General features: G+C 44.9%; 186 protein-coding genes, 1 tRNA gene and 1 riboswitch (1 of these 188 cut by a window edge). Of the genes, 42 read left to right on the top strand and 145 right to left on the bottom strand.

All coding sequences use genetic code 11. The annotated features are described in order from the left end of the window. Together BLQ13_RS13160 and fabD are read right to left on the bottom strand one after the other, a co-directional pair. On the bottom strand, positions 1–1,056 hold the beginning of the coding sequence (locus tag BLQ13_RS13160; RefSeq protein WP_090920342.1) for an AMP-binding protein. It extends 1,530 nt beyond the left edge of the window; only the first 1,056 of its 2,586 coding nucleotides appear in the window; its start codon is at positions 1,054–1,056; its stop codon lies beyond the left edge, outside the window. Continuing rightward, on the bottom strand, positions 1,049–2,257 hold the full coding sequence (fabD, locus tag BLQ13_RS13155) for an ACP S-malonyltransferase (RefSeq protein ID WP_090920339.1): 1,209 nt from the start codon (positions 2,255–2,257) through the stop codon (positions 1,049–1,051). The genes BLQ13_RS13160 and fabD overlap by 8 nt, the downstream gene beginning before the upstream one ends. A 247-nt stretch (positions 2,258–2,504) precedes the next feature. On the opposite strand from fabD, the gene BLQ13_RS13150 reads away from it, so the two are divergent. Together BLQ13_RS13150 and BLQ13_RS13145 are read left to right on the top strand one after the other, a co-directional pair. After that, positions 2,505–3,155, top strand: coding sequence for a TetR/AcrR family transcriptional regulator (locus BLQ13_RS13150; RefSeq protein WP_090920336.1), 651 nt, complete (start codon positions 2,505–2,507; stop codon positions 3,153–3,155). Beyond that, the gene (locus tag BLQ13_RS13145) at positions 3,155–4,420 is read left to right on the top strand and encodes an MFS transporter (RefSeq protein ID WP_090920333.1); all 1,266 of its coding nucleotides are present in this window, start codon (positions 3,155–3,157) and stop codon (positions 4,418–4,420) included. The genes BLQ13_RS13150 and BLQ13_RS13145 overlap by 1 nt, the downstream gene beginning before the upstream one ends. A gap of 113 nt (positions 4,421–4,533) precedes the next feature. Here BLQ13_RS13145 and BLQ13_RS13140 read toward each other — a convergent pair whose 3' ends face one another. The 5 genes from BLQ13_RS13140 to BLQ13_RS13120 form a co-directional block, all read right to left on the bottom strand. Next, entirely contained in the window at positions 4,534–5,658 is a 1,125-nt protein-coding gene (locus BLQ13_RS13140; protein WP_090920330.1) for a GerAB/ArcD/ProY family transporter, read from the bottom strand. 16 nt (positions 5,659–5,674) lie between these two features. Next, positions 5,675–6,853 (bottom strand): Ger(x)C family spore germination protein, encoded by a 1,179-nt coding sequence (locus BLQ13_RS13135; RefSeq protein WP_090920327.1) that lies wholly within the window; start codon positions 6,851–6,853, stop codon positions 5,675–5,677. Further along, positions 6,850–8,367 carry a spore germination protein gene (locus tag BLQ13_RS13130; protein WP_090920324.1) on the bottom strand — a complete coding sequence of 506 codons (1,518 nt, stop codon included), beginning with the start codon at positions 8,365–8,367 and terminating at the stop codon, positions 6,850–6,852. The genes BLQ13_RS13135 and BLQ13_RS13130 overlap by 4 nt, the downstream gene beginning before the upstream one ends. A 169-nt stretch (positions 8,368–8,536) precedes the next feature. Further along, positions 8,537–10,987, bottom strand: coding sequence for a flavocytochrome c (locus BLQ13_RS13125; RefSeq protein ID WP_090920321.1), 2,451 nt, complete (start codon positions 10,985–10,987; stop codon positions 8,537–8,539). Between the two features lie 13 nt (positions 10,988–11,000). Then, complete coding sequence (locus tag BLQ13_RS13120) at positions 11,001–11,615, bottom strand: NADPH-dependent FMN reductase (protein ID WP_090920319.1); 615 nt, start codon at positions 11,613–11,615, stop codon at positions 11,001–11,003. A gap of 181 nt (positions 11,616–11,796) precedes the next feature. On the opposite strand from BLQ13_RS13120, the gene BLQ13_RS13115 reads away from it, so the two are divergent. Then, on the top strand, positions 11,797–12,726 hold the full coding sequence (locus BLQ13_RS13115; RefSeq protein WP_090920316.1) for a LysR family transcriptional regulator: 930 nt from the start codon (positions 11,797–11,799) through the stop codon (positions 12,724–12,726). 12 nt (positions 12,727–12,738) lie between these two features. After that, entirely contained in the window at positions 12,739–13,677 is a 939-nt protein-coding gene (locus BLQ13_RS13110; RefSeq protein WP_090920313.1) for an FAD:protein FMN transferase, read from the top strand. 27 nt (positions 13,678–13,704) lie between these two features. Here BLQ13_RS13110 and BLQ13_RS13105 read toward each other — a convergent pair whose 3' ends face one another. Then, positions 13,705–14,373, bottom strand: coding sequence for a Type 1 glutamine amidotransferase-like domain-containing protein (locus BLQ13_RS13105; RefSeq protein ID WP_090920310.1), 669 nt, complete (start codon positions 14,371–14,373; stop codon positions 13,705–13,707). Between the two features lie 206 nt (positions 14,374–14,579). Here BLQ13_RS13105 and BLQ13_RS13100 point away from each other — a divergent pair, with 206 nt between their 5' ends. Further along, positions 14,580–15,110 (top strand): hypothetical protein, encoded by a 531-nt coding sequence (locus BLQ13_RS13100; RefSeq protein WP_090920307.1) that lies wholly within the window; start codon positions 14,580–14,582, stop codon positions 15,108–15,110. A 158-nt stretch (positions 15,111–15,268) separates the two neighbouring features. Here BLQ13_RS13100 and BLQ13_RS13095 read toward each other — a convergent pair whose 3' ends face one another. Beyond that, complete coding sequence (locus BLQ13_RS13095) at positions 15,269–23,596, bottom strand: immunoglobulin-like domain-containing protein (protein WP_090920304.1); 8,328 nt, start codon at positions 23,594–23,596, stop codon at positions 15,269–15,271. Between the two features lie 399 nt (positions 23,597–23,995). Here BLQ13_RS13095 and BLQ13_RS13090 point away from each other — a divergent pair, with 399 nt between their 5' ends. Next, positions 23,996–27,637, top strand: a complete 3,642-nt coding sequence (locus BLQ13_RS13090; RefSeq protein WP_090920301.1) for an S-layer homology domain-containing protein — start codon at positions 23,996–23,998, stop codon at positions 27,635–27,637. A 179-nt stretch (positions 27,638–27,816) separates the two neighbouring features. Here the strand turns inward: BLQ13_RS13090 and BLQ13_RS13085 are convergent, their stop codons facing one another. The 4 genes from BLQ13_RS13085 to BLQ13_RS13070 all read right to left on the bottom strand — a co-directional run bounded on the left by BLQ13_RS13085 (position 27,817) and on the right by BLQ13_RS13070 (position 35,698). Beyond that, entirely contained in the window at positions 27,817–28,443 is a 627-nt protein-coding gene (locus BLQ13_RS13085) for a type 1 glutamine amidotransferase family protein (protein ID WP_090920298.1), read from the bottom strand. 107 nt (positions 28,444–28,550) lie between these two features. Next, a complete protein-coding gene (locus BLQ13_RS13080; protein ID WP_090920295.1) occupies positions 28,551–29,513 on the bottom strand; it encodes a helix-turn-helix transcriptional regulator in 963 nt (320 codons plus the stop codon). Positions 29,514–29,715: 202 nt separating this feature from the next. After that, positions 29,716–34,431: an AVAST type 4 anti-phage nuclease Avs4 gene (gene avs4 / locus BLQ13_RS13075; protein ID WP_244159308.1), complete on the bottom strand. Its 4,716-nt coding sequence runs from the start codon at positions 34,429–34,431 to the stop codon at positions 29,716–29,718. 592 nt (positions 34,432–35,023) lie between these two features. Next, complete coding sequence (locus tag BLQ13_RS13070; protein ID WP_090920292.1) at positions 35,024–35,698, bottom strand: hypothetical protein; 675 nt, start codon at positions 35,696–35,698, stop codon at positions 35,024–35,026. Positions 35,699–36,498: 800 nt separating this feature from the next. Between BLQ13_RS13070 and BLQ13_RS29170 the strand changes: the two genes are divergently transcribed. Continuing rightward, positions 36,499–36,609 (top strand): putative holin-like toxin, encoded by a 111-nt coding sequence (locus BLQ13_RS29170; protein ID WP_353056715.1) that lies wholly within the window; start codon positions 36,499–36,501, stop codon positions 36,607–36,609. Positions 36,610–36,779: 170 nt separating this feature from the next. Continuing rightward, positions 36,780–36,938 (top strand): hypothetical protein, encoded by a 159-nt coding sequence (locus BLQ13_RS28530; protein WP_167375724.1) that lies wholly within the window; start codon positions 36,780–36,782, stop codon positions 36,936–36,938. Between the two features lie 1,163 nt (positions 36,939–38,101). Here BLQ13_RS28530 and BLQ13_RS13060 read toward each other — a convergent pair. Together BLQ13_RS13060 and nrdR are read right to left on the bottom strand one after the other, a co-directional pair. Continuing rightward, positions 38,102–38,174 (bottom strand) — tRNA-Ala (locus BLQ13_RS13060). Between the two features lie 204 nt (positions 38,175–38,378). After that, positions 38,379–38,846 (bottom strand): transcriptional regulator NrdR, encoded by a 468-nt coding sequence (gene nrdR / locus BLQ13_RS13055; protein WP_090920285.1) that lies wholly within the window; start codon positions 38,844–38,846, stop codon positions 38,379–38,381. A gap of 115 nt (positions 38,847–38,961) precedes the next feature. Between nrdR and BLQ13_RS13050 the strand changes: the two genes are divergently transcribed. Continuing rightward, the gene (locus tag BLQ13_RS13050; protein ID WP_017689472.1) at positions 38,962–39,183 is read left to right on the top strand and encodes an alpha/beta-type small acid-soluble spore protein; all 222 of its coding nucleotides are present in this window, start codon (positions 38,962–38,964) and stop codon (positions 39,181–39,183) included. A gap of 98 nt (positions 39,184–39,281) precedes the next feature. On the opposite strand, the gene BLQ13_RS13045 is transcribed toward BLQ13_RS13050, so the two are convergent. From BLQ13_RS13045 to BLQ13_RS12990, 12 genes are all read right to left on the bottom strand, one after another. Beyond that, complete coding sequence (locus BLQ13_RS13045) at positions 39,282–39,845, bottom strand: lytic transglycosylase domain-containing protein (protein WP_090920282.1); 564 nt, start codon at positions 39,843–39,845, stop codon at positions 39,282–39,284. Further along, the gene (gene coaE / locus BLQ13_RS13040; RefSeq protein WP_090920277.1) at positions 39,842–40,438 is read right to left on the bottom strand and encodes a dephospho-CoA kinase; all 597 of its coding nucleotides are present in this window, start codon (positions 40,436–40,438) and stop codon (positions 39,842–39,844) included. Before coaE ends, BLQ13_RS13045 begins: the two co-directional genes overlap by 4 nt. Positions 40,439–40,468: 30 nt before the next feature. Beyond that, positions 40,469–41,233 carry an MntP/YtaF family protein gene (locus tag BLQ13_RS13035; protein WP_208606787.1) on the bottom strand — a complete coding sequence of 255 codons (765 nt, stop codon included), beginning with the start codon at positions 41,231–41,233 and terminating at the stop codon, positions 40,469–40,471. Positions 41,234–41,382: 149 nt separating this feature from the next. Further along, positions 41,383–42,210, bottom strand: coding sequence for a DNA-formamidopyrimidine glycosylase (gene mutM / locus BLQ13_RS13030; RefSeq protein ID WP_090920271.1), 828 nt, complete (start codon positions 42,208–42,210; stop codon positions 41,383–41,385). A gap of 60 nt (positions 42,211–42,270) precedes the next feature. Beyond that, on the bottom strand, positions 42,271–44,925 hold the full coding sequence (polA, locus tag BLQ13_RS13025) for a DNA polymerase I (RefSeq protein ID WP_090920268.1): 2,655 nt from the start codon (positions 44,923–44,925) through the stop codon (positions 42,271–42,273). A gap of 248 nt (positions 44,926–45,173) precedes the next feature. Beyond that, positions 45,174–45,833 (bottom strand): phosphate signaling complex protein PhoU, encoded by a 660-nt coding sequence (phoU, locus tag BLQ13_RS13020; RefSeq protein ID WP_090920525.1) that lies wholly within the window; start codon positions 45,831–45,833, stop codon positions 45,174–45,176. A 63-nt stretch (positions 45,834–45,896) separates the two neighbouring features. Continuing rightward, positions 45,897–46,652, bottom strand: coding sequence for a phosphate ABC transporter ATP-binding protein PstB (pstB, locus tag BLQ13_RS13015; RefSeq protein WP_090920265.1), 756 nt, complete (start codon positions 46,650–46,652; stop codon positions 45,897–45,899). Positions 46,653–46,904: 252 nt separating this feature from the next. After that, the gene (locus tag BLQ13_RS13010; RefSeq protein WP_090920263.1) at positions 46,905–48,101 is read right to left on the bottom strand and encodes a methyl-accepting chemotaxis protein; all 1,197 of its coding nucleotides are present in this window, start codon (positions 48,099–48,101) and stop codon (positions 46,905–46,907) included. 150 nt (positions 48,102–48,251) lie between these two features. Then, entirely contained in the window at positions 48,252–48,980 is a 729-nt protein-coding gene (locus BLQ13_RS13005; protein ID WP_090920260.1) for a response regulator transcription factor, read from the bottom strand. Positions 48,981–49,121: 141 nt separating this feature from the next. Beyond that, on the bottom strand, positions 49,122–50,951 hold the full coding sequence (pnpS, locus tag BLQ13_RS13000) for a two-component system histidine kinase PnpS (RefSeq protein WP_090920257.1): 1,830 nt from the start codon (positions 50,949–50,951) through the stop codon (positions 49,122–49,124). 165 nt (positions 50,952–51,116) lie between these two features. After that, positions 51,117–51,461, bottom strand: coding sequence for a cupin domain-containing protein (locus BLQ13_RS12995; RefSeq protein WP_090920256.1), 345 nt, complete (start codon positions 51,459–51,461; stop codon positions 51,117–51,119). Between the two features lie 353 nt (positions 51,462–51,814). Further along, positions 51,815–52,687: an SDR family oxidoreductase gene (locus BLQ13_RS12990; protein WP_208606786.1), complete on the bottom strand. Its 873-nt coding sequence runs from the start codon at positions 52,685–52,687 to the stop codon at positions 51,815–51,817. 418 nt (positions 52,688–53,105) lie between these two features. Here BLQ13_RS12990 and BLQ13_RS12985 point away from each other — a divergent pair, with 418 nt between their 5' ends. Then, positions 53,106–54,665, top strand: a complete 1,560-nt coding sequence (locus BLQ13_RS12985; protein WP_090920250.1) for a histidine kinase N-terminal 7TM domain-containing diguanylate cyclase — start codon at positions 53,106–53,108, stop codon at positions 54,663–54,665. Between the two features lie 281 nt (positions 54,666–54,946). On the opposite strand, the gene BLQ13_RS12980 is transcribed toward BLQ13_RS12985, so the two are convergent. From BLQ13_RS12980 to citZ, 4 genes are all read right to left on the bottom strand, one after another. Next, the gene (locus tag BLQ13_RS12980; RefSeq protein WP_090920246.1) at positions 54,947–55,372 is read right to left on the bottom strand and encodes a hypothetical protein; all 426 of its coding nucleotides are present in this window, start codon (positions 55,370–55,372) and stop codon (positions 54,947–54,949) included. Between the two features lie 135 nt (positions 55,373–55,507). Beyond that, positions 55,508–56,449, bottom strand: coding sequence for a malate dehydrogenase (gene mdh / locus BLQ13_RS12975; protein WP_090920243.1), 942 nt, complete (start codon positions 56,447–56,449; stop codon positions 55,508–55,510). Between the two features lie 28 nt (positions 56,450–56,477). After that, complete coding sequence (gene icd, locus BLQ13_RS12970; protein WP_090920240.1) at positions 56,478–57,770, bottom strand: NADP-dependent isocitrate dehydrogenase; 1,293 nt, start codon at positions 57,768–57,770, stop codon at positions 56,478–56,480. A gap of 147 nt (positions 57,771–57,917) precedes the next feature. Beyond that, positions 57,918–59,030, bottom strand: a complete 1,113-nt coding sequence (citZ, locus tag BLQ13_RS12965) for a citrate synthase (RefSeq protein ID WP_090920237.1) — start codon at positions 59,028–59,030, stop codon at positions 57,918–57,920. Positions 59,031–59,525: 495 nt separating this feature from the next. Between citZ and ytvI the strand changes: the two genes are divergently transcribed. After that, positions 59,526–60,644: a sporulation integral membrane protein YtvI gene (gene ytvI / locus BLQ13_RS12960; protein WP_090920232.1), complete on the top strand. Its 1,119-nt coding sequence runs from the start codon at positions 59,526–59,528 to the stop codon at positions 60,642–60,644. Positions 60,645–60,766: 122 nt separating this feature from the next. On the opposite strand, the gene BLQ13_RS12955 is transcribed toward ytvI, so the two are convergent. The 8 genes from BLQ13_RS12955 to BLQ13_RS28840 all read right to left on the bottom strand — a co-directional run bounded on the left by BLQ13_RS12955 (position 60,767) and on the right by BLQ13_RS28840 (position 71,316). Then, a complete protein-coding gene (locus BLQ13_RS12955; RefSeq protein WP_090920522.1) occupies positions 60,767–61,171 on the bottom strand; it encodes an FxsA family protein in 405 nt (134 codons plus the stop codon). 1 nt (position 61,172) lies between these two features. Then, on the bottom strand, positions 61,173–61,679 hold the full coding sequence (locus BLQ13_RS12950; RefSeq protein ID WP_373323200.1) for an acyl-CoA thioesterase: 507 nt from the start codon (positions 61,677–61,679) through the stop codon (positions 61,173–61,175). Positions 61,680–61,811: 132 nt separating this feature from the next. After that, positions 61,812–63,239, bottom strand: coding sequence for a pyruvate kinase (gene pyk / locus BLQ13_RS12945; RefSeq protein WP_090920229.1), 1,428 nt, complete (start codon positions 63,237–63,239; stop codon positions 61,812–61,814). A 107-nt stretch (positions 63,240–63,346) separates the two neighbouring features. Continuing rightward, positions 63,347–64,450 (bottom strand): acetyl-CoA carboxylase carboxyltransferase subunit alpha, encoded by a 1,104-nt coding sequence (locus BLQ13_RS12940; RefSeq protein ID WP_090920226.1) that lies wholly within the window; start codon positions 64,448–64,450, stop codon positions 63,347–63,349. Then, positions 64,451–65,344: an acetyl-CoA carboxylase, carboxyltransferase subunit beta gene (gene accD, locus BLQ13_RS12935; protein ID WP_090920223.1), complete on the bottom strand. Its 894-nt coding sequence runs from the start codon at positions 65,342–65,344 to the stop codon at positions 64,451–64,453. Between the two features lie 339 nt (positions 65,345–65,683). After that, positions 65,684–65,872: a glutamate decarboxylase gene (locus BLQ13_RS12930; RefSeq protein ID WP_090920220.1), complete on the bottom strand. Its 189-nt coding sequence runs from the start codon at positions 65,870–65,872 to the stop codon at positions 65,684–65,686. A gap of 282 nt (positions 65,873–66,154) precedes the next feature. Further along, complete coding sequence (locus tag BLQ13_RS12925) at positions 66,155–66,646, bottom strand: phosphatidylglycerophosphatase A family protein (protein ID WP_090920516.1); 492 nt, start codon at positions 66,644–66,646, stop codon at positions 66,155–66,157. Positions 66,647–67,152: 506 nt separating this feature from the next. Further along, positions 67,153–71,316 (bottom strand): DNA polymerase III subunit alpha, encoded by a 4,164-nt coding sequence (locus tag BLQ13_RS28840; protein ID WP_244159307.1) that lies wholly within the window; start codon positions 71,314–71,316, stop codon positions 67,153–67,155. A gap of 291 nt (positions 71,317–71,607) precedes the next feature. Between BLQ13_RS28840 and BLQ13_RS12905 the strand changes: the two genes are divergently transcribed. From BLQ13_RS12905 to BLQ13_RS12895, 3 genes are all read left to right on the top strand, one after another. Continuing rightward, complete coding sequence (locus BLQ13_RS12905; protein WP_090920214.1) at positions 71,608–71,937, top strand: YtrH family sporulation protein; 330 nt, start codon at positions 71,608–71,610, stop codon at positions 71,935–71,937. Positions 71,938–71,957: 20 nt separating this feature from the next. Continuing rightward, positions 71,958–72,446 carry a sporulation membrane protein YtrI gene (locus BLQ13_RS12900; RefSeq protein ID WP_090920211.1) on the top strand — a complete coding sequence of 163 codons (489 nt, stop codon included), beginning with the start codon at positions 71,958–71,960 and terminating at the stop codon, positions 72,444–72,446. Positions 72,447–72,538: 92 nt separating this feature from the next. Continuing rightward, on the top strand, positions 72,539–72,859 hold the full coding sequence (locus BLQ13_RS12895; RefSeq protein ID WP_090920209.1) for a YtpI family protein: 321 nt from the start codon (positions 72,539–72,541) through the stop codon (positions 72,857–72,859). 287 nt (positions 72,860–73,146) lie between these two features. Here BLQ13_RS12895 and BLQ13_RS12890 read toward each other — a convergent pair whose 3' ends face one another. The 3 genes from BLQ13_RS12890 to BLQ13_RS12880 all read right to left on the bottom strand — a co-directional run bounded on the left by BLQ13_RS12890 (position 73,147) and on the right by BLQ13_RS12880 (position 75,640). After that, complete coding sequence (locus tag BLQ13_RS12890) at positions 73,147–74,481, bottom strand: DRTGG domain-containing protein (RefSeq protein WP_090920206.1); 1,335 nt, start codon at positions 74,479–74,481, stop codon at positions 73,147–73,149. Between the two features lie 209 nt (positions 74,482–74,690). Continuing rightward, complete coding sequence (locus BLQ13_RS12885) at positions 74,691–74,975, bottom strand: hypothetical protein (RefSeq protein ID WP_090920203.1); 285 nt, start codon at positions 74,973–74,975, stop codon at positions 74,691–74,693. A 317-nt stretch (positions 74,976–75,292) separates the two neighbouring features. Further along, positions 75,293–75,640 (bottom strand): YlbF/YmcA family competence regulator, encoded by a 348-nt coding sequence (locus BLQ13_RS12880; protein ID WP_090920200.1) that lies wholly within the window; start codon positions 75,638–75,640, stop codon positions 75,293–75,295. Positions 75,641–75,873: 233 nt separating this feature from the next. Between BLQ13_RS12880 and BLQ13_RS12875 the strand changes: the two genes are divergently transcribed. From BLQ13_RS12875 to BLQ13_RS12855, 5 genes are all read left to right on the top strand, one after another. Then, positions 75,874–77,241 carry a YheC/YheD family endospore coat-associated protein gene (locus BLQ13_RS12875; RefSeq protein ID WP_090920197.1) on the top strand — a complete coding sequence of 456 codons (1,368 nt, stop codon included), beginning with the start codon at positions 75,874–75,876 and terminating at the stop codon, positions 77,239–77,241. A 30-nt stretch (positions 77,242–77,271) separates the two neighbouring features. Continuing rightward, positions 77,272–78,462: a YheC/YheD family endospore coat-associated protein gene (locus BLQ13_RS12870; protein ID WP_090920194.1), complete on the top strand. Its 1,191-nt coding sequence runs from the start codon at positions 77,272–77,274 to the stop codon at positions 78,460–78,462. A gap of 61 nt (positions 78,463–78,523) precedes the next feature. Further along, positions 78,524–79,897, top strand: coding sequence for a YheC/YheD family endospore coat-associated protein (locus BLQ13_RS12865; protein WP_090920191.1), 1,374 nt, complete (start codon positions 78,524–78,526; stop codon positions 79,895–79,897). Further along, positions 79,897–81,003: a YheC/YheD family endospore coat-associated protein gene (locus tag BLQ13_RS12860; protein WP_090920188.1), complete on the top strand. Its 1,107-nt coding sequence runs from the start codon at positions 79,897–79,899 to the stop codon at positions 81,001–81,003. The genes BLQ13_RS12865 and BLQ13_RS12860 overlap by 1 nt, the downstream gene beginning before the upstream one ends. 37 nt (positions 81,004–81,040) lie before the next feature. Continuing rightward, positions 81,041–82,219, top strand: coding sequence for a YheC/YheD family endospore coat-associated protein (locus BLQ13_RS12855; protein WP_090920186.1), 1,179 nt, complete (start codon positions 81,041–81,043; stop codon positions 82,217–82,219). Positions 82,220–82,392: 173 nt separating this feature from the next. On the opposite strand, the gene BLQ13_RS12850 is transcribed toward BLQ13_RS12855, so the two are convergent. From BLQ13_RS12850 to BLQ13_RS12810, 9 genes are all read right to left on the bottom strand, one after another. After that, positions 82,393–84,303, bottom strand: coding sequence for an alginate lyase family protein (locus BLQ13_RS12850; protein ID WP_090920183.1), 1,911 nt, complete (start codon positions 84,301–84,303; stop codon positions 82,393–82,395). Continuing rightward, entirely contained in the window at positions 84,300–84,635 is a 336-nt protein-coding gene (locus BLQ13_RS12845) for a cupin domain-containing protein (protein ID WP_090920180.1), read from the bottom strand. Before BLQ13_RS12845 ends, BLQ13_RS12850 begins: the two co-directional genes overlap by 4 nt. Before the next feature lie 93 nt (positions 84,636–84,728). Further along, the gene (locus tag BLQ13_RS12840) at positions 84,729–86,129 is read right to left on the bottom strand and encodes an ABC transporter substrate-binding protein (RefSeq protein ID WP_090920177.1); all 1,401 of its coding nucleotides are present in this window, start codon (positions 86,127–86,129) and stop codon (positions 84,729–84,731) included. Positions 86,130–86,258: 129 nt separating this feature from the next. Then, positions 86,259–87,866 (bottom strand): response regulator, encoded by a 1,608-nt coding sequence (locus tag BLQ13_RS12835; RefSeq protein ID WP_090920174.1) that lies wholly within the window; start codon positions 87,864–87,866, stop codon positions 86,259–86,261. Positions 87,867–87,880: 14 nt separating this feature from the next. Continuing rightward, positions 87,881–89,626, bottom strand: a complete 1,746-nt coding sequence (locus BLQ13_RS12830) for a sensor histidine kinase (RefSeq protein WP_090920172.1) — start codon at positions 89,624–89,626, stop codon at positions 87,881–87,883. 116 nt (positions 89,627–89,742) lie between these two features. Then, the gene (locus tag BLQ13_RS12825; RefSeq protein ID WP_090920169.1) at positions 89,743–90,624 is read right to left on the bottom strand and encodes a carbohydrate ABC transporter permease; all 882 of its coding nucleotides are present in this window, start codon (positions 90,622–90,624) and stop codon (positions 89,743–89,745) included. Between the two features lie 22 nt (positions 90,625–90,646). Beyond that, a complete protein-coding gene (locus BLQ13_RS12820; RefSeq protein WP_090920165.1) occupies positions 90,647–91,537 on the bottom strand; it encodes a carbohydrate ABC transporter permease in 891 nt (296 codons plus the stop codon). Between the two features lie 285 nt (positions 91,538–91,822). Beyond that, entirely contained in the window at positions 91,823–92,509 is a 687-nt protein-coding gene (locus BLQ13_RS12815; RefSeq protein ID WP_090920162.1) for an HAD family hydrolase, read from the bottom strand. Positions 92,510–92,538: 29 nt separating this feature from the next. After that, complete coding sequence (locus tag BLQ13_RS12810) at positions 92,539–93,519, bottom strand: Gfo/Idh/MocA family protein (RefSeq protein WP_090920159.1); 981 nt, start codon at positions 93,517–93,519, stop codon at positions 92,539–92,541. A gap of 283 nt (positions 93,520–93,802) precedes the next feature. On the opposite strand from BLQ13_RS12810, the gene BLQ13_RS12805 reads away from it, so the two are divergent. From BLQ13_RS12805 to BLQ13_RS12790, 4 genes are all read left to right on the top strand, one after another. Beyond that, positions 93,803–95,440 carry a thiamine pyrophosphate-binding protein gene (locus BLQ13_RS12805; protein ID WP_090920156.1) on the top strand — a complete coding sequence of 546 codons (1,638 nt, stop codon included), beginning with the start codon at positions 93,803–93,805 and terminating at the stop codon, positions 95,438–95,440. 12 nt (positions 95,441–95,452) lie between these two features. Beyond that, a complete protein-coding gene (locus tag BLQ13_RS12800) occupies positions 95,453–95,821 on the top strand; it encodes a carboxymuconolactone decarboxylase family protein (protein WP_090920153.1) in 369 nt (122 codons plus the stop codon). A gap of 194 nt (positions 95,822–96,015) precedes the next feature. Next, positions 96,016–96,357: a hypothetical protein gene (locus BLQ13_RS12795; RefSeq protein ID WP_090920150.1), complete on the top strand. Its 342-nt coding sequence runs from the start codon at positions 96,016–96,018 to the stop codon at positions 96,355–96,357. A gap of 62 nt (positions 96,358–96,419) precedes the next feature. Beyond that, positions 96,420–97,412 carry a 3-oxoacyl-[acyl-carrier-protein] synthase III C-terminal domain-containing protein gene (locus BLQ13_RS12790; protein ID WP_090920148.1) on the top strand — a complete coding sequence of 331 codons (993 nt, stop codon included), beginning with the start codon at positions 96,420–96,422 and terminating at the stop codon, positions 97,410–97,412. A 252-nt stretch (positions 97,413–97,664) separates the two neighbouring features. Here the strand turns inward: BLQ13_RS12790 and BLQ13_RS12785 are convergent, their stop codons facing one another. The 7 genes from BLQ13_RS12785 to BLQ13_RS12755 form a co-directional block, all read right to left on the bottom strand. Continuing rightward, positions 97,665–98,234 (bottom strand): manganese catalase family protein, encoded by a 570-nt coding sequence (locus BLQ13_RS12785; RefSeq protein ID WP_090920145.1) that lies wholly within the window; start codon positions 98,232–98,234, stop codon positions 97,665–97,667. Between the two features lie 22 nt (positions 98,235–98,256). Next, complete coding sequence (locus BLQ13_RS12780; protein WP_090920142.1) at positions 98,257–98,532, bottom strand: spore coat protein CotJB; 276 nt, start codon at positions 98,530–98,532, stop codon at positions 98,257–98,259. Next, on the bottom strand, positions 98,504–98,794 hold the full coding sequence (locus tag BLQ13_RS12775; protein ID WP_090920510.1) for a spore coat associated protein CotJA: 291 nt from the start codon (positions 98,792–98,794) through the stop codon (positions 98,504–98,506). Before BLQ13_RS12775 ends, BLQ13_RS12780 begins: the two co-directional genes overlap by 29 nt. Before the next feature lie 279 nt (positions 98,795–99,073). Further along, complete coding sequence (locus BLQ13_RS12770; RefSeq protein WP_090920138.1) at positions 99,074–100,420, bottom strand: hemolysin family protein; 1,347 nt, start codon at positions 100,418–100,420, stop codon at positions 99,074–99,076. A gap of 46 nt (positions 100,421–100,466) precedes the next feature. Then, positions 100,467–101,603 (bottom strand): radical SAM/CxCxxxxC motif protein YfkAB, encoded by a 1,137-nt coding sequence (yfkAB, locus tag BLQ13_RS12765; RefSeq protein WP_090920135.1) that lies wholly within the window; start codon positions 101,601–101,603, stop codon positions 100,467–100,469. 224 nt (positions 101,604–101,827) lie between these two features. Continuing rightward, positions 101,828–102,949: an HD-GYP domain-containing protein gene (locus tag BLQ13_RS12760; RefSeq protein WP_090920132.1), complete on the bottom strand. Its 1,122-nt coding sequence runs from the start codon at positions 102,947–102,949 to the stop codon at positions 101,828–101,830. Positions 102,950–103,032: 83 nt separating this feature from the next. Next, positions 103,033–104,463 (bottom strand): bifunctional metallophosphatase/5'-nucleotidase, encoded by a 1,431-nt coding sequence (locus BLQ13_RS12755; RefSeq protein ID WP_090920127.1) that lies wholly within the window; start codon positions 104,461–104,463, stop codon positions 103,033–103,035. A 119-nt stretch (positions 104,464–104,582) separates the two neighbouring features. Between BLQ13_RS12755 and BLQ13_RS12750 the strand changes: the two genes are divergently transcribed. Together BLQ13_RS12750 and BLQ13_RS12745 are read left to right on the top strand one after the other, a co-directional pair. Then, entirely contained in the window at positions 104,583–105,332 is a 750-nt protein-coding gene (locus BLQ13_RS12750) for a molybdenum cofactor biosynthesis protein (RefSeq protein ID WP_090920123.1), read from the top strand. Between the two features lie 116 nt (positions 105,333–105,448). After that, complete coding sequence (locus tag BLQ13_RS12745; RefSeq protein ID WP_090920120.1) at positions 105,449–106,495, top strand: HD-GYP domain-containing protein; 1,047 nt, start codon at positions 105,449–105,451, stop codon at positions 106,493–106,495. Between the two features lie 83 nt (positions 106,496–106,578). Here BLQ13_RS12745 and BLQ13_RS28520 read toward each other — a convergent pair whose 3' ends face one another. From BLQ13_RS28520 to BLQ13_RS12705, 9 genes are all read right to left on the bottom strand, one after another. Then, positions 106,579–106,719: a hypothetical protein gene (locus BLQ13_RS28520; RefSeq protein ID WP_167375722.1), complete on the bottom strand. Its 141-nt coding sequence runs from the start codon at positions 106,717–106,719 to the stop codon at positions 106,579–106,581. A 182-nt stretch (positions 106,720–106,901) separates the two neighbouring features. Further along, the gene (locus BLQ13_RS29015) at positions 106,902–107,612 is read right to left on the bottom strand and encodes a M23 family metallopeptidase (protein ID WP_167375721.1); all 711 of its coding nucleotides are present in this window, start codon (positions 107,610–107,612) and stop codon (positions 106,902–106,904) included. Positions 107,613–107,769: 157 nt separating this feature from the next. Next, positions 107,770–109,167 (bottom strand): Fe-S cluster assembly protein SufB, encoded by a 1,398-nt coding sequence (gene sufB / locus BLQ13_RS12735; RefSeq protein WP_090920114.1) that lies wholly within the window; start codon positions 109,165–109,167, stop codon positions 107,770–107,772. A 20-nt stretch (positions 109,168–109,187) separates the two neighbouring features. Further along, positions 109,188–109,619, bottom strand: coding sequence for a Fe-S cluster assembly sulfur transfer protein SufU (gene sufU, locus BLQ13_RS12730; protein ID WP_090920111.1), 432 nt, complete (start codon positions 109,617–109,619; stop codon positions 109,188–109,190). Further along, positions 109,609–110,829 carry a cysteine desulfurase gene (locus BLQ13_RS12725; protein WP_090920108.1) on the bottom strand — a complete coding sequence of 407 codons (1,221 nt, stop codon included), beginning with the start codon at positions 110,827–110,829 and terminating at the stop codon, positions 109,609–109,611. Before BLQ13_RS12725 ends, sufU begins: the two co-directional genes overlap by 11 nt. Beyond that, complete coding sequence (gene sufD, locus BLQ13_RS12720; protein WP_090920106.1) at positions 110,826–112,130, bottom strand: Fe-S cluster assembly protein SufD; 1,305 nt, start codon at positions 112,128–112,130, stop codon at positions 110,826–110,828. Before sufD ends, BLQ13_RS12725 begins: the two co-directional genes overlap by 4 nt. Positions 112,131–112,154: 24 nt before the next feature. Then, complete coding sequence (gene sufC / locus BLQ13_RS12715; protein ID WP_090920103.1) at positions 112,155–112,937, bottom strand: Fe-S cluster assembly ATPase SufC; 783 nt, start codon at positions 112,935–112,937, stop codon at positions 112,155–112,157. 443 nt (positions 112,938–113,380) lie between these two features. Beyond that, positions 113,381–113,959, bottom strand: a complete 579-nt coding sequence (locus BLQ13_RS12710; protein ID WP_090920101.1) for a DUF1802 family protein — start codon at positions 113,957–113,959, stop codon at positions 113,381–113,383. Between the two features lie 153 nt (positions 113,960–114,112). Beyond that, positions 114,113–114,574, bottom strand: a complete 462-nt coding sequence (locus tag BLQ13_RS12705; RefSeq protein WP_090920097.1) for a Dps family protein — start codon at positions 114,572–114,574, stop codon at positions 114,113–114,115. Between the two features lie 297 nt (positions 114,575–114,871). On the opposite strand from BLQ13_RS12705, the gene mtnK reads away from it, so the two are divergent. Next, positions 114,872–116,089, top strand: a complete 1,218-nt coding sequence (gene mtnK, locus BLQ13_RS12700) for an S-methyl-5-thioribose kinase (RefSeq protein WP_090920094.1) — start codon at positions 114,872–114,874, stop codon at positions 116,087–116,089. 23 nt (positions 116,090–116,112) lie between these two features. Beyond that, positions 116,113–117,177 (top strand): S-methyl-5-thioribose-1-phosphate isomerase, encoded by a 1,065-nt coding sequence (gene mtnA / locus BLQ13_RS12695; RefSeq protein ID WP_090920091.1) that lies wholly within the window; start codon positions 116,113–116,115, stop codon positions 117,175–117,177. Positions 117,178–117,312: 135 nt separating this feature from the next. Here mtnA and BLQ13_RS12690 read toward each other — a convergent pair whose 3' ends face one another. From BLQ13_RS12690 to BLQ13_RS12580, 24 genes are all read right to left on the bottom strand, one after another. Continuing rightward, the gene (locus tag BLQ13_RS12690; protein ID WP_090920088.1) at positions 117,313–117,615 is read right to left on the bottom strand and encodes a YunC family protein; all 303 of its coding nucleotides are present in this window, start codon (positions 117,613–117,615) and stop codon (positions 117,313–117,315) included. A 221-nt stretch (positions 117,616–117,836) separates the two neighbouring features. Further along, entirely contained in the window at positions 117,837–119,633 is a 1,797-nt protein-coding gene (locus tag BLQ13_RS12685; RefSeq protein ID WP_167375720.1) for a CBM96 family carbohydrate-binding protein, read from the bottom strand. A 173-nt stretch (positions 119,634–119,806) separates the two neighbouring features. Next, on the bottom strand, positions 119,807–122,023 hold the full coding sequence (locus BLQ13_RS12680; RefSeq protein WP_090920082.1) for a LamG-like jellyroll fold domain-containing protein: 2,217 nt from the start codon (positions 122,021–122,023) through the stop codon (positions 119,807–119,809). 43 nt (positions 122,024–122,066) lie between these two features. Then, positions 122,067–123,305: an SPRY domain-containing protein gene (locus BLQ13_RS12675; RefSeq protein WP_090920079.1), complete on the bottom strand. Its 1,239-nt coding sequence runs from the start codon at positions 123,303–123,305 to the stop codon at positions 122,067–122,069. Positions 123,306–123,365: 60 nt separating this feature from the next. After that, positions 123,366–124,574, bottom strand: a complete 1,209-nt coding sequence (locus BLQ13_RS12670; RefSeq protein WP_090920076.1) for a hypothetical protein — start codon at positions 124,572–124,574, stop codon at positions 123,366–123,368. Positions 124,575–124,599: 25 nt separating this feature from the next. Continuing rightward, on the bottom strand, positions 124,600–126,741 hold the full coding sequence (locus tag BLQ13_RS12665; protein WP_139168890.1) for a hypothetical protein: 2,142 nt from the start codon (positions 126,739–126,741) through the stop codon (positions 124,600–124,602). Then, the gene (locus tag BLQ13_RS12660) at positions 126,741–127,427 is read right to left on the bottom strand and encodes a hypothetical protein (protein ID WP_090920070.1); all 687 of its coding nucleotides are present in this window, start codon (positions 127,425–127,427) and stop codon (positions 126,741–126,743) included. The genes BLQ13_RS12665 and BLQ13_RS12660 overlap by 1 nt, the downstream gene beginning before the upstream one ends. 4 nt (positions 127,428–127,431) lie before the next feature. Then, complete coding sequence (locus BLQ13_RS12655) at positions 127,432–128,004, bottom strand: hypothetical protein (protein ID WP_090920067.1); 573 nt, start codon at positions 128,002–128,004, stop codon at positions 127,432–127,434. A gap of 32 nt (positions 128,005–128,036) precedes the next feature. Beyond that, a complete protein-coding gene (locus BLQ13_RS12650) occupies positions 128,037–128,657 on the bottom strand; it encodes a hypothetical protein (protein WP_244159306.1) in 621 nt (206 codons plus the stop codon). A gap of 84 nt (positions 128,658–128,741) precedes the next feature. Then, the gene (locus BLQ13_RS12645) at positions 128,742–129,284 is read right to left on the bottom strand and encodes a hypothetical protein (protein ID WP_090920063.1); all 543 of its coding nucleotides are present in this window, start codon (positions 129,282–129,284) and stop codon (positions 128,742–128,744) included. 21 nt (positions 129,285–129,305) lie between these two features. Further along, positions 129,306–130,460: a hypothetical protein gene (locus BLQ13_RS12640; RefSeq protein ID WP_090920060.1), complete on the bottom strand. Its 1,155-nt coding sequence runs from the start codon at positions 130,458–130,460 to the stop codon at positions 129,306–129,308. A 24-nt stretch (positions 130,461–130,484) separates the two neighbouring features. Further along, on the bottom strand, positions 130,485–130,973 hold the full coding sequence (locus BLQ13_RS28290; RefSeq protein ID WP_139168889.1) for a PAAR domain-containing protein: 489 nt from the start codon (positions 130,971–130,973) through the stop codon (positions 130,485–130,487). 9 nt (positions 130,974–130,982) lie between these two features. After that, the gene (locus BLQ13_RS12635) at positions 130,983–131,624 is read right to left on the bottom strand and encodes a phage tail family protein (protein WP_090920057.1); all 642 of its coding nucleotides are present in this window, start codon (positions 131,622–131,624) and stop codon (positions 130,983–130,985) included. 10 nt (positions 131,625–131,634) lie between these two features. Continuing rightward, positions 131,635–132,270 carry a hypothetical protein gene (locus BLQ13_RS12630; RefSeq protein ID WP_090920054.1) on the bottom strand — a complete coding sequence of 212 codons (636 nt, stop codon included), beginning with the start codon at positions 132,268–132,270 and terminating at the stop codon, positions 131,635–131,637. 20 nt (positions 132,271–132,290) lie between these two features. Then, entirely contained in the window at positions 132,291–132,908 is a 618-nt protein-coding gene (locus tag BLQ13_RS12625) for a phage tail domain-containing protein (RefSeq protein ID WP_338060873.1), read from the bottom strand. 30 nt (positions 132,909–132,938) lie between these two features. Then, positions 132,939–136,391, bottom strand: coding sequence for a phage tail spike protein (locus BLQ13_RS12620; protein ID WP_167375719.1), 3,453 nt, complete (start codon positions 136,389–136,391; stop codon positions 132,939–132,941). 50 nt (positions 136,392–136,441) lie between these two features. Beyond that, positions 136,442–142,477 (bottom strand): phage tail tape measure protein, encoded by a 6,036-nt coding sequence (locus BLQ13_RS12615; RefSeq protein ID WP_090920048.1) that lies wholly within the window; start codon positions 142,475–142,477, stop codon positions 136,442–136,444. A 50-nt stretch (positions 142,478–142,527) separates the two neighbouring features. Then, complete coding sequence (locus BLQ13_RS12610) at positions 142,528–142,938, bottom strand: hypothetical protein (protein WP_090920046.1); 411 nt, start codon at positions 142,936–142,938, stop codon at positions 142,528–142,530. Positions 142,939–142,968: 30 nt separating this feature from the next. Beyond that, positions 142,969–143,493, bottom strand: coding sequence for a hypothetical protein (locus BLQ13_RS12605; RefSeq protein ID WP_139168888.1), 525 nt, complete (start codon positions 143,491–143,493; stop codon positions 142,969–142,971). A 215-nt stretch (positions 143,494–143,708) separates the two neighbouring features. Beyond that, positions 143,709–144,452 carry a hypothetical protein gene (locus BLQ13_RS12600; protein WP_090920040.1) on the bottom strand — a complete coding sequence of 248 codons (744 nt, stop codon included), beginning with the start codon at positions 144,450–144,452 and terminating at the stop codon, positions 143,709–143,711. Between the two features lie 55 nt (positions 144,453–144,507). Further along, complete coding sequence (locus BLQ13_RS12595) at positions 144,508–145,194, bottom strand: hypothetical protein (RefSeq protein WP_139168887.1); 687 nt, start codon at positions 145,192–145,194, stop codon at positions 144,508–144,510. 26 nt (positions 145,195–145,220) lie between these two features. Then, entirely contained in the window at positions 145,221–145,709 is a 489-nt protein-coding gene (locus BLQ13_RS12590) for a hypothetical protein (RefSeq protein ID WP_090920035.1), read from the bottom strand. 320 nt (positions 145,710–146,029) lie between these two features. Then, a complete protein-coding gene (locus BLQ13_RS12585) occupies positions 146,030–146,770 on the bottom strand; it encodes a hypothetical protein (RefSeq protein ID WP_090920032.1) in 741 nt (246 codons plus the stop codon). Continuing rightward, positions 146,767–149,496 (bottom strand): hypothetical protein, encoded by a 2,730-nt coding sequence (locus tag BLQ13_RS12580; protein WP_090920029.1) that lies wholly within the window; start codon positions 149,494–149,496, stop codon positions 146,767–146,769. Before BLQ13_RS12580 ends, BLQ13_RS12585 begins: the two co-directional genes overlap by 4 nt. 246 nt (positions 149,497–149,742) lie before the next feature. On the opposite strand from BLQ13_RS12580, the gene BLQ13_RS12575 reads away from it, so the two are divergent. Next, positions 149,743–150,342 carry a hypothetical protein gene (locus BLQ13_RS12575; protein ID WP_090920026.1) on the top strand — a complete coding sequence of 200 codons (600 nt, stop codon included), beginning with the start codon at positions 149,743–149,745 and terminating at the stop codon, positions 150,340–150,342. A gap of 100 nt (positions 150,343–150,442) precedes the next feature. Here BLQ13_RS12575 and BLQ13_RS12570 read toward each other — a convergent pair whose 3' ends face one another. After that, positions 150,443–150,829 (bottom strand): DUF423 domain-containing protein, encoded by a 387-nt coding sequence (locus BLQ13_RS12570; protein ID WP_090920023.1) that lies wholly within the window; start codon positions 150,827–150,829, stop codon positions 150,443–150,445. 184 nt (positions 150,830–151,013) lie between these two features. Between BLQ13_RS12570 and BLQ13_RS12565 the strand changes: the two genes are divergently transcribed. Next, a complete protein-coding gene (locus BLQ13_RS12565; protein ID WP_090920020.1) occupies positions 151,014–151,433 on the top strand; it encodes a hypothetical protein in 420 nt (139 codons plus the stop codon). Positions 151,434–151,544: 111 nt separating this feature from the next. Then, positions 151,545–152,393: a DegV family protein gene (locus BLQ13_RS12560; RefSeq protein WP_090920018.1), complete on the top strand. Its 849-nt coding sequence runs from the start codon at positions 151,545–151,547 to the stop codon at positions 152,391–152,393. A 160-nt stretch (positions 152,394–152,553) separates the two neighbouring features. Here the strand turns inward: BLQ13_RS12560 and pdaA are convergent, their stop codons facing one another. Together pdaA and BLQ13_RS12550 are read right to left on the bottom strand one after the other, a co-directional pair. Continuing rightward, a complete protein-coding gene (gene pdaA / locus BLQ13_RS12555; RefSeq protein WP_090920015.1) occupies positions 152,554–153,333 on the bottom strand; it encodes a delta-lactam-biosynthetic de-N-acetylase in 780 nt (259 codons plus the stop codon). A 99-nt stretch (positions 153,334–153,432) separates the two neighbouring features. Then, complete coding sequence (locus BLQ13_RS12550) at positions 153,433–153,840, bottom strand: hypothetical protein (RefSeq protein WP_090920012.1); 408 nt, start codon at positions 153,838–153,840, stop codon at positions 153,433–153,435. A 148-nt stretch (positions 153,841–153,988) separates the two neighbouring features. Here BLQ13_RS12550 and cysC point away from each other — a divergent pair, with 148 nt between their 5' ends. Next, entirely contained in the window at positions 153,989–154,627 is a 639-nt protein-coding gene (gene cysC / locus BLQ13_RS12545) for an adenylyl-sulfate kinase (RefSeq protein WP_090920009.1), read from the top strand. Positions 154,628–154,739: 112 nt separating this feature from the next. On the opposite strand, the gene BLQ13_RS12540 is transcribed toward cysC, so the two are convergent. The 9 genes from BLQ13_RS12540 to BLQ13_RS12505 all read right to left on the bottom strand — a co-directional run bounded on the left by BLQ13_RS12540 (position 154,740) and on the right by BLQ13_RS12505 (position 164,682). Continuing rightward, the gene (locus BLQ13_RS12540) at positions 154,740–156,560 is read right to left on the bottom strand and encodes an ABC transporter ATP-binding protein (RefSeq protein ID WP_090920005.1); all 1,821 of its coding nucleotides are present in this window, start codon (positions 156,558–156,560) and stop codon (positions 154,740–154,742) included. Further along, positions 156,557–157,753, bottom strand: a complete 1,197-nt coding sequence (locus BLQ13_RS12535) for a nucleotidyltransferase domain-containing protein (RefSeq protein ID WP_090920002.1) — start codon at positions 157,751–157,753, stop codon at positions 156,557–156,559. The genes BLQ13_RS12540 and BLQ13_RS12535 overlap by 4 nt, the downstream gene beginning before the upstream one ends. After that, positions 157,743–158,225 (bottom strand): lasso peptide biosynthesis B2 protein, encoded by a 483-nt coding sequence (locus BLQ13_RS12530; protein ID WP_090920000.1) that lies wholly within the window; start codon positions 158,223–158,225, stop codon positions 157,743–157,745. The genes BLQ13_RS12535 and BLQ13_RS12530 overlap by 11 nt, the downstream gene beginning before the upstream one ends. 4 nt (positions 158,226–158,229) lie before the next feature. Next, positions 158,230–158,529, bottom strand: coding sequence for a lasso peptide biosynthesis PqqD family chaperone (locus tag BLQ13_RS12525; protein WP_090919998.1), 300 nt, complete (start codon positions 158,527–158,529; stop codon positions 158,230–158,232). After that, on the bottom strand, positions 158,526–159,473 hold the full coding sequence (locus BLQ13_RS12520) for a phosphoenolpyruvate carboxykinase (ATP) (RefSeq protein ID WP_090919995.1): 948 nt from the start codon (positions 159,471–159,473) through the stop codon (positions 158,526–158,528). Before BLQ13_RS12520 ends, BLQ13_RS12525 begins: the two co-directional genes overlap by 4 nt. A 135-nt stretch (positions 159,474–159,608) precedes the next feature. Then, positions 159,609–159,746 (bottom strand): paeninodin family lasso peptide, encoded by a 138-nt coding sequence (locus BLQ13_RS28285; protein ID WP_123065008.1) that lies wholly within the window; start codon positions 159,744–159,746, stop codon positions 159,609–159,611. Between the two features lie 41 nt (positions 159,747–159,787). After that, positions 159,788–161,719 carry an asparagine synthase-related protein gene (locus BLQ13_RS12515; protein WP_090919992.1) on the bottom strand — a complete coding sequence of 644 codons (1,932 nt, stop codon included), beginning with the start codon at positions 161,717–161,719 and terminating at the stop codon, positions 159,788–159,790. Then, positions 161,716–162,984, bottom strand: a complete 1,269-nt coding sequence (locus tag BLQ13_RS12510) for a sulfotransferase family protein (RefSeq protein WP_090919989.1) — start codon at positions 162,982–162,984, stop codon at positions 161,716–161,718. Before BLQ13_RS12510 ends, BLQ13_RS12515 begins: the two co-directional genes overlap by 4 nt. Positions 162,985–163,341: 357 nt before the next feature. After that, a complete protein-coding gene (locus tag BLQ13_RS12505; RefSeq protein ID WP_244159304.1) occupies positions 163,342–164,682 on the bottom strand; it encodes an MFS transporter in 1,341 nt (446 codons plus the stop codon). Between the two features lie 257 nt (positions 164,683–164,939). On the opposite strand from BLQ13_RS12505, the gene yhbH reads away from it, so the two are divergent. Both yhbH and BLQ13_RS12495 read left to right on the top strand, forming a co-directional pair. Continuing rightward, complete coding sequence (gene yhbH / locus BLQ13_RS12500) at positions 164,940–166,106, top strand: sporulation protein YhbH (RefSeq protein WP_090919982.1); 1,167 nt, start codon at positions 164,940–164,942, stop codon at positions 166,104–166,106. Continuing rightward, on the top strand, positions 166,103–167,539 hold the full coding sequence (locus tag BLQ13_RS12495) for a SpoVR family protein (RefSeq protein WP_090919979.1): 1,437 nt from the start codon (positions 166,103–166,105) through the stop codon (positions 167,537–167,539). Before yhbH ends, BLQ13_RS12495 begins: the two co-directional genes overlap by 4 nt. Positions 167,540–167,626: 87 nt before the next feature. Here the strand turns inward: BLQ13_RS12495 and BLQ13_RS12490 are convergent, their stop codons facing one another. The 5 genes from BLQ13_RS12490 to BLQ13_RS12470 all read right to left on the bottom strand — a co-directional run bounded on the left by BLQ13_RS12490 (position 167,627) and on the right by BLQ13_RS12470 (position 178,345). Then, positions 167,627–170,113, bottom strand: coding sequence for a bifunctional diguanylate cyclase/phosphodiesterase (locus BLQ13_RS12490; protein WP_090919975.1), 2,487 nt, complete (start codon positions 170,111–170,113; stop codon positions 167,627–167,629). A 292-nt stretch (positions 170,114–170,405) separates the two neighbouring features. Continuing rightward, a complete protein-coding gene (locus tag BLQ13_RS12485) occupies positions 170,406–173,675 on the bottom strand; it encodes an endo-1,4-beta-xylanase (RefSeq protein WP_090919971.1) in 3,270 nt (1,089 codons plus the stop codon). A 367-nt stretch (positions 173,676–174,042) separates the two neighbouring features. Further along, positions 174,043–175,074 carry a LacI family DNA-binding transcriptional regulator gene (locus BLQ13_RS12480; protein ID WP_090919968.1) on the bottom strand — a complete coding sequence of 344 codons (1,032 nt, stop codon included), beginning with the start codon at positions 175,072–175,074 and terminating at the stop codon, positions 174,043–174,045. Between the two features lie 139 nt (positions 175,075–175,213). Then, on the bottom strand, positions 175,214–176,209 hold the full coding sequence (locus BLQ13_RS12475) for a globin-coupled sensor protein (RefSeq protein WP_090919964.1): 996 nt from the start codon (positions 176,207–176,209) through the stop codon (positions 175,214–175,216). 240 nt (positions 176,210–176,449) lie between these two features. After that, on the bottom strand, positions 176,450–178,345 hold the full coding sequence (locus BLQ13_RS12470; protein WP_090919961.1) for a PrkA family serine protein kinase: 1,896 nt from the start codon (positions 178,343–178,345) through the stop codon (positions 176,450–176,452). A 360-nt stretch (positions 178,346–178,705) separates the two neighbouring features. Between BLQ13_RS12470 and BLQ13_RS12465 the strand changes: the two genes are divergently transcribed. Further along, positions 178,706–179,581: a DUF2161 domain-containing phosphodiesterase gene (locus BLQ13_RS12465; protein ID WP_090919958.1), complete on the top strand. Its 876-nt coding sequence runs from the start codon at positions 178,706–178,708 to the stop codon at positions 179,579–179,581. A gap of 99 nt (positions 179,582–179,680) precedes the next feature. Here BLQ13_RS12465 and BLQ13_RS12460 read toward each other — a convergent pair whose 3' ends face one another. From BLQ13_RS12460 to BLQ13_RS12450, 3 genes are all read right to left on the bottom strand, one after another. Continuing rightward, on the bottom strand, positions 179,681–180,373 hold the full coding sequence (locus BLQ13_RS12460) for an FMN-dependent NADH-azoreductase (RefSeq protein ID WP_373323201.1): 693 nt from the start codon (positions 180,371–180,373) through the stop codon (positions 179,681–179,683). 123 nt (positions 180,374–180,496) lie between these two features. Next, a complete protein-coding gene (locus BLQ13_RS12455) occupies positions 180,497–181,720 on the bottom strand; it encodes an aminotransferase-like domain-containing protein (RefSeq protein ID WP_090919952.1) in 1,224 nt (407 codons plus the stop codon). 180 nt (positions 181,721–181,900) lie between these two features. Continuing rightward, positions 181,901–182,557 carry a response regulator transcription factor gene (locus BLQ13_RS12450; protein WP_090919949.1) on the bottom strand — a complete coding sequence of 219 codons (657 nt, stop codon included), beginning with the start codon at positions 182,555–182,557 and terminating at the stop codon, positions 181,901–181,903. A gap of 431 nt (positions 182,558–182,988) precedes the next feature. On the opposite strand from BLQ13_RS12450, the gene BLQ13_RS12445 reads away from it, so the two are divergent. Together BLQ13_RS12445 and BLQ13_RS12440 are read left to right on the top strand one after the other, a co-directional pair. Further along, a complete protein-coding gene (locus BLQ13_RS12445; RefSeq protein ID WP_090919946.1) occupies positions 182,989–183,399 on the top strand; it encodes a hypothetical protein in 411 nt (136 codons plus the stop codon). Next, positions 183,396–184,460, top strand: a complete 1,065-nt coding sequence (locus tag BLQ13_RS12440) for a phosphodiester glycosidase family protein (RefSeq protein ID WP_090919943.1) — start codon at positions 183,396–183,398, stop codon at positions 184,458–184,460. The genes BLQ13_RS12445 and BLQ13_RS12440 overlap by 4 nt, the downstream gene beginning before the upstream one ends. A 339-nt stretch (positions 184,461–184,799) precedes the next feature. On the opposite strand, the gene BLQ13_RS12435 is transcribed toward BLQ13_RS12440, so the two are convergent. From BLQ13_RS12435 to BLQ13_RS12410, 6 genes are all read right to left on the bottom strand, one after another. Beyond that, positions 184,800–185,822, bottom strand: coding sequence for a LacI family DNA-binding transcriptional regulator (locus BLQ13_RS12435; RefSeq protein ID WP_090919940.1), 1,023 nt, complete (start codon positions 185,820–185,822; stop codon positions 184,800–184,802). A 98-nt stretch (positions 185,823–185,920) separates the two neighbouring features. Then, entirely contained in the window at positions 185,921–188,086 is a 2,166-nt protein-coding gene (gene bglX / locus BLQ13_RS12430) for a beta-glucosidase BglX (protein ID WP_090919916.1), read from the bottom strand. 135 nt (positions 188,087–188,221) lie between these two features. Then, positions 188,222–189,826 (bottom strand): type 2 periplasmic-binding domain-containing protein, encoded by a 1,605-nt coding sequence (locus BLQ13_RS12425; protein WP_090919914.1) that lies wholly within the window; start codon positions 189,824–189,826, stop codon positions 188,222–188,224. A gap of 57 nt (positions 189,827–189,883) precedes the next feature. Beyond that, positions 189,884–190,783: a carbohydrate ABC transporter permease gene (locus BLQ13_RS12420; protein WP_090919912.1), complete on the bottom strand. Its 900-nt coding sequence runs from the start codon at positions 190,781–190,783 to the stop codon at positions 189,884–189,886. Between the two features lie 18 nt (positions 190,784–190,801). Further along, a complete protein-coding gene (locus BLQ13_RS12415; RefSeq protein WP_090919910.1) occupies positions 190,802–191,761 on the bottom strand; it encodes an ABC transporter permease in 960 nt (319 codons plus the stop codon). 11 nt (positions 191,762–191,772) lie between these two features. Then, entirely contained in the window at positions 191,773–192,537 is a 765-nt protein-coding gene (locus BLQ13_RS12410) for an alpha/beta hydrolase (RefSeq protein WP_090919908.1), read from the bottom strand. 482 nt (positions 192,538–193,019) lie between these two features. On the opposite strand from BLQ13_RS12410, the gene BLQ13_RS12405 reads away from it, so the two are divergent. Continuing rightward, positions 193,020–193,940 (top strand): serine hydrolase domain-containing protein, encoded by a 921-nt coding sequence (locus BLQ13_RS12405; RefSeq protein ID WP_090919905.1) that lies wholly within the window; start codon positions 193,020–193,022, stop codon positions 193,938–193,940. Positions 193,941–194,078: 138 nt separating this feature from the next. Here BLQ13_RS12405 and BLQ13_RS12400 read toward each other — a convergent pair whose 3' ends face one another. From BLQ13_RS12400 to BLQ13_RS12325, 16 genes are all read right to left on the bottom strand, one after another. Beyond that, entirely contained in the window at positions 194,079–194,324 is a 246-nt protein-coding gene (locus BLQ13_RS12400) for an AbrB/MazE/SpoVT family DNA-binding domain-containing protein (protein WP_090919903.1), read from the bottom strand. Between the two features lie 169 nt (positions 194,325–194,493). Further along, on the bottom strand, positions 194,494–194,958 hold the full coding sequence (trmL, locus tag BLQ13_RS12395) for a tRNA (uridine(34)/cytosine(34)/5-carboxymethylaminomethyluridine(34)-2'-O)-methyltransferase TrmL (protein WP_090919901.1): 465 nt from the start codon (positions 194,956–194,958) through the stop codon (positions 194,494–194,496). Between the two features lie 163 nt (positions 194,959–195,121). Further along, positions 195,122–196,231 carry a 3-phosphoserine/phosphohydroxythreonine transaminase gene (gene serC / locus BLQ13_RS12390; protein WP_208606785.1) on the bottom strand — a complete coding sequence of 370 codons (1,110 nt, stop codon included), beginning with the start codon at positions 196,229–196,231 and terminating at the stop codon, positions 195,122–195,124. Positions 196,232–196,446: 215 nt separating this feature from the next. Continuing rightward, on the bottom strand, positions 196,447–197,871 hold the full coding sequence (gene glnA, locus BLQ13_RS12385) for a type I glutamate--ammonia ligase (RefSeq protein WP_090919896.1): 1,425 nt from the start codon (positions 197,869–197,871) through the stop codon (positions 196,447–196,449). Positions 197,872–198,284: 413 nt separating this feature from the next. Continuing rightward, positions 198,285–199,349, bottom strand: coding sequence for a 3-deoxy-7-phosphoheptulonate synthase (gene aroF / locus BLQ13_RS12380; RefSeq protein ID WP_090919894.1), 1,065 nt, complete (start codon positions 199,347–199,349; stop codon positions 198,285–198,287). Between the two features lie 290 nt (positions 199,350–199,639). Beyond that, positions 199,640–200,593 carry a 4-hydroxy-3-methylbut-2-enyl diphosphate reductase gene (locus BLQ13_RS12375; RefSeq protein WP_090920500.1) on the bottom strand — a complete coding sequence of 318 codons (954 nt, stop codon included), beginning with the start codon at positions 200,591–200,593 and terminating at the stop codon, positions 199,640–199,642. A gap of 69 nt (positions 200,594–200,662) precedes the next feature. After that, positions 200,663–202,123, bottom strand: a complete 1,461-nt coding sequence (locus tag BLQ13_RS12370) for a sensor histidine kinase (protein ID WP_090919891.1) — start codon at positions 202,121–202,123, stop codon at positions 200,663–200,665. A gap of 1 nt (position 202,124) precedes the next feature. Further along, complete coding sequence (locus BLQ13_RS12365; RefSeq protein ID WP_090919888.1) at positions 202,125–202,814, bottom strand: response regulator transcription factor; 690 nt, start codon at positions 202,812–202,814, stop codon at positions 202,125–202,127. 181 nt (positions 202,815–202,995) lie between these two features. Then, a complete protein-coding gene (locus BLQ13_RS12360) occupies positions 202,996–204,642 on the bottom strand; it encodes a S1C family serine protease (protein ID WP_090919885.1) in 1,647 nt (548 codons plus the stop codon). Between the two features lie 149 nt (positions 204,643–204,791). Beyond that, positions 204,792–205,454: a response regulator gene (locus BLQ13_RS12355; protein ID WP_090919883.1), complete on the bottom strand. Its 663-nt coding sequence runs from the start codon at positions 205,452–205,454 to the stop codon at positions 204,792–204,794. After that, positions 205,451–206,488, bottom strand: coding sequence for a sensor histidine kinase (locus BLQ13_RS12350; RefSeq protein ID WP_090919880.1), 1,038 nt, complete (start codon positions 206,486–206,488; stop codon positions 205,451–205,453). The genes BLQ13_RS12355 and BLQ13_RS12350 overlap by 4 nt, the downstream gene beginning before the upstream one ends. A gap of 3 nt (positions 206,489–206,491) precedes the next feature. Further along, entirely contained in the window at positions 206,492–207,541 is a 1,050-nt protein-coding gene (gene liaF / locus BLQ13_RS12345) for a cell wall-active antibiotics response protein LiaF (protein ID WP_090919877.1), read from the bottom strand. Between the two features lie 259 nt (positions 207,542–207,800). Further along, positions 207,801–208,010 carry a hypothetical protein gene (locus BLQ13_RS12340; RefSeq protein ID WP_090919874.1) on the bottom strand — a complete coding sequence of 70 codons (210 nt, stop codon included), beginning with the start codon at positions 208,008–208,010 and terminating at the stop codon, positions 207,801–207,803. Between the two features lie 112 nt (positions 208,011–208,122). Next, entirely contained in the window at positions 208,123–208,635 is a 513-nt protein-coding gene (locus BLQ13_RS29165; RefSeq protein ID WP_373323211.1) for a 3D domain-containing protein, read from the bottom strand. Positions 208,636–209,090: 455 nt separating this feature from the next. Then, on the bottom strand, positions 209,091–211,028 hold the full coding sequence (gene thrS / locus BLQ13_RS12330) for a threonine--tRNA ligase (RefSeq protein WP_090919871.1): 1,938 nt from the start codon (positions 211,026–211,028) through the stop codon (positions 209,091–209,093). Positions 211,029–211,438: 410 nt separating this feature from the next. Beyond that, on the bottom strand, positions 211,439–212,383 hold the full coding sequence (locus BLQ13_RS12325; RefSeq protein ID WP_090919868.1) for a putative sporulation protein YtxC: 945 nt from the start codon (positions 212,381–212,383) through the stop codon (positions 211,439–211,441). Between the two features lie 232 nt (positions 212,384–212,615). Here BLQ13_RS12325 and BLQ13_RS12320 point away from each other — a divergent pair, with 232 nt between their 5' ends. The 4 genes from BLQ13_RS12320 to BLQ13_RS12305 all read left to right on the top strand — a co-directional run bounded on the left by BLQ13_RS12320 (position 212,616) and on the right by BLQ13_RS12305 (position 216,118). Further along, on the top strand, positions 212,616–213,017 hold the full coding sequence (locus tag BLQ13_RS12320; protein ID WP_139168886.1) for a hypothetical protein: 402 nt from the start codon (positions 212,616–212,618) through the stop codon (positions 213,015–213,017). A 336-nt stretch (positions 213,018–213,353) separates the two neighbouring features. Further along, entirely contained in the window at positions 213,354–213,848 is a 495-nt protein-coding gene (locus BLQ13_RS12315) for a cation:proton antiporter regulatory subunit (RefSeq protein WP_090919862.1), read from the top strand. Between the two features lie 4 nt (positions 213,849–213,852). Then, on the top strand, positions 213,853–215,091 hold the full coding sequence (locus BLQ13_RS12310; RefSeq protein WP_090919859.1) for a cation:proton antiporter: 1,239 nt from the start codon (positions 213,853–213,855) through the stop codon (positions 215,089–215,091). 121 nt (positions 215,092–215,212) lie between these two features. Next, positions 215,213–216,118, top strand: coding sequence for a YitT family protein (locus BLQ13_RS12305; RefSeq protein ID WP_167375718.1), 906 nt, complete (start codon positions 215,213–215,215; stop codon positions 216,116–216,118). Positions 216,119–216,240: 122 nt separating this feature from the next. On the opposite strand, the gene BLQ13_RS12300 is transcribed toward BLQ13_RS12305, so the two are convergent. The 6 genes from BLQ13_RS12300 to metA all read right to left on the bottom strand — a co-directional run bounded on the left by BLQ13_RS12300 (position 216,241) and on the right by metA (position 223,183). Continuing rightward, positions 216,241–217,254 (bottom strand): zinc-binding alcohol dehydrogenase family protein, encoded by a 1,014-nt coding sequence (locus BLQ13_RS12300; protein WP_090919854.1) that lies wholly within the window; start codon positions 217,252–217,254, stop codon positions 216,241–216,243. A gap of 38 nt (positions 217,255–217,292) precedes the next feature. Further along, the gene (locus BLQ13_RS12295) at positions 217,293–218,225 is read right to left on the bottom strand and encodes an aldo/keto reductase (RefSeq protein ID WP_090919851.1); all 933 of its coding nucleotides are present in this window, start codon (positions 218,223–218,225) and stop codon (positions 217,293–217,295) included. Between the two features lie 274 nt (positions 218,226–218,499). Next, entirely contained in the window at positions 218,500–219,636 is a 1,137-nt protein-coding gene (gene mqnC / locus BLQ13_RS12290; RefSeq protein ID WP_090919848.1) for a cyclic dehypoxanthinyl futalosine synthase, read from the bottom strand. Positions 219,637–219,878: 242 nt separating this feature from the next. Then, entirely contained in the window at positions 219,879–221,060 is a 1,182-nt protein-coding gene (locus BLQ13_RS12285; RefSeq protein WP_090919845.1) for a trans-sulfuration enzyme family protein, read from the bottom strand. After that, entirely contained in the window at positions 221,057–222,241 is a 1,185-nt protein-coding gene (locus BLQ13_RS12280; protein WP_090919842.1) for an aminotransferase class I/II-fold pyridoxal phosphate-dependent enzyme, read from the bottom strand. The genes BLQ13_RS12285 and BLQ13_RS12280 overlap by 4 nt, the downstream gene beginning before the upstream one ends. Before the next feature lie 24 nt (positions 222,242–222,265). Further along, the gene (gene metA / locus BLQ13_RS12275) at positions 222,266–223,183 is read right to left on the bottom strand and encodes a homoserine O-acetyltransferase MetA (RefSeq protein WP_090919840.1); all 918 of its coding nucleotides are present in this window, start codon (positions 223,181–223,183) and stop codon (positions 222,266–222,268) included. A 126-nt stretch (positions 223,184–223,309) separates the two neighbouring features. Further along, positions 223,310–223,434: riboswitch (SAM riboswitch) on the bottom strand. 458 nt (positions 223,435–223,892) lie between these two features. On the opposite strand from metA, the gene corA reads away from it, so the two are divergent. Then, on the top strand, positions 223,893–224,828 hold the full coding sequence (gene corA / locus BLQ13_RS12270; protein ID WP_090919837.1) for a magnesium/cobalt transporter CorA: 936 nt from the start codon (positions 223,893–223,895) through the stop codon (positions 224,826–224,828). 109 nt (positions 224,829–224,937) lie between these two features. Here the strand turns inward: corA and BLQ13_RS12265 are convergent, their stop codons facing one another. From BLQ13_RS12265 to BLQ13_RS12240, 6 genes are all read right to left on the bottom strand, one after another. Then, positions 224,938–225,939, bottom strand: coding sequence for an HRDC domain-containing protein (locus BLQ13_RS12265; protein WP_090919834.1), 1,002 nt, complete (start codon positions 225,937–225,939; stop codon positions 224,938–224,940). A gap of 188 nt (positions 225,940–226,127) precedes the next feature. After that, the gene (locus BLQ13_RS12260; RefSeq protein WP_090919831.1) at positions 226,128–227,006 is read right to left on the bottom strand and encodes an ROK family protein; all 879 of its coding nucleotides are present in this window, start codon (positions 227,004–227,006) and stop codon (positions 226,128–226,130) included. Between the two features lie 77 nt (positions 227,007–227,083). After that, positions 227,084–227,770, bottom strand: coding sequence for an MOSC domain-containing protein (locus BLQ13_RS12255; RefSeq protein WP_090919828.1), 687 nt, complete (start codon positions 227,768–227,770; stop codon positions 227,084–227,086). 27 nt (positions 227,771–227,797) lie between these two features. Then, entirely contained in the window at positions 227,798–228,904 is a 1,107-nt protein-coding gene (locus BLQ13_RS12250; RefSeq protein ID WP_338060875.1) for a phosphodiester glycosidase family protein, read from the bottom strand. A gap of 5 nt (positions 228,905–228,909) precedes the next feature. After that, entirely contained in the window at positions 228,910–229,803 is an 894-nt protein-coding gene (locus BLQ13_RS12245; RefSeq protein ID WP_090919822.1) for a 5'-3' exonuclease, read from the bottom strand. Between the two features lie 200 nt (positions 229,804–230,003). Continuing rightward, complete coding sequence (locus tag BLQ13_RS12240) at positions 230,004–230,369, bottom strand: arsenate reductase family protein (protein ID WP_090919819.1); 366 nt, start codon at positions 230,367–230,369, stop codon at positions 230,004–230,006. Positions 230,370–230,686: the final 317 nt, after the last annotated feature.

Here is a 230,686-nt window from a genome sequence, read left to right as displayed (position 1 = left end):
GTCCCCGACACTGAGAGTATCTCTACGGACATAATACGTTGTGAACGCTTCGTTCTGCTCCTGAATACATACCGCCACACAAGCTTCAGCCATGCCATATCCCATTTTCATCGATTTCCCGTCAAGTCCGAAAACGGCCATCTCATCTAAAAATTGTCGACATGCGTCCACATCGATAGGTTCTGCACCGTTCACGATCGCTTTAATTGGAGTTAAATTCCAATCAAAAGAGCGCTGGTTCGCAGCTTTGTGATACGCGTTTAAGAAATACTTGATTCCGAAATTAGGCGAAGCGAGCATTGTTGCCTTGAAGTGGCTGGCGGTTTGCAACCAGAGAACAGGCCGTCTTATAAAAAGCCATGTTGGCATCTGATACTGATTCAACCCGGCCACCAGCGGGAGCAAATGGAACATAATCATGCCGAGGTCGTGAGTCAGTGGCATCCAATTGAGAAAAGCATCTTCTGAGGTGGCTCCCAAACGTTCTTCCAGATCATAAATGTTCGCGAGAAGTTTGCGATGTGTCAGTTTCACACCTTTCGGTTCTCCCGTTGTACCCGAAGAAAACTGAATAAAGGCAACATCGTCAGGGTGGGCAGAAATAGGTTGCTCTTGATGTTCCAGGTTCTGGTTTATCAGATCCTGGATATTCAGTAGATCACAATTTCGATCTGGAATGCGGGACAGATGCTCACGAAGTTCTTCCACATGCCGCGATTCCGCTACAATAAAGGGACGGTTCAGAACACCGGTTACACGTAACGTTTTGGCCATCGATTCTTCATTTTTACTCACCGTCAATGGAACAGGGATGAACCCACCCAGCAGGCATGCCCAGAAAATAACGAGGAATTCACGGGTGTTATCCAACTGCAAAATCACTTCAGATCCTTCACTTACTCCGTTCTTCCTTAGAAGATGCAGGGCAGACATTGAGGACCGATAAAGCTCCGCAAAGCTGCAAAATTCGCTCTGGGATTCTCCTTCAATAAAGGTGATCCCTCGCTCTTCCAGAACAGTGTGATGATTCAGGGCCTCATTGAGTGTGCTAAACATGCCGAACCACTCCTTCTTCAGCTATATGACTGAGAATATCTCCCCGTTGTAAAGCAGGAGTCATCTTACAATCCAAAATGTGATGTAACGCTTCGAGTGCTTTAGCATTACCGCCTGCAACATCGCCTGCCCTAGCAAGCTGCTCCAGTTCCCGAAACGGCCCCGCGACCTCTTCCAGATAATCCGAAGTTTCCCCGTGAATATTGTAGTTTTTGGCGCAAAGTGCCGCCTTTAAATAACGGGCATAGGAGACTGCTCCCGTCCCCTTAGGCATCCTCTCCTTTATCAGCTTCTGCAGATTCTCCTTTGTGTCTATAGACTGGATCATACATGCATCAAGCTTCTCTCTTCGCAGCATATTACTTAACACGCTGCCTGGCCCAACCTCAATCAGGTTGTAAACCTGCCTCTCCATTAGGAATTGCACACATCCTTGCCAGCGGACTCTTTCTACCATTTGTTCCGACAGAAAAGAGGGGATGCAAGTCACAGAAGGATAAGGAAGTGCTGTAACATTGGAAAGCACGGAATAGCGCATGGAATGAAAAGGGATACGACCAAGTTCATCATATAATTGCATGGCCGTATTTTTCATGAATGGGCTGTGGAAGGCACCGCCCACTTGGAGCGATGTAACATGACCTCCTAAGTCAATAAAGCGTTCTTTTATCTTTGTAAGCGCATTCACTTGACCAGAAACGACAGTTTGGCGACTGGAATTCAGATTGGAAATGACCACCAAGCCTCGATATTCAGGCTCAAGGCATTCCTTCTCAATGACTTGAGGGGTAAGCCCATGGATAGCCATCATGGAGCCTGCTTTATTCTTCTGGGCATCTCGCATCAACATGCCTCTAAAACGGACAAGGCGAATGGCATCTGCAAAATGTAATGCTCCCGAAGCAGTAAGCGCCGTAATTTCTCCAAGACTGTGCCCTGCCAAATAGACTGGCTCACGTTCCATTCTCTCCATTAACACACGAAAGGCAGCGATGCCAACCGTCAAAATACACGGCTGTGCGTAATCGGTCCGGGTTAACTCTGCCAGACTCCCTTGAAAACAAAGGTTCGATACGCTGTATCCCAAGATCTCCGAGGCCTCTTCAAACGTTCTTTTGGCTACTATGGAACTGGAAAACAGCTCCTGTCCCATACCTATATATTGCGATCCCTGACCTGGAAACAGCAGTGCCGTGTGCATAACATCCCCCTCAGAACCAGATATTCGACAATATTCGATATTCAATTTACGTTGTTACATGATTTAATCGTCTAATCATAATTGAAATTTAAGGATTATAATACAATTTCTTTACATTTGAACACATTATATCAACACTGCCTTAAACAGATCAATTTATTTTTTTTACCCATTGCAAAATGAACTGCATGTCATTTATATTATAATAAATCGTGATTCATTTTTAAGAAAAGGAGGAATTGATCCAATGTCTCCAAAGTTATCCGACGATCAGAAGGAACTAAGGACTTTGCTAATTCTTGAAGCAGCGAAACGTGCATTTGAATACAAGGGTTATGGGGCAACAACGCTAAAAGATATTGTCGAAGAGGCCGGTATGAGCAGAGGCTGGATCTATCTATATTATCAAAGCAAAGAAGAAATCTTCGAGGCACTGCTTCATTGGCAAGATATGCGGTACAAAGAACACATCGAAACCTTGATTCACTCTTCGTCATCCATCTGGAAAATTATCCAGGATCTCTATACGCAGCAATTAGAGGATCTGCTTCGTTTCCCAAATGCCGGACTACAATCTGCTTTCTATGAATACTCTCTGATTGGCTCACGCGATGAAGAACGCCGGAACTTACTGATTGAGCGCTACAATTCGGGTGTTGCACAGTTCGCAACCTTAATTCGGATTGGCGTAGAGCGAGGAGAATTCTCGACTGACATGGACGTGACGGACATTTCCAGACTCGCTGCATCGTATCAGGAAGGAATCATGACACACTCCATCACGGTAGGTACCGAAAAGGCTAAAACAAGCATGCAGTTTGAGGCGTTGCTCGCGTATCTGAAAACACTGTTACACCCCGTAATGATTCACGAACCTGACCATTCGGAGGAAAACTAATGCAGGAACTTTTCCGTAATCCAACTTTCTTGAAACTCTTTCTGGCAACCTTCACTTCGCAGCTGGGAAATGTCGTTGGAAATATGGCGTTCGCTTATTATATGGTGGATCGTTTCAGTAACCAGCCGTCTTTGGCCAGTATGGCAGAGCTTATGTATTCCCTTCCAACCTTAGCCGTTTTCTGGATTGTTGGAGTCGTCGCAGACCGTTTTGATCGTAAACATATTGCTACATACAGTGACTGGATCAGAGCTTTGTTAACCTTGTTATTGCTACTTTTTGTTCACTATGACGTGTTGTTTATGTGCTTTCTGATTCTTTTTCTGCGTAGTTCCATTTCCAAGTTTTTCGGACCGGCCGAAATGGGACTTCTCCAAGGTAGCATCGGTCAAGATCAGTACGTTCACGCATCTGGACTTATTCAGATCATCTCAGGTGTATTTATGCTTTTTGGACTGAGTCTGGGAGCAACGGCATACCATTTCATTGGTATCGAGGGAGCTATTATCGTGGACTTGTGCAGCTTCCTGTTATCTGGTTTCCTTCTCGCCTGGGCCAAATTTCCCGAACAGGCACGCATGCCGAACGGAAAAAACCGTGTACGTGATCTGCGATTTTCTCTTGTCATCAAAGACTTCTGGCAGGGGCTTCAATATATTATACATAACCGGCTTCTGCTGATTTTAATTAGTGGATTCATGTTTTTTGGTATAGTTAACGGAGTTTTTTCCGTCCTTCCAATCTTTTCAATGAAGTACAAACTTAGCCCGGATCAGTATGTTGTCCATTCATCCCTTGTCACTGTCTTTATGGGGATTGGTTTCTTGATCGGCAGTATTTTGGGTCCCATTCTGATTCGGCGTTACACAAGAACACCCATTCTGATCACTTGTCTATTTTTAGCAAGCCTGTTCCTGGCAGGATTGGGCCTCGTACCTCGTGTGGAGCTTTATTTCGTTATTATTCTGCTGGCAGGGATCGCCATTGCTCCTATCAACATTGCACTTGGTAGCTGGCTTCCGGAACTTGTTCCGCCTCAGAATATGGGACGTGTGAATTCACTCATTGAGCCCGTTATGATGCTGGGCCATTCTCTGGCACTCGGAACGATCAGCTTGGCTTTCCCTGTGTGGATCAATGTGACATGGCTTCATCTGACACTCGCTATATGCACAGTCGCCGTTAGTTTCTTCTATTGGAGATCACTTCCGGGACTTGTTCGCAAAACCACGGCACCTGCAACTGCTGAACAGGCTACACCATAATCATATTTTCCAAACCAAATCCCCCTGCAATCCATCGGATACACTACAGCATCACGATGATTATTTCAGGGGGAACTCCATTTACTCTGCATTTTTCTTAACGTTTTTCGGGCTCAGCTTGTTGCCTCAGGTTGTTGCTTCCGAGAGTGCTTTTTCTTCCTTTTACGAATCATTGCCACAATCCACAACAACAGCGGAAGTAGAATAAAAACAACGGGCAGGTTAAATGGTACGGCTACAAGCTTCGGAAAAAGAATAGAGCTATCCACAAAGTTCCGTGGCAGCATAGATAGTATGATGGCAATTGGAGATGCGATAAAGATGAAGCTCCGCCAACGTTTAACCCCTAGCCACTGGGCAGTCCCGTAAGATGCTGCAAACAGATATAAAGACACCTTGATAAAAATCCCCATGATCCAGATCGCAACGACGATCGCATCGAGATTTTGCAGGAAACCAAAGGAAATAAAACGTACCAGATTAAGAAACGGATAGGTCTGTCTGGATGCCGTAGAATAACCAAAGATAGCAATACATTGCATCGCTGAAAGTAAAGTGAAGAGACCAGCTACAACAGAACCTAAAAGAGCACCCCTCACCCCTTTTCGTGGATCAGCTACAAAGGGGAGAATCATCATGAGCAATATATTATCGCCTAGGAATGAGGCTGTTGGCAATGCTCCCTTAAGCAACACGGAAAACGTATTGTCCATAATAATCGGTTGCAGGTTGTCAAGCTGGATTTGAGAAATATTGAGGAGCAGGGGCACCATAATACCCAGCAAGATGAGAGGGCCCAGTACCTCGCTGCATCTAGCCAAGACCTCGATACCCGCATACGTTACATAAGCCGCAACAATAAGCATGCCGATAATAGGGATGATGACTGGCGTCAATTGAAGGATCGTGCCAATCATAAAATCGCCGTACTGTCGCAAGATAATCCCTAGCACCGTAAACCAATATAATACATAGATCAAAATAATCACATGCCCTAGAAACTTGCCCATAATTTTAGGTGCATAGCTGATAAGAGACTCATTGGGATACATAATGCTTATACGTGTCAGCACATAGGCAAGTCCTACGGAAAACATACTGGAGAGTAATATGGAAATCCAGGCATCCTGCTTGGCAACAGCAATGGACGGATTAATCGTAAGCAGGATGGTCATACCAATTTGCATCGTGGAAATCAGCCAAAAAACCTGATTACCACTGATTTTTTCCTTGTACATGTAGCTCCTCCTCTCCCTATTGTTTCTGTTGGGTATTGAACATGCCTGGACGCAAAATATCCGCTTGTGCGTTTACTGTAATATTGATTTCCGGAAAAATAGCATCCCAATCCTTCTCGTGTTTTTTCCAAAGACGAGGATATTTACGGTGAAATGCACCAGCAAAATTAAAGATATCCGCTTTATATTTGGTTTTGGCTTCGTGCACCGCCAGGTGAATACGTTCTTCAATATTTTCTTCAAACTGTTTTTCAATATTCTCCAAGCTATCAATGCTCTGATCAATGTTAGTTTCCGTTGTGTTCTGAATTAACTGATTTTTGCAATCCACATCGATCCTGATAGACCATTCTCCATTTTTATACATGGGTATAATTTTGGATCGATTTCTCAACAGCTGCACCGACAAGGTCCCCTTCGAATGCTCTGGACGAATCGTAATAATCGCATTATTCATCTCATCTACGGCCCACAAAATGCCGCGAGTAATCCGGTTGTCAGCTACACCGACCAGTTTATCATTATGCAAAATGGCGGTTCCGTTAATGTAACCAATGCCTTTGGATGGGTCATCCTGACCCGGAGCTTGTAATATCTCGACCCAAGGGAGTAATGCCGCTCTACTCTCATCCTCCAGCATCTCCATTAAATGGGCCATCGACGAGTTGATGCTCGTTTTGTTGACGGCCATCTCACGTAAAACCTCAGAAGTATTTCGTTCCAGAATCGAATGTTTTTCTAATACTTCTTTGGCCTTTCCCTTGGTGACAAAAGTAAAAGCGCGCTCGCGCGGCTCGGAATCCCGCATGAGGAAGTCTAGATCATCCTTTAAGCCCTGTTCTACTTTTTCTGCACCAAATAAGTAGACTTCGGAATGCCCCCAGAAAATTTTACGCGAAAACTTCATCTGCAGTTGGGCTAAGGCATCTGCTATATTAACACCTTGAGCGGATTGTACAAACGTTGTGCCACTTCCACCCGTTGCTTCTCCCCCAGACTGACTGCTCTGTGTTGAACCTTGAGGGATAAAGATCTGAACACTGACTTCAATCGCGTTGTCATTTGCCTTATCAATAGCTACACCCGTTACAAGCGCGAGATCATTGATCTCTTTGCGATCCCAACATCCAGCCAGCAGCGGACACAATAACAAGACAGCCAACATTAGACAAATAGCACGTATCCACAGCTTCATGGCGTAGCTCCTTCATCCTCTTGATCCGGACGGTTATTGGAGGGTTGCCGAATTTTGTTTTTTCGTCCTGTCAAACTGGGTCTCTTGCGATTAGCCCATATTGGTGACACCATGAAGCTGTCGAGCATTTCACTCCACTTCATTGGCGCAAGGGGCTGCAGATAGGGAACACCGAGCGAACGTAAGGAACATAGATGAATAATAATGGCGATAACGCCAAGCATCAGACCGAGCAGACCAAACATTCCTGACAGAAACATGATCGGAAAACGTAACAGACGAATAGCGATACCCGCGCTGTATTGTGGCAGCAAAAAAGATGCGATACCGGTTATGGCAACCACCATAACCATTGGGGAAGAAACAAGACCAGCTGAGGTCGCTGCCTGTCCAATAACAAGCGCGCCGACGATACTGACAGCGGAACCCACCTGTTTGGGCAAACGTACGCCAGCTTCTCGCAGTGCTTCAAACGAAACCTCCATGAGCAACGCTTCAATCAACGCAGGAAAAGGAATCTCTTCCCGTGACTTCGCGATACTAAGCAACAATGAGGTGGGCACCATTTCCTGATGAAATGTCAAAATGGCTACGTAAAGAGAAGGCAGCACCAGCGAAATAATCAGGAACAAAAATCGCAGCCAGCGAATGAAACTGCTTATGATATAACGTTGGTAATAGTCTTCCGGTGATTGTAACATCGCAAAGAAAGTCGTCGGAGCAATGAGACAGAATGGTGTGCCATCCACCATAATGCCGATTTTTCCTTCAAGGAGAGAAGCGCTGACTACATCTGGTCGCTCTGTAACCTGAATCTGCGGGAACGGAGAATACGGGTGATCCTCGATCAATCCCTCGATATAACCACTTTCCAGCACACCGTCAATATCAATCCTCTTGATGCGGCTGTGAACCTCTTCAACTAATGCATGGTTAGCGATGCCGTCAATATGAGCAACAAGGACCGACGTTTTTGTATATCGCCCAACCTGAAACGGATCTAATTTTAGAGAAGGGTCTTTAATTTTGCGGCGTAGCATCGAAGTGTTTACACTAAGTGTTTCTGTAAAACCTTCCCTTGGACCGCGGATAATTGATTCTGCTGCTGGCTCCTCTATACCCCGTTGTTGCCAGCCAGCAACCCCGACGGCAATACCGAATGGCATTTGATCTACAAGCAATGCTACACAACCGTTTGCGATATGGTTTAACAGCTCCTCAAAGCTTGTCACGACGGTGAGCTGGCTTGTGCTAACTATGGAACATATGTATGCGAAATCAATACGTGTATTGTCTGCGCGCGCTTGCAGGAGCGGGGCCAATACATGCACATCAAGCAACGATTCATTGACCATGCCATCAATAAACAACATAAACGCTTCTCTGCTGCCCGCAAGCGGAAATGTTCTGGTTTTGATATCTGTGGAGTGGTTGTATATCGTTTGAACAATGTCCACATTCTCCGAAAGCTCGGTGCTGAAGGGCATCGTTCGGTAATCCAAAACGTCGGCCATCTGAACGCTCCTTAAATAGGAAAAATAGTTTATTCGTTCAATGTACAGCTAGTAGCAAAATTCAATGTAAGGATATATTTTCCCCAATCGGATTTTTTATTCTTTTAGCGTGCAAAAACAGCAAATAAACCACTTCAAAATGAAGTGGTTTACGGATGGATTTATACCTCTAGCGTTCTATTTTCACATTAGACACATGATTCATTTCTTCAACAGCCGTTTTACCCGCAATTCGTCCAAACGTAAAGATGTCTGTCAGGGCATTACCGCCCAAACGGTTACCTGCGTGAATACCCCCTGCCACTTCTCCAGCGGCATATAGATGAGCAATCGGCTGGCCGTTCTCATTCAATACACGGGTTTCCGTATCAATCTTGATGCCACCCATCGTATGGTGAACGGCAGGTTTTCTAGGCGTGGCGTAAAATGGTGCTTTCTCGACTTTTAAGCTAAACGTATCCTTATGGAATTCGGGATCAAACCCTGCATCCACATAGGAGTTATACTTATCTATCGTTGTTCTGAGAACCTGAGGGTCCATACCCACTTTCACTGCCAGTTCTTCAATCGTATCGGCTTTAAACAGAGTCCCCGCTTCAACTTGCCGATCTATCTTTTCCTGGCTGGTATTCGCTGCGGTTTTCTTAATCTCATCGTCAGCGATTAGATAAAATAAACTTCCCTGTTCGATGGCCGCTTTAGTCAAGACATCCCGTCCAGAAAATTCATTAACGAAACGCTCGCCTTTTTTGTTAACAATGACAAAGTTCTCAGGTGGTACTTGCAGTCCACTGAACAGTTCGCCAGTCTCTGGATCGGCTACAGGCATCATTTGTGTGAAACCCATGCCTGTTAATGCCGCGCCTGCACTCTTGCCAAGCGATATTCCATCCCCTGTCATCGCGTAGGAATTCGTCGTTTTGATATCATCATCGATGTGGCTCCAGTACGTGTTATATTCCTTGAGCATCTGTGTATTTGCACCAAAACCGCCGCTAGCAAGCACAACCGCTTTCGCATGCACCGTGATTTTCTGTCCGTTAACTCCAGTTGCAATAACACCTGCTATTTTTCCATCTTCGATGATGAGCTGTTTAACCGGAGTATCTGTAATAATTTGTCCGCCATTTTCTTCTACATATTGACTAAGTGAGATGATAAAGGCAGAGCCATAACTTTTGACAGGTTTATGACCACGTCGCCACAGGGCACCCACTGGAGCAAATACGATGCTCTTATCATATTCGACCCCGATATCTTCAAGCCATTGCACACTTTCCAGGGCACGGTCTGTAAGTACTTTAACCAAATCATACTGTCCATAGATCGTATTGCCATTCAAATCCGTTCGTTTGCCCCCAAAATACGTTTGCATTCTGTGAAGTAGCGGGGAATCGAATAAATAAGCCTTTTGTGTTCCGAACTTTTCCTGATATGCTGTAAACTCTTCTTTAAGAGCTTGGAAATCATCTATATATTCGGGATGAATTAAGCTCTCATCCGTACTTAATAAATTTTCAATGGTCTGTCTTTCACCTGGATTTTCGTTAAACTGTTGCTGCCATAGAGGATCAGCTGCATTAACAGGACCACCCGAACGGATCGTGTTGCCCCCTACGGCTGGATATTTCTCCAGAACAATCGCACTTGCACCGTGTTGTAGAGCTGTTGCAGCAGCACTTAAACCCGCACCGCCTCCCCCTACAACGACCACGTCACAAGTATATTCCTCATCATCTTTCATCTGGCTGCTGGCAGGTTTTGCACGTCTTTTCAGAATATCCGGATTCACGCCGGCAAGCTTAACTGCTTTGGCAACACCGTTGATGACCGCATTGCTCGTTTCAGAAGCACCGGAGAGCGCATCCACATTGAGTGTCTGTCCTTCAATAATTTTATTCGGAATTCTTACAAAAACAACATCGGCGATGCCCTCGGTTTCCCCCTTTGCATCAATATCGATACTCTCGATTCGGTTTGCACTAAAAGACACTTTCATCGGCAAATTCCCACTGTGACCGATGGCATTGACTTCATACACACCCGGTTTATAGGTGAACTCTTCTTCCTCGTTGAGCTGATTGGATATTTTCGCAAAACGGAGGAAGCGCAAGAAACAAATCTCCAGGAAATCAATCGTGCCTTCACTGTTCAGGTTGCCTGCTTCGTCAAACGCTTTATGTGCACTGCCCAGCAAAAATTCGTATCCTGGCATCACATTCGCTTCAACACCCGGTGCATCCAGAATTTGACGTAGATGCAACTGGGCACGAGATGAACCTTGCGTTCCCTGTGACGCACCAATGATCATAACGGGTTTGCCAGCCAGCGGATGGATTTCAAAGCTGAGCCATTCGAGCAGGCTTTTAAGGGATGAAGGGATAGAATGATTGTATTCTGGAGTTGCAATTATGACGCCATCACTTGCTATAATTTTCTCATTAAACGATTGTATAATGGCACTGTTCGTTTGGTTGTCGGATTGATTAAACATCGGCACATCTGTAATATCGAGAATTTCAATGGCTGCTCTGGACTCAAATTGTTTTTGCATGAACTGAAGCAGCTTGCGATTATACGATTTCTTTGCATTAGTGCCTACGATTGCTATGATTTTCATTGTAGTCAGCCTCCTACTCTTGCCAGGAAAATTTTTTCGTTTTTTGCTTCAACGTTCTTTTGGACAACAGTTCCGTCGTGATCTCCGCAAACAAAACAAACTCCCTGAAAATCTCTTCAAGCTCCGCTACTTTCTCTGCGCTGATCAGGCTGCCACTATGATCAAAAGCACTCTGCGATTTTCCCAAAAGAAACTCGCTGCTAGGCATTAATCTCGCGCCAAGCTCAGGTGAATCCAAAATCTGTCTCAGATGCGCCTGCGCTCTGGAAGAACCTAGTGAGCCGTGTGATGCACCTACGATCAGAACAGGTTTTTCCTTCAAGGTTTGAGTAGTATAACTGATCCATTCCAGCGCACTTTTGAGCACAGCAGGGATCGCGTGATCATACTCCGGAGTAGCAATAATGACGCCCTTTGCGTTAAAAATCTGCTCCAGTAAGTCCTGCACCTTTTCTGGAATGTCAACTTCAGCATCTTCTATTTCATCTTTTTCAATAAAAGCAGGTAGATCCTTAATTTCAAACAAGTCAATCTGAGCCTCATCTGCAAAATGCTTTTGCATAAATTGAAGCAGAGTACGGTTCGTTGATTCATCCGAATTGGTACCCACGATAGCTAAATAATTCATGGTAATCCCCTTTCTGTCATTCGAAAATAATGTTCGTCAAAGTCAGACTCGATCTTTCGGCATAACTCTAACATAGGAATGGAAGATTGATCTAATAGTTATTCATTGCAGTTTGATAACCAATTTGTTATAATCAGCTCAAATTCAAAGTTTGTTATTTTTTTCACAAAGGGTGAGCGACATGTCTAAATTAGAATCACAGGATATTTTGTGTTACATCGACAGCCTTTTGAAATACAGCAATTTTAGCAAAGCTGCCCAATCCCTTTATATTTCTCAACCCTACCTGACCAAGGTCATCAAAAAAGTCGAAAGTCAGTTGGATTGTGAGCTGATCACTCGCAACAAGCTTCCATATCGATTAACCGAACAGGGAAAAATCTATTATCAGTATTTAACATCGCTCGAACATAGCTATGCCAAGCTCATGAAGGAAATTTCCTATGCATCGGATATTGGCAATAAAGTTTTACGAATCGGAATTCTGCCGAGCCTGGGTTCTTATTTGACACCTCTTTTTTTACCTGCATTTTTAAAGCTTCATCCAGCTTACAAGATTAATCTGGTAGAGGATCTGCCTGAAAAAAATGAAAAACGGCTGCAAAATGTTGAATTGGATTATTGGATTGGACAAAATTCGAGCAGTATTTCTCCAAATCTAAATGCTTTTAGTTGGGGCAAACACAGCTACCGGGCTGTTATTCCGCGAGGCTGTGAGCTATACCAGAAGAACGTTGCCATCATACCGGAAGGCACGATTGATATAAGCACCCTTTTGGGACAACCACTCGTTTTAACGTCCAAAGGCTCTGCCGTCCGTAAACAGATCGATCAATTACTTAGTGTGCACAAAATACAACCAAGCATCGTGATGGAAAGCAACGAAATTCACACAGTGTTGAAGCTTGCCAAACAAAATATGGGTCTGACGATCATTCCCGAAAGTGTCCGAATTGACGAGTCTGCTTCGGAATACAACATCTATCCGATCCCGATTGATAAGATGAGTCTTGACTATTTTATAGCACATCATAGCGAAAGAAAGCTGTCTAGTGTGGATCATGACCTTATCCATACATTTCTGAATCATGGACAACAATGTGCAGTGTAGGAGGAGGTTTGTATGAAATCTTTTACGAAAATGATACCTCTCATGGGAACTAAAATCTCTCTATATATCGAGGGGGAGAATGCAGAAGAGCTCGCACAGGAAGCAGAGAATATGCTGTTCCGTTACGAGAAAGTGTTTAGCGCCAACAGTGATCACTCACAGCTCGCGATGTTGAAACAAGAAGCCGCCTCCCAACCGCTTCAAGTCGACAGGGAGCTGTATGATCTCATCAAGATAGGCAAAGAACATAGCCTGGAGGAAGATTCTTTTTTAAATATTGCGATAGGCCCGTTGATCAAATTGTGGAGAATCGGTTTCCGTGAGGCACATGTGCCAGAGGATGCAGAGATTAAGAATGTGCTGGCGCTCTTAAACCCTGAACATATACAGCTCAATGATGAGCAACAAACCGTGCATTTATTAAAAAAGGGGATGGAGATCGACCTGGGAGCCATTGCTAAAGGTTATTTTGCCGATCAGGTGATGGCCCTGTTCAAAAAAAACGGAGTAATCTCAGCTATGGTCGATATGGGCGGAAATGTGCTTGTTCATGGGGACTCCCCTTCCGGTTCAAGTCACTGGAAGGTGGGAATACAGAATCCCTTTTTACCCAGAGGTAACGCAGCAGCACTCGTCAGTATCAGGGAGCAATCCGTCGTTACCTCAGGCATATACGAGCGTGTTTTACAAAAGAAAGGACAGAAGTACCATCATATCTTTAGTAGCAAAACAGGTTATCCCATAGAAAGTAATGTCGCTTCGCTGACCATTATTGCGGATAGATCACTCGACTGTGACATCTATACGACAGAATTATTCGGGTTAGATGCGGCCTCCATTATTCATAGAGTCAACGGAATAAAACATATTGAAGCCGCCGTCATCACGACCGATGGAAACATGGCCTACACCAAAAGTCTACGGGGAAGAATCCAGCCACTATCCAGTTAATAAATGAAGAGATTGTTCAGGCGATTCTCAGAGTGTTTCAATCAATTTCTGGATCTTAGATCCGGAAATTAAATATACAGGGCCTAAGATATCAAGCTTACCATCCTTTACACGAATAGCACTCTCCTGCTCTGCCGCATACACATTCATCTGTTCAGATAGTGGAAACAGGTATCCTTTAACAAAAGCGCCATAGTCGCGCCTAGAATGAGATTCATAGGCAAAATGATCAAAGCTCAAACCCTCATAAATCGTCGTTGTTTCAGCCTTAGGGGTATCGTCAGCCGAAGATATCCATTTTGCAGCCATATTTAATGCACCTGCACTTGCACCGATGATAATGGCATTACTGTTCTTAATCATATCGGATAGTTCATATTCCGCCAAAAACTCATGCTGCTGAACAGGATATCCTCCACACATAAAAATGACAGACGCGTTCCGAATCAACTGATGAGCCTCTTCTTTCTGCATACGATAATCAATGAAGTGATATTCATCAAAAATCAGGTTAGCCTGAGTTAACCAGGTCCATTCCGTAATATCCTCAAAGTTCACTTGCTCTTCTTCATAATCAGACGGCTTAGCGCTAATCATCACAAGCGATTTTCTATCTGTGATATCCTCTTGCAATCGTTCGACCAGTTTCTCTGGAAAAAAATTATTAAACCAACTGAAATAGTAGTGAGTGTTCAAACTGTATTACCTCCATATGTATAATTGACCTATCTCTATACTTAAGAAAACTAAAAACATAACTCCATACTAGCATAGCATCGAATTAAATAATGAGAAATGGTCCTATCTCCGAAAAGAAGTATGTCCGTTGCCCTATTCAGACCTGCCCACCCTATAAGATAATATAGAGTATATATAAACTTCGAATAAGGGATGGGATGATCATGAGTACGCTACAACCAATTATCCATGTCTTGCAACATTCTTCTGATGAAGACGTCGTTGAACAATTTTTTGAGCACGAGCCATTAATCTGGATTGATTGGAGAGAAGACGAGGGGGACATCATCCAATACTTCAACGGTCAACTGCCGGAATCCGATCAGATCAAGTGTGAGATCATCGACATCGACAAGCCGAGAGGCGTTGATATTGTGTTAAGTTCGAACCATCGAAAGCATACAATTCCGTTCGCCGATGATCGGACTGATCGAGACAGCGCGATTCGGGCGATGCAGGAAATGATTGCTCCCCGATATCAGATTCGATGGTTTATGGAGTCTTTAGGCAACGACACGTTAGCATATCTCTTATTATCTACGGAACAGTGGACAGAACTGGAGAACCAGTTCAGCAAAGAAAAACTTGAATTCTACTTCCAGCCAGTAACAAATGAAAGCAATATGTTTTCTCTCGACATGGATGAAGTATTCACTTTAATTGAAACAAGGCAAAAAGCGCGTACCTCCGAATAAGGGATGAAAACTCGTTGGTACTTGTACACTACTCTAAGTTCCCCGATTTTTATATCAAAAACGCCATCACGTATTGTGATGGCGTTCATTTTATTTGGGAGCCTAGTAGGTTAACCGCTTCGTCTTGAGTCCACGTAGATACCCTATATTTAACAAGCTTACATCAAGCTCCATAAATTATAGATCATTACGGCTGCTTCGTCACGGTTAGCCGTTTTCTTCGGTGCAAACTCATCGTTACCTAAACCGTGTATGATGCCTGCTCCTTGTATTGTCTCTACCGCTTGCTTCGCATAGTTTGCGATGTTTGCTTTATCCTTGAAAGCTATAGCTTCACGATCTTGTAATTTTAGTTGCTTCAATTGGATCGCCTTGTATACCATAACGGCCATATCTTCACGCGTAATCTTCTCATGAACTCCGAAACTACCATCTGGTTTCCCGTTCACAATCCCCAGCTTCTGCGCGATTGCGATATTTCCATGGTACCATTCTCCTTGTTTCACATCACTGAAGCTTGCCGCCTCGCTCTCATCCGATAACTCCAACACATTCATCAGCATCGTGATGAATTCTGCTCTTGTCACCTGACCTTTCGGATTGAATTCGCCATCGCCTACACCCTTTACGACTCCTCTTGCTCCCAATGCCGAGATCGCATCTTTCGCCCAGCCTTGGGTCACATCCTGAAAGCTCATTGCAACATGCGCTACCGTATACTTACTTAGATCCGTTGGTTTGAACTCTACTTGACCTGTTCCTGCATTGTATTTACCATTCATCACGACTCTTAGCTCTCCGTTGTCCTTCACGTCGTAGACGATGATGTTGTTTGGATTCTCAGAAGCCTTCAGCGTATATGGTAATGCAATCATGAGATCATCTCTACCATCAAACGCCGTAAGCTTCGTACCATCTATCGTTAGCTTGATATCATATACAACCTCACCATTCATCCTAGCTTGTGTGCCAACCGGCAGTTGATTAGCCGCTATTTTCTTGATCGACAATCCTAACGTTTTCCCTGCGCTTGTTCCTGTTCTAAGCCGTTCGGTAGCCAACGTTACGACTGCTGATCCTGTGTTAATCTCGATGTGATCTACCTTAGAAGTTGCACTTGTTAAGCGGGGATCTACCGCTAACTCAACGCTTAACTCGTTCAAGCTTTGATCTCCTTCAAGTTGTACCTGTAGCTTGTCACCTGTCGTTTGATCAAGTGCACGCTTCACTGTATCAGGACTTAGCTTCACTATAGAAGCACCGTTCTCATTAACAACTGGCTTAATGTTTATCTGACCGTTGCCCATCACCACCGGTTCACTTCCACCTGTAGAAGCTGGTGGTACTGTAGGTGCAGGGATGTTACCGACACTACCACTACCGCCACCATCTCCATTACCACTGCTTGGTGCATGTGGCGTTCCCGATACCACAACCCCTGCGGATTCTTGCCCCGCTACGTTTATCGTAGTAATACGGAATTCATAACGCGTGCCATTTGCAAGTCCTGTGACTTCATAACTGCTAGCCGCATGATTCAGCGTTACCGTCTTAAACTCTGTATTTCCATGACCTGTAATCTTAATAGCGACCAGATCGCTTTCTGCAGGATTACTCCATTTCAAAGTAAGCTTCTGATTACCAGCTATTACGCTTGTTGCGGTCACTTCTCCTGGCGCAGTCGGTTCAACCAGTGGTGTCACCGTTACTGTAGCGCTGGATGATATACCACCATCTACTGTAGTTACTGTAATGCTTGCTGTTCCTGGTGCCACCGCTGTTACTCGACCTGTCGCACTTACAGTCGCTACAGCTGGATTACTTGAGCTCCATTTTACTGCCTTTTTCGTTGCATTTGCCGGTGTGATCGTAGCTGTCAATTGCCCTGATTGACCTTCTACGATGGACAACGTCGTTTTGTCCAAGCTAATTCCGCTAACCGGTACCGTCTTCCCACTGAGTGCATCATACTCACTTTGTGTAATCGGAATGACCGTTCCGTGACGTGGACTAGCGGGTAAGTTGTAATTCGAAGATAATGTCCACTCGCCTGATGCAAGATTGGTTGTCTCGAATGGAATATAACCTCTTCCACCAAACTCATCCACGAATAAATACCACTTTTCATCTGTATTCGATTTGAAAATGGTTGGCCCCTCGACCCATTTCATGTTACCCACACCTTGATTAATCATCTTGAAGGTTGGATCCAAGATCGAGTCACCCATCTCTTGGAAAATCATCTTGCCAAATGGAGCAGTAGCACCGTTGTCTCGTTCATCCTTCGTAAAACGATACACTTTTCCATCATGTTCAATCATTGTGGTATCAATGATGGAGTATCCATAATCCAAATATACTTTCGGTTCAGTAAACGTATAGAAATCTCTTGTCTTGCTATACATCATTTTTTGATAAGCGTTACCGGTATGGGATGCATCATCGAACATTCTTGATGCCCAAAATACGATATATTCACCTGTTGTCTTGTCGTACATGATTTCTGGTGCCCAGGTATTACCCGCTTCTTCCGGTGCAACCTCTACCATGCGTTGATCTGTCCAGTTGACAAGATCATTCGATTCCCACACCATAATGGAACGACTGCCCCACGTCTGTGCTCTGCCCCAGTTACCATTACCGTTGATTTTCAGATCGGTGGCGATCATGTAGAACTTGTCGCCTTCAGGCGAACGAATAATGAATGGGTCACGTACTCCCTTCTCTCCTAAGGTAGAGGTCAGTACAGGTTTACCCTCATTCAATTCTCGCCAGCTTAACGGATCATTACCGTTACTTAGTGCAAAATAAACTTGCTCACCTGTTGAAGTACCTTCCCCAGTGAAATAGGTGAAGAAGTATCCTGCATATTTTTCATCAGCAGGCCGTTCCTTGACCTTCGCAATAAACTCCTTCGTAGCGGATGCTGAGTTTAATGTAATCGTAGCTGTAAGCTTCACGTCTACATCTCCACGACTATTTGCAGGACGTTGCACTTCCCCAGTCATCGACACGACATTTGGTTGAGCGGAAGCCCAAGTAATCGTTGATCCATATAATCCAGATGCCGGTAAGGAGAGATGACCTCTTACATCCTGAATGTTATGCACAACTAGTGCCGCTTTTGCTTCATCTACAGCATTGGCATCACTCGGCAATGCTTTAACCATCAACGTAAAAGTTTTGTTCGTTGTCTCTGTACCATCTGTAAATACCGCTGTTAACGTTACAACTTGATCACCAGTTGCGTTATCTGGTCTAGTCACGACACCTGTAGTTGAGATCACATTGCTCTTATCCGTTGTCCAGCTTATTGTTGTGCCATAAGCACCTGAAGTTGGCAAGGTTACATTGCTTGTAATCACATCTTTGGATGTATTCGAAGCAAGCAGATCATCAATCGTTAATTTCTCTGTCGCAGCTGTTACAAGCATGCCCTCCATGGAAGCAATTTTTTGATCCGCACGAGCCTTAAGTGATCTAATATCTGCTGCCGTCATAGCACCATCATAGATTTGGAAGTCTGCAATCAATCCGCCGAAGTATGGATCAGCTGTATAGAATGACTTACCGATGGTTCCACTGCTGCCAGAAGTATTTTTTATTTGTTCTAGCGTCATTCCATTCGTTGAGCCTGTTGCAGCAGCAACACCGTCAATATAAATGGTTAGTGTACCATCCTTGCCTGAAACAACCGTCGTCACTACTTTCCATTCATTATTCTTTAAGCCCGTGGTAGAAGTTGAAGACTCATTATTCCAGGCATTCGTCGCGATGCCTAAACGTGCTAGACCGTTAGCATTATATCGTGGTGTGAAATACGTATAGTGCGTATTATTATTTGGCCTTCCTAGTGCGTACAACCACTCCGCAGCGTTTTTACCACTCCAATTCACAATCGATGAAACGGTGATATCCGTTAATCCATCGAGAACTCCTTGTGGCAGCTCTACATAGGAGTCCGCCCTGCCCCCGTTAAAGCTCAGCACACCAGCATCTTCTGTACGAATCCATTCTGCCTTAGACGGATTCATCCATTTTCCGTTGAAGTTACCTGTTTGATCAATAACCGTCGCAGTCCCACGATCGATATCATTCATATCGTAGTGCAGAATGAGCTCAGCCCCGGATGGCTGCTCTACTGGGGGAGTAACGTCTTCATCTGCTAATGCTGCAATCTCTTGACCAGATAATGCACGATTATAAATACGGAAATCATCCAATTTACCATCAAACAGACGATCAGAACTATTTCTTGATTTACCAATATAATTCATTGTTGTTTCCAGTAACATTCTGGGCTCAACATTAAATGTCGAGCTGCGTTTAACCTCATGCCCATTCACATACAGTACTGCGTCAAATTCATCCATAGTAATTGCAACATGCTGCCAAGTCTTCGTTGGTAATAGTCCGGCATTTCGCAATGCATATTTATAATCTGATCCGAGTTTCGTACTGTCATTGCTAAATTTTTCTGTAAAAGGTGTTACGACAGCGAACTCCAGACTACTTGTATCGCCTTGAGTACTCAGATACATGGTGTTGCGGTTAACCTGTCTACCTGTTTCTGAAGCAAAATCAAATATTCTCTGGTTGGCTTGATTTTTGTCCATTTGAACCCATGTAGAGAACGTAGCCTTCTCCAGATTCAAAGATTGAATCAGGTTATCTGGCAGTTTCACATATCCTGTTGACCCATTAAGCTCTAGCGAAGCACCCTTTTTACCGATGTGATCCCCCTCATTAATCGTTGCTCCACCTACCAGTGTTGCGTGATGGCCATTCCCCGAAATGTCGTTCAATGTTGTACCATTCACTGTATTTGCATCAAATGAGTAATGTACAACCGGGTCTGTTGATGGTGCGGGTCCCTTCAAAGCATACTTCTCTTGCAAAGCATTATACTCCGCACGCGAGATTGGGATCACTGTTCCGTGCCTTGGTCCTGGCGGAAGTGCATATTGATCACTACTTAATACATTGTTTATATATTGCGTGCTACTATCCAGATCTGTTGTATATCGTACATGATAAGGCCATGAATCCAGGAACAGATACCACTTGTCTTGATGAATATCCTTAAATATGGTTTGTCCTTCGTTGTTTCCATTTTTTCCGATCAAGCCAAATTTGTTATCACGTGTACCCGGAACAGCGTCGTATTGAAGGCCATTGGCAGCAATACCGTCCTTGTCATAGTAGAAATTTGGTGCTTTCTCCACATACACTTTGGTATTGACTTCTGATTTGGTAAATCGATACAACATATCATTATGCTCAATAAACGTCGTATCAATGGTTGGAAGTGACTCATCAATCATGACCTTTGGCTCTGAAAAGTTATAGAAATCTCGTGTTGTTGCATAATACATCACATTGTACTGACCTGCCGGTCTCCCGTTATAATCACCATATGTCTCTGTATTTTTCATCGATGATGCCCAAAATACGATATACTCTCCAGTTGCAGGATCATAGATCGCTTCTGGCGCCCACGTATTTCCTCCCGTCTGGGGAGCAACCTTGACCATTCGTTGCTCGCTCCAGTTGACGAGATCCTCCGACTCCCAGATCATCATGTAATGACTGCCCGTAATTTGAGCCTGGTCGAAATTCGTACTTTCACCCATTTTCAAATCGGTTGCCAGCATATAGAATTTATCACCTTCTGCTGAACGAATAACGAATGGATCACGAAGTCCCTTTTCACCCATATTCGATTGAAGGATCGACTTCCCATTATTGAGCGCTTTCCAGTACAATGGATCTTCGGCCGTAGCGAAAGAAATCTCTTCACCACCCTCATATTCACCTGTAAAGTACGCAAAAAAGTACGCATCAAGCTGTAATGGCGCAACTGCTTTTTTAATGGTAAGGTCAAACGTACGCTCTTTAGAAGCTGTACCATTTGTAATTGTAGCTATTAACTTAACGGGTACCTCCGTAGCTTGACGGCTTACCCAGCCTAGCTGTGTAGCATTACCAGCCGCTTCAGCCGTGCCTTTAACAACGGTAGGTCTGCTAGACGTCCATGTAATAGTGGAGCCTTGTTCACCCGTAGTCACAAGACGTAAGTTGCCTTTAACGTTGTCTGCATTGTAGATCTCTAATTGTTCAGCATCCAGATCAACCTTCTGCTGCTCATCAAATTGCTTCAAGATCGTAACAGGGAATACAACCGATGTAGATACGCCTTGATACGTTAATGTAGCCGTTAGCTCTGCTTGAACATCGCTTGCTTGAGCATTCGGACGTTGTACAGTGCCACTGTTAGAAATAACCGCAGGCTGACTGGAACTCCAGGTGATACTTACGCCGTTTTTACCGCTTGTCGGTAAGGTAACATTTTTCGTTATTTTATCCGCACTCTGATCTGCTTCGTCCAAGTAACGATCGATGCTAAGTTGATTCGCTGCATCATCAACAGTAAGCTGACGTATTTGAGAGATATGAGTTACTGCTTCTTGTTGATATAAGTCCCCCACTTCTTGCTCCTTCAAAGCGCGCTTATATACTCGGAAATCAGCCACGCTTCCTTGAAGATATGGATCGTTCGCGAAGATGGACTTTCCGATAAAACCAGAGAACGTAGAATTCGGATTAATGATGTCTGACAGTTTTAGTCCCTTCGCATTACCTGAAGCAGCCTTTACGCCATCCACGAATAATGTGATCGTGTTGCTGGCTTCAGAAAAGGACACCGTTACATGCTTCCACTGTCCAGCGATCAGGTTTGAGTTTGCGCTACCTGTCACTAACGCTTCGTTCGGCCAGCCATTTTTAGAAATACCTGTAGCCATCATATTGCCCGCTCCGCTACCGTGACGTGGAGTTACAAAAAAATATTTGTTTGTTTCCGGTGTTAACACCGTACCCAGACCGAAAATCCAGCGATTCGTACCATCATTCGTCCAGTTTACGATGGAAGATACGGTAATCTCATTCAGACCTTGTAATAGATCTAGTCCATTGGAGCCCTTAGGAATCTCAACGTATCCACTATTGGATGTAGAGCTTCCACCATTGAAGGAAATAAAACCAACCTCACTGTTAGAAATGAATTGTCCATTATTTGCATTTTTAAATATTCCATCAAATGTAACTTGTTTGTTGGCGACATCCTTCAGTACGAGTTGACCATCTACTTCTGCAGTGGTTTTCATGTTGTAATGAAGAATCAGATCATCATTTTGCGACTTGGCTTGAACGTTAATAGCGGATACAGCTGTAAAATCTCCATCTTTCGTTTGTACCGTAATGGTGGCTGTCCCTTCACTAACCGCTGTAACGTTACCCGCCGAATCGACATTCGCTACACTGGAATCACTCGATGTCCAGGTAACTTTTTTATCCGTTGCATTCGCAGGTGAAATTGTAGCCACAAGTGTCTCGCTGTCCCCTACTGATAAACGAAGTGTAGATTCTTTAAGCGATACACCTTTAACGGCAATCTGCTCAATAGAGGCGTCCTTAGGTAACAAGGTGACGATAAACGCCTTCGTTGCTTGGCTCCCCCCCAAAGAAATGGTTGCCGTTAACGTCACTTGCTGCTCCATTTCTCGTAAAAACACTTCCCCTGTTGGGCTAATTGCACTCTCATCACTAGAAATCCATGATATCGATGCGCCATATTTATTGGCAGAAGGAAGTTCAAGAGATTCAGTAACGGAAGATATGTCGCCTAACGTTAGCTCTTTTTTGCTTTGTTGTACTTGCTTTTCATCGAGCGATTGTTGATATACTCCAGAGATATCATCACTACTTAATGCCTCTCCGTAAATTCTCAAATCTTGAAAGCTACCCGCAAAAGTAGCATCCCCTAAATAATTGGAGCGACCGATGTAAGCTTGCAAATCCGTACCAAAGCTTGCTGTTGTTTTCTCTTTGGAGACGGTGCCTTTACTTACTCCGTTAATGTAACCTGTAATAGAGTCTTCTGTAATCACCGTTGTATAGTGAACCCATTGACCTTCATACTGTGAAGTAGAAGGGCCTGATACGCCTACCTCCGTCGTCCAAGGCTGATCAACATTATTGCCATCTGTAAATACGGACTTAAACTCACCACTTGGATTGGATGGATTAAACAGCCAGTAATTCGTTGGCAACTTATTTTCAGCCGCTGGCGTACCGTAAAATAATGCTGCATAGTTACCACGTCCAGTGTTACTCTTGATCCATACAGAAATCGTTAAATTTTCTTGATGGTCAAACAAACCCGTAGGAAGTTGCACGTAGTTCGTAGTACTATCGGTCCCTCCAGGCAGAGTAAGACCATCGGCATAGGTGATATTGCCTACAGCCGTCCCATGCTTGCCATTACCTGATGTTTCCAATACATCCTCGAGCAATGGATAATGCGCCAACATCGTTGGTGTAATTGGGTCAGCTGAAGCCTGATTGTTAAATGGCATACCAAAACTAAAACAGCTACTGAAGGTCAACAGTAAAACCAAAGTGATGTTTGTCATTCGCTTTCGCATAGCATTCTTCCCCTCATTGAATATTCAGAAGCACACAAAACCATAGCTCGCTTTCAAACCAAGACCCCTTCACTCAAGAAACTAGAGAACCACCCTAAAATGAATACGCTTACATTTTTTCATATTACGTGTTCCGATATTTCAATTCAATGTACTATCATGTTAATAACGTGGACTTTTTTATTTCAATTTGAAATTTGATGTGGATTGAAGTATTGTCCCTATTCCTCGAATCAATCGTTTTTATTCCAATATATACTCTACATTGAAAATAAAGGATTTAACTCTAGATAAACATAATATATATAGTTGGGCGCTTGTTAACTTGATAACGCTTCCAAATACGGATGCAAGTAAACCATGAGCGCACCGGATCAAAAAATAAGGAGGATTGCATCTATGCCAAAACGATTTAGAAAAATGCTCGCGTTCCTTTGTTGCTTGGTAATGGTGGCCTCGCTAATGCCTACGAGCTACGCTGCCGACAGTGACAACATTGAGAGCTCAGCAGTAACAAATGAAACAAAGGCCGCCATTTTTGGCACTCCCGAACTCGGGTCAAACGACCCACTCTGGAGCCAAACCATGGAACATCACATCAACAAAAGCACGGTGCCCACCGACCCAAGACCCCATGCCACGGGCACAGCCAGAATCCTCTGGGATCACGACTTCCTGTATTCCCGCGTAGTTGTGAATGACAGTAATCTATATCAGGGAGCTGGCGGAGATCACCGGTACGACAGCCTGGAGTTTTATGTTGGTACCGGAACCAGTGGCTCTAATCAATGGCGTGTCAGCGCGACGGGTGTGTTTTCGGGGCAGGCCGCTCCTGGCAGAGCTGCATGGACCCAGATTACGGAAACTGGATATATCGTGGAGATGAGAATACCCAAAAGAAACTTGACCTTACAGGAGGGAAAGCTTACCTTTGAGGTCTACATCAATAACTCAACGGAAAACGGCGGTGACCGCTATGAAGTCGTTTCCTCTTTTGGAGTGCCCGACGCGGCTTATACCAGCTCTGATTCGTTTATAGACAGCCTGCAGCTCATCCCAGCTAATGAATTAGACACCAGATTATCCATTACCGCCACTGCCGGACCGGGCGGCTCAATCATGTCGAACCCACCCGGCGATGTGCTGAGAGTAGATCGGGGCTCTAACAAAGAAATAACGTTTACCCCCGATTCCGGTAAAGTTGTGGATACGGTAACGGTAGATGGCGAGATTGTGACTCTATCTTCTGGCTCTTATACCTTTTCGAATATTGAGGCTAACCATACATTTCATGTGACATTCAAGAACGATCCGGACGCAGGGGTACTTCCCTTTATCGTATGGAATGACAACTTTGCCAGTGGCGAGTACACAACGGCTGTTATCATTGATTTAGGCGAGGGAAAGGCGGCGTTAGGCTCCGCGCTTAATCCGGACTTGTTCGCCTTATCGGTTAGGAACACCACCCTGAATGGTGAAGCGGTTACCTTAGAAGGACCACGCAAGATCACAAGGGTATATGCTAATGATGAACCGAAGGTACGCGGCTATGTGGGGCCGGTTAGCAATTCACCAGATTATCAGGACGGACTGGCGAGCGGGCGTTACATCGTCGTTGAGTCTGAGTTTTATTCAGAAAGCGGCGGCAATACAACACTGGACGGCAGCAGTAACTCAACAAAGCAGGTTTACACCCTCAGCCCAAAGGGTGAGATCGTGCTGACAGAGGGGAATGCACTTCACAACGTGGTTTTTGAGCAAGAAAAAGTTGTGAATGCCATCCTTGATAAGTTCACAACCTTCACGGATAATTCGGTCAATCGCTCGCTCTACCTTAATAAGGATGAAGACGGTAACGTGATCAAAGGATTGCCGTTATATGTGTACACCCACGGCATGTCACGCGGCGGCACAAACGCTGCGGCAGACCAAAAAGCGGCCATGAAATCTGCCAACGGCTCCGTCGCTCTAATGAAAAAAATGGCCCAGAATCCTGAAAAGTACGCCAGCCATATCCTGAATATTTCCTATAATGGCGTTTCTGTTCCCTCCACACAGAATGTTAAGAAGGTCATTGACGCCCTGATCGCCAGCGGCGAAGTAGATCCTAACCGTGTTTACGCAGCGGGCTTCTCCTGGGGCGGACAGTATACGAACAACTTAGTTAACAGCTATCCCGGCTTCTTCGCTGCCGCCGCACCGATGGCCCCGGTAAGCGGTTCACCGAACGCTAACTCCAATGACGCACACAATAACTTGGCCTACTGGATGTTTTTGAATGCTCATAATGTTGGTGGCTACCAGACTAACCTCAATAACTTCATCAATAACAATATGCCAAAAATGATTAACGCAAGGGCTTCACGCTTTGAGAGTAATGAGGTACTTACGTGGCCCTACAATCAATTTGATCAGCCGAATCTGAGGCCGAATCCTGCCAACACACCTGTTCTGGCGGATTATATAGCGCATGAAGTTGAAGCGGCTGTTCTCTACAACGAGATAACGATGGGAACTTGGAGTATAGCTCCCACGGCGCAGTCCTCTAACTTGCCGGCTTGGAACAATGACTACACAGATGTCTTTGATTGGATGTTCGCGCAGCGAAAACCGGTCGTGCCCGGAGCGCCGAGCGGCTTCAAGGCAACAGCGGGTGACGGACGGGTCACCTTGAGCTGGTCTGCTCCTGCTGACAACGGTGGTAACGCGATATTAGGCTATAAGGTATGGTATGGCAACGTACCGCCAGTCACATTGGATGCGGCGGAGACCAAATATACTTTCAATAACCTGACAAACGGCCAAAGCTACAGCTTCAAGATCATCGCGTTGAACGCGAAGGGCGATGGAGCAGAGATTAGTGTGACGGCTATGCCAACAGCGGCAACAACTCCTACCGTGCCTGGTTCTGGTGGAACTTCCGGTAATACTGGCAATACGGGCAACACCGGTAATACAGGCAACATTGGTAACACAAGCAACTCCGACAGTACGGGCACCAGGACAGATAACGGAATATCAAATTCGAACTACACCCTGACTACACCGAAGGATAAACCCGCTGTCACGGACAAAAATGGAATTACCACCCTGCCCGGTGGCGGCAAGATTTCAACCAAAGGCGAGATCGAGATCACGGTACCAGAGGGTACAACGATAGACTCTAACGGTAAGGTGACTATTCCGGCGGACAAGATCGCCCAAGTGACGCTACCTAGCAGCAAAGGCACAGTGACCATTTCTGGTGGATCGACAATCGAGAATGACGGTACGGTCACTGTGGGTGGCAAAGTAACCAACGTGAACCTGCCAAATGACAATCAATTGCATATCCATGAAGGATCAAAGATACGGGGCGACGGTACGATATTGATTGGACCGGACGGAGCAAAAGTCGACTTAAACAGCGGCTTGTCACTAAACATTCGTGAGGCTACGGTGCTTGCATTCAATGATGCCACCTCATTGGGCTTCCTCGTACGATCGGGCAATCCTTTTAGGGATACCACCATGGATGACTGGTTCTACAGTTACGTAAATTCCGCTTACACATACAACCTTTTCAACGGCACGACTTCTACATCGTTCTCACCTAGCACCGGAATGACACGTGCAATGTTCGTACAGATACTAGCCAATCTGGAGAACGTAAAACAAACCGACTCTGCGAGTTCCCGCTATAGCGACGTGACGGAAGGACAATGGTACACGGCGGCAGTCGAGTGGGCGGCAGAAGAAGGCATAGTCAACGGTTTAAACGCCAATCTGTTTGACCCTAATTCTCAGATGACTCGCGAGCAGATGTTAGTGATCCTTTACAACTACATGCAGTACAAGGGCTATCAAATACCTGAAAGCCAGTCTAAGTCCTTCACGGACGAGAGTGAGATCAGCTCATGGGCATTGGAGGCCGTTAAGGTGATGCGGAGCAACGGTATTGTATTAGGCAATTCGGACAATCTCTTTGCTCCTAAAGCCACTGCTACCCGCTCCGAAGCAGCTACTCTCTTTGTAAGGTTCATCGAACACTCGCATAATTGAAAGCGTGTACAGGATGATACGCTCCTTCTGGCTAAGCAACATACCTAAAGTCCTCCATTGTAGAGGACCATTTTAAAAACGTCTTTTCTTTCACTTCCGATAAGAAGACAGACTTACGGAGCAATCCATCAAAAAACGCCATCACATTGAAGTGATGGCGTTTCTCTTGAACGGAGCGGTCATTGGATTGAATTCATTAACGCGTAGAAATATTGAGGTTCATGCGTTTTATTAAGACGATACCATGCATCTAATGTTTCTGGAGAAAATACATCTAGCGCTCCTAAAACATGAACAGAAAATTCAAGTGGAGCTACTCCGGAAGCGGTGATCAGTTTTCCATCCGTAACAGCAACGTCCAATTTGTAATATTCTTCGCCTGTGTAAGACGGACAAATCATTTTAAGATACGCCAGATCATTGCTTGTATGCGAGCGGGAATCTAACATGCCTGCTTGAGCAAGTCCTATGGAAGCTCCGCAAATCGCTCCAACTACGATCCCTTCCTGTAAACACATCTCGGCAAATTTTAATATGGGCCTGTGAATATCCTCTGTCCATGTGTTTCCCCCAGGTAAAATCAATGCATCTACGCTTGTAATGTTGCACTCATCCACTGTAATATCAGGTGTTATTTTCAACCCACCCATTGTAATTACCGGAGTCTTTTCGAGCCCAACAGTAACGATTTGTGCTGGAGCCAGTCCCTTTCTAAAGTATCTTCCTGAGTTTAGCTCAGCAGTCAAATAACCTATCTCCCAATCGGACATGCTGTCAAAAACATAAAGATATACTGTGTTTTTCATTTTGAATTTCTCCCCTTTTCTTATCTATCAAGGACTACAACGCATCGATAATCAATGACTATCTCATTATAAAATAGCTTCACTGACATCCGCTGTCAGTGAAGCTATTATTGTTGATAATATTCCATTAACTCTGCTGCAATAGCAACAAGTCTGTCTTTCACACTCTGGGGTTCGATGATTCGAATGGATGTACCATAGGATAGAAGAAAATAAGGGACAGAATGTTGAATGGATTTTTCCTCAAATAAAAAGATGGCTTGATTAGATGTTCGCTCTTGCAGATGATGACCGAAAAACCAATGCATGCTTAATTCGTCTAACGCTTCCGACCTGCCTTCGATCCTTAAAGAAATTAACCCTTCCTTCCCCACAAGATCAGGTAACAGGTTTTTCATAAAAAAGTCACGGCTAGAAAAAGCCTCAGGACGTGTAAAGATTAGCTGAGTACGCTTGATCATTAAAATCCGATCTACCCGGAAACTTCGTATTTCATTTCTTCGGTGGCAAAATGCAACTGTATACCATTTATTGTTCCAGTAAACGATCCCATAGGGATCTATCATCCTGTTCTTTGGCTTCTCTTCATGGTTTGTACGGTAATCTATCTCTACAGATATTCCCTGTTCTACAGCATGCTCTAAATCCGCTAATACGAGCTGACTCGAAGGGCTGACCATACGGTTTATCACTTCAAATCCAGTTAATTGATGATTTAGTGTGCTATCCTGTTGCTCATTCGAATACATTTTCAACTTGGCTGTCGCATTCTCTAATGTTTCACTCAATGGATATCCGGCTTCTTTTGCAAAAACAGCAGCATGAAGTAGTACCTTTTTTTCTTCCATATCAAATAGCAGAGGCGCTCTGATAAAATGATTCAGCAGACTATATCCACCATGATGACCTGCGTCGGATATGATAGGCACCCCACTAGAGCATAGTGCATCAATGTACCGATAAACGGTTCTTATATTCACTTCTAACTTTTCAGATATTTGCTTTGCAGTCCATTTCTCTCCCGAATTCAACATCCATAGGATGGCTAACATATTATCTTTTTTCGGCATAAAACACCCCCTCACTCATTTCATCATATTAGGAATTCCAGATACGTCAATTGATTTTCACAAAAACAAAAACAAAAAAAAACGACATCTCTGCCGTTTTTCATCAAACTCTTATGAGGTCTAGGGGGATCGAACTCCTGACCAGGAAATGTACGCCGCGGCAATGAAAAATATGATTATAGAACAAAGAACAAGTGTTGTCCTATAGAATTCTCTCCCTCAACATATAGCCAACGACAGAACCTTTTTCTACCAAGAAATTCAAGATCACTAAAACCTCCTGCTTTTGTTTCTTTCCTCTTCTTATGTCTTCTCTTTGTTTATAAATATATTTTTTCATGATAGACTCTAGGTAAAATATGGTATTTTTATCTAACTCTGAGTTCCATAACACCTCATTTCTATTTAACATTTCTGAAATCCAGACTACTCCTGGGAGTAAGTAGTTGATGCCAATACTATTTAAGAGCTTGGACAGTGCATATAAAGTAGAGGGGCAGTGGCCTAATTCTTTGCAGATTTCTTTAAAAAATCTTTTGTCCTCTTCACGAAAGGTTCGCCACTCCGTTGCTGTTTCTTTCCATGGGGCATTTGCGAACAGGTAGCTTTTTATTATATCACCAGCATACCAATACTCTTCTCCCTTTTTAGCGATACCAACTACTTTCCCAAAAAAATAATCCCATACTTTCCAAAAATTATATTTAGTATTAAGAGTATCCTCAGCAATAATAAACTGATCAAGCAGTTCCGCGAAAACCTTTGAGCTATTAAAATTTTCAATAAATGGCTTCAAATACAACGGTATATGCGTTTCAGCTGAGCCTAAAACCAAGTTTGAGAATTTGACTAAAAAATCATGTTTAACAGAGTAATCTATTCTATCCTCTCTTCTATCTGATTTTACCTCTGTTGCAAATTTAGATATTATATCTTGTGCAATTTGTATATGTTCAGGAGTATCAGTTCCTAATGGGATTAATTGAAAAGCTGTTATCAAGTAGCTTAAATCTAACTCGTTAATTGCTTCCAGTTCATTTAGCGTAATTTTGTTTGCTGTAATTCTTTCTATATCATTTTCAAAATCACACGCCAAAATCTCAATTATTTCATTTTCACTCAAACGGCGATATCTATTTTGTTTGTGACTTTCTTTAAGAAGTTTTTCGCGAACCGAATTATATTTGGGTACTAAAAACAAATACCCAACTAAAATAGAGTGGGCATCTTCGAAACTCAAATCCCACAAATCCTTTATAATTGCATTAACGGAGAAGTCTGAAAAGTCAGCATACTGACCAATACTATTCTGGTCAAAAAGTATCATTAACAAAATAAATTTTAAAACGTCTTTTTCATTGGGAAATTCTTGCATAAGTAAAGGCAATACTGAAATCGCAGATTCCACTCCATCTGAAATCTGGTACTGGTAGCCCTCTCTGAACGACGAAGTGGCTGCTTCCAATATAATCAATTTACAAAAATTCCTATCTTCATCAGTAAGCACATCACGAAAATCCCTAAATAACACAGCAGAAGCCTCTGCAGGAATTGAATGATTCATTAGAAAGAATTCTTCATATTCATAATGCTCTGTTTCAGAGAGCCGTTCAAACTCTCCAATAATCTCCCGTACTTCCTTAAGTGCAAGTTTAGGATCATCCTCATAACTGATGTACTTCTTATACTGATCTTCATTTTTAATTCTATAATGCGCCCAAAGCTTTAACGAAGTATACTTCATCTTTTCAGAATTTTGCCTTATTGAAGTTTCACTATAATCACGAACCTCTGGTTCTAATTCGGGATTAAAGTTTATAATAACATTTCCATAATTTTCCTCTAAAGTAGGACTCATTCTTCTTCTATCCATTCTCGCCAAATAAAGCCTCCACGTTTTTGTACACTCATCTTCAACTAATACTTCAGATAATTCCTTGTAGTGTGAATCTAAAACATCCCAAATTGCATTTTGTCTTTGTTCTGCTTCCTCTTCACCAATCCCTTCAGTTCTGAAAAATTGATATTCAAGGGCAATATGTTCGAGACTCTTTGATCTATGCTTGGCATTACAGGTTTCAATACGTTCGTCCTGATAAAGCTTAGAACTATAGTTTAATCCATATCCAATGGAATAATTAAATTTGGCAGATTGATCAAGAACCATTCTACGTGTATCTAAAAAAAATAAATCTTTAGTTTTAAATAAATTGATTGCAACATTAAATGTTTTTTCCGGATATGCCAAAACAATACTTACTACAATTGCAGTTATAGAGCATGATTTGGAGTTTTCTAGTAAATAAAAAAGCCATTCTTCCAATACTTTAGTATCTATATTTTTAGCCATCTCAAGAAATACATTCTCCAAAGCCATATGCATTGATTCCAGAACATAAGGTGCGACCTGAGTTCCTCTGTAAACATTCCATAGCCTATCACAAAAAAACTGTTCATTATTGTAATCTCTTATACGGAGTTCGATAATTGTAACTTCATTTCGTCCTGATTTCGCAAAACATTCTACTGCCCTATTAGTAAAATCTAAAATAAAATTAATTGTTTGAGTAAATTCTGTTTTTAACAACCAATATATTGGAGTCTGGTATGCGCTTGCTGGGAAATAATTATCTATCCTTTTATCAATCCCGAAATCTTCTTCAATACCTAAATCCGATTGGAATCTGTCATCTCTTTCACTCGAACGAAACCAAAACAAATTTCCTAGTTTTAACACATACTCTGGCAATGCTTTGACAACCTCAATATTCACAAATGTTTTAGTCAGTATCATTTCATTCAGATCATAGTAAGGTGCTCTATAATTTTTTAACTTGTTAGCTAATACTTCATCAAAAATATTTGCTAACTCTTCTTTAAGCTCTCCAGCACCATACAAAATTATTTCTAATATTTTATCTTTAAAATCCTCATTGCGAGAAATACATACTTTTTCTTGGATTATCAATTGATAATATTTAAGAGCGATTAGACCTGAGAATCTCGTAGTATCTCCTTGCCTGAATTTTGTATTCCAATCATGAAGAATAGGTAATATAAAACCAACATTTTTTAATCCTATTTCGTCCAAGTTATCATATACAAATTGAATCAGGCTTTTCCATCCATTCCCTTTCGGTTTAGTAAAGATATATTCAATAGATAAAAAATCGATATTCTTAGAGCCCATCTGTGGAAAACTATCGTCTACTTCTTTACAAGAAATCCGTAACAAGAAAGAGACTCTTTGCAATAATTCTTTATTTTTATCCAGAAACAATCTCTTGAACGAACCAAAAAAATATTGGGAGTAGTCACAAAGTAATACTGAAATCATTACTTCATCCTTCCAAAAACCGATTACTTGCTCGTCATCAATTATTTCTTCAATGAATTCTTTTACAGAATCATTCTCAAGATAAAGCTTCTCTGACATCCAGTTTCTAAAGCTTCTACGAATTGCAAAAGAATCACCTATTTTTTCAAAAAAGTTAATGTTACTTTCCTTTTTAGTAAACTCAGATTCTATTATTTTTTCTAAAGCCCATTCTTCATAGATATCATGAGTAATAAAGTATCCTGCCACTTCATAACCAAGTACTCCTTCATTAACAAGAGCATCCATATTAATATCATTAGAATCCAATGTCAGAAAGAATTGATTTTCGTTTGCTCTCTTGAACGCAATTTGTAAGAAAGATTGTTCCCTAGATGGCTTTGCTTTTTTAATTATTCTATTCCATAAGAGTTCTTTGAATTTCAAAAATCCAATGTTGCTGCCTTCAGTATAAAATTTCAAATACTCATTTAAATAAAATGGATTTGTAATCAACTCCAGCAATTTATATTCATTTGGAGGATCAAAATTATAATTTCCCGCTAAGTATCCGAGTTCCTCATGATTTAATTTACTAACATATATTCTAGAAGGTCTTAACTGGAAGTGATCAATGAAATGAATATCCAGATCAACCAAATATCGGCTTCTTGCAGTAAAAATAACCTTCCATTCAGCTTGAAGTATTTCTGAAAGGAATTCTTTAAATGGATGATGATTATTTAAATCCATTAGCTTTTCAGCAGAGTCTATTACAAATATTTTCTTGCTATCATTGTGATGAACATCAATAAAATCCTTTAAACTGGTATTACTAAATAATAAATCAACGTTGGCAACTTCAAACTCATTTGCTTTCATTAAATAGAAGGGGATACTATTACCAAAATCACTGTATAGTTTTTTAATAACTGCTGTTTTTCCAACCCCGCCTTCTCCACTTAAGACTAATATTGAGTTTTGCTCCAAATCAGCATTCAGATTTTGCAGAAGTTCGCTCCTATCCAGCTCTATAATGTGCTCATTGAAAATAATTGACGTTTGGATCTCCAACAGTAAAGACTCTGTATGCCTCCTCATATCTGTGATTGTATCCATTATGTTCTTCTGTAGACTGAAGAAGTAACGAGTTATTAAATTATTTTCTATTGTCACAAAAGGGGATTCAAAATAACTTGCTGTTCTCCACTCAACTTGAATATCCTGTTTTTCAGCTTCTTCCTCTACCGCGAGTTTTACCTCAGAATCACTTTGAAGTTTCCCTTGTCCCCATTCTTGGTTAGTAAAAAGGATAATCTTCGTTAAATCGGGGTAGCTACCTTTGCTTTTTTTCAACATCTCTATTAGATCAACTTTGTGCGAAGATAATGTGGTCTCATAAAATTTTGCCTGCCATCCAATCACTTCGTCTTCATGGATTATAGGATTAGTTTCAATACCGGACTGATTCTTGTAACGAAAAATACCTAAAGGCAATTTAAATTCAACACAAAAGAGTAAGTAACAAAACCATTCAAAATTACTTTGCGGATTCTCACTAAACTTCGCTTTAAATATATTCCAATCCGGTTTAGTTATCACATTATTCCCTCCATCATAGTCTTTAGTTCAAGTATAATGATTCCAATAATTACTTTCTATTATAAATAATGTCTATGAAAAAGGAACATAGCGGAAGTAGAATTAGGGTATCCATTCGACTTTGACGCGTACTATATTCTCAACGAGGATGAAACATACAGCAAATTTTTAATAATAAATGAAATTGAACTTAGAGATATAAACTCTGTGTTAGCTGAAATCCGTATTCTTATACTGTGTTCCTTTTCACTTTGTGTTAGCCATAGCTGGAGAGCATCCAGAGTTTGAGCAATTGTACGATACCTTCATAGATAATGCTTTAGAAATAGAACAAATCTCTAATAAAGAAATGTTTGGGATAGAAATATGGGATGAAAATGTAATCAGTACCTTCGAAGAAAATTGGGGCTTATCCTAGCCGCTCCTTCTAAAAATTGATTCATTTCAAAAATTTTAGACGTGGCTTATAAACTGCGTCTTTTTCACGTGGAATTACCGTAGAGTCAGCGTGTTGGGGCTTCTGCAAGAGGAATCGACGGAGAGAACGCGAAATAACTCAGTCCGTACGTAGGGTTTGCGGTTATTTCTGTGATTAAATTATATCCTTAAATGGGTCCGTTAGCCTGAAAACTGATCTATTCCTGATCTCGTTATACTTAACAAGTAGACTCTGTTGGTAAACAACTAAATACTGCTCAAGCTCTTTTGACTGTTTAAGGTAGTCTTTTATATCAAAAACGAAAAAGCTATCAGAATCATAGTTTTGTATGTGAGTATCAATAGCCTCGTAGTGATTGATAAACCCATATAAAGACCTTATCTTGAACTCTATGTTTTCAAAAGTTAGTAAGTCTACATCGTTAACAATTTCTGCAAACAAATCAGAAACATTTTCTATGTACTCCTTAATCACAGTGGCTTGTTCCTGTAATCTCTCCTTGGTGACTTCGTGCTCTTTGAGAGAATTGTAAAACTCGGTCATGAAAATTATTCTGCGTGTCTTCTTAGAGTACAGAGTCAGTACTTTAATAATTGACGAATAACGAGTCATTAACTGGTCCTTACGCTGCGATAGGATAGGAGCCCGGATACCCATATAAGTAACTACTGCAGCTATCATAGACCCTGTAAAAGCCAGAAGGTCCCAATCTGTTAAGCTGACCTTCGGAAGAATAAGACGAATCAGTGCGAGAAGTAGACATAGTAAACACAGACTAGCTAAAGACAAAAAAGCAATATATAAATACTTTGTAACTTTGTTTATCAAATGTTCCTTCTCCCTTTATCTCGCATTTTTAAACGTACAGACTCTGCCCAAATACCTCTCGCCCTTAATCTTAAAACTCATCTCCTTTATATCCACACCGCTTCCAACGAGCTCCGCGCCCATAAATATAACGATAGGCGTGCGGTCCATTTGCGCGTATCAGAGGTTAGAGGATTTATTAGACGCAGTCCTTTCGTTGTGGGTGGATGTGCCTTCGCCTCTCAATACTTCAACAAATTGGTGCAAATCCCCTGCTTATGTGACACTTTTTTCGACCCCTTTCATCAGCGAGACCATTCTTAGAATGAAATTCTAAGAAATTCAGAGCATCGAGAAGATCGTACTGCTTCGAGACTGTTTAGCACATCGCTGAAATGTTTGGAAAAATAAACTCACTTCGCTGAGTGGAGAAAGATTTTTAAAAACTTTAAGAAGTATTTGAACAAACTTGGAGCATCGTAAGCAATCGTTGTTAAAATACTTAGTCGCCTAATTTACGCTTTGAAAGAAAAATTTTATCCATGTATACTACAAAAGTGTTGAGGGTTAGAAATGAATTGGAGGTCTTGAAGCTATGGCATTAAAAAAACTTTAAAAATATTTTAAAATAAAACAAAAAAGTTTCTATAATTATTTCATTCACTGCGTTTAAGAAGATATATACTTAATTAAATCAGTTAACCGCCTTTTTTAATACCATATTTTTTAGATAATGTCAATAAAAATAAGCCCCCTACTAAAAGTTGTAGCAGAATATAAATTGGTCAGTTAAACTAATTTACGAGAAAGGTGGTGATGAGATGAGCACGTACGAAGCACTTGATGTAATGCTGAACTTCGGAATATTAATTTTTGCAATGTTGGCATTCATTACTTCAGTTATTTTCTTTTTACACGCAAAAAAGAGGTAGCTCCCCCGCCAAGAGTAGCTACCGTGTCAATCATTCTTAAATAGCATAACCCTTACCGCCAATTCATGCAATACCATCGGCGCAGTCAAAAACAGGCTGCGTCTTTTTCCTTGTGTTCTTCCCACACACCCAATATAATTCGGACAATATTACCTATAATGGGGCGTGCAATGAAGCCAGTATGGACTACTATACTCGCAATGTTACTGCTGACAGGATGCGCAGCAACTACAACCGCACCTCAGACTACCAAAAATGACGTTGAATCAGTCGTAAACACCGCGGAACAAGCGATTGCAGAACAAAAATTAGAAACGATCGAAGATTAAGAAGGAAAATGCCGCTATTGTACTGGCGCGCGCAAAGACAGACATTAAAGATGGTTACGAACAGTCGCAAAGAAAGTCTTAGAAAGCTTAATATTTGATTACCCGGACGTCAAAGAAATCAATGAAGTTAAAAAACTAATCGCCAAGATTGACGCAAAGCAAAACGAAGCCAACGCTAAGGAGGCCGCAGAAGTCAAGAAAGCGGAACAAACGCGCGAAGCGAATATCAATAAGGCGCTGTCCAACTATGTAAATATTACGACAAATCCACAACTAAGTATGTCAATACTAACAACGTCTTATACATAGGAGTCAAGGAAGGTCAAGATCCCTTTTTACGTTTTAAAATACAATACGCCGCAGATGATTAGCTCTTCATCAATACATTTTCCGGTCTGGAAACGATAAGTATATGATCACCCCAGGGTTCTCTGGAGTTGACCGCGATTACGACGTAGGAGGCATATGGGAAAGGTACGATGTGACTCCATCGGCGGATGATCTCGATATGATCCGTACAATTATCGCGTCAGACAAGGCCATACTCCGTTATAGCGGACAACAATACTAAGATGACCGCACAAAATTACGAGTGCAGAAAAGAAGGCATTCAAGAATGTAATAGATGCGTGCGAAGCGCTCGGCGGTAAATAAACGAAGAAAATCTTAATGCGTATGTTAATTGATTTCGGAAGCAGTCCCACAGTGCGAACAGATTCCGGAACGTTACAGTTATCACTAAATCTCCGCTTTTCATCGCGTAACCAAATTATGTAATCACGTCCTACTTCAACGTTGATATTCCGAATGTCGCGAATGATCTTATGCTTATCCAAAAATTCACAAAAGTAATTGTAATTCTGTACGTATGTCTTTAACGTATTCTCTGCGCGCCCTTCTGACTTCTTCGCCTGGTAGTAATAATCGAACAAATAGTCTAACGAATGTTGTAAGCGCGTCGATGTGCGCTCGCTCTTAATTGTTCTTCCTTTTCGTTTATCCATTCCATACCGTCTCCTTCGATAATAATTGCGGTAAGAAAACGAGGGATTAGGCGCGTGTATCTGCGATGCGTGGAGCGCATATCTGCGAGTCGTCCACGTTCACAGTCAACGTCTAGACAAACGAAAAAACCCGCTGTATCAGCGGATTCTCTACGAGTATGGAGCCTAGGGGGATCGAACCCCTGACCTCATCGCTGCCAGCGATGCGCTCTCCCAGCTGAGCTAAGGCCCCAGGATATGAAGTTACATCTTGTCCAGCACTGCTAAAAACTCATTTTACAGGCGACTTCTATATCATATAAAATCCCTTCTGGACTGTCAATACCCTTCTGAAGCACCGAAATCTATGGAGAAGAACATTCATGTTACGGGCACACACGGCATGGCATATACCAGATGCAGCTCCGGATTGCTCTTCTCCTTTTCCCCCACTACATTAGTCCTCCAGATCTTCTTTGGACAGCAGTGATTTCAGTTCTTTCATGAACATGTTAATGTCTTTGAACTGGCGGTACACCGAAGCAAATCGCACGTACGCCACTTCATCAACCGGAAACAGCTGCTCCATTAACAGCTCGCCGATCTGACGGCTCTCTACCTCAGCTTCTGCTGTGTTACGCAGTGACTTCTCCACTTCAGATACCATCATCTCCAGCGTTTCTACAGAGACCGGACGCTTCTCACACGCACGGATCAAACCACGGAGAATTTTGTCACGGCTGAACTCTTCCCGGCTGCCGTCCTTCTTAATGACAATCAAAGGGGTTTCTTCGATCATTTCAAAGGTCGTAAATCTTCTCGCGCACTGCTCGCATTCGCGGCGGCGGCGAATGGATTTCGATTCATTCGCTGGTCTGGAGTCCAACACTTTGGTACCTAAATAACCACAATAAGGACATTTCAACTTAGATCACTTCCCACTTTTACTTTTTACCACATATTCCCTGAGCATATTTTGTAATGAAAATCGCATTCGCGACACATAATACTTTTACCAACCCGCGAGGAGGTGAACAGCAATGGCACAAAGCAACGGTAACTCCAACAACTTGGTTGTAACTAAAGCTTCCGCAGCCCTGGAGCAAATGAAATATGAAGTAGCTCAAGAACTCGGAATCAGCATCCCACAAGATGGGTACCAAGGTAACATGACTTCTTACGAGAACGGTTCGATCGGTGGATACATCACGAAGCGTCTGGTAACAATTGCAGAACAGCAATTGGCAGGTCAATACCAATAATTATCTGCATCGTAATACGTTACACAGAGGAGCATGGGGCGGCCGGTACACTACCGGTCTGCTCCGTGCTTCTCCTTATCTTTTTCCGAGCAATCGCTCTAGAACGTATCGTAGATCTTCACATACTGATTATAATAGTAAATAACCCGTTGTACATAGTGGCGTGTCTCGCCAAAAGGAATATCCTTCACCGTTTCAAGCGTGCCATCCCATACACCATTTTTCAACCAGCTGCTGACCTTCCCCGGTCCTGCATTATAGGCTGCAATCATCACAATTTCGTTGCCACCGAACTGGTCTGACAGATTACGCAGATACCATGTCCCCAGTTGAATATTTCGCCCAGGTTCATGTTTCAATTCCTCCAGCGAAGTATCCGGAATTTTGGCTTGTTCCAGAATCCAGTTCGCCGTATCCGGCATGAGCTGCATCAGTCCGATCGCACCACGTTTGGATTCTTTACTGGTCTTGAAATTGGTCTCCACCCTGATAATCGAAGCGATCAGAAACGGATCAACCTCATAACTTTGGGATTGCGCCCGAATCTCTTCCTTATATTCAATCGGATAAAACCAAGCCATCCAGTTCGTATTTAGAAATAACACAAGTACAAAGGAAACAAACATGATCAGCAGTACACGTTTTTTACGCAATATTTTCATAATAAACCCTTATGCGTTAAAAATAATTCAAGCTGCTTCTCCGTCTGAGCCCATGATCCGCTGTTATCAATAACGATATCTGCCCGCTCTTTTTTGCGTTCAATATCCATCTGGGCCGCAATGCGTGCTTCGGCGTCAGCCTGGGTCATCTGATCCCGGTTCATCAGTCGCTCCAGTTGTACTGCTCTAGGTACATATACGACCATAACTTCCGTAAAACCTTCCTCAAGGCCCGACTCGTACAGCAAAGGAATATCCGACACCACCAGCTTGTCCGGATGTTTCAATTCGTATGCAGCCGCTCTCTCACGCATTTCCTTCCGGATCGCCGGATGAGTGATGGCCTCAAGCGCTTTACGTTCCTCAGGGTGCTGAAAAACAATACTCCCTAACTTTTTCCGATCCAGTGTTCCGTCCTCATTCAAGATAGCTTGTCCAAACCGCTGGACAGCGGCAGCCAAAACGGGATGCCCAGGCAACATAACTTCCCGGGCAATAACATCTGCATCGATGAGCAGCGCTCCCTTACTGGCCAGATAGGCGGAAACACTGCTTTTGCCTGTTGCAATTCCGCCCGTTAAGCCTATATTCATCGTCTCACCTCATAACAGCTTTATTACTCCTCAAAACAACTTGAATATTCCCATAATCATTAACAGCAGGGCCGGCAGAACTGAGAGTTTCTGCATCCAGCGCTGTGCTGCAAACCGTAATCCTACCTTCATGCCAAGTGACAGAAACGCCCCGCTAAACAAAGCAATCACCAGTGCCGTCCACAGCGTAGGGAATCCAAGCAATGCCGCACCCAGACCTGCACCAAAGGCATCCAGTGACAGCGCAATTCCGAGCCACATCGCTTCTTGTGCGGAGATACTGCCTGAGTTATCCATGTCCGCCTTGGACGGGCTGCGCAAAATTTGAATAACCACACCCAGCTTGCGCAATTCCAGTGTAAATACCATGCGCTCCACCGAACCATCCGTTGGCGAAGGTTGCACTTCCAGAACCATTAATTGATTCTTGCTTCTGGATGAAAGCCCTGATTCCGTTGTTCCCTTTTCTTGAAACAATCTCTCCTGCACCAATTCACTCTCTGCTTCCTCACGTTCTTTTCCCCGCCGCCTGATCAGTTGCAAAAGCGACCACGCACCAATCACAATGAGAATGACAGCCCCCACAATTGAAGCTACTTCTGGGGACACAACATGAGATAAGAGCACACCAACCTGCATAGATAACGCGATTACCAATCCCGAACAAAGCGAAATGATAGCAATGGATAAGAGCGGAATCTTGGTCCTCCGAAGTCCATATGTAATTCCAACTCCAAAACCATCTAAACTCACTGCAAAAGCAAGCGCCAGTAATGAAATAAAATGATGCAGCACCCCGGATTCCTCCCCTGTGCGGTACGTGCCAACTGATGATGTCAGTATGGGTATATGCCCGCTTATTTCTGCCATATCAGTATATGGAGGGAGGAATCCAAGGGTGCTATGATTTCATCATTTCATTGATTCAGTTCTGGTTCGGGAGATCAAAGTCGTTGACAATTCGGGCAAAAGTGCGTCCCACGTCCGCCAACGACACTTTTTTCAATCAATGTGCCGCAGGTATGGCAAGGCTCGGCTTTACGGCCATAAATTTTCAGCTGATGCTGGAACATGCCCATCTCGCCTTGCCCATTAACATATGACTTGATTGAGGAACCTCCTGCATTCACGGCATCCTGCAGCGTAGCCACAATGGCTTCATGCAAAACCTTCAGCTGTGCTTCGGTCAGCGTCTTCGCAATCGTCTCGGGATGTATACCTGCACGGAAGAGAGCCTCGTCCACATAAATATTCCCGATGCCAACCACATATGCCTGATTCAGCAATACAGCTTTAATTTTTGTCGTACGTTTCCCCACTGCAGCGCGGAACGCGTCCACGGTAAAAGCTTCATCCAGTGGTTCCAGTCCAAGCTTCATGAGCGGTTTCGAAACCAGCTCTTCACCTGCACTGAACAGATGCATCGTTCCAAACTGACGAACATCCTTGTATCGCAATTCCGTGCCATCATTGAAGTGGAAGATGACATGAGTGTGTTTCTCCACCTCTTCGTGCTGATGATACACACCATAACGTCCCTCCATCCGCAGATGGGAGACCAGCACAAGCCCGTCCAGCAAAATCCGTAAGAACTTGCCCCGGCGCTCTACACCAATCACGGTATGTCCTGCCAGTTCCAATGCAAATGCTTCTATATCGTCAGGCCGCTGAATAATCCGCGGCAAATTAACGGTAACATAATCAATCGTTTTACCTACAATAAGTTGATTCAACGTTCTTCTGACTGTTTCGACTTCCGGTAGTTCCGGCATGATATTCTCACCTCCCTTATATTATAACGGAAGATGGCGCTCAGCGGGACCCCTTCTTATCTATTTTGCTTCATACCAGTTCTCACCAAAGCTAACTTCGGCTTTTAGCGGCACCGACAGCGGAAGCGCCTTTTCCATCACCGAAGGCACAAGCTCCTTCATCAGCTCCAGTTCATCCGCCGGCACTTCAAACACGAGCTCATCGTGTACCTGAAGTAACATACGACTCTGTAGCTTACGCTCGCGCAGCGCCTCGTCCATCTGTACCATCGCCAGCTTAATGATATCAGCCGCAGTACCTTGGATCGGTGTGTTCATCGCGGTACGTTCCGCGAAGGAGCGTAGATTGAAATTACTCGCGTTGATTTCGGGCAGATAACGGCGGCGTTCCAGCATCGTTTTCACATAACCGTCCCGGCGTGCATCCTTCACAATATCATCCATATACCGGCGCACACCCTGGAATATTTCAAAATACTGATCGATGAACTGTGCTGCTTCTTTCCGCGTAATGTTCAAGTTTTGCGATAGACCATAATCACTGATTCCGTATACGATTCCGAAGTTAACCGCCTTCGCAGAACGACGCATGTCACTGTCCACATCCTCCGGCTTCACGCCGAATACATCGGAGGCAGTCTTCGTATGGATATCCATATCATGTACAAAAGCTTCCTTCAGACGTTCATCATCTGAAATATGTGCCAGTACACGCAGTTCAATCTGAGAGTAGTCGGCTGCGAGAATAGACCAACCCGGCTCGGACGGTACAAAGACCTTACGAATTTTTCGTCCTTCTTCCATACGAATCGGAATGTTCTGCAAGTTCGGGAACTGGCTACTCAGTCGTCCTGTTGCTGCAATGGTTTGACGATAGAACGTATGCACCTTGCCATCCCGGTCCGATATCTCTTTCAGCAAACCTTCCACATAAGTGGATTGCAACTTGGCAAGCTGGCGATATTGCAAAATGTGCTGCACCACGTCGTTATAAGGAGCCAGCTTTTCCAGCACTTCAGCGTCGGTGGAGTATCCTGTTTTTGTTTTCTTCACGACAGGCAGGCCCAGCTTGTCAAACAAAATCTCACCGAGTTGTCTTGGTGAGTTCAGATTAAACTCCGTACCGGACAACTTGTAGATTTCCGCCATCAGCTTGCCGATCTGTCCTTCAAATTCACGACCAAGTGCTTGTAAGTCTTCTGTGTTCGCCTTGATTCCCTGCTTCTCCATGTCGGCAAGAATACGGGATAACGGCATTTCGAGCTCATGGAACAGCGAATTCATCTCATCGCTCTCCAGCGCTTGTTCCTGAAGGGGGATAATCGCGGCCAGCGCAGCGGCTTTCCGGCATAAGAAATCACCCAGAACTTCCGCCTCTGGTACTCTGTATTTAGCCCCTTTCCCCAGAACGCTATCGTCTTCAACCAGTGAAGGCAGCCCATACTTGGACGTCAGCCCGCTGATTGTCTGATTCGACTCGGTCGGGTCAAGCAAATAAGCAGCAAGCTGCACATCAAATGATGCACCTGCGAATTCAATGCCATGTGCATGCAAAGCCAAATCCACACGATGCAGATCATATCCACGCTTCGGCTGGTCGGCACTTGCAAGCCATTCCCGTACAGGAGTTGCCGCATCAGACTTTAGTAATTCCGGAGATATGAACGTATATTTCTCCCCGGCACCTACGGCAAGACCAACAAGCTTCGCCTGATGCGGATTGTCACCATGCGTTTCCACATGCAGCACATCGATCGAATCCAACATATCCATCAGATCAGCTATGTTATCTTCTGTTGCAATCGTAGATTCAACCTCAGCCGCCGGAACAGCCTCTTGCTCGGAAGCCACGCTACCGCTAAAGGACAAACGCTCCAGCAATGACTTAAACTCCAGCTTAACCAGTGCAGGCCCTGCACTAGCTTCTTTCAATCCATCAAACTGCATATCATCCCACGTCTGTTCCAGCGGAACCTCACGGTGAATGGTCGCCAGCTGTTTGCTCATGCGTGCATCTTCGGCATGGGTTTCAATCTTTTCCTTCATCTTGCCTTTCAGTTCACCCGTACCGTTCAGCACCTCTTCCACCGATCCAAACTGGTGCAGCAGCTTCAGCGCCGTTTTCTCCCCAACACCCGGAATACCCGGAATATTATCGGAAGCATCGCCCATCAGACCTTTCAGATCGATAATCTGTAGTGGTGTCAGACCGTAACGTTCCTTAATCTGTGCCGGGTCGTACAGTTCAATCTCCGTAACCCCTTTACGCGTCAGCCCGATATGTACATGCTCGGAAGCAAGTTGCAACATATCCTTGTCACCCGATACAACGAGAACCTGTCTGCCTGCATCATCCGCGCGTTTGGTCAGCGTTCCGATAATATCATCCGCCTCGAAACCAGCCAGTTCAAACTGCGCGATCCCGAGGCCTTGCAATAGTTCTTTGAGCAAAGGAAACTGCTCGGACAACTCCGGCGGTGTTTTTTCCCGTCCACCCTTGTATTCCTGATACCCTTCATGACGGAACGTCACTTTGCCCGCATCAAACGCCACCATCACGTGTGTAGGCTTGTGTTCTTCCAACAAACGAAGCAACATCGTCGTAAAGCCGTATACCGCATTGGTGTGCAGACCTTTCGAATTGGTCAGGGATGGCATTGCAAAAAATGCCCGATAAATAATGCTATTTCCATCTATAAGAATAAACTTGTCCATTCCAGCACCTCGCGTATCATATGGTCAGACTGTACTTACATACCTACTCTCATGATACCATACCTGCCACCTACATCAAAAAAACTTCACACCCCTTCTCACCACATTTCTTGCGCAAAAAAAGAACCTCCTTCCCAGTCAGCCTGTGCACAGGCCAGCCGGAAGAAAGTTCTCTCATTTCGATCATATTATTTTATCTTGTATGTCTAATATTCCTCGCTTGTGCAGCATAGCCTGCCCAGAACAACTTACTGGTTCAGGTCCGGACGCTGACCTGTCACCAGATACACCGTGCTCTCACCGATGTTGGTCGCATGATCACCAATACGTTCAATGTAACGCCCAACCATCAAGAGCAGCATAGCCTGAGATGCATTCGTTGGATGTTCAGTCATTAACGTGTAGAGGTCACGAATCATATTGCTGTACAACTGATCGACTTGATCATCGGTTTGTGCCATTTTATAGGCCAGATCGGTATTTTCTTTCAAATAGGACTCAATGGACTCATCAATCATGGATTTCACCACTTCCGCCATACGCGGGATATCCACCAGCGGCTTGATCAGCTCTTGACCTTCCATACGAATCGTTACCTTCGCCACGTCGAGGGCCAGATCCCCCATACGCTCCAAGTCACTGGAGATTTTGAAGGCCACGATAATGCGTCTTAAATCCTTCGCAACGGGCTGCTGTGTGATAATAAGCTTGGAGCCCAGCTCCATGATTTTGTCCTCAAGGGCATTGAGATTCGCATCATTCTTAATGATGATCTGAGCTTTCTCTACATTCAATGTCTGCAAACTCTCAATCGCACCGTCCAAGGCATTTCCTACATGTTCCCCCATTTGTTTCAGCAGGGAGCGCAGTTCTTCCAGCTCTTGATCAAATTCTTTTCTGCGAATCATAGATTTCATGTCCTCCTTCTCCATCATCTCCGGGTAAGCCGGGATCATCCTGTTCAGCTCGCCTTAACCAAACCGACCGGATATATAGTCCTCGGTCCGGGAATCTTGCGGTGTGGAGAATAACGTCTCCGTATCAGCTGCCTCCACCACTTCACCATTCAGGAAAAATACCGTTCGTCCAGATACTCGTGCTGCCTGATGCATGTTGTGAGTAACCATGACGATGGTATATTTATGATGCAACTCTTTGACCAATTCCTCGATTTTCAGCGTGGAGATCGGGTCCAGCGCCGAAGTTGCTTCGTCCATCAGCAACACATCCGGCTGTACAGCCAGTGCACGTGCGATGCACAGACGTTGTTGCTGTCCACCAGACAGGCTTAACGCCGATTTTTTCAGCACATCCTTGACTTCATCCCACAATGCCGCATGAACCAGACTCTGTTCGACGAGTTTATCCAGTTCTGCTTTTTGGGTTACGCCGTGCAGACGTGGTCCGTACGCCACGTTGTCATAGATCGATTTTGGAAAAGGATTCGGCTGTTGGAATACCATTCCTACCCGTTTGCGCAGCGTCTCCACTTCAATTTCATTACTGTAAATATCCGAACCGTTCAGCATAACTTGTCCTTCCACACGAACACCCGGAATCATGTCATTCATCCGGTTCAACGTGCGGAGCAATGTCGATTTACCGCAGCCTGACGGCCCGATAAACGCTGTGACGGTTTTCTCCGGCAGATCCATCGATATATTTTTAAGCGCGTGATGCGTATCGTAGTATAAATTAAGTCCATCAATGTGAATGAGGTCTTTCATGGATGCTCACTTCTCCTTCGTTGCAGGGATCATCGGATTCCCTTTACGTTGAGACCGGCGTTCATATTCTCTACCAATCAGCACAGTCATCTTTAATATCCTAACGTAACATTGTAAAAACAGTACCACCTTCATGTTAACGGAATGTAAAAACACCTGAAGAAGACCTAGGCCGTTAGTTCAACGTCCCAGGTCTCTCTTTTTTGATCTGCGCGATTTCCGTTATACGCTGTGCCTCGGTTGTGCTTTAGTTCACAGCTCGGAATGATCCGTAATCATGGCCTTCAGCTTCAACTGGATATTCTCTGCGACCCTGCCAGCTTCCCCGCCTTCAGCAGCAATGGTCTCCACGATGCAGGACAAAGCTTTTACTGCATGATTTAACTTCCCAAACGCTACCGCACCTTCCTGCACATACTGCGCACTCTCATCGATTTCAGTACCACTCGCCTGAATGAGGGATACGGTCTGCTGGGTTAAACTTTCAATATCCTGAAGCAATACGGTCATGTTTCCAGCCACTTCTCGTGTCTGTTTGGCAAGTGCCCGGATCTCTCCGGCAACAATCTGGAACCCCCGGCCGTATTCTCCGGCATGCGCAGCCTCTATCGATGCATTCAGTGCCAAAAGCCCGCTCTGATCCGCCAGCGTTCGAATGGAACGCGCCATGCCCGCACCTGTTTTGATGGATTCGAGCATCTGACTTGCGTGTTTGCCCTGATCCCCCATATGCTCATGAACCTGAAGGTAGGAAGACTCAACTTGACGCAGACGCCCTTCTCCCTCATTGGACAAGAGGATAACTTGCCCTGCTTCCTGTACGGTCTGATTCGCCGCTTGAACCAGTTTGGTTACAGCCGCATGAATGCGTGAAATTTCCTGTCCACTCTCCGTCACGGTGCATATGCGATCTGCGGATGCCTTCTGCTGAAGTTTACGAGAAAGCGACATCACATCACGAATCGTGAGTACACCAAGCAAGCGATCCTGTTCCGTTACGAGCAGGCAGTCATAAAAATGATCCTCGTCCCGCCGAAGCGCGGCGTCAATAATAGCGGCGGGTTCCATATGTATATCTACAATAACCGGTGATGCGTTAGCTACATTCATAATCGGTTTACGATAAAATAAGTCCGCTGCGAACCTTCCGTTCAGTAAACGATACAAGCTCTCACGCATCAATAATCCTATCGGTTTCATGTGTTCATCACAGAGCACAATACATGGATGCTCCAGTCCATCACTTAACATCGCCGCAGCCTCTCCGCAAGTAGTATCTCCCCTAGCTATAGGCACCTGACGGAAATATTCAGTCAAAGAAACGGCATGTTCCTCCTGAACTTCACTTGTTGATTCGTCCGATTCCAACTCCGGCACGAACGATATTTCTTCCCCTTTTTGTAAACTAACATCTAGATTCTCAGGTCTAGCCTCTAACAACATGGGCATAATTACACATTCTCCTTTACGTGTTAGCTCCGCCCTAAGGTGGGTTTTTAGGTACAAAGTATCACTTGGATAACCTCATCCTACTCCCCATAAATGAAGAAAAATCTTCCTTTGTGTAAAAAGGAGGTAAAAATAAAACTCCCCGATCATTTAACTAGAATGATGGGGAGTTTTTCTTTTGACAACCAATTTATAACCTACGCCGCGGATGGAATCGATATGAACGGATTCAGGGTCAAGTTCCAGCTTTTTACGTAATGAGCTGACGTGCACATCTACAGTTCGCTGGCCTCCGATATAATCAAAACCCCAGACCGCATTCATCAGATCATCCCGGGTCAGCACCACGCCAGGTTTTTTAGCGAGATATAACAGGACTTCGAACTCCTTCGGACGCAGGCTGATCGATTGCCCTCCCAAAGTCACTTCATACTTCAACGGATAAATTTCAAGTTCACCAAGAATAATACGTGAGCCGTCTTTATCCTCAGGCTGCGGTAAATCGTCGCCATTCGAGTAACGTCTGAGTACCGCATCTACACGTGCCAAAAGCTCGGATACACCAAACGGTTTCGTAATGTAATCATCTGCACCCGATTTCAGCCCTTGCACAACCTCGGCTTCACCGTTCTTGGCGGTAAGAATAATGACAGGAGTGCTTACTCCCTGAATACGCAGTTTGTTCAAAATATCCAGACCATTCATGCCTGGCAGCATCAGATCCAGTAGAATCAAATCGAAATCCTGAGACAAGGCCCGGTCATATCCTGCTGACCCATGATCCTCTGCCGTTACGTCATAACCTTCCTGTGTCAGGTTATACGTAAGTAATCTCGATAATGTCGGTTCATCTTCAATAACCAGCAAACGCTGTGCCATGATACCCCTTCTCTCTTCATAGGTTGTCTGTTGCCACAACACTTTTTCTATCATAGCACTAATTTGTTAACGCTGTGTAAAGCAAATGACTCATTTTACATTTTGCTTCTCTAAGCCTACCTTTTTCTTTCCAAAGTAAAACTAGACTTCTTCTTCTTGAATTAATGGCAGGATAACACGGAATGTGCTTCCCATCCCCAGTTCACTTTCGACCGACAGTTTGCCATGGTGCAGTTCAACCAAGTGTTTAACAATCGAGAGTCCGAGGCCCGTGCCTCCGGAATTCCGTGATCTGCCTTTGTCCACCCGGTAGAAACGCTCAAAGATTCGCGGCAAATCCTTCTTGGGAATACCAATTCCTGTGTCGGACACCGAGAAAACCACCTGCTCTTCCTCACTCTTCTGATCCATCTTCACCTGGAGTTTCACCCTTCCACCCTCAGGTGTATAGTTAATGCCGTTGGATAACAGATTAATGAAAATCTGCTTCATTTTATCCTCATCCGCTTCAATATACAGTTCCTCCGGTACATTCATTTCCAGACGAATCTGCTTTTTCTCCGCTACCTTGGACAAAGTTCCAAGCACCATTTCGAAGAAGGAATGCACATGCACTGGTGAACATTCCAGCGGTGCACGTTTCGATTCAATCTTGGACAACTCCAGAATATCTCCAATCAAGCGGTTTAGTCGATCACCTTCATCATAAATAATCTGCAGGAAAGAACGTTCCGTTTCCTTATCCTTTACACCGCCGCTTAGTAAGGTTTCTGCAAATCCCTTCACTGCTGCCACAGGTGTTTTGAGTTCATGAGAGACATTGGCCACAAACTCGCTACGCATGGATTCCAATCTGCGAATCGCAGTTACATCCTGTAGCAGGAATAACATTCCCCGATATCCGCCATTGTCTTCTGACATCGGTACACCATCCAGCCTTATCAACCGTTCTTCCGGGTTAAATACACTTACTTCTTCGTGCATCCGTTCCTGATTAGCAACGCTCTCTTCAATCGTGCGTGTCAGCTCGTAATGCCGCTTGAGTTCCGTGTAAGGTCTTCCTGTAACCTTCACGGCCTGAATGCCGAGCATACGCTCTGCTTCCCGATTAACCAGTGCAATCGATTGCGTTGCATCAATCATGACGATCCCGCCCGTCATATTCGCCAACACACTTTGAAGCAACGCTTCATTGTCTCGGATCGTTTTGAGCTGGGACTGCAGACTGTCTGCCATGCCGTTAATCGCCAGACCCAATTGGCCGATCTCGTCCCTGCGCGTTACTTTTACTCTGGCATCGTACTCCAGCTTTGTAATCCGGTGTGCCACTTTGGTGATATGCTCGATGGGCGACGTTAGACCTCTAGCTACCCGGTAACTGACAAATGCCACAATGAGAAAAAGCAGGCCCAGGGCAGCAAACATAATCATCCACCCGCGTTGCAGTCCTTGGTCCACCGCTTGCAAACTCATAGACAGCCGAATAAAACCGTCGAATTTGCCATTTGGCATTTCAATCATGTCACTTTGATCCGAATTAACTGGCAGCGCGACATACAGCATGTCCTGCCCTAACGTTGCACTATATCGGATGGACTGTCCAAAAGTCCCTTCCGTAGCCGTCCGGATCTCTTCCCGGTTCAAGTGATTATCCATTGTTGCAGGATCGCTCTCGGAATCGCCAATGACTATGCCGTCTTTATTAATAAAAGTTACTCGCGAGTCTGTTAGACGATCCAGTTCCAGCGCTCGGTCCGAGTAATATTTCCGAGTTTCCGCTGATGTCGGATTGGAAGCATCATGAAAAGGAAATGTCGCTTTTAACAAATTAATTTCACGCACCATCGTTTGTTCCAGTGCGGCGATATGAGTAGTCTTGAAAACTCTGCCCATCGTATATCCGGCTACAATGACGGATACGCCAATGAGTACCATCATGATTAGAGCGAGGCGAATGCGAAACGGTCTCATTAATCTCTTCCTTCTGTTATATTTTAGTCCGTTGAACAACAAGACAATTTACATAACCACTCTGATGACAGAATAACCTTCCAATCCCTGTTATCTTCAGGTTTTTTCTGCACTCTTCGTCCATATGTAAATGAGTAAATTCAAATGATGAAAACAAACCATTATTTATCCATTTAGTTCGTTGCGGTCACCGCGTGTCGTTGGATGTGATATAACTAGAAATTCCACATCTTGTGCACTTCGATTTTGCATCTGATGGGGTGCTCCCGGCGGGATTTCGATTCCTTCATGTGTTTCCAGCACATAGGTCCCTCCATTCAGCTCCATACAAGCCTCACCGCTAAGAACAAAAAAGAATTGGCGACTCTTCACATGTACATGCCTTGTTTCTGTCGTGCCTGCGGGCATTCGCTCATGAATCACACTAAGTGTCTCTCCCTGAACCAGATGCCAACCATCACACTGAGCTCCCCATATATAATGTGATGCCTCTTGTTTGCTAATCTTCATATGAGTGCCTCCCGAATATGTTATCCGGTTTATCATATCACATCTAATGAGATATCTTTCCATGTAAAATGAGCAATAAATCTGCCTTCTTCCCCTCTGACTCACCCGATTGCTTTAAAGTCAGACCTGTATAAGGTATCATAAATATATCAACGCAGATACAGACTTTTGTAAATCACATCTTACAATAGATAGGACTTCAACCTGCCTCCCTTGTTCGGAACCCTCTTCTTATTTGAAAAAAATATATAAAGAAAGACGGGACGCCACTATGCTTTAGCGTCCCGTCTTTCTCTTCTCAATACAGCGACTATCCTCCCCCGTTCCGCAATGCCATTTGCCCGGTGCATCACCTAGCCGTTAACGACTTCGCCGCCGTTCACATGCATCACCTGTCCGCTGACGTAAGAAGAGTCATCAGAAGCGAGGTACACATAAGCTGGTGCCAATTCATCCGGCTGTCCTGGACGTTTCATCGGTTGCGTGGCTCCGAATTCACTTACTTTTTTCTCATCAAATGTCGAAGGAATCAAGGGTGTCCAGATCGGACCAGGAGCTACAGCGTTCACACGAATCCCCTTTTCAATCAGATTCATCGACAATGAACGGGTGAAGGATGTAATTGCCCCTTTGGTTGACGAATAATCCAGTAACGTCGGGCTTCCCCGATAAGCGGTTATCGATGTTGTGTTAATGACGGTGCTCCCTTGTTTCAGATGGGGCATAGCCGCCTGTGTAACATAAAACATACCAAAGATGTTGGTACGGAATGTTTTTTCCAGTTGCTCTGGCGTAATATCCTCCAAGTTTTGTTGCGGATGTTGTTCAGCCGCATTGTTAACCACAATGTCGAGTTTGCCAAGTTCATCGACCGTTTGTTGAACGCTTTTCTTCGCAAAATTCACATCACCGATGTCACCTGCGATAAGCACACACTTGCGCCCTTCCTGCTCCACCTGACGTTTCGTTTCCTTGGCGTCCTCATGCTCACTCAGATATACAATCGCCACATCGGCGCCTTCCTTGGCATACGTAACAGCAACAGCCCGTCCAATTCCGCTGTCTCCTCCCGTAATCAAAGCCACTTTGTCCGATAGTTTGCCTGCTGCCTTATACTGCGCCCTCTCGAATTCAGGCTTGGGATTCATCTTGGATTCAATCCCCGGACGCTGATCTTGATGTTGTGCAGGCATCGTTTGTTGTTTTTGCTGGGTAGTGCTTGACATTGTACCTTCTCCTTTCAAAATGAACATGTTTGATTTTAAGAAGACTTGGACACAAATAACATGCTTCCTTGTCTCTCATTCGTCATAAGTCTCATTCTGTAGGATGGCATGAACCGACCAGATTATTCTTCTCCTGGACAGCAATGCGAACCTTCATAATTACTGTCATTCCTTATTTACCACATATATGGGAATCCAAACTTTGTATTTCGTCATCATCTGCATTTGTGAATATTCGAAATTTTTTCGAAATTAACCTGTTTCATCATGCAAATGGTGTTCCTAAGCAGATAGGGCTGATGTACAATGTACAGTGTGGAGATTATATTCATCTTTTTTAAGTCACCTAGCGTGATTAGTAGCATCATCTCATTGGCTTCAATACGACAACAATCTAATTTGACATGGAGATCTGAACATGGAATCGCATATTACTTCATACATTACACTTGTGACCACGTCAGCCGTGCTGAATCTGTTTCTGTGTATGTATACGTACTTCAGAAGAGCCCATTTTCCAAACGCCAACATCTTTATCCTGTACACGGCTTCCCTGTCCGTATATACCTTCGGATATGCCATTGGCCTCGCCAGTAATACACTGGAACAGATGAAGTTCTGGAATATCGTCCAATATATTGGTATGCCGATCTCTGCACCGCTTGGCCTGCTTCTCATGATTCATTACACTGGAAAAAAGTTGTCTAAATGGCTGACGTCAGCCTTATTCATCATTCCTTCCATTACCGTCTTTCTGGTTGCTACGAATGATTGGCATCATCTCTATTACAAAAGAGTATGGTTACGTGAGGATAGCACAGTCCCCGTCATGGCGATGGATATTGGTCAATGGTATGTTGTCCATGGTGCATTTACGTTCTCCTGCCTTTTGTGTGCTGGCCTTATCTTAATTGGGCAATGGCGTCACACCAAAAAGATGTACCGTCGTCAACTGCTTACGTTAATTGTGTCGCAGATTATTCCGATGGTTGCTGCATTTGTATACTTACTTGGCGTGACTCCGTTTGGCCTCGACCCAGTTCCCGTACTGATGTGTGTTACATCGGCTATGTATATCTGGGCTATTCTGTCCTCCAGACTGTTAACCATTGTACCGATCGCCAAAGAAAGCATTTTTGAAAGTATGCGCGAAGGGGTTCTTGTACTGGATAGTTCCTATCGTCTTGTCGATTTCAACAGATCCCTAAGACTGATGTTACCTGACATTGAAACATCGATGGTTGGGCAACCTTTGAATGACATCTGGCTTCGTCTTGCAGGAGAGACCTTTCCCGTTGAATATGAAAGAGAAGGGCTGCAAACCGACTTGTACTGGCAATTAAACGGAGAAACCGTCTGTTACCAAGTCAGAACGTCTTATGTATTTAACAAAAATCCTCAAGTTGTCGGTATTCTCATTATGCTAATCGACATTACCGAACAACGTTTTTTACAAGAACAATTGAAACAACTAGCTTATTACGATGGTTTAACCAAAATATACAATCGGACTCAATTTTTGAACAAAGGAAGAGAATGGCTTCAAGAAGCCCGGCTTAATTTTCACCCCGTCTCTTTTATCTTGTTTGACATTGACCATTTCAAGCGTATCAACGACACGTACGGTCATGATGCGGGTGACCAAGCCATCGTTCATGTTGTATCCGTGTGCAATCGTTATTTAAACAGTGAAATGTTATTCGCCCGTTACGGCGGAGAGGAATTCGTTATCGCTTTGCCGAACATGGTACTCCAAGAAGCATATGCTCTTGCAGAGCAGTTGCGAATGGCTTTGTTAAATCAACCGCTCAACCTAGAGGGCAAGTCCATTCCGGTCACCGCCAGCTTTGGTGTCTCCCAAACGGTTGGCGAGTCGGATACCCTGGAATCTTTGCTACGTGACGCCGATCACGCCCTGTATGAGTCCAAACGGAATGGCCGAAATGCAGTACGAGTTTATGGTGCCGGTGTTAGCTAATGATGAGTAGCAAGGTATTCAGGTTCCCGGCAGTCATTGAATAAAAGATCACAAATCAAACAGACAGCCTTTGTAGGCTGTCTGTTTTTCTGTCTCTGTCTGTACGGTTTGATTCAATAGAATCGGGCGTTACTCACGCCACATGCTTAAAAGCGTACATGTTTCATTAGCAATAGCTTTTAGCGCTACCACTTGTCCTGAACATGTGCAAACGCTTCACCTTATACTCATAGTTATCGTTTGAGAAAAAACATTAGACCCTGAAGCCTCTTATTCTCCTATTAGAAAATGGATCTGTCCACCATCAGGTACACCATGATGAGCAAGAACACGGCAAGCAACGTGCTGAACGTACGAATTTTGCTTTGGTATGGTGTTACATCCTTATTATTTTTCACACCTTCTGCGGCAAGACGTAACGGTTTACCCATAATTCCACCAATGGCTGCAATCGCGAGAAGAATTACTACGACAACAGCCATCCAGATGTGGGAGTAATCTCCCTTTGTCATCAGATAACCACCTGTAAGAAGCTGAATAACAAGCGCATACTGTGCAACTTTGTTTAAGGAACGAAGTGACGCGAATGCTCCCTCCTGTGCTGGCAAGCTCAATGTGCGAATTTTACCTACCACGAATGGCAAAATCAGATAAAATCCCATGGCCAGTGCTCCGACGATATGGAGCAAATACATAATCATTGTCAAAATTTTCATCCTCCTCAACATATTCGCTGTGCTGTATATCACATTTTATTATACTGGGGAACTTATCCAAAGAAAAGAAAACCTCCGTATTTACGGAGGTTTTCTCACTTTTCATGTTCAAAAAGTCTTCAAAACTTAAATATTAACGATTGAAATGACGTTACGCACCGAATCTGCAGACGTATCAAGCGCTGCTTTTTCTTCGGCTGTCAACTCCAGTTCGAAAATCTTCTCAATTCCGTTGCCTCCCAGAACAGTTGGCACACCGAGGAACAGATCCTGATATCCATACTCACCTTCAAGATAAGCAATAACCGGAATAATGCGTTTTTTGTCCTTCAAAATGGCCTCCGTCATCTGGACCAGTGAAGCTGCCGGAGCATAGTATGCACTGCCATTACCCAGCAGGTTAACAATCTCACCGCCGCCTACACGGGTACGTTGCACAATCGCATCAATGCGATCTGCTGGAATCAGGGTATCGATTGGAATACCGCCTACACTCGAATAACGAACGAGTGGTACCATATCGTCGCCATGACCGCCAAGCACAAAGCCACGCACATCCTCTACGGATACATTTAACTCCTGCGCAATGAACGTACAGTATCTGGCGGTGTCGAGAACACCCGACTGTCCGATCACGCGGTTTTTCGGAAAACCGAGTGTCTGATACGCTGCATACGTCATTGCATCTACCGGGTTGCTCAGAATAATGACAATGGACTCAGGGCAATATGTTTTCACATTTTCACACACGGACTTCACAATACCTGCATTCGTATTCACCAGATCGTCACGGCTCATGCCCGGTTTGCGGGCAATTCCGGCTGTAATGATCACAATGTCTGAACCAGCTGTATCCTCGTAGTTGGAAGTTCCCACGATATGACTGTCGAACCCTTGCACAGGGCTAGCCTCCAGCAGATCGAGTGCTTTACCCTTGGTCGGATTCTCCAGTTGAGGAATATCAACCAGAACAACATCCCCGAGTTCCTTCTGGGCAAGCATTAGTGCAGTTGTAGCACCGGTAAAACCGGCACCAACGACTGTGATTTTTTTGCGCTGAATAGTCACGATTCACATCTCCCCTTACAGGTTTTTGTTACAGGTTGCTAATGATTTGATCAGCGAATTCGGAACATTTCACTTCTGTTGCGCCGTCCATCAGACGTGCAAAGTCATACGTTACCGTTTTATTGTTAATGGATGTTTCCATGCCTTTGTAGATCAGGTTTGCCGCTTCTTGCCAGCCCAGGTGCTCAAGCAACATTACGCCGGAGAGGATTACGGAACCAGGGTTCACGACATCTTTATCTGCGTATTTAGGTGCAGTACCGTGTGTTGCTTCGAAGATAGCATGTCCAGTTACATAGTTGATGTTCGCACCAGGTGCGATACCAATTCCGCCAACTTGCGCTGCGAGAGCATCGGACAGATAGTCACCGTTCAGGTTCAATGTAGCGATCACGTCGAATTCACCCGGACGAGTCAATACTTGTTGCAAAGCGATATCAGCAATAGCATCTTTAACGATGATTTTGCCAGCATCTTCTGCTGCTTTTTGCGCTGCATTAGCTGCATCTGTACCGTCTTTTTCTTTGATCACATCGTATTGTGCCCAAGTGAATACTTTGTCGCCAAATTCTGCTTCTGCCACTTCGTAACCCCAGTTTTTGAAGGCACCTTCAGTGAATTTCATGATATTACCTTTGTGTACCAAAGTAACGGTTTTGCGGTTATGGTCAACAGCATATTGTACCGCTGCACGAACCAAACGTTTCGAACCTTCCTCAGATACAGGTTTGATACCGATACCGGAAGTTTCTGGGAAACGAATTTTGTTAACACCCATCTCCTGTTGCAAGAACTGGATCATTTTTTTCACTTCTGCAGAACCTTCAGCGTACTCGATACCTGCATAGATGTCCTCTGTGTTTTCACGGAAAATAACCATGTCAACCAGCTCAGGACGTTTAACCGGGGAAGGTACACCATTGAAATAACGTACAGGACGCAGGCAAGTGTACAGGTCAAGCTCTTGACGAAGTGCCACGTTCAGGGAACGGATACCGCCGCCGATTGGCGTAGTCAGAGGTCCTTTGATGGCTACGATGTACTCACGAATCGCTTCGAGCGTATCGTTCGGCAACCACTCTCCGTATGTATTGAATGCTTTCTCACCAGCAAACACTTCATACCAAGCAATTTTTTTAGTACCGTTATATGCTTTTTCTACTGCTGCATCCAGAACACGTACAGAAGCTTTCCAGATGTCACGGCCTGTACCGTCACCTTCGATGAATGGAATGATTGGATTATTAGGTACTTGAAGCGTACCGTTGTCAATTTGAATTTTTTCGCCTTCAGTTGGGAGTGCAAATTTTTCCAATTTCATAATTACAATTCCTCCTAAGTTTTGGTTTCACAGTATGAAGCATACCACATTTTTGCAGGAAGGAAGGGCTGTCTCTACTCGGCAGTACAGCCTCGCATTCACAAGCCCCTCGCCTCATCTATATGATTATACTGTTTTTGCTAAAGTTTAGCGAAGATCGATGGAAACGTATTTCTGATCTGTTGGGCCCGTGTACTCGGCACGCGGACGGATAATGCGGTTATCTGCAAGTTGCTCCAGAATATGCGCTGTCCAACCGGACACGCGGCTGATCGCAAAGATCGGTGTGAACAATTCCTGATCAATCTTCAGTTGAGTGTATACGGAAGCGGAATAGAAATCGACATTTGGCTTCAAACCTTTTTGGCCTGTCACGATTTCTTCAATCTTCACGGACATCTCATACAAACGGGTATCGTTGTTCATCTCACCCAGTTCTTTGGACATCTTCTGCAAATGCTTTGCACGTGGGTCACCATTTTTGTATACGCGGTGTCCAAAGCCCATGATTTTCTCACGGTTATTCAGTTTTTCCTGAATAGCCGCTTCCAGACGATCCGGTGTACCGATCTCGTCCAGCATTTTCATAACAGCTTCGTTTGCACCACCATGCAAAGGCCCTTTGAGTGCACCGATCGCAGAAGTTACGCCTGAGTAAATATCAGACAGGGTCGCTACCGTAACGCGGGCAGCAAATGTTGAAGCATTCAGCTCGTGATCTGCATGCAGAACAAGCGCCTGATCAAGTGCTTTTACCGCTGTTTCGGACGGCTCTTCTCCTGTCATCATGTATAAAAAGTTCGCAGCGATGGAAGCGCCTTCTTTTGGAGCCACAGGCTCTTGCCCCTTACGAATACGTGAGATTGCCGCTACAATGGTTGGCAATTGCGCTTGCAACTTCACCGCTTTGTTTTCGTTCGCAGCTTCTGTCATCTCGTCGGCTTGCTCATCATAGAGCGCAAGCGCGGAGACTGCAGAGCGTAGAGCTGCCATCGTGCTGATGTGTTTTGGATACAACTTGATTTGGGCGATCAATTCGCTTGGAATCGGCGCGTAATCGCTCAGACTTTTACGAAGTGACTTCAGTTCATCTGCTGTTGGCAACTTGCCAAACCAGAGCAGATAAGCAACTTCTTCAAAACTTGCATGTTCAGCCAAATCATCGATATCGTATCCACGGTATGTAAGCACACCGTCTACAATAGAGCTGATCGAAGAGGTTGTTGCAACGATGCCTTCCAGACCTTTGGTAGCTGTCATATTACATCTCTCCTTTAATAAGCGAAATCAGAAATCATTCTAAGTCATATCAGTGCCAAAGTGCACCTAACCTCTTTTGTAAACCGTTTCATTTTAAAAATGACCTAAGTTGTCAAAATTCGGTTTTCTTATCTGTCAATCGGTATTTACTTATATCATCATACTGGATTTTGTCGTTTATGTGAACATGATGAGAGTTCATTCGCACATCAAACATATTTATCGGACCGATAAAGCATTTTTGAAAACCTTTACACAAGCAGGGTTGGGATTTAATGTGTACTAAACAATTTATGTCATTAGAGAAATCAAACCAAAATATAGTCACAAAATCTATTGCTATAATTTGTAAAACTCAGGCATACTTTAGGCAGACGATGTGCTAAGCAGGATTCCGGCACACGGTTGCAGACTGTTCTTTTTGGCGTTTCAAAAGCTTACGATTGCTCTATATTAATAAGATAAGCTCTTGACTGAATAAAGGGGAGTTGAACCTTGGATCGAATCATTCTCAAACGTCTGCTTCGCGGTCTGTGGGTTATTGTAGCTACCTTTCTGATCGCCGTAGCCGTATATCTATTGTTCCCGCTGTTATATCCTTTTGTTATTGCCTGGATTATTGCCTACGCGATGAATCCGCTCGTAAAGTTGCTCCAGAACAGGCTCCGTTTTCCACGCTGGCTCGCGGTTACCTTATCACTTCTATTGTATTTTGGGGCAATCGCTGTAATTTTATCTGCGGCTGTTACTCGTATGGTTAAAGAAGTCATTTCACTAACCACCAGTTTCGATCTGCATGTGGACGAAATCAAAGAAACGTTTGTACGCTGGACGCAGAACGATACGATCCAAAGTTTGATAGCGCAGATTAACGATTTTTACAAAGAAAACCCGAATTATCAAGAAACCATTAATAGTAACATCAGCAAAACAACAGAGACCGTAGGAACAGCGGTAAGTGACCTTGTTACTGGGTTTTTCAACCTGATTTTAAACCTGCTGACCTCGCTACCTAATATGGGTGCAGTTCTCATTGTGGTGTTGCTATCTACCTTTTTCATTAGCAAAGGCTGGACGCGTCATAGCATTACCGTCTCTGGTTGGGTTCCGTCTGCAGTTCGCAAACCGATCTCTGATATCTGGAATGATCTCAAAAAAGCCCTCTTTGGTTATGTACGCGCACAGCTGATCATGATCTCGATTACAGCGCTGTTCGTCATGATTGGGTTACTTATCCTTCAAGTCAAGTCAGCGTTCACGATCGCTCTGCTGATTGGTCTGGTCGACCTGCTCCCCTATCTTGGTGTCGGTCTGGTAATGGTACCTTGGGCGGCGTATTTGTTCATGAACGGGGATATCTATCTTGGCATCGGTATTAGTGTGATCTATCTTATCCTGCTTATTGCCCGGCAGATCATTGAACCGAAAGTTCTTGCCAGTAGTGTGGGGCTAGACCCACTCGCAACGTTAGTAGGCATGTTTGTTGGCTTGAAGCTATTTGGTGTGCTAGGCCTCATTATCGGTCCGGTGAGTCTTGTGATTCTCGATGCTTTTAACCGTGCCAATGTACTTCGTGACCTCAGGACCTATATCATTAATGGCAGAGTCCGATGAGTCTGATTGAAGAGTATTAATCACAATTCTTTTCCAGTTAAACTAATGCAAAAAAGTCTCCGTTCCAAGCAGAAGGTGTCTGCAGAACGGAGACTTTTGGTTTAAACGAGATAGATGCTCTCCTATTTCGGACGGCGATAAAATGTAATGCTGCCGTTTCTCATCTTTTTCTCCAACCAGCCCAGGAAGAATAACCGATATACTGGACGTGTTAACGGAAATACTAACGTAAAACCGATGAGATCGGTCACAAAACCAGGGATCAACAGCAAGAATCCGCCGACAAAAACGAAAAGACCATCGACCATTTTCCGCCCAGGCACCTTGCCGCGTTCCATCTCCTGTTTGGCGTCCATCAATACCTTACGCCCTTCAAACTGTAACATGGCTATACCAATCAAGGACGTGAGAATCATAAGAAGCAATGTTTTTCCGGCCCCGATCCAATCACTCATCAGAATGAAACCAAACAGCTCAATTACCGGAATTAATAAAAGTAAAGCCCACATCCATTTTCGCATTGATATGTTACTCCTTTCCTGAGAACCACACCTTTTCAAGCGCGCTGTATAGCTCTGAAGCGACCTTATCCAGTCTAACCGGCTTCCAGTCTGTATTCACCCACACATGCTGGGTAGATCCCGTCACCAGTCGTTCACCTGGGAGTGATTCATCATGTGCCCACACCCGTTCACCGACAGCGAGTGAAGCATCATCTTCCTCAGACATACGTCTTATGTCGTACTCGTAATTCAGGCGCAAGCCGCTAAAAGCAGTGATTCGAGTGAAAATGATGATCTCGTCATCGTACCGCGCCGGTTTATGATACTTCACATCCAGACCGGTTACAGGAAGCAACAGTGCCTGTTCTTCCATTTTACGATATGTATACCCCATTTGGCGAATCATCTCGGTACGGCCGATCTCGAACCAGTTCAGGTAGTTCGCATGATAGACAACCCCCATCTGGTCGCTCTCCTGATAACGTACACGAAGACGAGCTGTATACCAGTTACCATTACTTTCTTTTCGCACGTTCTCAGCCTCCTTGGCTCTACCATTCATACGCTTCAAATCACAGAATCGTGTCATGAAGATGGAAAAAAAGCAACGGGACATAAGGGCCCATTGCTTCTTTCATGTTACTTACCGAATCATACGCTACAATTAAGCGTTGTTTGGAATTTGGCTAACTTTGATCAGGTTAGTAGAACCGGAGCGGCCCAGAGGTACACCTGCTGTAATGACAACCAGGTCTCCTTCTTTAACCAGTCCTGATTTTACGCCACCTTCAATTGCATTTTCGAACAAAGCATCCGTAGAATCAACCAATCTACCTTTAACAGGAGTTACACCCCATGCCAGTGCCAAACGACGGGAAGTTCTGTCTTCTGTCGTTACAGCGATGATTGGAGCTTCTGGACGATATTTAGAGATCATACGTGCGGTATGTCCGGATTCTGTCGAAGTGATGATCGCTTTCGCGTTCAAATCTTGAGCGGACAGAGCAACGGATTGACTGATCGCTTCAGTAACCGTTGTTTGTTGTGCAACACGTTGTTTCAGATACAACTCTTGGTAAGGCAGAGCAGATTCTGCTTTTTCTGCAATACGGGACATTGTCAGCACGGACTCTACCGGATATTTACCGGCAGCTGTCTCACCAGACAACATGATTGCATCTGTACCGTCAAAGATTGCGTTGGCTACGTCACTTGCTTCCGCACGAGTCGGACGCGGGTTACGTTGCATCGAATCCAGCATTTGTGTAGCTGTAATAACCGGTTTACCCGCAACATTACATTTTTCGATCATGCGTTTTTGTACCAGTGGTACTTCTTCAGCAGGGATTTCCACACCCAGGTCTCCACGAGCAACCATCAGGCCGTCAGACACTTCAAGGATTTCGTCCAGGTTGTCGACACCTTGTTGGTTTTCGATTTTGGAGATAATTTGAATGTGACCTGCATTATGTTTCTCAAGCAATTCACGAATTTCAAGCACGTCGCTTGCTTTACGAACGAAAGAAGCTGCGATGAAATCGATACCTTGTTCGATACCAAACACGATATCGTTAGCATCTTTTTCAGTGATACCCGGCAGGGAAATCGCAACGCCCGGAACGTTAACACCTTTTTTGCTTTTGATTGTACCGCCGTTAACGATACGGCATTTGATCTCGGTGCCTTGTACTTCCACCACAGTCAGTCCGATCAGACCGTCGTCGATCAGAATTGTAGATCCAGCTTCAACATCCTTAGGAAGATCTGCATACGTAATGGAAAGACGATCTTTGGTTCCCAGAATTTCTTCTGTCGTCAAAGTGATGTACTCGTCCTGAACCAATTCAATTGGCTCAACTTCAAGTTTACCTGTACGAATTTCCGGTCCTTTGGTGTCCAGCAGGATTGCTACAGTTTTGTTCAGCTCTTCACATGCTTGGCGAATCGCTACGATCCGTCCGCCGTGCTCATCGAAATCACCGTGGGAGAAGTTCAGACGGGCTACGTTCATGCCAGCCATAATCAGTTTCTTGGTATTCTCCAGGGATTCACTGGATGGGCCAATCGTACATACAATTTTCGTTTTGCGCATTTTGGGTTTCCTCCGATTTTAAAGGTCTAACTTTATATCTCTATTTTTCTTTTTCCAACTATTAAATTTACTATACTTTCGATCATTTGTATAGGAAATTCGTCACATCATTCTGCATTTCCCGACAAATTTTTCACAGGTTCTGCTTCTAACGGCTGTTCCGATGCTTCCACTTGGACAGATTCTGCTCCGGTTTGTGGGTCTACTTCACCTGTAGACTCGTTTTTTTCAACAATTTCTTCCTTTGTTGCTGGTGCTTCAAAGGTTACTGAGCCGATTTTGCGGAATTTTTCATAGCGATCCTGCTTTAATTGCTCCGCACTCCATCCTTTCATCTCATCCAGATGACGAACTAGAGCTTCGGAGATCGCTGTTGCAGCTGTATCATAGTCCTGGTGAGCCCCGCCGCGCGGTTCAGGGATAATCTCTTCGATCACTTCCATCTCGAGCAGGTCTTTCGCCGTAATTTTCATCGCTTCAGCGGCCTGATCTGCTTTGGATGCATCCTTCCATAGAATCGATGCCGCACCATTAGGAGAAATTGCAGAATAGATGGCATGCTCGAGCATGAGCACACGGTTACCTACAGCCATAGCTAGAGCACCGCCGCTTCCACCTTCGCCGATGACAACAACAATAACAGGAACCGAGAGTTTAGCCATCTCCAGCAAATTACGGGCAATCGCTTCCGATTGACCTCTCTCTTCTGCAGTATTACCCGGATACGCTCCTTTAGTATCAACAAACGTAATAATCGGGCGACCAAATTTGTCAGCCTGCTTCATCAAGCGAAGTCCTTTACGGAAACCTTCCGGGTGAGCACTTCCAAAAAAGCGGGCGATGTTGTCCTTCGTATCCTTTCCACGCTGTTGGCCAAGTACCGTTACGGTTTGTCCATTCAGCTTCGCGAGTCCACCAACAACCGCAAGGTCGTCACCAAACATACGGTCACCATGCAGTTCGGTAAAATCAGTAAAAATGAGCTGAATCAGATCCAGTGCTGTTGGACGCTGCTGGTGACGAGCCAAATGCATCTTCTGAGCCGGTGTTATGCTGGTGTAAATCTCTTCTTCAAGTCTATGATAACGTTCTTCGAGACGGGCTATTTCTTCGGTAAAATCAATCCCTTTTTCCTGCCCAAACTGAACGAGTTCTTCAATTTTTTTGCGCATCTCAATCAGAGGCGCTTCATATGGCAAACTACCCGCCATTTAGACCCCTCCCTTTTCACTGTGCATATCGAGAAGCTTGCCAAGGGTTGTCCGAAGTTCTTTCCGGTGAACAACCATGTCCAGTTGACCATGCTGGAGGTTGAATTCTGCGGTCTGGAAATCATCCGGCAGCTTCTGACGGATCGTTTGCTCAATTACTATTCTGCCTGCAAAACCAAATACAGCGCCAGGTTCAGCGATAATAATATCGCCAAGGCTCGCGAAACTAGCCGATACCCCACCGGTTGTCGGATCGGTGATCACCGAAATATAGAGCCCGCCTTGCTCGTCCAAACGAGCTAAAGCCGCACTTGTTTTAGCCATCTGCATCAGACTCAGAATACTCTCCTGCATCCGTGCACCGCCTGAAGTAGAGAAAATAATTAAAGGAAGCTTCTTCTCAATGGCATGTTCAACAGCACGGGTAATTTTCTCTCCGACTACAGAGCCCATACTGCCTGTGAAGAAATCAAAGCTCATTACAGCAACAACAACAGGAAGACCTTCAATGGTCCCTTCTCCTGTTATAACGGCTTCCTTCAAACCCGATTTCAGACGTTGCTGCTCCAGCTTACTGCTGTACCCCGGGAATCCGAGTGGATCAACCGAAACCATATCGGCATCATGTTCAACAAAACCTTCTTCATCCAGTACCATTGCAATACGCTCCATGGCGTTAAGACGCATATGGTAGCCGCAGGCAGGACATACTTTCAGGTTTTTCTCCAGTTCCTTGCTATATTGAATGGTGCCGCATTTGCTGCACTTGTTCATAAGCCCTTCAGGTATTTCACGTTTTGGGCGCTCGACGGCTTCTTGACGTTCACCTGGAATTGCACGCTCGGAAGGTATGGTAGCGTACTTCCGTTTCTTTTGGAATATATCTTTGAACACAACTACACCTCTCCAGCCAATAATTTGATGGCCGCAGGCCACAGTCCGCTGTAACAATCAGCTTGATCTGCATGCTGCGGTGAACCGCTTACGCTTATTACTCATGTTAAGACTTATACCTTACTAGCATTCAGAACAAAATTCCTCCGATACAAGGCAAACCTCAACGGCTACTCTCCGCACAATTGATGTTACCTGCTATAACCGATTAACAAAAAAAGAAGGAAGGACAGTAGCATTATACTCATGCAAGTCGATTCCTCTTTCCGCTTCCGCGGTCAGTCCCTTATGTACCAGTGGTACTTTTTGTTATCTGCCAAGGCACTTCAATATCGAGAATCAAGAATGCAGAATGGAATTCAACACTTCCTGAACCTCTTCCAATTCCCCAGAAGGGACGCGAATCTCATATTGTTGCTTGGATAAACTGATGGGACGGGTCTGTACCAGAAAACCTTCTTCCGAAAGCTTGGTCTTGATCTTGTCCGCAACCTTTGCTGTCGGCGCAATGTAAATCACCGTCCACATGCCATGTCCGCCCCCTAAGCTAATGTTCAGAGCCCGTATATTGGACTAATGATACCATACCTCCGTTTTTTTCTGCAAGGAAGGGTTGAAGACCTTTCAGGAGAAAATCGGATGATTCGGGACATTGCCCCCTGCTTGGCAAGCCAAATGGTCATAGTCATGTGATATAATTCGCTGACTTTTCCTAAGAGGCAAAAACCTTACAGGGCAGCCATAGCCGCCCTTAATCCTATTGGACAGATTGAGATGGTAACCACAGGTTTCTGTTGGTATTAATAGATCTTACAGGTCTGAAAGGTATTTCTTGGCTTTAATATTCTTGTGTGCAATCCGCGCGGAGGCGGCTGCAGCAAGACCTGCAACCAGATCATCCAGGAACACGTGAACGGCCGATTTTTGTTCATTCAAATCATGAATCACACCTATTTTTTCCTTGTCCAGATAGCCAAAACTGGTTAAACCAATCATGCCATACACATGTGTTATCCCTAAAGCCAGAGTCTCGTCCACTCCATAGAGTGACTCATCCGCTTCCATTATCGCTTGCAGCGGTTGGGGTAGAAGCTTTTTTTCAGCCAGTTCGTCAAGCGCAATGCCGGTGTACAGTGTGTACTGTACCTCTCTTTTTTGCAAAACGGATTTTACGCTGGTTACACAGTCGTCCATGGTCAATTCCGGGTGGTACCCTTTCTGCAAACGATATACAATCTCTGCGATAGCATCAATGTGTACACCTCGCCGGGCCAGCATAGCTTCCGCGATCTCATATGACATATCTCGACCTCCCGCATCAATCCCCCGAGAACCTCCAAGTTCTTCGGTGTTCTCAAGTGTATGCAGTGAACTTCCAAAATGTTCATAAATTGTGCGAATGTACACGCTCAAGCTGACATTACGCCATACCGATCTTCTGTTGGCTAGCATGTGCAAGTACAGCTGGCGTTTATTGACTAAAATTTCAAAGAGGGTATCTCCCTCATCATTCATTCATAGAGAGAGCCTTGTAATTCAGGACGGAGATCATGGTAAATGGAGCAGACACAATTCCTCATAAAATAGAATTTCCCGGCGTATTTTGCTGTTTTTCACCGGAATAACCGTTCTTGTGATCATTACCACTGGCAATGTGTACATTCGCGCAAAGACTTCTGGTGAACGATAACACTGAGCCGAAGGGATACATCATTGACGGAACTTTTATAAAAAAAGGATGCCCACCGTTCTTGATCTTGCAAACGGTGGACATCCCCCGCTGAAGGTGGTGAAAACCTGCTTCAGCTTTATTTGATTTTGACTGTCCCTTCACCAAGCATTTTCTCCATTTCGGAGAACAGTGCCGGTGAAGGTTTGATCCGGTAGGCGTCGCTCAGGGCGAGCAGCTTCTGTTGCTGCTCGTAGAAGAGCACGGTCGCCACCGGGCCAGGGTGCTGCTGGAGCAACTCTTTGAGGCGCGCCAGCAGTTCGGGCTTCTCGGCCTGCGGGGTGAGCTTCACGAACACCCGCTGCTCGGCCCCACGCGGCGCGCGGCCCTGCTCCGCCGCGCCAGCCGCAGGCGTCGCACTGCCCGCGCGTGCGCTGGCTGCGGCGCCTGTGCCTGCCTCGCTGCGCGCCGAGGCAGGGCTGCGGCTTCCGCTTGCACGCGCAGCGGAAGCGTCAACGCCTGCGCTGCTGCGCTGCGCTGCGGCTCCCGCGCCCGCCGGTCGCTGCGGCGAAGCCGCCTGCGCCGGGCGCGAAGCGCTGCCGCTGCCGGGCTTGCCGCGGCGGTCGCGGCTGCGCAGCTGCTGTTCCAGTGCCGCCGGTGTCAGCGGCGACACCTCCTCGGCCAGCAGCTTAAAGCCCTCGTCCTGCTGCTGCACCTTGGCACGCACGACGAGCAGTTCACCTTTCCCGACATGTTGCTGGCTTCGCCGCCATACCTCGGGAAAGAGAACCACTTCGCAGCGTTCGACTTGGTCTTCCAGCTCCATGAACGCCATGGCCTTGCCCTGTTTCGTCGTAATCGACTTTACGGACACCACCATACCTGCGGCGACGGCCATCGTATCGTCAGCCGCTTCCGTCAATTCCATGATCCGGTCAGCCCCGCTCGATGCGAGCACATCTTCGTAGTCATCCAGTGGATGACCGGACAGATACAGACCAAGCAATTCACGTTCCAGTTCCAGCTGCTGACTTGCCGAGAACGGCGGAATTTCCGGATATTCAATCTCCCAGTTTGGTGTCTCCACAAAGTCAAACAGCTGAATCTGCAAGTCCTCACGTTCTTTACGCCATTTCAGAGCCGCTTCAACGGTCTCGTCTAACATTGCCAGCAGTTGCGCACGATGTCCTGGCAAGCTGTCAAATGCTCCAGCCTGAATCAGCGATTCAATGACACGTTTGTTGCACACTCTTAGATCAACACGGCGACAAAAATCGAGCAGACTGTCGAACGGTTTTTCCTGTCTGACTGCCATAATGCTTTCCATCGCTTGTGTACCTACATTTTTCACTGCAGCCAGCCCGAAACGAATGGCTCCAGAAGACCATATCGTTACTGCTCCACTATCCTCATTGCTTAATTCAGATACCTTCTCCTGAATCCGTCCATGCGCCTGATCGGGATTCTGGTTGTGCGTCACATCCTCAGACTGAGCATGCTCGTCAGCCTTCATCCTATCATGAGCCCGCATTTCTTGCTGATCATGAACCTGTTCCGATCCAAGCACAGTGTCCGATACAGATATTCTCACCAGACCCGGGTCTAACTTACGGCCAGACTCTTTCGAATCTGACTTAGCAGATACAGCCTGCCAACCTTCGTCGTATCCACTTCTCTCCATCTCCGTTAAGTGTTCGTTATCCTCCGGCATAGGCCCAGGATCATCCGGTAACGGCACCTCTCCGTAATCCCCATGTTCCTCATAATTATCATCAGAAGCATCTTCGCGGGCTTCGGGAGCTTCACCCGTTACCCTTGATTCATCCATCTCCTTCACAGCAGACGAAGCAAACACAGGTGTGAACAAAATGCCACTTTCATTTACATCTGGCGGGAGCACATTAATCTGCATGTGACGGCATTCCACTACATACTCTGCGACCTTACGATGGCTCCCCATAACAGCGGTCAGCATGGAAGCCATGAAATGCACGGGATAGTGCGCCTTCAAGTAAGCCGTTTGGAATGCAAGCACACCATACGCTGCCGCGTGAGCACGTGGAAAGCCGTAGTTGGCAAATTTGACAATCATATCGTAAACGAGGTCTGCTTCTGCTTCGCTATATCCCTGTTTCAGACTGCCCTGAACAAAGTGGCCTCGTTCCAGATCGAGCACTTCCCGTTTTTTCTTGGAAACAGCTCTACGTAACAAATCCGCTTCTCCCAAGGAAAAGCCCGCCATACGGGATGCAATCTGCATGATCTGCTCCTGATAGACAATGATGCCGTACGTATCTTTCAGAATCGACTCCAGATCATCATGTGGATATTCCACTTCAATCTGACCATGCTTACCCTGAATGTATTTGGAGATAAACTCCATCGGACCTGGACGGTACAACGCCAGTACGGAGATAATATCTTCGAACACACTCGGCTTCATTTCCTTCAACACACGACGTACTCCGGCAGATTCCAGCTGAAATATACCCATCGTATCGCCGCGTCCCAGCATCTCATACGTAAGTGGGTCGTCGTCAGCAATCCGTGTAAAATCTGGAACTTCCGCACGCTCCCCAATCCAGCGCAGACAACGTTCTATAATGGAGAGGGTTCGTAAGCCGAGAAAATCCATCTTAAGCAGCCCTATCGATTCCAGATTTTCCATGGAATACTGTGTCAGGGCTGTTCCTTCGCTTCCTTCCTGCAATGGAACGGCATCCGTCAGCGGATCTCGTGAGATGACGACACCCGCAGCATGCGTGGAAGCATGACGAGGCATGCCTTCCACCTTCATTGCCATATCGAGCAGCTCACGTGTCTTGGGTTTCGTCTCATACAACGCCTTCAGCTCCGGCGTAGATTCCATTGCTCGTTCAATGTTAATGCCGAGCTGTGCAGGAATCAGTTTCGCAGCCTTGTCCACTTCGCCATATGGCACGTTCAGCGCCCGCCCAACATCACGGACTGCAGCCCGGGCTGCCATGGTTCCAAACGTAATAATTTGGGCAACATGGGCTTTGCCGTATTTCTGTGCCACATAATCAATGACCTCGTCACGACGTTCATCACTGAAATCGATATCGATATCGGGCATGGATATCCGCTCAGGATTGAGAAAACGCTCGAAGAGCAGGTTATATTTCATCGGATCGACATCCGTAATACGAAGTGTATAAGCCACCAGGCTTCCTGCCGATGAACCCCTACCCGGTCCGGTGACAATTCCCTGCTTATGCGCATAAGCGATGAAATCCCACACGATCAGGAAATAATCCGAGAATCCCATACTGTCAATTACGCGCAACTCATAGTCCAGCCGTTGCTCCAGCTCTGTACGAAGCGCCGTATCGTTCCACCGATCGGAGTCTGCATACCGGGCATTCATACCCTCTTCACACAACTGACGAAGATATGCAGACGGACTCAAACCTTCAGGGAGCGGACGGTATTCCGGTAAAATGGATTTGCCAAATTCCAGCTCCAATTCGCAAGAATCGGCGATGCGGACTGTATTAGCGATGGCCTCCGGCACATGAGGGAACAGACGAGCCATCTGCTCGCCGCTCTTCAAATACAATTGGTTCGTTCCGATCCGCAAACGAGTCTCATCCTCTACCGTTTTACCTGTCCCGATACAGATCAGGACATCTTGCAGTTCTGCATCCTCTTCGGACAGATAATGAGCATCATTCGTTGCCACAAGCTGGATTTCCAATTCAGCAGCGAGTTTGATCAGCTGCGGATTGACTCTTTTTTGCTCAGCCAGTCCGTGATCCTGTAGTTCCAGATAAAAGTCGGAGCCAAAGATGTTTTTGTAACGTAGCGCGGCACGGCGCGCCTCTTCTTCACGCCCATGCAACAGATGCTGAGGAACTTCGCCGCCGAGACAAGCGCTGAGACAGATAATTCCCTCATGATGTGCCGCCAAACTCTCCATATCGATACGCGGTTTATAGTGGAAACCCTCCAGATGTCCAATGGAACACAGCTTCATCAGGTTCCGATAACCGGTCATATTTTTCGCCAGCAAAATCAAATGATAGATCGGTTGATCCTTCCGGCTTCCCCGTTCTTTGCGAGAACCTGCCGTCATATATGCTTCACAGCCGATAATCGGTTTGATTCCCCGCTGGGCGCAGGCTTTATAAAATGGGATAGCCCCATACATGACGCCATGATCGGTCAGCGCAAGTGTCGTCATCCCCAGATCTGCGGCTTTATCCACGAGATCCGGAATACGCGCAGCGCCGTCCAGCAAACTATATTCACTGTGAACATGCAAATGCACAAAAGAACTCATGTCTTTTTACTTCCTTTCCCCGCTTACAGTGGCAGCTCTCATCATTGATGCTGTGTGCCGCCGTAGTGTACTTTATAATGCGCAAGATCCGAATCGTCGAAATCCGCGTAAATATGCACTTATATGAATGTTACCGTTAAAATTGAATTCTCTATCTAAAATAAGAGAGTTTATTATTCTATTTTATCATAACGTCAGGGGGCTCGCCCATACAATAGAAGTACAAGCTGCTCCCCTGTTGTACAAACCTAAAACAGGCGGGATGCTGCTGGTCTGAAAGGGGTGTTGTGGGTGAGCACTTTTTTATCCAAAGCCATTCTTGACTTCTTTATTGCATTCGGGATCGTGCTGGGCGGCGCGATGATTGGAGGTATAGGTGCTGTCATTTCCCTTCAGCCTCCCACACAAACCATGCTCGATATTTCTGGCAAAATAAAAATCTGGGCACTCGCTGCCGCTGTGGGTGGTACGATCGATCCGATGCGAGTCATTGAGAGTAATTTTCTGGATGGCAACCTGTCACCAGCAGTGAAACAAATCCTATACCTGATCTCAGCCTTTATGGGGGCACATATGGGAACGGAACTGGTGAAATGGGTGTGCGGCGGAGGTCGGGGTTAGATGACCCGTGATGACCCTGTATGAGACTTCCCCCCTTCTCCCGCTACCGCCCGTTGATGCGTATGACTGCCGTATTTGTACTCGGAATGATCGCTGGATGTGTTGTGTATAACGGTGTTTTTCATCTCAGTTACAACAAACTGTGGCTAAACAATCAGGAGTTGCAGCTTCAACTACACCAGAACGAGGAGGATATAAAAACGCTGAAAAAATACAGCAAGCGCCAAACGGTGATCAAAGAGATCAAAGTTCGCGCCGAAGAATCCGATAAAGGCCCTGACGAGGCCTCACTAAAACTAATGTTACAGAAACTCGGGGATGAGCTTGAAGTTTTGCGTGGAAGAGATGTGTATAACATCGACGAATATAGCAAAATGACACGCATCATGCTTAACCAGAAAATATATAAAGTCAGGGAAAAAGAATATTCCGTTCAGGTCAAAACGATGCTTGTCATGGAGGGCGTTTTACAAGTCTGGGTACAGATCCGCATTCACGTTCCAGCATAATCTCCGAAAAATGCAAAAAACTGCCCTGGGCTGCATGGTCACATGCTACAATAAGGGCAGTCTATGTTTTTCAAAAAAGGAGTTGCTTCTGCGTGTTGATCGAAGTATTCAAGTATATCCTGATCGCCCTCTTCGCCATCGCTATGATCTGTTCTGCCATGAACAGCATTCGTTCACGACGGACGACTGACCAACATGTTGCCGGTTTGTATCGCTCCTGGACGAATATCTGGATGGGCTGCATGCTTATCATTCTCGCACTGATCTTGATGTTTGTTTTTACCGGTTCTACGTTATCTGTCATTGTGGAAGCGCTTTTCCTGATCATGGGAGCTTACAATGTGTTTGCCGGTCTCCGTAATCGCAGTTACTACGCCAGACTTAAACAGCATTCCAGCAATACAACCGCTTAGGGTTAGACGTTGCACATACCGAAGCGTTTCGCTACAAGTCAGGTTTGGACAACATATCAGCAAAAAAAAGAGAGCACTCCCGAACAATCTTGAGGTGAATCGAGTAAGCCGTATGCACTTTGCTGCATTGCTGTGATCTGTACATGCTGATCCGTACATATCAAAGTGCACATACCGCATAGCAGAATCCATGGCTCACGTCTTCCCCTGACGGGCAATCGCTCTCTTTTTATGTGCCTGGATATGTTTCCAGATAATCGCTTTCGATTACGTATTATGCATTTATTCTAAGCATGGTCTATGGACTGCAACGTCATGACTGCCTTGCACACCACACTGCCCTCACGGGTAATGACAATATCCATTTTGCATGTCCTGCGGCTCGTTTCCAGAATCATGGGGCGCACCATAATCTGATCCTCAATCTGCACCGGGCGGACAAAATAAGTCGTTACGTTATCAACCACATGGTCATTACCTGTGACGTCCCACGCGGCTCTTCGGGCAGCTTGTGTCATAACATTCAGTAACACACCTTCCGAGATCGTCCCCAAATCCGTGGCCATCTGGGGAATAATGAAGCCGTGGAACAAAAGTTCGTTCTGTTCCCCACGTTCTTCTGCGAATCCGTTCCAGATCAGATGATCAAAGGTCTCGCCAAGCTGGGGTTGCTTCTGCGCATCACGCATGGCTTGCAGTACTTCCTTACGTGTAACGGAAGCAATAAGCTTACGGTTACGATCAACGATGGGTAGGAAATCAATGCCTTCCCAAGTCATTATCTGCGCAGCAGAAGCAAGGGAGGTCTGTAACGATGCTGTAATCGGACGGCGAACGACACACTTTTCAATACTTTGATCCGGTTGCAGTTCACTGACATCCTTCAGACTCACAATACCGATGACCCGGTTCCATTCATCTACAACCGGAAAGCGGTGCTCCCCTGTCTCAGACACCAGCGAATGGAAATCCGCGGCCGAACTCGTCACTTTGAGCACTTGCAGACGTGGTTTCTGGCCGATAATATCCTCCACCAGCATAATTTTTTTCTTGATCAGCCTGTCAAAGATCGCACGGTTAATCATAGAGGCCACGGTAAAGGTATCATGTCTGGAGGAGATAATCGGCAATCCCAGTTCATCTGCCATAATTCTTACATCCCTGCTTGTACCAAAGCCACCCGTAATCAATACGCCAGCTCCTTGTTCCAATGCCAAAGAATGAGCATCTTCCCTGTTACCGACAATAAGCAGACTGCCAGCATCGATGTACCGCGCCATCGCCTGCTCCTTCATCGCACCAATCACATACTTGTGCAATGGCTTGGCTAGTCCTTCATTACCGCCAAGCACATGCCCCTCCACAATCGTGACCACGTCGGCAAAGGTCAGTTGCTCCGACATGCCCCGAGGTCTTTTTTCGATCCGCACCGTTCCGATTCTCTCTTTCGTCACGACCAGTCCGAAGTTCTCCGCCTCTTTAACGGCACGATAAGCTGTTCCCTCACTTACCCCCAGTTCACGTGCAAGCCCGCGCACCGAGATTTTGCTACCCACCTTCAATTGTTCAATATGCTGTAGAAGCTGTTCATGCTTCGTGACGTTTTCTTCTTGTCCGTCCAACTGTACCACCCCCGAGGTTGCATCTGTACTATACTGTATCTATTATAACACGACCTTAGGAAAATAACCCCCATCTGACATAGAGTCCTGACCTGCAAAAAACTTCTCAATGTTATCCTGCATGGTCTGATCCTATATACTTTGCTTGAACACACAAATAAGACCGAAACCCCACACACTTCAGGATTCCGGTCTATCTATCAACTTATTTATACGGATTCGCTACGCTCCTGCTTGTCCAGCAGTTTCATCTCCCACTGCCGTAACTTCGCCCGACGAACAGCCTCCAGCGCACGTTTCTTCTCCTCATCTACGCCAAGAATGAAATGCAGGTGTGCGCCTACAATTAACAGCGAGAACAGCACCCACACGATACCGAAAATATTAACCCAGTCCATTCCGCCAGCAAAGGAAATGCGCGGAAGCGCGATAACCAGCATTGACAATGCAATCAGCAGATAGATGACATGTTTTGTTTTTTTCAACCTCTTCACTATTCACAGCTCCTTCGTTCGTTGATCTGTGATAAGCCGAACCAAAGTTATTTATACGTTTCACTCCAATGACAGAATAACCTTCCAGTCGCTGTTATCCCCAGATTTTTTTGATTCCCTTTAATAAAGGGGAAAATCCGGTGATAAAGGCGAACGCTTCGCTCTTTCAGGTTTTTTCTGTCCTCTCCGTTCTAGTATAAATGATAAGTTCAACTTATATAGGTCAACTCTATATAGCTAGTCTATGAACGGTTCAGAGGGAATATGAGAGGATCAGAGAAAAAAACAGACAAGTGCATGCTTATTGAGCTTATAGCTTAAGCTTCTGCTCCGCCGTACAGATGAGCGAGGCTGTCTGCAATAATTTTGTTTACATCCTCGATAATTACACTAAGGCGACGCTCTGCATCGAACAGGCGGCGGATGTTCAGGTTCAGACTCAATACTTCAAAGAGTTTCTCCATCTTTTCCATCTCATCCGGTGCTGGCATATCTCCACTCATCATGCGTTGTTGCAATTCCATCTGTTGGTTACGGAAGTTGTCCAGCATCGCTTTGGCCTCTGGATCAGCTTCAATTAATTTCATCGCAGAGGTAATCTCCTCAACCTCGCTACTTTCTCTTAGTGCTTTTGCCAAATCATTGGCTTTGTCATAAATATTCATTATAATTCCTCCTCTAAATTGGTTGTTCATCCGTGTAAGAACACGCATTCTATGCTCTCAAATAAAGGTTCTGGATCAGGCCGCCCAAAAACGCCCCAAATCAAACACATTTAAATCCGGCTGGGTCAATCACCAAGGGGTATATGTCCTCATATGATGAAGCACATGCCATGTTCAGATGCCGTTCAACTTCAAGATCAGACATCAAGCTGCCGCCCGGAAGGAGATCCGTGATGTCCACTAAAAAAGTAACGATACAGGTTACCGGCTCGGGCATCCTGCAGGACGACGTCATCATGCTGGGCGAAGGGGTTCTCAAAGCACTCAAGATTCCTTCGGGAAGACCTCTTCAACTGCAATTCGGTTCGTACCGCCGTGAAGTTACAGTTATTCCGGTTCCCCGGTATGACGGATTAAGACTCAATCAGACGGTAGCCAGCAAAACCGGCCTTGTGCCCCGTTCAGTCCTGAGGGTATCTTACCGTGCTTCCAGCCATACGCTTCGCCTGGGACCCTACATCAGCGTTATGGTCAGCCAGGATTACCCCGATCAACCTGATCGGCCCTTTGGCTCGATTACGATGTTCTGCCAGGAATTAGTGCATGCCTGCCGAAAGCAGGGCGCCTATGTATCCTTTTTCACACCGGAGGACATCGGAGCAGTAACTGGTTACATGCAAGGCTGGGTATATGATGACGGCTGGAAAAAGACCGTTCTGCCTGTGGCAGATGTGGTCAATAACCGGCTGACGTCCCGCAAACTCGAGAACAAACCTAGCGTACAGCATTTTATGAAAGAAGTAAAATCGCTATACGGTACACACACCTTTAACGAAAAGTTCTTGGACAAAAATGAGGTGTTTGACGCACTTAAGTCAATTCCGACACTCAAACGGGTGCTGCCCGAGTCCCATCTACTCAAAACATCAGCGACTCTCAAAGCAATGTGCCAACGTTATCCGGTCATCTTTCTGAAGCCGGTCCGTGGTTCACTGGGCAAAGGCATTATCCGGGTCTCCCGTCAGCCAGAAGGAGGATATCTAACTCTGGCGACAAGTGTTGGAGGTACCCGCAAACAATCTTATGCTTCTCTGGATAAACTCTATGCCAGTATGTCCGGAAAAATGAAAACAACGCGTTATCAGATTCAGCAGGGACTGACCTTGATTGACAACAGCGGCAGGCCTGTTGATTTCCGCGCACTCGTACAGAAAAACAAGACAGGAAAGTGGAGTGTAACTTCCATCGTTGCCCGTATTGCAGGGGGCAGTCATTACGTCTCCAATCTGGCGAGAGGCGGAAGCCTCAGTACCGTCAAAGAAGCCGTAGCCAAAACGCAGCTGTCCAGTTCTGCCAAAGCCTCGGCCTATGCCGGACTGCATACAGCAGCACTCGATATCGCCAAAGGGATTGAGAGTGCGATCCCCGCCCATTTTGGTGAGCTAGGTATCGATCTCGCGCTAGATACAAGTGGACGCGTATGGCTACTTGAGGTGAATTCGAAACCTTCCAAAAACGATAATACCCCGCTGAGCGAGAGCAAAATCCGCCCGTCGGTCAAAGCCATGCTTGAATACTCCACATATCTTGCCGGATTCTGAAGTTTGATCTCATGAAGGAGGTGCAGCAACATGTTTACATCGCCGCAAAACAATACCATGGCTATACTCGTCCGTGAAGCAGAAGGCTCACCTCCTTTTGCAGATGAACGCTTCTGCCGCAGGCTTTGCGTGGAAAGTTTCAGGTACGGGTTACGAATTATCGTCATCCCGATTCCTGCCCAATATACCGAAGGCATTCTTCAGAGAGCATACACTTATCATCAAAAGAAATGGAAAGCTATTCGTATGCCTATGATCGATCTGGTGATGAACCGATGCCTGAATCCACTTTCCAGAAATACCAGGCAGCAGTTGGAACAATATCTACCTCATACCTCCAGTCTTCGTCAGCGTTCTTGGTCAAGTGCACTTCCTGGCAAATGGGAAGTTCATCGTGCTCTATCGAAGTCAACCACCCTTCGAGGACTACTTGCTCCAACCACTCGGGTTAGGTCGACTATTCCCTGGGAAATATGGCTTGCCCGCTGGCCCAAAGGTTTATTTTTCAAACCCGCCTCAGGAACTCATGGCAAAAACACCTTCCGCTTATCCACAGGAGAATTGCCATTCCCCTGGATTGTGGAGGGTCGTAATAGAGGCAACGAACACTATGTCAAGTCATTTTATCAAGCAACGGATGTATCTTCCTGGCTGGAATCACATCAGGCTGTACAAAACATGATTGTGCAGCCTTATCTGGAGCTTAGCCATCACGGAAGAGCATTTGATATAAGGGCACTGGTACAAAAAAACGGGCAAGGGCGCTGGACGCTGACGGGTTGTATGATTCGGGAAGGAGCTGAAGGCTCTCTGACCTCGAATCTTCACGGCGGGGGTAACGCTTATCCTGCTGATGCATACCTTACAGAGCGATATGGCAAAGACAAATCTTCATCGTTGTTGCTACAGATCAAACATGCTGCCGCTCTCATTCCTTCGACGCTGGAGAGCCGTTTCGGCCGACTCGCGGAACTTGGTCTTGATTTTGGAGCTGATGTAGATGGCAGGCTGTGGTTGATTGAAGTAAATTCAAAACCAGGCCGCGCCTCATTTGCGGAATCAGATGACAAACACATGCATGCCCTGACGTATACACAACCACTTGCTTATGCCCGTTATCTGCTGCAACAACATGTTCTCGCGGACGTCTCACGTCCAATGAAAATGCCGAATTCATCCAGCAAAGCTGGCCTGAAACGCATCCCGATTCCAGGTAGCTGAGGCCTGTAATGCCTGCTTGCCATGGAGCACAAGGATCTTTTTCAGGATAGGAGGATAAATCATGAGTTTGACCTTTTGCAATCTGCATTTCACCCAAAAACCCGAAAAAGTGGTGTACGTATCTAATGCTTTAATGAAAAGCCTTAATCTGTCCGGCAAAAAAACGATACATCTGCGGTTCGGGCGTGATCGCGTGCCAGCCACCATCAAACCGATTCGCAAAGCGGGGAAACATCTGTATCTGGCATCAGGCATCCGCAACTTAATGAACGTTCCCAAACGTGGCAGCATTTATCTTCGCAACCTCCAGAATGATGAAGTGCAGCTGGGACCGCTCATCGGGGTGCTGTCCGACGGTTCTTCTTCAAGCTCGAATCCGTTCGGCTCACGTACCGGTTTCATCAAGCAGTTGCTCCGTGAAGGAAGCCGTAAATCGTATATCTATGCCTTCACTCCGCGAGATATCAACTGGCAGAACGAGACCGTTTCCGGGTACTTCCTCAATGAGAGCGGAAGCTTCTTCCGCAGGACGGTGCCACTGCCCGATGTGGTTTACAATCGTTTGCCGAGCCGCCGCTCCGACTTTTCGCCAGCGATCAATCAGCTTCGGGAACGATTCATCCGCCGCAAAATTCCTTTTTTCAACTGGAGCTTCTTCAATAAGTCGGATATTTACAAGTTGCTGGAGAACGAACCCACCGCAGGACGTTATATCCCGGAATCCATCACCAATCCTACAATTGACCAGATGAGGGAAATGCTTGAGCGGCATCAGTTCGTTTATTACAAACCCACCGCTGGCAGCCTTGGCAACGGGATCTACCGCTTAACCTACTCACCTAAACGTGGATATTTTGCACGTTATCGCAAAAAAGGGGGTAACGCCCTGTTGCGCTTTGGTTCATTTAATAGCCTGATGCGCATGCTTCAAGGCAGACATGGCAAGCAGTTACGCGGCTACGTCGTTCAACAGGGAATACGGCTGATTGAGATTGACGAATGCCCTATTGACTTTCGTTTCCACATGCATAAGAACGGGAACAATCAGTGGGTTGTTGTTGGCATCGGTGCCAAAAAAGCCGGACGCGGAAGTGTAACAACTCACATCAAAAATGGCGGCTCTCTAATGACCCCTGAACAGGCGCTCAGTCGCAATTTCGGGGAACGTGCGGGCGAGGTTCTGCAACAGGCGAAATCCGTCGCTATTACACTGGCCCAGGCGATTGAATCCCAGCACCAGCATCTGATTGGTGAGATTGGCTTTGATCTGGGCATTGATCAGGAGGAACATGTATGGATGTTCGAAGCGAACGCCAAACCCGGGCGCTCCATCTTCCGTCACCCTTCACTCCGGGTGGAGGGCAAATCGTCGGTGGAACACATTTTGGAGCACTGCCTGTATTTGAGCAAATTCCGGAAGAAGGACAGCATTTGATGAGCCTTCATGATGATTTCAAACCTGTGATCGCTGTACTCACCATGCATGATCAACAGCGGATGTTCAGAGGGAATCATCAAAATTTTCAGGATATTTTGCAAACAGGTGAAAGCATGGGCTACGTCGTTTATATCGTGACAGTCCGCGATCTTAATATGACTGGACCTACCGTGAAAGGATATACGTACAACAAAGGGAGCGGCAAATGGACTTCAAAGCCGTTCCCTCTCCCTCATGTGCTCTATAACCGTATTCCTAACCGGGAAGATGAACGCAAACCCTCGGTTCAACGTAAAATTGAAGAATGTCTGCAATCCGGTATTGAACTGTATAACCCGTATTTTTTCAATAAATGGAATCTGTTTGAATGGCTCAAAAAATCCAAGTCTACGCAGCAATTGATTCCTCATACCCGGCGGATGCGCAGCGCATCTTCACTTGGTACGGTACTTCGCACCTATCCTTATTTGTACCTGAAACCGGAGAGCGGCAAAGCTGGCAAAGGCATCATGATGCTCAAATTTCAAGAAAAAGAAAAGCTGCCTTACCGACTTAAAATACAAAACACTCGAAAAAGTATGACATACAAGGCAGCCACGTTATCCAAGTTATGGGCCCGAATTCGCAAAGAAACCGGACATACGCCCTATATCATGCAACAAGGCATCGAGCTCGCTTCTTCTCACAAACGACCTTTCGACCTTCGTGTGCTTGTGCAAAAAAATGGCAAAGGGCAATGGAGTGTGACTGGCATCGGTGCACGACTGGCAGGCTCACGCAGCATTACAACTCACGTGCCTCGCGGCGGAAGTGTAGAAGACCCGGAGAAGCTACTCACAGAGCTATTTGGGGAAGAAATGACTACAGCTCTAATGAAACGGGTAAAGTCTACCTCCTTAATGATTGCCAGACAGGTTGAGCGCGGTTCGGGACATACACTTGGTGAAATGTCGATGGATCTTGGCGTGGATGATCTGGGTGAGATCTGGTTTTTTGAAGCCAATGCAAAACCGATGAAATTTGATGAACCACAGATCAGGCGACGTTCACTGGAACGCATTTTCCAGTACAGCGCCTATCTTGCCCGTCAGTCTGCACGATGAATGGCAGGAATACTGCATACAAAGAAGGTGATTGTTTGTGTCCTCACCTGTTCTGGGCATTATGACATTGTATCTGAATGAACACCGCGCTCTGGAAGAACGAAGCATCTACCGCCGAATGATTCTGGAGGGGCGCAAACGGGGACTTGATATTTATGTATTCACACCTGCTGATGTCCATTCCGGCGGCAGGCAGATCGAAGCGATGGTGTATGACGAAAAGAATGGCTGGTCCAGGGAATGGCGCGCATTCCCGGATCTGATTTTTGATCGGTGCCGCATTCAGCGAAACCATCGTTTCCAGCAACTCCTTGCCTTTCGTGAAAAATACGGACATCTGCTCTTTCTGAATCGACCTTTACGCAATAAATGGACCATTCATCAAACCCTGTCCGAGCAATCCGCCTTCCGGCAGCATTTGCCGGAAACGATTTTATTTCAGGACATGTCCGATGTAAACCGAATGCTCAAGGTGTCCCCGCTGATCTATCTGAAACCGATCAACGGCACAGGCGGACGGGGCATTTTGCGCGTAGAACGTAGCAGCAAGGAACCCAGTACAGTACTCGTTCAAGGCCGCGATCAGAAGCGCCGCATTATTACACCGCGCAAGGTTCATCTATCCAGGCTCGGCCCCCTGCTCCAGCACTGGAACATGAAAGATAAATATTTGGTGCAAAAAGGGATTCAGCTCCAGCTTCCTAACGGCAGAGTACATGACTACCGTATGCTGGTTCAGAAAAACGGAGAAGGCGAATGGGAACTCACAGGATGCGCAGGGCGCATGGGCGCTGAGAAAAGTGTAACCTCAAACCTTCATGGAGGCGGGCAGGCCATTGCCATGCAGCGTTTGATGAAACAATGGATTCCCGAAGAAGAACTGCGAGAAGAAGTGACAGCAACGGCAGCAAAATTTGGCATTGATGTAGCTTCGTTCCTTGAGGATACGTATGGCGATCTATGTGAGCTTGCACTGGATTTGGCGATAGACAAAAGTGGGCAAATCTACCTGCTTGAGGTCAACCCCAAACCTGCCCGTGAAGTCTTTGCCCGAATTGGTGAACGAAGCATTTATTATAAAGCGATCACACAGCCGCTGGAATATGCCTTGTGGGTATACCGCAACCGCCCTACTCAAACGGTTAAAAAACCTCCCTCTCCCAGGCCCGTTACTTCTAAAGCAACGAGAGTGAAGCGGGGCCGGAGAGTGAAGTAACCCGCTAGCTGATCATACATCTTAACAATAGGCTGGGCAAAGTAAAAAGGATTGCAGGTTCAGTAATAAGCTGAGCCTGCAATCCTTTTACGGTTTCACTCCATCCATCCTATCTAGCTGTAAGCATGGAGCTTATCATTTTATAAATTTCAGCATATGCAAACAGGTTCTAACTACTTCCAGTCCACCTGATGTTCGTCGATCACAATCCGGGCTTCCTGACCGCGGTACTCGTAATCTAGCGTGAACCTCATTTGTTCCGGCTCCAGTGCACATCCTGTAACTTTCACAGCTTCTTCTGATTCGTCAGCCGGTAGGCCTATGGCCACAACGCCCACTTTGCCAGAAAATTCAGCTTTGCCTTGAATAACAGCCGTTTCCGATTTCGAGCCGTAGATTTCAGATACCCAGCCCACCTGTTCTGTCAACTCAAACGTTTCGCTGCCATCCCCCGCCATCAAAAATTTAATGCACAGCTTAGTGGAAGAATCGTCAAATCGAATGCCTGCTCGCTGTTTCGCTTGATCTTCCTTGCGCAATACAAGCAGTGCATCCGGATGCAAATGGAACCGTTGCTCCAACGTGTGTGTTTTTTTACCATCCAGCCAGTCCACCACCAGAAGCAGAGGTACGCTTTTGCCTGCAAGCACCCACCGACGATGGCTAACCGGATCGGGAAGGTGTGTATATCCATCTTGTGAAGCATCCATAAAGTGATAGTTGGCTTGGCTCTCATAGCGATGTGTTGTCGCTTCCGCCTCAGGCTCACCCCATTGCTGAGTGGATACATAAGGTGTCTGATCTGTCCCGTCTATGGTAATCGTATTATGTGCCCGCGTGCTTTTGAAATAATGACGCCACTGCCCTTCTTCATACGTATAACGTCCCGTATCCGTAAAGAACAGCCGGTTATTCCACATCCATTCGATGTTCAAAGCATCCGCATGACCGTGAGCACCACCCATCGGAGCTGCATCAAAGAACAAATATTGCTTCTCATCCCGCATCACATAATATCCGGTTTGGGGAAATGTACGGCTTGTCAATGATCGGGATGCTCCAGCCTGCAGCCTGACACACTGCTCGTATTTTGCCACACCCACCAGCCATAGGCATTCTGAACTGTCGGTTCCGCGAGCCATGAGATCCTCGTCTCCCAGAATTGCACCTAACAGTGTCAACCGTTGTCGTCCATCACTAAGCCAGTCCGAATCTCCAATGCCCGTCGATTGATGATCCGGTCTGATCATCGCTTCGGTGAACGCGGCCATATTCCGTAAACATTCCCCATACCACGCCGAGAACGGATGTCCCGAAATACCTGCCAGCAGATACGGTGTACCAAACATCTCAATACTCGCGTTATGATAGTGGGTGTTCAATTCGACCTGGATTCCCTCTTCATTCAACTGATGCAGCAGACACAGCTCCAGCCGTTCGGTAGCCACTTGACGCCAGAATGGACTGCGTGGATGCTCCTTGTAAAAAGCCGCAATCATAAACAAACCCTGCATATGCATAATGGCATGATTAATTTCCGTACTGCCGAGATAATTCGTCAGGAATTCCGCATGCTCCTCCAGCCCTTGCAGAAATTCGGCCCGAAAGGCATCGTCCAATTGTGGACTGGATTCCATATATTTGTACGCGGCAATCCAGGATTGCACACGCAGACCTGTTTCAAGCAAACGCCAAGGACCTGGTTTCTGAAAAAAAACAGCTTCATCATATGGCAGATGAATAGGCACAGGATTCTGTTCTCGCCACGTACGATAGTGATCGATAAAGGTAGTCACATATAACGGGTTGCCTTTCATCAGATAAGCTTTGCCTAAATCAAGCATATGCCAGTGCCTGTTAATGCCCCACGTGAACTCCAGATCATTGGTCGGATTGTGAAGCCAGTCCACCGGCGTACCCAGTGGAATCCAGTTGGTTAGATCATTCGTATATGGCACAATAAATTCATTCAGAATAGCACGGTTGGCAATCGTCACTGAATTTCGGGCTTCCTCTGGAAAATGCTCCTGATAGTATAGCGCTGCCTGCTGCAGCTCGTCTGCTGAAAGGTAAAAGTCACTCATTGGTCTGCCTCAAGAAAATCCTGACGGAATGGCGTAAATACATCCAGTATAATCGCATCTTCCAGCGCTCTTACCCCGTGTGGCACATTCAAGCCTGCATAGAAGCTGTCTCCCGCTTGGAGAACTTTGGTCTCTTCGCCTACTTGAACCTCAAAGCTACCCTTTACAATATAACTGACTTGCTCGTGCGCATCATGGGAGTGGACTTCGCCGATCCCACCTTTGGCAAAGGTAACTTCCACCATCATGAGTGTTCCACCCATCCCCAAAATTTTGCGCGAACTTGTTTCGTTAATGATATGTGGTTTTACGGAATTCTGGTCAATAATCATTGGATATTCCCCTCTCCAAGGCAAGATAATTTTGAAAATTTCAGTAAAGTGAAGCGACCGAAGTATGAATACGACGGCCGCCATGTTTAGATTTTACTCTTCTTTGGACAGTTTACCTTGAAGCTTGGATGAATCAAACGATGGATCTGCCGCAATTTTAGTCAGGCCTGCCGCTTTGCTTTTCTCAAGTGCTGCATTATACCGTGTGTTCAGATCCTTGATCACGCCATCCAGATCACCACCAGTGAATACGTAAGCGGAGAAAGCTTCAGCCCATTTCATGCCTTCCAGCGAGCTCTCTGTAATCACACTTGGATTAGCAGGGAAGATCGCGTCATACTTCTTAGGTAAGAAACCTTCGATACCTGGAATGCTAGGTTTTTTATCCGAGCTGAGTACGGCAGGAATCAGAGAGATACCGTAACCTTTTTCATAATACTCGCTTTGCAGATCCGTGCTGTATACGTACTCCATGAACTTCCATGCTGCTTCTTTGTTCTTTGAGTCTGCATTGATACCGATATAGGAACCACCAATAACTTGCGAAGCCCCTTTAATCGTACCATCATCTGTTGGCACAGGAGCAGCACCCCAATTTTCTTTGGTCGGGAATTGATCTTTGTAGACACCTGGCTCACCGGAGTGATTGATGTACATCCCGATTTTGCCTTGTGCAAATTGTGCTCTCAGTGGGTCAATATCCAAGCTTTCCACACCCGGAAGCATGCTGCCATCTTGATTCATCTGACGAAGAGCCTCGGCAATCGATTTGTACATGTTGAAGTCAAACTGACCTGTCTTGTAGTTAAAGCCGTCGATACCTTCGTTCGTGCTTGCACCGGCAATGGTGTTCGCCGCTCTCCAGAAACCGCTACCACTTTTGAATGGGCTGGCGAAGCCATAGATGCCTTCACTTTTACCTGTTTCGGTAATTTTCTTTGCGTCTGCTACCATCTCAGCAATGGTTTTAGGCGGAGAAGCAATGCCTGCTTTTTGGAAAATATCTTTATTGTACACCAGTCTCCAGATCTGGCCTGTATTCGGAAGGGTATATACTTTTCCATCAATCGTATTTTTATTTTCGATCAGGCTGTCCTTGAACGTTGCCTTCATGGCATCACTCATATATCCGTCGATTGGAGCAAGATACCCCTTTTGATAATACGTTTGGAAATCGTCGATTTGAAACACATCAGGAGCTTGTTTACTCGCAAATGCGATATCAACGGCCTGCGGATAATTATCACCCATGACGGTCATTTCCACTTCAATGTTGTCTTTGTTGGTCTGGTTGAATTGCTCGATCTTGGATTTCATAAAATCAGCATCGTGTCGATCCGGAGTCCAATAGACCACTTTCGTTTTGCCACTACTCTGTTCTCCGCCGCCAGCTGCAGTCTCGCTGCCCTTTGTCGTTCCACTGTCTGTCGAACAACCCGCTACCGTTAATGCAAGCACAGCACTTAGTGTAGTCATCATCCACTTTTTAACCATTGAAATGCCCCCTTATGCTTGTCTGGACAACCTGTTTGGTTCCCCGTTAACGTAATGATAAACGTTCCACTTATGTCGAAGTGAGGGACATTCTGACTATGCAAGGTGGGAAAAATGACGATCTCTGTCTTACCCATTCTCATACATCTGCCGAAAATGTGTAGGGGTCATGCCACAATACTTTTTGAAAAGGCCACTGAAATACGGTCTGTCCTCATACCCCAGCATCTGGCATATTTCCTGTACTTGCACCCCCGCAACCAGCAGTTCCTTCGCCTTTTCCATTCTTAACTTCGTAATATATTGAATAAGCGTCATACCCGTTTCCTTCTTGAACGCATTCGCAAAATAACTTGGACTTAAGTGAACCGACTGGGCACAAGTCTGCAATGTGAGATTTTCGGACAGATTCATGCTAATAAACTCTTGGGATTTACTGATCGCCTGTTTGACATCCGTAAGCCTTTTCTTATCCATGATCTCGCATCCCATACTGCTGAAATGCTTGATGTAGGCTCCCCAGCCCTCAAACGTCAACGACCGCATCGCTTCAAGCACGGTCAAGTCTGCTTCCAGACGAAGCCGTTCTTCTTCTGTGATCTCATCACAGAACGCCCGGTAGATCGCAAATGCGAGTCCTGACAACAGACGGATCATCGTCAGTGGTTCGGGAAAACCTTTGGCGTTCTGCCAGACTTCCAAAATATCATCGATAATTCGGTGACAAGAACTTTCATTGCCACATTTCAATGCGTAAAATAGCTCCTTTTCCTTTTCCAAAGGATAGACGGGAGCAACCACATCCTGATTCTCCAGTTCTGCATACTGGAAGATGCAGTTTCCTTCACTGTAAAAACGATAAGATATCGCCTTGTCCGCATTGGCATAAGATATCCAGATTTCTTGTGGTCTGCGAGCGATCGTTCCGACTCCAATGGATATCGTCTTTTTGCTATATTGCTCCACATTGTGGCGGCATTGCTCCATAAGATCGGATAAATCAATCTGTTCAGATGTATTAAATATAGCGGCCAGGCGGTAACGATTTTCACGCAGTACAACACTTCTCGTATACCGATTCAATGTCTCGCTGACGATATTCTGAACCGCAAATGGAACGATCTCTGCATCCAGATGCATTGTCGATCCATAGCGTGTATAGCCATCAACCTCAATGACCATAACGTTGAGATTGGAGGAATCCAGCTCAATATCAAGCTCGTCCCACCGGCTTTCATTCAGAAATCCGCCAATCTCATGCCGAAGCAGACCGAGAAGATAACTGTGACGTTCGTACTCACTGCTGCTAACCGCTTTCTGTTTCAGCTTTTGAAGTTGCTGCGACTTCGCTTGTTCACTCTCAATTACCTGTCTCACTTTTAGCACCGCACCCAAAATCTCCTCAGGCGTAAACGGTTTAAGCAGATAATCGAAGGCTCCGAGCTTAATCGCTTCCTGGGCATATTGAAAATCGGAGTATCCGCTAATAAAAATAAACTTGGAGCGCAGTCCAGCATCCATTGCCCGCTTCATGAGTTCGAGTCCGCTGAGCCGAGGCATTTTGATATCCGTAATGACAATGTCCGGCTGCTGTTCAGTCAGAAGCGACCAGCCTTGCTCTCCATTGTTCGCTGTGCCAACAATCCGCACCTCATGATCCACCCACGGAATGGTGGAAACGATGCCCTTGACCACAGCCTGAATATCATCCATAACACACATCGTCAGTTGCTCCATACGTACGCTCCCTCCTAGCTAATCGGAATGGTGATGACTACCGTAGTCCCCACGTTTATTTCACTATGGAACACCAGCGAAGCTTGCTCACCATACTGTAGGTTTAATCGATCAACCAGATTGGATATAGCATATCCTTTCCGGTTCCCCTCTAATGCTTCTTCCGCATTCATTTTCGCTACATCCATGCCGCATCCATTGTCCTTGACCTCCAAACGGAGTGTATCTTCAAGACGATGAATCCGGATCAGAATGCGTCCTAAATCTTCCTTATCATTAAAACCATGCAGGATCGAATTTTCCACCAGAGGCTGAAGCAAAATTTTTAGAATTTCGATTCCTTTGCAGGATTCCTCTGCCTCAATCCGGTATTCGAACAAGTCTTCGTAACATTGCTGCTGTAACTGCATATACTGCTCGACGTGTTTGATCTCTTGCTCTACGGTGGTCATGTCTTTTCCATCATTCAAGCCGAGTCTGAACAGTAGGGAGAGAGAGACAATCATTGAGCTGACATCCTTCTTCTCCCCACTCTCGCTTTTCCAGAACATCGTATTTAACGTATTGTACAGAAAATGAGGATCAACCTGAGCTTGAAGCGCCTTCACTTCCAGCCGCCGCTTGTCCTGTTCCGTGGCTCGCACCTCTTCAAACAAAACCTGAATCTGATCCAACATTCGATTGAAGCGATGCCCTACGGCACTAACCTCATCGTCATATTTGCTGCGAAAGCGTACGTCCAAGTCGTTGTACTCCACCTCGACCATGAGCCGCCGCAATTTGTTCAGCGGTTTCAGCAGCGCAGAGGATAACAGGTCGGACAACGCGAGCGCCAGCAGGATGCAGAACAGCATAATCAGGATGACCAGCCAGCGAATCTTCTTCAGTGGAGATAATAAATCGGCCTTGGACTGAACACTGACCATAACCCAGTCCTCATTCATTGATAGAGCCGAGTAATTCACCAACATATCTTGTCCCTGTCCGTTGGTATACGTGAAATCACCTGACCCGCGATCTAATCGTTGTGCAAATCCAGGCTCTGTTACCAGATCAAAAGTGCCTGCTCCCGGACGAATGACCTCACTTCCATTTTTATGAAGTAAAAACAATTGTACCTGACTGTTCATCAGATCCTGATTTAAAATATCTCGCATGGCTGCTTCCCTCATGTTAACGACCATGTATACCTCCGAGAAGGTATGGTTATCGATCACAATCGGTTTAAGCAACAGTGACAGCACATTACCCCGGGATTGGAATAATTCGCTGGGATGTGAACCAAACCACATCGTATTCCAGCCGGGCCGTTTGACAACTTCTCCATATTCCTTGTCAAACGCAGTGCTTTGATTCGGGAAGTCTTTTGTCGAGAAAAAATTGCCGATCGGTGTCTTCAAATATGCGGTATCAATCAGCGGCTCTACCAGCTTCAACTGGGCAAATGTGGTCTGAAGCAGAGAGAGATTCTGATAATAACGACCATCATTGTGATTACGCACGTCCTTCATCACCTGTGTAAACGTGTCACTCAGCATGAACGAATAGGATGAAACGACGATATGACGCAGATGCTCATCCATCACCTGTACAGACTTGTTCAGAATGCTCTTCTTTAATTCAAGCGCGTTCCGCTCTATGCTCTTGGCAGCGAAGAGATATGAGAAAATGCCCGTCACACTGATACACAAAACAACGAGAAAAATGTAGATGAGCTGTATCCGTTTTTTCAGAGACATTTTGTAGAAAGTTGACTTCATAGGCGGTCGCTCCTTGAACAAGGGCTGGCCCTGTCCGCTGTAATTAAAAAGAGTATAGCACAGCGGAATCTGCACGGAATACCGTTCTCCGAAATCTCTTCCTCAGCTTTACCGCCCTAACCTTTGACAGCCCCCAGCGTAACTTGCATGAATGATTTATTTGCAAAAATGTATACAACCAGCAGTGGCAAAATGGACAGACAAGCTCCAGCCATCATTAATTGCACCTCAGCTGCAGCCCCGATGCCGTAGCGAAGGTTCGCCAGACCAACCGGCAAGGTTTGCAACTTGGGATTGCTCATCGTGAATACGAACGGAAGAATATATTCATTCCATGAATTCTGGAAAACACCTAGTCCCGCAACAGCCAGACCCGGACGCAAGAGTGGCAAAATAATCCGCCAGTAGGTGGTAAAGAAGTTACAGCCATCAATCATCGCAGCCTCATCCAATTCACGGGGGATACTCTTGAAGAACCCAACGAGAATAAAATAGGTTGCCGCATGGGCACTGATTAATATGATGATGACACCCCACAGCGAATTATTCAGACCCAGCTTGACCATGAGATCAAACTGTGGTCTAAGTACCACAGCACCAATCGAAATAAACAGTGTGGATGCCATGAGCAGCGTATACGCTTTTTTGCCTTTAAAATTCACCCGATCCACCGCATAAGCAGCCATGGACGATACAAGCAATGTTCCTACCGTTGTGGCAATACTTACAAAAATGCTGTTAATCGTAAATCCGGAAAAATTAGCCGTCTTCCAAGCCTGGCTGTAGTTCGTGAACTGCCATATCTTCGGCCAGATTGTTGCTCCTCCGGTAAGTTCCTGGTTGGTTTTGAACGATCCTAGTAACACGAGGATGATCGGGAACAGGGACAAGATCGCAATAATCAGCAAAAATATAAAGAGAATGGTTCGCTTTGTCCAGCGAGTCCAGCGGAATGAACTTGAATTCGAAGATGCAGGTGCAAGCACGGTTTGAGTCATCATCGTTCCCTCCTAATCAAGATTAGTAGACATCATTAAGCTTTTTGGAAATCTGGAAGTAAATGAGCGTCACTGCCCCTACAATGAGAGCTGTTGTGAATCCGACTGCACTTCCGTAACCAAGCTGTTGCAAGGATTGTGTGTCCGCCGAAACAGGGAACAACAGTTTGAACAGGTACAGATACATAACCTCCGTTTTGCCATAGGGCCCACCCTCGGTTAAGACCATAATGCTCTCGTACCCCTTAAGTGCTGTCGTGATCGCAAGCATAATGATCATCTGCATTACTGGTCCGAGTAGCGGAATCGTTACATTGCGTAATTTTTGGAATTCGCTTGCTCCATCCAGTGATGCTGCCTCATACAGCTCCTCCGGAATGCTTTGCAGACCCGCAATGAACAACAACATATAGTTTCCGACAGCACCCCAGATCGCAATAATGATCGTTGTCAGCATCGCATGATTCGCATCCAGCCAACCAATTGGCGAGGATATGATGTGATACTTCATCAGCAGCTGATTCAGAATGCCGTTATATGAATTGAAAATGATGAAAAAAACAATCGCCATGACAGATGCACTAAAAATGGTTGGAAGATAGAAAACCGCTCTGAACAAAGAGCGGCCACGCCACTTGCGATTCAGGATAATCGCCAGAATCAGAGATAGCGGAATGGTGATGACGAGTTTACCAAGTGCATATATCCCCGTATTTTTTACCGAATCCCAGAACTGTCCATCACGAATAATCCGTGCAAAGTTCTCAAGTCCGATGAAGATCGGCTTCCCGATGCCCTGATAATCATAGAACATGTAGCGCAGAGCCCATAACAACGGATAGATTCCGAATACCAGTGTGAGAAAGAGACTTGGGATGATGAAGATGTAGGCGTTCAGTTTGGATGGTTTCATCAGAATCAGACCCCCTATAGCTTTTGAATGAAAGTATAGAGGGATTTACATCATATGCGGGATAGGGAAATCAACTTTCTACAGGGGAGAATGTGACTGCGTGCGAAAACGCAAAAAACCTGCATAGGCGCAAAAAGGCCCATACAGGTATGTGATAAAAAGCTGTAAATCGTTGATAAAGCTGTTGCTCATGTGCTGTTTATTGATAACCAGACATACCCTACCGAGGCCAGGTAGCTTTGAGTTTGTCAGAGGTGTTGCCGTGATCATGCAGTGTTAAAACACTTATTCTGCTTCTTCATATAGACGGAGCAAATCAGTGAAATCCGAGATCAGTGCATCGGAACCGGCAAGTTCTTCATCCCTGCCGAATCCGGCATAAGCACAGCCGATAACGGTCTGGTTATTCATTTTGCCCGCTTCGACGTCCGAAGAACGATCACCTACCATCCAGGCATCCTGAATCCGGTGTTTCTGCAGCAAAATCTGTACCAAGTTAATTTTGGAAGGTGTCTTGTACTGACCTGCACTATATACCCCTTCAAATAGCGGCATGATCTCGTGTGCGAACGCAACGCCTTTCACATAATCCTCGAGACCGTTACTGGCAACAAACAGACGAACTCCCTGAGCTTTCAGTGCCTCCAGCGTTTCTTTCACACCGGGATACAGTTTGGAGTCGCCTCCATCGAGTCCTTCGATCTCAAGTTGCAGCAATAATTCATCGGCACGACGATGAGCTGCTTCGGATGCTTCAGGCATAACAACTTTCCAGATATCTTCAAGCAACATGCCCAGACTTCCGAGCATCCGCTCTTCCGGCGGGGTTTCTCCTTCAAAATGCCCCTCTGCACGCAACGTATCAAATAACTGATGATATGCAGGCAAAAGCAAGGTCTCTGTCTGAAACAACGTGCCATCCATATCAAAAATCATCGCTTCCGGTTTACGCAAACCCGATATATTGGTCATATGCAAAATTCCTTTCGGATTGAAATTGGTTAATTTGTAGATGAATTACTGTTCCGAAGCGCTTCAAGCACCTGTTGCGCCTCGTACCCATCGTGGAACGTATAAATCCTGCCCGGTTTCTCCTGAATACGGGCAATGACATGTTTCAACACAGGCAGTTCGCTGGAAGATTCCAGCACTTCCACGGGGGACAACGGCTGTCCGATCTTGCCACTCATCAATTCCTCCCAATTTTCCAGCGCAATGGTGCCCTCGGTGCCATATACAACCATGGACACACGCTCCTCGCCAGCAAAATGAGAAATCCCCTGCAGATGAACCCGAGTTCCGTCCTGTACTTCAAGTACAGCCTGCACTTCCTGTTCACAAGCATCAGGTTGATCGGCAGGATAAGTTACTTGAGCATTCAGTACACGTAGACGCCCGAATACATTCTGGATCATATGAATCCAGTGAATGCCAACTTCGAGGATAAAACCTCCCTGATCCCGGCTTGTGATCCATTCATTCTGCTGCCATGAGCGCGGCCACTGCGGGAACTGCAGAATCAGGTCAATTTTGCGAATGTCACCCACTGCCTGTTGTTTAACCATCTCTTGCAACTTCAACACAGCTGACTCATGCGGCATCGAAAAATGAACGGCGTGAACCACACCAGCTTGCTCAGCAGCTTCGACCATTTTGCGCGCTTCTTCTAAACTGTTAGCGAGCGGCTTTTCACAGAACACATGAATTCGACGGTCCAGAGCGTCCATAACCACCGGATAATGATATTTCGGCGGTACAGCAATGTAGACGAGGTCAATCTGCTGTTCATCCAGTAGCTGTTTATAATCACGATATGTTTTCACCGATGGACGGGTTGCTGCAAATTTCTGTAAGCTTTGCTCATTCGCATCACAGACCGCAGTAATCTCAACGGAGATATCCATTTGAGTATTTTCCGCTTGATGAATCATATGTAAACCCATCTTACCCAGGCCGATTACAGCCATTTTCAATGATGTCATTGCATTCCCTCCAATTCAATTTCAGTATAGCAGAAATCGTGGATTAGAACCGTTGATCATGCATTGCGTTATCCCGATATCGCTTCATCGCGTCAATATGTATAGGTAAATAGCCTCGGGTCATTGGAATCAGGAAAAGGATTGACAAAAAACCACAAAAAAAGATACCATTTCTAGTACCAAGTAATTCTTCTTCTTACAACCTTAGACAAATACCAACATGCACAATTGGATAAGCCGCCTGGTTCTTAAAACCTACTACTTTGAAACGAGGTGTCCACGCGTGAGAACTGTTGCGGACTACTTAGCAGAAACGCTACGCAATCTGGGTGTCACTCATGTATTTGGTATTATCGGAAAATCAATCTGTCCCGCTCTTCTGAAAATGGTAGATTACGGTTTGGAGTTTATACCTGGTCGTCACGAAGCCAGTTCAGGCTTTGCCGCATCGGGTTATGCATTGCAGACAGGCCGTTTGGGCGTAGCCTTCGCCACCTCTGGCCCTGGAGGAACTAATCTGCTCACCGCAGCGGCCCATGCCAAAGCGAATAATCTTCCCGTTTTATTTCTTACCGGCCATCAATCTATTCAGGAACTGGGCATCCCCCAGTGTCAGGACTCCTCTTCGTATTTGGCTGATCTGGCCGAAATGTTCAAACCTGCCACACTATTCAGCAAACTGGTCGAACGTGGAGATCACTTCGGAACCATCTTGAATCATGCCCTTTCTATTGCACTTGGCCCAAACAAAGGTCCTGTCCATCTCTGCCTGCCTTTTGACGTGCAAACGGAGCAACTTCCAATATGTCGTATTGTTATTCCAGAACCTGAGCCGTTGCTCAGCATCTCAAGTTTGAATCGAATCCTGCCTTTACTGCATCAAGCAGAACGCCCATTAATCATTGCAGGTAAAGGTGTAACTCGTGCCGGGGCGCATGAGGAACTAAGGCAATTAGCCGAAACATTTAATATTCCAGTCGTGACAACTCCCGGCGGTAAAGGAGCCATAACATGGGATCACCCCTTATATCATGGTCCCTGTGGTGTTGGCGGATTCCCACACGGCGACGAGATGTTGAATCAAAGTGATCTGTATATTGTCCTCGGCTCCAGACTGAGTGATATGACGCTCTGTAATCTCAAGCCGCATAATCATCCGGCACAGCTGATTCAAATCGATACCGATCCAACTTTCGTAGGTAAAATTCTACAATCTCAGACCTTACATATCACAGGGGATATCAAAGACAATCTGCAATATCTGCTCAGCACCTTGCCATCTTCTCTTACATCTGCTTCTACAGGTGCCTTCGAGTCCTTTGAATATCAAACTCCATTACCAGATCTGCCGCATCTGTCACTTGCTGCCGTACTCGATCAAATGAGCGAACTGCTTCCCTATGACCACAAACTGTTTGTTGATGATGGAAGCCACGGCTTTCATGCCGTCCAGCGTTACAAAGTGAAGAAACCCGGCAGTTTCATATTTGATGCCTACTTTGCCTGCATGGGGAATGCCATCGGCATGGCTATTGGTGCCAAAGCGGCTTCACCTGAAGAAACGGTTGTATGTATCACCGGAGATGGATGTTTTATGATGCTGGGCACAGAAATCAATACAGCCGTATGCAAGGATCTTCCTGTTATTTTTATCGTTGTCAACAACAAACAGCTGGATATGGCCTTGAAAGGCATGGAAAAAACGACGGGACGCATCGATGGCACACTTTTCGAGGTTCCCATGGATGCAGTCAAGTTTGCCGAGTCTCTTGGAGCTAAGGCTTTCCGTGCAGAAACGTTACCGCAGTTCTCAACCGCACTGGAAGCCGCTTTGGAATTAAATCAAGTTGCTGTCATCGAGCTGTTGACCGACCGGGACGAGATCCCGCCAACGGCTCATCGGGTTGTCAATCTAGATTAGGAGGTACGAGTCATGAGTGACCAAGTGACCCAAGGGTTAGATCGTTTTGCCAAGCTTTCCGGGGAATATGGTGCGAAGGCACTTGCTCCGATTAAGGAGCATTTTCCCGAACTGTCCGAATTTATAATGGGAACGGCATATGGTGATATTTTTCAGCGGACAACCATTACAGATCAGTGGAAAGAAATCGCCATTATTTCGTCATTAATTACACAGGGACAATTCGAACAACTTGGTGTGCATTATGCCATGGCCTTAAGTGTGGGTATTACCGTTGATGAACTTAAGGGAGTATTGCTTCATCTGGCACCGTGTGTCGGTGCTCCACGTATTATCAGTGCATTTAATGTATTGCTTGCCACGCTTGAGGAAATCCAGTAATTCAACGTTCTACATTTTTATACATTATTCGACCTTTTTATTGATCTTTTTACATTATTACCTTTATAATATGGGTAAATTATCCTTCCAGCCTTACAACCTGGTACCGCTCACTTTAGGGGCTATTGGACTGCTCCATTCATTCCATAGAGGATAGTTTTCACTCATTTTTTACAAAGGAGAGAGAACGCGCAATGGGAAAGTTTAATCTAAAAACGGATGCTTCAAACAAGGTGTTGCACATTGAATTGGAAGGTTCTTTTTCTCAAGAGGATGGTCTTCGTTCGATCTCGGCTTATCAGGATACGATATCCGCCATTAACACCAAGGAGTTTAACCTGGATATTGACTGCAAAAAGTTGAATGTTACTGCCCCCGAGATTGTACCTCTTCTGGAGGGATGCCTGGCTATGTTTAAAAAGGACGAATACAAAAAAGTGGTGTTAACCTTGGAGAACAATGCCATTCTGAAAATGCAGCTCGCCAGACTTGGTCGGACGGTAGGACTGGACAATCTCGAAATTATTTCGGCGTAGCTCTCTGATTTGTATGATGCTTTAATGACAGCTCTGCCTTTCCACTTAAGAGGAGGATGACGATGGCTGGAATTCGTATTGTAGATATCGATATATATCACCCCGAAACCAAGGTGCACAATGATTTTTATATTGAACATTTTGATGCCAGAGGGGTCGATATTCGTGGTTTGTTAAAAGCACTCGGGCGTGAGTCACGTTACAAAATTGATCAGGAGGACGAAAACTCACTGACCATGGCCTTCGAGGCCACCCGAAAGCTACTCGCTAAAACCGGATTAAACGGACAAGATATCGACTTGATTGCGTATGCAAGCCAAACACCGGAATATATTTTTCCTACGAATTCCTTAATGATTCATCATCTGATCAGCGGAGCAGCCCACACCATCTGTATTGATAGCAATGCCAACTGTGCAGGCATGACCGCAGCTTTTGAACAGGTCAGTCGGCAGATGCTTGGTAATCCAAGAATCAAGCGTGCGCTGATCATCGGCTCAGACTATGTTGCTCCTCATGCCAGTCCGGATGATCCGGTTTATTTTGCGAATTTCGGAGATGCGGCCGCAGCTGTAATTGTAGAACGGGATGAACATGCCGTTGGGTTTATCGATTCAATCTACCAGACGGATACCTGTGTATATCAAAATTCACTCTTTCCAGCCGAAGGACTCGCGAAGCTCGGAAGCATGGGTGTTGATGCAGGAGCTTTTCATGTGAAATTCACACCGTTTGACGATTCAATCTGTGTCGATGCAGCTTCAGAGTCCATTCGTACGTTGCTGACACGGAATGAAATCAAGCCGGATGAGATTAAAGCCGCCTGTTTCTCTCAGCTGTCCATTGCTAACATTCGTGCAGTGTCCGAAAACATCGGCATTGCTGATGACATTGCTGTATATATTGGCGACGAATTTGGTTACACCTCGACAAGCAGCCCGTTTATAGCCATGCATCGAGCCATTAGCTCCGGAGAGCTGCAGCGCGGTGACAAAGTGTTGTTCTGGACCGTTGGAGCCGGGTGGCAAAATGTTGCCATGGTCGTGGAATACTAAGGGCAAAAGCACTTCTACAAACTTATATGTTCAATCTGCAGGACGACCTTGAGGAACAACTCTTCATTCATCGTCCTTTTTTTGATCTTATTTTTTCAATCTATATAAGTTCAACTAAAAATTTTACACAGTCCACTCCGTTAACGTGTAAAAGAACAGTTCAACTTATATCATTGTACCTAAATATAAAAAGCAGCCCACCTGGACTGCCCTTTATCCCTTACGCTAAATATGTTGCTGATTGGCTCATCGTCAAAATATTTTCTTCGTTTCCCGATCATCCTTCAGAATTTCAACGGCCTCCCGGAACCGCAGTGAGTGCACAATCTCGCGTTCTCGCAAAAATTTCAGACTGTCCTGCAAATCCACGTCATCCGTTAAATCAATTAACCATTGATATGTAGCCCGAGCTTTCTCTTCGGCTGCGATATCTTCGTACAAATCCGCGATCGGATCACCCTTCGCTTGAATATAGGTGGCGGTAAAGGGTACTCCAGCAGCGTTATTGTAAAAGAGTGCTCTGTCATGTGCCGCATAATGGGCATCCAACCCGGCCAGCTCCAATTGCTCAATCGTGGCATCCTTGGTGAGTTTGTAAATCATCGTTGCAATCATCTCCAAGTGAGAAAATTCCTCCGTCGCAATGTCGTTCAGTAGACCGATAATTTTGTCAGGAATCGTATAACGTTGATTCAGGTATCGCAGGGCTGCCGCCAGTTCTCCGTCTGCACCGCCATATTGTTCCATCAACAGCTTCGCCATATGCGGATCACATTTACTCACCCGAACTGGATATTGCAATTTTTTTTCATATACCCACATGCACAGGACGCCTCCTTCGATTTTATACTTGCCAAGGCCAAGGTGTCTGGGACCACTCCCACGGATATTTGGAAAAGGCATGACCAAAATTCGTCAGCGGACCGTATAACTGCTGAAATTCATGTGCAACGCGCATCCGTTCCTGGCTGAACTTGTTATACTGTTCGATGCTTTGAAAATCTCCCGGATGTGTATCCAAATACAAATTCAGCTCAACCAGAACAAAATCCAGCGCCTGTAGTTCCTCGAGCAGTTCGTAATATTTGGCGTCACAGGCTTTCGGCTGTTCCTTCTCCATCGTTCACCACCGCCCTTTCCTTCGTTTTTTTCGAGGTGTACGGACTGTACAGCGCCGGCCACAATGTGCCGAGCCTTAAAGCTTCAGCCGGACTGTATTGCGGCCAGCCCATCGGCTGAAAAGGAATAAATAATTGCGGTGGAACCAGATACGTACGAATACCTAGAGGTTTACACGGATCAAATGGACCCACAAAAGGAACATAAGCCCGAACCTGAGGATCTTTCAGAGGATCTTTCAATCGAAACGCCTCCTTTATCATGCAATCACAACTATTCTGCATTCTGGGCATTACTTCACAAGGCATACAGTACATTCCCATCATTTCCTGTCCTTATAACCATATGTCGAGATGATCAAGATAATCCCTTTTTACAGAAACTATAAGAAGGATTTTGCCATTGCAGAGCAAGCTCACTTATTCCCGACATGCAAAAAAAGACCTTTGAAAGATGTCATAACACCAGCTCAAAGGTCTTACTTAAAAATCTTGTTTATCCGCTATTGTTCACATCGATTATCATCCGTAGACAATAGAAGATCACTGCTCATCTTCCGAGATTTCATCTTGTTCTTTTACTTGCTTGTACACTTTGACCCGGTTAATTCGTAGACGTGTAGACTCTTCGACTTCAAAAACATAGCCGTTCAGTTCACGTGTTCTCCCCTTAGCCGGACTGCCTTCCAATTCTTTGAAGAGCCAACCGCCAATGGTATCTACCTCTTCATCCTCAATGATTGCTCCGGTCCATTCATGAACTTCCTCAATCAACGAACGTCCGTCAATCGAGAAAGCCTCACCGATTCGTTCCATGTGTGGCCGCTCATCCTCGAACTCATCATACAGATCTCCAACGATCTCTTCCAAAATTTCTTCAGCTGTCAGCAAGCCTGCAGTCCCTCCATATTCATCGACAACGAGCGTCATCTGGGAATGCTTTTTCTGCATTAAACGTAACACATGGCTAATCTCCATCGACTCGGGAACGTTCAGAATCGGACGCACCATTGAAGCCAGATCCTGTTGTTGCTCCGGTTCTGCCAGAAGCAAGTCCGTAATATGAATAAATCCGATAATCTCGTCCTTATCTTCTACGGCAACCGGATAGCGGGAGTGCTTCGTTGCATTGATGATCTTTAGATTTTCCTCTAGTGGCAGGTGGGTATACAAACAATCCATATCTGTGCGAGGCAGCATGACCTCCCTCGCCAACATATCGGAGAAATCAAAGATATTATCCATCAGCTTGATCTCATCCTTGTCGATGACCCCGCTTTTGGCACTCTGTTTCATCAGGATACGAAGCTCATCTTCGGAATGGGCCTCACTTTCACTCGCGGGTTCAATACCAGCCAAACGTAATAATGCATTCGCTGATGCGTTAAGAACCCAGATGAACGGAAAGAAAATTTTATAAAATAATAGTAACGGTGCCGATAAAAGCAACGCCACTCCATCTGTTTTTTGAATCGCCAGCGATTTTGGGGCCAGCTCACCAAGTACAATGTGCAGAAACGTAATGATACAGAATCCGATAATAACAGATACCGTTGTAATCAGACCTGTATCGGAAACGCCAAGCTTAAACATCAGCGGTTCCACAAGCAGTTTGGAGATCGCAGGTTCCCCCAACCATCCCAGTCCGAGAGATGTCAGTGTAATCCCGAACTGCGTAGCCGACAGATAGGCATCCAGTTTACCGTTCACCTTCAGGGCGTAACCAGCCAGACGGTTTCCCTCACTCTGCAATTGTGTCAGGCGTGTCTGTCTTACTTTGACGAGAGAGAACTCTGCTGCGACAAATACACCATTCAAAAATACGAGCAAAAAGACACAGACCAGATTAAATACTAGCTGTCCAAGATGAAATTCGGTATGAATGCCCAAGATGTAACTCCCCTTCTCTGTCTATTTCAGGAATGCACCTGGAATATTAACGTAAAATAGCTTTTCTAGATTTGAAGTCCACGCCTTTATAATACATATCGGCCACAAGAAGATTTGGCCCGCAACACGATGCAGCATCACAATGGCAATTTACGGTCTGATTGAGCGGATGCTCAGCAGACCATTCATGGAATACATCATCCAGTTTCCGATCATGGATATTGCCGAATGCAGGGATATCGGCAAAATCAGTCACGTACACGTTGCCAGTAAACATGTTGACGTTAACACGGTTGCGTCCGTCCGGATCATTACGAACCGTTACATTCGGTTCGCTGTACAAGCGATTAATAAGTTCACGATCCTGCTCAGCTGCACTGCATGCAAAGAACGGTAGTGTTCCGAAAAGCATCCACATGTCTTTGTCACGGACATCAAGCAAGCGATGAATGGCATTCCTCATGTGATCCAGTGATAATACTGGTAGAGAGGATGCAAAGTTAGAGTTGTACATCGGATGTACTTCGTGCCGTACACAACCCATTTCCCGAACCAATTGGTGAATGCCGTCCAGCTTATCATGCGTACGATAATTAATCATCGATTCAGCAGAAATAAACATTCCGGCCTCACTTAGCTTGCGGGAGTTTTCCATCATCTTTTCATACATTTTCACGGCGACTTCACGTTTTACCGGTCTACCGCTGTTGGCAAATCCCACCTGATGGAAATCATCTGCATTCAAATAATTGAAGGAGATGTGCATCACATCCAGATACGGGAGAAGTTTTTCATAACGGCTGATATCCAGTGTCAGATTAGAATTGATCTGGGAGCGAATTCCGCGTTCCTTCGCATATTTAAGCAGAGGAATGATCATCTCATCCACCGTCTTTTGGCTAAAGCTGGGTTCACCACCTGTCAGACTGATCGTCTGCAGATGCTCCACCTCATCAAGTCGTTTCAACATTAGTGAGAGTGGCAGTGCTGGTGCCTCTTGCATCGTAAGCATATCCCCCACGGCACAATGCTCACATCGCATATTGCACAGATGTGTCACTGTCATTTCTACACTGGTCAGCACATGCCGGCCATATGCACGCAGAGAGCCAATCGGATCCCACGGATCATTCGTTGGCGATAATGGCATCGGTTGTACCGATCCTGAGTTTAGCATGGTCATTGTTCTTCACCTTATTCCTTTTATTAACCTAAAAAGTTTTATTTACATCATATCCGAGATTACTTTTTTGGGAGTTATCTTTTATCATAGCACAATTATGAATCTTCCTGCACAGCCAAACCCTGACCATTACATGACAAAAAACGCTCATGAATCATCGGAAATTAGCCTAGCTTCACGTTCCCGATATGACCACCTGAGCGCCTGCTCTATACTTCGTTAGCTTAACTATTCAGCTGTTCATGCTTCATAAGTGTAGCAGAATCTTCCGCACCCTCCACCCCTGTAATCATGACTGATAGCTTCGTAGCAAGATTTATTTCGTAGGGGGCAGTAAGGACCTGTCCTTCTGCATCCTTGATTACACGAATCAATGGCCGTTGTGGCACGCGGGGTTGAATGGCAGCGACAACGCCAACTTCTCCAGTGCTCAGTTTTACGGATATACCTACGGGATAGATCGCTACACAATCCCTAAACTTTTCAAGCATCCACTGTTCATAAAGCGTTCCAGAACCTGTATACAGTACCTCTACGGCTTGATGCGGCAATAAAGCTTGACGATAGACCCGATTGGTCGTCATGGCATCATACGAATCGGCAAGAGCAATCCACTTCGCATATTCATGGATTTCATTGCCTTTCAAACCAAAAGGGTAGCCACTGCCATCAATTCGCTCATGATGCTGAAGTGCACAGTGTGCTGCGAGCAGAGGGATGCCGGGTTCATCCTTGAGAATGCGGTGTCCATACGTGGTATGCTGTTGAATAATCTTGTATTCCTCATCACTCAGACGTGAAGGTTTATGTAAAATGTCGGAGGGAATCTGCGTTTTCCCAATATCATGGAGCAGAGCACCTAGACCAATCTCCATAAGTTGCTGACGTGTATAACCTGATGCCACACCGAGAACAAGAGTATACACACAAACATTCAGTGAATGAGTATACAGGTCAAAATCGCTGGAGTTCATGTCCATTAACATGATCATCGCTTCCTTTTGACCACCAATGTCCTCAAGAATGCTGTTCATTACACCACTAAGCGCTTTACCAAAATGTGTGATCTGGTTTTTACTTTTGAAGCCGGACATATGTTGAAATTGCTGTTTGATCTCCACAAGTGCTCTTCGCTTGGTCTCTTCCTGTAACATATCCGGCACGATAATGTCTTCTGTCGCAGCATCCTGAATATATACATATCCAATCCCAAGATCTTTCAACCGTCCGATTAAACGACTCGTCAGTTCTACATCCTCACTGAGTAAAACCAGACCTTCCTCACTAAAAATTCGTTTCCCCAGCTTCATGCCAGGCTGCAATAAGTTTATATGTACTAAACGCACAGCCTATCCTCTCCCGCTCCATAGATGTAATGAACACTAGCCGCCGCATCAGCAGAAGGCAGTCTCGTTCTAGCTTCTGGCTTTTAGCTTGATAACCAGCGGTTACGCAGGCTCTCCTCCAGCGCCCCTGGTCGTTTTAATTCTTCTTCCAGCAAATCCCGTATAAATTCCGGAAGGTGATATTGTATATTGCTTCCTTGAGCCAAAGAAGGATATCCCACATTAAACGTAAACATATCAAGCGTTCCAACCACATATTCACGCTTCCCATCCATAGGCATACCGTTCACATAAATGGATTGGATCTTATCATACGCTGGCGCACTAGGGTCGTAAAGAACCTCTATTCCATCTACACATAACGTCCCGAGAATACGTCCCCGAAAGCCAAATCCCACGATGGGTTTAGAGAAGAATTCCTCCAACAGTGACTGTTCAAGCGCTTCACGAATCTGATCACCATTCAAACATATTGTACAAGCATTTATTGGAGATGGACATAGGGAATGTAACATTCCTTTCGTAATGTCGCCTTGTGGCAGGTTTCCGAGTAACTGGCCCGCATTCACAAGCGATATTTCCGCTTTTGTAAAGTGCCGTACAGCTTGTGCAAGCAAGATAGCAAAAGGAGATTCCCGCTCGTAATAAACGGGCAAGGTTCGATCCGTGATCACGGCCGTCTGATCCAGCAATCGTTCAGCTTCCTTACGGTTCGTAGCAATTGCCAGAGACACCTGCTCTTCCAGCATGTTACTGTGTACTGGCACACAACCGCTGCTCACCAGTTGCACAGGCTCTGCTTGGCCTGCTCTTTCCAGCACAACTCTACCGAGCCATTGTCCGAATTTACCTGCCGCTCCCAGCACGGTATTGCCAATCAGCAAGGGTTCCTCCAGCACATGATGGGTGTGTCCGCCCAGGACAACATCAATGCCCTCAACCTGTTCCGCCAGTCTTTTGTCCGTTGAAAGACCCAGATGAGATAAAACAACGATCACGTCCACTTGCTCACGCAGTACCTCAACCTGATCTCTTAAAGTTTCTACAGGGTCCGTCACTTGCCAGCCTAACAGTTCATAGAAGGTGTTAAACGGGGCTGTTGCTCCTAGCAGACCAATGCGAAATGGTCCTTTTTCGACAATAATCCAAGGTTTCATCCAGGCTGGAGGACGCCCTGTATCCTGTTCTACCACATTGCCGCACACAATCGGACATAGGAGTCCCGTATAGGACTGAGCGAGTTGGTCTGGCGTAAAGGTTAGTCCCTCATTATTTCCAATCGTAATGGCATCATAACCTGTCAGATTGAGCACATCTACGTTGGCCATTCCGAGTGTGCCTTCCGTTTCAACAGCCATTCGATCCATATGGTCTCCAATATCGAGGACAAGCAGATGTCCACCTTGGGCACGTTCTTCATTGATCATAGCAGCGATCGCACTCATAGAGCCGAAATGACTGTGTATATCATTGGTGTGCAGAATGGTTAATGTTTGCTTCTCGCTGCTGCGCATTACACTGCCTCCCCTGCCGTTCATTAAACGTACATTCTTCTAATGGATAAGCATAACATTTTCTACGTCGTTATGATATATTTATAGGGTTTAGAGATCAAAAAGGAGAGATTCATTCCATGAAATTGACAATTCAACTATTTGCAGGTATTGCAGAACGTTTAAATACATCCCAACTTGAATTTGAGTATGATGGTGATACGCTTACAGCTGCTATGCTTAAGGAACAATTGAGCCAGGCTTATCCTGAGGCTGCGACACAGATTCGTTCATCATTTTTAGCAGTTAACCAGAGATACGCTCCTGCCGATACATTACTTAAGACGGATGATGAATTGGCTTTGATTCCTCCTGTATCTGGAGGTGACGGTTCGACGAACCAAGACGAGGATCACCCTTATACACAAGAGCATCGCACTGAAGACGGCCTGTTTCTGATTACCAATGCGCCCTTGTCCGTGGAGGCAACGACCGACATGGTCATTACGGCTAATCATGGCGCTGCGTTAACTTTTGTAGGCACGACACGGGAAATGACTGGTGAACAGCGTACGGTTCATCTGGAATACGAGGCATACGTCCCCATGGCGCTGTCCCATATGGCTGCGATCGGCAAGGAGATAGCAGAACGCTGGCCAGGTGTACTTTGTGCGATAAGTCATCGAATCGGCAAAGTTGACGTTGCCGAAATCAGTGTCGTTATCGCGGTATCCTCGCCTCATCGCAGCGATTGTTATGATGCAAGCCGTTACGCTATTGAAAGACTGAAGCAAACCGTACCAATCTGGAAAAAAGAAATTTGGGAAGACGGATCAGAATGGAAAGGCCATCAACTAGGACCCTGGAACCCCATGGACGAGAAAAAATGAGTCTATTCGCTGTTTACAGAGGCGCATAAACAGTAAATAAGTCGTTGTCAACCCATTTTTTTCTTGTTATTATAATGATATGTGTCGATATTAGTCGAGGAAAAGGTGGTTTATACGTGAGAGTGCATGTTACAGATCTTAAACCCGGCGACCTGCTAAAAAATGATATCTACAATACTTCAGGTCTCCACATGCTGATGAAAGGTTCCGTTCTCAGCGAAGATGATATATCTAAGCTGCTGCAGCATGGAATTGATTTCGCAGATGTAGAACAATCATCCGACCTTCACTCTAATGAACAAAACTTGCCTTCCGATCAGACCCGTCTGTTAACCAATCTGTTTAACGACACGATCAAAGGCACAGAATCTCTGTTCGAACAAGCCATAGAAAAAGGCTTTATTGATGAATCACAGGTTGACGAAATATTAGGCACCTTAACGGGACAGCTTGAAAAACAAAAGGATGTTGTCTCCCTGTTACTTATGCTGGATGGAGACATTGACTACACCTACAATCATTCCTTACAGGTTGGCATGCTCGCTTTTTATATCGCTGGGTGGATGGGTTATAGCCCGGATGAATGTATTACGGTAGCCAAGGCAGGATATCTTCATGATATTGGCAAGTCCAAAATTCCTTCTGAAATTTTACATAAACCAGGCAAACTAACGACAGAAGAATTCGCAGAAATGAAAAAACATACCTTTTATGGTTACGATATTATCAAAGCTTCAACAGAGGACGAAATCATCGCCATGGTTGCTCTTCAACATCATGAGCGTGAGGATGGCAGTGGTTATCCGCATGGTTTGCGAGGAGATGAGATTCATCCTTATGCTCGTATAACTGCTGTAGCCGACGTTTACAGCGCTATGACAACGAATCGGGTGTATCAGACCAAACAGGAGCTAATTTCTGTTCTATGCGAGCTATACAGCCTCAGTTTTGGTCAGTTGAATGGCGAAGCCACCCAAGAGCTGATCAAACATATGCTTCCGAATTTTATTGGTAAAAAAGTACTGCTCACAACAGGACAAACTGGTGTCATTGTAATGAACAATCCAGCTGACTACTTCCGCCCACTCGTTCAGACCTCTACGGCCTTTATCGATTTAGCGAAAGAAAGAGATATTGCCATTGTTGAGATTTACGTCCAATAAATACGCGTGAAGAGAAAAGAGGGATCAAAGGAAGCTCGAATGAGCTTCCTTTGATCCCTCTTGCTTATATTCGGTCGATGGAGTTACACACAGAATGCTTTTGTGATGATAACCAACAGGATGAACAGTACCAAGATCGCGCCAACCGAAGTACATGGATTGTATCCACCTACACCGCCTACACCACCAACGTTGCCTTTACAGCCGTAACCTACTTCGCTCATGTGATTGCCTCCTCTTTATCAGGTATACCCTAACATATGACGCTTCCCTGCCAGAGGAACTGGGCGAAACGGCATTCTTCGCAATTTGGTTCATAGCCCATAAGATATGAGTGGTATGCACTTATACTGGCCTTCGCTCCTATAATGGCCTTCGCTCTAATACCAACCTTGCTCTTCAAGTTTCAATCCTCTTTTGGCACCAGTGTTCCCGTTTCCTTCCGATACATGATCACAAGTATTCTCCAAAAGTCATAACTTCCTGTGTCATCCTGAATATAGGGACGATAATAAGCCAGTGCCTCCTGCGCCCAGTCAGGGCAACTCATGTTGGATAATCGCTTTTGTTCTTGAATCCAGCTTCCTTGAAGCTCTAATTGCTTCTGCATAAGCGTGAACAACTGCTTTTCCTGACTTGTCATTGGCGGACCCTCCTCCTGAGAGATCGTTCCGTATTCGTTTAACAAATACGCCGTTGGTTCCACAACACCATCTTCACTTGCAGTATACCCGTACGAGGGCGAGCTTGTTTTTCGAATCTCATAATGCACATGGGGCCCCGTGCTCTGTCCAGTACTGCCTTGGTAACCGATTAGTTGTCCTTTCCTCACTCGCTGACCAACCTTAACGGCAATTCGAGAGAGATGGCCGTAACAATGCAAGTATCCACGATGATCCTCCAGCGCCACAGTAAGCCCGTAACCGCCAAAACCGGAGCCTGTGCGTCCTTCCGTTGCAAAACGTACCGTTCCTTCAAGAAAAGCAGATACAGGCCCATTCCAAGGCTCGGTGACCAAGTCTACCCCTCGATGAAAGGTCTGGCCTCCATGTATAGGATGAATTCGATAGCCGAATGAACTAGTAATCCGATACCCTTCGAAAGGGTTTGCATTCATAGACTCACATCCTTTTTCTACCATTAAATGCTTAACTCTATGATTTGGCCTGTGCTATTAGTCTTATTTTTACATGTTCAATCAAAAAGATTACTCTCTTTATGGCATAAGAAAAAAGACGAACCATGACGGTTCGTCTTTTTTCAGTACATATGTCTTAACCGATGGAACCTTCCATCTCAAATTTGATGAGACGATTCATCTCAACCGCGTACTCCATTGGCAATTCTTTCGTGAACGGCTCAATGAAGCCCATGATGATCATCTGTGTAGCTTCAGCTTCAGTCAGACCACGGCTCATCAGGTAGAAGAGTTGATCTTCGGACACTTTGGAAACCGTTGCTTCATGCTCCAGCATGATGTTATCATTCATGATTTCGTTGTAAGGAATTGTATCCGATGTGGACTCATTATCGAGAATGAGGGTATCACATTTGATGTTGGATTTCGCGCCCTCAGCTTGGCGTCCAAAGGAAGCCAGACCACGGTACGTTACTTTACCACCATGTTTACTAATCGATTTGGATACAATCGTTGAAGTTGTATCCGGAGCCAAGTGAATCATTTTCGCGCCTGCATCCTGGTGCTGGTTTTTGCCTGCAACAGCGATGGACAGAACGGAACCTTTAGCTCCACGGCCTTTCAGTACAACTGCAGGATATTTCATCGTCAGTTTGGAACCGATGTTACCATCGACCCATTCCATCGTTGCGTTCTCTTCAGCAACCGCACGTTTGGTAACGAGGTTGTAGATGTTTGGTGCCCAGTTTTGGATCGTTGTGTAACGAACGCGGGCATTTTTCTTACAGATGATCTCAACTACCGCACTGTGCAGGGAATTTGTGCTGTAAATTGGAGCAGTACAACCCTCTACGTAGTGAACGAAGCTGTCTTCGTCTGCAATGATCAATGTACGCTCGAATTGGCCCATATTTTCGGAGTTAATCCGGAAATATGCTTGCAGAGGCACTTCACATTTTACGCCTTTTGGAACGTAGATGAAGCTTCCTCCGGACCATACCGCACTGTTCAGCGCAGCAAATTTGTTATCTGCTGGCGGAATAACAGTAGCAAAATATTCACGCAGAATTTCCGGGTGCTCTCTCAGAGCCGTATCGGTATCCATGAAGATTACGCCTTGGTCTTCCAGTTCCTTCTGCATATTGTGGTATACAACCTCGGACTCATACTGAGCCGATACTCCAGCAAGGAACTTTTGCTCCGCTTCTGGAATACCCAGTTTATCAAATGTTTCTTTGATTTCGGAAGGAACTTCTTCCCATGTTTTTCCTTGCTTTTCCGAAGGACGAACATAGTATTGAATATCATTGAAATCCAGTCCATCCAGATCGCCGCCCCATTTAGGCATAGCCATCTTCTCGAACTGTTTCAAGGATTTCAAACGGAATTCCAGCATCCACTCCGGTTCGTTTTTGATTTTAGAAATTTCCGTTACAACTTCCGCTGTCAGACCTTTGCCGGTTTGAAAGATGGATTTATGCTCATCGCGAAAACCATATTTATACTCTTCCATTTCTGGTGCTTTTTTAGCCATCTTGCTCGACCTCCCTATCGTTATTGTACATTGTCCTCTTCGTCAATTCCTTTGCGTAATGCATTCCAGGCCAGAGTGGCACATTTGATGCGTGCAGGGAACTTGTTCACACCGGATAGGGCTTCGAGATCTTCATAATCATCGAAATCGACTTCCTCCCCTTGCATCAATGAGGAGAAACGGTTAGCCAGATCGAGCGCCTGTTCAATCGTCTTGCCTTTGACAGCCTCGGTCATCATCGATGCCGAAGACATGCTGATTGAACAGCCTTCTCCCGTATACTTGGCTTCCTGAACGATTCCGTCATTCAGCATCAGCTGCAGTGAAATCCGGTCGCCGCACGTTGGATTGTTCAAATTCACCGTGACGACGTCATTGTCAAACGTTCCGCGGTTACGCGGGTTTTTGTAATGGTCCATTATAACACGTCGGTACAGATCATCAAGTTGCATCGCCAAAATACTCCTTTGTCTGGATTAAGGCGCTGACAAGCCGATCTACATCTTGTTCGTTATTGTATAGATAAAAGCTCGCACGAGCCGTTGAGCTTACTTCAAGCCAGCGCATCAGCGGTTGGCAGCAGTGGTGTCCTGCACGAATCGCTATACCGCTCGCATCCAGCACGGTAGCGACATCATGTGGATGTACATCTCCCAGATTAAAGGTTACTACGCCAACATGACGTTTAGCTGGTCCATAGATGCTGAGTCCATCAATCTCTGACAGGCGTTCCGTTGCGTAAGCGGCCAGTACACCTTCATGATGAGCAATTTCATCCATGCCGATCTGCTCAAGGAAATCAATGGCAGCACCCAATCCTACTGCTCCCGCAATAATCGGAGTTCCGCCTTCAAATTTCCACGGCAGTTCTTTCCAATTGGAATCGTACAATCCCACATCATTAATCATCTCACCGCCGAACTCAATTGGTTCCATGGACTCCAGCAGCGCCTTTTTGCCGTAGAGTGCACCGATACCGGTTGGTCCGCACATTTTGTGACCGGACAGCGCGTAGAAATCACAGTCCAGATCTTGCACATCCACCTTCATATGCGGTGTGCTTTGTGCGCCATCCACAACAATAACTGCACCATTGCGATGGGCGATTTCAGCGATCTGTTTAACGGGATGCACGAGTCCCATCACATTAGATACATAGGCAATCGCGACAACTTTAGTTTTGTTCGTGATTGTTTGCTCCACATCAGACAACTCAATATGGCCGTCTGGCTGTAGCGGAATGTATTTCAATGTGGCACCTGTCTCCTTGGCCACTTGCTGCCAAGGGATCAGGTTACTGTGATGCTCCATCTGTGTAAGGACAATTTCATCGCCTTCTTTACAGTTGGCACGGGCATAAGACGAAGCCACCAAATTCAGGGCTGTCGTTGTGCCGCGTGTGAAGATGATTTCCTGCGTACGACGAGCATTGATAAACTTGGCAACCTTCTCACGAGCGCCTTCATAAGCGTCCGTTGCCCGGCTTCCGAGTGTATGCACACCGCGATGCACATTGGAGTTTTCATATTCATAATAATGTTTAACCGCGTCAATCACAGCACGAGGCTTTTGCGAAGTCGCAGCACTGTCTAGATATACGAGCGGGTGTCCATTGATTTCCTGGTGGAGGATCGGGAACTGCTCGCGAATGGATGGGTTCATTGTCCCAGCTTCTTCTCAATCAGGGACTGCAATTGGGTACGCAGTGCTTCCAAAGGAATATCCGCCACCACCGGAGCAAGGAAGCCATAAATGATCAGGCGCTCCGCATCCGTACGGTTAATCCCGCGAGACATCAAGTAATGGATTTGCTCCGCATTCACTTGACCTACAGAAGCCGCGTGACCTGCTGTTACATCATCCTCATCAATCAGTAGGATCGGGTTGGCGTCTCCGCGTGCTTTAGGACTCAGCATCAATACTTTCTCGGTTTGCTGTCCGTCGGCTCTTGTAGCGCCTTTCTCGATTTTCGTGATACCGTTGATGATTGCCGAAGCCTCTTCACGCATAACCGCACGTGTGATCATTTGGCTTGGCGTATTTTTACCGAAGTGACGTGCTTCAGTTGTGTAGTTAATCTTCTGTGAACCGGAACCAACAGCAATCACTTTGGAATCCGAAGTGGACCCATTCCCCTTCAAAACACTCATCGTGTTGCTTGCCGTATCACCATTGTTCATTTCGCCAACGATCCATTCAATGGAGCTGTCATTTTCCAGAACAGCACGGCGGAAGGATACATCCGTTACGTTAACGTTCAGTTGGTGAACCGTTGCAAAGCGCACTTTTGCACCCGATTTTACGAATACTTCCACAACTCCGTTATGGAATACCGGTGCAGAGAGCTCACCAGACACGTAGTTATCTACGTAAGTAACCGAGCTGTTTGCTTCGGCAACAACGAGTACGTGAGGCGCAAATGTTGCGGAAGCATCGTCTGTAAGCAATACTGCTTGCAGTGGAACTTCAATGTTCACGTTTTTCGGAACGTACAGGAACACCCCGCCATTCCACAACGCTGCATGCAATGCGGCAATGGAATGTTCATCGGCTTTGACCGCTGTGTTCAGATAAGGCTTGACTAGATCAGCATGTTCACGAACAGCAGTAGCCAAATCCGTGAAGATGACACCTTGTGCTGCCAGATCAGCAGACAATTTGGAATATACTGCACCAGAGTTACGTTGGATTACCAGGCTTCCTTCAGCTTGATCCTGAACCAGCTCTTTGATGGATGAAGGTACTTCTTCCAGGGAAGAAATTGCTGCGTCTGCTTTATATGTGCCGTACTCGCTGATACTCCAGCGTTCAATTTTTTGTTTTTCCAGTTTGGGAAGCGCCAGCTCACTCGCAAGCTTCAAAGCTTCGAGCCGCTGCTCAGTCAACCAGCCGGGTTCATTGTTACTTTCCGACAAGGCGCGAAGCGCTTCAGATTCAACCGGAAGAATTGTTTGTGTAGTCATTTATTATCCTCCTCCGTTTTGTCCTTACGCTTCTTGACCTACAGTTTCGTCTGTAATTCCCAGTTCCGCTTTTACCCAATCATAACCTTCAGCCTCGAGACGTTGAGCCAGCTCAGGTCCACCGGATTTCACGATGCGACCTTGCATCATTACGTGTACGTAGTCTGGAGTGATGTAGTTAAGCAGGCGTTGATAGTGCGTGATGATCAAGAAGCCGCGATCTTCGCTCTTCATTGCATTTACACCTTCTGCAACAATCTTCAAAGCATCGATGTCCAGACCGGAGTCGATCTCGTCAAGTACGACGATTTTAGGATCAAGCAGCATCATTTGCAGAATTTCATTCCGTTTTTTCTCACCACCGGAGAAACCTTCATTCAGGTAACGATGTGCAAACTCAGGGTTCATATCGAGTTCTTTCATTTTACCTTCCATTTGACGGATGAACTTGATAAGGGAAATTTCGTTACCTTCACCGCGACGAGCGTTGATTGCACTGCGCAAGAAGTCGGAGTTAGTTACACCCGCGATTTCGCTCGGGTATTGCATAGCCAGGAACAGACCAGCACGTGCGCGCTCATCTACAGCCATATCCAGTACATCTTCACCATCGAGAGTGACTGTACCGTCTGTTACTTCATATTTAGGGTGTCCCATCAAGGCAGAAGCCAACGTGGATTTACCTGTTCCGTTCGGTCCCATGATCGCGTGGATTTCTCCACCTTTCATCTCCAAGTTGATGCCTTTCAGGATTTCTTTACCTTCAATGGTCGCTTTCAGACCTTCAATGACGAAATTCGTAGTCATGTGTATTGTTTCCCTCCATTGATTAAATTGATGTTTGCTGTCGAAAACGAAAAAGCGCCTATTATATCTGAACAGGGCTTCCCCTGACTTTCTCTGTTTCATCATACATCTGTAAAGCAATTTCTTCTTGCCACTCTCAGGCATACTTTCTTCACATGCTGTAGAGTAACAATCACTTTAGAATAATTCTAAACTGATTCTCAATGATTATCAAGTCATTTCCTATTAATTCTTGTCCTTCTCAGGAAACTTCATTCCTTATGATTCTATAATAAATGACTGTTTGAATCAAATTAGAAAACAACTTTTCATCTGCCGGACAGTGATATAAATCACAAATTTCACAGTTTGTTCAGCTTGCACACCAAAATGAAAAAGGACTTATCCATTTCCGGACAAGTCCTTTACACTTTATTTACACAAGTTTTTGCACATAAAAAAGATCACATTCTGAGTGTCTCGTTAATCTTCTGTACCTGGTCGGCAAAATCCGCAACGTTCAGCACCGGCGTCATTTCGCGCGGCACCAAACCATTCGGTATGGAAATCCATGAACGGCAACCGTTATATTCTGGCAATACGGGAATTTCCATCGGTTCCTGCAAACGGTACACACGTAAAATCAACACGTGGAGCGGATCTTTCTTTTTCCACTTCAAACGGGATTCAGCAAAATCCGCTGTCCACATATGATATTCCAGAAGTCGATCCAGCATCTCCTGATCTCGAATCTCCAAATCCTGCGTTACTTCAGCATACGATGTAATGCGGACGGTTGAAGCTTCAGGCGCCCATTCGGCCAGCGACTCTTCAACATAGGATTGATCCGAGGACTTGATCAGTTCTTTACGCTGATGCTCATAAGTCGGATACAGGTAAAACGCTGGACTTTTCAACTCAAAATGTTTCGTTTCCTCCACAATCCCGCCTTTTCGCATCACCATGATCTGGCGACCGTTTTCTAGAGCTTGAATTGCAGAAGCCCATTCTTTTAATGCCGGTATCGCTCCTGTGTCTAACATTATGTTCGTCCTCCCCTGTCACTCTTGACAGCAGTATAGACGCTTCACACTTATCTGACAACTTTTAGCAGGTAACACTGAACACTTTACGGATGAACTCATCAACCACGAATGGGTTACAGACAGACGGATCGGAGTCCGTCCTGAAACGGTTTAGCCCAGGTATGCACGAAGCATCCACATATGTTTCTCCAAATCCGCTTTGAAGCCTGTCAGCATATCAGCAGTTGGCTGATCCTCAGCCGCATCGGCCAGATCAATACCTTCCTGATACTCATTGGAAAGTGTAGCGAAGTCTTCAATCAGGTTCTGTACCATAGCGTTCGCATCTTCTTTACCGGAAGCTTCCTGGATCGAAGCCATCTCGAGATACTCTTTCATCGTTGCTGCCGGGCTGCCTTTCAGTGTAAGCAAACGCTCAGCAATTTCGTCCATTTGAACGGTAATTTCGTTATAGAACTCTTCAAATTTCACATGCAGTGTGAAAAAGTTCGGGCCTTTTACATACCAGTGATAGTTATGGATTTTGACATACAGTACGTTCAGGTTAGCCACCTGACGATTAAGTACTTGTTCAACGGATTTTGCTTGATCTGTTTTGTTTTTTGTAGCCATATTCAATCCCATCCTTTAATTTAAAATGTAGTCTGTCCACGTTATCTCAGGTTCCCCTGTACGCAAGACAGAGAGTTCAAGTTTAGCACCCGCTAATTTCGCGGAAGTGTTATGGGGCGCGGTTTTATTCAACCGTCCAGCCTATTCATTTTTACCCGTGAGCCTGATCTTCGAATCACCACAACCCAGACTTGTCTCAAAAAAAAGTTCAAAAAACGTGCTTTATCCGATATACTGTCATAAACCAAGCAAAGAAGTGGGTTTTCCTGTTTCTTCATATATATGGAGGTGGCACCTTTGACTCAATATCATCCTTTAACCCCACAAGAAGCGATCGAATTAGCCAAAACTTTACCGGGTCCATTTACGGCAGATGCGAATCTGGATTGTCGTGAGATCGGTGACGGCAACCTGAATCTCGTTTTCCATATCACGGATCAGAACTCCGATAAAAGTATCATTATCAAACAGGCGCTTCCTTATGCGAAAGTGGTTGGCGAATCCTGGCCGCTTTCCCTCGTACGTGCTCGAATTGAACGTGAAATTTTGCAGGAAGAATATCGTCTGTGCCCTGGAATGGTGCCTGAAGTGTATCATTATGACGATGATCTAGCATTAACAGTCATGGAGGACTTAAGTGACCATGTTATTATGCGCAAGGGTCTGATTGACGGAGCTTCCTACCCTCTTTTCGCCCAGCATATTGGGGAGTTTATGGCGAGAACCCTCTTCTTCACTTCAGACCTCGGTATGAACCAACAACAGAAGAAAGAACAGCAGGGACGATTCGTCAACCCTGACCAATGCAAAATAACAGAAGACCTGATCTTTGATGAACCGTATCGGATTGCACAAAATAACAACTATGAAACAGCGATTGAAGATGAAGCCGAAGCTCTTCGTACCGACGAAGCACTGCATTTGGAGATCGCCCTGCTCAGGGAAAAATTCCTGACCCATGGACAAGCCCTTCTTCACGGGGACTTGCATACAGGCAGTATTTTTGTAACTTCCGAGTCGACCAAAGTCATTGATCCGGAGTTTGCTTTCTATGGGCCGATGGGTTTTGACGTAGGCGCCGTGCTGGCGAACCTGCTTCTTCATTATGTTTCGTTGTCTGGCCGTTTTCAGGATCAGTCTACGCGGAATAAACGTGAAACAGAGTTACTGGACATGGTACGTGATGTCTGGACTGAATTCGATACTCGTTTCCGCGCACTGTGGACTACTGCTCTCGTTGACCCAATGGCTAAAACGCCAGGTTATCAAGACCTGTATGTACAGCAGCTATTTCGAGATACGATTGGTTTTGCCGGGGCTAAAATGGTACGTCGCATCGTAGGACTTGCCCATGTTGCTGATATCGACACCATTACGGATGCTGCTGAACGTGAACATGCACAGCGCAAGGCACTGGCCGTTGGTAAAGCCTTGATTAAGAACAATCGTCACGTAAATACAATCGGTGAGGTTCTAGATCTGGTATCTTCTGCCCTCGCAACGGTTAAAGCCTAATATTATTGAACGGAGGAACATCCATGACAACCCCTGAACATCAGCCTCTGTCTTCGCTCAATTGGAAAAAGGACAAGCTTGAAATGCTCGATCAGCGTCTGCTGCCCGAAACGATTCTGATGCTGAAACTGTACACTCCTGAAGAAGTATGGGAGTCCATCCATTCCATGAAAGTACGCGGCGCACCTGCCATTGGTATTGCAGCAGCCTTCGGCGTAGTGCTTGGAGCCAAAGCCTATGATGGCATCGCTATTCAAGGCTGGCTGGATCATGTCAAATCCGTCTGTGCACATTTGGCAACATCACGTCCAACAGCGGTTAATCTTTTTTGGGCATTAGATCGCATGATGCAAAAGGCAAACCAAGTCGTAGAAGCTGGTCTAAGTCTGGATGAAAGCACAGATGCGCTTGAAGCAGAAGCATTGTTGATTCAGAAGGAAGACGAAGAAGTATGCCGCATGATCGGTGAACACGCCCTGCCTTTATTTGAGGATGGAATGGGTGTACTCACACACTGTAACGCAGGAGGTCTGGCGACAGCAAAATACGGTACGGCAACCGCCCCGATGTATCTCGCTCAAGAGCGTGGCATTCATCTGAAGGTATTTGCTGACGAGACACGTCCCGTCCTGCAGGGCGCTCGTTTAACTGCTTTTGAGTTGCAGCAGGCCGGAATTGACGTAACGTTACTCTGTGACAACATGGCGGGTATGGTCATGTCTAAAGGATGGGTACAAGCTGTCATTGTGGGTACGGATCGGGTCGCAGCAAACGGGGATGTCGCCAACAAAATTGGTACATACAGCCTGGCTGTACTGGCCAAAGCGCATAATATTCCTTTTTATGTAGCAAGTCCACTATCAACCATTGACCTGTCCACAGCGTCCGGCGATCTGATTCCAATCGAAGAGCGTGCTGCTGAGGAAGTTACCGAAGGGTTTGGCAAGCGTACTGCACCGCAGGGCGTTAAGGTGTTTAATCCAGCCTTTGACGTTACCCCGAACGAATATGTTACCGCAATTATTACGGAAAAAGGTATTGTTCGTGCTCCTTTCCAAGAGAACCTCGCGGCTTTATTTGCGGAATAAAAAGATATATAAGACAACCGCATATGAATCATTGATGCGGGTCCATAAAGAAAAGGGACAAGACGGATGCCTCCGACTTCGTCCCTTTTTCTTCTGTTCTATTTCTATGGTGCCGAATGAAAACCGGCACGTGCTTCAGATCATTTTTAACAGTGCTTCTACACCTGTCATACCCACTGTGATCCCCATAGCCTCTGCCTCAGTCGTCACCGATTCCATTGGTGCATGAAGCAGTTGCTCCAGTGTTCGCACACCTACAGCCCGTGCAGCCACAATCTTGCGATCGCCCAGCTTCTCATTTAATAACCCCACATCCAGGGCGCCGCACATGATATACCCTTTGGATGTATTAATCGTTAACAGTGTCGTTTTGGGAAGTTTCACTTCTACCCCAACGAGCACATGCTCTCCCACCACAATCGGCTCCATCGTCACCATAATCTCACGATCCACCTCCTCTTCAACAGATCACGATAATTGTATGCCTCTTGGCGTATCGCCGTGTGGACACCTGCCGTGATGAACAAAAAGTAGGTAATCAAGATGTAGGTAACGCTCTCAGTCGGAACATGAGGAAATCCTGGTTTAACGCAAAAAAAAAGGCTAAAAGCCCTCTTTCATTAACACTCCACGCTGTGGTATGACGTCTAAATAAAAGGTCACAAAATATAGAAATACGCCTGATTGCGTGGCCCTTTAACGATCAATGTCGTTACTCGGTCACTTGCATCCCGTTTACGAATGCTTGCAACGGCGTTTAATTCCTCATCAGCAACAACTCTCGGTTTAATCCACGCATACACATCAGGTTTAGAAACGATCATCTCAGCAGGCAGATCAGTAATTTGTCTAACATCAACCACGGACTGCAGATCTTTCCATTCTCGAACCTCAATGAAACCCTCCAAGTATTCTCTTTCCTTGACACCAATACGGGCTTCCAGATCATTCGAATATTTAACTTCCAAGCTTGAAAGAATATCCGGTCTGGATACAAACAAGTGCGACATCATCTCTTCAACAAAAGGAATTTCTATGATACCGCGCTTTTCATCCTCATCCGGTACTCTGGTCCACAACACGCCGCCAAGATCCGGCCTACTCACCGCTAATTCCGACGCTATTTCAGCTTCAGCACTGCGTATAACGGTTAACTCCGAGTCTAATGTTTTGCTTGCTTTGATATAATTAGAAACTTCTATGACGGAATGTAATTCAGGTTTAGAAATGTGTAAAACGTTCCATAGATATGCATTATAAGCCCTGGATACAGTCAACTCACTTATCAAGGACATCTTCGAATCAATCGTTAGGGCAGCAGGCAAATCAGGATGAGATACAGCAAGATTTGCCGCTCTTTCATCATCGGTGCTTTGCCTAACTGATAATTCAAAATCTCTCTCCGTCTCTGTACTTATTGAGACTACGAGCTTGGCTGGGATTTCTGGCTTGGAGACACAAACGGACGTTTCTCTCTCACTCACCGTGCTTTCAATGACCGAAAGGATTGAATACAACTTTGCTTCTGTTCGATGAGCTACAGCCATAGATGCATTCAGATCTGGACGACTCGCAGATACAATGGCAGGTGCCTCATGATGCATATGATCTTCATAACGATGTACATATAAATTCGATTGCAGCCACGTAAAACCGATATCACTATGCACAAATAACGTCGTTTTGAGTTCCTTACGTCCGACTCCATAGACAAAAAGTTCGCTTTCTTTTTCTGTACGTCCGATAGAGTAAATCTGCGAAGTAATATACTTGATTTGTAACACAGGTGGTTTGGCAGACTCACGGGTGTTGAAATAGATTGGAGACAAATCACTAGATTGAATCATCATCCCAATATTTTGGAGTTCGCCGTTTCTCAGCATCTTTAAAATATCCATCATATCGAATTCAACATAACGCTCACTTGTATTTATGCTGTAGCTTGACGTTAATCGTTGAATGGAATGAGGCCTGTTGGCATGTGTGATTCCATATTCTCGCCACAAGGTATTAGGCTGATGCAGCTCAATGGATGCGCCTGGCGTGATCGTTCCTGTGTAATATAATTTTAGCTTGGCTTCTTCCAGGTACATCAGGTCAGGTATCCGCGTGTCTATATCTCCGAAATGAATAAAGGATTCGAATTGCTCCAATTCATCCCGGCCGATCATCATGCGCTGTGTATCACCGAAATTGATTGTCTGTAAGCGGAGCTGACTACGAGTGGTTGCATCTGCAACAGGTTGCAGGTTCACCGTGATGCGCGGGGCCTCCAGAAGCTCATATTTACCCTGTGCACGATTATGCTCTCTCACATAAACTGTACTTGTCAGATCATTTATCGGTGATGCTTGAATAAAGGAATTTAGGTCTGATTGCGTCGCATACACCACGGATAGTGAACTACTTATATCCTTGGAGTGCTCTACACGAGCAGAAACACGAGAAACCCTCACACTATTTTCCCTAATAGCAGATGTCAATGTTGAGGGCAAATCTACGTCTATCTGATTATATAAAACATACTTCGCTCTAAAGCGATTCTCCGGACTTTTAATATGTATATAGCTGTTTAGTGACGTCTCCCCGTTCTTAATTTCACTCACTTCCTGTCTCATTGTATTGAGAGCTACACTCGGTCAGCCTTGACCTTCATCTCAAAAATTCCATTCGGGTCTGGCTTGGCATGAATGTCCGTTGCAATCCGAACATAAAAATCAACACTCTCTTCCGGTTCCATTAATCCGTATGTCAGGTAATCAATCGGCAGAAATGGATCGGCCTGTCTGGATAATTGAACTTCTACTCCACTCGTCTGGAGTTTCTTATCCATCTCGAGATAAACGTGATCCACCGCGTATCCAAGTTGATTTATCAACTTTACTTTTTTCGTCAATGTTGTTTGTCCCGCAATAATCACTTCGTAATCAAGTTGCTTCAGGATGCCGCCAAACGTATCCGAAAGGAAATCGCCAGATTCATCCATAAACATAAGTCCAGAGTAAGTTCCAACAAAACTAAATTCCCGGGAATCTACGGAACCCCAATAATCCTGGAACTCTACTTTCAACGTATTTTCCTTGCCAAAGAGGAACTTCCGTTCATCGATGTTGATCTCAATCTTAAACGGCGAAGGCAGTAAACGTGTAAACTCTCCATCTGCTGGATAATACGACTGGCCATTCAAAAGCACACGATATTTGACTTTACCCTTGTCAGCATCATTCAATATCCCTTGAAGTTTATTACCTGAAAAAGTAAGATCTATGGTTGCTGTTGTATTCAAAAGTTGGAGCGCCATCTGCTGAACTTCTACTGTCTGACGCGGAGCATCTACAACCATCTTCACCTGATCCAAAGCATAGCTGTTTTCATAATGCTCACTGTTATCGAAGTAATACGCGATCCGAGTTAGCCCTGTCAGATCTTGTTCAGGAATCGTGTTTAACGTTTCAACACCCATGCCTTTTCTTTTGAACAATGTCGTGTTCTGGATGTCCAGAGTTACCCACTTATCGAAGCGATACGTTTTCCACGTCAGCCCAGAGTCAAACGAAGCAGCCAGTTTTAAAGTTCCTGCGGTGCGACTGTCAACGATTTTAGAAGCAACCAGCTTTTTTAAATCTCCATATAATTCAATATCAGTTGGCTGTACAATAATCTGCTCAAACGGCAGCGCATCATAAGTTAATGACATATCTCGGGTACCAGCAATAACCTCTTCATCATTAGTCCATGTCACCACGTCAAAATCTCCCTCAAGTTCATCCAATGGGGAGTAGTTTGCTGTGATATTTAGTTCCGCTGACGTTTTGGAGGGATCGTCTGTGTAATAGAGAACATCCACAGTATCACCTAACTCGTCGTAGAGTGTGAACGGTTCGGTTTCGATTGTGATTGTGGATTCCATTTGGTTTGGATCATCGGTGTATTCAATGATTTTGATCTCTTTGTCTTCCCACTCTTCCGCGAGTGTGAAAGGTTTGGTTTCTATGTTGAAGGATACCTCTGTTGTATCTGGATCGTCTGTGTAATAACATAATTCAACCTCTCCTTCAAGTTGTGACCATGCGGATTCAGGGATAGTGGAGATGTCCTGCATTCCAAAAATCTTATAATCAGATTCGGTGACTGTCGAATCCAGAATTCTCCAACCTTCTGAATAATATTTGTATTCCCCCTCACTAAAAACAAGTGTTGTGTTAGGAGCGACTGAAATAACATCGTTATACATCTCAATTTCATCCAGAATACCATTAAAATTAAATCCAGTTTGTGTAACTAGTTTTCCTATTTCAAAATTAGTGACATAAGGTTTTGTCTCTATTCTTAATGGTGCACCTTGAACTTTAGGAGTTATCATATCGTCTACATATAATTTAAAACTGTTCTCATTTATTGTCCCATCCCAAGTGAACAAAACATCGTGCCATTGATTATCACAAACATTAACTGTTGCAATCAAGGACAGATTAACCCCTGTTGTATCAGTTGAATAATAATACAAATATCCCGTGTTAAGTCTTACTCCCACCCTCCAACCAGGATCTTTTATGTCTTTTTGATTGCCCATTATTACAGGATGGACACTGCCATTTGGAATAAAAGATGATTTAACTTTGAATCGAACACTTTTTTTTCCGTATTGTGATACTGGATTAGAAATTTGAATGTAACTGCTTGTTCCATTAAAACTTCTTGCATTGCCTCTAAAACCACTTACTACTGTTGATCCGTTGTTAATACCAACAAATGATCCCTTGCTATCAACTAGGTTTCCCGATGTTTCATCCATTTTGAACCAAGCAACGCCACATCTATTCATATTATCTGTTGTATTTGCCATTGACTTATCTCCTTTCTAAAAATCTATATCCACAGTATTTATTTCAAGTAATTGAAGCTTTCTTGATTGGTATTTTAGTTGTATTAATCTTTTGCTTGAAGACTTTTCCTGATCCAAGATTCTCACTGTTTGTTTTCACAAATTTTACTGTTGATATTTCACTATCCATATATAAAACTTGATCTTTGTTCATTCCATGCTTAATGAAGTCTGCACCATCACTTAAAACCTTCATAATTGGTGGTTGGTAGATCATCATTTTTATCTCACTATAAAAATAGGTTCCACCAACAGTAGGTCTAATGCGATAAAAACGATATTTTTTTGAATTATTTGTTTCATATTCTTTTGTCGAGCTAGGCGACCAAGTGATAGATGCTTTTGTATCTAAATTTACCCAAACAGTATTATCATTACTGGCTTCGAAAACCCATGCAGTAGAAGGAAGATTACCGCTGGAAGCAGAAGATGAGATACTATATTTTTGAATATTTGTAGGTGTATGAAAATCGATTCCAATATACAAAGGATTATTTGTTGGACAAGCAGATGTTCCAACATTACCGTCAAAAGCTTGATATGCATATCCCTGTCCTGTAGCGGGTCCATTTATAAATTCACCCGAATATATTGGAGCAATTGGATTCGCAGATGTATTACTTGTCATTTTGGGAATCGCATTTATATATCCAACCTCTTCAATGCTCTGATATTGATCTTCTGTTGAAATCAATAATTTATAAGAATATTTCAAGTTGTAAGCTTTAAATCCAGAAGGGACACTATATACAAATGGAGTTGCACCAAAGTTTATGCTCACTGTTTTACTACTACCACTGAATGATCCTAGAGTTGGAAAAACTTCACCAAGCAATTTAATGTTGGTATGACTGACTTCCATACTGACACTATTTTTATAAAATTCTAGAGTCCCATTATCTAAGTCAAGCGCAACACCAATCACATTTCCAACATCCCAAACCGTACTATAGGTCGTATTCTCTGGATATTTATTACCAGTGTTCCCGTAATAAGTTCTCCAGTTAGTACTATCAGGAACAAAGTTTCCACTTAATGAAAACTGTTTATTGGATATTCCAATGTGTACATTTCGAACTCCAGCATCATATCTAACTTCCCAATACCACTTGCCATATGACTTTCCATGAGTAGCACGAATCGCTCGATAGTCGGTTGCAGAGACGAACGTCAAATTACCATTGCTCAATGTAAATCCAGAACCCGTATCATTAGGATTCAATGTTACTGGAATAGATTCCATTCTTACTCACATCTCCTTTCAAAACACAAATAGAACACACCGTATATGGTGTGTTCTACATTAACTTAATGTAATTTTATCTATTCTTCGCTTTGACATATCAATTGTGTGTTCAAAGGTTTCACCTGAATCTCGACTATTGGATACTCTTCTTTTATCTACTATTTCATTGATCCTGTAATTAATTTCAATAGCATCGGCTCCATAGGACGATATTGCAGTCTCTTCCAAAGAGTCTATTATAACCATTTTTTTTGCTGGTATCTCTTGTAGTAATAAATCTGAAATATAAGTGAAAGCACCAGTATTATTGTCGGTAATATTTATCCTATAGAACCTAAACTTTTCTCTATTCTTTATTGTGAAATTCATGGTGATTTTTTCAAATAAGAAATTTGTCTTTGAATCTAAAATTACTTGTTCTCCAGTAAACATTCCAGTATTACTGCCTTCAAATGTCCAATCTTTTGGGCTAAGAGTGGGAATTGAAATTGCATAAGCTAGAGAAATCACATAATTATTAACCGCAATTTCTCGACCTATACCAAAATCATATTTCAACCATCCAAATCTAAAATTCTTTGATCTCCAACCTACACCAGTAGGGAGTCTCCTGAAGGCTGAGAATGCAGTTGTCGAACTGTCATAATCACTACTTGAGCTGGCAACACCATAAGGCAGACTATTAGATGTCATAATTGGATTTTCTAATACAGGCAGGCTTAACGTTGAATAGTATTTATCGCCAGATGAAAGTAGCATTTTAGATTTATACGGAATAAAAAATGTTTGCACAGTATTTAATTGAGTGATAGGACTAACGTTGTACCTATATGAAACACTCCCACTCTCATTTATCAACTCAATATCAAAGGGCTTGTCCACCCCTCTGTTAGCGCCTATTGTTGAAGTATCAGGGCGAGGTACGAATTCCATCTTGTAAAGATTCTCTAACGGAACTTTAAACTCAACAGTTATTGTATATGTAGCGCTAGCACTATCTGTAAGCCAATAGCAAAGATCCGTATAAACCCCTGTTTGTTTTTTATTGTTGTCAACAAGGTATGGAAGATAATAATTACTACTTGTAGAATATCCAGCATCAGAGGAGACTAAAAAATTTTGTGTTTCACCGCTAGTTGCACTCGCGGTAATTTGAGTTCCGGAATTTATCATTTCTGTTTCACTCTTATAAAACCTGACTCCACCCAAGGCTGTATATTGAAGAGTTGATTTTTGCAATAAGAATCTGATTCTTTTTATCGCCAATACAGTCATCTCCTTTCTTTTGAAATTATTTTACAGACAAACTTGTAATCTCTATATATTTCTTCAAATTAACTGTTGATTTAAAAACTTCGCCTGATCCTAAATTTCCATTCAGCGTCATTGTTTGATTAAAATTTGTTGACTTTCTATCCAAAACAGATAAATCACTAATTCCTTCACCAATAAAAGTGTTTTCTGATGGTAAAGTTGGTGAAACTACACTCCATCCAGCATTCCATTTTTTATAACTTCCATCATGACTGATGAACGATCTGTACATAGGAAGAACTACAACTTCCATTACTGGTCTAAATCCTGTGGCAGTTGCTGCCGCTATATAAGCTGATGGATTGTATCCGCTTGCTCCTGCATTGCCATTAGCACCCCTACCAGTTCTGTTAGCTGATCCAGCGGCATTGGTCGTTGAAGTCCAAGAAGCACCACCATTATAATTCCACACATTGTTATCTCCAGCTGTAACTTTTCCATTTAGAGTAGAGTTCACAATGTATCTATCCCACTCATTATCTTTATCTGAAGCATTGATACCACCTGTAAGTAAGCGAATCGAAGTAGACATTTCTTTTAGTTCCGTTAAAGAGACAAGCACACCACTAACCATACCACTTATATTAATAGTATCCCAACTAACACCATTTTGAATGTTTCGATCTGCTACCAGTAATTTGCGACCATTTCGATTCTCAACCATAATGAAATAGAAATCTCCATTCGGTGTTGTAGAGCTTGTAACAGGTATGAAATCTGAAGTTTGCTCTCCTAATCCACTAAAAACACCCACTGTATTTGCTGTGGAAGATTGATAATTACATCTAATCCGTTTTCCTACTTCCAGATCTGCAACATTGCTTACTTCATCTGGATGAAACAGGCGGCCATCTGAGTCAATGTCTACAGCATCCACATCTAATCTCCAATCTCCATTAGTTCCGCTGGCAAGCCTAACCTCATGTACACCTAAAGATAAATTTTTTCTTTCGTAAGTGAGCCGCTGTCTTTGATCCGTTGCAGAAGGTATCTTGGTACTAAATTTTTCTGTTACACCATCAATTTCCACTGACATGTCATCTGCAAAATTAGTCCCTGTACTTGATATAAGCCTAAACTTGGTTCCATAAAATTTAAACCTAACCTCATTGTCGCCTTTTCCTTGAGCAGAATAGTGATGAGTTGAATTATATAGAGTTGATGTCCCTGTTTGAGTCTGAAATATCCAGTTTGTTCCAATGTAAACAATAGCACTATGGCTATCATCATACCGTCTCCATCCCGGTTCTGGAGAAACTAGCTGTTGCCCTATTTGTGCTACTAAATACCCATAATCATCTATGTCAATAGCATCTAGACCATAAACACCATTACCTTTAATGGTGACGGTGTAAGTTCCCAATGGGAGTCCTGACTTTTCATAGTCCATCGACTTATATAATAGAGTTCCGTTTTGAGAAAAAGAGGTACCTTTAACATCATTAATAAAGACTTCTATATTGGTTGAACGATTTGTATTTTTTGCTCCAATCAATCTAAACTTAGTTCCATAGAACTTAAAATTAATCTGTCCTGTAGCATCTTGAATAAATATCGCAGATGTATTATGAAAATTACTATCCGTAGTATTCCGCGCTATATTTCCACTTACCGCTACTTGTGGACTCGAATCATCGATTCTCTTCCATCCTGCTTCTGGCGCTGTTAACGTATATCCATATAAATATCCTGTTTCGTCGATATCAATTGCATCTAATGTGAAATTAATACGATTATGTCCTGTTGCAATAGATACCGTATGAAAGCCAAGATTCAGTCCAAGTTTCTCATAAACTATAGCTTGCTGAAGACTAGATGTACCTACCGCACGAAAGGCAGAATATGTCTCTGTTACCCCATCTATCGTAATCGCGTTATCAGAATGCCTATCTGAATAGAAGTCAGAGATAATTCTAAGTTTTGTTCCCAAGAAAGAAAATGTAACATAGTTGTTATCAACCGCTCGGCTGGTTACTCTTATACTTCCACCATAGTAACCTGCATTTGTTGGAGATGGAGTAGTCCAAGTCCCTGTATACTTTAAACCAGGATGTGTGTCATCATATCGTCTCCATCCTGCTTCTGGTTCTTTGATTTGATCTCCTACTGTCGCCATCATTACACCTCTTTATATTCAAATACTGGACGAAAACCTACTGCCGTATTAGAGTAACTGGAAATTGTGCTCCATAACCTATCTTTGCTGTTTGTTGTATTTTCAGAACGAACAGTTCTACCGCCCGTGGTCCAACCTCCGGGGATAGTTCCTGATAGCGGTATTGTGGTTTCTTTGCACCAAGTCATGCATCTTAAATTCCAAACATCATTTAATGATTTACCAGTAAAAATTATATTTATTGGGAAATTAACCACATACTTATCCCACTCGTTAATCGGGGGCCAAGCCCCATATTCTGTATTAGTTGAAGTCAAGATTTTATTTCCGTTTACATCTGCATATGCAACTCCACCACTCAAACATCGAATGACACCTGATATCCCACTTATTGTACGTGGTGATCCTTCAACAAATTTACTGGAGTTCAACCAATCCCATGTCACCGTATGGCTTACAACTCGATCTGCTATCAATAGTCCTTTATCTACCTTGATCGCATACCAAAAGTACTTGGATGGCATGCTAGCCAACGGATGTCCGGTAACGGCGATCTCGGTATAACCACTTGTACTTCCTCCAAAAATATATCCAGTGACTGTACTATCGTATTTCCAGACAATATAATCACCGATCTTCATATCCTCCACCCGTTCTCTCAATAGCCCGGTCGTTGCAGGAACTGCCATCGAATCACCCCTTCTCTACTCTGATCTGATCTATCTTTTTGAATTTTGCACGCTCAACCTTTTGCTCAAAGACCATTCCTGTTGAAGTGACCGCTTTCTGATCCATCTTTAATGAGTACTTGGTCTTTAAACTAAGCACACCAGAATCACTCTCTATGTAAGGATTACTATACTTGCCCTTCTCCATAAAGTTGTCTATGTAAAAGGTGGATTCCTGTTGCCCAGCAGTAATCTCAATTTTCACCTTGGCGTATTTCGCCTGCGCTTTGGGGACAGCAGGTTGTTCCTGCACTTGCTCATATGCTGTCCATTGAAATCCATCATCCGAAGTACTCCAGTAGATTTGATATTCCGAACCAGCCGAGCTGTTCATCTTTGAAGCTACGCCTTTAAAAGAAGCAAATTTATCCCGAATCAGAATAGGATTAGATTCCCACGAACCGGAGGAAGCATAAATCACATTGCCTTCCACATCGAGTCCCTGTTCCGTGAGTCTTAACTTCTGATCCCGATAAACCGTATTGATAAAAGTACCCATAGACAAATCGATGTCCAACCCAATCTCCTGAATAGCCATCTCCACACACCTCCTGTCTTGTCGAAATTACGTTAGCGAAGATCCCAGTTGATCATTCCTGCGTGGTTAGCTTTCAACGGAGCAACAACTCGATCTATGATCAATCCATTTTTACGAATCACCAACTGACCTGGCAGGTCCATATTCGAAGAGATTTTAATTTGAAAGAATGCACCTTCATTTATGGGTAAAGAGCACACACATTGAAAGCTAATGTTCGCATCGTGCAGATCCATTGTTTTTTTATAGCCAAAATTAAAACACTCAATCGCATTTCTGAAAGCTCCCGATGATTGCCCGCCTGCCAGTCCTCTCATACTTGCTTCAGAAGATCCATTTTTATATTGGATAATATCGTTGTAAACAAAGGTTCTTCCCGTTAAGGGATACTCTTGCCCGTGCGACTCATAAGCAATCGAATAACGATCCATATTAATATGGAAAACTCCATTGGCAACGTTGTAATATGCCTGCGAGCCTTGACCGATAACGCCGAAATATACCAGCTTCTCTTTTTGGATATCGTAAAAGTTCGCTGGGCGCTGTGTCTGGAAATCATATTCGCTTAAATACGTTCCATCGTAATAATCAGCAATCCAAACGTAAGCTTGTGGCACCGGGGAACGAGCATACTGTTTCTGACCTAAGATCACAGATTTACCTCCTTGAATACGTTATAAAAACAGAAAGAGACAGGCCGAATAGCCCGTCCCTTTCATTTTTCTAATCTCCTAACCTTACACGTAACGATATGAAATACGTTTCTTGAATTCCTGTCTACCACTACGAGCATTTAATGGAACCTCACATTGAATGGAAAGCGTCACATAGTTGCCTGCCGCATCTTGAGGTTTACCATTATTGTTAACACCCAAAATCTCTTTCGCTCCCGGTACGAGTGGCGTGGCATACGGTGTACCCGAATGATCTAATGTTGTTTTCCCTGTCGTTCCAATCGGTTTGGAAAAGTCCTTACCTACGCGAGAGCTCTCTTCGTCCAGATCATTTTCCCCAAGGGAGTCCACCTGCACATGGAACCAGTTATTTTTTACAGCTTCAATATCGAATTCTTCCGTATTCCCGTTACCTCCTTTCATGTCTCGTGTGGTAAATGTGCAATCCTCCATTTTGGATACATCTGTGGCTCCACCTTTATTGTTCCAAACATTAAAAATACGAATTTCACTTTTGCTATCGGCATCAATAACTCCGTAATCAAACGGTTCTATAATCTCATTGCTATGTGTTGCATCCATCCAAGTAACAATCGGTTGTGTCATAATCATCATTCTCCTTTAAAGTTATGTTCTAATGGTTAATTGAATTGTAAGGTGCTGCAAACCAAGCCCGGCTTTATTAATCTGCACTCTAAATAGATCTCCTGCTGCAACCTGTTTGGTTGTAAATGAAGCCTTTTTGTCATCGGCGTGCGATAACGCATTAAAATGAATTGGCGTGTCCATAATATCCACCCAGTGAATCAGATCCCTGGATTTCTCTATGACGATTTCCGTCTCCGTTTCTCCATAAACACCACAAAAAGCCCTCACATCCAGAATCTCACCCTGGAATGGGAAAGGCGCCACTACACCGATGATCTCCTGAAAGACATAGGATTCCTTACAAAAGACCACAACGCGGTCCTGGACTTCCAATGGAATCTCATTTAACTTCAGATGTTCGGCTACACTCATCAAACCATCTCGATATGGATTTACAACTTGCAAATTCTGGCCGAACACATCGATCTCAATCCAGTTGTTTCCATCATATCGGTATCGCATGCCATCCTTATACGTCTGAACGGTCCACCCCACTTCCGGGAACGGATACGTATCTCTTAATTCGCGATAATCAGCCACCGGGCTCTTATAAACTAATCGTGTTGTTTGGTAAGCATTCGTAGCTCGGCCAGCTGCTTCCAGCGCCTGATCCGCGGCCTCATTAGCTTCGTCTGTAGCCCGTTTGGCCAAGACTGTTTGTTGAACAGAGTGGCGCACAACTTCCTCTAATCGTTCCATCGCAATCTGTGTCTCATCTAGCTTGCGCTGAGACTCTTCTATGAAGTCTTGTAATGTTTTGACTACATCCGGATTTCGCTTGATCATCGCATAGATTCGGGAAGCAGGGTACATGATGAGTCCCCTGCCTTTATAACGACATAGGTGGACTCTTCCTTCCTGGGAAGCATGGAACTGGATTGTGCCCATTCCGTAGTGAACCAGAAATTCATTCTCGTTCAGCTTTTGTTTCTTTTCAAAAACTTGTTGATCAACTTCAACTAAATTACTAATCGTCACTTTATCCGTTAAAGAAGGGATCTCAAGTAACGTAATCAGACCATTGATAACAGGCAACGAGTCTGTTCGATCCACAAACGGGTCTTCTACGCTTCCTTTACGAGCAATTATCGTAAGCGGATCATGATATTGCATATATGTATGCAGATTCGACAATACCTCACCTCCTTTCGATTACATTCAGTTGGTAAATACGTTACTGCTGCCAGTTGTAATTCTCGCCGATGTTCCCAAAGATGAAAGAGCTGCTGAATTTATGCTTCCGAGAGCTCTACCACCCGCAAATACGGTTGAACTGCCTGATGTCACTCTGCCCTGTCCACTGCCTGATCTTGAAGGACTTATGTTAACATATCGAGTGGAACCATTGCTTGTTGGTACAGCAGGGTTAGCCTCCCACGTATCGGGAACCAGGTCATTTAGACATGCAATCGCTCGCCCGTTCACATAAACGTTTGAAGCAGATACCACTCCTGACGGTGATACAACGGCATTAGTACTCCCACTGCCTGCTGATACCCATACTCCACCGCCCCAGCTCAAGCACGCGCCTGTTTCTTCGTCCCTGTTACTGCAAAAACGTTCAACCCAACGTTCAATGTCATATGTGACATGACCACTCTTAGTTGTCTGGCTTACACTCGAACCGTTATACGCTACTCCTGTCATATCTAACACCTACTGTAATAACTTGAATTGGTATCTGAACTGAATTCCGGCATCTCCACGAATACGCAAAATATTTTTCCCCACAGACAACTGGAGGAATTGATCGTTAAAATCCTTATATCTATATGTGACCGGAAGTGATGTCTCGATGTGCTGTCGATCGTTATCCACATACACTTCTTCATCATGTACCAGATTTTTGAAATGGAACTCTTCACCGTGTCGTGTCTGATTTATGATACGGATTTCACCATTTCCTTGTTTGTGAATCCAAATCTCCGGCTTACAGATCTGGTCACCTTTATTGTATAAAATGAGAACCGGCTCAAATGTAAATGTGATTTCTTGCAATTTGGGCGGTTTGTTCAAATCCGCAGCAGTCAATAATACACGGTACATCAGATAAGGATGATCTACAGCCGTATCTTCATTCATTCCAGGGACAGGCCCATCATTATGGCATGTTTCCCAACTGCTCCATTCCATTTTATCCATCGAATAACGGGTCTGAATGACGATCTGGGAGTTTGCCGTGACATCCTCCTTTACCCAATGTACATGACTTAACACGCCTCCTGATTCAATAGGAATCTGTATAGGCGCAGAAACATATTGACCTTTTTGATGAGTTATTGCTAGCCAATTTGCCATATGAATGCACCTACTCTATCTTTCCAAACGGACGGAACCAGGCCGCAGCACCGATCTCTTTCCATTTTGCAATACGGTGACTTGCCCAAACGGCATTTTTATCATATGTTGTGGTCCCATCCGTTACAGCCCACACAGGTTCCTGATCCCCGGATTCTCCAGCCTGGATGCACAAATAATACCTCCCGTTATCAACAGAGGGCAGAACCATATCATTTTTCTGATAATACGTGCTTGCAGCCCACCCGTTGGTTGCACGAAGATCTTCAAATTCAATGCCTTCGGAGATAGGAAAAACAGGTTCACGGTAACCCGAATATCCGGATTGCACACAGCGATATACATGGCCGTTGTCCACTGTTGGCACAATGTAATCCCCATTCTGATACGAATGTACACTTGTCCATTGCGGTGCAGCCTTGCCTGTTCGAGTGTTTACCCAGCCATAGTAGCTGCCATATACACAATTCGCATTACGAATCATTATATTTTGCGCGTAATCACCCTGGGTTGGAATATCGGTTGCGAAGTCATCTGCGTTTCGATCCAATTTCTCAAAATTTTCACCCAGATCACGAATCGTATTCTCAACCTCATCCGTGAATGCAGGCAGCTTTAATCGAAGCTTGCTTGTATATGTTGACATGTTATCTCTCCTTTCTGAGTTCATCTCAAATCAACCCATTTGGTATGTTCAGGGTAGTCACTCCACTTGGGTTTAACCGTGCTCAGCGTCAAATGACCTTCCGAATTCACAAGGATAGGTTTTGACCCCGTTCCAGCATCAAAATTAGGTTTATGTACAAAATCCTGCCCTTTCCATTCATATCTGCGGGTTGTCATTGCAGGAGAGTAAGCATAAGGCGAATCACACCTGAAGGTTAACGAGATGTATCCTTGTCTTAACCCGTTGTGTATAAGTGTGGCCTCATCAACAGCAAGAGCATAGAATATCTTTTCAGGATTAAGCCCTTCTTCGGTCGTAAACGATAATTCCTGATAATAATCATGCTGCGTCAGCCATCTTGCCACTTCTCTGATTTTGTCTTCATCCCAGCTTTCTTCAAATGCAAACGAAACTGAGAACTGCAAGGGCTCAACCTCTGTTCTTATAAAATAGGGCCGGTCCCTTCCTTTGATTTTTTCCTCCACAATACTCCGGGAAGGGGCAAAACTTTCTTCAAGCATACCGCTGTTCAGATTGACGTTTACAATGCCAAAATCCACAGATTTCCGCCCCGCATAGGAAAAGTAAAGTGCATCCCGAATCGTGATAGTAATCACCTCCTTTCCATAGATATTTTCAATTCAAATCTAATTCAGATCTATGCGTTGACCGTTCAATTTTACGTTACGATTTGCTTTGATCTCTATATCTCCGTCACTCTTCATATGGATCGTTGAACCCGCTTCTGTTTTGAAAATAATCTCTTTGCCGCTTAGCTCAATAGGCGCGGATTCAGACTCTACAATGACTTTGTCATCTGTAAATTTAAGGTTTCTGCCTCGTCCTGTAGACTGCGCTGAATATAACAGTTCAAGCGATCCATTCGGTTTGGTTATGAACGCTTTGCCGTATGCTCTTGCGTCACCCTCCCCCATACTAATTATAGGGTAAGCGGCCTGTCCATCTCCCTCGAAATAAAGCTTCATCTTGGTCTTGTCTGTCATGCTGTACACCATCACTGGCCAACTCGTTGTATCGGTCGTCATCTCACCGGACTGACTCGCATTCCGCCAATACAACTTCCGTCCATCCGATAATGCTTTATGAGTTCCTGTTCCGCTTTGAGCCATACTTGTGAGAAAGGATAGTTCTTTCCCTTCAATCTTGATGTAATTAGACCATCCTTGCACAGCCGAACGTGTTAACGTGGAAACTTTGCCCGAAACGATGGAACTTATAAAACCATCTTCTGCCGTAACCATCTTGGCCGCTATTAATTCTGCATCAATCGCACCTGCCCCCACAATATCCCATTGATTCATGAAAATTTTACGTTGTTCTGAATCAATCAATAATGTGTTCTGGTTATCTGTAATTTTAAGTTTTTTGAATTTGGCCGTACCATCCATGCCGATGGATGCAACAGCATCCTCAAACTCTTCTGCGCCAGCCCAGAATCCTTTTAGCGGGAACATTTTCATTACACCCGTTCCATCTCGCAAGGTAAGTGAAGAACCCTCGATCTCACCATCCTTGAACATGGAGTTTTTAATCTCGGCAGCATCAGCAAACAATTTATTCATCCAGACATTACCATAATAATCCGCGTGAAAAGGAGCCCTCTCCCATACACTTGAGCCAAGAGCTAATCCCTTTTTATCGATGGTAAAGACCTGGTCATCCACACCCGCTTTAACAAATAAATCACCATCTAGCGAAGTACCAAACGTTTTATCAGCTACTCCGTTACGAAAACGTTCAATAACAAATCCTTCATCAGCGGTCATGGAAACCCGGTTAACCTTGGTTGTATCATTACAGTTGGAAGAGGCATACCGATTCAGATAAAATCCAAAGCGATCTGGCTGATCTGAAAGTAACCCAAGCTTAACGACTTCCCTTCCACACCGATCATCAATCATGAGTCTGGACCCTTCAATCGTAAATACACCCGTTGTATCACCAATGACTACTCGTTGCCCCAAAATAATTTTGCCCAGAACCATCTCTGCAATAAGTCCATCTGCTGTGATCGCCGTTTCATATCTCAATCCTCCTGAGCGTGTTAGCCCAAGTGCACCATTAGTCAGACGTAGAAACCGTAGCGGATCATCAGGGTCTGTAATGGTGATTCCCTTGTTGTTAATATCCACCGTGTTATTGACGGACATATTAATTTCATTCGTCACCTTATTCCAGAAGCGATCGAATAGCTTACTCATATCGGATGAATCTACTACAGCCTTGCCCCATTTGGTTTTATTCGTATCCACGACGATTGACGTGTTTTTGGTTTCGTTCAAAAATTTCTCTATTCGGGTAGACTCATCATTTACATTTTTGATGTTGGATAACGTCAGTTTGATCGATGAAGATTCATAGTCATATTGAATTTCACTGATACGTGCAGTCACACTCATACCTATGGAATCATATTTCACATTAACAAAATCGCCGAGATTGAGCTTATCCCAGTTGAACTGTTCCTCTACAATCTCCAGAAAGTTAACGACGTCTATATCTACGGATAGTTGTGGAATTTGTAATTCCTTGAATTTTTCCAAAGCAGCGTCGTACAAATCCTTCTCATCGATATATGTATCCTCGTTAAATTCACGTTCAATGACAAAGTAATCGAGCTCCTGCAACTGCTCTGAGGTAAAATTGTTTTCTGCCGCCAATTGAACCTGGAGCTGTGTAATCTGTTTTTTGACATCACCAATTTTTCCATTAAGGCTGGTGATTTCAAGCTCTTTCAATGAAATTTGGTTCTTCTTCTGATCCAGACTGTAACGCTCCACAATAGCTGCTTCATTCGAAGATGTCTGGTACTCATCCAGATTGATTGAATTGACTTGAATAAAACAATTCGCTGTTCCTCCGTTTAAACTTACATGGATGGAACTTGTTCCTCGATACTTGCCCAGCACAGTCCACTTCCCGGATACCGCGCTAACTCCTGCTCCATTCACGGAAAGATTTACTCCAGTAGCGGGTTCAAGTTTGATCATAACTGCATACGCAAAATCAGCATTTACCTGGAAGGTTCGAGATGTGGTACCCGAGTGAGTGTACTTTTCAAAAAACATTTTATCTGCGAACTGTTGGGACAGCGTTACTTCCTCCAGCACAGCCTCATCATTCTGCAGCTTGTTCAGATCAACCTGTAATGGAATTAACTCTTTCTCGTAAGTCTCCAGTCGGTTCAGATATTGATTAAACTTCTCTCTGTTTGCATCTACCAATGCATTGTAATCCAGTAGCGCGTGACATAACGAATCGGACATCCATAGACTGGAGGAAGTCACCTTACGGGAAGCATCCCGTTCAAATGGGTATAACCAATATCCATAATTCTCAATGTAGTTCTGTCCTGTAGGATTCACCTTTTGAATGCCTAATCCATCTCTACCTGTTGCATACAATCTCGTGACCATTTCTTCGGCACTCGTCTCTCGGTTCATACTTTTTAACAACTTCCCATACCCTACGGTCAATCCCCGATTAATTCCGGTTAGTTCAGGTTTGGTCATGCTGATCAGTCTTTGGTCGGTATCCAAATGAACGATAGCATTATATGTCTCTGCTACTGAAAATACGGCCTCAAGCACGCTATTAGACGAGAAATCAAATGTCCTGTAGCTTAATTTAAAGTCAGCATCCAGAACATCTAGATTCCAAAGAGTATTCGCCAGCAACTCTGTTAATACTTGCTCTGCATGATAAGACTCTGCCAAATAACGATTGATACGCTTGTCCGCCAGTTCTCTAGCCAGAGAGTAACATCGCACATTTAACATGTCAGAATCACCAAGATCATCTTCAAGACTGTTGATGGTGAACCATTCAATATGCGCTCCTTGCACCATTTTAATCAAGTAACGCTCTTTGATTAATTCTACGTTTTTGTTTTTATGCAACACATGGGCTATATCCACGTGATAAGGCAATGAGAAGGACAATTCACTAATATCATTCAAGCGAATACTGAGCGAATCATGGCAGATCTCACTTAGTTTACTAATGATCTCCCGATTCGGTTTGGCCAAGAAATACTGGGGCTGCATAGGCCTTTTCATATAATCTATAATACCTGGCAATGTCTCCACTCCTTTCTCCATATGAAAAAGGAAGAGCTCATGCTCTTCCTCTAAATGGTTCTCAACTTGAGTTTGTTGTTTAATGCTTCTTCAAATTTCCCCAGCAAGCTCATACCCGACTCCTGATCCTTAGCCACAATCTCCACTTTATCAATCTGGATGCGATTATCCGTTGTTCCAGCAACATCGTTTTGTGAAAATTTCAACGCACCGAAATCAAATCCGGTTTTGATTCGTTCTGTTATTCCGCGGACAACATCTACAATCTTTAATAGATTCGATGTATCCGATTGGTTTAGAATAAGCTCTTTCTCATGAGCAAGCAGGAATTTCGCGCCAGAAAATGCTGGGGTCAAGCCGCCCGTATCTGCAGAGAAAATTTTAAGCTTAAGCAGCTCCGCATAGCTGTTATCGGGAAATTGATACTTATCCCTGTACTTTTGGTTCTCCTCTTGCAGCTTTTTAAACTCCTTCTCCAGTTGCTGATACTTATAGGAGTCCTTATTATATAAGCCCATCTCTTTTCTGATGTTCTCGGCTTTACTTTTATTATCTAAATAATAAGTCCAGTCCCTTCGCGCCTCCGTCGTGCCCTTGATTTTAAAATCTTCCAATGAACCGCTGCTTGCACTGCCTGAAGATGTCTGTGACCCTGAATCGGAAGACGAATAGTCGCCCGCTTTAAATTTAGCGAGTGCCTTCTCAGGCTCTGAAAATTTATAGATCAAATTTTCCATTTCCACAGAAGTTTCAAAAACATGTTGTCGAATGCCATCAAATAACGTTTTATACGCTTCTCCGATTGTATTCAAACTGGCATTGACCACCGCAACATCATTACTCATCAAATTTTGTTTTAATTGATAGAAGCTCTTCTCATTTTCCAGAATATCTTTGTAGTGACGTTCCGTTTTCTTTTTCTTATCATCTAATTTATCTATTTCATCTTTATTGAGCTTATCTTCTTCTTCTTTTAATTGATCATTGTAGTTTTTGCGATCTTCGAGCTGATCCTGTAATCCCTGCTTGACCATTTCTCGCGAACGATCCCGTTCATATTTGGCAATCTCTTCATCAACCGCTGTGAGTTGTTCCGTTAGGTCTTTGCGTTTCGCTTTGGCCTCCATGGAGTTGTCCAATGACAGCACGTTGAGTTTGTCCACAATTTTCTGACGTTCATTCTTTTTCTTGGTCAGCTCTTCTGCGTAATCCGTAGAGGAATTTTCACGATCGAGAGCCTTCAAGCGAGCGTTGATGTATGTTTCGAATTTCTTCTGCTCTTCGTCCAGGTTTTTGTTTCGTTCTTCATGACGCTTGTCTTCTGCTTTCCGTTGTTCATCAATCGCATCCAAGGCAAGATCACGCTGCTGCTCAATGACCTTTTTATAGTCTTCAATGATTTTGTCAGCTGATGCTTCCTTTTTCGCTAACAATTGATCATTTATTGATTTGAGTGACTCATCTGTTCCATATAATTCGAGTTTTAATTTGTTAAATTCTTGTGTTAATTCAGCTATTTTCGCAGGAGAAAGATCGGTTCTAGACAACTGTTTTTCCAAATATGAAAGTTCATCTTGCTGCAGACTTTTTTTATGTTGAAGAATAGGAATCTGATCTTGAAGTGCTTGATTGTATTCAATAGTTCCTTCAGTTAAACTCTTTAATTTGGCATTGCTTAAATCTAACTGGTAGTCCGTTTCCTTAATCTTGTTATCATATGACTCCATCTGAGAACGGACCACGTTAACACGCTTGGTCTGAATCTCTTCTTCTAAAGCCCAAATTTTAGAATCGTTTTCAGAAATTTTCTGATTATATTCTTCTGAGTTTATTTTTTTATCTTTAAGAAGTTTAGAAAGAGTCATATTTTGCTGTTCGATCTCTCTTTTTTCTTTCTGTAGAAGAGAACTTTGTTTTCCTTCCTCTTTCCGCCATTCAACACTATCACTTGTAAACTGTTTCTGTTGATTCGAAGATAACTCTCTATCATTTTGATATCGAGTAATTTTATTGTTAGATTCCAATATAACATCATCAATAACACTACGCTGATTAACTATTATCTGATAATCTGTTTCTTCTTTTTCTTGACTTGCCTTCGATTGAGCTTCAACCGTTTCACTAGATACTGCTCCTGTACTTTTACCATTTTCTTTACTTCCTTTTTCTGTATTTGAAGCAATCAATTTATTGGGATTTTTAATCCCTTCGGCAAGAAGTTTTGATTTTTCAGAGAGTAGTGCATTTTCTTGCATAAGCGATTTACGATAAGCCGCGGAACCTGGTTCAATTAAACGTCTCTTGTTTCGAAGATTCTCTAGTGATTTATCCACTTTCTCAATTTTCAGTTGTAACTTAGTTAATAGATCGATGGATTCTTTTAAAGAATTATTTGACTTGTCGTTTAACGAAGTTGAGTCTTTTGTTGCTTTGTTACCATTGTTAACAGTACCGGTTAGTTCATCCTTCGTAATATTAAGTAAATTTAATTTAGCTAATTGTTCATTAATAATTGCCTTCTCAGCTGCATATTCTCCAAGTTTTGCATTGTTAACAAGTAGCTTACCTTGTGAGTCGTATAGGGCATTATTTCTTCGATATGCGCCATACAATTTTTCAGCTTCTTGTTCAGAAATTTCTCCATTATTAATTTGGTTAGAGAGCTCTGAAATTTTCGCAGAGTTTGCTGCTTTGCTTCTTTGTTCAAAAGCTTCTATCTCAAGCTGTGTTATTTTAATTCGATTACGCGCTTGTCGAATAGCTTCCTTGGTCATTTCAATTTCAGAATTAATATATTCAATCTTTTTTCTTTTTTCAGCCTGAATAAATTTAAGTGTTGCTTCTTTACTTAAACCGGTAACCTTAATAAAATCCCCGTATTTTTCATTCATTTTTTGTATTGTAGCTGTTGAGAGATTATTATTGTTAGCTAGCTCAGACTGTGCTTGGTTTAATAACTCGAATTCCTGTTTAGTATCTGAAGCAAACTCGCCCCACTCCGATATCATTTGGGCATTATCTTTAACTTTCTCTGTTGCTGCAATTGTTCCACTAAAATCCATCTGCATAAAAGAATTGTTTACTTCCTTGAATGCATCTGCTGTGAGTTTCCCTAGCCCTGGAAGTGTGTTCAAGAATTTCATTGCTTGTTCTGGGTTTCTAATATCTGAATTTTGAATCTGTTCAAACGCCTTACCTAGATTTGAATTTATCTGATCTTTAGATAATCCACTCTGTGTAGCGGCATAAGCATAAATCTCCATGAATTCAAGAGTATTTTTTTTAATCTCAACATTTTTTTGCGCTTCTGCATCTATGTATGCTTTTGCAGCATCTTTTACAATCGTCACTTTCTGAGTTGTTAGAGCCTTGAGACTTTCATTAGACTCTTGTTGCAGAGCAAGTGCTTCTTCATAATCTTGTGCACTCATTTCAAACATGTTTTTTTCATAAGAACCAAAGGTGCTCATATTTTTCAGACCCCAAAGATAACCTTCTTTAGTCTCATCTACTCTTGCATCTCTTTGGAGGACTTCTTTCCGTTTATCAGCAATTTCTGATTCAATCTTAGTTGCGTTTGCATTATAAGCTAGTTCTGCTTTTTCACGTTCTAATCTTATCTCATCTTCAAGTAGTTGTTTCTTTTCTTTAATTGCTTCCATGTTGGCATCTAATGATTTTGTTTGACCCTGAACGTTTTCTGTGTGAATACCATATTTGGAAGCCAACTCACTTTCTATTTGAGCAAGCCTTGTTTTCTCCTCATAGTTAAGTGAAATTTGTCTTGTCAATGTTTCGTACTCAGCCGACAAAGCTTTTAACCCATTTAGATCATACACCTTCTGGTTCAGCGCTTCAGTTTTATCCGAAAAATCCTCGGTTGCTTGGGTAGTACTAGAAAACATCCCCATAATCCACTCAAGCGCAGTCCCAAGTACGGCAAATAAAGCTCCTACCCCCAAACTCATTGCTAAGGCTTTAAAGGAGTTCTTTAATATATTGATACTCATACTTAAAGCTTTTGTCCCCACGCTTGCAGCAACCGTTGAAACCTCAATTCCTTTCAATGCGAACACGGTCTTTATAATTTCAAAGGTTAAAATACGTAAAGAAGCACTCAACAAACCTACAGCTATGCCTGCTACTCCAAAGCCTACAAAACCATTACCCAATTTAGACATCCAGTTTAATAGTCCCGTCACAAGTGAGGTGATCGTGATGAGGGTGTCAGACACCAAGGCATTGCCTAAAGCAAGGGTGAGCCCCTCCCATGCGGTCTGCATATTTTGGATTCGTGCCCCAAGTGAACCCATATAGATCTCGTTGTCCTTCATAGCTGCACCTTGCGAATGCAGAGCCGATTCGGATGCATTCAGGGAAGTTCCCCAATTTTGCATCAACGCGGTAAATGTCGCTGTCTGATCTTGTCCGGCTAAACCCAGGGCTGTATTTTGCTGTTGCGCCTTGGTCAGCTGATTCCATTTTCCAGCCAATTCATCCAGCAATGTTGTTACATCTTTATCTGCTTTGGAGATCCCAACGGATTCTAATATCCCTTTAGATTGTTCGTCTGAACCCAGCTTGGTGTATATCGACTTCAATCCTCGCCCAACAACGTCACCACTTTCGCGAGTGATGCTGCTGATTGCTGCCGTATTGCCAAGCAGTTCCTCTATGGAAACCCCGAATGATTTCGCGGCTGCACCAGCTGATGTTAAAGATAAGGCCAGATCTTTGCTGGATACACCGTAAATTCCGCTAACTTCTTTGAGCTTATCTGCAATGCTCATACTTTTATCTGCTTCGATATTAAAAGAAGCCATAGCCAAACTCAGTGTGTTCACCGATTCAGCCGGTGTAAGGCTGGATATATTTTGCAATACACTTGCTGCTTTTCCTAGACTTAATGTGTCCGCCTCATCAAATCCTTGATTGGCAAAGCCAATTAAATTGCCGTTCACTTCAGACATACTACGCCCTGTGGATTGAGCAATACGGTTACTGCCAGCCAGCATCCGCTCTTCGTCAAACGAACTTCCTATCGATCGTTCTAATTGATTCATCTGACCATCCATACTTATAATGGACTGAATTGCTTTTCGCAGAACATCCATGGGCTGGATTAATGAAGTGACATTACTCATCCATCCCCCAGCCATAGCCGAAGCTCCCTTCATAACCTCTCCTAAGGTCTTGATTTCTCCTCCTGCTCCGGCAGATGAACGGGTGGTCGCTTTAAGCTGGTCATTGAGTTGAGCCAAGCGTTCTGCAGTTGCTTTGTAACCCACAGTTGACATAGATGAATTTAGAAGTAACATTTCACTTCTTAACGTTTTTAAGCCATCGGATACCTTCCCGTTTAAGTTATACTTTTGGGAAGCTTGTATGATTTTTTCTTCTGTTATCGCAATCGATTTCCGCAGATCTTCATTCATTTTAGTGTTCTGTTGTAACGCTTGCCGATGGGCATCGTCTTTGGCAGCGTTTCTAAGGGCTGTTTGTTGTTCCAAAGCTCTTCGTGTAGATTGCTCTTCACTGAGAACAGCTTCACGTTGTTGATTCTCTAGATTCTTTTGATTCAGAGCACGCCGTTGTCCCGCGGCATATTCCATCACTTTATCGTAATTTTTCACTTGACCAGAAGTGTTCGTGTTTACCGTAAGGAGTTGTCCTAATTCATCTTTATACGTTTTGGTATATCCTGTAATTACGCCTGCATGATTTTTAATTGCTTTATCTTTTGTTAAGGTGTAGCCTGCCAACTCTTGTTCCAAGCGTTTAATGGATACCCGTTGTTTCTCATACGCCGCTGTCTCAGCTGCTGTCATATTGCGCAGGCGCTCCTGATTGATTTGCATACGCTTATACTCATCCAAGCTACTCTGCATAAGCATTTTATTCTCAATCATCGTATGGTTTAATCGGTTCATGCCATCCGCATAAGAAGTGAGCCCCTGTAAAAAGCTCGGATCAAAATCTACCTTCACTTTGAGTGAATTCATTTTACTGGCAATTTCCCGAAGAGCCTTGTTCAAATCAGTAATCATTTGATTGGTCGCTATGTTTAATTCCACATCACTAGACATTTATAAATCACTCCTTTGATCACAACAAGGAGCAATTACACAAATTGCCCCTATTCGGTGTACTGTTCAAATTGTTCACACAACTCATCGTAGACATCTGCCGTTTCTCCCTCCAACTGCAATGTACACTGTTGTAAGATTTGGTTGATGCCCTGTAACGTCGGCAAGCGTTCGCCAGTCGCTTCAATGAGCACCTTTTCTTCAAGAAGTTCCTGCAATTCATGTTGAAGTTTGTGTACATCCCGTGGAACCATCGCTCTATTTCGCATCACAAAACTGCCGTCTTCATTTTTCAACATGTGCTGCTCTTTTAATTCATGCATTTCTTCTTGAAATTGTTGATAATGCTCCACCAGTACTTTTTTGAATCGGCTACGTACCCGGCTATCTTTACTTTCCAGTTTAAGTTCATGCAAGAATAGAATGTATTTCTCCAAATTGGCCTTCATGAAAACTAACATGTACATGCTCCTTTTGACGATGGATTCAAATTATACTGACTCGTGTGCGGACTCGTGTGCAACCTGTTGTGAACGTGTAATCGCGAGTTCGGATACCATTGCAGCCATTCTTTCCTGCAGGGCTCTAAACTGTTCCTCCAGTTTCTTTAACTCCTGTTCCGGAAATTGGGTGAGCACTTCTTCCATAATGCCGTTATCCAGCAACATATTCGTAACTTTGATGAGTTTCTCTACATCCAGCTTTTTGGGGATTGGCAGATCTGTGAACTCTTTCAACAGCAGTGTATTATACAAACCCACCGTGTCTTTGATGAGCTGATCTGTAACATCGGTTTTCTGACGAAGCTGATCAATAATAGACAAGTAATTTGTGTTCACATTATCAATCAGTGATTTTCGAAAAAACGTATGTATTTGAACCTCATAATGTTGTTCCGTTACATAAATCTTTTTCCGCTTATTGTTTTTGGCATCAAGTGTATTCAAAGCGGTTGCTGTCAATTTTTTGGTTTTTGTTGTGGTGGACATATCCGTCACTCCTCTTTTTGGATTCATTCTGAAAAAAACTCCCTGATATTAAGGCTCTGATCTTGAGCAAATTATTAATGATATCAGGCGAAACATAACAAAAACTGTACTTCGTTTACAGAAATACAACATTTAAGCATATAACGAGGTGATATGATTCTGTAAAATGCTCAAGCAATACGAATGATTACAGAAAAAGGGCCGAACCCCATGAGAGGTCCAACCCTTCCTATCAATCCATTTTAATCTTCCAACACATCAATAGTAACCATGGCTTTGGAGCGAGTGTCCTTCAACACTTCACAAGTGAATGTGAACGGTTGTGGATCACCAGAAGAAGCCATTGCAATGGAGAAACCTGGCATTACCTTCAATTTAGGGATGGTATACACCGCTTCAACATCGAAGCCATCTTCATTTTTCCAGTTGGTTGTTCCTTCAAGCAGGTATGTTCCCGGGAATACATCCGAAGCAACGGTCATGCTTTGAGTCGTATCCGGTGCAGCATAGTAGTAATCTGCAATGACTTTATCCCCGTCGTTGAGCGCTGATCCTGTAAATGTCACAATGGTACCTGTAATAGGCGCTGCAGTAAGTTTTGCGTCCATAGAAGATCCGTTGGACGTTTTATAGAAATGTGTTAATTTGGTTGTCAATGGGGCATGGCTAAGTTTGATTTCACCATCTGCGTTGACTGCAACAATTTCTTTTTTGTGAACCGGTTTTGTTCCCTTTACAAATTTCGAACCTGTGAGTACCGCCAAAGATTCTTTTGAAATCAGCGCATCCTCCATTGTCATCGTTACATCTTTCTCGGAATCCCAACCAATAAGTTTTGGATGTCCCTTACCGCCACGGGCATAAACCGTTTGTCCCGCAAACTCGATAGAAGAAGTCGTCAAACTTTCCAAATAAACAACGGGTTCACCCGTCTTTACATCTTTCAATACTACATCCAAAATTTCACGTGATCCGTATCTGCTCATAAAATAAAACCTCCAGTTATTTTTATTATTTAGGTTGATTGGTCTATTTCCACATTTAATCTAATGGAGATATCCAGTGTTTTAACTTGATACTTTTGGAATCCGCACCATGTAATAAAGCCTGAATATTTACTTCATAATCATCCAGTACCTTCATACGATTGAACTGATCATTGAATTGAAAAAAATTCAGGTTGAACACATTTAGAATGTTAATCCCGTTTGCGTTTGAACTTAGAATGGAGATGAGATCAACAAAGGTCAGTGCCTCTTCTGCGCCTGAACCCTCTTTTAATTCCCGCACTTTACGTTTTCTAGCGAGCATCTTTTCCCTTAGAGCCTTTGCTCTGTCATTGAGTGGGTTAAAGTCATCGTCCTGTTTTGTGACGACACAATGTTGGATTCTAATAATTCCGGCGATCTGCTCCAGTTCGATATAAGATAACATGACATCCCCTGCATCGATGCAAGAGTGTATATCACTCAACTGAACAGGCACATCCAGAAAATATTGAAATGCATCTAAATATGCGGAAAGAAGGCTCTGATCTCCGATATACAACAATAATTCAATTAATGTACCTTCATAATCATTGATAGATAAAGAGGGGAACAAATCTTCTATGCGAAGACTGATTAAATTTAATCGTTCACTGAAAAAATCATATCCATCTTCAACGATGTCATTCAGGGATTTAGGTGGAATAACAACGCTTTGAAATAGGACAGGTTTGTTCGCCAACGTCTTTAATTTGATATCCTGTACATTCATTTGGCAAAATCAAGCATGCGATATGTAATGCTGTCACCATAGTAGTTAGGGTTGAGGATCTTAAGAACATCCAATTTTTCAAACTCCAATCGTTCTATCCCGAAATCCTGACTTCGATGAAACAGTTCATCAATTTTACGAATAATAAAATCTGTTCGAAGCAGTTCGCTCTCGGACTGACACAGACTAAGATGAGTGTATACATTGAAACAAATCATTCCTGATTTATACTCCCGCTGCACAGACTGAATATTCTCAAGCGAGACCGAAACAACGGTTTTTTGCTCATTCACATTTTTTCCAGGAAGATGACGAATCGGGAAAATCCGTTGATATAAGTATTGTTCCGGATCGACCACAGCTGGTTGTTCGAGGAAGTTTGTTGAATCATGTACGACGGCCTTCATTAACTCCTCTGACATCAACATACGTTCGATAAGCCTTGATCTAATATTGCTCAAACGAGCAAGCGAGGACTGAACCATGTGACACCTCCTTTTTGATGGATTGGGGCAGCTCTAACCTGGATCTGCTTCGAATAACTTTTAACGGAGCAGGTAGGATGGATCACCAAGCAATATCCTCCTTTGAATGAATAGTCAGCGCACACAAGGGGAGCAATAGTGGTAAGTCTCTCCTTGTGTATCACTAAACAAAATTTTCAACAATCGCTGAAAGCTTTGGTACGACTGAGCTGAGAAGCGTTTTCTAATGATGAAAAAACTCATTTTCTAACAAAAAAAACCATGATCCGGTGATCACGGTTTTTCATTCATTATTTATTGGGAATCATGACTCTGCACGTCTAGTTCCTCTTATCCTTCTTGCATTTTTTGCAATACTTCATACGATTAGATTTGGCATGTATGTTCCGTCCACAAACTATACAATTCTTGATGTTGGCGCCTTTCCAACGTAGGTATTCAAGTACAAAATCATCAAACCTCTTTACATAAAAAGCAATCGTATCCTCTTCAGAAGCAAATAAAACTTGGACATTCGTTGAATCCACTCGTTTGCTTTCTTTAAGATACCCCTCTTGAATCAATTTATAGATTAATAAGCCCTGATCCTTTTTACTAACAGCCATTTCGCAATCACTGTATATCTCTTTGAGATCATTATTTATCCAATACGCTTTAGTTTCATGAATAAGATTGTTAATCTTACTGTATACCAACATAACAAATGCCAACTTCTCCAGGCGAATACTGCGGAGTTCTTTAATCTTTTGAAGTTCTGTTACCGTAACAGGAATGTTTTCAATCTCAATCATTGTACTTTTAAGTTCTTCTTTTCTCTTTTTGATCCAGTTTGCGGTTTGGTTAACAACCCGTGTTAAGTATGCATCCCATTGCACAGCATTATAATCCGCATAATTACGCGACATAAAACCATCTAACATCTGTTGTACTTCGGTAGGGGTATATCCTTGCTCAAATTCATATTTAGCTATACACACCAATGTTTTCGTCGGCTTTTTATCCATCTTTCCATATTCGAGTGCTTCTTCTGCGTGCTGTCGTTCGTTCAGAATCATCTTCATGAAGTAACCTCACTCACTTCAACAGACGTCATCCTAAAAGTCTTGCCCGCATATTCGAATTCCCCCGTCGCCTCCGCCACAACTGGATAATGGATGATCTGCCTGTTGCGATGCAACAGATTGCGAATGATCTGCTCACCGGATACGTCCCATACAAATTGTTTGGATTGATCTGCTCGGCGATAACACATATCCACAATCATGTTACAGAGATCTTCTTCGTTGTTACATATCTCCAATGCCTGCTCCTTGAAACGTGAAACAAAAACCTGCCACCTCGCGGATCGTTCTTCCTTGTTCACCTTGCTCTTGCGAGAGTGGGTCATGTAGTTTCGAAGTTCCTCATTGTGCCTCTGATACAACTTCTGTATCTCCTTGTACCGTGTTTGCGAGTATTTTTTGGAAGTTTTCAGAATATCATGATCAAAACCATTTTCGGCGTTTCGGAACTTGATTTCATCCAACTGCTTCTCTACGCGTCTGCATAAACGATTCATGACAGAAGGAGCCACAGATACGGGCATTCTCTGTTCGTATTGTTGCAAGAAGTGTACCATTTCAGCAGAGCCGCCTTGCTCTTGGGTGGCTGTTAACTCCTCCACCGTCATCCCAAACCGTTGCAAGCATTTCTGATTGGTTTTGTCGATATAGGTGTTATATTCCTTCTTTTGCTCTGGATCATTGTAGATGAAAAAATAAGGCTTTTTATCCGCCACCAGTTTCAACGCATTCTCATCCTGTACAGCAACGCGGATATCATACCAGTGTTTAGGCATAGGTTTACATTCAATCCCTTTGGCCTGATCAATGGCATTCTGCTGATAATGCTGGCCGCATTGTATCCTGTACATCATCTCCTTATATTCAGGGGTATCCTGCTCATAGCTAGCTAAAACATCAAACATCGATGTAATCTTGTTGGTCGTAAAACCGATCAGATCGCCAAAACTGTCTTTGTTCGCCTGAATGAGGTCACTCTCCGTCGGAATTTTTTTGGTTGATGTTTTTTGTACGCACACAATGGCCTCTAACTCTTGGATTGCACCAAGGATCGTCGCATTATCGGTAGTCAAGACCTGATCGCTATCCATATCTGCACCATTGAGAGAATGAGTTGTTGTATCCCATGAATTTAATATCGTCACTGTGTTCATATACCGGTACCAATGTTGCATCTCTTCGGTATGGCTGAAACGAAGTATTTTAATATTGTTATGACAGGTCATCGGAGCTCTGAAACAGGCGACTTGACGGACTTGTCTTTCATTCCAGTATTGGGAATAAAACTTATCCGACTGTAACAAGCCCGTCAAAGGCAGACCAAACATACTCTGACATAACGTATACGGATCTCCAGAAATAATGCTGAAATTTCCTTTAACACGTAAAACTCCAATCTTAGCTTCATTCATTCGTTTTCGAATGAGGTTATGGATTTTGTGTTTTACAAATGGATCGTCCATTAATCCGGATTCAACCATCAGACCTTTAATATAATCATCTGGACTATGCAGATAATCTCGCTCTTGAATATGGATACCTTTCAGAAATAAAAGTGCTTTGCGATAATCTTGTCCAAGTACGTCTTGGATGGTACTTATTGTCGGAGAGATCAGCTCATCAATTTCGTTGTCACTGAGCTGTAGCGACTGTATGAACTGATAGTTCAGATGTCGTTCATCCTCTAATTGTTCCGGTGTTACTTTGGTTACGCTGAAGGTGTATCCGTGATAACCACAACATAACAAATAGTCATTTATACCGCTGTATGCTTGCCAAAGCTTCAGCATAGACGTTGTTATAATCAGATCCACTTCGCGTATATCTACAGACTCGCCCCAGGCATCCACGACCATGTAATGACCCGCGACCCGATCGGCAAATTCATGATAATCAAATGTAAACACCATACCTTTGCAGAAACTGTTACGAATACAGAAACCACTCGGAATATAGGCATGACCAAGTTCTTCGGCCCATAACTTGCTAAGAGCGGGTGAGATCAAACCGAATCCATCACTCATATTCAATTGTATGGGGTGATCGTTTTTCTTTTCTACCTGAGGATATTCCGTCCTGGAGTCATCAATCTGAATAATGTCTGCACGAAATTCTGTGACACAGTCAGGTATAACCAGCACTTGCTCTGGATGAGAGACTGGAGTACTGGTGCTACAAGCCAGAGCTTTGTAAGCCTCCAATTTGGCTGGGACCAACTCCATATCCGGGTTTCTTCCATTATTCAATCTCCGTTCCAGTGGCAAGTGAATATCCTCGCTTACGTAGATGACGGTTGAACTTTTGGCCCCTCCAGTGGTAGCCATCAAACGTTTGTACTTTGTACCGTTGAGACTAAATCCTTTGGAAGAGTTTAAGCGATCATAGTCCTTATTCGTTTCAATGACGACGAGCAGATAATCAGGAACAAATTTGAGTTTATTCTGTGCCTCATGCAGTTTTTTGAGCGTTCGTTTATGCTGAACTGTCGTCTTCAAGGCTTTGACGCGTCGGAGTTCATGTTGAATCTCTATCCACTGCTCTTCCATTCTTTTCTGTGAACGTAACTGATCAATGAATCGAAACACCTGATGGTTTCCAATTGCTGCTAGTTCTCCGTTTATCGAGGCGTCATGGTACGTTAAATTCAGATGATAATTCGCTTTGCGGATTCGTGACGAAGTGACCTTATATACGTATCTCAATCGATTCTGATATGAAATGTTCATGCCCTATTCCCCCTGCTTCTTCCTGTCCTGATTACTAAATTATAGTTGTAGGTCAGGTTCATGAAGCCTGCAAAAGGTTTGATCACGGGATGAAAAAAGAAGAATATATGAGGAAAACAAAGGATCATTCTGAGTTCTAAAATTAACCTATTTCTAAGTCTTTGGTACTATGATTTCCATCATATTAGTGCTATAGTATATTAGAGTACATACGTGCTTACACATTATTTAACGGGGCTGGGATGAATGAAACAAACCTTATCCAATCAAGATGACGTCGGCTATTTATTTAATGTCGATATACTTATTAAGAGCCGTTCAAATGCATTGGCACTGCAGTCCCTGATCGAGTTCATAAACAAAGAAGAACAAATTGCGGACTTTCGGATTCACTCCGGAATTGTGCTTGGTCAAATCATTGAAGCTATGACTCAGGCTAAAACAGGTTCTACTGACTCTAATCAGAATTTCCTTGATTCACCACAATTTTCCAACGCACAGTTAAACTCCAACAAGTCAGACCAGATCGTTGATTCGGTTTCGTCCAAATCACAACCACAACAATCCGTTGCCAAGGAATCAAATTCAAAAGTTGACAAGAAAAAGTCTACTGCAGACACTTCCCATGTCGCTGATTCGAATTCGTTCGATGCCTGGATTGAATCCTTAATTAAAGAAAATCGCCTCACCCGAATTGTCGTAAACAACAAACATGGCAAACATCAGAGCATTCCTTGTCGAATACTTAATTTTGATCGGGATAACAATGTGGTTAGCATTTATCATGTGGATGAAAAACAAGTTTACACATTCAGAACAAACGAAATAGATGAGTTCTTACTGTAGCCTTAAAGATTCAAACAAAAAAAGCAACCTGATCTGGAATGCGGTAAACATTCGGGCACAGGTTGCTTTTGTTATACGATTATTCTTGTAACAAAGACTGCTACAGACTGGTCTTGCCCCGTTGCCAGACATCCATTGCAAACAGCAGCCAGCCAGCAATAAAAGCTACGCCACCGATCGGTGTGACCGCTCCTAAAATTTTGATACCCGAGATGCTAAGTACATAGAGGCTTCCTGAAAAAATGATGATACCCGCGAAAAGCAAACGCGCTGCCCATTTCAGCTTCGTTGATGCTCCGAGCTGCCCAGCAGTTAATCCTACAATTAGCAAAGCAAGCGCATGAATCATGTGGTATTGTACCCCTGTTTCGTATGTAGCAATTGCACTTGCACCAATTTTGTCCTTAAGCATATGTGCACCGAATGCACCAATAGCCACCGACAACATCGTTAATACGGCTCCAAGCATCATCCATCTCCGTTGCATATCCACTCTCTCCCTTGATTCGTTTCGAACGCCATTACTCCATATATTGTAGCGAATTCAAGCTCTAAAGTAAAAGAAATGCCTTATGAATATCTAATCTAGAATCGCTGGACACTATACAGGGTAATAAACATTCAGTATCCTATACAAATCATGATATCTTTTAAGGAGGTAGTGTACCCTTATGAATAATTACAATTCACCAAACTCAGATGACTATACACTCCCGCCAGAATCAGCAGAAATCAATGGAATACCTCTCAAACATTCAGGGCCGGGGATCGCAAGTTTTGTTATTGGACTGGTTGGTTTTCTAGGGCATCTCGTAACATTTGTGTTGATGTCTCTTGTACTGAATAACTCCATTGAACTCCTCGGATCGTCAATCAGCCGGGAAGAACTCGCTATTCATCCGGCATTCGTTCTAGGTTCTTTGGCTTTTCTTGTCTGCCTGGTTTTTAATCTCATCGGCCTCATTCTTGGGATTATTGGATTAGCGCTCCAAAATCGCAAGAAAGTCTTTGCCGTTATTGGCACGATTCTGAGTGGACTACTTATTTTGTTTTTCACAGTGCTTGTACTTGGCGGTATATACTTGACGTAATGCTTTCCTTGAGAGCCCCGGTTCTTTATAATTAAGCTAGGTGGCTTAACCTTTGCCCCGTTATACTTAACATATGAATGACCAAATATTTGAATTCAAAAGGAGATTGACATGCCACGAATTAAAATTTTTGCGGACAGCACCAGTGATCTGGCTCCGGAGTGGATCCAGCAGTACGAAATCGGCATCATTCCTTTGTATGTGGTGTTTGGTGGAGAATCCCTGAAGGACGGACAAGAGATCAAACCGGAGCAATTGTACGAACGTGTAAGTCGCCATGGTTCTCTGCCCAAAACAGCAGCACCTTCACCCGCTGATTTCATGACCGCATTTCAACCTTACATAGAACAAGGCGACGATATTTTTTACATCTCCTTATCTTCAGAGCTTTCTTCAACCTATCAGAACGCTCTGCTCGCCAGTTCTGAATTTCCAGAGGGGCGCATCTCTGTAGTGGATTCCAAAAATCTCTCCTCAGGCATTGGCTTGATGGTAATGAAAGCTGTGTATGCAGCAGAACAAGGAAAAACGCTGGCTGAGATTACGCAACAGATTGAAGCCATGAAACCAACGGTGCGTACAGAGTTTGTTATCGATACTCTGGAATACTTGTATAAAGGCGGACGTTGCTCCGGTATGCAAAATCTGATTGGTAGCCTACTTAAAATCCGTCCCGTCATTCGGGTAACCGATGGTAAGATGTCCCCCGCCTACAAAGTACGCGGTAAACGAGAAAAGGCGCTGGAACAAATGTTGCAAAATACGCTCAGCAATAAAGAACAGATTGATCGGGATTTAGTGATCGTTGTTCATACCATGGCTGAGGAAGATGCGTTAAACCTGAAAAAGACGCTGCAGGAGCAAACCGGAGCGCGCGTAGAATTAACTACGGCAGGTTGCGTCGTTTGCAGTCATTGCGGACCCAAAACGACCGGAATAATCTATAACACGATTCATTAGGACGAATGGTAACAACAAATAAAGGGCATGCTCAGCAGATTGCTAGGCATGTCCTTTATTTGGTTGGGGATGACAACTAAATAAGCTTATTTTCTTTGATACCCAGACCTCAACTAAAACTAACTTAATCCATGCTCGTCTTGCCCGCTTGATCTGATCGTTAATAGGTTCTGGTCTTCAGATCGTCCAGACTTTTGAATGCATAACCTTGCTTGCGTGCCTCATCAATGATTGCTCCAAGTGCCTCCGTATTGTCTTTCGAAACGGAATGTAGCAAGATGACAGCCCCCGGATGAAGCTGTTTCAGCACCTGTTGATGAGCATACTGTGCACCACGCTGTACATTCGTGTCCCAATCCTTATAGGCTACAGACCAAAACACATTGACATATCCCTGAGCATAACTCTCAGCAAGTGTACGATTGTTGAAAATACCGCGAGGTGGCCGCAAAAATGTAGCCTGTTGCCCCGTGAGACGGTGCACTTCAGATTTCACTTTTTCCAGTTCCTCTTTAATTTGTGTATTGGAAATTCGAGTCATGTCCGGATGACTCCAGGAATGGTTCCCGACAATGTGCCCTTCGGCAGCCATACGTTTGACAAGATCCGGCTGATCCTTCAAATAATGTCCTGTAACAAAGAAAGCTGCCGGCACCTTCTTCGCTCGCAACACATCCAGTATTGCAGGTGTGAACCCATTCTCATACCCATTATCAAAAGTCAGATACAGTTCCTTTTGTTTGGTATCCCCCAAGAAAATGGCATGATTATGCTCCAAAATAGACTTGAAACCTTCCTGATCAATGGAAGGCAGTTCGCCATTCTGACTTTTTTTAAAGCCAAAGTGGTATGCTCCATTAATGGGAGATGCTTCTGCCTGCGATGCCAGCATGCTAATGGTGAACAAGCCGAGCAGCAGATATAGCACCGTTCGCTTCATGTTATCCGCTCCTGTCCCTGAAATTTCAGTTTGTTTAATGGTCACAAACACCTTCAGGTAATATGCCGCAAGAGCGTCTATATTATGTAATCATTAGCGTTATATCCGTTTATTCTCGCGTGAGGACTGCGTTGGTTGATGGAAAAGCTCAAGTAAAGTCTGAGGTTTACCGCTGGTAGCCAGCCAATCTTTTACCGTCTGGATTGCACGAGTCTGACCGTCCCCTTGATCCCTCCAGGTTAGAAGCTCTATCACTTTGATGATGAGTGCTGACATGTTATGATTGTCCTTTTCAGAGCGTTCTGCACGTAATTTATGATATAGAGCCTCCTGCTCCCAATCCAGCAAAATTTCATCTCCGATCGTCGGTTTCATGAGTGTATAAGCCCGATTGCAGCCTTCGCAGCGAACTGTGTTCACTTGTTGCTGCACAAAATAGGTGTTCACTTCCTGCCCGCAATCAGGGCATATGAACCCTACCTGAATATTTTGAATGTTGTCACTCATGATCTTGTCCTCCTGCTCTCTGTGTATAACATCTATACCCGATATACAGACGGTTCACGCTTCTTTGGCGGATAATTTTCATGGTCTATAATCTAGCAAATATGTTAAAATATTATACATAGGATTAGTTGAAAAGAGGTGGGATAACATGTCGAAGGAAGATCGTCATATTACTTGGCAAGCATCGAGTCTAAATCGACAGGATCGGGAGAATAACAACGGTCATCGCAGTCGCACGATATGGTTTACAGGTTTATCCGGAGCGGGCAAATCCTCCATTGCCTTTGCACTGGAGAGAACCCTGCATGAACAAGGTGTTCGCTGTTATGTGCTTGATGGTGATAATGTACGGCATGGATTGAATCGGGATCTCGGTTTCACCGCTGCAGATCGCCAGGAAAACCTGCGTCGAATCGGAGAAGTAAGCAAGTTGATGGTAGATGCGGGACTACTTGTGCTTTCGGCATTCATTTCCCCCCACGCACAGGATCGGGAGATGGTCAGGCAGCTGTTTGAACCGGAGGATTTCATTGAGGTCTATGTTCGTTGTTCTATTGAAGAATGTGAACGGCGTGATCCCAAGGGACTCTACAAAAAAGCTCGCAAAGGTGAAATCCCTCATTTTACTGGTATATCTGCTCCCTACGATATTCCAACCTCCCCTTCATTCGTCATTGATACCGAACAATGCAACATTGAGGAAGCTGTTCAAGAAATTGTGCAACATCTGCAACGAATCGGTGCCTTACATCTTCCTGTACAGACCAACTCATCTCTGACTTATTAATTCAATTCAAGAAATAATAAAGATATGAAAGGCGTCCCTCTGCGGCACGCCTTTTTTCATTCTAGTAACACTCGCTTCTCTTTAATTCGTTAATAAGAATACAATTTATGGTTTACTGTCCAGCAGCACCAGCTTGCATATGAAGCAGTTTGCTGAAAGTGCCTGACGAATCCATAGATAATTGCTGATATCCGCCTTCTTGGATGACCCGCCCTTCTTCCAAAACGATGACACGGTCTGCTGTTCGGATCGTGGAGAGTCGATGTGCAATGACGATAATTGTGACGTGTCCCTTTAATCGTTCGATCGCTTCATGGATATGCTGTTCATTTTCACTGTCCAGTGCACTTGTGGCTTCATCCAGTACCAGTACAGAAGGGTTACGAAGCATGGTCCGAGCCAGTACAAGACGCTGACGCTCTCCACCGGACAGGCGTATGCCACGATCACCTATAATGGTATCCAGACCTTGCGGAAGCTTGCGAACGAATGAAGCGGAAGAAGAAAATTGGAGTGCCCGCCACATCTGTTCTTCACTTGCATCCGGATCAACCAGACGTAAGTTCTCACGAATGCTGGTATGGAACAAAAAAGGATCTTGTGAGACATACCCGATCGAACTTCTCCAGTTCAATAACTGTTCCTCAGTCAAGGGTTTTCCATCAATCAGGATACGACCACTCTCAGGCTTCACCAGACCCATGATCAGATCAACAAATGTGCTTTTACCAGCCCCCGACTTCCCAACAATAGCAGTCATACCTTGAGCAGGAATACATGCTTGCACATTCTTTAATGCATACGTGTCACTTCCCTCATAACGGTAATCCACATCCTCACACACGATGCTTTTTACCAGATCGATTGGAGCAATAGGCTGGGAAGCAGGTGTACCTATCTCTTTCCTTGATTCACGGATCTCACAGTTTTTCTCCGTTTGATCCTTCAACTCTCTCACGATCCGAAATGCCGGCAACATTGAACTAATGTACTCCAGATTAGACTGAATCGCAGTAAACCTTGGCCATAATCGCGAAAAAATCAAAATAATTAATAACAGGTTGGCTGGTGGCACCGACATCACCTGTAAAGAAAGGTAAATAAACGCCGCAATGATTATCGCCGCTGACACCCGATGAATGAGCTGTGTACCTGTATTTAATTGACTAAACTGCACCACATTACGTTCAATTTGGCTACATATGCGATCAAACCAGCGGATATGCGAACTTTCCAGCATATTGCTCTTAATATCCTTAATTCCGTTGAAATGCTCCGTGATCCCGTAGTAGTAGCTCTGCGAGAATTCGGAAGTCTGATCTCCAATCTGTTTGGCACGCCTAACAAACTTTCTTAGTAATACAAATAACAACAAACCACTGACAAGTACAAGCGTTGTGAGCTTTGCGGATAACCAGAAAGCCAGCCCAATCTGAATCGCTGTAAAAATCAGCGAGGCTGCCATCTGCAGGACTAGACTTGTTCCCTGACTTACCCTGGCAAGTTCTGTGGTTAATATATGGTTGAAATCGGATTTTCGTTTTTGGAGAAAAAAAGACCACCGTGCCCGAAGTAATGCACTGTAGGTTTCCAAGCGCAGCGTTCGTATGAATTGCTGCTGAATACGGGTATTGCGGATCGTCTGCAGTCGCTGCATCCATGCCTGTCCTGAGAGGATAAATACAAAAGCCAGTAAAACAAGTAGCAATTGACCATTTTCCGAGAATCGGTGGAGTAGCTCCGTTAACCAGGGGATATGTATACCAGAAGAGCCCATCTCAAAAACACCAATTAAACTTAACATAGGAACAAGCATGTATATGCCGATTCCTTCCATTAAACCAATCAAGATCATAGCTAGCAGATTCCAATATAAAATAGGCCCAGAAATATGATGCAGTTTTCGCATGAAATAATTTAACTCGGAGATCATACCTTTCCCCTCTCTGCCATCGTGCTTTTTTTGAAGCGCCGCCAGAACCAGAGAAATGGACGTAACGGAAAATACAGAAAAAACAGGGAACGTGGTAGCGGGAATTGATGCACGTCCCAAGTACTTGGATATAACCGCTCAATAAAGAAAAACCATTTTTGCCTCGTACTACGAAGAGAGAATAAATATGATGAATAGTTGTGTAGCTCTTCTGGACTGTCTAACATTTCGTTCATAAACAGCGCGCCTTCTCTCGCCAGTCGCTTTCCCATGCGCTCACGCGTAGCCATAATCGATAAATACGAATCGCCCAGCGGGGTATGCAACAGATCCGAAACGAGATGTAATGTCTGGGAACCGATGGCTAGACGCCCTTCTGCTTTCAAACGACGTTCTACCTTTTTCATATCGAGCGGCATCGAACGAATCATCTGATCGATATCCAGTAACCACCGCAGTCTGAACCAGCCGTGTCTTGCACCATGCGTCACTAAATAAACCCATAAATCCTCTCTTTCAAGCATACGTACAGGTGTCTGGGTGTACGAACTGAATCGGCTTCGTTTCCACAATAGTTCAAACTCCGTTTCCCGGCCAGAATCAGGGTTAAGCCGCCAATGGATCTCCACTTGAGTACGTTTGACCGGATGAACATAACAGATATGATGCTCCCGCCACTTCCAGCTACGAAAAGTAAGCGCCCTTTCTCCTTCTTTGCACTGGTAACCAAGGTTGACAAGAATACGCCCAGCTTCCTCCACATTCTGAACTGGAATTAAAATATCCAGGTCTTTCGAAGTCCGCATGGACACATCTCCGTACAAATCATGAGCCAGAGCAGGCCCTTTCAGTGTAATCGTGCGAATGCCACGCTCCCGAAATGCTCCACACACTTGCTCCATCTCGGCTGTTAAATGTAACATACGGAAGGTATTAATCGTATACTGCTGTTTCAAACTCCCTAAAACTGCTTCGGGAATAAACCGCAGATCCAGCATTTTTAATTTCACATAAATAATAGAATACAGACGATGATGGACCACAAGTTGTAAAAAAAGTGGCCAATCCATCTCGTGCAGTCGGCCCTTGATCTCCTCGGAAGTCAGATCTGCCAGATCATCTCTAAGCAGGCTCAAGATTAGCTTGAGCTCCTTCGGAAACCCTGTGGAATACAGTTCAGTTTCATGCGTCATAGACAATCTCTCCAGATCCCTTCTCAGGACATCGTTTGCCAAACACGCCGACGACCGTATATTGATCCATCGTATCTGCTCCAGTTACGATCAGTTTTCCACTTCGTAGCCAGGCGTGTGCCATCAGTTGTCCTTGCTTATTCCTTGCGGTACCCATATATAATGTACTCGCGATATTACGCCGTTCCAGCATTTTCATTGCAGCTATCGCCATAACAAGACATTGGCTTTCCCAAAACGTATATTTACTAGCAATCATAACGGCTTTCGATATGTTTCTTATTTCCGCCACTTGAGTCCGATTCAATCCAGTAACAGGTGTTTCGACCATAGGTGTACCAAGCCTCGGAGCAATTTTGGCAAACGGTCTTGCCTTTTGCACTCTAGCCCATCCTAGCAGGATATAAGCTTCCCATACCAAACGCCTTATCGTACCTGGAAGCGAGAAATAGGACTTCACTTTACGAAACATGTTCCTACACTCCGCGCGAAATGTTGATTAAACCTTCACGTGAGAGATGTTCCAAAAAAGCCACAACCTGATCACGGCATTGTTCTGCCTGAATGTCATATTCTGTAGCAAGCGTCTCAATCAATTCATTCAGCGTTCTCTCTTCTGCAATCAGTTCCCAGATTCGTCCGCCTGTACTTCCCAGATTGTAATATTTCCCGGAACTGATGCTCATCATCACCTTTTCGCCACCCATATCACTGACCAAGTTGCCATCCTTCTGGATTACGACGTCATTCGCATCGATAGGTGTAATTGCTGTCATATTTCTATCTGCACTCCTTTGCGTATATGATTAATGATCCGATCCACCATTTCAAATGCTGTAAAATGGTGCCCCGTTCTGCTAATTCTGTTAATCTCCACACTGGCTGAAAGTCTTGAAGCTGTTTCAAACAACCATTGAGCGAGTCCTTGGCGATTCACCAGTCCACCGCGAAAGGTATGAGAGCAGAGCAAGTGCAGACGTTCCAGACCACTTACCTCCTGCAAATGCACAGAACCAGATTCCTGGTCCGGCTCAGGTACAAGTTCGTAGATTCCCCCAAGTGGAACAGCCCTCTCGTGAAAGTAGTGCTGAACCGGTATGGCGTATTTCGTAATTTCAGCATGTACCGTTGCATAATCCTGCTGCTTCATTCCGAAGCCTTCCAGACTGGGTTGCCATAATTTCTGCTGGGGATATCCGGGGGATACGATCGCTCTGCCTCCAGCATCCCAGTTCAAGGCTACCACATCATCGGTGAGAAGAGGATATCCGCGTGAGGCTAGTGCCGCCGACAACGTAGACTTTCCCGCGCCAGAATGCCCAACGAACGCGTAGGCCCAACCATCAATCACAACTGCGCTTCCGTGCAGAGGAAGAATACCACGCTGCATCATAATCACGGACATGCATGTCCCGAGGATAAACAGCCTGACTTTTTTCGGATCGGCACCAGATACTTGAGAGACAACGATTCTTTTGCCATGCTCCATGAAAAAAAGACCCGTATCTTCTATTCTGAAAAAAAGACAACCGTCTCGCGCCACAAAGTTGTCGCTACCAACATCCCATTTCTCCCATAACCCTGCCAGATCAAAAGACTCGATCTGTACATCAGCGACATCCTGCTGCGTTTCAGCAGTCAGAGTTGCGCGCTGCAACTCAGGCATCGGAATCTGACTCAACCAGCGTAAACCATAAGCTTCATAGTACAAAGGCAACAATAAAGGCGCCTCCTTCATTTATAGATATGAAAAAAGCCCTGATATTCACAAGCTCAATATTAGGGCGGAGGCGAAAAAGCTGGATTGGTTGCATTTCCGCCCTTTAAGTATGAACTAGCTGGGGAAACTACAAAATTAGGACGTTGGATCGTACATGTCGGCATCGTGAACAGTGATCCAGTCGATTTGTCTGTATCCTACCCCTGCCATCGTTTCATTCACATCCAACACTTCAAGAACGGGTGCTTGCCATTCCTTTTTTTCGTTTTGCATCGTTTTCACCTCCTTTCAAGAGCGTATACGTTTGCCTTGGATCAAAACTTCTGAATAAAGCGGTATACAATTAAACTGTGCATCATCAAACGCAAATCCGGATGGGATGCCAGTTCGGGCCTGGGACTTGGAAAATTAGCCAGAGCTGATTTAATCCGATCCGTGTTTAATATGCCGGCAACCTGACTGTCAGAACACAAGGTTTGCAGTTCCGAGGTAAACGTCTGCCATTCAGGCAAAATACGGTGTAGCCAGTCCGCAGGTTGTACGCCCCGTACACGCTGATTAAGCCTCACTTTGTCCGGCAATTCCGGTGATGTAGCTCGGCGAATGAGGGAACGATCCGTTCCCTGTCTTACATATTGCTCAATCGGTACGGAGAGACAAAATCGGATCACTCTTGGATCACTTGTGGGATCGCGTTCCCATGCGCGGTAACGAAGGGAACATTTGGTGGCGACGGCCCCATTTTTATTTGCAATCGCTAGATTGTTGAACTTGTCGGCTCGCACCTGTAGTGCATCGGCTCGGGCTCCGCCCTGGAGTACAAGGATAGATTTAAGTCGCTCCAGCACGCCTGTTCTCCGGGCCAAATCTGGATGAATCAGCTGTGCTCCTGCAGGCTGAGCTGTCCCCTTGTTATTTCCTTTGAACCAGTCTGGGAACGCTTTACGGCCTGTAATACGGGCGATGCGTGAGAATGCCATCCCTGTTCGTTCGCTGTACTGTTGCATCTCACGGAACCAGCGGAAATATCGGCCACTTTTCAGTAGACTAGCGTAATAATCAAGTGCAGGTCCCCATGAGATCGTAAAATTGCCACGTGCGCCTGTCAGCAAAATACCGGCATCCTGCTCACTCGCTTTTTCATAAAATCCACGGATCCAGAATGAATTTTCAAAGTATTTATAAGGCATCTCCATCATGTTCAGCCACGTATCCACTTCACTGAGCGGACTGCGTCCTTCAAAATCGAGATAGTTTTCCGAGATATTGCCTACGTGATTAATGGTGGAACGAATAAATGGTCGCTCGTCTGCTAGCAACGTTTTCGACGTGTAATCCGTAAAATCCGCAACAGGCACGTAGCTGTAAGCTTGTAGCTGCTTCCCCTGACTCCGGAGCGTTCCGGAAGCAAAACCCGCAACAGCTCCTGAATCCAGTCCACCACTTAATGCCGCTGCAACCTGTCTATGCGTTCGTAAGCGCGAACCTACGGCTTGGCTAAACACCTCACGAAAAGCTTCTACATAGTCTTCATCCGATTTGAGTCGAAGCGGTTCGACATCATCCCAGCGATGATATTGCCTGAGTTCGATCCTCCCGTTTCGAAACGTCAGCGTATGCGCAGAGGGCAACTGGTTCACTCCGCGATACACCGTGGAATGAATATCCGCCGAATCGTGCATATCAGGGATGGCCAGAAATTCGGATAGCCAGTTTTCGTCAAGTGCCTTCTGCACCCCTCCAAGCTCAAGCAATGGCTTCATTAACGTACAGAAGGCAAATCGCGAACCGTCATGTCGGTAATAAAATGCCCGCATGCCCGTAATATCCCTCGCAGCAAACAACATGCGGCGGCGTTCATCCCAGATCGCAAATACAAAGTCCCCTAGTAGATGACCAGCTACATCTTCTCCAAAGCGATGGTATGCACGGAGAATCAGTTCGCTGTCCGCCAGTCCAGCCAGCTCTGCTCGTGAAATCTGCAACTGATCGGCCAATTGCTCACGGTTATCCAAAATGGCATCTGAAGTAATGGTCAATTGACTTTCTTCATCATAGAGAGGCAATTTCTCGTTTACGGACTCCAGCGTAATCCACTGAGCATGGCAACTAAGAAACGCTTCATCCCCTTTCCATACCCCCGTTGTATCTGCCGGGATATGTCCAAGACTTGCGTAGAGCCGCCAGCTGTCCTCCCATAGTGCTTGCTGACCTTCTGTATGTACGATTCCGGCTATGGCGCTCATGACTTTCCTCCCCGAACGATCTTGCGCTGGGATGCCCATGCGCTAATTCGATGACCAAATGGTATCCATGATTTGATTCGTTGCAATTTGCTATGGGCAGCATGTAGCTGTTTCTTCAAACGTTCCCGCTCCGTATACCCACGTTCCAGCCGCTGATCCGCTGCGCGAAGAGCTGCCTGCAATTGTCTGATCGTGGCCATAGCGGCTAGTGACGGGTCCATCTTGGCGCTTTCCTTCTCCTCACTGCCGCTGTGGATCGGAGACCGATCCTTGGCTCCATTCATCGGCGCATCCATGCGGTAATTTGGCTGCCAACGACACTCCGTTGCGAGTACTAGCTGTTGCTTGAGCCGCTCCAATACCTCTGTATCCGGCTCTGCCTGAAACTGGACTCCCGTCCAATCTTCAGCTTCTTGTAGCTGTTCACTGTACCCCATCCGGTGGAACAGGTTCGCACCGAGTACACGGCAATACAGTTCAACTTCTTGCCGCTCGAGTATGTTTTTCCAGTTGTTAACAGAATCTTGATGTGCCTCCTGATGTGAAGAGAGGAAGGGGTCCCCGACGCCCATACTATAGAACATGTCAGATTTCGTACTATCCACAAACTGACCATATCGCTCCATGCCTTGTTCATAAGTAATGCCTAGAAAAGCACATAACTTCTCCAGTTCTTCCTGAGGTTTCATAACGAGCTGTTCATATTTTAATTCGTAGGCCAAAGGATGAGCCTCTGCAAAATAATCATTTAATCGAGTTAGACCAAGTGTCAGGTCTACGGCTTTCATATTGAGTTTCGAATGATTCAGACTCTGAATCAGATCAAAACCTTCGCCGGTATGGCGATTTACTTTTTTAAAGGATGCCGCTACAGAAAGGGGGTTACGCTGAAGATGAATGCGTCTGGACTGCGGAAACAATCGATCCAGCCATTCAAGCATATAATAATAACGCGGAGATTTATCAACGATGAAGTCTGCTCCGCTCCCTTCCAGAAATCCATTATATATTTCAAGAGCAAAGCTTCTGCACGCCTTTTCGAAAATATCTTCGGACACCATCGCTTGATAAAATTGACGGATGATGGAACTGCCACCGTAAGCGCGAGAGTCGGCTTTGGACAAATCGACGAGATTCATCAGAAACCACATCTCCTGCGTGGCAAATATGCGACTATGATTTTGCAGCATAACGGTAGATAACGAACTGCCACTGCGGGGAATGCATAATAAAAAGACAAGTCCGTTTCCTTGCGTATCTATCAATGGCAGCCTCTCCTCTGTAAATTTATAAAATTATGCCGTGGGATCGGATCGACCGGATGATCATTACCTTGGAAATGACAGGGAATTTCGACACTCTAAGATACAATATGTATTTATACCTTTACTCTATGATACAAAATGTATCATGTCAATCTTTTATTTTCACCTTTTCATAATTTATTCACTTGCCAATGATCTAAGTACGCAACAATGCAAAAAAGCCTCCAGTTCCTGTTATGAGATAAACAGAATCCGGAGACCGAGATAATCAATAACCGATACGACACAATGACCATATCCATCTTATCTAAACCAAGCTGACCTAATCTAACCTAACCAATTGAAACCAGACTAAACTTATCCGGTAAAGGTAACATCCTTCCCTTTTCCAGCCATACCTAGGCCTTGCATACGTTCCAACTCTTCCTGGTCGGCTGACTGAGCATCCTGCATTCCTTTCTGTACCTTCACGGTTAATAATACCGCAATGCCTGCTACAAAAAAGAAGATCAGTGACAGAATGCCCCAGCGGGTAGAACCTGTAATCTGTCCCACGTAACCAAATACAAATGGCCCAAAGATCGAAGCGAACTTCCCTGTAATGTTAACAAATCCAAAATACTCCCCCGTTCGTGCAGCCGGCATCAGATTGCTAAACAAGGAACGTGCCGTCGATTGACTAATCCCTTGCACAACGCCAACCAACCCTGCGAGCACATAAAAGTGCAGAGCTTGGGTCATAAAGTAGCCAAGTATAACGATACAAATATAAATACTTAAACTTACCAATAACACCTGCTTTGCTCCCCACCGCTGCGCCCAAGCACCTAGAAGCAGTGTACACGGGAAACCGATGAATTGCGTAATTAGTAGCGCCAACATCAAATCCGATGTACCAATGCCAATGCTTGTTCCATAGATTGTGGCCATCAGAATAATGGTATTAATCCCGTCATTGAAAAACCAGAATGCGACCAACATCCGAAGCAACTGTGGAAAACGCCGGATCTGACCGAAGGTTTGCCGTAATCTGCGTACGCCAACCTTTGCATAACCTGTTACGGATGCAGGCAACTCAGGCGAGACTGGCCTTCTAGGTGCATAGCGGAAGATGGGAAGGGAGAACAGTAGCCACCATATCGAAACTGAAATGAATGCAAGTCGCGTACCTGCAAGTGTACTCGGCATGCCGAACCAGTCCGGTTGCTGAATCATTAACAGATTGATTGCAAGCAGTAACCCCCCGCCGATATAACCATAGGCATAACCTTTGGAGGACACCATGTCTCTTCGTTCTACAGGAACTAAATCCGGTAACATGGCATCATAGAATGTATTCCCCCCGGCAAAACCAATCGTAGACAACACGAGCAGGGTAGACGCAAGCAACCAGTCTCCTTCTCCGATCACGCTGAATCCCAGCGTTGACACAATTCCTGTTATCGCGAAAACTCGCAGGAAGTCCCCTTTTCGTCCCGATAGATCAGCCAGTGTTCCTAGCAGCGGAGTTAACAGCGCCACACACAACATTCCAATAGAGTGTGTATAAGCAAGGTAAGAAGCTGCCGTATCCTTATCCAATGTTGCCGCAGCAACAGAAGCATAGAATACAGGTAGCACCGCCGCAAGCACGGTTGTAGCATAAGCCGAATTGGCCCAGTCATACGTAATCCAGGCTTTTACTGCACGTTTATCCACACTTAATCCTTCCTTTACATGCATCAGGGCTCGATGCTCAGAATCAGACCTTTTTCTCTATTGTAAAGGAAAGATATCACATATGATCATGATTTTTGTAAAATTTAAACATGTACCTCGCTCCAGCCTATCCTAAGGCAATTGCAGCGTATTTCATTCATTTTAGTTGAGATCGCATCACATATCGTCCCCGCCCGTGAATATACTTAATTACCGACAGGCCAAACTGTGCCGCGTAATCAATGGGGGGTGCCTACATGTCAAATTCACACCAGCCTTACTCGTTCGTCGTATCCCGGGAAGATTGGTCGCTTCACCGCAAAGGGTACCAGGACCAGCAGCGCCATCAGCAAAAGGTTAAAGATGTCATTAAGCAAAATCTGCCTGATTTGATCACCGAAGAAAATATTATCATGTCCGATGGACAACAAATCATCAAGGTACCCATTCGCAGTCTGGATGAGTACCGTTTCGTGTATAACTACCAGAAACAAAAACATGTCGGTCAGGGGGACGGTGACAGTCAGGTTGGCGATGTCATTGGCCGTGATCCTGCGTCCCAGAAGCCGGGCAAGGGTGAAAAAGCTGGCGATCAACCAGGTCATGACATAGTGGAAGCTGAGGTCAGCATTGAGGAATTGGAAGATATTCTTTTTGCCGAACTGGAATTGCCGGATCTGAAACAAAAGGATAAAGATTTGATCGAGACACATACCGTGGTCTTCAACGATATTCGCAAAAAAGGCATGCAGTCTAACATCGATAAGAAACGAACCATACTGGAGAACCTGCGCCGCAATGCAACCACGGGCAATCCGGGCATTCATCACATCAGTCCGGATGATCTCCGCTACAAGACGTGGGAAGACAAAATCATCCCTCAGTCCAATGCCGTCATCATCGCCATGATGGATACATCCGGGTCGATGGGATCATTTGAAAAATATTGCGCCCGCAGTTTTTTCTTCTGGATGACGCGTTTTCTTCGTCGTCAGTATGAGAAAGTCGAAATTGTGTTTCTGGCTCACCACACGGAAGCCAAAGAAGTGACGGAAGAGGAATTTTTCACTCGTGGCGAGAGCGGCGGTACGATCTGCTCCTCTGTATATATGAAGGCACTGGATATTATCGATAAACGTTACCCGCCTAACAGTTACAACATATACCCCTTCCATTTCTCGGATGGCGATAACCTGACCTCGGATAATGAGCGTTGTGTGAAGCTGATCGGGGAATTAATGAAGCGCAGCAACATGTTTGGTTACGGTGAAGTGAACCAATACAACCGCAGCAGTACACTCATGTCCGCCTATCGCCACATTAAGATGGATCAGTTTATGTATTACGTCATCAAGGAAAAAGGCGAGGTGTACAAAGCGCTCCGCAGCTTTTTTCAAAAAAGAGAAGGAGGCAGCCTGGGATGACCGATGAAATCCGCGAACTGGAATACGCTATTGCTGAAATTATGGAGATTGCCGATGGATTCGGCCTCGACTATTACCCGATGCGCTACGAGATCTGCCCGTCGGATATCATCTACACCTTTGGTGCTTACGGCATGCCAACAAGGTTCAGCCACTGGAGCTTTGGCAAAACGTTTCACAAGATGAAAATGCAATACGATTTTGGCCTGAGCAAAATTTATGAACTCGTTATTAACTCCAACCCTTGCTACGCCTTCCTGCTGGATGGCAACTCTTTGATTCAGAATAAATTAATCGTCGCCCACGTACTCGCACACTGCGACTTTTTCAAAAACAATGCCCGCTTCTCCAAATCCAACCGCAATATGGTCGAGAGTATGGCAGCTACGGCAGATCGGATCAGCAATTATGAGATGGAATATGGCACAGAAGCCGTTGAATCCTTCATCGATGCGGTAATTGCCATTCAAGAACATGTGGACCCACAGCTCATTAAACCGCGGCACCTAGACAAACAACGTTACATGGAGATGAAGATCCGCGAACAGCGTGGTGATAAAGCCCCTAAACCGGAAGGTCAATATGACGACCTGTGGTCGCTCGACAATCTGCAAACTGAGGAAAAGTCCACGGACAGTTTGCAGGTGCACCATTTCCCACCCGAACCGGAGAAGGATATTATGTGGTTTATTCAAGAGTTCTCCGAGGTGCTCACCGATTGGCAACGGGATATTATGAGTATGATGCGTGAGGAAATGCTCTATTTCTGGCCTCAGATGGAAACGAAAATCATGAACGAAGGCTGGGCTTCGTACTGGCATCAACGTATTATACGCGAACTCGATCTAAGTAGTGAGGATACCATCGAATTTGCCAAGCTGAATTCTTCCGTTGTGCAGCCGTCCAAGCAGAGTTTGAATCCATATTACCTGGGACTGAAAATCTTTGAAGATATCGAGCGGCGCTGGGATCATCCGACACGCGAGGAACAGGAACGTTGGGGACGTCAGCCTGGGCAAGGCCGGGCCAAAATGTTCGAAGTGCGCGAGTTCGACTCGGATACCTCGTTCATCCGTAACTACATGACCAAAAAGTTAACCGAGGACCTCGACCTCTACGTGTTTGAGAAAAAAGGTCCCGACTGGAAAATTACCGACAAGTCTTGGGAAAACATCCGTGACCAGCTTGTATTTTCCCGCATTAACGGCGGCTCTCCTTATTTGGTCGTACAGGATGCAGACTATCTGCGTACAGGCGAACTCGTATTGAAACATCAGTATGAGGGCATCGAGTTGGATCTGAAATACATGGAGCGCACGCTTCCGTATCTGTACCGTCTCTGGGGACGCACAGTGCATGTAGAGACCCGTGTGGAAGATAAACCGATCTGGTTCACCTATGACGGCAAAAAACACCATCGCAAGTTTTTATAGGCGGGAGTGACAAAGTTCGGATATATCATGAAAAACCAGAAAAAGAGGCAAGTTCCCAATACAATCAGGAACTTGCCTCTTGACCGTTTATACGGAATGAAACACCGTGTTACGTTCCCCCAGCAAACGCAGGGGTACAAAGAAATTATTTTCCACTTCATTGGCGGGTAGTGGCCTGCTGAAGTAGTAACCCTGGATCTCCCTACAGTCATTTTGCATCAAAATATCGAGCTGGCCTTTGGTCTCGATCCCTTCTGCAATCACTTCCATCTTAAGATTCTGGGCCATCGAGATAATTGTGGCTACGATCGCCTGATCGCTATGGCTTTCGGTGATATCCGTGACAAACGAACGGTCGATCTTGAGTTTGTGGATCGGGAAATGCTTCAGATAACTCAGTGAGCTGTATCCCGTGCCAAAGTCGTCCAGACTGATCTTCACACCCAGAGCAGATAGCTCGTTTAGAATCGCCGTGGATACCGCTGCATCCATCATCATGCTCTCTGTGATTTCCAGTTCCAGATATTTGGCTTCCAGACCTGTCTCAGTTAAAGCATTCTGCACCTGCTCCACCAGGTTGGACTGGTGAAACTGCTGGCTGGACAAGTTCACAGACACCGGGATGAGTGGCCCGCCGCTAGCGTGCCACAGCTTCATCTGTCTACAGGCTTCACGAATCGTCCAGTTACCAATATCGTAGATCATGCCGGTCTCCTCGGCCAGAGGGATAAATACATCGGGTGCAAGCAGCCCTTTAAGCGGGTGTTGCCAGCGAATCAGAGCCTCTACCCCGATCATTCGGCTGTCCAGCGTACGAATCTGCGGCTGATAGTACAGCACCATCTCATTACGCTCCAGTGCTTTCCTTAGATAACCTTCGAGCTCAATCCGTTCATAAAGTTCAGAGTCGAGCTGAGCCGTATAGAACTGGTAACCGTTCTTGCCATTTTTCTTCACCTCATACATGGCGGAGTCGGCATGTTTAATCAAAGCATCCGTTCCAACCCCATGTTCAGGGTACATGGCAATACCGATACTGGCTGTAACGTAAAAATCATTTTCCTTCAAACGATAAGGTTGCTTAATCGCTTCCACAATTTTCTCTGCAAGTCGAACCACCTGTTTTTCATCCGCTTGTTCTCCTGTGACTACCATGGTAAACTCATCCCCGCCCATTCGGGCTAGCGTAACATTAGAGGTTGCCTGAGGATGAGAAGCTTCAATTACGGTTATAATCCGGTTGCTCACTTCTTTCAGAAACACATCCCCGATGGAGTGCCCCAGAGAGTCATTAATCATCTTAAACCGGTCTATGTCCATGACCATTACAGCAAACTTATGCTGTTTTTGTTGTTCACAGACATTTATCGTAGTAGCCAGCACTTCATCCAACTTGCGTCGGTTAGGCAACCCTGTAAGTGGATCATGCAGAGCCTGATGCCGAATATTTTGCTGTGCCTGGGTCTCTTCTGTAATATCTTTAATCAAGATATGGCTCCCAACATGGGTGTCATCAATGATGACTGGAATGACCGCAATACTCAGATCAAGGAGTTCATTTTGTGTATTTCTCATTTTGGCCATGTAATGCCGCTGTTGCAATTCCTGGTTGTCCCACGTGTGAGCGTTATCCTTACTCGAACACTGTACACTGATCTGCTCAATAATCTGGTTAATCGGGCGGTCAATCACCCTCTTCTCAGGATATCCAGTAATTGTAGTGACTACAGCGTTAATGCCTTTAATGATACCTTCGCGATCTACGGAAACGATGGCATCCGAATGATTATGGTACAGGGCATGATACCACTGTTCATTTTCATGAATACGTTGATCTTTCTGAATCATCCGTTGATTGATAAAATTACCGAATAACGTGAGACCAATGGCCACAATCGTTCCCGCCGCAATAAGGTAAGCAAGAACCTCCGACTCCACCTGTCTGCTTAGACTCTCAGGGATGACTTGCACTTGATGAAATTGAGCTGCTGCCATTCCGGTGTAGTGCATGCCTGTAATGGCCAAACCCATAATGAGTCCACTGCCTATTTTATAGACCCAATGATGTTTAGATTCCGGACGATTGAAAAAAAACATCAGCCACAGCGCTGCATAGGAAGCCAGTGCCGCGATCAGAACGGATAACACCACAAGGCCCGGCTTGTACGTAATCGGAATGGACATCGCTGCCATGCCCACATAATGCATAGAGGTGATGCCTGCAGTCAGCAACAATCCGGCAAACACAAGTTTGCTAATCCGGTTGGACGGGCGACCTGCAAATTCCAATGCTACCCCCGACGCGATAATAGCTAACAAAACGGACAAGATCACCTTGTCCATGGAATAGGAAACGTGCATAGGGAGCACAAAAGCGATCATGCCAACAAAGTGCATCGACCAGATACCCAGTCCCATAGAGATTGCCCCGCAAGCAACCCACCAGTGACGCGCCTTTCCACTCGTCAAAGATACACGGCCTGCAAGATCAAGTGCTGCATAAGAGGCTAACGACGCAATGAAATAGGATAAAATAACAAGTTGTAGATTGTACGTGCCATGTATGTGCTCCACTCACTCTGTCCTTTCAGCCGGGTAATGCTCATATGTATGTTAAATGTAAAAAAAGAAGCGAGTGCGCTGCCTGGGCGACAGGCACTCCCTCCGTAGCATTTGACTTTGCGACTAGCGACTTAGTCATAAACCGATTGGCATACAATGAAACCCGCTAATGATGAATGTTTATAGTCTAAACGTCCCAGCCCTGAAAATCAACACTTATTTCCAGAAGCACAGCGCATTTCACCCTAGTCACTCATTTGTTACACTTCATTAAACATCCTCATCCAAAGCATGGTCAGTAATTCTACTTCTTTACCAATAACAGACTACCGAATCCGGAAGTATCGCGGTACGAGTTGCCTGAAGGATCACTCCACATGAAGACACTGCTACGTTTTCCATCTCCAGCACCGTCATCATTCACCTGCAGATCGAACCCGATCCATTTGCTTTGCTTGGCGTTAACATTCTCCAGCGGAATAGCTGCCTCTACCACATATCCATCCTTCGTCAGACGTGTACTTGATTTGAACAGCTCTTTACGGGCATTACCACCAAACGAAGTTTCATTATCGAAATTAACTCGATACTGGGCATCATCGTCCTCATAACTGCTCGTTTGATTTTTATTCAGATCAATGAATAGCTCGATGGAATCTTGTTCATGTGCGTTAGCACTTTTTTTACTGAGCAAAGGGTCTTTGACATCAGCAAGTACGTAAAGATACTTTTCATCCCACAGCAACTTCGCCTTGGCCTTAGCACCGGCATTTCCGGCAACCTTAACATCCGTTGTGATGGTCACTGCTTTTTTCCACAACTTATCTTCCTTACCATCAACAACAGGAGTTCCATATGAAACTTTGACTTGTTTTAATGCAGGGCCTAACTTAAGCTTGCCCCGACTTTCCTTTTTCTGCGGTTGCTGATTATTGGTATCATTCCAGACAATAATGGAAGTTTTATTGTTAGGCTGTTTATCCGTAATGCGGAAATCCAGAGATAACACCTTGCTTTCCGCTAGATCAGCTGCGGAGAACGGCAAGGATGCATAGACAATATATCCCGATTTATCCTCCTTCACTTGGTACAGCTTCTGATCTTTGCCTTTGCCGCCATCCCGATGAAAGACGTATTGTCCATCTTTCGGTGTCGTGTTTTTCTTGCTGGTTGCCATATCATCCGGGCTGACAAACACCTCTACCTGGTCGCCTTTCTGACGTGTGGCGTCTTTGACTTCAATGCGCAGGTTCAGTTTTTTCCCATCCCATAATGTCTTCACTTGACCTGTAGTACCTGCTGTGCCTTCGATGACATGTGAAACCGGTTTGGCCTGAACAGCTCCCCAGAGAATATCCTCCTGCCCTTTACGGTCTGGCAAGGATACTTTGGCTTGTGCGGCTGTCCATTCATTTCGATATACAGGTAAGGATGCCGGGTCAACCAATGCCCAATAAGCAGGTTTAGCTTTCAACTTACGGTCAAACAGCAGCGGCGCATCCTTTCTGCCTTTGACAGGGAAATCATCCAGCCATGTGCCGTCATCAGCAAGTCCCCATAACGTCACACTGTCCATAACACCACGATCATCAAACTCCTTGAACAGATCAAAGAGCGCACGGTAACGATAAGCCTGCTCCAGCATCATCTCATCGGTCACAGGTTTCTCCTGCTCCGAGTTCCCCGAATAGATCGACATATCCAGTTCCGTTACTTGAATGTGAACCCCCAAAGCAACCGCCCGGTTGAACGCTTCACGAATTTGTTTTACATCCGGTCCGTACATCGACACATGCATTTGAAAGCCGATAGCATCAATCGGTGTACCTTTAGCCAGCAGTTTCTCCACCAGTTTGACCATGTCGTTCATTTTGCTAACACTGCCTTCGATACCGTAATCATTGATCACCAGTACCGCGTTAGGATCAGCCTCGCGTGCATAACGGAAAGCCAGTTCAATGTAGTCACTGTCATCTCCGTCACCGTCTACATCGCCAATGATATCCCGCCATTTCGAATTGCTCGCCTGATCACGCAGACCGCCGCCGTCCGAGATGACTTCATTAACAACATCCCACGTATGCACTTTACCTTTGTAACGGCTCACAATCGTTTGGATATGTGTTTTCATACGCTTCAGAAGTTGCTCACGTGTAGCTGGTTTCGATGGATCATTAGGATCGGTAAAGAACCAGTCCGGTACTTGACTGTGCCATAGTAGCGTATGGCCTCTGACCTCCATATTGTTCGCTGCAGCAAAGTTAACCAACCGATCTGCTTCAGACCAGACAAAATTACCCTCCGTCGGCTGCATGGCATCCATTTTCATGAAGTTGCCTGCAGTAATACTTTTAAAATGTTTCTTAAGCAGATCCGAGTGCGGATCTTGTGGATCTAGAGCCGTTTGGTCAATCGCTGCGCCAAGAGCATAAGATGTCCCCAGCGTTTTGGCCAAATCCGGGATATCCTTCTCAATTGCGATCGCTTCCGTCGCTGTAATCTGAACATCATCAATGTAGAACGGAATCGTGTCTGTCTCCGTCACTTCAGAAGACTGCTTCCACGGTGTCTCGGCATACATCCGCAATCCGCTTACACCCGTGCTTTCTGCCGGAACGATGACATCTGCTTCGATCTTCTTCCATTGGCCTTTATTCAGTGTAGTGGAAGCGAAGGTTGCATATTCCAGCTTAGCTGCATCACCATTAAATTCCTTCTCCAATGAGCCGTTGATTACCTGGGTTGCAGGCCCTTCATCATACATCGCCCAGAAGGAGACATGAACTGTACTTCCCTTTTGCAAGTAAGGCAACACCTCTACCAACGGTCCATGATAAGTTTCCGTTCGGGAGGAGGTTTTCAAACTGCGGTTACTATTGTGTCCGATGCCGCTGACTACCTCCAGCTTTTCAGTACCACGAGGCTTCCATTTTCCGATATTCCCATCTTCAAAATTAGCGTTAAACAAAGCTTTGCCCGGTTCTCCAGGTTCTCCCGGCTCACCCGGATTCTCTGAAGCAGGTTTAACAAGACGAATCTGGAATTCGTCTAACAAATAAGCCGCTGTTGCATCCGTGCTCTCCAGATACAGTTGCAGGCCACTGCCTTGTTCATAACTATATTGCCCTTGCAGCTTCACCCATTTCTGATCGGTTACTTGCTCGGCTGCGTTAACCTGATCATATTGCGCATCCCCGTTGCCATCACGGCGTTCCACGGTGAATTTCAGATTAGCCGGTGCTGAACCTGCAACCAGTTTCACGTAACCAGATATTTCAACGACAGCATTCTTGTCTACCACATCCGACAATGACAATGAAGGTCCATTCCAGGCCTCTGTGCGACCTGTTGTTTTCAGAGAACGTGTACCTTGGTAAGCTTGATCTCCAGTCAGGCCAACCGTTACTCCACCCCGGGCTGTCCAGCCTTGGGTCGTGCCATCCTCGAACGAATGAGACAACAAAATGTCACCTGCATTTGCTGCGCTTGCCTTCTGTTCTCCTGCTCCGATCCCTGGCAGTAAACTAAAGATCAGAGTTGCTGCCAAGCATAACCTCAACCATTTTCCCCGCACTTCAATTCCTCCTTGTGAATTTCGTCATCCATCCTGTAACGCGGTCAAACATCGGGCATTTCACAACACACTTCTGCATGCATCGATTTCCTCTGCTGGTCTGTTAACTGGCAACATATTACGTCGCACGGATGGAATCAGGAACTTCAATGCACGGTTCTTAACCTCCTCAAGTGAGCCTGATTACGCCCTTGGGACCTGCTTAACTTTTTAAGTAAGCGGTTACATTATCAAATTTATGTCATTATGCCTTTTACTGTAAATATGGAAATTTAGTGTCCATCCCCCTCTTTTTATACTTATGATCGCCGCTCATACCATTCACACTTCATTATTAACGTATCATTCGGTAACAAAAACGCACAGCCTATGGCTGTGCGGGTAGTTCCGGATACACTTCATTGACTGGCGCTGTCGTCTGACGAACAATTAAATTCGATGGTTCCGTCACGACAGGAGGTGTATAGGTTGGATTTTCAATCATCGCAATCAGATATTCAATCGCTCGAATACCTATGGTGTAGATATTCTGATTCACCGTTGTTAATCCTGGCTTAAACACCTCAGCATAATACGTATTGTCGAATCCGACCACTGAAATATCCTCCGGCACACTGAAACCATGTTTTTCAATCTCATGAATCGCGCCAAAAGCAGACATATCCGAGGCACAGATAATGCCTGTAGGTTGTTCCCTAAGAGCCAGCAAACGCCGAACTGCCTTGGCACCGCCATCAAATGAATAGTCACAGACTTCCAGATAGATCGTCGCATAAGGAATACCGCATAAACGAAGCCCTTCCTTGTACCCGTCTAAACGAAGGTTAGCAACAGCAGGTCCCAGTGTACCTGAGATGTAGGCAATCTTGCGATGCCCAAGTTCATACAGATGCTTCACTGCCATAGCAACACCATTAACATTATCTGTCGTAATGTAACCTGCACGTTTGCCAAACAGATCGGTATCTATGAACATGGTTGGAATCTCTGCCGTGACCAGTTCTTGAATGCTTTTGTTTTCCCGTCCTTCCCCGAAAACAACAACGCCATCCACATTTCGGCTACGGCAGTGCTTGATGAAAGAATATGTAGGGTCATCAAATCGAGTTGATAATCGAACAAGATCATAACCGCTATTTTCCAAGGCTGTTTTGATCCCTTCAAGTAACTCGGATACAAACGGATTCGTAAACGGAACGGTAAGCAGTACCCCCACTGTCCATGAACGACGTTTAACCAGTCCACGAGCGACTACATTGGGTTGATATTTTAATAGTTCGATAGCTATATTCACTTTTTTACGTGTTTTTTCACTAACGTCCGGATAGTCGTTCAATACTTTGGAAACGGTTGCAACAGATACTCCCGCTTCTTTGGCCACATCATGGATAGAAGCCATCTAATCACCTCGACCTCTTTTTAAATCGCCTGTCTCCGGCTATATTTCTATAACAACAGCAGGTTTGTCTACCCATTATAGCTTATTACAACCGGAAACGGTATGGAAGGTTCCTGGTGCACCAAGGTTCACGTTACTCCTACAGTTTCCTCAAATCCGTTGCAAGCTTCTCCATCGCTGTGGCAAAAACGGCAAGCTCCGATGAACGTAAGGCCTGACTTTGCGCCCCACTCGACGTACGATCAGACTCATGTTGCACTCTCTCCAAGATCTCCATAATCTGATCCAGATTGGATTGGATTTTGCTTTGCGCGTCTCTAGAGCTTGTTGCCAGCTTACGTACTTCACTTGCCACCACTTCGAATCCGCGTCCGAACTCTCCGGCGTGTGCCGCTTCAATTGCAGCGTTCAAGCCGACAAGGTGACTTTGATCGGAAATCTCCCGGATAAGTTCACCCATTTTTTCGATCTGTTGCATCTCGCCGGTTAATTCCTTCAACAGAACATTGGCCTGATCTTGAGACACAACGGTTTCCTTCGCTACAGCGGAGATGGATAACGCATTTTCATTTAATTCCGTAATCATACCAGTAAGTTCCTGCGTAATTTGTGTGATCGCTTGCAGTGTACCATCCTGATCCGAAGCGAGCTGGTGAAGCTGCTCTTTTTCTTTTTTTTCATAGGCTTCCAGAACAAGCTGTGAATCCAGATTGAACATTTTGCTTAGTGCATGTATGACGTAGTGCCACGAATCGGGGATAAGCTGTTTAAATATGGTGGTAGCGATATCCAGATAGGCCATGTAAGCACCGAGATAATAGTTCGTTGTCAGTCCGATACGCGAATGAACTAATCCAATGGTGATCCGCTGTTCAATATAAGCATCGTCCACAATGCCGTCTGTCATGGATAACCAATACATCCGTTGTGTTTCCTTCAATCGTTCAATATTGGAAAATCGGGCGATCAGCTCCGTTAATTCTGGGTACTTCCCCACATGTTTATAGAAGTGATCCACCACATCTTCAACAACTTTTTCGAAGACAGGCCGATGATCAGCAAGTAGTCTTAAATCTTGTGCAGTTAACCCCACATAATCCAGTTGTTTTTGCCTTTCTGCCGAAATGCTACTCATATCCGATCGGATCAACTCCTTATCCACTTTTCAATCAAAAATTAAAACAATTTTAATTGATTATAGACTAAACTACCTAAACACACATACACCCTAAGAACTATTTAATGTGGGATTGATTATATTAAATTGTAAATTATTGATGAATAATGATTTAATTCAATATAAAAAGGCCCTGAATCTGTTGCGAAGGAGCCTCACAACAAATCTTCAGGACCTAATTCGGAATGGTGCTACAGGTTAACGGTTAAGCAAACTTCCTACGTATCTTAGCAATTCATTTGCACTTGCAGCTGTGTATCCGTGCTCTTCGATGAGACGTTTGATGACCTCATTCATGCGCTTCAATTGTGTGGCATCCGGTGTTTTCGTAGAAGTCGTAATCTTGACGATATCCTTGAGATCAGCGAACAGCTTTTTCTCAATCGCTTCCCGCAGACGATCATGACTACTGTATTCAAATTTGCGTTCCTTACGGGAGTATGCCGAGATCCGGATCAGAATCTCTTCCCTGAACGCTTTCTTCGCATTCTCGGAGATCCCAATCTGCTCCTCAATGGAACGCATCAGCCGCTCATCCGGGTCCATCTCCTCATCTGTCAGCGGATCACGTATTTTAGACCAGTTGCAGAACGCTTCAATGTTATCCAGATAATTTTCAAACAACGTTTTGGCTGACTCTTCGAACGAATACACAAATGCTTTCTGCACTTCTTTCTTCGCAAGTTCATCATACTCTTTACGTGCCAGAGCAATAAAGTTCAAATACCGCTCACGTTCTTCCTTGGTGATCGAAGCATGTTGATCCAGTCCATCCTTAATGGCACGCAGGATATCCAGCGCGTTAATGCACTGAAGGTTTTGCTTAATCAAAGCACTGGATATCCGGTTAATCACGTACCGCGGATCGATACCGGACATGCCCTCGTCCAAATATTCGTTTTGCATTTCTCGCAGATCGGCTTCTTTATACCCTTCAACCTCTTCGCCATCGTACATCCGCATTTTTTTCACCAGATCCATGCCTTGTTTCTTCGTTTCCTTCAATCGTGTAAGTATGGAAAAGATCGCCGCTGTACGCAGCGCATGCGGTGCAATGTGCACATGTTTCATATCACTTTGCTGAATCAGCTTGGCGTAAATTTTCTCTTCTTCCGACACCTTCAGGTTATACGGGATCGGCATCACAATCATCCGTGACTGCAAAGCCTCGTTTTTCTTGTTTGAAATAAAAGACTTATACTCCGATTCGTTCGTATGTGCCACAATCATCTCATCTGCACTGATTAGGGCGAACCGGCCTGCTTTAAAATTCCCTTCCTGCGTCAGGGATAACAGGTTCCACAGAAATTTTTCGTCACATTTCAGCATCTCCTGGAACTCCATCAAACCACGGTTAGCCTTATTCAGTTCCCCGTCAAAACGATACGCCCGCGGATCGGATTCCGATCCAAATTCGGTAATCGTGGAGAAGTCGATGCTGCCTGTAAGGTCAGCAATATCCTGAGATTTCGGGTCTGATGGACTGAATGTACCAATGCCCACCCGGTTATCTTCAGAGATGATGACCCGTTCCACCGGAACCTTGCTGATGTCCCCACCAAATTCGGTGCGAAGTCTCATCTGGCAGGAAGGGCACAGATTGCCCTCGATGCGCACACCGATCTCTTTCTCTACATCGGGCCGAAGCTCCAGCGGAATAAGATGTAGCGGCTCCTCATGCATCGGGCATCCCTCAATGGCGTAAACAGCCCCTTTTTCCGTACGCGAAAATTGCTCCAATCCCCTTTTTAGCAGGGTCACCAACGTAGATTTCCCCCCACTGACCGGTCCCATCAGAAGCAAAATCCGTTTACGTACATCCAAGCGGCGTGCAGCCGAATGAAAATACTCTTCCACCAGTTTTTCAATCGAACGATCCAGCCCGAAGATTTCCTGCTCGAAAAATTTGTAACGCTTGTGTCCCCCGACCTCTTCTACCCCAAACGATTCAATCATCTGATACACTCGTGCGTGAGCCGTCATTGCCGGAGTCGGGTCCTCTCTCAGCAATGCAATATAATCTTCAAATGTTCCGTTCCAAGACAAACGGTCACTCTCTGCCCGATATTCCGCAACGCGTTCAAAAATATTCATGCTTGGTACCTCCCATGGCTCCTTTAGTGTGATTGTCAACCATTCCGAATGGTATGAAGAAATCAATAGAATTGCAGCTCCTGCTTGAATACCCTTCTGCGGTCCGGCTTAGTCCCGCTTCCTTTGTTACAATGGTCTTGTATGGATGTGAAAAGTGTATTACATACCTATGCGGCAACTTGGATAAGTTGACCTCTTTTTTTCAAACCTTGACCCTGAATTTTACGTATGTGCTGTTCTATCAGACATCTTGTGGCCTCAGAAAAAAAAGCATGAATATGCTATAATGAAGGTTCTAATGATGGAAACCGGACAATGCGGCGAAGGCAGGCAGAGCACTTCGGGAGAGGAGTAAAGAGCATGGCTATACAATATGAAACGGAGCTGTATTCCCCTGTCAAAACTTTTTTTGAACAGCGCGGCTTTGATATCAAAGCAGAGGTTAAGCACTGTGACCTGGTCGGCATGAAGGCAGATCAGACGGACCCCCTTATTGTGGAGATGAAAAAAACGTTTAACCTGTCTTTGCTATTGCAAGGTTTGCAACGCCTGAAAATCAGCCCACTCGTATATCTGGCTGTGGAGCGTAACCGAAGTAAACGCGGAGCGGTCAATCAGCGCTGGAGTGAGCTAACAGCACTGTGCAGGCAGCTCGGCCTGGGGCTGTTAACCGTCACTTTTTACAAAACCAAAGCACCTCTAATTGATGTATTATGCGAACCCACGGTGATATCAGGTACTGTGCGATCCCTCCCGGTAGCTCGCAAGAGCGGGATACGTCGCCAGCGCCTGCTGAAGGAATTCGATGAACGAAGCGGAGACTATAATACAGGGGGAAGTACAGGCCGCCAGCTGATGACGGCTTATCGGGAAAAGGCTATACGTGTCGCCGCCGCGCTAAGGTCCAGTGGTGAATCTTCACCTGCGGCACTTGCCCGTCAGACAGGTGTAGGCTCAGCGGCAGCCATTTTGCAGAAAAACTATTACAGCTGGTTTGAACGTATTTCCCGTGGAAAATATATGCTCACCGTTAAAGGTGTGGAGGCATTAACGGAACATGCACTTATGATGCAAGACCAGGGACTGACGGCCGGGGAAATAGACGCATGGACTAAGCATGATCAATTGAACACATTCAATGTAAACTCGACTTCATCCGAAGATTGGGCACAGGAAGATCCTGTTCAGGTTGCCGAAGTCACCGAACGATATCTCCTGAACCCAACCAAGAACTGAACTGAACGATACAATGAACGATAAGCTCGCCAAAAACATACAAAAAAACGCCCGTTATCTCCTTCCGGAGACGACGGGCGTTTTCCATATGGAATTGGATTAGAAGCTTGCTGCTACTTCTTTAGCCAATTTCAAGCCAGCTTCCACGATCTCTTGGGAACGATCAGGAGAAGCATTGTGACCTTCTACAACAACAACCTCAGGGTTTTGGATGCCCCAGAAGCCAAGTACGTTCGTTACATAACGAACAGACATTTCAGCAGATGCCATAGGCTCTACGGAATATACGCTACCACGTGCGTTAAGCAATGCTACTTTTTTGTCGCCTACAAGACCTACTGGGCCTTCAGCAGTGTATTTGAACATTTTGCCTGCTTGGCTCAGGTAAGAGATGTAGTTAACCAGTGGTGCTGGAACAGTGAAGTTCCACAGTGGGAATGCAAATACCACTTTATCAGCTGCAAGGAATTGATCTTGCAATTGCGCAGCCAGTGTTGCTGCTTTTTGCTCTTCTGGAGTTGCTTCGATACCGTTAGCTGCTTTGTAACCACCAGTGATTACAGTGTTGCCGTAGTAAGGAAGATCTGTATTGTAGAGGTCCAGCTCAGTGATGGTATCACCTGGATGGGACTCTTTGTATGCGCTCAGGAATGCATCGTACAATTGAACACTAACTGCTTGATCCGCAGGACGGTCATTAGCTTTAATAAAAAGAACGTTAGACATGTTAAAATTTCCCCCAATGATTAAAATGTATGAGTGTGTCCCCCGAACTCGCAACGGTTGTTGCATCGTATTAAAGAAGCCGATCACTCATTAATTCATATTATATATAAAAATGTTAGTGGATGCAATAAGGTAATCTAGATGATTTGTAAACTAATCTGAAATTCTTTGGATGAAATCGCTCTACCTTTAGCTACGAGCGGTAAATTCTGAGATAGCTTCGTTAATCAAATTCATGCCAAGCAACAACTCATCCCGGCCGGGACGGCTGAAGTTTAACCGAATATATTGTTGATCAAGTGTTCCTGTGGAGCATAACGTTCCAGGTAGAAAAGATACACCCTTCAATAAAGCTGCCTTAAGCAGTGCTTCACTGTTCAGTCCTTCCGGCAATCGCACCCATAGATACATTCCACCCTGAGGAATGTTATAGCTGCATCCTTTCCAGCCAGGTCTCTTCAACAACTCAAGCATTAATTTAAGTCTTGTTTTATATTCCCTGTTCAGCATGGATAAGTGATCGCTCCATCGAAAAGGTGACTGGGCGAGCAATTGGTACAGTAGTCGCTGATTCATTGGACTGGATTGTCCATCCGCAATTCGTTTGACGGAGGCCATTGCCTGAATCAGTGATGGATGTCCCGCAGCCCACCCTGTGCGGAGTGCAGGTGCAACTGTTTTGCTGAAGGACCCGATGTAGAGGACATGTCCACCTTGATCTGCAGTGTCCAATGCGAAGAGTGAAGGATACTTGCGATAGAAGGTAGCTGGCTCCAAGCCGTCAAAATGCAACTCACCATAGGAATCATCCTCAACAAGCAACACACCGTAACGCGCACACAGATCAAGAACAGCTTCTCGTCGTTCCAGGCTCCACAAAATCCCCGTGGGATTGGAAAAGCTGGGTGCAGCAAAAAGCAGCTTCGGTCTCACCTGCTGCATGTGCTGTTCCAATAAATCTGGTAAAATTCCATCCTGATCTCCCATAACAGGTACAATTGTGGCTCCTTGCATTTCGAGTACTTCAAGACAACCGGGAGAAGTCGGATGTTCAACAAGTACAGAGTCTCCCGGCTCCAGTAACAGACGCATCACGAGATCGATTGCCTGTTGGGTGCCTGTAGTCAGCAAAATCTGATTGGAGACAGTCCGGATACCCTTGCGCTTATTCCAATCATTATTCAACCATTCTCTTAATGGAGCATATCCACCTGGCTCACCATACTGCAATGCAGAAGGTCCTGAACTAAATACGGACAACGCCGCTTCCTCCAAAAGTTTAAAAGGAAACAGTTCCTCCGCGGGCAATTCTTCAGCGAGAGAAATGAAATACTCCTTGCCAGACATCTCACGTATATCCCTCAGTGGTGAAGACAAAAGCCTGTTGGTACGGGAAGCAAAGAAATATTTCATGGATAGATCCCCCTTCATCCCTATTCCGAAACTGTTCTCGCAGCCGCCCTACAACCTATTCCGAACGGGCACCAAATATAACTGAACGAATACCTGAATTATCTCATGAAGTGAGGCAATCTGACTTTGACCTCTAGGAGCAATTTTATTATGACCAGCTAGGACCAGCGAAGACAATAATTAAGACACCGTCTTGGATTGTCTTGCATGCAAGGCATAACGTTCGATGGCCTGTGCTCTGCTGCTCACTTCCAGCTTCACATAGATTTTACGCAAGTAATTGTCTATCGAGCGCCTGCTCACATTGATCTCACTCGCTATTTTATCATAGGTTACCCCTTGAACAATTCTTTCCATAATAAAAGTTTCTGTCTCGGTTAGTTCAATTATACCTTCTTCAGACTGTGAATCGGCAGGTTGCCCCCAATCCTCACTGTTTAACCAAGACATGGGTATTGAAACGTAGCCTTCTCTTAGTCCGGAGATTAGATGAATCAATTGGCTCGGCGAAGCCTGTTTGGATAACATACCGCTTGCACCCAGGCTCATCAGGTAACGAAACAACTTTACGTTATCTTCATCTGTCAGAATAATAATATGTGTCTCATTCGATAGCCCTTTGATTTGAGCGATGTACTGATCTGCCTGCCCTTCTGGCAAACGATAATCCATGAGAATCAAATCAGGCTTGTGCGCACTCACCAGTTCAAGACCCTCCGTTCCGGTCGAAGTCATACCACGTACCGTCAGATCCTGTTGCTCTTCCAAGATTAATTTTGTTCCCAGCATGCTGGTGGGGTGGATATCTACGATGACCACCTGCCATACTTTTTTCATTGTGGTTCCCCCTGTTATGTATTGGACAATTGACTTCTGTTTTCCATCTATATCCTTTATGCGACAGTCCGAGTATAGATGAAGCTAAGGTCGGATTATGTCGAATAAAAGGAAAATACAGGACTCAGCGCTCAAAAACTCTGTTTTCTGACTGTATTCTACTGTAGAAAAGGCAAGATGGGCCCCATTCCATGCATGAAATGATCAAAACCTAGTATAAAATTCCTGCATTTCTATCTAAAAAAGTCGAAAAACCTGCCCAAAGTTCCTACTTATTGCATCTATAAGAAATTGTATCCTAGGACTTCCTTCCGATGCAATCTCTTTTTGATCTATTATTTAAAGAATTTCATTTTTGCGTAATCAATAGCACCATGATAGAATGAGGATTGAAATTTTTTAATCTAATATATAGAACCAGGAGTGATGTTATGAAACCATCCGACCCGTCTTCTGACATCCATCACACCCGGAGCGCCAAAGGCAAGATCAGATCATCCGTTAAATGGTTTCTGGTCATGTGGATCGTTCTCATTGCACTAGGAGTCACTGGAACCTACTATTATAGTAATCACCTCCAGCAACAGATGATCAACCAGCTTCAGGTCCATACTGAGCATCAGATTGACGCATTGAAAAACGATTACGAAAAGCAACTAACAACGATCTCTTCAGAAGTTGCAGCATTGCAAGGACAGGTTCAGTCCTTCAATGAACTGCTTACGTTCACCAAGGACAATGCAAGCAACAAAACAGACAACAGCAACAAATTGTATACGCAATTGAGCGAAGTGAAGAAACAACTGGAAGCTCTCCAGAAAAAGATGGACTTGCTCAAATGATTACACCCGTGAAACAGGTTAATCGTGTTTTTATGCTTGCACTCGCTCCTTTTATAGGATTGATCATATGTTTGTTGCTATTTCGTCCTGAATTAGAAGTAGGATCTATCATGCCTACAAGCTTGCCAGAAGATCAGGTAACCTCTCAGACCCAAACAATCAGTAAGGAACTTGCGGGAGCAAAAGAGGCTGCTGTTCAAACTTCTTCTTCTATTAAAAGAACGACCCTGCTTTACAATAAAACGACCAGTACGATGTCTACCATTGTACAAAAGGCTAAAGTTCAAGCCGCTCGCCCGGAAACAATCTACAATAAGCGCATTACGTCCAAACTTGGCGTTCCTTTTGATCGTGTAGACAGTGATCGGATCACCATTGAACTGTATCGGGTAAACCCAGGCAGCTACAAGGGATATGCCATGAAGATCAAGCTGAAAGATCACAATGCGATGAAGATGGCCTTAAATAGTGAGCTAGGGCGATCAGAAACGACAATGCAGGCCGTGAAACGGAGCGGAGCGATTGCCGGGATTAATGCTGGCGGATTTGCTGACAGCGGCGGCAAGCGTTACCCCCTCAGCACTACCGTCATGGATGGGAAGTATATCAACGGTTTTCAGGCTAGCTTCAAAGACCTGTTCTTTGTCGGGCTAAACGATGATGGTAAACTGGTAGGAGGGAAGTTTTTCGATAAAAGCTCCCTGGATCGCCTACACCCGCAATTTGGAGCGACATTTGTACCTATCCTGATGAAAAATGGACAGAAAACGATTATTCCGGACAAATGGAAGGTGTCACCGAAGCGTGCTCCACGAACCGTCATTGGTAACTACAAAGATGATCAATTACTGATTATGGTTGTCGATGGTTATAACGAGAGCGGAAGCTCAGGTGCTACCCTCGAAGAGATGCAAGGTCGGCTTCTTAAACTTGGCGTGGTGGACGCTTATAATCTCGATGGCGGTGGCTCCTCATCGCTAATTCTGAATAATCGAGTCATCAATAACCCTTCGGATGGCAATCTGAGACCTGTTCCTACCCACTTTTTATTTTACAAATGATGGGACAGGGCATTCCTTTTCTAACGAATATGGTTATAATAGAAGTAAATGAGCTTGTGCAGGAGGTGCGAAGTGTATGTCGTTTTCACTGACATTCTGGATTATCGCAGTTGTATTAACGCTATTTATTACAGGCATCCTCACTTCATCCTACAACCAAGACAAAACAAAAGGCCTGTAACTGTAGGGCCAAGCCTCTCTTCGGAGAGGCTTTTTTCATGTTTCTGCATACAGCAAAAGACAAGTTTTAAAAGGATGTTCTCTCCCTCCAAAGCTTGTCTCTTGCTATAACAATTGAATTCACCTAACAAACTCTCGGCGGTGACACGAAAAACTTGTTTAATAGCTGACTGCACGTTCGTTTGCATTGGGCATGGGCAACCTGACTTCTACCGAATTAGGCCCGGTTACGGATTCCCCTTCCACTAAGGTGACATATATGCGCTCGTGATCCACAGGTTCTCCAGCTATAATTTTAATTAATTGTTCAGCTGCAAGTGCCCCCCACTTTCGTTTGGAATAATCGATACTTGCCAGTTTGGGTTGCACGTAGTTGCTAAGTTCAATATGATCGAAGCCAATGACATCAATCTGTTTGCCAATCTCCAGTTCACTATCTGCAAGACGATCACATAAACCGATAGCCATCTCATCATTAAGACAAAAGACAGCAGCCGGTCCGTTATATGTCTGTATAATGTGATCTGCGGCTCGTTCCCCACCGCTTTTCTCGAAATCTCCCACGATTTCAATCCATTCCACATCCGCCTGACGCTCCGTAACCTGTCTTACAGCCTTCAACCTTTGTACAGAGTCAAACGAACCTTCTGGACCTGTAACCACGTAGATCTTTTTGTGCCCGTGTTCAATCAAATATTCCATCGCCAGTGTGGCCCCAGCCTTGTTATCGAGCAGTACCTGATTAATATTAGGATGTTTCAACTCACGGTCAAGCACTACAATTTTATGTCCTCGATCCGCATACTGCATAAGTTCCTCACTTGAAAACGTATGATCGAGAATAATCGCCCCGTCAATCATTCGCTCCGGCAACATCCGATGAGACTGTTTACCGCTACATACAATAAGATCATACCCCTGGGCATTACATATCGCCTTCATACCCGTTAACAAGTCTCCGTATACATCACCGCTGAAATCCGTGAGAAAAACACCTAGAATCCGTGACTCTCTCTTTTTCAAGGTTCTGGCAGCCGCGTTGGGAACATAGTTCAGCTCTTTGGCGATAACCAAAATTTTAGAACGGGTCTCATCGGTGACTTTATTGCTTCCATTCAGCGCGTACGATACGGTCGAGATGGAAACTCCCGCCTTTTTGGCGATATCCTTGATACTGACCATATTCTTCGCTCCTCTGTTATGTTGATCAGGCCTTTCCTAATGAAAGACCTGAACTTAAAATAAGAAGTAACAGACGTCTCGTTACAGCATAAAACGATTCAGACAAGTCTGAATGTATGGCTCTGTGTTTCTCTGCTATTTGGTCCAACCATCACACGAAACTCTCCACGATCACTGCGATAGCTGAGATCAGCATGATGATAACGCAATTGTTCTTCATTTAATGTAAACTTAGCCGTACCCGTTTCTCCCGGTGCAAGGGATAGCTTCACATAATCTTTCAACTCACGCATCGGACGCACCACTTCTCCGCTTACATCCCGAACGTATAGTTGCACAGTCTCTACACCAGCATGATCCCCTGTATTGGTTACACGCACCTGAACCGTCAGAGAATCATTTGCAGTCATCTCCTGTCCCGACACTTCAACCTCTCCATAAGCAAATGTCGTATAGGAAAGACCGTATCCAAACGGGAACAACGGTTCATTCGGACTGTCAATATATTGGGAAACATAACGATTCTCGGTATTATCCGGGTTGATTGGGCGCCCTGTATTGAAATGGTTGTAATATACCGGGACTTGTCCAACCGATTGCGGGAAGGACATCGTAAGTCGTGCAGACGGATTCACTGCTCCTGTGAGAATATCCGCAATCGCTGTCCCCCCTTCGCTTCCCGGGAACCAGGCTTCAAGTACAGCATCTGATTCGCCGACAACTCCATTCAGATCAAGTGGACGTCCATTGAAAATGACACTGACGATCGGTTTGTCTGATGCTTTGAGTGCCTGTACCAATTGTAACTGTGCTGCTGGCAAACGAATATCTGTCCGCGAGCCGCCTTCTCCACTCATCTCGGAATCTTCACCCAGTGCAAGCACGATGATATCAGACTGACTTGCTGCTTCCAGTGCTACGGCAATCTGCTCATCCGTGATGGTATGCACATCACTGCCCTGAGCCAAGAGAACCTTACCTTGTGGGAGACGCTCTTGCAACGCTGTTCCCAGCTTCACCGCATCCGATTTGACACCTTCACAAGACCACCAGCCGAGGATGTCTTCGCTTTGAGCGAAAGGTCCAATTAATGCAACTCTCGCATCAGGTTGTAGCGGAAGGGTCTGTCCGTCATTTTTGAGCAGCACCGCAGACTTCGCAGCAAGTTCTCGTGATACCTCACGATGTTCCTTGGAGAAAACGATCTCGCGCTCACGCTCCGGATCAGCAGCTCGGAACGGGTTATCGAACAAACCCAGCTTTTCTTTGAGCTGCAAAATGCGCAAAACCGCTTCATCAACAAGGCGCTCTTGCACTTCACCCTTTTGAACCAGTTCAGGCAAATGGTTGACGTAACATGGCGTCATCATCTCCATATCGACACCCGCACGAATCGCACGATATGCCGCCTCTCGGTCATCCTCGGCCGCACCATGGGCAATCATCTCACGAATGGAAGCCCAGTCCGAGATCAGCACGCCATCAAAGCCCCATTCTTCGCGCAAAATATTACGCATTAACTTCTCATTCCCGCTGGCTGGAATACCATCAACGGTATTGAATGAAGTCATGACCATCTCCACACCAGCATCCAGTGCCGCCTTATATGCTGGCAGATAATATTCACGGAGCTGACGCTCTGACATATCTACCGTATTGTAATCACGCCCACCCTCCGCTGCACCATACGCAGCAAAGTGTTTTACACAGGCTGCAAGACGATCCAGCTCATCCGTCAGGTTATCACCCTGATAACCACGTACAAAAGCAGCAGCAAATAAACTATTTAGGTACGGGTCTTCACCCGTTGTTTCCATCACACGCCCCCAGCGCGGATCACGAACCAGATCGACCATCGGTGCAAAAGTGACATGCAAACCGGATACTGCGGATTCACGCGCCGCAATCTCGGCACTCTTCTCCGCAAGTTCCAGATCCCATGAACAGCCAATAGCCAGCGGGATCGGGAAGATCGTTTTATAACCATGCACCACGTCTGCCATGAATAATAACGGGATGCCGAGACGGCTTTTTTCCATATAAGCCTTTTGTACATCCATAATCGCTTGTGCACCGGATAAGCCAAGAATGGAGCCGCTCGCTCTCACGGATTGCTCTGTAATGCCCATCTCTTCCATCGGCCCTGTAATCTGGCCCTGCGTATCTGTTCCTTCATAGAAGTTGGCAGTCAGCTGTAACAGCTGTGCCACTTTCTCATCCAGCGTCATCTGATTCACTAAATCCATCAACTGCTGATTATTCACGTAACCATCCTCCACTACCTTTTAATTGAAAGAAAGAACCCGGCTGCGTTCGGGGAGAGACCGCGCACCGGGTTCAATCGGACGGAGAGACAGAACGCTCCTGTCATCCCCTTGATGTTCTTCATTTCATTACGTTTATTTGAACTTTTCGTTCAATTCGTCCAGATAAGGCTGAACCAGAGACATTTTGCTGTTAACCCACTCTTTCCAGTTAGCTTCCAAGTCTCCGCCTTTGAGGATCAAGTTCGCATATTCGTTTTGATAATCGAAAGATGCTTGGCTTTTCGCTTTGGAATCATACAGGTTAACATCCCAATCGTATGGTGCAAGTGATTTACTTTCAGTACCAAGTTTTGCTTTCTCCTGGAACAATTCTACTGCTCTATCACGATAATCTTTTTTGATTGCAGGGTTTACTACACTGAAGTCATCGCCAAGAAGATAAAGTCCTTCAAAACGTGCAGGGTACTTGTCTTCGAGTACCGTTCCCTCTGGTAGCAAGTTCACCAACTCTTTGTTGTCATCGTATTTCCAGTCCTTGCCTTCGAAGCCCATGTTGATCAGCAATTGTCCTTCTTTGGTTGCAGAGTAATCGATCAAGTCCATGATGCGTTCGAATTTCTCATCACTGATGTTCGGGTTGAAAATCAGAGCAGACCAGAAGTTCGCTTGCTCCATATTGCGGTATTTACCGTCATCACCAAGAACGATCGCTGTGTGAACGAGATCATCACTGTTAACGCCAAGGTTCTTTCTCATATCAGAATCCAGACCTTGTCTATAAGAAGCAAGTCCACCAAGACTGGTTACAGCCGCAGTACCTGTTACTTTGAAGTTGTTTTGTCCTTCATTGTTTTTCCAAGTGTAGAACTCTGGGTTAAGCAACCCATCCTTGTACGCTTTTTGCATCAATTTCAAACCTGTCAGTGTTTCCTGATCTGCAGGGCCCCAATGGAACTTACCATCTTCACCTTTGTAGAAAGGAACGTCTGTCATCGCATGAACACTATTCGGCATGATCATGTTTGTCATTGCATCGGCAGCATTGTAAGACAATGGCACCAGTTTATTACCCACCTTACCTGGGTCCTTTTCTTTCACCAGTTCAGCGAACTGATTCAATTCGGAAGTTGTGTACGCATCTTTCAGTTCAAACCCAACGGCTTTTGCCCAGTCTTTACGAAGAGCGATAACACCAATTTGGTTGGTCAGCGGATCAGCGGGTTTGTTTTCGAAATAAATAGGTCTAGGAAGTACATACGTACCGCCTGTCAATTCTTCCAACTTGTCGCCAAGTCCTGTCAGCTTGTAAGCCGCGGCAACGTTAGGCCATCTTTCTTTCCAATCATCCGGGAACTTGTAGAACAAGCCTTGATCAATGTTGTTGATGGCATCACCGTGTACATAATTCCATACGGCTACATCCGGCAGGTCACCAGAGTTAATCCACAGGCGAAGCTTCTCACCCCATGAATCCCAGTCAATATAGTTGTAATCCCATTTGATGTTAAACTTGTCTTCCCAGAACTTATGGAACTCATTGTCCATATTTCCGGTTTTCACTTCGGTCAGATTCGCTACGGAAATGGTCAGGTTATCTTTGTAATTCCCTTCCGCATCCTTTTCGTTGCCACCATCTGAGCCTTTGCTGCTGTTGGAACAAGCCGACACTACCAACATCATGAGACAGAGTGTGATCGCAAATAACGATTTGACTGACAACTTTTTACCCGTTTTCATGCTTTTACCCCCATGTTTTTAGTCGAATTTCTTGTGCATTGAAATCCTATGTGTATATCAGGTCTTGATAGCCCCTGTTAATACCCCTTTGGCAAAGTGCTTTTGCAACATTGGGAAGAAACACATAATTGGTACCATCGTGATAAATACTGCAGCCATCTTCATACCCATAGAGAAGCTGCTCAGTTTTACTGCGTCCACACTGGATGCATTGGAGGCATTCGTTGTGGCAGTTACAATGATGTTCCTTAGCACGTTTTGCAGCGGTAACTGGTCCGCTTTTCGCAGGAAGATCATCGCGTCATACCAACTGTTCCAGTAGGCTACCCCGTAGAAGAGTGTAATGGTTGCCATAATTGGCGTTGCCAGCGGAAGAACGACGGAGAATAAAATTCTCCACTCTCCTGCACCATCGAGTCGTGCAGATTCCATAAGGGATTCAGGCAGTGTGTAGAAATAGTTCATCATCAGAATCATGTTAAAGGCACTGAAGCTTCCTGCCAGAATAACAGACCATAATGTACCTGTTAGTTGTAGTGATTTCATAATCAGATACAGAGGAACGATCCCCCCGTTAAAGATCATGGTGAACAGTACCAGGAAAAAGAGAAACTTTTTAAATGGGAAATTGCCGCGGCTCAGGCCGTAAGCCATGCTTGTTGTCAGGAACAAGCTCAGCGGTAAACCAATCACCAGCAAGATCAATGTATTTTTGTAACCCGACAGGATTCTACCGTCAGCGAACAGTGCTTTATATGAATCAAGCGTGAACTCTTTCGGGAACATCAGGAACGGATTTTCAGCATACTCTTTTTGGGTTGCAAACGAGATCATAATGACATTCCAGAACGGAATCAGAATCATCAGTGCAAGTACCAATAAAACGGCGAATATCATGTAATCCAGAAAGGTCATTCGTTCGGTGCCAATCTTAGGTTTTCTTCCAGCTTTGCTCATCTCACTTCTCCTCCTCTCTTATCGGAATAAACCGTCTCCACCAAGCCACTTGGCAAATCTGTCGGCCAGAAGCAACAGCGCCATATTCACCAGGGAACGGAACAAGCTGACCGCTGTCGAGAATGAAAAGTCGGTTGATGACTGGAACGTAATCCGATAGATATATACATCGAGTACTTCAGATACATTTTTCGTTGCCGCATTTGCCAAGTTGAAAATCTGGTCGAAACCGGAGGACATCAATCCGCCCACCGACAAAATAAACATAACCGTGATCGTTGGCATAATGTTTGGCAGCGTAATACGGAACATCTGCTGCATCCGGGATGCTCCATCGATCTGTGCAGATTCATATTGATCCTGATCGATACCGGAGATCGCTGCCAGGAAGATAATTGCGCCCCAGCCGCTCGATTTCCAGATGTCAGTCAGCAACAACATCGGAACAAAGTTGGATTCCGAACCCAAGAAATTAATCGTCGGTAAACCAAGTAATCCAAGTGCACTGTTTACAAGTCCGTCATAGGCAAGCACGTTAATGACTACACCGGATACGATGATCCAGGACAGGAAGTGCGGAAATGTCAGGACGGTCTGGAACCACTTCTTCCCTCTGCGCATCCGCAACTCATTCAACAGCAGTGCCAGAATAATCGGAAACGGGAACTGAATAATCAGCTTCAAAATGTTAATGTAAAGCGTCCGCCATACGGCATCAATAAAGGTCGGATCGCGGAAGACATATTTGAAGTTTTCAAATCCGCTCCACGGACTTCCCCAGATTCCAAGGTTAGCCTTGTAGTCTTTGAATGCCAGTGACAGGCCGCCCATCGGCATATAGGCAAACAGGATCAACCAGACCATCCCTGGAATAAGCAGGGTATACGTCATTCGGTGTTTCCAGATTTCAGTCCAAAGCGACTTACCTCTCATGTTTGCCTTCAGCTTTTTGTTAGGTCCTTCGGCTGCAGGTTTCAATTTGCATCTCCTCACTCTACTATGGTGTTGTCGTTGTAAAGAAAATCAAACATCGTTTTCAGATGCTGTTCCCAAAATCGCCACTCATGCGTGCCAGGTGTTTCTACATACCGAAAATCAAATGCAGTTCCCTGCATATACTCGGCGTAGTCCCGATTCATGTCCACGAAAGGATCATGGTCCCCGCAACAACTCAATATCTTCGGCAAGGCTCCTCCCTGCTCCAGCAGTCTGGCTGACAATGCGTAAATATCCTGATCAACCTTTACCTGTAACCGTTCCCCAAAAACCGCTTTCATTTCCTTGATCATACCTTCCGGCATATGGGGATCACAAAGCCGCGCCTGAATATTCGTTACACCGGATAAAGACACCACTTTGCTGTACTGCTCAGGATAGGTCAACCCACATTTCAACGCTCCATATCCACCCATGGACAAACCGGCAACATATGTTTTGGCTGGGTCGGAATTTAGCTTCAGTAGCCTTTCACATACTTCAGGCAGTTCCTTCGTGATGTAGTGGAAGTAATTCAGGCCGTATTCCATATCCGTGTAATAACTGCGATTGGCTTCAGGCATGATGACGGTGCAACCATACTGGGCTGCATACATCTCAATGGTGGTCAGACGTTGCCAGGTACTCGCATTGTCTCCTGCCCCGTGAAGCAGATATAGTGTACCGCCTGAAGTCTCTCCGGAGTCACTGGATACCACGTGTATGCTTGTATTCATGCATAATGTGGGCGATCCGGTTTCGATCGTAATATGCGCCATTGATCGTAACCCCTTTCATCTTTGTTGCTTTTAACTGCGGTTTTGCTTTTTCTCTTTCTTTGCTTGCTGTTACTTCCCCCAACATGCTCACTTTTACCGGCTTTGGTTATCGAAACGATTCTCTCGAATCGTTTCAAAAAAAATCAACGCTGATTTACCTGGAGTTTAAATATCAACATTTTACTTGGAAGCGATTTCTTCGAATCGTTTCGAATAAATCATAATCCCGTTGACTAAACTCTGTCAATAACCTTTTTACAATTTTCGCGTTTTTTTATCAAAAAAGTGACCTGATTGTTCCAATTTTGATTCAAAAGGCACTTTTATAACGAGTATTTTCGGATTTAATCATTCATTATTACACAAGAATTGACATCAAACCGAGAATATACTAACATGAGTTCTAATTTTGCAATCAGATTACGGAAACGTTTCACCAGACTGAATTCATTCAGGTAAACGCTTGGAACTGGAGGGTTATCATGGCAGAACAACTCAAAGGATTTATTGACACAATCACAGAAGAGAAGCTTGTTGTGCACTCTGTGCGTGTACTACAAAATGGGCGACTTCTGGATGAATGGCATTCGGACGGAGATCGCAGGCGTGTGCAACATTCTGTAAGTAAATCCTTTACCTGCATGGCGGTTGGACTTGCCGTTGAAGAAGGACTTATTCAGTTGGATGACACTTTGAGCGATTACTTCCCTTATGACCAAGCACAGCGCCCCCCTTCACAGCTGCCCTCTCCACGAGAGCTCACATTGAGGGATCTGCTTCGCATGTCATCAGGTCACGATGACCCACCCCTCTGGGCTGACGAACGAGCTTCTTTAGAGGAAAAGGACTGGGTCAAACACTACATGTCTCTATCATTGGATCGAATGCCAGGAGAACATTTTACTTACAGTAGTGGTGATACCTTTATGATCTCGGCCATGTTGCAAGAGGCCATTGGTCTGACAGTAAAGGATTACCTCATTCCACGTCTTTTTGAACCACTAGGCATGGTTGATATCCAATGGGAGACTTCTCCACTCGGAGTTACCTTGGGATGTGCGGGTCTTTGGCTGAGTAATGAAGAACTAAGCCGATTTGGACAGTTTCTACTTCAGGAAGGTCGCTGGAACGGTAAACAACTGGTTCCAGCAGATTGGATCAGAGCCGTTACACGTAAGCAGATCGAAACGAATGGCGATGGAGATTGGGGAAAAGGCTATGGCTATCAGTTCTGGATGTGTTCGCATGATGCTTACCGAGCAGATGGAGCTTATGGTCAATTCTGCATTGTCCTGCCTTCCAGAGAGGCTGTCATCAGTATCAACAGTGAAGAGGAGAATATGCAAGGCATCCTGAACGCTGTATGGAATCAGATTTTGCCAGTGCTAAATCAGTTGAACTAAGGATGATTTATTAGTTTACATAGACACTGGCTGGAAGAACGAGCTTCCAAGTTGCTGTGTCATCTTATACAACGTTAAACATTAAAAAAACAAAAACACCATGGAGTTTGTATGCTCCATAGTGTTTTTTGCTTGCTTTTATGAAAGCTGAGTCATTTCTTCTAAGCATTGTGCGCATATGTAACGCTCTTTAAAGTCATTGACATCTTCCATTGATCCGCAGAAAATACATTTCGGACGGTATCTTTCCAAGATAATGTGATCCCCTTGAACTAAAATTTCTACAGGATCTCCTTCATTCATTTGATACCTTTTGCGCAAAGATTTAGGCAATACGATCCTACCCAATTGGTCAACTTTGCGAACTACTCCAGCTGGCTTCATAGCTACGGCACACCTCTCCTATCTTACTCTGAATTTCTAGGTACATTAGTACTATATCTATAGATTCGCCAAAATTTTGTCGAATCCTGCTGGAAATAAACATTTTTTGTCCTTTTTTTTGAAAAATGTTTTTTTAGCGAATTCTAACCGTCTTTTCGGATACCATTCACTAATCCAGTCCTGGGAAATTTAGCTGACGCAGTGCTTCATATACAATAATTGCTGCTGAATTGGAAAGGTTTAATGAGCGAACATCACCACTCATCGGCATCTTCATGCAAGTTTCTGGATTAGCAGCAATTAATTCAGGTGGGAGCCCTTTCGTTTCTTTACCAAACACTAGAAAATCTCCATCCTGAAATTCGAAATCGGAATACCGGTTTTTCGCTTTCGTTGTTGCGTAGAAAAACCGTCCGTTCGGATACTTCTGCTGAACCTCGTCAAAAGAATCATGATATTCAATATGAACGGCATGCCAGTAGTCCAGCCCGGCACGTTTTAAAGTTGCATCATCTGTCCGAAATCCTAAAGGACGCACGAGATGTAAGTGGGTGCCAGTCGCCGCACAAGTCCGCGAGATATTGCCCGTGTTAGCCGGAATCTCTGGTTCAACCAGAACGATGTGTAAAGCCATATGTGTTTAATCTCCTTTTATTTCATGTTCATGTATACAACAATCCTCTAATTTTAAAGAAAAGCCCTCCACACGTCAATGTGGAAGGCTTTGCCACAACAGTAGGATAGTTCATCGAAGCTTCACTACTGCCATATTTGGTCATGCGTTCGTTTCTCAGGGATTATCCGTTCGCCTGTTGGAAGTGGTTCATAAAGTCGGTAAGGGCCTTAACACTCTCATATGAAGCCGCGTTATAGATCGAAGCACGAAGTCCTCCTACACTGCGATGCCCCTTCAGACCTACAAAACCTTCTTGCTCCGAAGCTTTAATGAATTTCTTCTCCAGTTCCTCAGATGCGAGTCTGAACGTCACATTCATCAACGAGCGGTCTTCTGCTGCAACGCAACCACGATAGAAATCCCCTGAGGAATCAATTGTATTGTAGAGCAGCTCCGCTTTCTTGATATTTTTTTGTTCCACACCAGCCAGACCGCCTTGTTCCTCGATCCATTTTAACACTTCGTTCACCATATATACCGAGAAGGATGGCGGCGTATTATACAGGGAATTGTTATCTACATGCGTGCTGTAACGGAACATGGTTGGAATGGTTTTCGGAGATTCACTCACCAGCTCCTCGCGTGCAATAACAACGGTAATTCCCGAAGGACCGAGGTTCTTCTGTGCACCTGCATAGATCATGCCAAACTGATTCAGATCAAACGGTTTGCAGAAAATATCACTGGACATATCTGCGATGAGCGGTACCGATCCGGTATCAGGGAAAGCCTTGAATTGTGTACCTTCAATTGTCTCATTTGAAGTTACATGCACATAAGCCGTACGTTCAGGCAAACTCAGATTCGAAACATCCGGTAATTTCATAAATTTATCGGATTCTGAAGAAGCTACGATCTGTGTCTCACCAATTAACTTCGCTTCAGACAGAGCCTTTTTGGCCCAGCTGCCTGTCATGATGTAACTAGCTGTCTGACCCGCCCCAAGCAGGTTCATAGGCAACATCGCGAATTGTGTGCTTGCACCGCCTTGCAAGAAAAGAACTTTATACCCTTTCGGATTGCCTAGCAACGACAGCAATCGCTCCTGAGCTTCATTATGTACAGACTCGTACACGGCCCCACGGTGAGACATCTCCATAATCGACATGCCTGTATTACGAAAATCTACAAATTCCGCCTGAGCACGCTCCAATACTTCTAGTGGCAACGCTGCTGGTCCTGCATTAAAGTTATACGCTCTCTTTGTCACAAAATCCCCCGCCCTTTCCATCCTTAACTGGCATATGAAGTAAATATTATCGCTATGATATCAGTATTCCCTGAACGCTTCAAGGGGAATATGCACTGAAAACTCGTTAAAAGCCATCAAATTCCTTTATCACCCTAAAAAGTTAAAGCGCTATACTGTTTGTTTCAAGGAAAAGCCTCCGAGAATGCATCCCGGAGGCTTTGATTTGGAACAATTTCGGTTCTGACTCCAACCGATTAGCAGTCGAAGTAGAGGCTGTACTCATGCGGATGAATGCGGATTGCAACAGCTTTAGCTTCATCGCGTTTGAGGTTGATGTAATTATCGATGAATTCTTTGGTGAACACGCCACCTTCAGTCAAGAACTCGTTATCAGCTGCCAGTGCATCCAGTGCTTCTTCGAGGGAAGCCGGTACACTGCGGATGTTTTCTTTATCTGCATCAGAAAGGTCGTAGATATTTTTATCGAGTGGACCATATCCGAGCTCAGTTGGGTTGATTTTGCGTTTGATTCCGTCCAGACCAGCCATCAGCATTGCGGAGAATGCCAAGTAAGGGTTAGCAGTGGAGTCAGGTGTACGGAACTCGATACGGCAACCTTTAGGTGTTACCGCTGCTACCGGGATACGTACAGCTGCAGAACGGTTACCTTTGGAGTATACCAAGTTAACTGGTGCTTCATAACCAGGAACCAAACGTTTGAACGAGTTCGTGCTTGGGTTCGTCAAAGCAATCAGTGCTGGAGCGTGGTACAAGATACCTCCGATGTAGTGCAGAGCCATTTCGCTCAGGTTAGCATAACCGCCTTTGTCATAGAACAATGGGGAATCGCCATCGAATATCGATTGGTGAACGTGCATTCCGCTTCCGTTATCACCAAACAATGGTTTTGGCATGAATGTTGCTACTTTACCATATTGACGTGCCGTATTGTGCACGATGTATTTGTATACAAGCAGGTTATCTGCTGTTTTCTTCAACGTATCAAAACGGAAGTTGATTTCAGCTTGGCCCGCAGTCGCTACTTCATGGTGATGACGCTCGATGGACAAACCAGCTTCTTCCAACAAACGACACATTTCGCTACGGATATCTTGTTGGGTATCCACTGGAGCTACTGGAACATATCCGCCTTTAGTGCGAACTTTAAAGCCCAGGTTGCCGCCTTCTTCTTTGCGGTTTGTGTTCCATGATGCTTCTTCGGAATCAACGAAGTAAGAAGAGCTGTTCGTGCCGCTCTCATAACGTACATCGTCAAAGATGAAGAACTCGGACTCTGGTGCGAAGAACGCCGCAGTGCCTACGCCGCTTTCTTTCAGGAAAGCTTCAGCTTTAACTGCGATACTGCGTGGGTCACGCTCATATCGCTCGCCATCCGGTGTGAAAATGTCACACATAACATTCAATGTAGGGTGTGCAGTGAACGGATCGACATAAGTCGCTTCAGGGTCAGGCATCATAACCATATCGGACTCTTCAATACCACGGAAACCTTGGATAGAAGAACCATCAAACGCTACTCCATTTACGAACGTGTCTGCATCAACAGCCGAAGCTGGCAAAGAGATATGATGCGCACGACCAGCCAAATCTACAAAACGAAAATCTACCCACTCGATGTTGTTCTCTTGAATTGATTTCAATACGTTTTCAACCGACATGTATTCGTCCTCCCAAATATTCCGAACATTAAACAACCCCACGAAGAAAATGTCTATATATTCGAATTTTTTTCTGTCGTCATTATAAATTCTGAAACATAACATCGTCAATACTTATGTAAGGTATTTTTTGCGAGCATGTTAGGTATACTTACATTTTATAATATCCAAAAATACATATAACAACGCAAATAGTTTATATTTGACCGATTTAATGCGGTGAAGCGACCCTAAAAATACCCTAAATCATGGAAAAACGTGACATCATAAATGTTTCTTATCACCTTTGATTAATAAATATGTTCATCTGTGCAAAATAGACGAAAAACCGGACATCTACCCAAATTGTTCACAAGGAACAAATCTGAACAGAAGTCCGGTTTTGACTCTTCAAATCTCTATAACCGTGTTAATTATACGCCTACACGTGCCGGGAAAAATGCAGCAGGCTGTTTAGCTGTGTTAAATGTTTTCCCAACAATCGGGGCTAGTTTCTCCAGATCTTGTAACAGGTTCGCAAACTGGTCAGGGAACAGAGACTGCACACCGTCTCCAGTCATGGAGTTGTCGGGATCTGTGTGCATCTCAATAATCAAGCCGTTAGCTCCAGCGGCTACTGAAGCTTTGGTCATCGGTTCTACCAGTTCACGGCGTCCCGTGCCATGGCTCGGGTCAGAGATGACTGGTAGATGGCTCAAAGACTGCAAGACAGGGATTGCCGACAGGTCCAGCGTATTACGAGTGTATTGTTCAAACGTACGGATACCTCGTTCACATAACATCACATTCGGATTGCCACCAGCGAGGATGTACTCCGCCGCATTAAGCAATTCATCGTATGTCGCACTGAATCCGCGCTTCAACAATACCGGTTTGCCGCACTCACCTAACTTGCGCAACAAGTCGAAGTTCTGCATGTTACGTGTACCCACCTGCAGAATATCCGCATACTCTGCGCAAATATCTACGTATTCAGGCGTCATGACTTCGGTAATCGTCAATAGATTATGCTTCTGGCCTGCTTCCGCCATCATGATCAGACCTTCTACACCTGTTCCTTGAAAGCTATACGGTCCTGTACGTGGTTTGAAGGCGCCACCACGAAGAACTTGACCACCTGCAGCTTTCACAAGTCCAGCAATTTCATCAATCTGTGCTGCAGATTCAACCGCACAAGGTCCGCCCATAACGACAAGTTCTTTCCCGCCGATATCTACACCTTTGATCGAAATTACGGTATCTTCTGGATGGAAGTCACGACTTGCCAATTTGTAAGATTTCGAAATCTTCACCACGTTCTCGACGCCCTTCATTTGGCGCAAGTGTTCTTGCATTTTAGGTTCAACTTTACCAATTAATCCAATGATGGTGCGATCCTCTCCACGGGATACATGTGCCTGCAACCCTTCCTTTTCAATCACACTAACGATATCTTGAATTTGGTCCTCCGAGGTAGCTTTGCCTGCGATTACGATCATAAATTGTCCCATCCTTCCTTGTATAAGAGCACTCGTTTATATCGTGCGTCTGATTATCTTGTGGTCCGTATCCCAAAAACTCTGTCACGCTTAAACGCTTGTTCGCTTTTAAGCTTTTAATCACTAAAGCAAATATAACACAGTTTCTTCCTATCGTCAAGGAGTGATCACTATATCCGGTATTTTTACAGGTAAAATATAAAATGTATAGACAAAAAAACATCCTGCTATGTCACGTCCCAATGAAACGAGGATCTGCACAGCAGGATGTTTCCTATTCACTTTTGAAATTATGTGGTACGTGTCTTCTCTCGAACCGGAGGCAATAGCTTGCTCATATTAACGGTACGTACAATTTCCCACGTTTCCGGCTGATCATGCTCATACTGCTCCAGATATTGAATAACTTCCTTGGTGATAGGTGTTGGAGTTGAAGCTCCTGATGTCACAGCCACTTTCTGCACACCTTTCAACCAGTCTTGTTGAATTTCAGATACGTCGGATATACGATATGCCGTCACGCCCGCAATCTCCTCGGACACTTGTGCCAAACGGTTGGAGTTATTGCTACGTGGATCACCTACAACAATAACAAGATCGGCCTGCCCAGCTTGCTCTGCTACCGCTTCTTGACGTACTTGCGTAGCGAGACATATTTCGTTATGAATTTCAGCTCCTGGGAATTTCTCCAGCAACCGGCTCATAATGTGTTTGATGTCCCATTGACTCATTGTCGTCTGATTGGTAATCAAAATTTTCCCGGCAGGCACGTTCAGACCTGCAATCTCTTCTTCCTTCTCAATCAGATGAACACGGTCTGGTGCAACACCAATCGCACCTTCCGGTTCCGGATGATTCTTCTTACCGATGTAGATAATATCATAACCTTCAGCCGTCTTCTCCCGGATCAGATCATGAGTCTTCGTCACATCTGGACAGGTTGCATCTACTGTGGTCAGCCCCTTCTCCCGAGCCAGCTTACGTACCTCCGGCGAGACACCGTGAGCCGTAAAAATAATCGTGCCACTCTCCACCTGATTCAGAATCTCCATACGATTAGGACCGTCCAGCGTAATAATGCCCTCATCTTCAAAAGAATCGGTCACATGTTTGTTATGCACAATCATACCTAATATATAAATAGGCCGTGGTAAATCCAGGTTGCGTGCCGCTTGACGCGCAAGCACCATGGCATCTACAACTCCGTAACAATATCCCCGCGGCGAAATTCGCAGTACTTCCACTTGGTTGCCACCCGCTTTCTTTTCGGCTGTATAGGCCGATGTAATTGCAGTCTTCATCCTATTATACCTTTATTCGATAGGCGGGGCAAAGACCACAGGCAACCAGATGATAAAAGTGGTTCCTTCTCCTCGTCTCGTTACCACTTCAACCGACCCGTTATGCTCCTCAATGATCCATTTGGCAATGGATAATCCAAGCCCGATGCCCGGCGTAGCCCCGCGAGATTCGTCTGCCCGGTAGAACCGGTCAAAAATAAACGGTACCTGATCCCGTTCCATACCGATTCCCGTATCACTGATCCGCAGTCCGACCTGCCCTTTATATAACAGAGCATCCAGCGTAACCGAACCCTCCGGGGTGTATTTAAAGGCATTTTCGATAAAAATAAACAGAACCTGTTGCAGATAATCTTTGCTTCCGTTTACGTAAATACCGTTCAGAATCGACAAATCCCCAGGAAGCCAGTCTGCCTGTCGATCCAGGAACTGAGCCCTACGCGCTACTTCCTGCACCAGAATCTGCAGCGGAATGGGATTAAGCTCGATTTTCTGACCTGTATCCGCTCTGGCAAGGGATAACATATCGCTGATCAGACGGCTCATACGTTTGCCCTCATCAGCCATATCCTCAATCGCCTCAAGAGACATCTGCCTGATCGTTTCTTCATCCAGATTCGGGCGGTCTCCACCCTCCTGATCCCACAACTTTTTCAGGAAATCCACATTTCCTCGAATGGTAGTCAACGGTGTTCGCAACTCGTGGGAAGCATCGGATACGAATCGGCGCTGTGCCGTATTCGTCTCTTCCAGCCCACGGAAAGACAGCTCGGTTCGCTCCAGCATGTTATTCACCGTTTCAATCAGACGACCGATCTCATCCTTCGGCCCCGAATACTGAATACGGACACTGAGATCGTCACCGGACTGTATCTGATTAGCCGCGTCAATAACAGTAACCAATGGACGCATAGACTTGCGGGCAAGAATCAAACCCGATGTAATCGCAAGCGCCATAGCTACAAGCCATCCAAATACCAGGATATTACGCAATGCCTCGAGCAAACGCTCCTGTGAACTGACATTAGCCCCTACTTGTAACAGTCCTCTGATCTCGTTCGTTCCCTGGAGAGATAACGCTTGCTGATTAACGAGAAAAGGAATGCCCTCCACGACCATTTTAGTAATCCCTATTTCCTCACGTATATTGTGAATCTTAGCAATCGGAAAAGAAATTCTGGATTTAACTAAATTGTCCGAACGCATATACGATCCACTCTGATAATCGACCAACTGAATATAGATTTGAGCTTCTTGAAGCTGACTCTCTGCAAAAAGCTCCAGGTCAAGCGTCTGTGATAACGGATTAACTCCGATCTGCTGGGTAATCTTCAAACTCTTTTCCCTTAACTGCTGTTCTACTTCGTTGTAGGTATTAAAATACACAAAAGCATAAATGACCACACCCCAAAAGATCAGCACGGCTGCCAGAATTCCCGAATACCATGCGGTTAGTCTTAACCGAATGGACATGCTACGAGTCACCTCTCAAAATATAGCCGGCTCCCCGGATCGTCTGAATGAGACGTTTGCCACCATGCTCTTCTGTTTTCTGTCTAAGCATCGCGATATAGACCTCTAGCACATTGGACTCGCCGCTATAGTCATATCCCCATATTTTATCCATAATAAGGTCACGAGACAGTACCCGTCTCGGATTTTGCATAAACAGATTAAGTAATTCAAACTCTTTCGCTGTCAGTTCGAGACGTTTGCCATCTCGGAGCACTTCGCGTGAATCATTATCTAGAATTATATCTTCATATACCAGGCGATTGTCTACAACGTTAGATATATCTGCTTTGCGACGCAGCAAAGCACGGACACGTGCGAGCAATTCTTCCAGTGCAAACGGCTTCACCAAATAATCATCAGCACCGGTATCCAGTCCAGTCACCCTGCTCTGAACCTCATCCTTGGCAGTAAGCATCAGTACAGGAACCTTACTACCTGCTTCTCTCAGTCTGCGGCATACCTCAAAGCCATCAATCTGCGGCATCATCACATCGAGCACTACGATATCCGGTTCCTTATCCATCAGCTTGCTTAGGCCTTCTGCTCCGTTAGAAGCTGTCTGTACCTCATATCCTTCAAATGCCAGGCCTCGGCGCAGCATAGACACAATTTTCTCGTCGTCATCTACAATTAAAATCGTTGATCGCATGGTCTTTCTCCTTTACCCTATCGTTGTATCCCCATTGTAACAGGCCAAAGCCCGATTCGCACCTTCTCCATAATCCATAATAGAGAAACTATGCAAAAACAGAACAGAAACATCGTGCAAAAAAACGGAAGGGTCTCAAACCCTTCCGTTCTTACCTTCATCTACTTCATCCTGGTTGAAATTATTGTTGCTGTGTTTGTGTTGTATCGTAATCATACTTGTTGCCAATTTTCACTTTCACATCCATCTTCTTGCCGTCACGTACAACATTCAACGTAATCTCTCCGCCGACTTTCTGAGTCTTGATAAAGTCGATCAGATCCTGGCTTGTTGCTTTTGGAGTACCATTTACGCCAGTAATGATATCATACGGTCTCAGATCAGACTGGTAAGCTGGAGATTGGTACACCGTGCTTGCAACAACTGAACCTTCCGTAATATTTGTTCCCATTTGTTTGGCCACTTCCGGGGTGAGATTCATCAGAGAAGCACCGATAAACGGTACAGGTTCTTTGGGAACATCTTTGTTCTCTTTCAGATATTTCACCGCTTCAGAGATGACACTGGACGGGATTGCAAAACCGATACCTTGAGCATCTGCACTTACAGCAACGTTCATACCGATAACTTCTCCATTCAGATTCAGCAGCGGACCACCCGAGTTACCCGGGTTAATCGAAGCATCTGTTTGCAACAAGTGGCTGTATTCACGTGTTTTACCTGTTTCTTGATCCGGAATGCTGATCGTACGTTCTTTGGCACTAAGAACACCTGCAGTTACTGTGTGTTCAAAACCTTCAGGGTTACCAATCGCTACAAGCCATTCACCAACTTGTGTGCTATTTGAATTGCCTAGCGGTGCTACAGGGAAATCTTTATCTCCGCTATTTTTCTCAATTTTCAACACGGCAAGGTCAAGATCAAAACTGCTTCCGAGCAATTTAGCTTCATATGGCTTGCTATTGTTCTCAAGTGTTACCTGAATGACATCTGCACCTTGAACAACGTGCTGGTTCGTCAGTATATAACCTTCTTTATCAAAAATAAATCCGGAGCCGATCCCCATGGGTACGAGTTGATTGCTCGCTTGAGGTTGAGGCTGTTGACCTTGTTCTTGTTGTTGTTGATTTCCGTTAGGTCCACCAAGTCCGCCACCAAAGAAGTATTGATACAACGGATCGTTTGTATTTGCTCCACCTTGTCCAGAACCACGTGTGGACTGTTTAGCCAGCGTTTCAATTTTCACGACAGCCGGGCTCGCCTGTTTCACCACAGAGGATACATCCTCTTTACCTGTCGGTAGCAAGGACGCCGTCACATTGTTACCTCCACCTGTATTACTCGGTGTTTCCTGAGCAGATTCCGTTCCGTTATTCGTCAGCGCGGCTTGTGGTGTGAACATGTTCGTTCTGTCAGCTGTGTACATCAACACAGTGATGACTAACATACCTGCGATAAAGGAGAACAGAAGTGATCTTACAGAAGACCTTGGTCTACGGTTGTTATAGTTCCAGTTACCATTGTTATTTCCATTTCCTTGACCTCCGCCATGACCCGAACCGCCGCCAGACATTCTGCCCGTTTGACCAGAGGAGTCATTATTATGGTAAGAAGGTACAGGTTTTATTGGATCTGGTCTTGTAATCTCCACATTTCCTTCTTGCCTTGGCCCATTGCCACTAGCTGTATCTTCCTGACTCACAGACTGGAATGGTCCGTAAGAATAATAATACGAGGAGTCATCATTTCCGGCAGGATTGCGATTTTCAGTTTGATTCGTTTCTTTTTCCTCATCTTGTCGATTTGATCTATAATTACGTTCGTCCATGCCTCTCTACCTCCCAATCTCTTATTTGCAAGAGATATTCTTTAACTGTTCTTATTTTGTACTTTGAACCTTAATCGTACCTTAAAAACAATTAAAAAGGAGATAAAAGCATGCAATATTTGCTGATTTTTCCCGTCATAGCAACATTTTCAGCCTTGCTTCTTCACCCATCCTTGCCGATGTGCGTAAATCGCCAGTTGTGTCCGATCATCCATCTCACATTTCATCAGCAAATTACTTACATGTGTTTTAACGGTTTTAATACTGATATGTAATTCTTCTCCGATATCTTTATTGGTTTTCCCTTCAGCAATAAGTAGAAGTACTTCCTTCTCCCGATCCGTAAGTCCAGATTCACTGTCCCTCGCCGTCCGCTGCCGGATGCCTCGCGTTAACGCCTGTGAGACATCTCCTGTCATCACGGGCATGCCTCGGTTAGCACCTTGAAGCGCATAGATCAGTTCTTCGGCGGATACCGTTTTGAGCACATAACTTACTGCTCCTGCCTCGATCGCTTGAACAACGAGATCATCTTCCAGAAAACTGGTCAGCATGACAATCTTCATATTCGGAAATTCAGACATAATGGCTTGCGTAGCCTCAGCTCCGTTCATCACCGGCATCATCAGATCCATCAGAATCAGGTCCGGCATTTCCGAATCCTTCATCTGACGTAGCTGATCGAGTGCATGTTGCCCGTTACCTGCTTCTGCCACCACATGGAACGTAGGCTCCAGCATGAGGTAAGTCTTCAAGCCCATTCGTACCATATCGTGGTCATCCACAATCATTACGTTTACTTTGCCATTCATTCTGATTCCTCCTCGGACACGTTATCGAATTTAGGGATGAGCACTCGTACCGTCGTACCCGCCCCAGGCTTGGATATAATCTGCACCTGACCGCCCAGCTTCTCGGCACGTTCTCGCATCGTGGACAACCCATATGAGCCTGGTCGCTCCGTCTGTTGCAAGAAACCTTGCCCATCATCACTGATGCTCATGCTGATCTGATGCTCCGATTCCCGGATAGCCAGACTAACGAGTCCAGCTTCAGCATGTTTAACAACATTGGCTACAGCCTCCTGAATAATGAGAAACAGCTGGTGCTCAATGGCATCCGAGACTCCGCCATCCAACTCCAGCTCTTTCACGCCTTTTAAACCATTTTGCCGACAATAATCAGGGAACCAGCTGTCGAGTGCTGCAGTTAGGTCGCGTCCCTCCAATTCAATCGGCCTGAGTTGCGCGATCAATCCACGCATCTGGCGCTGTGCAATATGAGACATCTGAATTAACTGGTCGAGCACATTGCGACCATGCTCCGGATTCATCTCTAGCAGACGTGGAAGGGATGAAGCAGACATATGCATGGCGAATAGTTGCTGACTCACTGTGTCATGCAGATCCCTTGCCATACGTTTACGTTCTTCGATAACGGCACGCTCAGAAGCCTGTTCCTTTTCAATTACCTCCTGCTCACCAAGCCGCTGGAGTAACCTCATTTTTTTCTCAATGGACTCCATCATCACATTAAATTCCTGATAGACCCGTCCAAAAGAAGCATCTTCCGCATCAGGCATGCGAACCGCAAGATTTCCTTTAGATACTTTCAACATATTGAGATCGAGCAAATCAATTTTGCGCTGAAGCCGCAATGCGGCGATATATCCGGTGACCACAGTTCCTACAACGACAACTCCGATATACGTCCATGCCCGATTGCGATTGTCCCCTGTAAGCACATCCCCATATAACAGATAGAATCCGCCCAGTGTGATCAATCCGGTTAACACGAAATACGTCATCAGTTCCCACTTGTTTGCTTTAAGAATCGTTCGAATCATAGGTTAATCCACCTTGTTTACTTTGACATCGCCAATAAACACACTAACAATAATGCGGAGCTTCTTACCGGCTTCTTGGTAGTGGGGAGTTTCCTCCTGCGCATTTCCCAAAAAACCTCCACGTTTTGTACCCAGAAGCTTCATGTCTCCCAGAAAAGAGCTGCTGGTCAGTGAAATGCCCAGATCCATGTCTTCTGGAACAAAAATCTTAACATCGCCAATAAAATGTGAAATGACAATTTTGGTCTCTCCATATGGAATCTGTGCCTTGGTCAAATCAATAACGGTATCCCCAATAAATGAGGAGATATTCATCGGTTTCAGCGTAAACACTTCTTTGCCCATATGAAAATCACCAATGAAAGTGGATTTATTGATTGTTTTGCCATAGCCTTCTTCATATCCATACTTATAGTTATGAGAATTAGCGTGGCCAAAGCCTCCAAATTTGGGATCATCCGAATGTGAATGGTACTTCTGATGAGACTGCCCGAACTTTTCACTGTCTTTTTTCAGGTTCGGCCCCTCTTCGGAATGAAAGGATTGATGCTTACTCGAGGGTTGCTCTTGCTTTGGTTTGCCAAAGGTCTTCTCGAACTCTTCATCAAATGATGAGGGCATCTCCAAATCTTGAGGGGACAATGGCTTATAAGGCTGCTCAGGCGGTGGAGGCGGTGTTTTGCTTCCATTTCCATGAGGTTTCCGATCCCGATGACCTGGTCCAATTAGTACATATAACCCTCCGCCGATCAGCAGAATTGGAACTAGATAACGAATGAATTCTCCTAGGGAATAACCAATCACGCCCAAGTTACGCGCAAGGAAGAATCCACCTATGGAAAGCACAACAACGGGCCCAATAGCAGCATATCCCCCGTTACGGCGAATTTCCGTCAAGCCTTTCACTCCCCACCAGATCAAAAACACCGGCCAGTATGTTCTAAATATATATCCTACATCAATGTCATATCCCAATTGTCTGAGCAAGATCATTGCACCTATAGCGATAAGAGGTATGCCAACCCACAAACGGTCTAGCGTAGATCGTTTCATCACTCATGTCTCCTTTGTCTTTATTCTATATCCAGTGTACCTTAGACATGCTAAGGTTAACAGCGCCGACAGGTGGAATTTGTCTCGGTCTCGAGACTGAGGCCTGAGGAGAATTATGTAAATTTTAATCATTTTAGAAAAGGAACATGAAATCGGAAACATGAAAATGAAAACACCCCGGAGCAACCGCTCCAGGGTGTACAATTCATCATCGATTCTTTATTCATCTTGCATAGTTTAATGCTTGAACCGTAGCAACTTACTTTTTCATTTTTCCTGCACGGCCGGTTTGACCTGTGTTTTCTACTCCAAACTCGGCATTATATTTTTCATCAGGTGTTTGGAAATTGTCTTGTACTTTGTTTTGAGCGGATTGCTTCACTTTAGACGCGGCGCTTCCATTCTCCTGTCCAAATTCAGCATCATACTTCTCGTTCGGCGTTTGGTACCCTTGGGATTTCTTTGCCACAACGAATCACCTCTCTCTTCATATTTACACTGCCTGTTGCAGTGCGGGGTTCGTCCCCAGTCAATATTATGTGAAGAGAGCCATTTTGTTATTCAGGCATAACATTCCATTCTCAGATAGCTTTGTCCAGCCAGGAATCCGGTACAGTTTTATAGACATCGATCGCTTTGGACAACTCCGCCAGCATCTGCTCCGTACATTTCCCTGCACCCTGCTTGATAACCTGTACTTCAACATCCTTTTTACCCCATTCTTTGTACACCTGCTTGGTCGTCGGAAAATACAGATCGATCTTGTTGCCTTTAATGGCCGAACCTGTATCCGCAACGATACCGTAACCATAACCAGGTATATACAATATGGAACCCATCGGAAATAACTTCGGATCTGCTGCAATGGTAGATACGGTTTCCTTGTCCCGTCGAACCTTTACCCCAGAATACGTTATACCGTATTGCGGATGTTTTGGCGTTTTACCAGTGGATTCGACTCCTGCTGTATATCCTGTTGCCGTCACCTTCTGGGTTTCCAAAATTTGTTCTGAACGCGGTGCCAGCACTGGCATGGCCGGGTCAGCAGGATCAATCACCCGTTTGGCTGGTAATTCAGGTTTTGGCAACACCATTGGCTGTGGAGACCACATAAAAGCCATGTACACGAGTGTGGTCAATTGAGCCTCGTCTGTGTATACAGGTTCGAGTTGATTTTGCTCTCCTGTCTGCTCGGCTTTTAAATTACGAGCTACATCTTGTTTGTTATTATTGTTCATTTCCTGGACATGCATGATCGTGCTTTCCTCTTCAAATATATAGGCCTTGGCCTCATTGAAACTCATCAAAATCCCGGCAAATATGAAGCAGCACATGATGATGAACTTGTGGTTTTCATTGAATTTTAAAAAATGCTTTTTCATGGTATAACCTCCCCCTCACTTGCAAAGGGTTACCAAAAAGCATCTATCCTATACCTTTTGTCAGAGTATAGGTACAAAAAGAAACACAAAAACCGTCTGAAAACGATGGGTTCAGCCATGTTCTCAGACGGTTTCGTTAGATTTATTTTACAACACAGGATTCTAAACTAGACTTGTCTTGAAGCAATTTCTTCTTTCAACTGAGCAACAATCTCATCCACCAGCTTCATGCCCAGATCGCCCTCTCCGCGTTTACGTACGGATACCGATGCAGCATTTTTCTCGTTCTCGCCCACAACGAACATGTAAGGCATTTTTTCCAGCTGAGCTTCACGGATTTTGTAACCCAGCTTCTCGTTGCGAAGATCTGCTTCTGCCGCGATTCCTGCACGTTTCAGCTTCGCTTCTACTTCACGCGCATACTCATCGTAATTTCCGGATACCGGAATGACTTTGGCTTGTACTGGAGACAACCAAAGCGGGAATGCACCTGCGAAGTTCTCCAGCAAAAATGCAGTGAAACGTTCCATTGTACTAATTACGCCCCGGTGGATAACGACCGGACGATGCTTCTGTCCATCATCACCAACGTATTCAAGCTCAAAGCGCTCAGGGAGCAAGAAGTCCAGTTGAACGGTAGAGAGCGTTTCTTCTTTGCCCAGTGCAGTCTTGATCTGTACATCCAGCTTCGGACCGTAGAACGCCGCTTCGCCTTCAGCTTCATAGAACGGAAGATCAAGTTCTTCCACAACTTCACGCAGCATACGCTGAGACATTTCCCACATCTCATCGTTTTGGAAGTATTTCTCGGTGTCTTGCGGATCACGGTAAGATAGACGGAAACGATATTCGTGAATGCCAAAGTCTTTGTATACCGTTTGGATCAATTCAATAACACGAGCAAACTCTTCTTTGATCTGATCCGGACGTGCAAAGATGTGAGAGTCATTCAGTGTCATCGCACGTACACGGTGCAGACCTGTCAACGCACCTGACATTTCATAGCGATGCATCATACCCAGTTCGGCAATACGGATCGGAAGATCACGGTAGCTGTGCATATTGGATTTGTACACCATCATGTGGTGAGGACAGTTCATCGGACGAAGAACCAGTTCTTCATTGTCCATGATCATTTTCGGGAACATGTCTTCCTGGTAGTGCTCCCAGTGACCGGAAGTTTTGTACAGCTCTACGTTCCCCAATACAGGAGTGTAAACGTGCTGATAACCAAGGCTTTCTTCCAGATCAACGATATAACGTTCCAGTGTACGGCGCAATTTCGCACCGTTAGGCAACCAGATCGGCAGACCTTGACCTACGAGTTGCGAGAACGTGAACATTTCAAGTTCTTTACCCAGTTTACGGTGGTCACGCTTGCGCGCTTCCTCCAGGAAATGCAAGTGCTCGTCCAGCTGTGCTTTTTTCACAAAAGCAGTACCGTACACCCGTTGCAACATTTTGTTCTTGCTGTCCCCGCGCCAGTATGCACCCGCTACGTTCATCAGTTTGAACACTTTAATCTTGCTTGTAGATGGAACGTGTGGTCCACGACACAAGTCGAAAAATTCGCCTTGCTCATAGATCGTAATTACGCTATCTTCCGGTAAAGCATTGATTAATTCAAGTTTGTATGGGTCGCCGACTTCATTGAAAATATTGATGGCTTCCGCACGGCTAACTTCTTTGCGCACGATAGGCAGATTTTCATTGACGATGCGTTCCATTTCCTTCTCGATCTTCTGTAAATCTTCCGGGTTAAGCGGATGTTCGAGATCCATGTCATAGTAGAAGCCATCTTCGATGACTGGTCCTACGCCCAGATGAACTTCTTTGTTACCGTACAGACGTTTTACCGCCTGAGCCAGCAAGTGAGCTGTACTGTGGCGCATCACTTCAAGACCTTCAGGGGAATCCAGCGTTACGATCTCCACCAAAGCCCCTTCATGAATTGGAGTAGACAGATCCACCACGATGCCATCCAGTTTTCCTGCTGCGGCATTTTTGCGAAGCCCACTGCTAATTGAAGCGGCTACATCCTCAATACTGCTCCCATCTGCGTACTCACGTACAGAACCATCCGGTAGTTTAATGTTTACTGCCATTTGTCTCATTCCTCCTGTAAAATATACATCATTCATTTTCATTGTCATGCAATGGACTGATCATCTATTGCGTATTTCCAGTTCGCCCTTAGATCAACGAAAAAGAACGCAAAAAACACCCGTCCCGGTCAAGGGACGAGTGTTATATCTCGTGGTTCCACCCTAATTCAGCTGATTGTTCCTCATATTTAGGAAAACAGCCCTCATTGGCATGTCGGTAACGGGCATGACCCGGCAAATCCTTACTCACAAAACCGCCATCCTTAAAATGGTTGGGTAACCGGTTTTATTTTCAAAATTGCAGCTCCAAAGGGGTAAACCATACGCGATATCCGGAGGAAATTTCAGCCCAGGTTCCTCTCTCTGCACCGATCTAACGTGTGGCTCTTGTCTTTGTCAACGCTTTTGTATCAACAGTTATTATAATTGCCCAGATCGCCTGCGTCAAGACTTGTCAGCAATCCAGAACGAAGCACTTCACATTCGGGACATTGGTGGCATATTTGCACCTTATCTTCGAATATCTGGCATATCGTCGAGATGATGGGCAACTCGGGAGTGCTGGTGTGCAGCATGACTTTTTCGGGTGATATGGAAATAAGCGTACTCACGATCATATCCTCGATATCCATCTCCAGTTCCAGCCCTGGCATCTCCACAACCACCTGCTCATCTTTCTGCACAGGCAGCAGATTAAGTCCTGCATCAAGCACCTGAAATTCATGTTTGCCCTTGTGGATCAGATGGATTAAAGGAACTTTAGCCTCCTGAAAAAATACAAAATACTTCAACAGCCCCATGAACTCTTCATATTGACGATCCATCCAGAACTCATCGAGTGCATATTCCACGAGCTCCTGCAATTCCTGCTTGTAGGCACGTATACGGAAATTCAGGATTCCTTCGAGATGGAAAAAATGGATGTCCTCCAAATCCTGCCTTAAACCTCTCGCTAATGTTGCACGGCGGCGCTCCCGCAGGCCCGGTTGATGCAAGTCACTATTCACGAGCAGCGGCATGCAGATGCGGTGAACCTTCTCAACTTCGTGTTCATCCATTACCGAGCATGATTTGGCAATCATATTCTCTACCATGCTTCGTTCCTGTGTTTCCATTATATAATCCGCAATACCCAGGGAAAGCAAATCACTGATTCGTGGCAACCACTGCTGGAAATCTTCGTGATTCTCATTTCCTCTGCACGTCCAGACTGCTCTGCCATCCTTATGTTTGAAGGTGAGCCGGAAGCCTCTTTTACTTATATGTAAACCTTTGGTTTTTTCCTTAATGCATTGTTGAAAAAGGGCTGCCTCCTCTTGCCCACACACATCGGTCCATACTGTAAACAGTTCCATAAGAATCACTCCTTTCCTTTCTCTTCAAAGTATATGGCAAGGCCCAAAGGGATATACGAAGCGGTTTGATGGAAAGGGTGTCATGATTTCTCAGCATAAAACGCGAGCAAAAGTTTTTTGGCAAAAAGAATAATAGAAGGTTTCGTGAACTATGAATGAATGGTTTGGAGATCACGCAAAAATGTGTTATTATTTTTATAACAGTATCTTCACGGAAGGGGGGAAGCCGAAAATGAGACAACATCCTAGACTGCTCCATCACATGATTATTATCATTTTGTGCGTTTTTCAGGCGCTGTGCTTCCCGATTCCAATGCAGACAGAGTCTGCCGTTGGTGTATCCGTCGATGCCACTTCGAATAAAGAAGGGCTTGAAGTACTGTCTCAAATACCCGAGTCTCAGCAGAAACCTGTCATTCGCAAAAATCCGCAAGTGATGTCCAAGCTGGCTGCAGTTAAGCAAACCAAGCCTGTATTTCTTGTCCTCGCATTATTAATCGTGCTGCGAATTCCTACAGCAGGTCTGTCTTTTAAACCGTGGTATTGTCTGTTCAAGCGCAGATTATTTCTGTTGCCAATTAAATACACCAGTATGTATTTATCCCTCTCCCCAATGGCACCGAGATACGCCTGAGCTCGTTAAGAGCCTGTTTGCCGTATTCGTCAGGTTGCCAGAGCATGGAGCCACCTCTTTGCTACAGACGGTGTTCTCATGCATAACTTATAACCCATTATGTAAACGTTACTTTTGAAACAACTGGTTTGAACTTTATTTGTCATCGTTTATTTGTTGAACTTTATTTCACAAAACTGATCTTGATTACACATCATATATTCGGCTGTGTCAGGAATTACTGGCTCTGTTTCCCCACACCATTTGATGTTCCGCCTGAGCAGCAGATCAATTGATTACGGGAAGAAAGGCCTTCCTTCTATGGCCAGCCTCAATTACTAAGGAGGCATACTATCCATGGATGTACGCGAAACAGACTTGCCGGGAATCGGCAAAAAATTTCAAATTGAAACGAGCAGCGGTGATAAAATCGTCATTATTATTCACGATGATGGACGCCGTGAAATGTATCATTTTGAATATGATGACCCGGATCAAAGCATCTCTATGATTACACTTGACGACAATGAGGCAAGACAGATTGCCGCGATCGTTGGCGGATTAACGTACAAACCGAAACAACTTGAAAATATTGAAGTCACCTTTGACGATCTGATTATCGAATGGTACAAAATCGAAGCTTCATTCGGATGCATTGGCAAATCCATTGGTGAATTGAATGTACGTCAAAACTCTGGCGCAACGGTCATTGCCGTTGTGGAGAAAAATCATAAAAAACACATCAGCCCAGGTCCGGAGGTTGTGATTAGCGCAGAATCTACGGTAGTCGCCGTTGGCGAACGCAACCAGCAGAAGCTTTTCAAGTCCCTCCTCCTGACGGGAAGGGGGTAACTCGATGGATCATTTGATTTTTGAAGTGGGGCTCGCGCTGGTGCTCATTGCAGCAGCCGGCCTTTTATCCGCAAAACTGAGATTTTCGGTTGTTCCGTTCTACATTTTGATCGGAATGGCTGTGGGGCCACATGCCATGCAAATCTGGCATTTGGACTTCCGATTTATTGAAAGTCAGCCGTTCATCGACTTTATGGGTCGGATCGGTATTCTGTTCCTTTTGTTCTATCTAGGACTGGAGTTTTCTGTAGGTCGTTTAGTCAAATCGGGTCGCTCTATCGTTGTTGGCGGCTCGATCTATATCGGGATTAACTTCACACTTGGATTAGTATTCGGTTTTGCCTCCGGTTTCCCGGCAGCTGAGGCACTGATCATTGCAGGTATAACAACGATCTCGTCTAGTGCCATTGTTGCCAAAGTTCTCGTTGATTTGAAACGAACAGCCAATCCGGAGACCGAGATGATTCTGGGTATCATTATGTTTGAGGACGTATTCCTCGCCGTATATATTTCCATCCTGTCCGGACTAGTACTCAGTGATTCCTCCTCCATCGGAGGCGTAATCATGTCCGCACTGATTGCTCTCGGCTTCATGCTTGTAGTTATCATTCTCGGACGTAAAGCTACACCGCTACTGAATAAATTGTTGAAAATTCGTTCAAACGAATTATTTTCACTTGTCGTTTTCGGGGCACTGTTCCTTGTTGCTGGTTTCTCCGAAACGATCCATGTTGCTGAAGCCATCGGTGCTTTACTCGTTGGTCTTGTACTTGCCGAAACGGAACATGCTAAACGGATCGAACATCTGATTCTGCCGTTCCGAGATTTCTTTGGGGCTATCTTTTTCTTCAGCTTCGGGCTATCTATTGATCCGTTGTCCCTTGGTGGTGAAGCCGTTTGGCTCGCTTTGATTGCTGTAGTGATTACACTGTTTGGTAACTTCCTCGCAGGTATGCTGGCTGGACGCAGTGCAGGGCTTTCACCAAAAGCATCTGCTAATATCGGATTAACCATTGTATCTCGTGGTGAGTTCTCCATTATTATGGCCAATATGGGTAAAGCCGGTGGACTGTTACCATTGCTTCAACCATTTGCCGCGCTTTATGTATTAATCCTTGCTATTCTGGGGCCGCTATTAACCAAAGAGTCCAAACACGTATTCCGTATTTTGGATAAAATATTCAAGTTCAAAGATCCTCGCAAGAAAAAAGAGGAACCTAAAGTTCTGCAGAAAGAAGGCTAAGTAACATGTCTGTGCAGAGCAGACCTATGTTTGTATTAAGCAACTGAGCGGCTACATGCTGACCTTTCTGTGAAGAACCCAGGGAGAATGGCTCGAAGCCGCACTGAAGGAGGATGGACATGTGAAAACACCTCTGATATCGGCTAATCCGGTGCCACGTACTACGAAGAGTAGCATAGCGCCCTCCCGCCGCTGGCTAAATCTGTTTCTGGTCATCATTGGCGGAATACTAGCCTCCGTGGGACTTGAGTTGTTTCTGCACCCCAATAAAATTATTATTGGTGGCATAACAGGGATCTCTTCCCTGTTCGCACACTGGACGGAGCTACGAATCGGCTTATTCCTGTTTCTATTCAATGTTCCGTTTATATTTTTATCCTACAGGATCGTGAAGAAAAAGTTTGTACTTGTAACTGTTCTGGGTTTGGTTGTCTTTTCGATCGGTGCCATTGTGCTACATCCCATGCCGCCGCTCGTCGAGCATCCTTTGGCTGCTGCCATGTTTGGCGGGTTATGCCTGGGGCTCGGAATTGGGCTTGTTGTTCGGTATGGTGGGACACTGGATACGCTGGAAATCGGTGATCCGTCTTCTCGGCCACCTGAACGTGTGTTTAGCGGGAAACGGATGCTTATCGAAAAAATAATCATGCTGCTTAACTTGATCATACTGACAGCTGCTGGTGTTGTTTTTGGCTGGGATCAGGCCATGTATTCTATTATCGCTTATCTGATTGCCTATGAAATGGTGTACCTTGCATTCCGGGGATTCTCCCCCAAACGCAAAATATGCATTCTGACCACGCAACGTGCTCAAGTTGAAAAAGCTGTACGAAACCGCCTGCGCAGGGAACCAGGGAAGTTTGATGCAACACTCGAGTCTTCCCCGATCGCTGGCGCGGAGGTCTGGATCAAACAGATTCCAGGAACACTTTATTACGAAGTACATTTCCTGGAAATGATCTGGTTAAAATCCATTGTTCGGCACATTGACCCTCACGCAGGTATTATCTCGAATCCAGAAAAATGAAATAGCTAGCGAAAATAACGATATAACAAAACGCTCTCTTCCCATGAACTAATGGATCGTTCTCCATTGCTCATTGACCGGGAAGAGAGCGTTTCTTCGTACACATCTTCAAATTGTGAAAATTATAATTCTACGATTGCTTTAACCACTTGAGATTCGGGTAACAGCCAAGTATCCATTGCGGTTGGCAGCTCTTCAAAAGGTGCTCGATGTGTGATATAACCATCCATCGTTAATTTTTTATCACGCAACGTCGATAACACCTGTTCAAAATCCTCACGTGTTGCATTCCGGCTGCCCAGCATACTCATCTCACGCTTGTGAAATTCCGGGTCATGGAACGTAATGTCGGCTTTCACCAGTCCAACAAAAATCAACTGTCCACCGTGAGCCACATAAGGTATCGCGCCATTCATGGAATGTACGTTACCTGTCGCATCAAATACAGCCGTGGCATAATCACCGCCAGTAATCTCGGATACCCGCTGCAGAGCCTGTTCATCCGCCTGCACGATCTCATCCACACCGGCCCAGGTTCGGCTCAATTCCAGCCTGTCCAGATTTCGATCCACAGCAATAACGTATGCACCTGCTTGTTTGGCAAAGGCCATGACTCCCAGCCCGATAGGTCCGGCTCCAATAACAACAACACGCTCTCCTGGTTGAAGTGCAGCTCTGCGCACAGCATGAGCCCCAATGCTAAGTGGTTCAACCATAGCTGTCTCATCTAATGTTAACCCCTCTGCCCTCAGCAGATGGGAAACAGGCACTGTAATCCGTTCTCTCATACCACCGTCCACATGTACACCCATCACTTGCATGGATGCACAACAATTGGTTTTGCCTGAACGACAAGCAATACAATGTCCACAATGCAGATAAGGAATAATGCTTACCTGGTCTCCCGGCTGTAAACCTGCCTCGTTCGGGCCAATCTCTTCGATGATACCTGCAAGCTCATGACCAAGTATACGAGGATACGTAAAAAACGGCTGATTGCCTTTGTACGCATGCAAATCTGTACCACAGATACCAATTCGCTGGATAGCGACCAGTGCTTCTCCCTCACCTCTTTCGGACTGCGGCAAATCCTTCAGCACCAAACGATCAATTTCTTCACATACGATAGCTCTCATCACTGTTCCCCCTCAGATCCATTCGACGATATATTTAACTATCCGTTATATTCAGCACGACCACTCGGCCAAGTTTCATTGTTTAATGGAGCCAGAATACGTAATACCTCTTCCAGAAGTTGCTTATCTACAGGTTCTTCAACCCAGGCCGCGTTGTTGACAATGTTTTGCTGGCTCGCGCTACTAACGAGAGTTGTTGGGATTTGTTCATTTGCTGTAGAAAATTGTACTGCCAGCTTGGCGATATTACTGCCTTGTTCCTCGCAGAAGCGGGCAGCTTTCAAACAAAGCTCTTTTACCCGTTCACCCGCTGGATGCCAAGCCGGTGTTCCGCGCGTGCTAAGCAATCCCATTGAAAGTGGGGAAGCGTTTACAAGTCCAACCCCTTTTTCCTCGAGTAACGGCAGTAGCGATAACAATGACGTATCATTTAGAGCATAATGACAATAGGAGATAATGGCATCCGCATCAAGCTGCGGCAACATTTTTTCGAATAAAGGCAACGGCAAACCGCAGATTCCGGCGTAACGAATCACGCCTTTCTCTTTCAGTTCTAACAATGTTGGAAAAGCTTCTTCAATGATGATCTCAGGAGCCACAAACTCGATATCATGTAAAAATAAAATATCAAGATAATCCGTATGCAACCTTGCCAGACTCTCTTGTACACTCTCCAAAATACGCTTGCGAGAAAAATCAAACTCGTTCTCACCATACCGTCCAGCTTTGGTTGATAACGTATAAGAGCTACGCGGCAAACTACGGATTGCTTCACCGAGTACCGTCTCCGCCTTGGTTAAACCGTAGTACGGCGACACGTCTATATAATTCATACCTGCATCGATCGCTGCATGAACGGTACGAATCCCTTCATCCCGGTCAATATCACGAAATACAGAGCCCAGTGATGATGCGCCAAAGCTCAAAACAGGTACGTCTAATGCTGTCTTTCCCAATTTTCTTGTTTTCATCGATTCGTTCCTCCCAGCAGGTTTGACTACACAACTGTCCCTCCATTGTATCAGTTAAAAATCTATATAACATATCGTCAAATGCGTAATATGTACTGTTTAATGATCTCGATTCCTGGATAAAAGGAGAACTGTACCTGAATCAGGTACGCACAACGAAAAGGGCCAAAGCAGGTTTGACTGCTTTGGCCCTTTTAAGCGGAACGAGTTGCTATTTACTTCACATGATGTGAAATAAATTAAAAACCATATTGCTTTTCTATAAATGTAGGGATTAGTTCTGCATTACGAAATCTTTAGGCACAATGCTTTCTTCATCAAACATACGCAGAATATCGTAACGGGTGTTGCGCTGTGCCGGAATATAACCAGACTCCCGAATCAGACGCAGAATGGATTCAATGTTCACTTTGTATGTTGCTCCTGCGGAGGATACAACATTCTCTTCAATCATCGTGCTGCCGAAGTCATTACAGCCGAATTCGAGTGATTTCTTACCGATTTCAGGTCCCATTGTGACCCAGGAAGATTGGATGTTTTTAATGTTATCTAACACCAGACGGCTAATCGCTACCGTTTTCAGGTACTCCTGTGGAGTTTGACGCTCCAGCTTAAGGTTCGTATTATCTGGCTGGAATGTCCACGGAATAAAAGCGAGGAAGCCTTCAGAATCATACTTATTGGCAATACACTCATCCTGCGCTTCACGTACACGCATCAGATGCAGCGCACGCTCTTCCATGGATTCACCCAGACCAATAACCATCGTAGCTGTAGTATTCATACCGATTCGGTGAGCAGTCTGCATCACATCCATCCAGTCGCGCCATGAACCTTTCAGACGGCTGATTTTGCGGCGTGTACGGTCATCAAGAATCTCGGCTCCGCCACCTGGCAAGGAGTCAAGTCCCGCCTCGTGAATGGCACGAACTACCTCTTCCAGCGTAAGACCATCGGATACTTCAACCATTTTCATAATCTCAGCTGGTGAGAACGAGTGCATCGTAATATTCGGGAAACGTTCCTTGATCGCTTTCAACAAGTCCGTATAATAGCTGAAAGGCAGATTTGGATTCGTTCCACCTTGCATCAGAATTTCTGTTCCGTTGACATCTTCAGTTTCCTTGATTTTCTGGAAAATCACTTCGTCCGGAAGCACATAACCTTCTTCTGAACCAGGTCTGCGGTAAAAAGCACAAAAACGGCAGTATACGTCGCACACATTCGTGTAATTGACGTTACGCCCAATAACAAATGTTCTGTATGGTTCAGGGTGCATACGTTTCATGATTACATTGGCAGCTGCCCCGATTTTGTCCACTTCGTCTGATTCAAATAACTGAATCGTGTCTTCCAAGTCTAAACGTTCGCCCCGAAGGGCTTTATCTAAGATACGGTCTACCGTACTCATCGTAAAAAAGCCTCCCTCGTAAAGAGAAAATAATACGACGATCACTCCCGGCTTGTTAGCAAAAAGCAAGTCGTGGCTGTAACATCGCATTTCTGTACTCCACATATCGTAACACAGGTTACATGTGAAAAAAAGCACCTTATGAAAAGGTGCTTATAAAATAAGTTAAAATTTTGACATATGAAAACCGTTTGAATGCTAGCTGCATCCGATTTTACCGTGCACCTATTTAGTCGTTCAATTTATAGCGTGGCTTGCAACGCTTGCTCGAGATCAGCAATCAGATCATCAATATCCTCAAGCCCTACAGAGAAACGCAGCAACCCATCGGTAATTCCACGCTCATGTCGAACTTCCGCAGGCATAGCTGCATGAGACATCATCGTCGGGTACGAAAGTATGCTCTCCACTGCTCCCAGACTTACAGCTACAATGGGCAGTTTCACCTGATTCAGGACAGCTTTTGCACGATCACCTGAACCGACGTCAAACGATACTACGGCACCGTAACCTGTCGACTGACGCTCATGTGCTTCACGGCCCGGATGATCCTCAAGTCCAGGGTAATACACAGCTGTTATATCCTGACGCCCTTTGAGCCAAGCGGCCAGTTTGGCAGTACTCTGTTCACTGTGAGCCATCCGCGCACCCAGGGTCTTCATCCCGCGCATCAGAAGCCAGGATTCCTGAGCTCCGAGAACGGTACCTAGTCCGTTTTGCAACTGTTTCAATTGTCTGCCCAGCTCGTCTGTACGCGCAACAGCCAGACCAGCCAGCACATCACTGTGACCACCGAGAAACTTCGTAGCACTATGTACAACGATATCTACGCCGAGCTCAATAGGACGCTGATAGTACGGTGTCATAAACGTATTATCCAGAATGGTAATCAGATCATGCTCCTTGGACCAGGACGTCACTGCGGCAATATCCGTAATCTTCAAGGTCGGATTGGAAGGTGTCTCCATGTATACGGCCTTCGTGTTAGGCTTGATTACTGCTTTGACTTGTTCAATGTCAGTCATGTCAACAAAAGTAGTCTCAATCTGCATCCGACTTAGTATCGTTGTGAGTAGACGATATGTCCCACCGTATACATCTTCCGTTACGATTATATGATCCCCTGCGGAGAACATCATGAACACACTGGAGATTGCAGACATCCCTGACGAGTATGCAAATCCACGTACCCCGCCCTCAAGCAACGCGATGTAATCTTCCAGAGCCTGACGAGTCGGATTACCTGAACGGCTATAATCATGTTGCGGCGGATTAAAGATATCAAAGTGATGGAACGTGGAAGCTTGATAAATCGGTACACTTGAGGCACCTGTTGTTTTATCAATTTCATCTCCAAAGTGAAGCAGCTTGGTGTCAAACTTCAGCTCCGACGTACTGGGCTTATGGTTACTTGATTCACTCATGAGGTTACGCCTCCTTCAACTTCCTTCTGTGCTGCCAGCAATGCTTCATTCAGATCCGCGATCAAATCTTCTGCATGTTCGATGCCTACCGAGAAGCGAAGCAGACGATCGTCCACACCTACAGCGTCACGAATTTCAAGCGGAATATCCGCATGGGTTTGCACCGCAGGATACGTCATGAGTGATTCTACACCACCGAGACTTTCTGCAAATGCAATCAATTGGATATGACGCAGCAATGGCTCAACATAGCGTGCATCCTTCACTTTAAACGAAAAAATGCCTGTATTGCCGGAAGACTGCTTACGCTGAACTTCATATCCAGGGTGATCGGACAAACCAGGATGGAATACTTCAGCTACAGCCGGATGTTCCAAGAGGAACTTCGCAATGGTAAGTGCGTTATATTCATGACGCTCCATGCGAAGAGCCAGTGTTTTCATACCTTTCATCAATTGATATGAATCACTCGGTGATAACACAGCCCCAATGGAGTTATGAAGGAACGCCATCTCGTCAGACAAGGCTTCACCTTTGGTGATGATCAATCCAGCGAGCACATCATTATGTCCGCCCAGATATTTAGTCGCACTATGGATAATAATATCGGCGCCAAGTTCAATCGGACGCTGGAAGAATGGAGTCAGTAGCGTATTATCTACAATGGTCAACAGGTTGTGTTTTTTCGCCCAGGAAGCTACGGCTTCTATATCCGTAATCATCATGAGCGGGTTAGTTGGTGTCTCGATGAATACTGCCTTGGTATTCGGCTTACGGATGTTCTCTAATGCTTCCAGATCGTTCGTATCTACATAACTTGCGTTTACACCGAACCGGGATAAAATCCGTTCCAACAGGCGATATGTACCGCCATACAGGTCAAGAGAAACGATCAGGTGATCCCCTTGGCCGAACATCGCAAAGATCGTTTGCAGTGCTGCCATGCCCGAGCTACAAGCAAAACCTGCATCACCGGACTCCAGAGCCGCTGCTGCTTCCTCTAACACTTTGCGCGTTGGGTTTGTTGTACGGATGTAATCAAACCCCGTGCTTTGTCCCAGCTTCGGGTGACGAAACGCAGTGGATTGATAGATCGGAAAGTTAACAGCACCTGTTACGGGTTCATTGATGGACCCAATTTGAGCTAGACGGCTTTCAATTTTCAACTTGTTATCTTCCATTACTGCATCCTCCTGTAATCTTGATTAGATTTGTGGGCCAATATCGTAAGGGGTTTCCTGATACACATAGTAATTGAGCCAGTTAGAGAATAATAAGTTAGCGTGTGCACGCCATGTAGCCGGAGGTATCCGAGAAGGATCGTCCTTTGGATAGTAGTACTTCGGCAGCGCGATGTCCAATCCCTTGGCAACATCACGGTCATATTCCCATTTCAATGAAAACGGATCATACTCGGCATGTCCTGTAGCGAAAATTTGCTTCCCGTCCTTGGTGGCAACCAGGAATACTCCTGCTTCTTCGGACTCTGCCAAAATTTCGAGTTTATCATTTTTCTCAATATCCTCACGTCTTACCTCCGTGTGACGGGAGTGTGGAACGTTGAACACTTCATCAAATCCACGCAGTATCGGAACATGAGGTTTGTTGATCGTATGCGGGAATACGCCAAAACACTTTTCATCCAGCGGAACTTTGGGTACATCAAAATGGTGGTATAGACCGGCTTGTGATGCCCAACAGATATGCATCGTCGAAGTTACATTGGTTTTGGTCCATTCGAAGATTTCCTGAATTTCTTCCCAATAGTTCACGTCTTCAAAATCCATTTGCTCCACCGGCGCGCCTGTAATGATCATCCCGTCAAAACGGCGATGCTGGATCTCATCAAAGGTTTTATAGAACAGGTCGAGGTATTCTTGAGATGTGTTCTTGGATGTGTGGGATTTGGGATGCACCAGCACAACATCCACTTGAATCGGTGTATTACCTACCAGACGAAGCAATTGCGTTTCCGTCGTTTCCTTCGTAGGCATCAGATTCAGTATGGCGATTCGGAGTGGACGAATATCCTGCTTGTATGCGGATGATTCGTCCATGACGAAAATATTCTCGCTCTCAAGCACTTCTTTGGCTGGTAATGTGTCTGGAATTTTAATTGGCATAGTGAGTTGACTCCTCCTTTTTCATGGGTCGCATCTGGTGCGAAAATCACGCTCTGAGAAGCTCTGCATATGACAAAGACCTCTCTCGGATTCCGAGAAAGGTCATATGTAAACAGATATGCGCCTCTCTCATCTCTCAGTTACAACAGCATCACAAGGATGCTTGGTCGCTGCAAGAATTAGCACCGTGCGTTATATCGCCGGTTGCCGGGTTTCATCGGGCTGGTCCCTCCACCTACTCTTGATAAGATTTCGCTGTATTCAATTTTAATTCAGATATATTAACTTTTACTTTAAAACATTACTGCCCTCACGTCAAGAACCAGTTGATTGGTTTTAAACCTAAACTCGGAACCGTTCATCATCCGTTGTCATACACTGCCTCAGAGCGTGAAATAGACACATTTTTGCGCTTGAAAGCACCCTAGACCAGCGGTATACTAGACAAGTGTTTATAAGCCCTTATGTGAGAGGTGACATATTAAATGGATGGCGACCCGAGGCCCAACTGGCAGTCGAATTCCGAACAACTGCATAGAGAATTGACATCAGCATGTCGGCAGCGGGACGTTTCTTCCGTTTGATTATAGATTGATGACGCAGTACAGTCCTGATAACAGGCTCCGCTGCCGACCGGCTGATCTGTTCTTTTGCGCCCATATTAACGATGAAATCCGCCAAGACGGCGGGTGCAGAAGGAGTAGATAACATGAAAATCCGGTTGGTTAACAACGGTGTATTTATCCCGGTGGATGACATTCAGCAAGCGCTGACTCCACCAGCAGAAGGATTCTACTGGATTGATGCGGACGTGGACGACTTGGCTGTACTTCAGCCGCTGTTCTCCATGCATGATCTGGCTGTTGAGGATTGCTTGAGTGATGAAGAACAGCGTCCTAAGATTGAGATTTATGAGAACCATTATTTTATCGTGATTAATAGCATTCGTTTCGATGATGAAGAGATCTTCCTGCGTGCAGTCAATCTCTTTCTCGGTAGACATTTTATCATTACGGTTACCAAACAAAAGATCAGCGAACTACGTACATTGAAGCCAATTCTCTGGGAACAGGAAATCAGCAGTCCAGATCGTCTCCTCTACTTGCTTGTTGACTTGATTGTGGACAATTACTTCACCGTTGGTGATCGAATTGAAGCGCGAATTGAGAAACTTGAGGAAGACATTCTGATGCATACCAAAAAGTCACATCTGAATGAGATTATCGGTCTGCGAAGCGAGATTTTGTGGCTGAAGAAAGTACTGGGACCTCAAAAGGAGGTCATCAATACACTCAACAAAAAAGATCTGCGTCTCATTGATGATCAGCTGCAAAAATATTTCAGCGACATTTACGAGAACGCCGTAAAAATATCGGAAACCTTTGAAACGTACCGCGATCTGATGGGTAACTTGCGAGAAGCCTACCAGTCCAGTATCGCTAACCGCGCGAATGAGATCATGCGTGTGTTTACTGCCATCACCACCGTGTTCATGCCTCTGACCGTTATCACCGGTATTTATGGAATGAACTTCGACAACATGCCCGAATTACACTGGAAATACGGGTATTATGCTGTTATCGGCCTGATGATTACACTCGGCCTGACGATGTTCTTTATTTTCCGTAAAAAAGACTGGATCTGAAACGACCGCTCTATCCGCTATATCATACCATTTAAAGAATAAGACGAAGCGCTCCTTCACAGGGACGACTTCGTCTTTTTTAATATCACCGCCTCACGGCGTATTTTAGCTAACCAACATTACGCTCTGTTTCAGTATGTCTCCGAAAACGGATGCGAATCATCCGTAACCGTTCATACACTTGCTCCAAGCTCCCTCCTTCAGGGCGCTCTCCTCCGTAAACTTTATGTAACACAGGCTTCAGAAATGTATCTCCTAACTCCTCATATGCATTCCATACCGCCTCTTGTTCAGTCTCAGGCATAACGGCCAGTTCTACATCCAGCAATGAATCCGTGTCATACCCTTCCAGATCCAATGTTTCGAGCAGTTCGATTAATTCACGCCGGGATAGACCAGATCGATTCACGATCTCTTCTAAGGTTTGTCCCTCTTTCATGCCTTCCAGCACGTGCTTACGCGTAATGAATTTATCCAGTTCCTGCTTGTACTTCTGCTCTTTCTGCTTATATAACCAACTTTCGTACTCTTCTTCTTGCAATACGATGTACACCCAGTCTAACGGAAAAGGTCTCGATTGTTCGATTCCACTCATCATTTCAAGCCATTCCAGCCCATATTCTGCTGCTTTGCTCTCACCAACACCCGGCAGTTGCATCAGCTCATCCATCGTATGTGGAACAAACGCACTGATCAGCCGCAACAAACGATTCGTCGCCACAAAATAAGGGGCCTTCCGATCCGAAGCCGCTTTTTGCCTGCGCCATGTGCATAAATCCTCATACAATTGTTCATTTCCGTATAATTCACTAAAACAATGCAGACGCTGGCCTGCATAACTACGTAGCTTCAGATCCTCATTTTCGTTGTACAACCCATGCATCAATGGACGATACCCTTCGCTCATCTGCATGGCAAGTTGATGACGATATATGTGCATCAGCTCTTCCCACGAATGCCCTTCATACCAGATCGTATCTTCCCGATCCCCTGCTTCATAACGACTCCATCCCAAGTGCCAAGTATTCTCCTCCTCGCCAATCCATAACTGGGCAATCTGCTCATGCTGATCAAACACTCTGGATAATTTGTTCATGAAAATGACTTCCATTGCTAGTTCCCTCCTTTGGACGATACAGCCTGTTCGATTAACGAAGTATTCTCTGTCTCTGTCTCCAGACAACACAAAAAAGCACCTCTCTCGCAGATCGCTGCAAGAGAGGTGCTTCCTCATTAACCGTACTATGCTGTTGAACACATCATACCATACTGGTAAATTTCGTCAATCCCTAAATGCGTTTATTTTGACAAGGCCAGTTTCGCCAGTGCCAGCGAACCACACAAGCCAGCATTATCTCCCAGACCTGGTGGAACAACATACGCATCAATTCCAGCATGAAGTGACGGATGTTGCACATAGCCTGCCAGCAATTCCTGTAGTTTGCTACGAACCATCGGGAATAGGTGCTCCTGTTTCATCACGCCTCCGCCCATCACTATTTTCTGAGGCGAAAGAATCAGCACATAATTCATTAGAGCATGTGCAAGATAATGCGCTTCAATCTCCCAGGCTTTGTGATCTGCTGGCAATTCATAAGCAGGTTGTTCCCAGCGCTTGTTCAGGGCCGGCCCCGCCGCAAGCCCTTCCAGACAGTCTCCATGGTATAGGCAAAATCCTGCATATGAATCCTCGGGATGTCTCCGCACGATAATATGGCCCATCTCGGGATGAGACAATCCGTGCACCATTTTTCCGCCAACGACAGCTCCTGCACCAATACCTGTACCAACCGTAATATACAGACAGCTATCCAGCCCCTGTGCAGCTCCCCAAGTGGCTTCACCCAAAGCTGCTCCATTCACATCGGTGTCAAACGTCATCGGTACATCAAAGTGTTCTTTGAGTTTGCCAATCATGTTGTACTGTCCCCAATGCGGCTTCGGTGTTGTCGTAATATAACCATAGGTTGGACTTCCTTCAATGGGATCAATTGGCCCGAAAGAACCTACCCCCATTGCTTCAATACCTTTGCCCTCAAAAAAAGAGATGACCTGAGCCATCGTTTCTTCCGGCGTGGTTGTAGGGAAACTAACTCGTTCCAGGACCTCTCCGTGTTCTGTACCAAGGCCACATACAAATTTGGTTCCGCCTGCTTCAATCGCACCTAAAACTGTCATGTTGATCTCACTCCTACGTTGGTTTGTAATAGGAACACTGCCGTATCCATATAGCGGTTCGGACTATTCAGCAGGGCTCAGTTACGCTCAAGCTTGTTCAACCGTTTAAGCAATGTCTGTTTCCAACTATCCGAGAGCACAGGAATAGAGAGTAGAGCCTGCATCCCTTCCACGTCCTGTTTCCCCTGAAGCATGATCCGGTTAGCTTCAAGAATCGTCATGTATGAAGTATCTGTGCGAACTCTTCTGAAACGTGATGCAGGGCCAACCTCTCCCTCTTGCAATACTCGAAAATAAAAACCGGTATGCCCGCTTTCCTGAAAATATACAGGCAACTCCTTGTAATCATATCTTATACCCAGCTTGAAACATGGTTGTCTCGGCTGACTGACTTGCACCTGCGCATCACCGAGTTCAAATACATCACCAATGCGAATCTCTTCCTCAGCGCATCCTGTAACGGTCAGATTCTCTCCGAATGCCCCCCACTCCAGCTTACGCTCCATCAGACGCTCAATCGCAGAATAGCGACTATGATCGTATACACAAACAGCTTTATCTGGACCACCGTGGTGCACCAGATCCGCTTGAGCATCCCCTGTCATTCCAGTGAATGACAGGAAAACCGGGGCGGAGACAGGATGTTTCACAATACCACTCAACACTTCATTTTTCTGGCCAGGCAATGGCTTAGGTTGCCCTATATTAATCGCCAGAACTGCCGTGCTTGCCTCTTCTGTTATCGAATCGGGTACAGGTGTCATGCCACATCATACCTCCATGATTACTTTTTATCGAACAGAACCACCAAATACTAATGTATTACTTAACAGCCGCCCTGGAGAAGTCAGCATTTTGCCACCTGCATACATCCCAGAGGATGCACCGCCATCCAAGTTCATCGCCTGTTTAGCTCCCAGCTTTTGCATCACAGCTGCCCATTCTTTTATTGTAGCACCAGAAACGGTAGCAAGCATCACCGAACCGTCGGCCATAATCGCAATTCCGCTTCTCGCTCCGGATGCATTCAGAATTTTGGGATCTTTGAACCCCTCACTTGCCGGATTTACCGATACCTTGCCATCCTTCACCAGACGCGGGCCAGCTCCCACAGCTGTGTCCACCTCCTGCCACGGAATTTCCTGACCGGCTGCGTTCGTATATCTGTAATTCATCTCTACGGTGGAGCCTACCGTAAATCGGTCAGCTGTGGACTTCTCTCGACCTGTGAAGACAAGAACAGAACCGTTTTTGGGAATCGCTACGTTTGTATTCGGTACTTTTTTGGTCACAACACCCTTTTCCATAATCACTGCCGTTCCGCCCTTGAAACCAACATTGGCTCCACGTTCTGGGGTGTACAGCATCGAGATGCTTGCATCTGCTGAAGGTGTCCGGTTAACAAATGTTGCATACCAGCCGCTTGATTTTCCTTTCGTATCTGTGACCGTGCCCGTTAAGCTCACTTGAAGCGAATCCATTATCGCCGACCCATCTGCCTTAAAACCGATGGATGTGCCATATCTTCCTATATGTATAACTTTACCATTTGCTATTAACATCCCGTAGGGATCTGGTGCTCCATGATATGCTTCAAAAAAAGCTCCGTTGATTGCTGCTTGTGCGCCGTACGCTTTTACAATAGACGGCAATGTAGCGGTTTGACCAACCTGTTTCTTAGCAAGTCCTACGGTTACTGGTGTTCCTTTTGGAATGGACACGGTCTGTACACTAAAACTACGTCCTGCTGCCTTCACTTTCTGTACTTTGACGCTAATCGCTGCTTTGGCATCCGCTGTCTGCGGTGCACTCACCGCCCCCGACAGCAACACCGGAAGTGCGAGGACGAGGGCCATTGCCCCAGTCCACCACTTTTTACTCGTTTTTTTCATCAACATGTTGCTCACCCTATCGCCACTCCCATCCAAGAGCCTAGGCTCTTCATCTCAAGTTGTTCAAACTTGTCCATCACCGTATCCGGGTCCAGACGCAATTCACAGCCTTCCAGCGTACAAGCCACCGGAACTGCACAGTGAATCTCTGCCAGCCTGCGAGACAGATGCAACATATCGAGATCGCTCTCGATTTTTTTACGTACTGAAGGGGTAAGTTGATCCAGATTGCTTAAAATCCCTTCGATCGATCCATACTCTTGCACAAGCTTCAAAGCCGTTTTCTCACCAATTCCACGCACTCCGGGATAATTGTCGCTGGCATCTCCCATCAAGCCCTTCATATCAACAACCTGACGTGGTGTCAATTGTTTCTCAGCCATCAATGTTTCGGGATTGTATACCATGTAGTTGCCGTGACCTTTTTTCATGATAATGATACTTGTGCGGTCATTAATCAGCTGTAACATATCATGGTCTCCGGTCAGTACCATCACATTCATATCGATTTCTTCCGTGTAATATTTGGCAAGTGTTCCGATACAATCGTCAGCCTCATACCCTTCTGCACCAATATTCGGAATGTTTAGACTATCCATCACTTCACGAATCAGAGTAAACTGTGGAATAAGGTCATCTGGTGCTTCAGCACGATTACCTTTGTATGCTGCGTACTCCTCACCGCGAAACGTCTTGCCTCCCATATCCCAACAGCAGATGACATGGCTTGGTCCAAACGTCTGAACCGCATCCCAAAAATAACGGATAAACCCATAGACTGCATTGGTCGGAAGCCCTGCCTTTGTACGTCTGATATATCCGCTTGCAGATGTTGCGTAGAATGCCCGGAACAACACTGCCATACCGTCTACCAGTAACAAAGTAGGTTCATTACGTTGATTCACTTGAATTTGTTCTCTCCTTGATCTATGAAAGCTGGAACAACAATTGATTCCAACTTCAATAGCATATTAAATATCGAAACTCATTCTATCATTATAACATAGTTACGCCAACCCTCATGGAGCATAATTATGCCACTACCTCGTTGAACCAAAAAAGCCCTGAATTGCGAACAATTCAAGGCTTAGCTCTGGTGAATGTCTTAGGCGTTGTTCCATTCCTGCTCATACGTATCTTCCTTGAAACCCACGGTGACTGTTTCTCCATCGGTTACAATCGGACGTTTGATCAGACGACCATTGGAAGCCAGTAACGCAATCTGCTCTTCCTCGGACATCCCTGGCAGTTTGTTTTTCAGCTGTTGCTCTTTGTAGACTTCTCCACTGGTGTTAAAAAACTTTTTCACTTCAAGTCCGCTTTTTTGAATAAGCTCTGTCAATTCGTCTTTCGATGGTGGTGTATCAAAAATAGGAATTAGCTCCAGTTCATGCCCTTTCGCTTCCAACCATTTCACAGCCTTACGGCACGTACCACATTTTGCATATTGGTATACTTTCAGTTTTGTCATGGATGTTCCTCCCACTCGGGTTTTGGTCTATCGCTTCCCTTGGTTTGCTCCGCAAATCCAAAAGTCGCTCCATCCCAATACCCTCGCTCAGCAATTTTTTAGTCGAATGCGGGCTTATCGCCCCTCATTACGACGTGATTTTTCAACATTTATTCCAACATTTCTAGAGCTAGAGATTTTACGAACTCAAGCTTAACTACCTTAAAGCCTGAAGATTCTTAAAAGCTCTAAAACCTCTCTAGCCTTCGGCATGCTGTTCAGCTGCGCTGCTCTCTGAACTCTAAGGCTCAAATACCTTAAAAGCTCAAAACCTCTCT

This window comes from Paenibacillus polysaccharolyticus, from assembly GCF_900102085.1.
Taxonomy (GTDB): domain Bacteria; phylum Bacillota; class Bacilli; order Paenibacillales; family Paenibacillaceae; genus Paenibacillus; species Paenibacillus polysaccharolyticus.
Note: the sequence above shows the minus strand (reverse complement) of the source record. Positions and strands in the feature narration are given on the sequence as shown.

What these genes read in the sequence shown, in the direction of transcription:
- BLQ13_RS12610 (WP_090920046.1), bottom strand. Translation starts at nt 142,938, where the DNA reads ATGTTAGTTTTCATGAAGGCCAATTTGGAGAAATACATTCTATTCTTG.
- BLQ13_RS12435 (WP_090919940.1), bottom strand. Translation starts at nt 185,822, where the DNA reads ATGGTCAGTATCAAGGATATCGCCAAAAAGGCGGGAGTTTCCATCTCG.
- BLQ13_RS13095 (WP_090920304.1), bottom strand. Translation starts at nt 23,596, where the DNA reads ATGCGAAAGCGAATGACAAACATCACTTTGGTTTTACTGTTGACCTTC.
- BLQ13_RS12255 (WP_090919828.1), bottom strand. Translation starts at nt 227,770, where the DNA reads ATGACACCTGTACCCGATTCGATAACAGAAGAGGCAAGCACGGCAGTT.
- BLQ13_RS12795 (WP_090920150.1), top strand. Translation starts at nt 96,016, where the DNA reads ATGGGAAAGTTTAATCTAAAAACGGATGCTTCAAACAAGGTGTTGCAC.
- BLQ13_RS12260 (WP_090919831.1), bottom strand. Translation starts at nt 227,006, where the DNA reads ATGACAGTTTTAGGTGCGATTGAAGCAGGCGGAACCAAATTTGTATGT.
- icd (WP_090920240.1), bottom strand. Translation starts at nt 57,770, where the DNA reads ATGAAATTGGAAAAATTTGCACTCCCAACTGAAGGCGAAAAAATTCAA.
- BLQ13_RS12285 (WP_090919845.1), bottom strand. Translation starts at nt 221,060, where the DNA reads ATGAGTGAATCAAGTAACCATAAGCCCAGTACGTCGGAGCTGAAGTTT.
- BLQ13_RS12635 (WP_090920057.1), bottom strand. Translation starts at nt 131,624, where the DNA reads ATGGCAAATTGGCTAGCAATAACTCATCAAAAAGGTCAATATGTTTCT.
- BLQ13_RS12860 (WP_090920188.1), top strand. Translation starts at nt 79,897, where the DNA reads ATGAGCCTTCATGATGATTTCAAACCTGTGATCGCTGTACTCACCATG.
- mtnA (WP_090920091.1), top strand. Translation starts at nt 116,113, where the DNA reads ATGACAACCCCTGAACATCAGCCTCTGTCTTCGCTCAATTGGAAAAAG.
- BLQ13_RS29165 (WP_373323211.1), bottom strand. Translation starts at nt 208,635, where the DNA reads ATGGTGTTGCCAAAACCTGAATTACCAGCCAAACGGGTGATTGATCCT.
- BLQ13_RS12990 (WP_208606786.1), bottom strand. Translation starts at nt 52,687, where the DNA reads ATGTCAAGCACTACCCAGCAAAAACAACAAACGATGCCTGCACAACAT.
- BLQ13_RS13100 (WP_090920307.1), top strand. Translation starts at nt 14,580, where the DNA reads ATGAGTACGCTACAACCAATTATCCATGTCTTGCAACATTCTTCTGAT.
- BLQ13_RS12460 (WP_373323201.1), bottom strand. Translation starts at nt 180,373, where the DNA reads ATGCAACAACCGTTGCGAGTTCGGGGGACACACTCATACATTTTAATC.
- BLQ13_RS12750 (WP_090920123.1), top strand. Translation starts at nt 104,583, where the DNA reads ATGAAATTGACAATTCAACTATTTGCAGGTATTGCAGAACGTTTAAAT.
- BLQ13_RS12265 (WP_090919834.1), bottom strand. Translation starts at nt 225,939, where the DNA reads ATGGAAGTCATTTTCATGAACAAATTATCCAGAGTGTTTGATCAGCAT.
- BLQ13_RS12835 (WP_090920174.1), bottom strand. Translation starts at nt 87,866, where the DNA reads ATGGAGCAACTGACGATGTGTGTTATGGATGATATTCAGGCTGTGGTC.
- BLQ13_RS12775 (WP_090920510.1), bottom strand. Translation starts at nt 98,794, where the DNA reads ATGATAAAGGAGGCGTTTCGATTGAAAGATCCTCTGAAAGATCCTCAG.
- BLQ13_RS13010 (WP_090920263.1), bottom strand. Translation starts at nt 48,101, where the DNA reads ATGCCCATGTTGTTAGAGGCTAGACCTGAGAATCTAGATGTTAGTTTA.
- BLQ13_RS12470 (WP_090919961.1), bottom strand. Translation starts at nt 178,345, where the DNA reads ATGAATATTTTTGAACGCGTTGCGGAATATCGGGCAGAGAGTGACCGT.
- BLQ13_RS12785 (WP_090920145.1), bottom strand. Translation starts at nt 98,234, where the DNA reads ATGTGGGTATATGAAAAAAAATTGCAATATCCAGTTCGGGTGAGTAAA.
- BLQ13_RS12820 (WP_090920165.1), bottom strand. Translation starts at nt 91,537, where the DNA reads ATGAAACCATCCAAACTGAACGCCTACATCTTCATCATCCCAAGTCTC.
- metA (WP_090919840.1), bottom strand. Translation starts at nt 223,183, where the DNA reads ATGCCAATTAAAATTCCAGACACATTACCAGCCAAAGAAGTGCTTGAG.
- BLQ13_RS13130 (WP_090920324.1), bottom strand. Translation starts at nt 8,367, where the DNA reads ATGGCCGACGTTTTGGATTACCGAACGATGCCCTTCAGCACCGAGCTT.
- liaF (WP_090919877.1), bottom strand. Translation starts at nt 207,541, where the DNA reads ATGAAACGATCTACGCTAGACCGTTTGTGGGTTGGCATACCTCTTATC.
- BLQ13_RS12405 (WP_090919905.1), top strand. Translation starts at nt 193,020, where the DNA reads ATGGCAGAACAACTCAAAGGATTTATTGACACAATCACAGAAGAGAAG.
- BLQ13_RS12705 (WP_090920097.1), bottom strand. Translation starts at nt 114,574, where the DNA reads ATGGCTACAAAAAACAAAACAGATCAAGCAAAATCCGTTGAACAAGTA.
- BLQ13_RS12540 (WP_090920005.1), bottom strand. Translation starts at nt 156,560, where the DNA reads ATGATCTCCGAGTTAAATTATTTCATGCGAAAACTGCATCATATTTCT.
- BLQ13_RS28285 (WP_123065008.1), bottom strand. Translation starts at nt 159,746, where the DNA reads ATGCAAAACGAAAAAAAGGAATGGCAAGCACCCGTTCTTGAAGTGTTG.
- BLQ13_RS12550 (WP_090920012.1), bottom strand. Translation starts at nt 153,840, where the DNA reads ATGAGTGACAACATTCAAAATATTCAGGTAGGGTTCATATGCCCTGAT.
- BLQ13_RS13005 (WP_090920260.1), bottom strand. Translation starts at nt 48,980, where the DNA reads ATGGCACAGCGTTTGCTGGTTATTGAAGATGAACCGACATTATCGAGA.
- BLQ13_RS12825 (WP_090920169.1), bottom strand. Translation starts at nt 90,624, where the DNA reads ATGACTCAAACCGTGCTTGCACCTGCATCTTCGAATTCAAGTTCATTC.
- BLQ13_RS12680 (WP_090920082.1), bottom strand. Translation starts at nt 122,023, where the DNA reads ATGGCAAATACAACAGATAATATGAATAGATGTGGCGTTGCTTGGTTC.
- BLQ13_RS12665 (WP_139168890.1), bottom strand. Translation starts at nt 126,741, where the DNA reads ATGATGGCGACAGTAGGAGATCAAATCAAAGAACCAGAAGCAGGATGG.
- BLQ13_RS12840 (WP_090920177.1), bottom strand. Translation starts at nt 86,129, where the DNA reads ATGGTTAAAAAGTGGATGATGACTACACTAAGTGCTGTGCTTGCATTA.
- BLQ13_RS12930 (WP_090920220.1), bottom strand. Translation starts at nt 65,872, where the DNA reads ATGTGGACGGTGATTTACATTGCGCCGACAGCAAAGGTTGCGGACAAG.
- BLQ13_RS12570 (WP_090920023.1), bottom strand. Translation starts at nt 150,829, where the DNA reads ATGCAACGGAGATGGATGATGCTTGGAGCCGTATTAACGATGTTGTCG.
- yhbH (WP_090919982.1), top strand. Translation starts at nt 164,940, where the DNA reads ATGTCAAATTCACACCAGCCTTACTCGTTCGTCGTATCCCGGGAAGAT.
- mqnC (WP_090919848.1), bottom strand. Translation starts at nt 219,636, where the DNA reads ATGAGTACGGTAGACCGTATCTTAGATAAAGCCCTTCGGGGCGAACGT.
- BLQ13_RS28290 (WP_139168889.1), bottom strand. Translation starts at nt 130,973, where the DNA reads ATGACAGGAGTAGCGTATAACGGTTCGAGTGTAAGCCAGACAACTAAG.
- BLQ13_RS12815 (WP_090920162.1), bottom strand. Translation starts at nt 92,509, where the DNA reads ATGACCAATATATCGGGTTTGCGTAAACCGGAAGCGATGATTTTTGAT.
- BLQ13_RS12780 (WP_090920142.1), bottom strand. Translation starts at nt 98,532, where the DNA reads ATGGAGAAGGAACAGCCGAAAGCCTGTGACGCCAAATATTACGAACTG.
- BLQ13_RS12755 (WP_090920127.1), bottom strand. Translation starts at nt 104,463, where the DNA reads ATGCGCAGCAGCGAGAAGCAAACATTAACCATTCTGCACACCAATGAT.
- BLQ13_RS12575 (WP_090920026.1), top strand. Translation starts at nt 149,743, where the DNA reads ATGAAACAAACCTTATCCAATCAAGATGACGTCGGCTATTTATTTAAT.
- BLQ13_RS12590 (WP_090920035.1), bottom strand. Translation starts at nt 145,709, where the DNA reads ATGGTTCAGTCCTCGCTTGCTCGTTTGAGCAATATTAGATCAAGGCTT.
- BLQ13_RS12445 (WP_090919946.1), top strand. Translation starts at nt 182,989, where the DNA reads ATGAAACCATCCGACCCGTCTTCTGACATCCATCACACCCGGAGCGCC.
- BLQ13_RS12845 (WP_090920180.1), bottom strand. Translation starts at nt 84,635, where the DNA reads ATGATTATTGACCAGAATTCCGTAAAACCACATATCATTAACGAAACA.
- BLQ13_RS29170 (WP_353056715.1), top strand. Translation starts at nt 36,499, where the DNA reads ATGAGCACGTACGAAGCACTTGATGTAATGCTGAACTTCGGAATATTA.
- BLQ13_RS12465 (WP_090919958.1), top strand. Translation starts at nt 178,706, where the DNA reads ATGGCTATACAATATGAAACGGAGCTGTATTCCCCTGTCAAAACTTTT.
- BLQ13_RS12535 (WP_090920002.1), bottom strand. Translation starts at nt 157,753, where the DNA reads ATGACGCATGAAACTGAACTGTATTCCACAGGGTTTCCGAAGGAGCTC.
- BLQ13_RS12315 (WP_090919862.1), top strand. Translation starts at nt 213,354, where the DNA reads ATGGATGTACGCGAAACAGACTTGCCGGGAATCGGCAAAAAATTTCAA.
- BLQ13_RS13125 (WP_090920321.1), bottom strand. Translation starts at nt 10,987, where the DNA reads ATGAAAATCATAGCAATCGTAGGCACTAATGCAAAGAAATCGTATAAT.
- BLQ13_RS12240 (WP_090919819.1), bottom strand. Translation starts at nt 230,369, where the DNA reads ATGACAAAACTGAAAGTATACCAATATGCAAAATGTGGTACGTGCCGT.
- BLQ13_RS13115 (WP_090920316.1), top strand. Translation starts at nt 11,797, where the DNA reads ATGTCTAAATTAGAATCACAGGATATTTTGTGTTACATCGACAGCCTT.
- corA (WP_090919837.1), top strand. Translation starts at nt 223,893, where the DNA reads ATGAAAATCCGGTTGGTTAACAACGGTGTATTTATCCCGGTGGATGAC.
- BLQ13_RS12300 (WP_090919854.1), bottom strand. Translation starts at nt 217,254, where the DNA reads ATGAGAGCTATCGTATGTGAAGAAATTGATCGTTTGGTGCTGAAGGAT.
- BLQ13_RS12710 (WP_090920101.1), bottom strand. Translation starts at nt 113,959, where the DNA reads ATGTTAGACACAGGAGCGATACCGGCATTAAAAGAATGGGCTTCTGCA.
- BLQ13_RS12455 (WP_090919952.1), bottom strand. Translation starts at nt 181,720, where the DNA reads ATGAAATATTTCTTTGCTTCCCGTACCAACAGGCTTTTGTCTTCACCA.
- phoU (WP_090920525.1), bottom strand. Translation starts at nt 45,833, where the DNA reads ATGATTCGCAGAAAAGAATTTGATCAAGAGCTGGAAGAACTGCGCTCC.
- BLQ13_RS12355 (WP_090919883.1), bottom strand. Translation starts at nt 205,454, where the DNA reads ATGAATGGCAAAGTAAACGTAATGATTGTGGATGACCACGATATGGTA.
- BLQ13_RS12515 (WP_090919992.1), bottom strand. Translation starts at nt 161,719, where the DNA reads ATGAGCGCCATAGCCGGAATCGTACATACAGAAGGTCAGCAAGCACTA.
- pdaA (WP_090920015.1), bottom strand. Translation starts at nt 153,333, where the DNA reads ATGAAGCGAACGGTGCTATATCTGCTGCTCGGCTTGTTCACCATTAGC.
- BLQ13_RS12475 (WP_090919964.1), bottom strand. Translation starts at nt 176,209, where the DNA reads ATGAGTAGCATTTCGGCAGAAAGGCAAAAACAACTGGATTATGTGGGG.
- BLQ13_RS13045 (WP_090920282.1), bottom strand. Translation starts at nt 39,845, where the DNA reads ATGAAAATATTGCGTAAAAAACGTGTACTGCTGATCATGTTTGTTTCC.
- BLQ13_RS12600 (WP_090920040.1), bottom strand. Translation starts at nt 144,452, where the DNA reads ATGAGCAGATACGGATCACGTGAAATTTTGGATGTAGTATTGAAAGAT.
- sufU (WP_090920111.1), bottom strand. Translation starts at nt 109,619, where the DNA reads ATGCAACTTGATGATCTGTACCGACGTGTTATAATGGACCATTACAAA.
- BLQ13_RS12310 (WP_090919859.1), top strand. Translation starts at nt 213,853, where the DNA reads ATGGATCATTTGATTTTTGAAGTGGGGCTCGCGCTGGTGCTCATTGCA.
- BLQ13_RS12480 (WP_090919968.1), bottom strand. Translation starts at nt 175,074, where the DNA reads ATGGCTTCTATCCATGATGTGGCCAAAGAAGCGGGAGTATCTGTTGCA.
- BLQ13_RS13135 (WP_090920327.1), bottom strand. Translation starts at nt 6,853, where the DNA reads ATGAAGCTGTGGATACGTGCTATTTGTCTAATGTTGGCTGTCTTGTTA.
- sufC (WP_090920103.1), bottom strand. Translation starts at nt 112,937, where the DNA reads ATGACTACGAATTTCGTCATTGAAGGTCTGAAAGCGACCATTGAAGGT.
- BLQ13_RS28840 (WP_244159307.1), bottom strand. Translation starts at nt 71,316, where the DNA reads ATGAGTTCTTTTGTGCATTTGCATGTTCACAGTGAATATAGTTTGCTG.
- BLQ13_RS12250 (WP_338060875.1), bottom strand. Translation starts at nt 228,904, where the DNA reads ATGTTGATGAAAAAAACGAGTAAAAAGTGGTGGACTGGGGCAATGGCC.
- BLQ13_RS12530 (WP_090920000.1), bottom strand. Translation starts at nt 158,225, where the DNA reads ATGTTTCGTAAAGTGAAGTCCTATTTCTCGCTTCCAGGTACGATAAGG.
- BLQ13_RS12995 (WP_090920256.1), bottom strand. Translation starts at nt 51,461, where the DNA reads ATGAAGATTAGCAAACAAGAGGCATCACATTATATATGGGGAGCTCAG.
- pstB (WP_090920265.1), bottom strand. Translation starts at nt 46,652, where the DNA reads ATGAAAGACCTCATTCACATTGATGGACTTAATTTATACTACGATACG.
- BLQ13_RS12495 (WP_090919979.1), top strand. Translation starts at nt 166,103, where the DNA reads ATGACCGATGAAATCCGCGAACTGGAATACGCTATTGCTGAAATTATG.
- BLQ13_RS12790 (WP_090920148.1), top strand. Translation starts at nt 96,420, where the DNA reads ATGGCTGGAATTCGTATTGTAGATATCGATATATATCACCCCGAAACC.
- BLQ13_RS12615 (WP_090920048.1), bottom strand. Translation starts at nt 142,477, where the DNA reads ATGTCTAGTGATGTGGAATTAAACATAGCGACCAATCAAATGATTACT.
- BLQ13_RS13140 (WP_090920330.1), bottom strand. Translation starts at nt 5,658, where the DNA reads ATGTACAAGGAAAAAATCAGTGGTAATCAGGTTTTTTGGCTGATTTCC.
- BLQ13_RS13110 (WP_090920313.1), top strand. Translation starts at nt 12,739, where the DNA reads ATGAAATCTTTTACGAAAATGATACCTCTCATGGGAACTAAAATCTCT.
- BLQ13_RS12585 (WP_090920032.1), bottom strand. Translation starts at nt 146,770, where the DNA reads ATGAAGATGATTCTGAACGAACGACAGCACGCAGAAGAAGCACTCGAA.
- BLQ13_RS12525 (WP_090919998.1), bottom strand. Translation starts at nt 158,529, where the DNA reads ATGACAGCAATTACACCTATCGATGCGAATGACGTCGTAATCCAGAAG.
- BLQ13_RS12850 (WP_090920183.1), bottom strand. Translation starts at nt 84,303, where the DNA reads ATGAGTGACTTTTACCTTTCAGCAGACGAGCTGCAGCAGGCAGCGCTA.
- BLQ13_RS12660 (WP_090920070.1), bottom strand. Translation starts at nt 127,427, where the DNA reads ATGGCAGTTCCTGCAACGACCGGGCTATTGAGAGAACGGGTGGAGGAT.
- BLQ13_RS12810 (WP_090920159.1), bottom strand. Translation starts at nt 93,519, where the DNA reads ATGACATCATTGAAAATGGCTGTAATCGGCCTGGGTAAGATGGGTTTA.
- BLQ13_RS12830 (WP_090920172.1), bottom strand. Translation starts at nt 89,626, where the DNA reads ATGAAGTCAACTTTCTACAAAATGTCTCTGAAAAAACGGATACAGCTC.
- BLQ13_RS12630 (WP_090920054.1), bottom strand. Translation starts at nt 132,270, where the DNA reads ATGTCAACATATACAAGCAAGCTTCGATTAAAGCTGCCTGCATTCACG.
- BLQ13_RS12800 (WP_090920153.1), top strand. Translation starts at nt 95,453, where the DNA reads ATGAGTGACCAAGTGACCCAAGGGTTAGATCGTTTTGCCAAGCTTTCC.
- BLQ13_RS12925 (WP_090920516.1), bottom strand. Translation starts at nt 66,646, where the DNA reads ATGTCATATGAGATCGCGGAAGCTATGCTGGCCCGGCGAGGTGTACAC.
- BLQ13_RS12320 (WP_139168886.1), top strand. Translation starts at nt 212,616, where the DNA reads ATGAGACAACATCCTAGACTGCTCCATCACATGATTATTATCATTTTG.
- BLQ13_RS28530 (WP_167375724.1), top strand. Translation starts at nt 36,780, where the DNA reads ATGAAGCCAGTATGGACTACTATACTCGCAATGTTACTGCTGACAGGA.
- sufD (WP_090920106.1), bottom strand. Translation starts at nt 112,130, where the DNA reads ATGACTACACAAACAATTCTTCCGGTTGAATCTGAAGCGCTTCGCGCC.
- BLQ13_RS13085 (WP_090920298.1), bottom strand. Translation starts at nt 28,443, where the DNA reads ATGAAAAACACAGTATATCTTTATGTTTTTGACAGCATGTCCGATTGG.
- serC (WP_208606785.1), bottom strand. Translation starts at nt 196,231, where the DNA reads ATGGAAAGGGCGGGGGATTTTGTGACAAAGAGAGCGTATAACTTTAAT.
- BLQ13_RS12400 (WP_090919903.1), bottom strand. Translation starts at nt 194,324, where the DNA reads ATGAAGCCAGCTGGAGTAGTTCGCAAAGTTGACCAATTGGGTAGGATC.
- BLQ13_RS12900 (WP_090920211.1), top strand. Translation starts at nt 71,958, where the DNA reads ATGAGACTTCCCCCCTTCTCCCGCTACCGCCCGTTGATGCGTATGACT.
- cysC (WP_090920009.1), top strand. Translation starts at nt 153,989, where the DNA reads ATGTCGAAGGAAGATCGTCATATTACTTGGCAAGCATCGAGTCTAAAT.
- BLQ13_RS12880 (WP_090920200.1), bottom strand. Translation starts at nt 75,640, where the DNA reads ATGAATATTTATGACAAAGCCAATGATTTGGCAAAAGCACTAAGAGAA.
- pnpS (WP_090920257.1), bottom strand. Translation starts at nt 50,951, where the DNA reads ATGAGACCGTTTCGCATTCGCCTCGCTCTAATCATGATGGTACTCATT.
- BLQ13_RS12360 (WP_090919885.1), bottom strand. Translation starts at nt 204,642, where the DNA reads ATGGACGAACGTAATTATAGATCAAATCGACAAGATGAGGAAAAAGAA.
- BLQ13_RS13090 (WP_090920301.1), top strand. Translation starts at nt 23,996, where the DNA reads ATGCCAAAACGATTTAGAAAAATGCTCGCGTTCCTTTGTTGCTTGGTA.
- BLQ13_RS12875 (WP_090920197.1), top strand. Translation starts at nt 75,874, where the DNA reads ATGTCCACTAAAAAAGTAACGATACAGGTTACCGGCTCGGGCATCCTG.
- BLQ13_RS12370 (WP_090919891.1), bottom strand. Translation starts at nt 202,123, where the DNA reads ATGTCCATTCGGTTAAGACTAACCGCATGGTATTCGGGAATTCTGGCA.
- BLQ13_RS13050 (WP_017689472.1), top strand. Translation starts at nt 38,962, where the DNA reads ATGGCACAAAGCAACGGTAACTCCAACAACTTGGTTGTAACTAAAGCT.
- BLQ13_RS12325 (WP_090919868.1), bottom strand. Translation starts at nt 212,383, where the DNA reads ATGGAACTGTTTACAGTATGGACCGATGTGTGTGGGCAAGAGGAGGCA.
- BLQ13_RS12450 (WP_090919949.1), bottom strand. Translation starts at nt 182,557, where the DNA reads ATGAAAAAAGTATGGCAGGTGGTCATCGTAGATATCCACCCCACCAGC.
- BLQ13_RS12985 (WP_090920250.1), top strand. Translation starts at nt 53,106, where the DNA reads ATGGAATCGCATATTACTTCATACATTACACTTGTGACCACGTCAGCC.
- BLQ13_RS12605 (WP_139168888.1), bottom strand. Translation starts at nt 143,493, where the DNA reads ATGAATCCAAAAAGAGGAGTGACGGATATGTCCACCACAACAAAAACC.
- aroF (WP_090919894.1), bottom strand. Translation starts at nt 199,349, where the DNA reads ATGATCGTAATCGCAGGCAAAGCTACCTCGGAGGACCAAATTCAAGAT.
- fabD (WP_090920339.1), bottom strand. Translation starts at nt 2,257, where the DNA reads ATGCACACGGCACTGCTGTTTCCAGGTCAGGGATCGCAATATATAGGT.
- BLQ13_RS13150 (WP_090920336.1), top strand. Translation starts at nt 2,505, where the DNA reads ATGTCTCCAAAGTTATCCGACGATCAGAAGGAACTAAGGACTTTGCTA.
- trmL (WP_090919901.1), bottom strand. Translation starts at nt 194,958, where the DNA reads ATGGCTTTACACATCGTTCTGGTTGAACCAGAGATTCCGGCTAACACG.
- BLQ13_RS12280 (WP_090919842.1), bottom strand. Translation starts at nt 222,241, where the DNA reads ATGGAAGATAACAAGTTGAAAATTGAAAGCCGTCTAGCTCAAATTGGG.
- BLQ13_RS12560 (WP_090920018.1), top strand. Translation starts at nt 151,545, where the DNA reads ATGCCACGAATTAAAATTTTTGCGGACAGCACCAGTGATCTGGCTCCG.
- BLQ13_RS12865 (WP_090920191.1), top strand. Translation starts at nt 78,524, where the DNA reads ATGAGTTTGACCTTTTGCAATCTGCATTTCACCCAAAAACCCGAAAAA.
- coaE (WP_090920277.1), bottom strand. Translation starts at nt 40,438, where the DNA reads ATGAATATAGGCTTAACGGGCGGAATTGCAACAGGCAAAAGCAGTGTT.
- BLQ13_RS28520 (WP_167375722.1), bottom strand. Translation starts at nt 106,719, where the DNA reads ATGAGCGAAGTAGGTTACGGCTGTAAAGGCAACGTTGGTGGTGTAGGC.
- mutM (WP_090920271.1), bottom strand. Translation starts at nt 42,210, where the DNA reads ATGCCGGAACTACCGGAAGTCGAAACAGTCAGAAGAACGTTGAATCAA.
- BLQ13_RS13080 (WP_090920295.1), bottom strand. Translation starts at nt 29,513, where the DNA reads ATGCCGAAAAAAGATAATATGTTAGCCATCCTATGGATGTTGAATTCG.
- pyk (WP_090920229.1), bottom strand. Translation starts at nt 63,239, where the DNA reads ATGCGCAAAACGAAAATTGTATGTACGATTGGCCCATCCAGTGAATCC.
- sufB (WP_090920114.1), bottom strand. Translation starts at nt 109,167, where the DNA reads ATGGCTAAAAAAGCACCAGAAATGGAAGAGTATAAATATGGTTTTCGC.
- thrS (WP_090919871.1), bottom strand. Translation starts at nt 211,028, where the DNA reads ATGGCAGTAAACATTAAACTACCGGATGGTTCTGTACGTGAGTACGCA.
- BLQ13_RS12675 (WP_090920079.1), bottom strand. Translation starts at nt 123,305, where the DNA reads ATGGAATCTATTCCAGTAACATTGAATCCTAATGATACGGGTTCTGGA.
- BLQ13_RS12690 (WP_090920088.1), bottom strand. Translation starts at nt 117,615, where the DNA reads ATGGTGACGATGGAGCCGATTGTGGTGGGAGAGCATGTGCTCGTTGGG.
- BLQ13_RS12940 (WP_090920226.1), bottom strand. Translation starts at nt 64,450, where the DNA reads ATGGCGGGTAGTTTGCCATATGAAGCGCCTCTGATTGAGATGCGCAAA.
- BLQ13_RS12655 (WP_090920067.1), bottom strand. Translation starts at nt 128,004, where the DNA reads ATGGCTATTCAGGAGATTGGGTTGGACATCGATTTGTCTATGGGTACT.
- BLQ13_RS12725 (WP_090920108.1), bottom strand. Translation starts at nt 110,829, where the DNA reads ATGAACCCATCCATTCGCGAGCAGTTCCCGATCCTCCACCAGGAAATC.
- BLQ13_RS13120 (WP_090920319.1), bottom strand. Translation starts at nt 11,615, where the DNA reads ATGAATTATTTAGCTATCGTGGGTACCAATTCGGATGAATCAACGAAC.
- BLQ13_RS12350 (WP_090919880.1), bottom strand. Translation starts at nt 206,488, where the DNA reads ATGATTCGAACGATTCTTAAAGCAAACAAGTGGGAACTGATGACGTAT.
- BLQ13_RS12440 (WP_090919943.1), top strand. Translation starts at nt 183,396, where the DNA reads ATGATTACACCCGTGAAACAGGTTAATCGTGTTTTTATGCTTGCACTC.
- BLQ13_RS12295 (WP_090919851.1), bottom strand. Translation starts at nt 218,225, where the DNA reads ATGAAAACAAGAAAATTGGGAAAGACAGCATTAGACGTACCTGTTTTG.
- BLQ13_RS12420 (WP_090919912.1), bottom strand. Translation starts at nt 190,783, where the DNA reads ATGAGCAAAGCTGGAAGAAAACCTAAGATTGGCACCGAACGAATGACC.
- BLQ13_RS12870 (WP_090920194.1), top strand. Translation starts at nt 77,272, where the DNA reads ATGTTTACATCGCCGCAAAACAATACCATGGCTATACTCGTCCGTGAA.
- BLQ13_RS12580 (WP_090920029.1), bottom strand. Translation starts at nt 149,496, where the DNA reads ATGAACATTTCATATCAGAATCGATTGAGATACGTATATAAGGTCACT.
- BLQ13_RS12645 (WP_090920063.1), bottom strand. Translation starts at nt 129,284, where the DNA reads ATGACACAACCGATTGTTACTTGGATGGATGCAACACATAGCAATGAG.
- yfkAB (WP_090920135.1), bottom strand. Translation starts at nt 101,603, where the DNA reads ATGACCATGCTAAACTCAGGATCGGTACAACCGATGCCATTATCGCCA.
- BLQ13_RS12425 (WP_090919914.1), bottom strand. Translation starts at nt 189,826, where the DNA reads ATGAAAACGGGTAAAAAGTTGTCAGTCAAATCGTTATTTGCGATCACA.
- BLQ13_RS12565 (WP_090920020.1), top strand. Translation starts at nt 151,014, where the DNA reads ATGAATAATTACAATTCACCAAACTCAGATGACTATACACTCCCGCCA.
- BLQ13_RS12410 (WP_090919908.1), bottom strand. Translation starts at nt 192,537, where the DNA reads ATGGCGCATATTACGATCGAAACCGGATCGCCCACATTATGCATGAAT.
- BLQ13_RS29015 (WP_167375721.1), bottom strand. Translation starts at nt 107,612, where the DNA reads ATGAATGCAAACCCTTTCGAAGGGTATCGGATTACTAGTTCATTCGGC.
- citZ (WP_090920237.1), bottom strand. Translation starts at nt 59,030, where the DNA reads ATGACAGCTACCAAAGGTCTGGAAGGCATCGTTGCAACAACCTCTTCG.
- BLQ13_RS13145 (WP_090920333.1), top strand. Translation starts at nt 3,155, where the DNA reads ATGCAGGAACTTTTCCGTAATCCAACTTTCTTGAAACTCTTTCTGGCA.
- polA (WP_090920268.1), bottom strand. Translation starts at nt 44,925, where the DNA reads ATGGACAAGTTTATTCTTATAGATGGAAATAGCATTATTTATCGGGCA.
- BLQ13_RS12365 (WP_090919888.1), bottom strand. Translation starts at nt 202,814, where the DNA reads ATGCGATCAACGATTTTAATTGTAGATGACGACGAGAAAATTGTGTCT.
- glnA (WP_090919896.1), bottom strand. Translation starts at nt 197,871, where the DNA reads ATGTCGGTTGAAAACGTATTGAAATCAATTCAAGAGAACAACATCGAG.